The organism is Planktothrix sp. PCC 11201 (assembly GCF_900009135.1).
GTDB lineage: Bacteria > Cyanobacteriota > Cyanobacteriia > Cyanobacteriales > Microcoleaceae > Planktothrix.
On record NZ_LT797688.1, the window covers coordinates 153,428 to 384,113 of the forward strand.

181 protein-coding genes, 2 tRNA genes, 2 rRNA genes and 3 pseudogenes (1 of these 188 only partly in view) are annotated in these 230,686 nt (G+C 39.5%); 91 read left to right on the forward strand and 97 right to left on the reverse strand.

What is annotated here, in order from left to right:
- Together PL11201_RS01630 and PL11201_RS01635 are read left to right on the forward strand one after the other, a co-directional pair.
- Positions 1-2,505 (forward strand): tetratricopeptide repeat protein (locus tag PL11201_RS01630; protein ID WP_159451495.1); only part of this gene is annotated, 2,505 nt, incomplete at its 5' end.
- Positions 2,506-2,535: 30 nt separating this feature from the next.
- A complete protein-coding gene (locus PL11201_RS01635) occupies positions 2,536-5,388 on the forward strand; it encodes a tetratricopeptide repeat protein (protein ID WP_079676913.1) in 2,853 nt (950 codons plus the stop codon).
- Here PL11201_RS01635 and PL11201_RS01640 read toward each other — a convergent pair.
- Complete coding sequence (locus PL11201_RS01640) at positions 5,375-6,409, reverse strand: glycosyltransferase family 2 protein (protein ID WP_079676914.1); 1,035 nt, start codon at positions 6,407-6,409, stop codon at positions 5,375-5,377. The two genes, PL11201_RS01635 and PL11201_RS01640, sit on opposite strands and share 14 nt — an antisense overlap.
- A 136-nt stretch (positions 6,410-6,545) precedes the next feature.
- Between PL11201_RS01640 and PL11201_RS01645 the strand changes: the two genes are divergently transcribed.
- The 5 genes from PL11201_RS01645 to infB all read left to right on the forward strand — a co-directional run bounded on the left by PL11201_RS01645 (position 6,546) and on the right by infB (position 13,867).
- Entirely contained in the window at positions 6,546-7,979 is a 1,434-nt protein-coding gene (locus PL11201_RS01645; RefSeq protein ID WP_339394337.1) for a hypothetical protein, read from the forward strand.
- 213 nt (positions 7,980-8,192) lie between these two features.
- Positions 8,193-8,660 carry a ribosome maturation factor RimP gene (gene rimP / locus PL11201_RS01650; protein ID WP_079676915.1) on the forward strand — a complete coding sequence of 156 codons (468 nt, stop codon included), beginning with the start codon at positions 8,193-8,195 and terminating at the stop codon, positions 8,658-8,660.
- Positions 8,661-8,751: 91 nt separating this feature from the next.
- Positions 8,752-9,975: a transcription termination factor NusA gene (gene nusA, locus PL11201_RS01655; protein ID WP_079676916.1), complete on the forward strand. Its 1,224-nt coding sequence runs from the start codon at positions 8,752-8,754 to the stop codon at positions 9,973-9,975.
- 118 nt (positions 9,976-10,093) lie between these two features.
- Entirely contained in the window at positions 10,094-10,336 is a 243-nt protein-coding gene (locus PL11201_RS01660; RefSeq protein ID WP_079676917.1) for a YlxR family protein, read from the forward strand.
- A gap of 429 nt (positions 10,337-10,765) precedes the next feature.
- Positions 10,766-13,867, forward strand: a complete 3,102-nt coding sequence (gene infB / locus PL11201_RS01665; protein WP_079676918.1) for a translation initiation factor IF-2 — start codon at positions 10,766-10,768, stop codon at positions 13,865-13,867.
- A gap of 72 nt (positions 13,868-13,939) precedes the next feature.
- Here the strand turns inward: infB and PL11201_RS01670 are convergent, their stop codons facing one another.
- The 4 genes from PL11201_RS01670 to PL11201_RS01685 all read right to left on the reverse strand — a co-directional run bounded on the left by PL11201_RS01670 (position 13,940) and on the right by PL11201_RS01685 (position 19,155).
- Entirely contained in the window at positions 13,940-14,416 is a 477-nt protein-coding gene (locus PL11201_RS01670) for a TspO/MBR family protein (RefSeq protein ID WP_079676919.1), read from the reverse strand.
- An 86-nt stretch (positions 14,417-14,502) separates the two neighbouring features.
- The gene (locus PL11201_RS01675) at positions 14,503-16,434 is read right to left on the reverse strand and encodes a tetratricopeptide repeat protein (protein ID WP_079676920.1); all 1,932 of its coding nucleotides are present in this window, start codon (positions 16,432-16,434) and stop codon (positions 14,503-14,505) included.
- A 5-nt stretch (positions 16,435-16,439) separates the two neighbouring features.
- Entirely contained in the window at positions 16,440-18,956 is a 2,517-nt protein-coding gene (locus PL11201_RS01680) for a tetratricopeptide repeat protein (RefSeq protein ID WP_079676921.1), read from the reverse strand.
- On the reverse strand, positions 18,925-19,155 hold the full coding sequence (locus PL11201_RS01685; protein WP_079676922.1) for a hypothetical protein: 231 nt from the start codon (positions 19,153-19,155) through the stop codon (positions 18,925-18,927). Before PL11201_RS01685 ends, PL11201_RS01680 begins: the two co-directional genes overlap by 32 nt.
- Positions 19,156-19,243: 88 nt before the next feature.
- Here PL11201_RS01685 and PL11201_RS01690 point away from each other — a divergent pair, with 88 nt between their 5' ends.
- The 3 genes from PL11201_RS01690 to PL11201_RS01700 all read left to right on the forward strand — a co-directional run bounded on the left by PL11201_RS01690 (position 19,244) and on the right by PL11201_RS01700 (position 25,712).
- Positions 19,244-22,756, forward strand: coding sequence for a glycosyltransferase (locus tag PL11201_RS01690; RefSeq protein ID WP_234996591.1), 3,513 nt, complete (start codon positions 19,244-19,246; stop codon positions 22,754-22,756).
- A 40-nt stretch (positions 22,757-22,796) separates the two neighbouring features.
- Positions 22,797-23,750, forward strand: a complete 954-nt coding sequence (locus PL11201_RS01695) for a GDP-mannose 4,6-dehydratase (protein ID WP_079676923.1) — start codon at positions 22,797-22,799, stop codon at positions 23,748-23,750.
- Between the two features lie 450 nt (positions 23,751-24,200).
- Complete coding sequence (locus PL11201_RS01700) at positions 24,201-25,712, forward strand: tetratricopeptide repeat protein (RefSeq protein ID WP_079676924.1); 1,512 nt, start codon at positions 24,201-24,203, stop codon at positions 25,710-25,712.
- Positions 25,713-25,871: 159 nt separating this feature from the next.
- On the opposite strand, the gene PL11201_RS01705 is transcribed toward PL11201_RS01700, so the two are convergent.
- On the reverse strand, positions 25,872-27,992 hold the full coding sequence (locus tag PL11201_RS01705; RefSeq protein ID WP_079676925.1) for a tetratricopeptide repeat protein: 2,121 nt from the start codon (positions 27,990-27,992) through the stop codon (positions 25,872-25,874).
- Between the two features lie 41 nt (positions 27,993-28,033).
- The gene (locus PL11201_RS01710) at positions 28,034-30,274 is read right to left on the reverse strand and encodes a glycosyltransferase (protein ID WP_079676926.1); all 2,241 of its coding nucleotides are present in this window, start codon (positions 30,272-30,274) and stop codon (positions 28,034-28,036) included.
- A gap of 198 nt (positions 30,275-30,472) precedes the next feature.
- Between PL11201_RS01710 and PL11201_RS01715 the strand changes: the two genes are divergently transcribed.
- From PL11201_RS01715 to PL11201_RS01725, 3 genes are all read left to right on the forward strand, one after another.
- Positions 30,473-30,778: a hypothetical protein gene (locus PL11201_RS01715; protein ID WP_079676927.1), complete on the forward strand. Its 306-nt coding sequence runs from the start codon at positions 30,473-30,475 to the stop codon at positions 30,776-30,778.
- 143 nt (positions 30,779-30,921) lie between these two features.
- Positions 30,922-31,581 carry a tetratricopeptide repeat protein gene (locus PL11201_RS01720; protein WP_144017643.1) on the forward strand — a complete coding sequence of 220 codons (660 nt, stop codon included), beginning with the start codon at positions 30,922-30,924 and terminating at the stop codon, positions 31,579-31,581.
- A 10-nt stretch (positions 31,582-31,591) separates the two neighbouring features.
- Positions 31,592-34,654, forward strand: a complete 3,063-nt coding sequence (locus tag PL11201_RS01725; RefSeq protein WP_079676929.1) for a glycosyltransferase family protein — start codon at positions 31,592-31,594, stop codon at positions 34,652-34,654.
- A gap of 144 nt (positions 34,655-34,798) precedes the next feature.
- Here PL11201_RS01725 and PL11201_RS01730 read toward each other — a convergent pair whose 3' ends face one another.
- The 3 genes from PL11201_RS01730 to PL11201_RS01740 all read right to left on the reverse strand — a co-directional run bounded on the left by PL11201_RS01730 (position 34,799) and on the right by PL11201_RS01740 (position 39,616).
- A complete protein-coding gene (locus tag PL11201_RS01730) occupies positions 34,799-35,518 on the reverse strand; it encodes an FkbM family methyltransferase (protein WP_079676930.1) in 720 nt (239 codons plus the stop codon).
- A 249-nt stretch (positions 35,519-35,767) separates the two neighbouring features.
- The gene (locus tag PL11201_RS01735; RefSeq protein WP_079676739.1) at positions 35,768-37,102 is read right to left on the reverse strand and encodes an IS701 family transposase; all 1,335 of its coding nucleotides are present in this window, start codon (positions 37,100-37,102) and stop codon (positions 35,768-35,770) included.
- Between the two features lie 96 nt (positions 37,103-37,198).
- A complete protein-coding gene (locus tag PL11201_RS01740) occupies positions 37,199-39,616 on the reverse strand; it encodes a tetratricopeptide repeat protein (RefSeq protein ID WP_079676931.1) in 2,418 nt (805 codons plus the stop codon).
- Positions 39,617-39,750: 134 nt separating this feature from the next.
- Here PL11201_RS01740 and PL11201_RS01745 point away from each other — a divergent pair, with 134 nt between their 5' ends.
- A complete protein-coding gene (locus PL11201_RS01745) occupies positions 39,751-40,875 on the forward strand; it encodes an FkbM family methyltransferase (RefSeq protein ID WP_079676932.1) in 1,125 nt (374 codons plus the stop codon).
- Positions 40,876-40,947: 72 nt separating this feature from the next.
- On the opposite strand, the gene PL11201_RS26370 is transcribed toward PL11201_RS01745, so the two are convergent.
- Complete coding sequence (locus PL11201_RS26370; protein ID WP_159451496.1) at positions 40,948-41,094, reverse strand: hypothetical protein; 147 nt, start codon at positions 41,092-41,094, stop codon at positions 40,948-40,950.
- 207 nt (positions 41,095-41,301) lie between these two features.
- Here PL11201_RS26370 and PL11201_RS01750 point away from each other — a divergent pair, with 207 nt between their 5' ends.
- The gene (locus PL11201_RS01750; protein WP_159451497.1) at positions 41,302-42,831 is read left to right on the forward strand and encodes an FkbM family methyltransferase; all 1,530 of its coding nucleotides are present in this window, start codon (positions 41,302-41,304) and stop codon (positions 42,829-42,831) included.
- A gap of 89 nt (positions 42,832-42,920) precedes the next feature.
- Here PL11201_RS01750 and PL11201_RS01755 read toward each other — a convergent pair whose 3' ends face one another.
- From PL11201_RS01755 to PL11201_RS01765, 3 genes are all read right to left on the reverse strand, one after another.
- Positions 42,921-43,385, reverse strand: coding sequence for a DUF29 domain-containing protein (locus PL11201_RS01755; protein WP_079676934.1), 465 nt, complete (start codon positions 43,383-43,385; stop codon positions 42,921-42,923).
- A 199-nt stretch (positions 43,386-43,584) separates the two neighbouring features.
- Positions 43,585-48,690 (reverse strand): nSTAND1 domain-containing NTPase, encoded by a 5,106-nt coding sequence (locus PL11201_RS01760; protein WP_159451498.1) that lies wholly within the window; start codon positions 48,688-48,690, stop codon positions 43,585-43,587.
- A gap of 93 nt (positions 48,691-48,783) precedes the next feature.
- Complete coding sequence (locus PL11201_RS01765) at positions 48,784-49,038, reverse strand: hypothetical protein (protein WP_079676936.1); 255 nt, start codon at positions 49,036-49,038, stop codon at positions 48,784-48,786.
- A 486-nt stretch (positions 49,039-49,524) separates the two neighbouring features.
- Between PL11201_RS01765 and PL11201_RS01770 the strand changes: the two genes are divergently transcribed.
- On the forward strand, positions 49,525-51,411 hold the full coding sequence (locus PL11201_RS01770) for an ArsA family ATPase (RefSeq protein ID WP_200816677.1): 1,887 nt from the start codon (positions 49,525-49,527) through the stop codon (positions 51,409-51,411).
- Positions 51,412-51,435: 24 nt separating this feature from the next.
- Complete coding sequence (locus PL11201_RS01775) at positions 51,436-51,948, forward strand: hypothetical protein (protein WP_079676938.1); 513 nt, start codon at positions 51,436-51,438, stop codon at positions 51,946-51,948.
- A 13-nt stretch (positions 51,949-51,961) separates the two neighbouring features.
- Here the strand turns inward: PL11201_RS01775 and PL11201_RS01780 are convergent, their stop codons facing one another.
- The 3 genes from PL11201_RS01780 to PL11201_RS01790 form a co-directional block, all read right to left on the reverse strand.
- Positions 51,962-52,996 (reverse strand): phosphotransferase, encoded by a 1,035-nt coding sequence (locus PL11201_RS01780; protein WP_079676939.1) that lies wholly within the window; start codon positions 52,994-52,996, stop codon positions 51,962-51,964.
- Positions 52,997-53,413: 417 nt separating this feature from the next.
- Complete coding sequence (locus PL11201_RS01785; protein WP_079676940.1) at positions 53,414-54,562, reverse strand: ABC transporter ATP-binding protein; 1,149 nt, start codon at positions 54,560-54,562, stop codon at positions 53,414-53,416.
- A 34-nt stretch (positions 54,563-54,596) separates the two neighbouring features.
- Positions 54,597-55,169: an HD domain-containing protein gene (locus tag PL11201_RS01790; RefSeq protein ID WP_079676941.1), complete on the reverse strand. Its 573-nt coding sequence runs from the start codon at positions 55,167-55,169 to the stop codon at positions 54,597-54,599.
- Positions 55,170-55,280: 111 nt separating this feature from the next.
- Here PL11201_RS01790 and thyX point away from each other — a divergent pair, with 111 nt between their 5' ends.
- From thyX to rph, 5 genes are all read left to right on the forward strand, one after another.
- Complete coding sequence (gene thyX, locus PL11201_RS01795; protein ID WP_079676942.1) at positions 55,281-56,003, forward strand: FAD-dependent thymidylate synthase; 723 nt, start codon at positions 55,281-55,283, stop codon at positions 56,001-56,003.
- 141 nt (positions 56,004-56,144) lie between these two features.
- Positions 56,145-56,591 (forward strand): dUTP diphosphatase, encoded by a 447-nt coding sequence (gene dut / locus PL11201_RS01800; protein WP_079676943.1) that lies wholly within the window; start codon positions 56,145-56,147, stop codon positions 56,589-56,591.
- 19 nt (positions 56,592-56,610) lie between these two features.
- Positions 56,611-57,177, forward strand: coding sequence for a deoxycytidylate deaminase (locus PL11201_RS01805; protein ID WP_079676944.1), 567 nt, complete (start codon positions 56,611-56,613; stop codon positions 57,175-57,177).
- A gap of 51 nt (positions 57,178-57,228) precedes the next feature.
- The gene (locus PL11201_RS01810) at positions 57,229-57,777 is read left to right on the forward strand and encodes an adenylate kinase family protein (RefSeq protein ID WP_079676945.1); all 549 of its coding nucleotides are present in this window, start codon (positions 57,229-57,231) and stop codon (positions 57,775-57,777) included.
- 49 nt (positions 57,778-57,826) lie between these two features.
- Positions 57,827-58,573, forward strand: coding sequence for a ribonuclease PH (gene rph / locus PL11201_RS01815; RefSeq protein ID WP_079676946.1), 747 nt, complete (start codon positions 57,827-57,829; stop codon positions 58,571-58,573).
- Between the two features lie 83 nt (positions 58,574-58,656).
- Here rph and PL11201_RS01820 read toward each other — a convergent pair whose 3' ends face one another.
- Together PL11201_RS01820 and PL11201_RS01825 are read right to left on the reverse strand one after the other, a co-directional pair.
- Positions 58,657-59,235 (reverse strand): filament morphology membrane protein FcmC, encoded by a 579-nt coding sequence (locus tag PL11201_RS01820; RefSeq protein ID WP_144017644.1) that lies wholly within the window; start codon positions 59,233-59,235, stop codon positions 58,657-58,659.
- A 181-nt stretch (positions 59,236-59,416) separates the two neighbouring features.
- Positions 59,417-60,526 carry a filament morphology actin-like protein FcmB gene (locus PL11201_RS01825; RefSeq protein WP_079676948.1) on the reverse strand — a complete coding sequence of 370 codons (1,110 nt, stop codon included), beginning with the start codon at positions 60,524-60,526 and terminating at the stop codon, positions 59,417-59,419.
- 435 nt (positions 60,527-60,961) lie between these two features.
- Here PL11201_RS01825 and ftsH2 point away from each other — a divergent pair, with 435 nt between their 5' ends.
- From ftsH2 to PL11201_RS27450, 5 genes and pseudogenes are all read left to right on the forward strand, one after another.
- Positions 60,962-62,845: an ATP-dependent zinc metalloprotease FtsH2 gene (gene ftsH2 / locus PL11201_RS01830; RefSeq protein WP_079676949.1), complete on the forward strand. Its 1,884-nt coding sequence runs from the start codon at positions 60,962-60,964 to the stop codon at positions 62,843-62,845.
- 189 nt (positions 62,846-63,034) lie between these two features.
- Positions 63,035-64,345, forward strand: a complete 1,311-nt coding sequence (locus PL11201_RS01835) for an aminopeptidase P N-terminal domain-containing protein (protein ID WP_079676950.1) — start codon at positions 63,035-63,037, stop codon at positions 64,343-64,345.
- 225 nt (positions 64,346-64,570) lie between these two features.
- Positions 64,571-65,713 (forward strand): MGDG synthase family glycosyltransferase, encoded by a 1,143-nt coding sequence (locus PL11201_RS01840; protein ID WP_079676951.1) that lies wholly within the window; start codon positions 64,571-64,573, stop codon positions 65,711-65,713.
- Between the two features lie 127 nt (positions 65,714-65,840).
- Positions 65,841-66,491: pseudogene (locus PL11201_RS27445) on the forward strand (family 1 glycosylhydrolase); the annotation flags it as partial.
- Positions 66,492-66,521: 30 nt separating this feature from the next.
- On the forward strand, positions 66,522-67,346 hold the full coding sequence (locus tag PL11201_RS27450; RefSeq protein WP_369821827.1) for a family 1 glycosylhydrolase: 825 nt from the start codon (positions 66,522-66,524) through the stop codon (positions 67,344-67,346).
- A gap of 170 nt (positions 67,347-67,516) precedes the next feature.
- On the opposite strand, the gene PL11201_RS01850 is transcribed toward PL11201_RS27450, so the two are convergent.
- Both PL11201_RS01850 and PL11201_RS01855 read right to left on the reverse strand, forming a co-directional pair.
- Positions 67,517-67,903 carry a type II toxin-antitoxin system death-on-curing family toxin gene (locus PL11201_RS01850; protein ID WP_079676953.1) on the reverse strand — a complete coding sequence of 129 codons (387 nt, stop codon included), beginning with the start codon at positions 67,901-67,903 and terminating at the stop codon, positions 67,517-67,519.
- Entirely contained in the window at positions 67,900-68,181 is a 282-nt protein-coding gene (locus PL11201_RS01855; protein ID WP_079676954.1) for a hypothetical protein, read from the reverse strand. The genes PL11201_RS01850 and PL11201_RS01855 overlap by 4 nt, the downstream gene beginning before the upstream one ends.
- 117 nt (positions 68,182-68,298) lie before the next feature.
- On the opposite strand from PL11201_RS01855, the gene PL11201_RS01860 reads away from it, so the two are divergent.
- Positions 68,299-69,078, forward strand: a complete 780-nt coding sequence (locus tag PL11201_RS01860; protein WP_200816679.1) for a tetratricopeptide repeat protein — start codon at positions 68,299-68,301, stop codon at positions 69,076-69,078.
- 53 nt (positions 69,079-69,131) lie between these two features.
- A complete protein-coding gene (locus PL11201_RS01865) occupies positions 69,132-69,458 on the forward strand; it encodes a hypothetical protein (protein ID WP_079676955.1) in 327 nt (108 codons plus the stop codon).
- 75 nt (positions 69,459-69,533) lie between these two features.
- On the opposite strand, the gene PL11201_RS01870 is transcribed toward PL11201_RS01865, so the two are convergent.
- The 4 genes from PL11201_RS01870 to PL11201_RS01885 form a co-directional block, all read right to left on the reverse strand.
- Positions 69,534-69,791 carry a gas vesicle protein GvpG gene (locus PL11201_RS01870; protein WP_079676956.1) on the reverse strand — a complete coding sequence of 86 codons (258 nt, stop codon included), beginning with the start codon at positions 69,789-69,791 and terminating at the stop codon, positions 69,534-69,536.
- Positions 69,792-69,802: 11 nt separating this feature from the next.
- The gene (locus PL11201_RS01875) at positions 69,803-70,540 is read right to left on the reverse strand and encodes a gas vesicle protein GvpF (protein WP_079676957.1); all 738 of its coding nucleotides are present in this window, start codon (positions 70,538-70,540) and stop codon (positions 69,803-69,805) included.
- A 126-nt stretch (positions 70,541-70,666) separates the two neighbouring features.
- Positions 70,667-71,128, reverse strand: coding sequence for a gas vesicle protein K (locus PL11201_RS01880; RefSeq protein WP_079676958.1), 462 nt, complete (start codon positions 71,126-71,128; stop codon positions 70,667-70,669).
- A 67-nt stretch (positions 71,129-71,195) separates the two neighbouring features.
- Entirely contained in the window at positions 71,196-72,728 is a 1,533-nt protein-coding gene (locus PL11201_RS01885) for a SagB/ThcOx family dehydrogenase (RefSeq protein WP_079676959.1), read from the reverse strand.
- 280 nt (positions 72,729-73,008) lie between these two features.
- Between PL11201_RS01885 and PL11201_RS01890 the strand changes: the two genes are divergently transcribed.
- From PL11201_RS01890 to PL11201_RS01900, 3 genes are all read left to right on the forward strand, one after another.
- Positions 73,009-73,272 carry a type II toxin-antitoxin system Phd/YefM family antitoxin gene (locus PL11201_RS01890; protein ID WP_079676960.1) on the forward strand — a complete coding sequence of 88 codons (264 nt, stop codon included), beginning with the start codon at positions 73,009-73,011 and terminating at the stop codon, positions 73,270-73,272.
- Positions 73,256-73,513: a Txe/YoeB family addiction module toxin gene (locus tag PL11201_RS01895; protein ID WP_079676961.1), complete on the forward strand. Its 258-nt coding sequence runs from the start codon at positions 73,256-73,258 to the stop codon at positions 73,511-73,513. Before PL11201_RS01890 ends, PL11201_RS01895 begins: the two co-directional genes overlap by 17 nt.
- 186 nt (positions 73,514-73,699) lie before the next feature.
- The gene (locus PL11201_RS01900; protein WP_079676962.1) at positions 73,700-74,173 is read left to right on the forward strand and encodes a hypothetical protein; all 474 of its coding nucleotides are present in this window, start codon (positions 73,700-73,702) and stop codon (positions 74,171-74,173) included.
- A gap of 87 nt (positions 74,174-74,260) precedes the next feature.
- Here the strand turns inward: PL11201_RS01900 and PL11201_RS01905 are convergent, their stop codons facing one another.
- From PL11201_RS01905 to PL11201_RS01915, 3 genes are all read right to left on the reverse strand, one after another.
- Complete coding sequence (locus PL11201_RS01905; protein WP_079676963.1) at positions 74,261-74,980, reverse strand: aspartyl/asparaginyl beta-hydroxylase domain-containing protein; 720 nt, start codon at positions 74,978-74,980, stop codon at positions 74,261-74,263.
- Positions 74,981-75,298: 318 nt separating this feature from the next.
- Positions 75,299-76,204 carry an ROK family protein gene (locus PL11201_RS01910; protein WP_079676964.1) on the reverse strand — a complete coding sequence of 302 codons (906 nt, stop codon included), beginning with the start codon at positions 76,202-76,204 and terminating at the stop codon, positions 75,299-75,301.
- Between the two features lie 71 nt (positions 76,205-76,275).
- Positions 76,276-76,563: a hypothetical protein gene (locus PL11201_RS01915; RefSeq protein ID WP_026797985.1), complete on the reverse strand. Its 288-nt coding sequence runs from the start codon at positions 76,561-76,563 to the stop codon at positions 76,276-76,278.
- 451 nt (positions 76,564-77,014) lie between these two features.
- On the opposite strand from PL11201_RS01915, the gene carB reads away from it, so the two are divergent.
- The 5 genes from carB to urtD all read left to right on the forward strand — a co-directional run bounded on the left by carB (position 77,015) and on the right by urtD (position 85,429).
- Complete coding sequence (gene carB, locus PL11201_RS01920; RefSeq protein ID WP_079676965.1) at positions 77,015-80,248, forward strand: carbamoyl-phosphate synthase large subunit; 3,234 nt, start codon at positions 77,015-77,017, stop codon at positions 80,246-80,248.
- Positions 80,249-80,862: 614 nt separating this feature from the next.
- Positions 80,863-82,197, forward strand: a complete 1,335-nt coding sequence (gene urtA, locus PL11201_RS01925; protein WP_200816696.1) for an urea ABC transporter substrate-binding protein — start codon at positions 80,863-80,865, stop codon at positions 82,195-82,197.
- Positions 82,198-82,336: 139 nt separating this feature from the next.
- Positions 82,337-83,500 carry an ABC transporter permease subunit gene (locus PL11201_RS01930; RefSeq protein ID WP_079676967.1) on the forward strand — a complete coding sequence of 388 codons (1,164 nt, stop codon included), beginning with the start codon at positions 82,337-82,339 and terminating at the stop codon, positions 83,498-83,500.
- Positions 83,497-84,675, forward strand: a complete 1,179-nt coding sequence (urtC, locus tag PL11201_RS01935) for an urea ABC transporter permease subunit UrtC (RefSeq protein WP_079676968.1) — start codon at positions 83,497-83,499, stop codon at positions 84,673-84,675. The genes PL11201_RS01930 and urtC overlap by 4 nt, the downstream gene beginning before the upstream one ends.
- Before the next feature lie 4 nt (positions 84,676-84,679).
- On the forward strand, positions 84,680-85,429 hold the full coding sequence (gene urtD, locus PL11201_RS01940) for an urea ABC transporter ATP-binding protein UrtD (protein ID WP_079676969.1): 750 nt from the start codon (positions 84,680-84,682) through the stop codon (positions 85,427-85,429).
- Between the two features lie 110 nt (positions 85,430-85,539).
- Here urtD and PL11201_RS01945 read toward each other — a convergent pair whose 3' ends face one another.
- Positions 85,540-86,919: an ArnT family glycosyltransferase gene (locus PL11201_RS01945; RefSeq protein ID WP_079676970.1), complete on the reverse strand. Its 1,380-nt coding sequence runs from the start codon at positions 86,917-86,919 to the stop codon at positions 85,540-85,542.
- A gap of 205 nt (positions 86,920-87,124) precedes the next feature.
- Between PL11201_RS01945 and PL11201_RS01950 the strand changes: the two genes are divergently transcribed.
- The 4 genes from PL11201_RS01950 to fetB all read left to right on the forward strand — a co-directional run bounded on the left by PL11201_RS01950 (position 87,125) and on the right by fetB (position 91,056).
- Positions 87,125-88,546 (forward strand): NB-ARC domain-containing protein, encoded by a 1,422-nt coding sequence (locus PL11201_RS01950; RefSeq protein ID WP_079676971.1) that lies wholly within the window; start codon positions 87,125-87,127, stop codon positions 88,544-88,546.
- 213 nt (positions 88,547-88,759) lie between these two features.
- The gene (gene urtE / locus PL11201_RS01955) at positions 88,760-89,461 is read left to right on the forward strand and encodes an urea ABC transporter ATP-binding subunit UrtE (protein ID WP_079677380.1); all 702 of its coding nucleotides are present in this window, start codon (positions 88,760-88,762) and stop codon (positions 89,459-89,461) included.
- 131 nt (positions 89,462-89,592) lie between these two features.
- Positions 89,593-90,240, forward strand: coding sequence for an ABC transporter ATP-binding protein (locus PL11201_RS26990; RefSeq protein ID WP_079676972.1), 648 nt, complete (start codon positions 89,593-89,595; stop codon positions 90,238-90,240).
- 21 nt (positions 90,241-90,261) lie between these two features.
- Entirely contained in the window at positions 90,262-91,056 is a 795-nt protein-coding gene (gene fetB, locus PL11201_RS01965; RefSeq protein WP_079676973.1) for an ABC transporter permease, read from the forward strand.
- A gap of 74 nt (positions 91,057-91,130) precedes the next feature.
- Here fetB and ureC read toward each other — a convergent pair whose 3' ends face one another.
- Positions 91,131-92,849, reverse strand: coding sequence for an urease subunit alpha (gene ureC, locus PL11201_RS01970; RefSeq protein WP_200816680.1), 1,719 nt, complete (start codon positions 92,847-92,849; stop codon positions 91,131-91,133).
- A gap of 160 nt (positions 92,850-93,009) precedes the next feature.
- A pseudogene (locus tag PL11201_RS01975) lies at positions 93,010-93,315 on the reverse strand (urease subunit beta); the annotation flags it as partial.
- Positions 93,316-93,525: 210 nt separating this feature from the next.
- On the opposite strand from PL11201_RS01975, the gene PL11201_RS01980 reads away from it, so the two are divergent.
- On the forward strand, positions 93,526-93,978 hold the full coding sequence (locus PL11201_RS01980) for a DUF433 domain-containing protein (protein WP_159451499.1): 453 nt from the start codon (positions 93,526-93,528) through the stop codon (positions 93,976-93,978).
- The gene (locus PL11201_RS01985) at positions 93,978-94,304 is read left to right on the forward strand and encodes a type II toxin-antitoxin system VapC family toxin (RefSeq protein WP_079676976.1); all 327 of its coding nucleotides are present in this window, start codon (positions 93,978-93,980) and stop codon (positions 94,302-94,304) included. The genes PL11201_RS01980 and PL11201_RS01985 overlap by 1 nt, the downstream gene beginning before the upstream one ends.
- Here PL11201_RS01985 and PL11201_RS01990 read toward each other — a convergent pair.
- Both PL11201_RS01990 and PL11201_RS01995 read right to left on the reverse strand, forming a co-directional pair.
- Complete coding sequence (locus PL11201_RS01990; protein WP_079676977.1) at positions 94,253-94,510, reverse strand: hypothetical protein; 258 nt, start codon at positions 94,508-94,510, stop codon at positions 94,253-94,255. The genes PL11201_RS01985 and PL11201_RS01990 overlap by 52 nt on opposite strands.
- A 118-nt stretch (positions 94,511-94,628) precedes the next feature.
- Complete coding sequence (locus PL11201_RS01995; protein WP_079676978.1) at positions 94,629-95,717, reverse strand: ABC transporter ATP-binding protein; 1,089 nt, start codon at positions 95,715-95,717, stop codon at positions 94,629-94,631.
- 137 nt (positions 95,718-95,854) lie between these two features.
- Here PL11201_RS01995 and PL11201_RS02000 point away from each other — a divergent pair, with 137 nt between their 5' ends.
- Positions 95,855-97,528, forward strand: a complete 1,674-nt coding sequence (locus tag PL11201_RS02000; protein WP_234996593.1) for an ABC transporter permease — start codon at positions 95,855-95,857, stop codon at positions 97,526-97,528.
- A gap of 122 nt (positions 97,529-97,650) precedes the next feature.
- On the opposite strand, the gene PL11201_RS02005 is transcribed toward PL11201_RS02000, so the two are convergent.
- Positions 97,651-98,586 carry an alpha/beta fold hydrolase gene (locus tag PL11201_RS02005; protein ID WP_144017645.1) on the reverse strand — a complete coding sequence of 312 codons (936 nt, stop codon included), beginning with the start codon at positions 98,584-98,586 and terminating at the stop codon, positions 97,651-97,653.
- Between the two features lie 92 nt (positions 98,587-98,678).
- Positions 98,679-100,346 carry a hypothetical protein gene (locus tag PL11201_RS02010; RefSeq protein WP_144017646.1) on the reverse strand — a complete coding sequence of 556 codons (1,668 nt, stop codon included), beginning with the start codon at positions 100,344-100,346 and terminating at the stop codon, positions 98,679-98,681.
- A gap of 662 nt (positions 100,347-101,008) precedes the next feature.
- Between PL11201_RS02010 and psaA the strand changes: the two genes are divergently transcribed.
- Entirely contained in the window at positions 101,009-103,264 is a 2,256-nt protein-coding gene (gene psaA / locus PL11201_RS02015; protein ID WP_079676982.1) for a photosystem I core protein PsaA, read from the forward strand.
- Positions 103,265-103,355: 91 nt separating this feature from the next.
- Positions 103,356-105,584 carry a photosystem I core protein PsaB gene (psaB, locus tag PL11201_RS02020; protein WP_079676983.1) on the forward strand — a complete coding sequence of 743 codons (2,229 nt, stop codon included), beginning with the start codon at positions 103,356-103,358 and terminating at the stop codon, positions 105,582-105,584.
- Positions 105,585-105,758: 174 nt separating this feature from the next.
- Here psaB and PL11201_RS02025 read toward each other — a convergent pair whose 3' ends face one another.
- Complete coding sequence (locus PL11201_RS02025) at positions 105,759-106,508, reverse strand: DNA-methyltransferase (protein ID WP_079676984.1); 750 nt, start codon at positions 106,506-106,508, stop codon at positions 105,759-105,761.
- 374 nt (positions 106,509-106,882) lie between these two features.
- On the opposite strand from PL11201_RS02025, the gene PL11201_RS02030 reads away from it, so the two are divergent.
- The 3 genes from PL11201_RS02030 to PL11201_RS02040 all read left to right on the forward strand — a co-directional run bounded on the left by PL11201_RS02030 (position 106,883) and on the right by PL11201_RS02040 (position 110,667).
- Positions 106,883-108,895: a DICT sensory domain-containing protein gene (locus tag PL11201_RS02030; RefSeq protein WP_079676985.1), complete on the forward strand. Its 2,013-nt coding sequence runs from the start codon at positions 106,883-106,885 to the stop codon at positions 108,893-108,895.
- A 124-nt stretch (positions 108,896-109,019) separates the two neighbouring features.
- The gene (locus PL11201_RS02035) at positions 109,020-109,979 is read left to right on the forward strand and encodes a protochlorophyllide reductase (RefSeq protein ID WP_079676986.1); all 960 of its coding nucleotides are present in this window, start codon (positions 109,020-109,022) and stop codon (positions 109,977-109,979) included.
- Between the two features lie 130 nt (positions 109,980-110,109).
- Positions 110,110-110,667: a Uma2 family endonuclease gene (locus tag PL11201_RS02040; protein ID WP_079676987.1), complete on the forward strand. Its 558-nt coding sequence runs from the start codon at positions 110,110-110,112 to the stop codon at positions 110,665-110,667.
- A 2-nt stretch (positions 110,668-110,669) separates the two neighbouring features.
- On the opposite strand, the gene PL11201_RS02045 is transcribed toward PL11201_RS02040, so the two are convergent.
- Positions 110,670-112,094, reverse strand: a complete 1,425-nt coding sequence (locus PL11201_RS02045) for an ABC transporter substrate-binding protein (protein ID WP_079676988.1) — start codon at positions 112,092-112,094, stop codon at positions 110,670-110,672.
- 94 nt (positions 112,095-112,188) lie between these two features.
- The gene (locus PL11201_RS02050) at positions 112,189-113,250 is read right to left on the reverse strand and encodes a PstS family phosphate ABC transporter substrate-binding protein (RefSeq protein WP_079676989.1); all 1,062 of its coding nucleotides are present in this window, start codon (positions 113,248-113,250) and stop codon (positions 112,189-112,191) included.
- Positions 113,251-113,389: 139 nt separating this feature from the next.
- On the opposite strand from PL11201_RS02050, the gene PL11201_RS02055 reads away from it, so the two are divergent.
- Positions 113,390-113,959 (forward strand): Uma2 family endonuclease, encoded by a 570-nt coding sequence (locus PL11201_RS02055; RefSeq protein WP_079676990.1) that lies wholly within the window; start codon positions 113,390-113,392, stop codon positions 113,957-113,959.
- Positions 113,960-113,976: 17 nt separating this feature from the next.
- Here the strand turns inward: PL11201_RS02055 and PL11201_RS02060 are convergent, their stop codons facing one another.
- From PL11201_RS02060 to PL11201_RS02070, 3 genes are all read right to left on the reverse strand, one after another.
- Entirely contained in the window at positions 113,977-115,368 is a 1,392-nt protein-coding gene (locus tag PL11201_RS02060) for a serine/threonine-protein kinase (protein ID WP_079676991.1), read from the reverse strand.
- Between the two features lie 108 nt (positions 115,369-115,476).
- A complete protein-coding gene (locus PL11201_RS02065; RefSeq protein WP_079676992.1) occupies positions 115,477-116,511 on the reverse strand; it encodes a LysR family transcriptional regulator in 1,035 nt (344 codons plus the stop codon).
- 95 nt (positions 116,512-116,606) lie between these two features.
- Positions 116,607-117,596, reverse strand: a complete 990-nt coding sequence (locus PL11201_RS02070; RefSeq protein WP_079676993.1) for a LysR family transcriptional regulator — start codon at positions 117,594-117,596, stop codon at positions 116,607-116,609.
- 127 nt (positions 117,597-117,723) lie between these two features.
- On the opposite strand from PL11201_RS02070, the gene PL11201_RS02075 reads away from it, so the two are divergent.
- Positions 117,724-118,437, forward strand: coding sequence for an NnrU family protein (locus tag PL11201_RS02075; RefSeq protein ID WP_079676994.1), 714 nt, complete (start codon positions 117,724-117,726; stop codon positions 118,435-118,437).
- A 48-nt stretch (positions 118,438-118,485) separates the two neighbouring features.
- The gene (locus PL11201_RS02080; RefSeq protein ID WP_079676995.1) at positions 118,486-118,863 is read left to right on the forward strand and encodes a thioredoxin family protein; all 378 of its coding nucleotides are present in this window, start codon (positions 118,486-118,488) and stop codon (positions 118,861-118,863) included.
- A gap of 172 nt (positions 118,864-119,035) precedes the next feature.
- Here PL11201_RS02080 and PL11201_RS02085 read toward each other — a convergent pair whose 3' ends face one another.
- The 4 genes from PL11201_RS02085 to PL11201_RS02100 all read right to left on the reverse strand — a co-directional run bounded on the left by PL11201_RS02085 (position 119,036) and on the right by PL11201_RS02100 (position 122,384).
- Positions 119,036-119,791, reverse strand: a complete 756-nt coding sequence (locus PL11201_RS02085) for a metallophosphoesterase family protein (protein ID WP_079676996.1) — start codon at positions 119,789-119,791, stop codon at positions 119,036-119,038.
- Between the two features lie 46 nt (positions 119,792-119,837).
- Positions 119,838-120,581 carry a DUF1995 family protein gene (locus PL11201_RS02090; RefSeq protein ID WP_079676997.1) on the reverse strand — a complete coding sequence of 248 codons (744 nt, stop codon included), beginning with the start codon at positions 120,579-120,581 and terminating at the stop codon, positions 119,838-119,840.
- Positions 120,582-120,728: 147 nt separating this feature from the next.
- The gene (locus tag PL11201_RS02095) at positions 120,729-121,901 is read right to left on the reverse strand and encodes a cysteine desulfurase family protein (protein ID WP_079676998.1); all 1,173 of its coding nucleotides are present in this window, start codon (positions 121,899-121,901) and stop codon (positions 120,729-120,731) included.
- Positions 121,902-121,982: 81 nt separating this feature from the next.
- The gene (locus PL11201_RS02100; RefSeq protein ID WP_079676999.1) at positions 121,983-122,384 is read right to left on the reverse strand and encodes a DUF7682 family zinc-binding protein; all 402 of its coding nucleotides are present in this window, start codon (positions 122,382-122,384) and stop codon (positions 121,983-121,985) included.
- A gap of 270 nt (positions 122,385-122,654) precedes the next feature.
- On the opposite strand from PL11201_RS02100, the gene PL11201_RS02105 reads away from it, so the two are divergent.
- The 8 genes from PL11201_RS02105 to PL11201_RS02140 all read left to right on the forward strand — a co-directional run bounded on the left by PL11201_RS02105 (position 122,655) and on the right by PL11201_RS02140 (position 143,010).
- Complete coding sequence (locus PL11201_RS02105) at positions 122,655-123,431, forward strand: RNA-guided endonuclease InsQ/TnpB family protein (RefSeq protein ID WP_200816681.1); 777 nt, start codon at positions 122,655-122,657, stop codon at positions 123,429-123,431.
- A 374-nt stretch (positions 123,432-123,805) separates the two neighbouring features.
- Positions 123,806-129,094 (forward strand): AAA family ATPase, encoded by a 5,289-nt coding sequence (locus PL11201_RS02110; protein ID WP_079677001.1) that lies wholly within the window; start codon positions 123,806-123,808, stop codon positions 129,092-129,094.
- Positions 129,095-129,115: 21 nt separating this feature from the next.
- The gene (locus PL11201_RS02115; RefSeq protein ID WP_144017647.1) at positions 129,116-130,771 is read left to right on the forward strand and encodes a DUF655 domain-containing protein; all 1,656 of its coding nucleotides are present in this window, start codon (positions 129,116-129,118) and stop codon (positions 130,769-130,771) included.
- 96 nt (positions 130,772-130,867) lie between these two features.
- Positions 130,868-131,962 carry a sensor histidine kinase gene (locus PL11201_RS02120; RefSeq protein WP_079677002.1) on the forward strand — a complete coding sequence of 365 codons (1,095 nt, stop codon included), beginning with the start codon at positions 130,868-130,870 and terminating at the stop codon, positions 131,960-131,962.
- Positions 131,963-132,279: 317 nt separating this feature from the next.
- A complete protein-coding gene (locus tag PL11201_RS02125; RefSeq protein WP_079677003.1) occupies positions 132,280-135,300 on the forward strand; it encodes a hypothetical protein in 3,021 nt (1,006 codons plus the stop codon).
- A 40-nt stretch (positions 135,301-135,340) separates the two neighbouring features.
- Positions 135,341-141,088 (forward strand): DEAD/DEAH box helicase, encoded by a 5,748-nt coding sequence (locus tag PL11201_RS02130; RefSeq protein ID WP_079677004.1) that lies wholly within the window; start codon positions 135,341-135,343, stop codon positions 141,086-141,088.
- 91 nt (positions 141,089-141,179) lie between these two features.
- Positions 141,180-142,613, forward strand: coding sequence for a cation:proton antiporter (locus PL11201_RS02135; protein WP_079677005.1), 1,434 nt, complete (start codon positions 141,180-141,182; stop codon positions 142,611-142,613).
- A gap of 127 nt (positions 142,614-142,740) precedes the next feature.
- On the forward strand, positions 142,741-143,010 hold the full coding sequence (locus tag PL11201_RS02140; RefSeq protein ID WP_079677006.1) for a type II toxin-antitoxin system Phd/YefM family antitoxin: 270 nt from the start codon (positions 142,741-142,743) through the stop codon (positions 143,008-143,010).
- A gap of 18 nt (positions 143,011-143,028) precedes the next feature.
- Here the strand turns inward: PL11201_RS02140 and recF are convergent, their stop codons facing one another.
- Positions 143,029-144,186 carry a DNA replication/repair protein RecF gene (recF, locus tag PL11201_RS02145; RefSeq protein ID WP_079677007.1) on the reverse strand — a complete coding sequence of 386 codons (1,158 nt, stop codon included), beginning with the start codon at positions 144,184-144,186 and terminating at the stop codon, positions 143,029-143,031.
- A gap of 435 nt (positions 144,187-144,621) precedes the next feature.
- Between recF and PL11201_RS02150 the strand changes: the two genes are divergently transcribed.
- Entirely contained in the window at positions 144,622-146,247 is a 1,626-nt protein-coding gene (locus tag PL11201_RS02150; protein ID WP_339394338.1) for an adenylate/guanylate cyclase domain-containing protein, read from the forward strand.
- A 41-nt stretch (positions 146,248-146,288) separates the two neighbouring features.
- Here the strand turns inward: PL11201_RS02150 and PL11201_RS02155 are convergent, their stop codons facing one another.
- Positions 146,289-147,347 (reverse strand): glycosyltransferase family 4 protein, encoded by a 1,059-nt coding sequence (locus PL11201_RS02155; protein WP_079677008.1) that lies wholly within the window; start codon positions 147,345-147,347, stop codon positions 146,289-146,291.
- 127 nt (positions 147,348-147,474) lie between these two features.
- Positions 147,475-149,562 (reverse strand): sulfotransferase, encoded by a 2,088-nt coding sequence (locus tag PL11201_RS02160; protein WP_079677009.1) that lies wholly within the window; start codon positions 149,560-149,562, stop codon positions 147,475-147,477.
- A 915-nt stretch (positions 149,563-150,477) separates the two neighbouring features.
- Between PL11201_RS02160 and PL11201_RS02165 the strand changes: the two genes are divergently transcribed.
- A complete protein-coding gene (locus PL11201_RS02165; RefSeq protein WP_079677010.1) occupies positions 150,478-152,082 on the forward strand; it encodes a tetratricopeptide repeat protein in 1,605 nt (534 codons plus the stop codon).
- 51 nt (positions 152,083-152,133) lie between these two features.
- On the opposite strand, the gene modB is transcribed toward PL11201_RS02165, so the two are convergent.
- From modB to acsF, 11 genes are all read right to left on the reverse strand, one after another.
- Positions 152,134-153,957 (reverse strand): molybdate ABC transporter permease subunit, encoded by a 1,824-nt coding sequence (modB, locus tag PL11201_RS02170; RefSeq protein ID WP_079677011.1) that lies wholly within the window; start codon positions 153,955-153,957, stop codon positions 152,134-152,136.
- A 24-nt stretch (positions 153,958-153,981) separates the two neighbouring features.
- Positions 153,982-154,806, reverse strand: coding sequence for a molybdate ABC transporter substrate-binding protein (modA, locus tag PL11201_RS02175; protein ID WP_079677012.1), 825 nt, complete (start codon positions 154,804-154,806; stop codon positions 153,982-153,984).
- Positions 154,807-155,083: 277 nt separating this feature from the next.
- Positions 155,084-157,087: a ribonuclease catalytic domain-containing protein gene (locus PL11201_RS02180; protein ID WP_079677013.1), complete on the reverse strand. Its 2,004-nt coding sequence runs from the start codon at positions 157,085-157,087 to the stop codon at positions 155,084-155,086.
- 8 nt (positions 157,088-157,095) lie between these two features.
- Positions 157,096-157,311 (reverse strand): 30S ribosomal protein S18, encoded by a 216-nt coding sequence (rpsR, locus tag PL11201_RS02185; protein WP_026788747.1) that lies wholly within the window; start codon positions 157,309-157,311, stop codon positions 157,096-157,098.
- Between the two features lie 83 nt (positions 157,312-157,394).
- Positions 157,395-157,583: a 50S ribosomal protein L33 gene (gene rpmG / locus PL11201_RS02190; RefSeq protein ID WP_071782501.1), complete on the reverse strand. Its 189-nt coding sequence runs from the start codon at positions 157,581-157,583 to the stop codon at positions 157,395-157,397.
- 48 nt (positions 157,584-157,631) lie between these two features.
- Positions 157,632-158,156 (reverse strand): RDD family protein, encoded by a 525-nt coding sequence (locus PL11201_RS02195; RefSeq protein WP_079677014.1) that lies wholly within the window; start codon positions 158,154-158,156, stop codon positions 157,632-157,634.
- Positions 158,157-158,301: 145 nt separating this feature from the next.
- Positions 158,302-161,188 (reverse strand): 23S ribosomal RNA (locus PL11201_RS02200).
- 210 nt (positions 161,189-161,398) lie between these two features.
- Positions 161,399-161,471: transfer RNA gene (locus PL11201_RS02205), tRNA-Ala, on the reverse strand.
- A 13-nt stretch (positions 161,472-161,484) separates the two neighbouring features.
- Positions 161,485-161,558 (reverse strand) — tRNA-Ile (locus tag PL11201_RS02210).
- Positions 161,559-161,676: 118 nt separating this feature from the next.
- A 16S ribosomal RNA gene (locus PL11201_RS02215) occupies positions 161,677-163,167 on the reverse strand.
- The 16S and 23S rRNA genes sit together here with 2 tRNA genes alongside, the layout of an rRNA operon.
- A 518-nt stretch (positions 163,168-163,685) precedes the next feature.
- Entirely contained in the window at positions 163,686-164,762 is a 1,077-nt protein-coding gene (gene acsF, locus PL11201_RS02220; RefSeq protein ID WP_079677015.1) for a magnesium-protoporphyrin IX monomethyl ester (oxidative) cyclase, read from the reverse strand.
- A 694-nt stretch (positions 164,763-165,456) separates the two neighbouring features.
- Between acsF and PL11201_RS02230 the strand changes: the two genes are divergently transcribed.
- From PL11201_RS02230 to PL11201_RS02250, 5 genes are all read left to right on the forward strand, one after another.
- Positions 165,457-166,551, forward strand: a complete 1,095-nt coding sequence (locus PL11201_RS02230) for a permease (RefSeq protein WP_079677017.1) — start codon at positions 165,457-165,459, stop codon at positions 166,549-166,551.
- 24 nt (positions 166,552-166,575) lie between these two features.
- On the forward strand, positions 166,576-167,370 hold the full coding sequence (locus PL11201_RS02235; protein WP_079677018.1) for a TIGR03943 family putative permease subunit: 795 nt from the start codon (positions 166,576-166,578) through the stop codon (positions 167,368-167,370).
- 120 nt (positions 167,371-167,490) lie between these two features.
- The gene (locus tag PL11201_RS02240) at positions 167,491-169,014 is read left to right on the forward strand and encodes a hypothetical protein (RefSeq protein WP_079677019.1); all 1,524 of its coding nucleotides are present in this window, start codon (positions 167,491-167,493) and stop codon (positions 169,012-169,014) included.
- 74 nt (positions 169,015-169,088) lie between these two features.
- On the forward strand, positions 169,089-170,102 hold the full coding sequence (locus tag PL11201_RS02245) for a succinate dehydrogenase/fumarate reductase iron-sulfur subunit (protein WP_079677020.1): 1,014 nt from the start codon (positions 169,089-169,091) through the stop codon (positions 170,100-170,102).
- Positions 170,099-170,278: a chlorophyll a/b-binding protein gene (locus tag PL11201_RS02250; protein ID WP_079677021.1), complete on the forward strand. Its 180-nt coding sequence runs from the start codon at positions 170,099-170,101 to the stop codon at positions 170,276-170,278. Before PL11201_RS02245 ends, PL11201_RS02250 begins: the two co-directional genes overlap by 4 nt.
- Positions 170,279-170,369: 91 nt before the next feature.
- Here the strand turns inward: PL11201_RS02250 and glp are convergent, their stop codons facing one another.
- The gene (gene glp / locus PL11201_RS02255) at positions 170,370-171,599 is read right to left on the reverse strand and encodes a molybdopterin molybdotransferase MoeA (protein ID WP_079677022.1); all 1,230 of its coding nucleotides are present in this window, start codon (positions 171,597-171,599) and stop codon (positions 170,370-170,372) included.
- 232 nt (positions 171,600-171,831) lie between these two features.
- Between glp and PL11201_RS02260 the strand changes: the two genes are divergently transcribed.
- Positions 171,832-172,098, forward strand: a complete 267-nt coding sequence (locus tag PL11201_RS02260) for a hypothetical protein (RefSeq protein WP_144017648.1) — start codon at positions 171,832-171,834, stop codon at positions 172,096-172,098.
- 211 nt (positions 172,099-172,309) lie between these two features.
- On the opposite strand, the gene PL11201_RS02265 is transcribed toward PL11201_RS02260, so the two are convergent.
- A complete protein-coding gene (locus tag PL11201_RS02265; RefSeq protein WP_079677024.1) occupies positions 172,310-172,678 on the reverse strand; it encodes a phage holin family protein in 369 nt (122 codons plus the stop codon).
- A gap of 150 nt (positions 172,679-172,828) precedes the next feature.
- Entirely contained in the window at positions 172,829-173,920 is a 1,092-nt protein-coding gene (gene ychF / locus PL11201_RS02270; protein WP_079677025.1) for a redox-regulated ATPase YchF, read from the reverse strand.
- A 179-nt stretch (positions 173,921-174,099) separates the two neighbouring features.
- On the opposite strand from ychF, the gene PL11201_RS26720 reads away from it, so the two are divergent.
- Positions 174,100-175,173 carry a DNA cytosine methyltransferase gene (locus PL11201_RS26720; RefSeq protein WP_200816682.1) on the forward strand — a complete coding sequence of 358 codons (1,074 nt, stop codon included), beginning with the start codon at positions 174,100-174,102 and terminating at the stop codon, positions 175,171-175,173.
- 2 nt (positions 175,174-175,175) lie between these two features.
- Complete coding sequence (locus tag PL11201_RS26725; RefSeq protein ID WP_200816683.1) at positions 175,176-176,279, forward strand: hypothetical protein; 1,104 nt, start codon at positions 175,176-175,178, stop codon at positions 176,277-176,279.
- Positions 176,280-176,409: 130 nt separating this feature from the next.
- Here the strand turns inward: PL11201_RS26725 and PL11201_RS02280 are convergent, their stop codons facing one another.
- Genes PL11201_RS02280 through PL11201_RS02290 form a run of 3 tightly spaced genes read right to left on the reverse strand, consistent with a single transcriptional unit; the run spans position 176,410 to position 178,721 of the window.
- Positions 176,410-177,147 carry an energy-coupling factor ABC transporter ATP-binding protein gene (locus tag PL11201_RS02280; RefSeq protein WP_079677026.1) on the reverse strand — a complete coding sequence of 246 codons (738 nt, stop codon included), beginning with the start codon at positions 177,145-177,147 and terminating at the stop codon, positions 176,410-176,412.
- A complete protein-coding gene (locus PL11201_RS02285) occupies positions 177,134-177,790 on the reverse strand; it encodes an energy-coupling factor transporter transmembrane component T family protein (RefSeq protein WP_079677027.1) in 657 nt (218 codons plus the stop codon). The genes PL11201_RS02280 and PL11201_RS02285 overlap by 14 nt, the downstream gene beginning before the upstream one ends.
- Positions 177,791-177,797: 7 nt before the next feature.
- Entirely contained in the window at positions 177,798-178,721 is a 924-nt protein-coding gene (locus tag PL11201_RS02290; RefSeq protein WP_079677028.1) for an energy-coupling factor ABC transporter permease, read from the reverse strand.
- 285 nt (positions 178,722-179,006) lie between these two features.
- Here PL11201_RS02290 and PL11201_RS02295 point away from each other — a divergent pair, with 285 nt between their 5' ends.
- The 3 genes from PL11201_RS02295 to PL11201_RS02305 all read left to right on the forward strand — a co-directional run bounded on the left by PL11201_RS02295 (position 179,007) and on the right by PL11201_RS02305 (position 182,107).
- Entirely contained in the window at positions 179,007-180,479 is a 1,473-nt protein-coding gene (locus PL11201_RS02295; RefSeq protein WP_079677029.1) for an aminotransferase class I/II-fold pyridoxal phosphate-dependent enzyme, read from the forward strand.
- Between the two features lie 78 nt (positions 180,480-180,557).
- Complete coding sequence (cbiT, locus tag PL11201_RS02300) at positions 180,558-181,157, forward strand: precorrin-6Y C5,15-methyltransferase subunit CbiT (protein ID WP_079677030.1); 600 nt, start codon at positions 180,558-180,560, stop codon at positions 181,155-181,157.
- A gap of 59 nt (positions 181,158-181,216) precedes the next feature.
- Positions 181,217-182,107: a phosphatidate cytidylyltransferase gene (locus tag PL11201_RS02305; RefSeq protein ID WP_079677031.1), complete on the forward strand. Its 891-nt coding sequence runs from the start codon at positions 181,217-181,219 to the stop codon at positions 182,105-182,107.
- Positions 182,108-182,238: 131 nt separating this feature from the next.
- Here the strand turns inward: PL11201_RS02305 and PL11201_RS02310 are convergent, their stop codons facing one another.
- From PL11201_RS02310 to PL11201_RS02330, 5 genes are all read right to left on the reverse strand, one after another.
- Complete coding sequence (locus tag PL11201_RS02310) at positions 182,239-183,540, reverse strand: DNA-processing protein DprA (protein WP_079677032.1); 1,302 nt, start codon at positions 183,538-183,540, stop codon at positions 182,239-182,241.
- 11 nt (positions 183,541-183,551) lie between these two features.
- Positions 183,552-185,648: a RecQ family ATP-dependent DNA helicase gene (locus PL11201_RS02315; RefSeq protein ID WP_079677033.1), complete on the reverse strand. Its 2,097-nt coding sequence runs from the start codon at positions 185,646-185,648 to the stop codon at positions 183,552-183,554.
- A 30-nt stretch (positions 185,649-185,678) separates the two neighbouring features.
- Positions 185,679-187,028 (reverse strand): cytochrome c biogenesis protein, encoded by a 1,350-nt coding sequence (locus tag PL11201_RS02320; protein ID WP_234996605.1) that lies wholly within the window; start codon positions 187,026-187,028, stop codon positions 185,679-185,681.
- Positions 187,029-187,109: 81 nt separating this feature from the next.
- Positions 187,110-187,847: a cytochrome c biogenesis protein CcdA gene (locus PL11201_RS02325; RefSeq protein WP_079677035.1), complete on the reverse strand. Its 738-nt coding sequence runs from the start codon at positions 187,845-187,847 to the stop codon at positions 187,110-187,112.
- A 58-nt stretch (positions 187,848-187,905) separates the two neighbouring features.
- A complete protein-coding gene (locus PL11201_RS02330; RefSeq protein WP_144017649.1) occupies positions 187,906-188,589 on the reverse strand; it encodes a pentapeptide repeat-containing protein in 684 nt (227 codons plus the stop codon).
- Between the two features lie 246 nt (positions 188,590-188,835).
- Here PL11201_RS02330 and PL11201_RS02335 point away from each other — a divergent pair, with 246 nt between their 5' ends.
- The 5 genes from PL11201_RS02335 (at position 188,836) to PL11201_RS02360 (ending at position 192,540) form a co-directional block, all read left to right on the forward strand.
- A complete protein-coding gene (locus PL11201_RS02335; protein WP_079677036.1) occupies positions 188,836-189,342 on the forward strand; it encodes a globin family protein in 507 nt (168 codons plus the stop codon).
- A gap of 122 nt (positions 189,343-189,464) precedes the next feature.
- Entirely contained in the window at positions 189,465-190,262 is a 798-nt protein-coding gene (locus PL11201_RS02340; RefSeq protein WP_079677037.1) for a phycobilisome rod-core linker polypeptide, read from the forward strand.
- A gap of 132 nt (positions 190,263-190,394) precedes the next feature.
- Complete coding sequence (locus PL11201_RS02345; protein ID WP_079677038.1) at positions 190,395-190,697, forward strand: type II toxin-antitoxin system TacA family antitoxin; 303 nt, start codon at positions 190,395-190,397, stop codon at positions 190,695-190,697.
- Positions 190,698-190,885: 188 nt separating this feature from the next.
- Complete coding sequence (locus PL11201_RS02355) at positions 190,886-191,248, forward strand: VOC family protein (RefSeq protein ID WP_079677039.1); 363 nt, start codon at positions 190,886-190,888, stop codon at positions 191,246-191,248.
- Positions 191,245-192,540, forward strand: a complete 1,296-nt coding sequence (locus PL11201_RS02360; protein WP_079677040.1) for a recombinase family protein — start codon at positions 191,245-191,247, stop codon at positions 192,538-192,540. Before PL11201_RS02355 ends, PL11201_RS02360 begins: the two co-directional genes overlap by 4 nt.
- Here the strand turns inward: PL11201_RS02360 and PL11201_RS02365 are convergent, their stop codons facing one another.
- The 5 genes from PL11201_RS02365 to PL11201_RS02385 all read right to left on the reverse strand — a co-directional run bounded on the left by PL11201_RS02365 (position 192,541) and on the right by PL11201_RS02385 (position 197,913).
- The gene (locus PL11201_RS02365; RefSeq protein ID WP_079677041.1) at positions 192,541-193,566 is read right to left on the reverse strand and encodes a diguanylate cyclase domain-containing protein; all 1,026 of its coding nucleotides are present in this window, start codon (positions 193,564-193,566) and stop codon (positions 192,541-192,543) included.
- 3 nt (positions 193,567-193,569) lie between these two features.
- Positions 193,570-195,366: an EAL domain-containing response regulator gene (locus PL11201_RS02370; protein WP_079677042.1), complete on the reverse strand. Its 1,797-nt coding sequence runs from the start codon at positions 195,364-195,366 to the stop codon at positions 193,570-193,572.
- Between the two features lie 254 nt (positions 195,367-195,620).
- Positions 195,621-197,231, reverse strand: coding sequence for a hormogonium polysaccharide biosynthesis protein HpsL (gene hpsL, locus PL11201_RS02375; RefSeq protein ID WP_079677043.1), 1,611 nt, complete (start codon positions 197,229-197,231; stop codon positions 195,621-195,623).
- A 14-nt stretch (positions 197,232-197,245) separates the two neighbouring features.
- A complete protein-coding gene (locus tag PL11201_RS02380; RefSeq protein ID WP_079677044.1) occupies positions 197,246-197,473 on the reverse strand; it encodes a hypothetical protein in 228 nt (75 codons plus the stop codon).
- A 5-nt stretch (positions 197,474-197,478) separates the two neighbouring features.
- Positions 197,479-197,913, reverse strand: a complete 435-nt coding sequence (locus PL11201_RS02385; protein WP_079677045.1) for an MAPEG family protein — start codon at positions 197,911-197,913, stop codon at positions 197,479-197,481.
- 345 nt (positions 197,914-198,258) lie between these two features.
- On the opposite strand from PL11201_RS02385, the gene PL11201_RS02390 reads away from it, so the two are divergent.
- Together PL11201_RS02390 and PL11201_RS02395 are read left to right on the forward strand one after the other, a co-directional pair.
- Complete coding sequence (locus PL11201_RS02390) at positions 198,259-199,284, forward strand: GGDEF domain-containing protein (protein WP_079677046.1); 1,026 nt, start codon at positions 198,259-198,261, stop codon at positions 199,282-199,284.
- Positions 199,285-199,460: 176 nt separating this feature from the next.
- Positions 199,461-199,823, forward strand: a complete 363-nt coding sequence (locus PL11201_RS02395) for a four helix bundle protein (protein ID WP_079677047.1) — start codon at positions 199,461-199,463, stop codon at positions 199,821-199,823.
- Between the two features lie 131 nt (positions 199,824-199,954).
- On the opposite strand, the gene PL11201_RS02400 is transcribed toward PL11201_RS02395, so the two are convergent.
- Complete coding sequence (locus tag PL11201_RS02400; RefSeq protein ID WP_234996594.1) at positions 199,955-201,442, reverse strand: aminotransferase-like domain-containing protein; 1,488 nt, start codon at positions 201,440-201,442, stop codon at positions 199,955-199,957.
- A 249-nt stretch (positions 201,443-201,691) separates the two neighbouring features.
- Between PL11201_RS02400 and PL11201_RS02405 the strand changes: the two genes are divergently transcribed.
- Positions 201,692-201,985, forward strand: coding sequence for a hypothetical protein (locus PL11201_RS02405; RefSeq protein ID WP_144017650.1), 294 nt, complete (start codon positions 201,692-201,694; stop codon positions 201,983-201,985).
- Between the two features lie 158 nt (positions 201,986-202,143).
- On the opposite strand, the gene PL11201_RS02410 is transcribed toward PL11201_RS02405, so the two are convergent.
- Positions 202,144-202,809 carry an L-threonylcarbamoyladenylate synthase gene (locus PL11201_RS02410; RefSeq protein WP_079677049.1) on the reverse strand — a complete coding sequence of 222 codons (666 nt, stop codon included), beginning with the start codon at positions 202,807-202,809 and terminating at the stop codon, positions 202,144-202,146.
- A gap of 68 nt (positions 202,810-202,877) precedes the next feature.
- On the opposite strand from PL11201_RS02410, the gene larC reads away from it, so the two are divergent.
- The 3 genes from larC to PL11201_RS02425 all read left to right on the forward strand — a co-directional run bounded on the left by larC (position 202,878) and on the right by PL11201_RS02425 (position 205,913).
- Entirely contained in the window at positions 202,878-204,149 is a 1,272-nt protein-coding gene (larC, locus tag PL11201_RS02415) for a nickel pincer cofactor biosynthesis protein LarC (RefSeq protein WP_079677050.1), read from the forward strand.
- 293 nt (positions 204,150-204,442) lie between these two features.
- Positions 204,443-205,225, forward strand: a complete 783-nt coding sequence (locus PL11201_RS02420; protein ID WP_079677386.1) for a slipin family protein — start codon at positions 204,443-204,445, stop codon at positions 205,223-205,225.
- Between the two features lie 160 nt (positions 205,226-205,385).
- Positions 205,386-205,913 (forward strand): Ycf51 family protein, encoded by a 528-nt coding sequence (locus tag PL11201_RS02425; protein WP_079677051.1) that lies wholly within the window; start codon positions 205,386-205,388, stop codon positions 205,911-205,913.
- On the opposite strand, the gene PL11201_RS02430 is transcribed toward PL11201_RS02425, so the two are convergent.
- From PL11201_RS02430 to amt, 9 genes are all read right to left on the reverse strand, one after another.
- Positions 205,910-206,569 (reverse strand): SH3 domain-containing protein, encoded by a 660-nt coding sequence (locus PL11201_RS02430; RefSeq protein WP_079677052.1) that lies wholly within the window; start codon positions 206,567-206,569, stop codon positions 205,910-205,912. The two genes, PL11201_RS02425 and PL11201_RS02430, sit on opposite strands and share 4 nt — an antisense overlap.
- 34 nt (positions 206,570-206,603) lie before the next feature.
- A complete protein-coding gene (gene guaD / locus PL11201_RS02435) occupies positions 206,604-207,929 on the reverse strand; it encodes a guanine deaminase (RefSeq protein WP_079677053.1) in 1,326 nt (441 codons plus the stop codon).
- A gap of 103 nt (positions 207,930-208,032) precedes the next feature.
- Positions 208,033-208,185, reverse strand: a complete 153-nt coding sequence (locus tag PL11201_RS26375; RefSeq protein ID WP_159451501.1) for a hypothetical protein — start codon at positions 208,183-208,185, stop codon at positions 208,033-208,035.
- Positions 208,178-208,429: a hypothetical protein gene (locus PL11201_RS02440; RefSeq protein WP_079677054.1), complete on the reverse strand. Its 252-nt coding sequence runs from the start codon at positions 208,427-208,429 to the stop codon at positions 208,178-208,180. The genes PL11201_RS26375 and PL11201_RS02440 overlap by 8 nt, the downstream gene beginning before the upstream one ends.
- Before the next feature lie 263 nt (positions 208,430-208,692).
- A complete protein-coding gene (gene uraD, locus PL11201_RS02445) occupies positions 208,693-209,193 on the reverse strand; it encodes a 2-oxo-4-hydroxy-4-carboxy-5-ureidoimidazoline decarboxylase (RefSeq protein WP_200816684.1) in 501 nt (166 codons plus the stop codon).
- A gap of 5 nt (positions 209,194-209,198) precedes the next feature.
- Positions 209,199-209,561, reverse strand: coding sequence for a hydroxyisourate hydrolase (gene uraH / locus PL11201_RS02450; protein ID WP_079677055.1), 363 nt, complete (start codon positions 209,559-209,561; stop codon positions 209,199-209,201).
- A gap of 33 nt (positions 209,562-209,594) precedes the next feature.
- A complete protein-coding gene (hpxO, locus tag PL11201_RS02455; RefSeq protein WP_079677056.1) occupies positions 209,595-210,764 on the reverse strand; it encodes an FAD-dependent urate hydroxylase HpxO in 1,170 nt (389 codons plus the stop codon).
- Between the two features lie 4 nt (positions 210,765-210,768).
- Complete coding sequence (locus PL11201_RS02460; RefSeq protein ID WP_339394339.1) at positions 210,769-211,524, reverse strand: GDSL-type esterase/lipase family protein; 756 nt, start codon at positions 211,522-211,524, stop codon at positions 210,769-210,771.
- A gap of 285 nt (positions 211,525-211,809) precedes the next feature.
- Positions 211,810-214,494, reverse strand: a complete 2,685-nt coding sequence (gene amt, locus PL11201_RS02465; RefSeq protein ID WP_079677058.1) for an ammonium transporter — start codon at positions 214,492-214,494, stop codon at positions 211,810-211,812.
- A 468-nt stretch (positions 214,495-214,962) separates the two neighbouring features.
- Here amt and PL11201_RS02470 point away from each other — a divergent pair, with 468 nt between their 5' ends.
- The 3 genes from PL11201_RS02470 to PL11201_RS02480 all read left to right on the forward strand — a co-directional run bounded on the left by PL11201_RS02470 (position 214,963) and on the right by PL11201_RS02480 (position 217,787).
- Positions 214,963-216,087, forward strand: coding sequence for a THUMP domain-containing class I SAM-dependent RNA methyltransferase (locus PL11201_RS02470; protein ID WP_079677059.1), 1,125 nt, complete (start codon positions 214,963-214,965; stop codon positions 216,085-216,087).
- Between the two features lie 173 nt (positions 216,088-216,260).
- Entirely contained in the window at positions 216,261-216,467 is a 207-nt protein-coding gene (locus PL11201_RS02475) for an RNA-binding S4 domain-containing protein (protein WP_079677060.1), read from the forward strand.
- A 105-nt stretch (positions 216,468-216,572) separates the two neighbouring features.
- Positions 216,573-217,787: an RNA-guided endonuclease InsQ/TnpB family protein gene (locus PL11201_RS02480; protein ID WP_079677061.1), complete on the forward strand. Its 1,215-nt coding sequence runs from the start codon at positions 216,573-216,575 to the stop codon at positions 217,785-217,787.
- Positions 217,788-217,799: 12 nt separating this feature from the next.
- On the opposite strand, the gene PL11201_RS02485 is transcribed toward PL11201_RS02480, so the two are convergent.
- A complete protein-coding gene (locus PL11201_RS02485) occupies positions 217,800-218,342 on the reverse strand; it encodes a pentapeptide repeat-containing protein (RefSeq protein WP_079677062.1) in 543 nt (180 codons plus the stop codon).
- Positions 218,343-218,691: 349 nt separating this feature from the next.
- Between PL11201_RS02485 and PL11201_RS02490 the strand changes: the two genes are divergently transcribed.
- Both PL11201_RS02490 and PL11201_RS02495 read left to right on the forward strand, forming a co-directional pair.
- The gene (locus PL11201_RS02490) at positions 218,692-218,982 is read left to right on the forward strand and encodes a hypothetical protein (protein WP_079677063.1); all 291 of its coding nucleotides are present in this window, start codon (positions 218,692-218,694) and stop codon (positions 218,980-218,982) included.
- Positions 218,983-219,195: 213 nt separating this feature from the next.
- Positions 219,196-219,774: pseudogene (locus PL11201_RS02495) on the forward strand (FAD-binding protein); the annotation flags it as partial.
- A 197-nt stretch (positions 219,775-219,971) separates the two neighbouring features.
- Here the strand turns inward: PL11201_RS02495 and ssuE are convergent.
- The 5 genes from ssuE to PL11201_RS02520 form a co-directional block, all read right to left on the reverse strand.
- A complete protein-coding gene (gene ssuE / locus PL11201_RS02500) occupies positions 219,972-220,505 on the reverse strand; it encodes an NADPH-dependent FMN reductase (protein WP_079677064.1) in 534 nt (177 codons plus the stop codon).
- Between the two features lie 45 nt (positions 220,506-220,550).
- A complete protein-coding gene (locus PL11201_RS02505) occupies positions 220,551-221,336 on the reverse strand; it encodes an ATP-binding cassette domain-containing protein (RefSeq protein WP_079677065.1) in 786 nt (261 codons plus the stop codon).
- Between the two features lie 22 nt (positions 221,337-221,358).
- On the reverse strand, positions 221,359-222,138 hold the full coding sequence (gene ssuC / locus PL11201_RS02510) for an aliphatic sulfonate ABC transporter permease SsuC (protein WP_079677066.1): 780 nt from the start codon (positions 222,136-222,138) through the stop codon (positions 221,359-221,361).
- 3 nt (positions 222,139-222,141) lie between these two features.
- On the reverse strand, positions 222,142-223,299 hold the full coding sequence (gene ssuD / locus PL11201_RS02515; protein ID WP_079677067.1) for an FMNH2-dependent alkanesulfonate monooxygenase: 1,158 nt from the start codon (positions 223,297-223,299) through the stop codon (positions 222,142-222,144).
- 85 nt (positions 223,300-223,384) lie between these two features.
- Positions 223,385-224,458 (reverse strand): sulfonate ABC transporter substrate-binding protein, encoded by a 1,074-nt coding sequence (locus PL11201_RS02520; RefSeq protein WP_200816685.1) that lies wholly within the window; start codon positions 224,456-224,458, stop codon positions 223,385-223,387.
- Between the two features lie 254 nt (positions 224,459-224,712).
- Between PL11201_RS02520 and argS the strand changes: the two genes are divergently transcribed.
- The gene (gene argS, locus PL11201_RS02525; protein WP_079677069.1) at positions 224,713-226,470 is read left to right on the forward strand and encodes an arginine--tRNA ligase; all 1,758 of its coding nucleotides are present in this window, start codon (positions 224,713-224,715) and stop codon (positions 226,468-226,470) included.
- A 181-nt stretch (positions 226,471-226,651) separates the two neighbouring features.
- On the opposite strand, the gene PL11201_RS02530 is transcribed toward argS, so the two are convergent.
- From PL11201_RS02530 to PL11201_RS02545, 4 genes are all read right to left on the reverse strand, one after another.
- Positions 226,652-227,695, reverse strand: coding sequence for a DMT family transporter (locus PL11201_RS02530; protein ID WP_079677070.1), 1,044 nt, complete (start codon positions 227,693-227,695; stop codon positions 226,652-226,654).
- Between the two features lie 129 nt (positions 227,696-227,824).
- Complete coding sequence (locus PL11201_RS02535) at positions 227,825-228,502, reverse strand: MarC family protein (RefSeq protein WP_079677071.1); 678 nt, start codon at positions 228,500-228,502, stop codon at positions 227,825-227,827.
- A 35-nt stretch (positions 228,503-228,537) separates the two neighbouring features.
- The gene (locus tag PL11201_RS02540; RefSeq protein ID WP_079677072.1) at positions 228,538-229,044 is read right to left on the reverse strand and encodes a cupin domain-containing protein; all 507 of its coding nucleotides are present in this window, start codon (positions 229,042-229,044) and stop codon (positions 228,538-228,540) included.
- 99 nt (positions 229,045-229,143) lie between these two features.
- The gene (locus PL11201_RS02545) at positions 229,144-229,731 is read right to left on the reverse strand and encodes a phycobiliprotein lyase (protein ID WP_079677073.1); all 588 of its coding nucleotides are present in this window, start codon (positions 229,729-229,731) and stop codon (positions 229,144-229,146) included.
- A 223-nt stretch (positions 229,732-229,954) separates the two neighbouring features.
- Here PL11201_RS02545 and PL11201_RS02550 point away from each other — a divergent pair, with 223 nt between their 5' ends.
- Entirely contained in the window at positions 229,955-230,122 is a 168-nt protein-coding gene (locus tag PL11201_RS02550) for an NblA/ycf18 family protein (protein ID WP_079677074.1), read from the forward strand.
- Positions 230,123-230,377: 255 nt separating this feature from the next.
- Here the strand turns inward: PL11201_RS02550 and pstB are convergent, their stop codons facing one another.
- Positions 230,378-230,686, reverse strand: partial view of a phosphate ABC transporter ATP-binding protein PstB gene (gene pstB, locus PL11201_RS02555; protein WP_079677075.1) — the end only. The gene runs 510 nt beyond the window's last position; the window shows 309 of its 819 coding nt (coding positions 511-819); the start codon falls outside the window, past its right edge; it ends in the stop codon at positions 230,378-230,380.

Sequence of the window (230,686 nt, forward strand, 5' to 3'; positions counted from 1 at the left end):
TTAGCGAAACAATTGCAGGGGAAACTCGATGAAGCCAAATTTTGGTATACAAAAGCCCTAGATCTGAAACCCGATTGGGCGGAAGTTCATGCTAATTTAGGAACAGTTTATGTTCAACAACAACAATGGCGGGAGGCCCTACAATCCTATGAAACCGCCCTACATTTTAAACCGAATCAAGCTAGAATTTATCAGAGTTTATACACAGTTTTAATTAATCTGAATCAACCGGAAGAAGCCACAAATGCCCGGTATCAAGCCTTAATTTTAGAACCCCAGTCTGTTGTCCCTCAAGAGTATATGGACTTTGGGAAAACCTTAATTGAAAAAGGCAAATTAGAGTCAGCAATTGAATTGTATAGAAAGGGGGTAGAAGTTTACCCGAGTTTGCCCCAATCTTATTATTGGTTAGGGGAAGCATTAAGTCGGAAACAACATTGGGAAGAAGCGATCGCAGCCTATAATCAAGCGATTATTCTGAATCCCCAAAGCCATCTATCTTATCAAAGTTTAGCCGATGCTTTAGTGCAACAAAAAAATTACGAACAAGCGATCGCCAATTATCAAAAAGCTATTGAACTGTGCCCAGATTTTTCTTGGACATATCATCAACTGGGAAATGCTTTATCTGAACAGGAAAAATGGCCAGAAGCCACCGTTGCTTATTATCAAGGAATCGCTCTAAATCCCAAGTTTTTTGGTTCCTATTATAAGTTAGGAGAAATTTGTTCTAAGACCGGAAAACCCGCAGAAGCGATTAATTGGTATCGTCAAGCCCTGGAGATTAATCCCGATAGTTTTTGGTTACATTTTACCTTGGGAAATGCTCTCTGTGAAACCCAGGAATTTGACCAGGCTTTAATAGAATATTATCAAGCAATTGAATTTGAACCGAATACGGATTGGTTATATCCCCCCCTGGGAAAAGTATTGATTGCTCAACAACAGTGGGCTCAAGCTATTAAAGTTTATTTTAAAGCGGTTGAACTGAATTCTAATAATCTTTGGCTCTTAGATCAATTAGCAGAAACCTTAATTGAACAGCAGGAAGTTGAGACCGCAATTGCTGTTTATCAGGAACGTCTTAAAAGTGACCCTAAAGCTGATTTTTTACATTATAAGTTAGGCAATTTATATAAATCTCAAGGTCAATGGGAATCAGCGATCGCATCCTATCAAACTGCTATTAATGTCAATCCTAAAATTGCTGAATATTATGCTGGATTAGGAGAAATTTGGTTAAAAAAACAAGAACTAGATCTGGCAATGTCCTACTTAATAGACGCTTTAAAAATCAAGCCAGATTTATGTTCTGCTTATGAAAATATTGCTGAAATTCTACAACAGCAAGGAAAAACAGAAGAAGCATTAAAATGTTATAACTATAAATTATTACCCTCAGAAATTTTAGATCAATATTGTTTTGTTAATCCTGAACAATTGATCACATCAGACTTTAGTTCTAATGTCACCTATATTCCTGTTTATCCGGGGAGTCAAATTTCTCTGAACCCTTCCCTAACCATTTCTCAATTTCATCCTGGGTTTATCTTTGGTCAAGCAGAAACTAGAAATGCGTTTGTAGTGACATTGGACAATGGCAAAGTTTGGGGAGATTCAGCCACCAGTGCAATTATGACAGCACAAAATGAATTACTAACTGATATTTCTACAGGATGTGCTGAATTAGTTTTATCCTCGAATAAATTACCCCCGATTTATAAAATTGATGGAACTGTTGCCTTTTTATCAGTTCAATGGGGAGAAGCATTTTACCATTGGATGTATGATGTTTTACCGGGGATTCATTTAATTCAAGAAAGCGGTATTTCCTTAGAAAGTATTGATTATTTTGTTTTCAACAGTTATCATTTTTCTTATCAAAAGCAAACCTTAAAAATTTTAGGTATCCCCGAATCCAAAATTATCGAGAGTCGTTATCAACATTACATTCAAGCTAAAAAGGTTATTGTTCCTGCGCCTAATTTTTTCCATAATTTGACAACAACTTCTCCTTGGATTTGCCAATTCTTAAAACAACAGTTTGTTCCCCAATATTTTCTGAAAAGTCCAGGAAATCGTCGCATTTATATCAGTCGAGAACAAGCAAATTATCGCCATCTTGTGAATCAAGATGAGTTATTACAACGTTTAGAAGCATTCAACTTTGAGAGTGTTGTACTAGAATCCTTAACTATTTCTGAACAGGCTGAATTAATGGCGAGTGCATCAGTGGTTTTAGCTCCTCATGGTGCAGGATTATCCAATATTGTTTTCTGTCAACCTGGAACCAAAGTAATTGAATTATTTGCTCCCACCCATGTCCCACCTTGCTATCGAATTATTAGTAATATTTGTGGGCTGGAACATTACTATTTAATTGGGGAACTGGTGGAAAATGAAACATTAGATAGTATTAAGTTTTTGGGATTGTTGAATATGCGAATTAATATTGATAACTTAATGAGTTTACTGGAATTAGCAGAAATTACAAAACCTGCTTAATATTTTGGGCATTCTATCGGAACAAAAATCATGCCACAATCTGAAACGCCAGAAAATTCTGTGATTTTTTTATATCAACAGGCATCTCGCTATATTTCTCAACAGCAGTTTGATGAAGCAGTTGCTGTGTGTCAACAGGCGTTAAAATTGCAACCGCGCTTTCTCCCTGCCTACAGTACCCTGGGGTTAGCGAAACAATTGCAGGGGAAACTCGATGAAGCCAAATTTTGGTATACAAAAGCCCTAGATCTGAAACCCGATTGGGCGGAAGTTCATGCTAATTTAGGAACGGTTTATGTTCAACAACAACAATGGCGGGAGGCCCTACAATCCTATGAAACCGCCCTACATTTTAAACCGAATCAAGCCAGAATTTATCAGAGTTTATACACAGTTTTCACTAATCTGAATCAACCGGAAGAAGCCACAAATGCCTGGTATCAAGCCTTAATTTTAGAACCCCAGTCTGTTGTCCCTCAAGAGTATATGGACTTTGGGAAAACCTTAATTGAAAAAGGCAAATTAGAGTCAGCAATTGAATTGTATAGAAAGGGGGTAGAAGTTTACCCGAGTTTGCCCCAATCTTATTATTGGTTAGGGGAAGCATTAAGTCGGAAACAACATTGGGAAGAAGCGATCGCAGCCTATAATCAAGCGATTATTCTGAATCCCCAAAGCCATCTATCTTATCAAAGTTTAGCCGATGCTTTAGTGCAACAAAAAAATTACGAACAAGCGATCGCCAATTATCAAAAAGCTATTGAACTGTGCCCAGATTTTTCTTGGACATATCATCAACTGGGAAATGCTTTATCTGAACAGGAAAAATGGCCAGAAGCCACCGTTGCTTATTATCAAGGAATCGCTCTAAATCCCAAGTTTTTTGGTTCCTATTATAAGTTAGGAGAAATTTGTTCTAAGACCGGAAAACCCGCAGAAGCGATTAATTGGTATCGTCAAGCCCTGGAGATTAATCCCGATAGTTTTTGGTTACATTTTACCTTGGGAAATGCTTTATGTGAAACCCTGGAGTTTGATGAAGCTTTAGTTGCCTATTATCAAGCCATTAAACTTGAACCGAATACGGATTGGTTATATCCTCCATTGGGAAAAGTTTTAACCGATCAAAAACAATGGAATCAAGCAATTAAAGTTTATTGTAAAGCAGTTGAACTGAATTCTAACCATCTTTGGTTATTAGGGAAATTAGCAGAAACCTTAATTGAACAGCAAGAAATTGAAACTGCTATTTCTGTTTATCAGGAATATCTAAAAGTTGATCCCAAAGCGGATATTATACATTATAATCTAGGCAATTTATATAAATCTCAAGGTCAATGGGAATCAGCGATCACATCCTATCAAACTGCAATTAATATTAATCCTAATCATCTTTGGTTACTAGAGGAATTAATCAAAACCTTACTGGAACAGCAGCAAACTGAAATTGCAATTTTAGTTTGCCATAAATTCCTAGAAATCGCACCCAAAGCCGATATTTTGCATTATAATTTAGCTCATATTTATCACAATTTAGATCAATTAGATAATGCTTTATTATTCTATCAAAATGCTATCAATCTAAATTCCAAGGAAGCTAAATATTATGCTGAATTAGGAGAGGTTTTCTTAAAAAAACAAGACTTAGAGCAAGCAATGTTTAACCTGATGGAATCTTTGAAAATCAAGTCGGATTTATTTCAATCCTATGACAACATTGCTAAAATTTTACAACAACAAGGAAAAACTGAAGAAGCATTATCTTGTTATAATTATCGAGTTTTGCCCCGGTCAATTGTAGAACAATATTGTTTTGTTAATGCTGATCAATTAATCACATCAGATTCAAGTCATAATGTTACTTATATTCCGGTTTATCCAGGTAGCCAAATTTCTTTAAAACATTCCCAAACCCTTGCTGAAGATCATTTATCGATGAGCTTTAATCAAATAGAGAATCGAAATGCGTTTGTAGTTACCTTAGACAATGGCAGGGTTTGGGGAAGTGCAGTTGTAACTGCAATTATGACGGCACAAAACGAGCTATTAACTGATATTTCTACAGGATGTGCTGAATTAGTTTTATCCTCCAATAAATTACCCCCTGTTCATAAAATTGACGGAACAGTTGCCTTTTTATCAACTCAATGTGCAGAGGGTTTTTACCATTGGATGTATGAGCTATTACCCGGGATTCATTTAATTCAAAAAAGTGGTATTTCTTTAGATAGTATTGATTATTTTGTTGTCAATAGTTGTAATTTGTCTTTCCAAAAGCAAACCCTAAAAATACTGGGGATTCCTGAATTAAAAATTATTGAGAGTCGTTTTCACCCTCATATTCAAGCTAAAAAAATTATTGTTCCTGCACCTAATATTGATCATGTAGCATCTCCTTGGATTTGCCAATTTTTAAAGCAACAGTTAGTTGCTCAAGAGGTTTATAAAATTCCAGCCAATCGTCGGCTTTATATCAGTCGGGGACAAGCAACCCATCGCCATATTCTGAATGAAGATCAGTTATTGCAAAGTTTAGAACCCTTGAACTTTGAGAAGGTTGTACTAGAAACTTTAACAATTGCTGAACAAGCTGAATTAATGGCGAGTGCATCGGTGGTTTTAGCACCCCATGGTGCAGGATTATCCCATCTAGTTTTCTGTCAACCTGGAACTAAGGTTATTGAGTTATTTACACCAAATTATATTATTCCTTGTTATCGAATTATTAGCGATATTTGTGATTTAGACTATTACTATTTAGTTGGGGAGATCATTGAGGATGAAATAGAAAATCAGGCTATGGATTTAATCAAGTTGAATATGCGAATTAATATCAATAATTTACTGAGTTTACTGGAATTGGCAGAAATTACAGCAAATTAATTCCCGCTTCTAAAGGTTGAGAACGTTTTTCTATAGTTTGTTCTAAAACCCAAGCGGTTAAATTTTGCCATTCGGGTAAATTACAAAGTTGATTCACCTCTAAAGACTGTCCTAAACTATTAGAATAATGCACAAAACTTTCTGTCCAATTTATTAGGGTTTCTACCAACAAAAATGGCGTATATTGCCAGGATTTTTGCAAATATTCTGCCATTTCAACGGGAAAACCTGTATAATATAAATACCAGGAACTCCAGACCAAGGTACTGTAACGTACCCAATTTTCGATTAACCGAATTTCTAAGGGAATATTGGGAAAATTAAAGAATTTATCCAAAACATAATTAATTGATTTAGCTTGGGAAATTCCATCCCGCATGGTATTTCGGTCATGTTGACGATAACAAACTGTTGATTGACGTAACCAAGCGGATTCACACCCGAATAATGCCATTCTTAAGATTAAATCGACATCTTCCGCGTGGGCTAACCCGGGTTCAAACCCATTTATTTTTAATAACCATTCTCGACGAAACATTAAGGTTCCCATGGTTCCCAAGGGTTTCCAACGTAACCAATTTTCTAAGTTTAATTCGGGAACATAGTCCCAGGGTGTCGCATCCATGAGAAGTTCTCCGGTATCGGTGACGCGACGCCATCCACTTTGAACCAGTCCTAGGTGGGGTTGGGCTTGAAAAACCGCAAGTTGGGCTGCTAATTTATCGGGAAGAAAGATATCATCCGCATCCAGAAACACAATGAACTCTCCCCGCGCCAAATTTAACCCATGATTTCGGGCGACAGAAACCCCTTGATTTTCTTGATAAACATAGCGAATATAGTCAGAATATGGTTGTAAGACTTGACGGGTATTGTCTTGGGAACCATCATCAATAATAATAATTTCGTCAGCATCATAGGTTTGATTAAGAATACTTTCGACGGCTTGCCCAACATAGCGATCGCAGTTGTATGCTGGAATGATTACACTAATTTGGGGAGTTGCTAAAGTATGGGACATAGATGGAATCGGTAAACTTTATTGAATGTTAAACGAATTACGAATTACGAATTATGAATTATGAATTAATAACTGGTAATTCTTAATTATCAACTACTATAATACCTAAAAACGTTATTAATCATCGGTGCTAATTGTGAAAAATACTGTTTCTGTCAAGAAAAGTCAAAATATTCCCTGGTTTGAACAATTGATGGCTATGGTCGCGACGCTGAACTATGGGTTGGTTTTATTCGACCTGAGTTATACGGATCTGCGAGATTACTATTTTAACTATATTCCAGTTTTGACTCAGGTTTATGATCCGATCAAAGGAATTGAACCCCATCAAACCACAGAAAAATATTTAGGTACTATTGAACAATTAAAATCAACCGTAGTTGAAACCAGTTTAAATTCTGATCAAGCTGATAAAATTTTAGCGAACTTACGAAATCAAAGTGAGGAAATTATTAATGAAAATCCCTTTGCCATTTCCGAGAAAAGTGGGACTTTAGAACGGATAAAAAATCGGATGCGAGAGCATATCAAAAATCCCAATAATTCCGCAAAAGAAGCCTTTAATATATTTTGGTCTCAATCTTATCTTAGACAACAAGGATATGATCGAGAAATTCAATGGTTTGAAAAGAATATTAAACCTTTAATTGGCAGCAATTATTATCGGAGTATTAGTGAAAATGGGAAATTTACTCGCACGTTTTGGAAAGTAGATTTACCCTTTACAATTATTTTCATTTTAGAATTTTTGGCCCGAACTTATTTGATTAGTCGTCGTTATCCTAAAGTAACTTGGTTTGATGCGATGTTATGGCGGTGGTATGATGTGTTTTTGTTTTTACCAATTTGGCGATTATTACGAATTATTCCAGTAACGATTCGTTTAAATCAGGTGCATTTTATTAGTTTAGAACCAATTAGAATCCAAATGACTCGGGGATTTGTCGCTGCAATTGCTCGGGAATTAACCGAGTTTGTAGTGATTGAAGTGATTCAACAAATTCAAGGAGAAATTAGGAGAGGAGATATTTTTAAACAACTGTTTTTCAATCAAAATAAACCCTATTTAGATATTAATAATGTGAATGAAATAGAAGCGATCGCCAATCATTTAATTCAGGTTATTATTTATAAAGTTATTCCTAAATTAGAATTAGATATTGAAGCATTATTACGCTATAATATAGAACAGGTTATCGAACAATCTCCTGTGATTCAACAGTTTAAAACCATTCCAGGGTTACAACAAATTCCCCAACAGATTCAAGAAATAATTATTGCCGAACTTTCTAAATTAGCTACAGAGGGGCCCCAAGAAGCCTATCAAACCGTGACCAAAGCCATGAATGATCCCGTGGGGACAAAATTATCAAATCAATTGGTTAAAAACTTTAATAAACTTTTAGGAGAAGAATTACAAAAAGAACAGGGCTTAGAAGAAATTAAAACCCTATTAGTTGACTTTTTAGAAGAATTCAAAATCAACTATATTCAACAAGTGGATGAATCTAACTTTGAACAAGTTCTTGCCCAGTTACAGGAACAAAGACAACTCAAAGAAACCCAATAAACATAAATGATCCTAGACCCGGGATCAAAACTCGAAACCCGATATCTGGCAATTGCTTTCCCTGTAAGCTAAACTAGAGAAATAGGCGAACCCACAGGGTTCGTCTTTGGCTTGGTGAGAAGACACTGTTTCACGATCTGGAGTGGGATTGACCCACTTTTTTAATGGCAGTTAAGCTCTTGACCCCTGTAGACTCTAGCATTCACGTCAACTATGGCTCATCCTCTAATCCCCCAAATTCTCGACATCGCCACCCCCATCGCCCAAACATTGGGACTCGAAGTGGTCGGGGCAACCTTTTACACCAATCAGAAACCTCCTGTGCTGCGTGTAGATATCCGTAACGCCAGTCAGGATACCGGATTGGAAGATTGTGAACGGATGAGTCGAGCCTTGGATGAGGAATTAGAGACCAGCAATATTATTCCTGATGCCTATGTGTTAGAGATTTCCAGCCCCGGAATTTCAGAATCTTTAACCAGCGATCGCGAATTCGTTTCATTCAAAGGATTTTCCATTATTGTTAAAACATCAGAACCCTACAAAGGTCATTCTCAACAACGGGGAAAACTGGTGAGTCGGGATGAGACTGCGGTTCATTTAAGCCAAAAAGGACGACAACTGGCTATTCCCCGGGAATTAATTACGGAAGTGTTATTTGATGAAAGTGGGGAGGAGTGAAGGTTTTACCCCCGGCGGTGTGCTTCCCCAATTTTCCCTAAAAAATTCATCTGTGTGATCAACAAAAATTAAAGTTTAGAGGATAAAAACCATGTCAATGGTGAGTTTGCCCGGTTTACAAGATATGATTAATGGTATTTCTCAAGAGCGGAATTTACCTAAACAGGCGGTAGAAGAAGCCCTACGAGAAGCCCTATTAAAAGGGTATGAACGGTATCGTCGTACCATCGAAATTCAGACCCAATTTAGTGAAGATTATTTTGATAATTTTGACGTCGAACTCGATGTCGATGAAGAAGGATTTCGAGTCCTAGCCAAAAACCTTACCATTGTTGAACAAGTTAGTAATCAAGATCATCAAATTGCCTTAAAAGACGTACGCGAAGTCGCTCCCGAAGCCCAATTAGGGGATACCGTCACCCTAGATGTTACCCCCGATCAAGGAGAATTTGGTCGGATGGCGGCGATCCAAACTAAACAGGTTTTAGCCCAAAAACTGCGGGATAAGCAGCGCAAAATGATTCAAGAGGAGTTCAAAGAACTTGAAGGCACGGTATTGCAAGCCAAAGTCCTGCGATTTGAACGCCAGTCAGTGATTATGGAAGTGGCTAGTGGTTTTGGTCGCACCAGTGTGGAAGCGGAACTTTCTAAACGGGAACAACTACCCAATGATAACTACCGCGCCAATGCCACCTTCCGGGTATATTTGAAAAAAGTCTCCCAAGGTTCCCAACGGGGGCCACAGTTATTAGTATCAAGGGCTGATGCCGGGTTAGTGGTGTATCTCTTTGCCAATGAAGTCCCCGAAATTGAGGATGAAGTGGTGCGAATTGTGGCTGTGGCCCGGGAGGCCAACCCCCCGTCCCGTCATGTAGGCCCCCGGACTAAAATTGCCGTCGATACCTTGGATCGGGATGTTGATCCCGTAGGAGCTTGCATTGGGGCTAGGGGGTCACGGATTCAAGTGGTGGTGAATGAACTGCGGGGCGAGAAAATTGACGTGATTCGTTGGTCTCCTGACCCGGCCACCTATATTGCCAATGCCCTGAGTCCGGCGAGGGTTGATGAGGTGCGTTTAGTCAATCCCGAAGAACGTCGCGCCCATATTCTGGTTCCCGAAGATCAGTTAAGTTTGGCCATTGGTAAGGAGGGGCAAAATGTTCGTCTCGCTGCCCGGTTGACGGGATGGAAAATCGATATCAAGGATACGGCTAAATATGATGCCGCAGCCGAAGACCAAAAAATCGCCGAAGAACTCGAACGTCAGGAGGCGATCAACAATCGCAACTATGATGAATTTGGGGAGGAGGAGTAGGAGGGGAGTAGGGGAGTAGGGGAGTAGGGGAGCAGGGGGAGTAGGGGGAGCAGGGGGAGTAGTAAAATGCTGACCACGGACTGCTAACCACTAACCACTAACTGCTAACTGTCAACCCATGAAAAATCAACGTCGTTGTGTGGCCTGTCGCCAATTGGGAGCAAAAGAAAGCTTCTGGCGATTTGTCAGGCTCTATCCATCACATCAGGTACAATTGGATCATGGCATGGGTCGTTCGGCCTATCTTTGCCCTAACCCAGATTGTTTGAAGGCGGCTCAGAAAAAAAATCGACTGGGACACGCACTCCGAATATCGGTGTCAGAGGAAGTTTATCAAAGCCTATGGCAACGTTTGGACTAACCTGGAATTGCTCCCCCCATGTCCTAGGAACTAGGGAAGGGTGGGAACAATTGCCAGGTAGCCGAAGGTTTCGAGTTTCTCAATCATGTACTTTAATTCGGTTAGCAACCCTACTCCCCAGATAGAGGACTAGAAGGTCTAAGTTGAATCAAAATGAAGTAAACTGAGTAACTTAATTGATAATTCTTCACCATCCGGTTAATATCTGCTAACTTGATAAAGACAAGACTGAAGATTTGAGGGATTTAATTTCACCAAAAATTAAAATAAAATTAAGAACTGTCAAAGCAGACCTTACATCTGCATCCTTGACACTTAAATAACCAGGGCAGATGATATCGTTATTTAAAACGTGCGGGTTACTGTTGTAAGAGTAAATCGAACTATGTAAACATCAAACCATGGGTAGGTAAGAAGAGGGGTCAGTGGATGAACAACGCCAAAGTCAGAATTTACGAACTATCACGGGAACTTAATTTGGATAACAAGGACATCTTAGCGGTGTGCGAACGGCTCAATATTTCGGTTAAAAGCCACAGTAGCACGATTTCAGAATCAGATAAAGAACGCATTGAAAAATACGTCGCAACTCATCCGAACCTGGGTCAGCTTGAAGTAAAAGCACCCGGATCGCAACCTAACGGGAAATTATCGGCGACGGCACCTAGCGACAAAAAAAGGCAAGAAATTTTAGATATCCAGAAGCCCAAAATTCGGTCGAGCTCCGAGTCCTCCCCCCCCTACGATGAGGCGAGTTCCTCCGGATCAGCTTCCGTTGCTACCCCACCTAAATCACTTGTTTCTTCAAAAGCGCCTGTGAAACCCACGTTAAATCGACCTGTATTATCAAAACCCACTGCTCCGGCTGCATCGGAAACGGAATCTTCCCCGATAACGGCCGAGAAGGTTACTTCAGAAACCGAGGAGATGACCATGGGGTCTTCTGTTGGGGAAATGGAAATATCTGAACAGATTGATTCATCCCTATCGGAACCCGCACCTCTGTCTCCTCCGCCCATTAGACCAGCAGAGCCAGTTCCCGTGAGTGTCAATGTGATCACGGCGGAGCCAGCAGCCATTTCCAAAAATAAGCCCGTTTTAAAGACAAGTAAACCAACGCCTAAACCCGTTGAGTCAAAGTCTAAAGCGGACTCTCCCGAAAAACCAACTCCCAAATCTCAACAAACCACCCCAGAAGGGAAAGAAAAAGATTCAGAGGGCCGAAGACCGCCTCGTAAAGAAATTGGCAGTCCCAGACCCCGCTCAATTTCTGATTTGCAGCCCCCTCCATCGCGTAAGCCAGCGGCTCAGGTGATTGATGAGGATGGAGAATCGACCGAGGGCGCGGAGGAGGAACCCTTAGCCACCACCGACGATTTAGTCAAACGGCCAAAACGGGCTGTAACCCTGACCCGGCCGAACCCCCCCCGCACTGGAAAACGAGGGCCAGCATGGGAGGAGGAAGAAGAAGAAGTTGTAGATACCGCTAAAACCAAGGCGGCTAAACTTAAAGCCAAGCGACGGGCTAAACCTTCCTTAGATGAGGACGACGACGATGAACTGAATGCGTTGTCTCTGCTGAATGCCAACAACGCCATGATCACCGTCTCCCTAGCCCGTCCCCCCAAACCCAAAGCCAGCCCGGGACAAAATGTGGCGACGACAACGGCTAGACCGAAGAAACCAGCCCCCAGTCGGGGTTCCGGTTCTTCCGGCGGAAGTTCGCGCCGGACAGAGGCTAAACCCAAGGCAGAACGCCCGGAGAAAGTAATCGTACCTGGGCCAATGACCGTTCAGGAACTCGCCTCTGCCTTAATCTTGCCGGAAACGGAAATTATCAAACGCCTGTTTTCCCAAGGGATTGCAGTTAATATTACCGAAACCCTCGACTACAACACAATTCTGTTGATTTGTCAAGACCTCGGTGTTGAAGTTGAAAACGAAAAACTCAAATCCGGTGCTATCAAGCCCGACAATATGCTCAACGCAGAGGATCTGGAGCATCTGCAACGGCGTCCTCCGGTGGTCACCATCATGGGTCACGTCGATCACGGGAAAACAACCCTCCTGGATGCAATCCGCGAAACCAAAGTGGCTCAAGGAGAGGCTGGGGGCATCACCCAACACATCGGAGCCTATCATGTCGATATGGAACATGAGGGTAAAACCCAGCAAGTGGTCTTCCTGGATACTCCGGGTCACGAAGCCTTTACCGCCATGCGCGCCCGGGGCGCGCGAGTTACGGACGTGGCAATTCTGGTGGTGGCCGCCGATGATGGTGTCCAACCCCAAACCATTGAAGCCATTAGTCACGCTAAGGCTGCCGGAGTCCCGATGATCATTGCTATCAACAAAATTGATAAGGAAGGTGCCCAGCCCGATCGGGTGAAACAGGAGCTAACGGAATTTGCCCTGGTTCCCGAAGAATGGGGCGGTGACACGATTATGGTTCCGGTCAGTGCCATCAGGGGAGAAAACCTTGATACCCTCTTAGAAATGATTCTGTTAGTGGCGGAGGTGGAAGATCTCTATGCCAACCCCGACAGGGCCGCGAAGGGAACAATTATTGAAGCTCACCTCGACAAGTCCCGGGGCCCGGTGGCGACGCTGTTGGTACAAAATGGCACCCTGCGGGTGGGAGATATTGTGGTAGCCGGTTCTGTCCTGGGTAAAGTCCGGGCGATGGTGGATGACCGAGGCGATCGGGTTGATAATGCCAGTCCTTCCTTTGCCGTTGAGGTCTTAGGTCTGCGGGATGTCCCGGCGGCTGGAGATGAATTCGAGGTCTTTGAAAGTGAAAAAGAAGCCTCGGCTTTGGCGACCCAACGGGCAGAAACGAAACGGGAAACCCGTTTAATCAAGGGTCGGATCAGTCTAAGTGAATTCTCCGCCCGTGCTCAACAGGGTGAGTTGAAAGAACTGAACTTGATCCTGAAGGGGGATGTTCAAGGGTCTGTAGAAGCGATCGTTGGCGCCCTGAAGAAACTTCCTCAAAAAGAAGTCGAACTGCAACTGCTGTTAGCCGCCCCGGGTGAAATTACGGAAACGGATATTGACTTAGCCGCGGCCAGTAATGCGGTCTTACTTGGATTCAACACCACCCTAGCCCATGGCGCTCGCCAAGCTGCCGATCGTGCCGGAGTTGATATCCGAGACTACAACATCATTTACAACCTCTTAGATGATGTCCAGGCTGCCATGGAAGGGCTATTAGAACCGGAACTGGTGGAAGAACATCTAGGTCAAGTGGAAGTCCGGGCCATCTTCCCCGTGGGACGCAATACCATCGCTGGTTGTTATGTGCTATCAGGTAAAGTGATTCGGAACTGTAAAGTCCGAGTCCGCCGGAAAAATGAAGTGATTCACGAAGGTGTCCTTGACTCCCTGAAACGGATGAAAGAAGATGCCAAGGAAGTCAATGCTGGCTATGAGTGCGGTGTTGCCTTGGATAACTTCAACGACTGGGCGATGGGCGATATTATCGAAGCCTATCGGATGACCACCAAACGTCGTACTTTGTCTCTGTCTTAAGTGCAGGCTTCAACCTCTATTGCTATATATCAGCCACCTATTTTTAACCCATAGTAGGTGGCTGGTCTGTTTTTAAGCCTCTGCGGGGTTGAGTGGGATCATTGCCCAGGTAGTATAGGTTCCAATTGGACTCCACAGGACAAAGGGGAGGAGTAAATAGGCTGCGGTTTGAGATACTGGCCAAACGCTTACCATTAACATCAAGCCTAAAATAAAGCCTGTCCCTCCTAATATTGTTCCGACCCGTAAACTTTTGGCTTTACACATTACCGGGGTATAGGACAAAATCACTAATTCTAATAATAGGTAAAATCCCATTAATACCCAGGTTTGGGATATTCCGGGTTCAGCTTCCCAGACTAAAATTGCTGACCAAGCCCCGGCAATAAAAACGATTATCCAAATTAAAGGAATTGCTTTTTCAAAGGTTAACCAACTGGGACGGGTTAAACGATTAAACCATCGGATATCATCAGGGGTTAATAGAATATTATTGGCTAAGGCGACTAAAAATACCACTCCTCCAATTATCATCCAAGATTTAATCATAATTTTTTACTCTTTTAACCCTATTCAGGTTATTTTAGTGGGTTATTAGTCAAATCTCCCAAAAGCAGGAAAATTGAATCCTATCCCTAAACAACTCCAGCCCATTGCATTAATTTTAAAAGGGAATTCAAATTGACCTTAATATTTTGAGATCCATCCGTAGGAGAACGACCAAAATCGGCAGGTTCACAAAATAAACAGTAATAATCGCAACCCACAATATTACTTAATTCCCAATAACAAGATAGCGTCCAATTCGACATTAAAAACTCAATCACCTGAGTTCCTGGGGAACAAAAAACTAAATTGGTTAAAGCGGCTCCATGGGGAGAAATAATGACTTTAGTATTAGCTAGATAATAGGCTTGTTGTCTGACTGATAAAGTTTCTAAACTCAAGGCTGTAAATCCAAATTGCTGTAAAAATAAGACTACTTCTGCTTCATTAGATACCTGACGATAGGATGCGTTACTGCGACTTAAATAAACTCTTTCTAAAGGAAATAATCCTGGTTTATCTTGAGAATTCAGACATAAACTTTTTAAGAAATCACAAGCCCATTTAGGTGTTCTGGAAGTTTTATGAGAATAGGAAGGAATTAAAATTTTATCTGCTTTTAAAGCTGGATTTTTGCAACTTTCAATAACTTTTTCTGAAGGAATATTTAATAGTTGTAACGTCTCATTTTCATGGTTCAATTGGCATCGATTCACAACAAAATAATCGATTTCTTCAATTAAAAAATGCTGTAATAATAAATCAAATCTAGCAATAATATCAAACATCCAGTGATAATAGTTCTCACCCCATTTTACCGATAAAAATGCCACTGTTCCACTAATATTTTGTGACGCAATAAGATGAGGAGAGTTAACCAATAAAGCTGCGCTTCCGGTGGATAAATCTGTGATTAATTGATTCTCTGAATTGAGAACAGCACTGGTCAATGTATCCGCCCAAACTTTACCTTTAGGAATACTAGAAACAAAGGTTTCTGGGAAATTAATTGAGGTTAATTGAAAATGAGGGTTGAGACTTCCTTCGATAAATTTAGGGGGAGTAAGTTCGATATTGCTAGGCGGATAAACCAGAATTTTGGTTAGATTTTTTTCTGTATGAGTGGTAATAAAATGATCATCTGATAAATTAAATATTTTTTGAATTAAAGGGATTGGTAATTGATGATGAACCTCACAAAGAATAGCATCTAATAGTTGATTTTTTTGTTTAAAAATGGTAGAAATATAATCATAGGCTTCATGGTAATCCGGCTGTATTTGTAATCCTTTAATTAAATAATCTAAAGCAATATCCCATAGTTTTTGTTGAATTAAAATTTTTCCAATCTCTATATAATGCCAGGTTTGTGGATTGATTATTATTGCATTTTGGTAAGTTTTAATGGCATTTTCTAACTGATTTTGAGATAAAAAAACTTCTGCCAACTTCCCATAAAACCAATCTATATTTGGATTAAGCTGGATTGCTTGAGAATAAGATTTAATCGCATTTTCTTGTTGCTGTAATTTCAAAAAAGCATCTCCTAATTTAATATGAATCCAGCAATTTGTAGGTTCAAGCTCAACTGCTTTTTTATAATAATTAAGAGATTTTTCTATCTGGTTTAAGTTAAAAAAAGATTCCCCTATACCAAAATAAGCCCAACAAAAATTATTATTAAATTCAATAAATTGAGTATAGGCTGTGATCGCTTCTTCCCAGCGTTCTAATTTAATTAATACTTCTCCTAAACTATTGTAAAACCAAGGAAAATCAGGATTAATTTGAATAGATATAGAGTAGGCTGTGATCGCATCTTCATAACGTTCTAACTGCATTAAAGTTTGACCTAATTTGTAATAAATCTGGTCATTATCAGGATTTAATTCAATTGCTTGATTATAAAAAGATAAAGCTAGTTCCGTGTTCCCCTGTTCCAAACATTGATTCGCAGAAGTTAAATAAGATTCTGTTGTTTGTAAATTATTTTTGGTGTTATTATCGTTAAAATCACTCATGACTACTAAATAACCTTTGCCATTTTCAAAAGTTCAATAATAGTATAAGACTTAATTTTTATATTGTCAAAAATGGGAATAGAATTTAATTCGACCTCATCCAAAGGTTCACCGACACAACAGTAATATTCACAGCTAACCATATTGCAAAGTTGCCAATAATAAGAAGTCTCCCATTCAGGAAATAAAAATTCAATTACCTTTGTATTAGGACGACAAAAGATTAGATTAGTTAATCCTGACCCATGGGGTGCAATAATAATTTCTGCATTAGCAAAATAACCAACTTGTTCTTGAAAAGATAAATGTTCTAAACAAAGTGTTTGAAAACCTAATGTTTCTAAAAAGGGTAAAAATTCCGACTCATTGATGACTTTTCGGCAGTTAGCATTTTGGCGACTTATATAAATTCGCTGAGGATAAATACTTGAGTTAATACTAGCGGAAAGAAACTTATTTCTAATGAAATTTACTCCCCATTTTGCAGACTTTAAATGACTCCAATGAACGCAAGATGGCACTAATAATACTGACCCTTTGACATGGGGATAATTACAGTTATCAATTACTTTATGTTCGGGAATATTCAACAGCTTTAGCGTCTCTTTTTCATAAGGATATTGGTGGCGGTTAACGACAAACCAATCAATTTTATTGAAATCAAAATCAGCTTTCTCTAATAAATGCAAACGGGCTATAATATCAAACATCCAATGGTAATAAATTAATCCGAATTGCGCTGATAAAAAAGCTACATTTCCTGATAATTCTAAAGGATCTTGTAATTGCTCACGACTAATCACTAACTCACCACAACCCGTTGATAAATCCTTAATTAACTGGTTTTCTGAAGTCATGACAGCAGATGTTAAAGCATCTCCCCATACTCGTCCATTAGGAATCACTGCAACAAACGCTTCTGAGGATAGCATAGAGTTAGGAAACAACCTAAAATTAGCTTCTCCTAATATTCCGTTTGGAGGATTAAAAACTACCAAACTTTGAGGATAAATTGATATTTTTTGAGCCCGGGGATAATCTTGAATATTTATTAGTAAATCAGGTGATAAATTTAAGTGTTTTTCAAGTAGATCAAGAGGGATAACTTGCAAATATTTACATCCATCTCCATCTAACTTTCGTCCCATTTTTTCTAAAATTAAACCCAATTTAACATAACTATCAAAATCGTCCGAGTGTCGTTTTAACCATTGCAATAAATAAGAAATTGCTTCTTCCCATTGTTGTTGATCAATTAAAATATCTGTAATCAATAGATAGAAATTACAATCATGATTGATCTTAATATAATTTTGATAACAAGCGATTGCTTGCTCGATATTTCCTTGTTGTTGTAAATAATTTCCTAATTTTTGATAGACTATTTCTAAGTTTAAATTTTCTTCTAAGCAATCGTGATAAATTTTGATAGCTTCTTCCCAATTTCCCAAATTACAATGCACTTCTACTAAGTTAAAATTTAAGTCGGGATAATTAGGCTCAATGTTCAGACAATTACTAAAGGTAATGTAAGCTTCTTCCCATTGTTTCAATTCTTTTAAAACTATGCCTAAATTAAAATAAGCTGCTGCAATATTAGGATTAATAGCGATAAAATTACGATAAGTAGAAGCTGCTTTTTTTTCCTGTTTAACGGATTGGTAAGCCTCCCCTAAACCATAATACGACCAGCTAAAATCAGGATTTAATTCTATGGCTTTTTGATAGGCTAAAATAGCTTCTTCCCAGCGTTGTAGCTTACTGAAATTTTCTCCTAAACCTTGATACGACCAGCTAAAATCAGGATTTAATTCTATAGCTTTTTGATAGGCTAAAATAGCTTCTTCCCAGCGTTGTAGCTTATTAAAATTTTCTCCTAAACCTTGATACGACCAGCTAAAATCAGGATTTAATTCTATAGCTTTTTGATAGGCTAAAATTGCTTCTGTAAAATGTTTTTTTTGACTTAAAGCCAATCCCAATTGACAATAAAGATGATAAAAGGTAGGATTAAATTCAATAGCGTAACGATAACAAACAATTGCTTGATCAATTTTGCCATTATCTAAAAATTCATTTCCTAAATTAAACTGATCTTCCGGTTTGATTTTATCAGGTTCTCTAATTAGAATTTGATATTGACATTCGTTAGCGAGTTCCGTTTGATTGGTTGTATTAAAAACATTGGCTAAATCCCTATAAAATCTTGTATTATTAGGATTAATTTTTATTGCCATTTGATAATAATCTGTAGCGGATTTCCATTGTTGATTCTGAGCATAAATTATACCTAGATTAGCATATATTTCTGCTTGATTAGGTTGTAATACTAAAACTTGTTTATAATAATTTTTAGCTTGCTGGTAGTTGCCTTTTAACTGCATTACAATTCCCATTAATCGATAAGCATCGCCCAAATCAGAATTGTTTTTTAAAGCAATTTCACAAATATTAATTGCTTCATCTAATTGACCTTGTTTAATATAAATTTCAGCTTTTTTGATTATCTCTGATTGGGTCATAATTATAAAATAAAAAATATAAATTTAAGTTAAAATAGGTTTTTGTTAGAATCAATTTCGATAATAAAATCAGTTTAATGGGAGTCCATTTAACGGGTTTTAGTGTCTGCATATTTTTGCCATCTAAATTGGGTAACATTACAGATTTAGGTGGTTTTCCAAAATTATTATATTCTCCCGATGGATTCTGTTTTTTCATTGCTCCTCAATTTGCTTTCCTCAAACTACTGATCATGTAAGCCAATAAGACTTATAATAACAGATTGATTAGCTAAAACTGTAATTTTATGTTGAGTTCATCTCCCCTGGTTAGTGTTATTATTCCGGTTTATAATGGCGATCGCTACCTTAGCCAAGCCATCGATAGTGTTTTGATTCAAACCTACTCAAACTACGAAATTGTTATAGTTGATGATGGCTCAACGGACAATACACCTAAGATCATACAACACTACATAGATACACACCGGAACCCCTCTATAATTCGTTATATTGTGCAATCTAATCAAGGAGTTGCAGCTGCTAGAAATCGTGGAATTCAGGAAGCTAGGGGAAAATTTATTGCTTTACTAGATCAAGATGATGTGTTTTTACCTGAAAAATTAGCCCATCAAGTCGCCTGTTTTGATTCTAACCAAAATGTAGCAATTGTCAATAGTGGCTGGCGTTTAATTGATCAAAATAATAACGGAATTTCCGATATTGAACCTTGGCATGAGTTACCCGATTTAACCCTAGAAACTTGGATAAAAAGAACTCCAATTTTACCTAGCTCTTTAATGTTCAGGCAAGAATCTTGGCAGCAAGTTGGAGGATTTGATTCTCGCTTTAATGGAGTCGATGATGTTGATTTTATTTGGCGTTTAGCATTACGAGGATATGCAGCCATTTGGCTCCCTGAAATTACCGTTAATTATCGGCAACATCAGCAAACTGTTTCTCATCAAAAAGCTAGAGAAAGAGCCAATTTAATAGTAGCACTGCACGATTATTTTTTCAGTCAGCCCAATTTATCCGATGAAATTCTTCAACTCGAAAAACCCGCTCGATATGAAACTTTAACTTGGATGGCATGGCATTTATATCATACCCATCATCCTCAAGCAATGGCTGAATTTCTCCAGAAATCTTTACTTTATACTCCTTATACCGTAGCGATTACTATTTCTGATTGGGTACATCGATTCATGGGTTATTGTCAGGGTTATGGTTATGAACTTGATTTAGAAAGTTTCTATAATTTACCCGAATGGAAACAACTAATTACGAAAAATATTCCCCAAAACAAACCTAGAGTGAGTGTGATTATTCCTGCTTATAATTGTGATCAATATATTGAACAATGTGTAAAAAGTGTTCTCGAACAAACCTATACTAATTATGAAGTTATTGTCATTGATGATGGTTCTCAAGATCGAACTCAACAAATTCTAAAACCTTTTTTTCCCGTAATTAAATATATTTATCAAGACAATCAAGGAGCAGCAAAAGCCAGAAATCATGGCTGTGAAATAGCGCAAGGAGAATTTTTAGCTTTTTTAGATGGAGATGACTTTTTCTTACCTCAAAAATTAGCCGAACAGGTTGCTGCTTTTGATGCTGATCCTAGTATTGATTTTATCCAAAGTGGGTGGTGTATTGTTAATCAAAAAGGAATTGTAATGAGTGTCATTAAGCCTTGGGAAAACGCACCGGAATTGAATTTAGAAACGTGGGTTTTACATAAATGTGTACGTCCGAGTGCCATGATTTTGCGCCGAGAATGGTGGGAAAAAGTGGGAGGATTTGATCATCTTTATCCCCCTACTGAAGACTTAGATTTTGTCTTACGTTTATCCTTAATGGGATGTAAAACTATTTGGTTAAAAGAAATTCATGCTTGTTACCGTCAACATGACAATAACTTAATGTCGGGAGGATTAAAAGTTATCAAAAATACGGGAATTATTATGGATAATTTCTTTAACCATCCCGATCTTCCCGATAAAATTCGTCAGTTACGTCGAAAGGAAAGTTATGATCGCTGGGTGTGGTTAGCTTGGCGAATGTATCGAGACCATTATCCTCAATTAATGATATATTGTTTAGAGAAATCCCTAGAATATAGTTTTTTCCCTCTGACAGAAACTATTTCACAATGGCTTGATGCCTTTCAAAATATAGCATCAGACTATGGGGAAAAAATAGATACTTATGATTTAATTCAATCTCAGGAATGGCAATCTATTATCCATAAAATCATGAACCCAAAACTTACCCCCCAACCTAAACCAACCTTAACTCCTCCCTTGAATAAACCCCATATTCTGTTAATCAATACTGACGACCCAGGTATTGGGGGGTTAGCACAATATGATCATTTAATTCTTTGTGAATTAGCAAAATTAGGCTATCGAGTAACGGCCGTTAGACCCAAACACGATAACCCCTTAGTTGAGGAGGAAAAAGAGTTAGGAATTCAGCAATATTGGTTAGACTATAGCACTAGCCAAGATTTACCTAGAATTCTCAGAAATACCCAAGATGCGGAAGCTCTTTATGATGAAATTAAACCCGATTTTATTATTTTTAGTGATGGTTGGCCTTACTCCCATTTTGCCGCTAAACAAGTAGCAATTCAGCGCCATATTCCCTATATGATTGCCTTGGGATTAGCCATGCCCGAACATATTAATTTTACCATGGGAGATGGTATTCCCTACGCCAAAGGGGTATTATATCAATATGGATTAGCCCGGACTTTCAATACCGCAGCTTACGAACATCTCCAGATTTTACAAGACCAATTTGGCTTACCCAAAGATAAAGGAAATGTAGTCTATTATGGACGATCAGAAAAATATTTTTCTTCGCCTAATTTAGCCACTCGTCAACGGTTACGGCAAGAAATAGGGATTCCTGAAGATGGGATTATGTGCTTAACTACTGCCAGGTTAGCCCCCATTAAAGGACATCGGTTTCAGTTAGAAGCGATCGCTCAATTAAAACACACTTCTATCTGGGAAAAATTATACTTTGTTTGGGCGGGAACAGGAGAGGGAAGTGATCATGATTTAGAATCCGAATTAAAACAAAAAGTGCAGGAATTAGGAGTTAGCGATCGCGTCATATTCTTAGGACAACGGTGGGATATTCCTGACTGGTTAGATGCCTGTGATATCTTTATTTTAACCTCCCTAGCAGAAGCCGCTCCCTCCTTTGCAATTATGGAAGCCATGGCAAAAGGATTACCCATTATTGCCTCGGCTGCGGGGGGCATTCCCGAAGGTTTAGGAGATACGGGAAAACTCTTAACTGATCCTAATATTGATCCCGAAAAAACGGTTACTGATCTCGTTGAAACTTTACAAGAATTAGCGATTAATCCTCCGTTACTCTCTAAAATGGGTGTAGCATCTAAACAACGAGCAGAAGAACTATTTAAAGAAGACCGGATGTTAAAACAAACCCTAGAAATTATAGAAATTGCTTTAACTTCCCCCGAAGAAAATAGCTTGAGTCATTTACCTTTAACTAAAACTGAAGTAAAATATCTCAATCATCGTCTCAAATACTCATCACTCCTTTGGAATGCTTGGTATCATTATACCCAAGGAAATCCCTCTCAAATGGTTACCTTTCTCGAACAATCCTTAAAATACTCCCCCTTTGAATTTGTCACTGAAGCCGTGTTAGAATGGGTAAATGATTTTGTGCGCTTATCCAATTACAGAAACTATCCTTTGGATGCTTCCACCTTAAGTCAATCCCCTGAATGGAAATATGCAATGGAACGAATTTTAGGGATTGTTAGTCGTTAATTTTATTGTTAAAAATTGAAATTGGGATTGTCAATTAAAGATGAAAACCGCATTAATTTCCGGCATATCAGGACAGGATGGAGCTTATTTAGCTGACCTATTGTTAAAACAAGGTTATTCCGTTTATGGCACATCACGGGACGCTCAAATGTCTTCTTTTAGCAATTTATCTCGTCTAGGAATTCGAGATAAAATTAAATTAGAATCCATGATTTTGACGGACTTTAGAAGTGTATTGCAAACTCTAACTAAAATTCAACCCGATGAAGTCTATAATTTAGCAGGTCAAAGTTCAGTAGGATTATCCTTTGAACAGCCAGTAGAAACCTTAGAAAGTATGGCAATTGGTACATTAAATTTATTAGAAGCGATTCGATTTACAGGAGCAAAAATTAAACTTTATAATGCTAGTTCCAGTGAATGTTTTGGCGATACTAAAGGACTGCCTGCCGATGAAAATACTCCATTTCGCCCCCGTAGTCCCTACGCTGTGGCTAAAGCAACGGCTTTTTGGGAAGTAGCTAACTATCGAGAAGCATACGGTTTATTTGCCTGTTCTGGGATTCTATTTAACCATGAATCTCCCCTGCGTCCTGAACGATTTGTTACCCAAAAAATTGTTAAAGCAGCCATTGATATTGCAGCCGGAAAACAAGATAAACTCTATTTAGGGGATATTTCAATTCAACGAGATTGGGGTTGGGCACTGGAGTATGTAGAAGCCATGTATTTAATGTTGCAGCAGCAAGAACCCGATGATTATGTAATTGCCACAGGGGAAACCTACGCCTTAGAATCGTTTATAGAAATAGCTTTTTCTTGTGTGGGATTAGATTGGAAAACCTGTGTTAAATCTGACAGTAATTTATTAAGACCTACGGATATTGCTGTAGGTCGAGGAAATCCCAGTAAAGCGGAAGAAAAGTTGGGATGGAAAGCTCAATATAAAATGCCAGATGTTGTTAGAATGATGATTGAAGCAAGACACTCGTAGTAAGCCCTTCAGGGCTTCAATAAGCTTTTGCTGCATACAATCTAGCGAGCGAGGAAGCTCGGACTACAAGAATTTAACGATTTCTGAATAGCTATTTTAGATGCGCGCGCAGCTTATTAAGCCAAAACAATTACATTCAGGAGATTAAAATATCGTAATCAAGTTGAGTTTCCAACTAAGGAATGAAAAACCAATAAGGTGACTAATTGAGCAATAGTTTACAGTAGATCAAGGTTTCCAGGTTGTAATTGTGCAAGTTATTTATTTTTCATTCCTAAGGGATAAAAACAGTAATTATTTTGGATTGAGCTTTCATTATTGATTGGAATGCTGTATAATCAAAAGGCCATTTAATGGGATGGGATATGCGATTTTACGGAATCGGAGTCTTGTTGAGATGGCAGAATTCATGGTTAAATCAGGAATTGATTCTTATTCTTAATATATTTTATGACAGTTTCGTATTTTCATCTAGCTAATCAATTTGTCCAAGAAGGAAATTTAGGAGAGGCGATCGCAATTTATCGTAAAGCAATTGAAGATCACCCCAATGTTCATCTGTACCAACACAATCTGGGTAAACTTTTAGTACAAACTGGAGCCTCGGAAGAAGCGATAGTTAATTACGATCAATCCTGTAAAATGAATCCTAAATCAGCTTGGTATCATTATGATTACGGAATAGCTTTAGTTGAAGTTAAACAATATGCAAAATCAATTTTGGTTTTACAGGAAGCGATCGCGCTCGAGCCTAATATACCTGAGTTTTATAAAAGTTTAGGTGAGGCATTTTGGCAAGCAGGTCAAACGAATGAGGCTATCGACTATTTAAAAAAAGCTATTGATCAAGGGTTCTCAAATTCATCTCAGTTATATCAACAAATTGGCAATATTTTATTAGAACAGGGACAAGTTGAGGAAGGATTTTATTATTGGCGTAAGGCATTAGAGCTAAATTCTAATTCCTCGGAAATTTATGTTCAGTTTGGGGAATTACTACAGACTAGGAATGAAATTGCAGAAGCAATTGATGTTTATCACAAAGCTATTAAGTTGAATCCTTATGCCTACTGGTCGCAGTATAAGTTAGGGACGGCTTTAGCTGCTTGTGGTCAATTGCAAGAGGCGGTTATAGCTTATCAAAAAGCAATAGAATTAGAATCTGGATCGGCGATTGTTCATCATTATTTAGGGCATACCTTATCGTTATTACAGAGATGGGAAGAAGCGATCATTTGTTATCAGAAAGCTGCGGAACTTGCTCCCAACTCAGCCGTGGTTTACCAACATTGGGGAGATGCGTTAATGAGTTTGGGAAGATGGAATGAAGCAGTAGGAATATACCGGAAATCGGTTGAATTAGAACCTCATTCTTTAGAAGTCCAGGATCATTTAGGGTTTGTTTTAGCTCAACTAGGACAATCGGAAGAAGCGATCGCAGCTTATGTTAAAGCCTTAGCCATTGATCCCAATTCCGAGGTTGTCAATTTTCATTTGCTGGAAGTTTTGCAGAGTTCTAACTTATCCGTTTCATCTAATAAAAATTTACCGGAAATAGAACAGTGTTATCGTCGGATTATTGCTTGTAATCCCAATCATTTAGAAGTTTATCGAAAACTACTAGAACTTCAACCGAATGATCTTGATGTTTACTTGCAATATGGGCAAGCCTTGATTAATCAACATCAATGGCAAGATGCAATCTCAACTTATCAAATCGTAATTCAACGTCAACCGAGTGCACAAGCTTACCAAGGTTTGGGAGATGCGTGGCAAGGTAAAGCAATATTTGATCAAGCTATTCAAGCCTATCAAAAAGCTCTGGAGTTTAACTCAGAATGTTCCCTAATTTACAATAATTTAGGTGATGCTTTGGCAAAATTTGGCCAGATAAAAGAAGCGAGTGTTTGCTATCGTCGCGCCTTGGAGTTAGCAGCCAAACAGCACACTCTCGTTGTCTAGTTTTGCAATAGATATTCTGGGCTAAACAGCAGTCGGCTTAAGCTGTTAGGCATCTGAATAGGGTATGGGATTGTCAATGTGGCAACCTTTTTGTTGTACCATTGGTTAACAGATTTTAACCGTCTGCCATCAATAATAAAACTTGTTCCGAATTGCAGTCTATCTTGGCGAAAGTTCTCTAACAATCTTGACTATTTCCTTATAAATAACCGACCAATCACAATCATAATCACTGCTGGAATTATCCTGTTGTTTGCTAATAATATAATCCCTAGGTATCCATCGGGCGGGTATTAAGTTTTCACGAACTGATGGTTTTGTGCATTCTATAGCCCATACTTGATCATAAAAGAAAGTGTTTCCATGTAAAACACCGGGTTTATTGCCAATCCATTGTACAGTTGTCAGCCCAGATCCACAAGGTGCCAAGTATAGATCTATGGAATTAAGAAAAATTACTTTTTCATACATTAATTTGCCGATTGTATAATATGTCATAATATTGGGCTGAGTCTGTGCGATAATTTTTTCCATAACCGCTTTTTCCTGTGCAATCATAGACTCAGATAAAGCATCTTCGACTTCTCGACGCCCCCAACCATCAAAAACTACTCCCAAATTGGGAAACTCCGCCGCTAATTTTTTGATAAGATTAGCATTTCCCTCCACCTGAGATACCCAAGTTCTACTACTTCTAATTTGGATACATAAAAGAGGGAAATGTTTTTTAGCCCTTTCCACTTCTGCTAAAAAATCTGGATTTTCAGAACACTTTTTCAGGGAATATTGAATAACACGATCAGCTAACTCTTGGCGAAGAAATAAGTCATTTACCTGAACAGCAAAATAGTTATTATCTAAAATCGTTTGAAACACCTCGTCAGTATTAGCTAATTTAGTGATTTTATCACTAGGTATTTCAGGAAAAACACCCTCGACATTAAAGAAATCTTTAGGGCCAACTAAAAATTTTTGTATTTTCTCTAAAATATCGTTGGATTGAAGATAAAGAATACCTGATAATTCATTCCAGTAGTAGTGACCAAAATTCTTATTAAATCCTATATCACATACAAGTTTTTTAGGAAGTTGGTTTTCTATATAAAATTTTACTTTTTCATAACTGCTGACTAGAGAAAATTTTAACCCATTGATAAATTTATCAATTTCATTAGATACTAACCAGTTAGGCGAAAATTTTATAATTATTTCTTTTTCTGGGAAATAAATACAGATTTTGCCACGACAAGTATTTCCAATTACTAGGTAAAATATTTCCTTTCCTATAAAGCGGTAAACGTGCATTAATAGCCAATTTTCATAATTAACATAAAATGATTGATTAGACTTGACAGTTTTACCACTAAAAGGGCATACTGAGTAAATACAACCTGTTTCTACCATGGCTTTACAACAAGCATTGTTTTTATAAATTGACCATAATTCAGAGACCGTTTCAATATATTTTCTCGAAAGTTTTACTTTGGGTGTAGGATTAAAACTATTAATATAAATTTCTTCTAAGTTAAGATCGTCTTTTTTTATTAGTTGTAAATTAGCTAATGATATGCCATACTCATTGAGCAAATTTTGATGGGATTCCGTTAAATTATTTATATCAATAATTGTATAGTTGCTGTTTTTCTCAAAATAGGCTTCAGCTTCAGCTTTTGTAGGAATTGACTCAGAGATATCATCAATTTTTCCTAATTGATTTAAGTTTTTCCACAAAATTTCATAAATTGATACTGTGCCAGGGAATTTCTCTCGATCGCGCTTATTATTAAGTTCCTGGTTATAACTAAATTGCGGGGCTTTCTGGAAAAGCGCGATCGCGTCATCCATTAAATCCTTTTCTGCCAAATACCGACTAAAATCATAATAAACCATCGCCTGATCAGGCTCGCGTTGCAACACAGAATCAAAACAAGCAATAACTCGATCAAGTCCCCCTTGCTTAACTAAAACTACACCCCAATTAGGATTTAACTCAATGGCTCGATAATAGGCTAAATTTGCCCTATCAATATTGCCCAATTGGGTGTAGGATTGGGCCATACCATAGTAACTAGAGCCATTCGGACTAATGCCTATAGCTTTTTGGAAAGACGCGATCGCCTCCTCAAAGCGCCCTAATTTGGCCAAAGTTTCCCCTAAACTATGGTGATACAAATGAAACTTAGGGTTTTGTTCTATTGCCTGATAGTAATAAGCCAGAGCTTCAGAGAATTGGCCTTTTTGTTTGAGTTCGTTAGCCGTTTGAAAATAGCTAGTAGTCATGGTTTTTGGTTATTAGCCACTGGCGAAATGGTCTTAATTTATCAGGAATTCATCAGATTTAGTGTCGATTGCTCTAATTGTGATTGGGCTTGTTTCAGTTTTAAGCGCGATCGATCCAATTCTAACTGCATTTCTTCTGCTGTTTGTTTCCAACTATTCAACTGAGATTTTACCCACTCCTTTTCCGATTGAGTCGCCTCTAATTTAGCTTGTACCTCCTGAGTTGTGCGTTGCCAAGTTTCCACTTGCACTGATAACCCAGACTTTTCTGCTTGAGTTTGCTGTAATTGTGACTCTTTTTGTACTACTTGAGATTGTAGATTCTGTACTTGCTGGGCTAACTCTTTTGCTTCTGCGATAAAAGCCTCTTTTTGCGCCTCTAAAATAGTGGGGTTAGCCTCTGCATACGGTTGATATCTGTTAAAAATAATCTCCCTCGTGCGAGTAAAATCTGCTCGGTTATGGCTACTGGTGTTAGTGCCATCATTTCTTTGGGTAAATTCGCAGGTAGTTTCTTTGATATGGGCGATGTCAAATTTGCGAGATAGCCGAATTATCAAATCCCAATCTTCATGGGTTGATAGGGTTTCATCAAATAAACCCACTTCATCTAAGCAGGATTTTTCGTGCATTAGACATAAGTTAGGAGTGCAGTTGCTCACTAAGATTTTGTCCTTGTCAAAGTCTAGGGAGTAGGGCACGCTACGGTTAATTGTCACATATTCACCATTTTGTTTTTCCTGTTGCGCCATGACAGCATCGGTGTAGGCGATTTTATATTCGCTATTTTCTAGGAATTTTACTAGGGTTTCGATGTGGTTGGGGTAGTAGTTATCATCGTCATCTAAGTAGGCGATGTATTTACCACGGGCGGCGCGGATGCCAGTGTTACGGGCGGCGGAGCGATCGAGAGCGCGATCGTGTTTTTTATAGACAATATTACCCTTAGTATTGAGACGCGATATGACTGATTGTACATCAACACCACCATCATTAACTACGATGATTTCTAATTCCGTGAATGTTTGATTAAGAACACTTTGGATAGCTTGGGCAAGCATTTCGGGGCGGTCTTTTGTGGGTATGATGACGCTAACAAGCGGGCGACCTCTGTTAACAGTTGATTGCCCTATTTTGCGATAGGGTAGTGCGTTTAGTTCTGATGGAGAAATAGGCACAGGGATGGAAGTTTTTGGGATGACACCCCGTTGGGTAATACCATATTCTTCTAGTATCTTTTGTGTTTCCTGTTGTCCGACACTTGAAGAATGTTCTAATCCTTGTGGATTTTCGTAGTACAATCCCAGGGTTTCTGGAATGCGAGCCAATTTTTCTGTTTTGCCAATTCTTAGCCAAAATTCGTAGTCACCAGCCGATGTAAATTCTGGTTGGAAGTAACCATATTTTTCATGCAGAGATTTTCTCCACATTGGTTGAGAGCCGATAATACAGCGATTCTCTAATTCGCTGTAGTTAAATGATGGCCAATTCCACTGCCGATCCGCCTTAGTTTTTTCCCAAGTATCATTAACAGTATTCGTGATTAATTGATCTGGATATACTAGACTAACTTCTGGTTGAGTATCTAGGTAATTTGCCATGATTTCTAAAGCATCAGGGCGCAGGCGATCGTCCGTATTAGCATTCGTGATGTAATCTCCTCTGGCAATCTTAATAGCTCGGTTCCAACTAGCATAAAGCGTCTCCCGCTCCAGTGTGCGTTCGTAAATAATATTTGGATATTTGGATTGAAAGTCTCCGATAATTAATTGTTCATTTTGTTCAGAAGCACTGTCAATAACGATAATTTCAAGCTCACCTTTTTTGTACAATTCTTGCCCAACTAAATCCTGTAAACAACCACGAATAAATTCTTCAGAGTTGTATGTAGAAACAATAGCTGAAACTTTGAAGTTAGTTTTAGTTTTAGCCAGTGATGTCTGAGATGAACTGTTGAAGACTCTTTTAGGAGCAGGTAGTTGAGCAGTAGCCCACAGCCATGAATCTGATGAATTAAGAGAAACAACATTAAAACTATGTAGTGATCGCATTCTCACCGGATAAAACTTAGCGGGTTCAATAAATTCACTTTCATATATCCGCTCAATCGTATAACTCAATTTAGGAGTATCTGGAGGAATCCCATCTTTCATTTTTCGATAATCGCGATCGTGACTAATTACCCCTTTATTAGTATAAGCGATCCATTGGCCCCGATATATTTTTAATTGGGGACGATTGGCTTGGTACCAATCATTAGTTGTGGCATATTCTGGTTCCATTATTAATTCTCTCCTTTTGAGAAATATCCACCAAGACTACTTTGAGATTCTAAGGTAAGATTAGCACATCATCAGGTTGAGTTTCCAACTAAGGGATAAAAACGGTAATTCTTTTTGATTAGGCTTTGATTATTAACTGTAATGCTGTAGAATCAAAAGACAAGTTTTGACAGACAACTCAGGATTTAGCTGCCAGAAATGAAAAAAGTGATTGACATTCAAGAAGTAATTAATGTTCCTGTTATGGAATCTCAAGGGTTACTGGCGTTTAATCTGGATGCACCGGAAACCGGAACCCAAATTATTGATCAGCAAGAGCAGTTAACAATATATGGGATTTTACGGGATCAGAGTCTGGTTAAGATGGCAGAAGTTATGGTTAAATTGGGATCGGACACCTCTATGGCGGAGGTTCCCTTGCCTCAACAGGATGCTGAATCAGGGGTAGAGGGCATAAAGTTGAAGTTACATACAACGGATTCAAGCGGATTTGGAGCGTTCTAAGGTGTTTGTGCAGGCTGTAAAAACAGATTTGCAGAACCGTGAACAACGGAAATCTTAGAACCAGGGAACTCTTGCACAGGTTAATCGTCCTTCTGCCAATCGTACCTATCGATTTCTAGGTTGAAACTGTGATAGGATTCCTTTTGTTGAGACAAATCCCAGAGCAGCAACCCCTATTTTTTGAGAGTGTGGAATTTATGACCGTGACAGCCTTTCAACAAGCGAATCAACTGTTAAGAGAAGGAAAGTTAGAGGCGGCAGTGGTCGTTTATCGGCAGGCGATTGATCAGAATCCACAGTTTTATGGGGCTTATCAGAATTTAGGAGAAACCTTGGGGAAGTTGGGGCGGTTAGATCAGGCGGTTGAGATGTATCAAAAAGCAATTGAGTTGAAACCGTCGGCGGGTTGGTTGCAGAAGGAATTGGGGTTGTTGTTGGAGAGCTTGAAGCAAAATCATATAAATGATATAGATGATTTTTTCAATCTTGTGAATGTCTCCCTCCCTACTGATCCAGATTGGTTGGTTAACTTGCTTAGTTATTACGAAAAGTTTTATCGAAACTACGCTATAAGCAATCAAGTAGAACATCAAGATCAGTTATCAAGTTTTAATCTAACTAAATTTCTTGAAGCCGAGTTTAAAAAAGATCCATCCCGCTTTGATATAACTTTAGCATTAGCATTAAATAATCTAAATCGAGGCAACCGAAACCGGGGGATACAACTCTTAAAGAGAGTGGCGGCTTCTGGATATCGGGAGCGCTTGCCGGCTAAAAAGTGTCTTGATTTAATTATCCAATAGAGCAAATATTATGAAAACATCTTTGATTGTAATTACTACCCTTGGCGCAAAAACTGCATCCATACCTCAGCCGATTCTTTCAGCGTTTAAAAAGCATGCTCAAAATTCACATATAGCAGAAGTTCACGTTATCTCAGAAGATAACTTAACCGTGCTAGAAAATTTGTGCAAAGATATCAGTTATGAATTTAAAAAATTTAAGTACATTAATGTAGAACATCGCCCAACATTCTCAATGCTCATTAGTTACGCAAATCAGCTAATTGTTAGTGAGAACTGTATATGCGCTCTTATGAATGCAGATATAAGTTTTGGTGGTGATGATGATGTTGCACTATGTATATCGAGTCTTAATAGTATTAGCCAGGAAGATGGTAAGGTAGTTTATGCCTTGACTCGTCGAGATTATATAAAATCTGCTTGGCAACTCACTTATGAACCTACAGGATTACCTAATAATATTTCTGCAGATTGTTGGATATTTTCAGATCTAATTAATTTACCTCAAGCTAATTTCTATTCAATGGGAGAAGTGCATTGTGATTTGATGCTGGCTTACGATTTGGTGACATCAGGTTTTCAGGTATATAATCCATGTCTTGATATAAAAATACATCACAACGAATCAGATGTGAAAACACATGAGTTTTACAAAGAGCAAAATCAAAAGGTATCAAATCAAGATCGGTTAGGTCTACATTGCGTACGGCATAGAAATCAGCCCTTTCAATGTTTTGGAATACCCTGGGTTTCTTCTCAATGGCTAAAAACAGGGTATCATCCTCCTGCCTACGAAATGTATTCTAGGAGACGAAAAAAACTTTATATAACCCTCTTAGAGCCATTGAATGAACTATTGATTTACTCGTTGTTTTCTATAGAATTGTTTGCCAAAGAACATGATTTTGACTTGTTTTTTGTCACAGATTTCGACCTTGAAAATTTATTTTCAAAGTTGAGACCTATAATATTAGTTAACCGAAATGTTTATTTCGCAAAACTCAATAACACAGTAGATGAATTCATTTTCCAACTGGTTAAAGGAAATCAGTGGAGTTTTAATAGATTAGCTATTGTTTCCGACCCATCGCGACTTACCAGTTCAATAGCAGATTACACGGAATTCATACTCTTGGATGTGCGTAGCTATGTAATACAGAATCCAAGTGACAGTGAAATTCTTTGCCCTGAAATTACTGGAGATTACAAGTCGTTACTGGTTCAAAGATATGAAAATTTTGTAGATCAATCATTTGTTAATCGAAGTAAAAATCGAGAAAACAAATGCTTGTGTACATTAATTACCTCCGTTTATCAATCAGACAATTTTATAAAAAGTTTTTTTGCTAATTGTGAACAACTAATCGGCTACTCAGACACAATTGATCATTTCGCATTTATTTCTACCCTTTCAGATTATGAAGCTGATTGTATTAACGATTGGCTTTACAGAAATAGAAATGCAATCCTGTTCTGGAACAAGGAAGATCCTGGTCTTTACGAGTGTTGGAATATTGGCGTTCGTTTGGCACAAACTGAATTTGTATCAAATGCTAACGTAGATGATCTTAGGCATCAAAAGCACGTCGTGGAGCTTGTCGCAGATTTACGCAATAATCCTCATCTATGCGTGGCATCATCGGCACTTGTTCCCTTTGAAACCTATGTAACTAATATCGAAAAAATCGATTCTTCTCAACCATGGTACGCAGACGAATCTGGTGAATTTGGTTTCACCAGTTTGGCTCACCTAGAAATAATGGAAAACGGGATATATAAACTTAAACCCCATAACCTACCTCATTGTATGCCGATCTGGAGGAGACAACTCCATGACATTTATGGATTTTTTGATGAGAAACGTTACGGAACCTATGCTGACTGGGCTTTTTGGCTTAAGGTCACTAAAGCTGGAGAGCGTGGATATTTAAACGCTGCACCCTTGTCTTATTATCACATCAATTTGACTTCCCATAATAGACGAGCTAATAATTTAGAGCAACTCCATCGTGAAATAGAAATTGAGTATGTCGAAAGTTTTTATTTTAGGTTAAAGATAAATAACATTGAGGAGTCAAGCTATTCAATTTTTAGAGTTAATCATGGGAACCAAACGCCATTCAAACCAAAACTGAATTTATGGGGCTTGACGCACAATTTTGGGAAGCATCGTCACTCATTCAATAAATTAATTGATTCGTTACTCCCCCTTGATGTTAGGGAAGATGGAATCAAATTTATTCCATTTATCGAGCGGTATTTTGTATGGGGAGATCACGAAGGAGAAGCGGCATCAACTAATCCCCAACCGTTAGACAAAGAATGGATAGGGGTAATCCACGTTCCCTTTGATTCGCCCGTCTGGTTCGAGCCATATAATTCTCCAGAGTATATATTTCAAACTCAACTATGGATTGACTCTTTACCATTTTGTAAAGGACTTATTTGTCTTACTCAAGACTTGCAAAAAGACCTGCAAGAATGGTATCCTGACCTACCCACTTTGGCAGTAAATTTTCCGACTGAACTAAATCATGTAAAGTTTTTTGATTTCACGGCATATCAGAAATACCCGCGTGTTGTTCAAGTAGGAGACTGGTTACGAAAACTTCAGTCTATTTACCAGTTACATACTGAAAGCCATCAGAAGTTAATTTTAATTAAGCCTTGTACTAGAGAATATATGAGAAGAGAAATTGAAGTTTTCGGTGACTATCGAAATGATAGTGTAACTGAGCTTGAATTTGTGAGTAATCAGGAGTATGATTCGCTACTATCAAGCTCAGTAGTACTTTGTTTGTTGTATGCAACAGCAGCTAACAACGTAGTGATTGAATGTATTGCACGGGGTACACCAATTTTAATTAATCCTTTACCAAGTGTTGTCGAATATCTAGGTGAAAACTATCCTTTATATGTTAAAGATGTTCACGAGGCAGAAATAGTCTTGAACAAAGAAAACCAAATCAAAGCAGCTTCGGATTATCTTTTAAAACGTCGAAATGATATTGATTTGTCTTTTGAAGGTTGGCTTAAAAAAATAGCAGAATCTAATTTTTATAAGGGTTTATAGATACATCTGAAAGATTAATAATTGGTTTAAGAAAGCGAGATGCTGTAAGATAACTTCATATTTTAGCAGAGAAAACCAAGTAAAAAAAAGGTGAAGTTAGAGTAGACGATCATAGCTTATTAACGGGCTATTGAGTCAAATCCTCTAACTTTGAAGAAATGTAACCCACTCGGTAGCTTGAAAGTTGCCATCTGACCAGGGAGAAAAATCTAATTTTCTTTTGAAAGATTGGCTTAAGAAAACCAAATCTACTTGAGTTAGGTTGTCTTTGTAATAACAAAAGTCAACTATATCCCAGAGAACAAATCCATTATTATGTAAGAAAAAAAACCTTTCTGAAAATATGTTTAAATGAGAAACTTCTACATTTAAAGGAGTTTCTACTATTACACAGAATGTTTTCGCTAGAGTCTCAGTAGAACCTTCTAAAATTTGTAGTTCAACTCCATCAACATCTATTTTAAGAATAAAAGGTTCAATAAGGGTAGTTTCTCTTTGTATTTCAGGAATAATACTATCTAGCTTTCTAACTGTAATTGGTCGGGTATTTAATGATTCTTCATCGGAAATATTACTGTGTGATACTTGGCCACTTCCAAATAATGAGCGGGTTGACAAAAAGGAATCTTGATTGCAATTTGAAAGTGCAATTTCAAAAATTTGATGATCAATATTTACATAGTTAGACCTTATAGATGGGTAGTATTCAGAAACAGGTTCAAACAATAGGTGCTTGGATTCACAGAACACTGTTTTTAGTTCTTTTGTTTCATACTGAACACCAATATCAATTATTGTTGGATTAAAGTCAATATGATCTTTGATATATTGCAAGGTTGACAATTTGGTTGGCAGTCTAGTCATAATGGCAGTCTCCTATTAGGATTCGATCAGGATTATAACATGATTTGTGCAAAATAGCGAGGAAACCAGGTTTCAATCACCTAGTATGCTAAAAATATAGTTAAAGACTCAATTAAGTAGGTGGGCGAGAATATCCCACCATCCCAGTATGGATGAAAGCTATTTACAGCAAGGGTTTGCCCTATCTACATAGTTAGGTTTAACCCTCTTCTGTCAGTCTCCGAAACCAACAAGTAATAAAAAGTAGAGTTATCCATTGGGAAAATAAGATTGAAATTGATTAATATTCTGAATTAATTTATGAAACCCAAGCAATAAATAACGATCAGGAAAAACATCTAACCACGGGGCAATCAACCACAATATAATAGTAGGCTGAATTATTAAACGCAAATTATTTAAAACATTTTTCCATCCCTCTTTATGATTCCATTGTTGGTGATTCGAGCAATCTGTGGTGTTTTTTTTGCTCTCCGATTCTCTGGGACTTCCTTGACTTAAAGACCGGAAAACTTCGGAGTTGAAACTAATCATTAAATACACACAGAAAATGATTTCCCACCATTTTTCTATATCTTGAAAATCCGTCAACCGATAGTCAGTCCAACCCAGTTCTTGTTTACATTGTCGAAATCCATATTCCACCCATGTTCTTAACCCGTATAAATTACCTAATGTCTTTTTTATCTGGTTCCTATTTTCTGTTAAATTTGTCATGACAAATGAAGTTGAGGCTTCTGGCATTGTTTCTGGATCTGTGGTGATTTCCCAATAGGTTCTCGGACTTCTTTTTCCAAATATAATTTCTCTAATATATCGGGTTTCTGATTCTCCATTGCTAAAAACTCTCTCAAATTTACACCATTTGTTTGCTCTAACTTTCTCCTCGCTTGACATCCAGACTCCATGATTACTTCTTATTGCCAGCACCCAAGGTAATCCAAATTTATCTAATGTACTGATAAACGAACTACTTTCACCATAAAGGCTATCTGCTAATACCAATTCAATTTGAAATCCCAGTTCAACCAACTCTGTTAGGATTTCTGATGCGATTTCAATCTTAGTTTTGTAGACATCTCCTTCTTTTAATGTTCCTTTGGGTTTAAATACTCTAAACACTAAAGGAAAAGTTATATTTTTATAAACACCGTAAGCATTAACTGATACTATTCCCCGATCTATTTTGCCCACACTTCCCAAGTATTGTCGGGCTACATAGTCGGTTTTTTTACCCTTTCTCCTATCTCCTGTTTCATCAATTATTACTATAATCTTCTCTTCTTTCAATGCTTTTAGAGTTCGAGCTAATCTTCTTTCCTTTAATTCCCTTGCTGACCAAGGCGAATTGGCTAAAAAATGATGGAGTGATTGCGGCGACCTAATTCCTACTATTTTAGCAATTTCCGGTAAAGATTTTCTCGGAATTGGTGAGATGATTCCTAGATGTAAGTATTTAAAACATTCGTAACTTCTAACTTCAGGGAATAGGTCTTTATAACCTTGACAATATTCATCAATCACTGAAACTGTTGGTTGTGCATCTCTGGCTAAATGTTTGATAATCTGTAATTCTACATCCATTACCCTATCCCCCTTCTAGCTACCCATGTGGTTTATTTTCTAATTTTACTTCTAGGAGACTGACAGAAGAGGGTTAATTACGCCTACCTACTTAAACTAACTGAATAATCTATTTTTATCTTTAGCATCAGCTAACGATTGCACAAGTTTCAGGGCTATATCATAAATCACGCGCCAATCATAATCAAAATCGCTATCCCAACTTCCAGGACTCGTTTCATTAAAAATATTTTCAATTGGAACCAGAGTAGGCATGATAAAATTCTCTCTGTCTTCGAACTGCTTGATTACACCTGTTTCATGAAAAGCTGTATTCATAAACTGCACTCCTGGCTTATTGGCAATCAGTGGAAAAAGTATCCCTGAAGCAGTCGGAGCGATATAAAAATCTATAGCAGTAGCAAAAAGAATAGTTTCATACACTGAACTACCAACAGTGCTGTATATCGGAATTTCTGATGGGAGTAGAGAACAAATATTCTTGACAACTTCTTGATCTTTCTCAATTTGCCTTTGTTCATTGGGATCTTCTACGCCTTCCACAGTAGACCATCCATCAAACAAAACTGCTAAATCAGGATAATCCAAATAAAATTGTTTAATTAAATTTGCTGTTCCCTGGATTTGAGATAACCATGATCTTTGATTAGTGCGAACTTGGAACAAGATAAGCGGAAAATGACTTTTAGCTTTTTCTAACTGTTGCAAAAAATCTTGAGAGCATTTTTTCCGACCCGCTGGATAAATTCTGTTTTGCACAAAATCTTCAGTCAGTATGAAATCAGAGGGAGTGAAGCAAAAATAATTACCTTTTAAAAGAAATTTAAAAAGATCATAATTATCAGAATCTTTTGCTGAAGAAAAATTCACTATTTTATCTGAAGAAATTTCTGGAAAAAGTAATTCTATCTTAAAATAATCCCAAGTTCCCGCCAAAAAAGTATCTATTTTATGTAGTCTTTTTGTTTGTTGTATGTAGTTTAATCCACCGAAATCAATCCACAAATTATGAGATATATTACTAAAAACACCCAAGATAACTGCTGTTTTTCTCGCCGATTCGGATAAAAGGTAAGATTCAAAATCTTTCCAAAAACTGACTGCGTATGCTTTAAATGTATTAAAGATCAGGTAATCAAAAGTATTCATAATTGCAGAATGCCTCAGAATAATTATAGCTTCTAATTTGGGAAAGTAAAGGAAATTTTTTTGCCAGAAGAAAGGAGAACACATAATATAAAATACCTGTTCTCCAACAAAGCGATATATATTTCTTTGCTCACGCCTATTTTGCGGGCAAGAACCAGAACGTCGGCATTGTAAAGAAAAAGATTGATTTGAACGAAGAACTCTACCACTAGTAGGACAAATTACATAAAGATAACCAGTTTCTGCTATAGTTTGCTGAAAATATCGATCAATATGTTCACGATTAGTAGCGATAGATGGTTCTTCTTCGGAAAAGTTGATGGGTTGTTCACAATTAAAACTATTAATATAAATTTGCTCTAAAGCTGCACTACTTTGTCCCATTAACTGTAAATATTCTATTGATAATCCTGAAGATAACAAAAAGTTGTTATCTTCTTGAGTTAACTCCCATATCTTGATCACTCTATATTGGCTAGTTTGACTAAAGTAAGCTTCTGCTACTTCTGGCTGAATTTCAATTTGATAGAGTGGATCATTTTCATCAAAGGAACTTAAGGCATTTAAAGATTTCCAGATAGTCTCATAAATTTCTGGTTCTGTTTTTTGTTTCCCAGCAGCAGAGAAGCAAGCAACAGCTTGATCTATCAAGCCTTGTTGAGATATAGCTATTGCTAAATCATGATATAGTTGATTTCGGTAAGATTCAGTTTCAATCACTTCTTGATAAGATGAAATAAGCTTATTTATCATTCCATTGCGAGCTAAAGCAATCCCTAAAGTCAAATAAGTATTAGTTAAAATATCCGGCTCTTTTAAGAGTTTTTCATAAAAATTAATTGCGATTTCATTAGATATCAAGTTATTGGTATCTAATGCTTGACAATAAGTGGCAATAGCTTCTTGCAAATTTTCCGACTCAGCTAATGTTTCAGCACGTTCTAACAAAGCATCTAACTCAGTTCCGTGGACTTCCCGTAAGCTTCTGTATACTTGTAAACAATTGGGATTTACTTTCAATAGATGCTCATAGGTGGCGATCGCTTTTTGACTCCTAACTTGGCTTTTTAGCTGATTAATGAAATCGATAAATTCTGGTGATTCTTCAATTAATGAGGGGTCTAGACCAAAAGCTTTGTACCAAGCCTCAGCAGCTTTATCAAATCTATTTAACTTATACCACAGGTCTGCTAACTTTTTATAAGCAATGGCCAAGTTGGGATTGATTCTAAGAGCTAGTCGATAATGAGCAATTGCTGATGGCCACTGTTTTTTTTGTTCATATAATGAGCCTAAGTTGATATAAAAATCAATTAACTCAGCATTTGTGCTGATAGCGTTATCATTGGATTTCTCTAACTTCATCTTTGTCTGTTTTCCAGCTTTGAGGTTAGTTTACCATAATTTGGAGACACAGTGGAGCAGTTTTTGTTCCTTGGGGGATGGGTGGATGTTGAAAAGCTGATATACTACCAATAAGCACAACTCCAATAGGAATCATGATTTTTCACAGGGCGAGAAAGCTGCAACGAGAGGGGAAGTTAGAGGAGGCGATTTCAGCTTACCAAAGCGTAATTGCACATAACCCTGCTTTTTATCTAGCCTACCAAAATTTGGGAGAATCTCTTGAAGGGTTGGGGCGCTGGGAAGAGGCAATCATTCATTATCGTCAGGCAATAAAACTAAACTCCAATTCTGCTTTGTCTCACTATCAATTAGGAAGGGCATTAGTTAAAAGTGGCTGTTTAAACCAAGGCATAGAAGTATTGAATGCTGGTTTAAAATTAAAACCAGGTTATCATAAGTATTATGAACAGTTAAGAAATGCTTGGGTTCAGAAAGGAGAGTGGGAAAAAGCGATCGCAAATCATAAAAAAGCCATTGAAATCAACCATTCAGAATCCTTGCAAATTTTTGATTTCATTGATTACAAAAGTCAATTAAATCAAGATAAATGGGTTGTTATGATGACCCAAGGCAAACAACTAGGGGTTTTTCTGGAAATTGGTTCTACAGATGGAGTAGATCTAAATAATACTTTTTGCTTGGAAAAAGTCTTTTCTTGGTCTGGTATATGTGTAGAGCCTAATCCAGATTTTTTTAAAAAACTTTGTGCAAACCGCACAGCTACAACTTTTCCATATTGCTTTTATAAGGAATCAGGGCAAATAGTTGAATTCATACCTGATAGTGTTTATGGAACAATCTCCGAGTTCTCATCAACTGATTTTCACGCTTCAAGGAGAGAAAAATTTGTTTCTGAAAGTGGTACTATTAAGGTTATAACAGCACGTCCAGAAGATATTTTAAATCTTTACGATTTTCCCGAAATTTTTGATTTTTTAAGCTTAGATGTAGAAGGTGCAGAGCTTGATGTTTTGGAATGTTTCAATTTATCTAAATGGCGTCCTGCTTTAGCTTGTATTGAACATAACTATGTAGCTGATAAGCGATTAGCTATTTTTGAACTTCTTTCTAGTTATGGCTACCAACGTATAGAGTGCCAGTGGGATGATTGGTACTACAATTTGGATATCCTCAAAGTTCTGAATCCCGAAATTCCTATCAGTCATTATCAGCGAGTATTAGAGTATTTTTGTAACTACCATGACTGCAAATTATAATAAAAAATACGGCTACTAATTTCTCTACTTATCAACTTCTTCACGACAAGCAACTAACAGTTATTCAGGAAATTAAACTGTGATGCTCATGCTTTCAATCCGAGCAAAAATTATAACAGGATTTTTGAGGAGTTTTTCTTGAATTTTTGGTGTGATCGCGATCGCATCTCCACTATATAATTGTACTTTAATTATTCCCAAAAGAGCTTGTATAATCAATAAATTGATACTCCTAGCAGTGAGCTTGATAAGTAGATGGTCATAAATAAAGTAACAATAAAAACACGTTTTGCTGTTTCGCTTAAGCGCAATAATAGAGGGCTAAAGCCCAACAACAAATTTCTTTGTGTGCGCGAGGTAATATAAACACCTGCTTAAATTCAGTTATTAATGGTTTCCTTTAATTCAATTCTACTACCTGATACAATGGAAACTCAGATCATTAGACCTCAAGCGACCCTCTCCATGAAACTCAACTTTCCCGACCTCTGCCAACACCACAACATCACCCCACGCGGCATTATCTTGGTTGGTGCTTACGATGGCAAAACCCTCAAACGCCTCAACCTCCCCAATACGGTTAAAACCCTACTTATTGACGCTAACCCCAGCGCCGTCGGACGACTACAAGCTAATTTTGCCGATAGTCCCAATATTCAAGTGGTTCAGGCTGCTATTGCCAACCATAATGACACCGTTACCCTGCACCTAACCTCCCTGGAGTCTAGCAGTTCTATCTTGCCCTGGAAACAGTACAGCGAAATTTACCCCAATATTAAAGAAATTCAACAACTCACCCTTTCCTCGCGAACTCTGGATACTCTGCTTGAAGAATTGAACCTCTCTCCCAGTGACTTTAATATTCTAATTCTCGATATCCAAGGTGCTGAACTTTTAGCCTTGGAAGGTGCTACCCAACTCCTGAATAACCTAGATGCTATTTACACCAATATTCACTATCAAGAACTATTTGAAGGAGGCGCATTAGCAGGAGAAGTTAATCAGTTTCTCACCGACTATCAATTTGACTGTGTGGCAGAGGAGACTCCTTACCATCCCGCTTGGGGAGAAGCATTTTATGTGCGTCAAACAGTGAGTCCAGAGGATGGAGTTCAACCCATTAAACCTCTATCCCCAATATCCCAACAACTTCAAGAAACCCAACAGGAGTTGGAAACTTTACAATTAGAGTACCAAGACATTTTGATAACATTAGAACAAACCCAAGTTCAACTGCATAAGAGTACAGAGGATTTAGCTGAGTTAGAATCTCAACGGGATCAAATATTGGAGGAATTAGAACAATCTCAAACTAATCTTAAACAAACCCAAACGGAATTAGAACAATCTCAAACTAATCTTAAACAAACCCAAACGGAATTAGAACAATCTCAAACTAATCTTAAACAAACCCAAACGGAATTAGAACAATTTCAAACTAATCTTAAACAAACGCAGAAAGAATTTGACCAGTCTCAAACTAATCTTAAACAAACCCAAACGGAATTAGAACAATCTCAAACTAATCTTAAACAAACGCAGAAAGAATTTGACCAGTCTCAAACTAATCTTAAACAAACCCAAACGGAATTAGAACAATCTCAAACTAATCTTAAACAAACGCAGAAAGAATTTGACCAGTCTCAAACTAATCTTAAACAAACGCAGAAAGAATTTGACCAGTCTCGTTCCGAACTGCATGAAGTTCGAGAAGAATTAGAATTAACTCAATTTCAACTAGATGAAGTGCAGGTCGAGTTAGAACAATATGTTTCCCAGTTTCATCAACAGAAAGAAGAAATCACCAAACTGCAAACCGAACTACAACAAGCTAAAACTCAATTAACTCAAGTTCAATACCAACCGGAAATCACCGTGAGTAAAAAATCCAAATCCGATAATGCAGCAATAGTTAAATTATTAGCAAAAGTTCTGGCAGAAACCATTGAAGATTAGGGAGGATATATTGTAACGGCAACCGCCAAATAGTTTGATTTATGCCATTTTCCTGATGTGAAACTTAATTTTCAAGGCACTTCCGGTGTTCAATATTCCCAATCTTGGCTAGTATCGCAGATAGTTTTATCTGCGATAACTTCCTCAAAATTGTATGGACATTGTTCTGGAAAAGTTCTCAATGGCAAGTTTGTTTCTCGTAGTGCCAAATCAACTCCTGCTTCAAAGCCATCTTCTAAAGCGTCAATTATGCGAGACTTTAAGCTAGGATTACGATAAAAATGGCGACTAATGGCACGGCGTTGTTCTCTGATGGTCAGAAACCAACTGCGAGAACGGTTTTCTGGTTGATATTGCCAATTGAGGAGATGCCCTAACAAGACAGTAAGACGACTGACTAATTCTCGGTATTCCTGTCTCCCCAAAGATTCCAACTCCTCCTGTAAGTTTTGCCAATCTAATTCTGATACTTGTCTGTTGGCTAGTACCTGTACTTGCCACTGTGTCCAGCCATAAAAATCTTGTTCGTATTGTGGAACTGTTTTAGAATTCATGGTAATAACTATAAATTATTTAGGTAATAACTATTAAATCAATCGTTAATTGTAGAGGAGTCGATAAATTAATTGTGGCAAATTCCATAGCCTTTCCCCCATCTAATTTTTGATATTTAAAACCCACTGCTGTAGGGCTTGGCAATCACTTTTTAATTAACCCGTTGATCTTTATCTGATCTTTGGTTGGTCTGACGGTCTATGGGGCAGGTTTTTTGGCTGATCTGTGAATTGGATCAAATCTTGAAGAACCTGCTTCTACGGGATAATCACATAACTTCCGGTCGTGTCCCTGTAATTCGGTTGGGTTGGTGGTGAGATAGTCTCGAAGCCATTTACAACTTTGTCCCATCTGAGTTTCTAACTTTAAATTCCCTAAACTCCAGAGAATCGTGGTGCCATTATCCTTGCCAATGGCGAGAATTCCGGTATTTCCCGGACTAAAACTAATACTATTCACAAAATCATTCTGTTGTAAAACAATTAAAGGTTGAATCTGATCACAAGCCGATGTGTCCCAAAGACCGTCATTGATTTCCCATAGTCTGACTTTTTTATCATCACTAGCTGTTGCTAAAATTGCTCGGTGGGAATCATAACTTAAACTTTGTACCTGAGCATTATGTCCCAGAGGACAAGAGGCGAGGGGTTTTTTCCCTTGAAGATTCCAAAGCCTGACCACATCATCTTCAGCCACGGCGATTTGTTCAGAATTGCCCAAAAAAGCTAAAGTTGCCACGGGATTTTTCGCAGGTAATTCTAAGGTCGGCTGCCATTTTTTACCTTTTTTTGTCCAGAGGGTAATACCGTTACTGGGAAGTTTGATAGGACTTTCAAAAAAACTTGCAGATGTGGCTAAGGTATTACCATCGGGACTAAAACGGACATCCCAAACAGCATCTTGATGAAGCAAAGTGGCCATCAATTTTCCTTGTTTGTCCCAAAGTTTAACGGTTTTGTCTTTACTGGCACTGGCTAAAGTCTGACCGTCAGGGCTAAATGTCACGGCCTTAATTGCTTGAGTATGACCGGAAAGTGCTTGCAACAACTGACCTTTTTTTGTCCAGAGTCGCACTATTTTATCCTCACTGGCGGTGGCAACTTCTTGACCATTCGGACTGAAACTCACCCAGTTAACTTTACTGGGATGGGGCAAAATCGAAAAAGGCTGTGAAGTATATTTCAGAGGCTCGGTGGCGACCCATAATTTCACGGTTTTATCTTCACTCGCACTGGCTAAACTTTGACCATCGGGGCTAAAACTCACACTCAACACCCCTTCTGTATGACCCTGTAAGGTCGTATTTAAGGGATCTCGACTCCGATCCCAGATGCGGGCGGTCGTGTCAGCACTGACGGATACTAGGGTTTGACCATCGGGACTAAATTCCACACCCCAAATACTATCTCGATGTCCAATAAAGGTTTTGAGTAATACCCCGTTTAAATTCCAGAGTTTTACCGTGCGATCGCGACTACCACTGAGCAAAAATTGACCATCGGGACTAAAATTGACCGTTAAAATATCATCGTTATGACCCTTGATCGGGGTGTTAATTTCCTGACCTGTTTCCGCATCCCAAAGCTTGAGGGTGCGATCGCCACTGGCGGAAACAATTTGTTTACCATCGGGACTAAAATCGAGATCATAAATGGGTTGATTATGGGCTTTAATTGTGCGAATTAGTTGACCATCAAGCGACCAAATTTTAATTTCTCCATCTTTACTACAACTGGCAATTGTTTTACCATTGGGACTAAATTCTGCATCAAAAATCCGATCCGTATGACCTTTGAATTCACGAATTAATGTTCCGTCTAAACCCCATAATTTAATTGTTTTATCATTACTAGAAGTGACTATTTTCTTGCCATCGGGGCTAAAACTAATACTATTAATCACGGCTAGATGTCTCATGGGACGCTGCTGCAAGGGAGTTCCCATTACTGTCCATAATAAAACTTGATTTTGCTCCGGGTTATTGACACTGGCTGTAGCGGTGGCAATAATTTTTCCATCGGGACTATAACGAACCCTGTTAATCGGACTTTTATGGGGAAATTGGGAAGATTCAGTTAATAACTTGCCCTGAATGCTCCAAATTTTGAGCGTCCGATCAATACTAGCCGTGGCAATCTGCTGACCATCGGGACTAAAACTAACTCCTAAAATGCTTCCCGTATGCCCTTCTAATCGATTTTTTTCTTGAATCCCAGAAATCATCTGCATTAATCCCTGGGAAATTTCTGTTTTTGTTTCCTCTGGAGCTTTGGTTTTTAAGGTATTTTTACCAATCTGCACGGTGGTTTTTAATACCCCTAATTGATCTTGTTGATCCGCTAATAACAGGGCATTTTTAGCATAGGTTAAGGCTTGAACTCTAGCTTTAACTTCATTCTGCCCGTTGATATAAAGGGTAGCAGCAAAACCAATTACAACCGCCCCTACAATCAATCCCATTAATCGTTCTAAACGACGATTTTTTGCTTCGGCTTGGTGGCGTTTTTCCTGTTCCTCTGAAAGTTTTTTGCCTATTTCTTTTTCTTGAATCAGTTGGGCTTTTTCCTGTTGCAGTTTTGTGATGACTTCTTCTTGTTCGTTTCTATTTTGTCGGCGGATAAATCCTGCCAAATAATCATGTACTAATTGATAAAATTCTCCAGTAGTTCCAATATCTCGATAGACTAATCCAGACTTTTCTAAAATATAAAGGATAATATCTAACGGGCCTAGAACCTGCTCTCGATGTAGTTTTTGTTTTAACTCCTCGGCTAATTCCAGGCGTGTTTTTAAAGGGCGGGTATCATTTTCATCGGTTAACGCATATAAAACCACCCGCGCCGTGGCGTCGTTTTCTGGGCCACAATCCCCTATAACTTCTTCTAAAAACCGTTCGACTAACTTTTGTTTCGGGCCTTGTTTTTGATAGCTTTCTAACGTGGCAATATTTTCTGCTTGTAATTGAGTCCCGACCACTTGTAATTCAATAGGACGAACTTCTCCCGCTTCTCCTGCCAAATCTTTAACCAAGGCTTGAATTAAGGCATCTTCTAAATAAAAATGGGCGCGATCAGTTAAACTCTTGATGACGTTATGGGCTTCTTTTTTGCTAAAATTTCCTAAATAAAATATAATATCTTTACTTAAAATATCATTATTAATGGCTTCTAAATCAACCTGGCGGGTTCCTTCTAGTAAATAGTGTAAGTAATCTTCTCGCAAGGAAATAATTATTTTCACAAATGGTAAATTTAAGGCATCTTGTAAAAACTCAAAAAATAGCCTTTGTAATCTTAGAGACTGAACAAAAAATAATTCTTCAAATTGATCAAAAATTAAAACCGTCAATAAATTTTGTCTGGCATTTTCCTTGAGTTGTGCAATCACCCTTACTAAAATCTCTGCATAATCTTGATTTTCCGGTTCTTCGGTGTGTTTCAAATACAAGTCACTCTCTAACACCAAGGGTACGGGAACAGCCGAATTTTCTAACCCTCTGTTCAGCAGTTTTTGTTCTAACTCAATGATAAAACAATTATAGGTTTTAATCACAATGGGAAAGCTAATCCGCGCATCAATAATTTTTTGCTGCAAGGCGGGAACTAATCCGGCTCCTAAAATCGAGCTTTTTCCTACCCCAGATTGACCATAAATCACCGTTAATTTATGATGACTACTCGCCATCCTTTGTAACAGATGTTTAATGGCTTCTTCCCGTCCTGAAGCGGTAATTTCATCGGTAAAATTGGCGGTGATTTCACTCGGATCTAAAGTAGAAGTCAGAGCTTGTTTCCGAGGTTGTAATCGTCCGGCTCCCACAAAGGCATTATACCCATAGGCACTTGATTGATTGCGATATTCTTCCTTGATTTTAAAGGCTTCTTGATAATCTTTCAATTCAAAATAAAGGCGGTTTAACATCTGCAAAATTTGCAGATACAACCAAATTAAATTAACGGTTAAAAGGGTCTTCTTAATCGTCTCTGCCGCCTGTTCTAATTTTTGAATTGCTTCCTTTTTTAACCCCTGCTTTTCTAACGCCTGGGCTAACACATAGAGGAAAAAACTTTCTAATTGATCAATCCAGGGATTATCGGGATTTTCCTTTGCTACTAAAATCAGAGTTTCTAAGGCTACATTAGCTAATTCTTTAGCATTTTGCCAGTCGTGATCCTGTAGAGCTACATTCGCCAAAAATCCATAATCCTGGGCTAGTGGAATCAAAAAATTATTCCCGAGTTCCTGATGTAATTTGCGACCTTTTAAAGCTAATTCTTGCAGACTTTTCCAATCTTTTAAATGGATAAAAACTTCTCCAATTTTATTGAGAAACTTAGCAACTAAATCCTGACGTTGGGCGACTTCAAACCTTTCTATGGCTTGTCCAAAGGCAACACCCGCTTGTCTCCATTCCCGTTCACCATTCGAGCCACGGTGTTGTTCGGCTAAATAACACCAACATAAACCAATATGAAATAATATTAATCCTTCCCATAATAGAGGATTAGAACAATCTTTAAAACCCGTTGAAATTCCATTGACACCGACGATTTCTGGGTCTGGTGGTGATTGTTGTTGCCAAAATCTTAAAGCTTGTTGATATTGTTGTAACGCCAGAGTAACCTGTTGATTTACATAAAAATAGCGACCATAAACCCATTTTAACTTAGCTTCCAAAACGGGATCGATGGGAATTTCTCGACTTTTTAAATCTTGATAAGCCGCTTGCAGTTCGGTTCCTGATTCCGAGCCTAAAATATTAGTTGTGGGTAAAAATCGTTCTGAACCTGCTTCTAAAACCGTTGTAAAAACCGATGAAACTTTTTCCTCTAAAAATTCAATTAATTCATCAGAACTGAGTAAAAACTCATAGGTTGTTGCCCAACTGGTAAAATCGGGAGCATTACGATTGAGTTTTTTCCATAATTTATCATTAATCCATAGGACTAAAGGAAAGGGAAAATTACGAAAGGCTTCCCTAACTAAATTAGCCGAATGCAAGAGTTCATCGATCGCAACAACAGATTCTAAACCATAAACTATTAAAACTGAGGGATAATTGGGCTCTAGTTCGGCCTTAATTGAACCATATAGGGTTTGACTCCCAGGAGCTAACTTAAGTTCTGTGAAGGTCAGGGAACATTCCTGTTTGAGTTCGGCGACCATTTTTTCCCGCAAACTTTCATAATTGCATCGCAACAGCAAGAGCGAAAAACTGCCCTGCATTTTCGTTATTGCTCTGACTAAGGTATGAATCTGCTGATGATTATGGCTGATTGTATTGTTTACGGGGTAAAGTGCCATTTTTATGAATCTCCTTGACGGGGTGATCATCCGACGGTTGATCTTGAAATCGGCTGTTTAACCTTAACTCCCCATCATAACTCAAAGCCATACCTATTCCGGTGTGACTTGTTCGGTTCTATAGCATAAACCATTGTCGATACATTCAGAAGTGCGTCTTTGTTCTGGGTGAGTCAATATGGATTTATGATTGGGGGTATACTTTATTGACCCAGGACTCAAGGGTTCAACTCTCAAATGACTAGAACTTACCCCTTGTGGGTTGGCAAAACCGGGGGTAGCATTGAGTACGCCCGCTAAGGATAATGCCAGGATCAAAGTATATTTTTTTCTCGGGTTGGTCAACATAGTATTTAGCTCCTAATTGATTTCTAAGTTAGTGATTGATGGCTTGATCTAGGGAAAGGCGGGGTACTGAGTTCTGACTTCATATTTAGACTCATCCATTGATTTAGTCTGTTCCCTGGGGTTGAAACTTGCTGGTGACTCTTTAATTATCTAAAATCTACGACGACTTCATGCTTGATTGGTGTGACAGTTTAATTCTCAGTTGATTTCAAAGGGTTTGAGATTAAGATGGTTGGGGGAGTCTCAAGTGTCTAGTCTGTTTGATCAACGGTTCAACCTGTTGTTATGGGAGATCGGGGGCTGGACTTTCTGCAAAGGCTATAACACTTTGGCAACTGACACAAGGGCTGAAGATTTCAAATCAACTGATCTATTCTATTCCAAGGGTTTCCAGGCTTAAATCTGTTTAGGTCGATGGGTTTGGGGCTTTAGGTGGAGGGCTACAATATAAATATAGCAAACTCCGGTTAATTTATCACAAATTTGATGTTTAATTCTAATACTCTTAGTCTAGCTTTATTGAGTGGAAAAGGGGGTGTGGGAAAGACCACCCTTTCCTGTGGGTTTGCCCTCAATTGGGCGAAAAAATTTCCGAAGGAACAAATTTTACTGATTTCCACTGATCCCGCCCATTCCTTGGGGGATGTCTTACAAATTCCCGTGACTGATCAAGCTGAAGTTATTAAAAATTTCCCTAATTTAAAAGTTAGAGCTATAGAATCAGAAACCTTATTAACAAAGTTTAAAACTCGTTATGGTGCGGTTTTAGAATTGTTAGTAGAACGGGGCAGTTTTGTCGAAGGGGAAGACTTAACTCCGGTTTGGGATTTAGACTGGCCGGGAATCGATGAATTGATGGGATTATTAGAAATTCAACGGTTATTTCATGACCAAGTTGTGGATCGAGTTGTGGTGGATATGGCTCCCAGTGGTCATGCGTTAAACCTTTTAGAATTAATGGATTTTTTAGATAATTTATTGGCTTCTTTAACCTTATTTCAAGAAAAACACCGCACCATTAGTCAATCTTTTACTGGCCGTTATCAATCGGATCAAGCGGATGTTTTTTTAGAAGAAATGCAGGAAGAACTGGCTTCTGGAAGATCTCGACTTCAAAATCAAGAAAAAACCGCTTGTTTTGTGGTAGCTATTCCTGAACCCATGAGTTGGTTAGAAACCCAACGTTTTTTAGAGGCTCTCCAAGGTTTAAAGATTCCGGTTGGGGGGTTATTCATTAATCATCTTGTTTCTCAAAGTCAAAATTTAGATCGGTATCAGGAACAGCAGAAACTTCTCAAACAATTTCAGGATATTTCAGACCATCATCCTATTTTTACTATTCCTGAACTTTCGACAGAACCCTTGGGAACCATAGCCTTAGAAACCCTATTTTCCCAACTCCAACCTTTAATAATATCAGAAGATTTAGAGGAGCAAATTTTTATTCCTTCTCAACCCTTAGAATTTTCTACCCCCCTAGCCAAATTGAGTGATTTTATCGAGGAAAATAGACGGTTAATTATTGTTGGTGGGAAAGGAGGTGTGGGTAAAACAACTGTTGCCGCTGCTATAGGTTGGGAAATGGCTGAACGATATTCTGATAAAAAAATTCAGATGGTTTCTATTGACCCAGCCCATTCTTTAGGAGATGCTTTTGGGTTAAAATTAAGCCATGAACCCATGGCAATTACGCCCAATTTATTCGGTCAAGAAATAGATGCTGATCAGGTTTTAAATCAGTTCCGGGAAGACTATCTTTGGGAACTCGCAGAAATGATGAGTGGGGAGAAAGATGATCCCAATGCTATGTTAAAACTAGCTTATGGCCCGGAGGCGTGGCGACGAATTGTGTCTCAATCTTTACCTGGAATTGATGAAATGTTATCTTTAGTAGAAGTGATGGATTTATTGGAAAGTCATGAACTGGATTTAATAATTTTAGATACGGCTCCTACGGGTCATTTATTACGGTTTTTAGAAATGCCAACGGCGATGAGTGAATGGTTAGCGTGGATTTTTAAACTGTGGATTAAATATCAGAATGTGTTAGGAAGAACTGAATTTATGGGACGTTTAAGAAATTTACGTCAACGGGTTGTTAAAGCTCAGAAAAAATTGCAAGATCCTAATTATACTGAATTTATTGGCGTGATTCAAGGACAAATTGCGATTGTAGCAGAAGCAAAAAGGTTAACGGAATCTTTAATAGAAAAGGGCATTAGTCAACGCTTTATTATTCAGAATCGCTGGGAACTAGGACAGGAATTAGTAACGGATCAATTTCCCGATCAAACCTTAATTATTTTGCCTAATCTTTCCCGTTCCGTTGAACCGATTGTTAGAATTAAAGACGCAGCTAAAATTATATTTTAAGCACAATTTATGGGATTTAGTTTTATGCAAAACCATCTCAAATTCATGCTAAGTATTCTGATTCTTATAAATGGAATCATAGGTTTAGTTTTTAGTTCTAATGATCTCCCTATTCCTTTTATTCTTGCTGCGAGTCGGGCTGATTCCTTGCCTGAAAAAGAACTGGGTTTAGGACAATTTCGTGTAGGAGATTCAGCGTCAAGATTAGATATTTTAGGAACACCGCTTCAAATTCGCAAATATCCTCCGGGTAACTATAAAACCTATCGCCAACTGGTTTATCCTAATTTAATTGTGGGAGTGGGAGACGAAACAATTGCGGTTTTAACCACGACCGATCCCAGTTTAGCAACCCCTGATCAGGTTCGTGTCGGAGATTCTCTCAAGCGAATATTAGAGGTTTATGGAGAAAAAGAACCTTATATTGATGGAGAAAACCAATTTCTAGGATATTCATTTTCTGGAGGAAGATATCTCACCTTTAAATTAAACAGCGATCGCATTGTTGAAATAAGTTGTGGATTTCTCCCCGACTAATGGTAAACTAATTTTATTGCCAATCGGGAGAATGTAAGCGTTTCAACTGTTCTAAATGTCGAGTAAAATAGCAGGAATCTAAACGGCTATAATTAAACTGCTCCGCGTTAATAATACTAATCGCCCAAGCCCAAATATGAGCCGTTTCAGTTAACCCTTGAAGCAGACTTTTTTCTAGTTCTATTAGGGGGTTAATTTCTTCATAACCGAGTACAAAAGCCTCACGAACTTTTTTACTGAGTCCCGACTGTAATGAGACTTGTAAAAACTTAGCAATATCAAAAGATCGCCACCCATATCCACATTGATCAAAGTCAAATAGGGTAATTTGATTATCGGCGGTGAAATGAGCATTCCCACTATGGGGATCACCCCAACAAATCCCCCATAATGGAGGAATTTTAGGTAAATTTTCCAGTTGAGCTTCGAGTTGAAAGACAACTTCTACTAAATAGTTTAAATCCTTGGATCTGTTTTTTAAATAGGGTGCGATCACCACTAAGGAACTCTCTAATAAATAATCTAAGGTTAAAGGTTGACGTTGAACAGGGGGTTTGAAATTCAAAGAAACTTGATGAATTTTAGCAACGGTTTCACCTAACTTTAAACTTTGGCTAACATTCAAATCTCCGATCGCAATTTGACCGGGAGCATTGACAAATAACACCGCATATCGTTTTCCTTCAGGAGCATTAATTTCCAGAAATAATTGTCCGTCTTTTGTTCTAATGGGATAAGCAACGGGGAGTTGATGTTGATGCAAAAAATCCAGCAATTCCACCTCAAAATTAATTTCATCCTGACAGCGCCAATGTTGATGGGAAATTCTCAAAAAATAGCGGGTTGTTTGAGTTTTTACCGAATAAACATCACTTAATCCTCGATGCCAAAATTTGCATTTTTCAATCGGATCAATGGGATAGTGATTTAAAATTTGAGTGATTAATGCTCTGATGTCTAAGGTCGAGTAACTAATCGGAAAAATATCGGATTGACTTCTAACTCCAGACTCATTCTGCTGAAGATTAGGTTGGTTTAAAAGCATCATATTGGTTTTAGGGTGATGGGGAATTTTCCTGATTTGTAGGATAGAGGATGAGGATGAGGATTAAACAACCCAATGGTTAACGATTCCGCTTTCCCCACCAGACAACCTACGGATTGGATAGATTTAGAGATTTGTTATTCAGTATGATTCAAAATCAGGAAAATAAAATATTTTTTATTCAGAGTTTAAAAACTTTCACTAATTTAATAAAAGTCAATATTTGTTAATCTTTCTTTACTGATTTCTGGTTTTAAATTGCCAGAATTGTGCATCACGTTCCAGTATTTTTTTAATGTAAAGATCTATATTTATAAGGTAATCAAAAAAACATAATTTGTCAAGAATTTCAGTTCATTAGGATACAAAATCAAAGGTTTTGTGGCGCGTGCAGTTTCCCTGACGCACTCCACAAATAGTTTAGGGGTAGAGAGTCTGACCTGTGGTGGAATCAAAAATTAAGATCTGGTTAAAATCCAGTTTGACCGTGAGGTGATCGCCCGGACGAATTCGATGGTGAATGGGGACTTGAAATTGAATAGAATATTGATCGGTTTGGGGGATATGGGCACGAACTAAGATTTCTCGTCCCAGGGGTTCGATCACACTGATTTCTACCTCCAGGGGTGATTTTTCAAATGCCCAAACATCTTGCTGTAGATCATCAACAAATTGATCGGATTTGGAAAGAAGTCCTGAAGGACTTACGAATTGAATGTGTTCAGGACGAATTCCTAAATCGAATTGCTGACCGTCTTGGGGTTGTAATTTTTCTCGAATTGCAGGAGGACAAGTTAAGGATTGATTCCCTACCCAAAATAAACTATTTCCATAGGTAATGGGTAAAATATTCATTGGTGGATTGCCTAAAAAGGTGGCGACCATGCGATTTTTGGGGCGAGAATAAACCGTTTGTGGATCACCAATTTGTTGAATTTTTCCTTGATGGAGAATGACTATTTTATCGGCTAAAGTCATCGCCTCGACTTGATCATGGGTAACATAAATTGTGGTAATTTTTAAGCGCTGATGCAGTTGTTTGAGTTCTGCTCGGGTGTCATCTCGCAGTTGAGCATCTAAATTAGAGAGAGGTTCATCTAATAGAAATACTTTCGGTTCCCGGGCGATCGCCCGTCCTAATGCCACCCGTTGTTGTTGTCCTCCAGAAAGTTGTTTGGGTTTGCGATTTAATAAATGTTCAATGGATAAAGATCGGGCGACCTGTAAAATTATTTCTTGGGTTTTGACCGGATCAACTCCCCGCATTTTTAAACCAAAGGCTAAATTTTCAGCCACGCTAAGATGGGGATACAGGGCATAATTTTGAAAGACCATTGCCACATCCCGTTTACGGGCTGGAATTTCATTAACTAACAAATTATCAATATAAACATTGCCACTGGTTACGGTTTCTAACCCGGCAATGGTTCTTAAAACTGTTGATTTTCCACAACCGGACGGCCCGACCAATACCCAGAATTCCCCGTCGGGAATTTCTAAATTAATATTTTCAATTGCGATCGCGGTCTGATAGCGTCGGGTGATATTTTCTAAACGAACGGTTGCCATTAGTAATCCATTAAAATAGAATAATTTTTTAGGGTTAATGATTCTGTTCAACTAACTGTTCTAGTTCAGAAACAACCCGATCTAATTCTTCAACTAAAGGAGTTGAATCGACTTTACGAAAGGCATGGACTAAAGATCGATAGTACCATAGAGTTCCTGCTTTTTTGCCCGTAAATCTTTCCCATAAATCCTCCCCAATTTGACGATAATCTTTGACAATTGATTGAGCATTATAGAGTTTATCCGCCGCCGAAACTAAGCGCACCGATGGCGAAGCGTGAATAATATGGTCAATATAGGCTTGTTTTCGTTCTCTCCAAGGAGGTTTGGGAGTAATATCGGTATCGGTACAACCTTGAACAATTGTGGCGACGGTTTCCCCAAATCGGTGTTGAATTTCGGCTCGAATGGTAGCACCGCCCTGATCTTCTATGGCATCATGTAAAAGGGCTGCGATCGCTTCTTCCTCATTAGCCCCGTATTCTAAGGCAATACTGGCTACTCCCAACAGATGGGCAATATAGGGAACCTCCGAACCCTTACGAATTTGGTTGGCGTGGAGTTCGGTGGCGTAAACTAAGGCGGCGGTAAATTTGTCGGAAAGCATAATTGCGAATTCTGTTGTTCATCCTAAAATATATCAAATTGATCCATTTAATGCTTTAATGTTAAAGGCTTAAAATATTAAAACTTTTAATTGAGTTGGTTGTAGTCAAAAATGGATCGATTTCGTGTAGAAGTTATTGCTAAAACTCCTTGCCCTCAGCAAGTTATTTATGCGGCAATGCACCAAGATTATACGGATATTTTTGTGGCAGAGGAAAAAGATGCTTGGCCGTCGGAGGAAAAATGTGGGGAAGTGATTGTTAAGCGTTTATTAGCAGGAGAAAGGGGACATTATGGGCCGTTAGAACACTGTCAAATTGTCTTGGGTTGTGGTTATTTTCCCCATAGTGTTATGCAGCAAGCTAGAACTCACAGAATAGGAATTAGTTTTGATTGTCAATCGTACCGCTATACTTCAGGAAAAGTATTAGCAGTAGCCGAAGGAAAAAGGGATATTGAGGATGCGTTTTATTTAAGACCCGTAGGAAATTATAGCGATCGCCAAGGCAAAAAATATTACTATTCTCCTGAACAACGTCAACAGGATTTAAACTGGTGTTTAGAAGCCGCAAAACGCTATAAAATTGATATTGATAATGGAATGTCTGAAGAACACGCCCGGGGAAAAGTTCCCTTTGATTATCGTCAACATTTTGTAGTCAGTTTTACTTTAAGAGCCCTATTACATTTTCTGGATTTACGCTTTAAAAAAGATGCCCAGTTAGAAATTCAAAAACTCTGCGATTTAATTTGGCCCCATACTCAAGAATGGGTTCCAGAAATTGCTAAATGGTATGAACAAACTCGACTCGGAAAAGCTCGACTTGCACCGTAAATCAGTTATCAGTTATCAGTTGTAGGGGCGGGTTCATCAAGATTTAAGTGATTAACAAAGATCTAAAAAAACCCGCCCGTACCAGTTTATTACCCATTACCTGTTCCCTGTTCCCTGTTCCCTGTTCCCTGTTCCCTCTTTATGAAATTAAACATTTTAAAACTGAATGAAGCCGCAATTTTACCTCAATATGCCCATATTGGAGATGCGGGATTGGATTTATTTGCGATCGCTAATACCACTATTGATCCGGGAGCAAGTCAACTAATTTCCACCGGAATTGCCATTGAATTACCCCTAGGAACAGAAGCCCAAATTCGACCCAGAAGTGGTTTAGCCTTAAAACATCAAATCACCGTTTTAAATAGCCCCGGAACCATTGATGCCGGATATCGGGGAGAAATCGGCGTGATTTTGATTAATCATGGCAAGACATCCTTTAATATTACAAAAGGTATGAAAATTGCTCAAATGGTGATCGCCCCCGTTTTGCGGGTTGAAATTGAAGAAGTTCAACAGTTAAGTGATACAAAAAGAAGCGATAATGGATTTGGGTCTACGGGATTAATCTCCAACAAACCTTACTAATTCTTACGGTTTTATTAGCATGGCAGACTTACCAGAAAACTATCAACCCCCCCTGCGACCAACCTGGGATGAGTATTTTATGATGATGGCTAAACTGGTAGCAACGCGCTCCACCTGTTTAGTGTTTCCCGTGGGTGCAGTGATTGTTAAAGACCGACAAATGCTGGCTACGGGTTATAATGGTTCCCCTTCCGGTTCCATTCACTGTACTACCCAGGGCTATTGTTATCCAGGGTTAAGCACCTGTGATGCGAGTTCGGTGTTACCGTCCCGCGCGGTTCACGCAGAAGCCAATGCGATCGCCCAAGCGGCAAAACACGGAATTTGTTGTAACGGGGGAAGTATTTATGTTACCTTGGAACCTTGTATTTCCTGTTTAAAATTAATTATTTCTACAGGAATTAAGGAAGTCTTTTATGAGACGGTTTTTAATTCTGGAGACAAGGCGATGGTACGAGATTTATATATTAATGATGGCTTAGTTACCTTAAAACAAATCCATCTTTGTGAAGCAATTACTCAAAAAGGGGCTTCATTTTTATTAAATCCAACATCGGTTTTTGGAATGGTTAAGGGGGGAAACTAAATCAAGAATTTAAACAATGGTCAAACTTGAACATCGGAGGAGCTAAATATTGTGAGACTGGTGATTCTAGGTGGCCCAGGAGCGGGAAAGGGAACTCAAGCCAAATTGTTGTGTAGTGATTTGGGTATTCCTTGCTTAGATATGGGTCAGATTCTCAGACAAAGGATCATTTCTGATACAGAGTTGGGCCAACAAGCTAAACCCTATGTGGAAAAAGGCGAGTTAGTCCCAGATGAAATAATGATTCAATTTGTCCGTCAACAATTGCTTGATCCAAATGTGGGGCAAGGTTGGCTTTTAGACGGTTATCCCCGTACCGCATTTCAGGCGGAAGAATTGGATTTTTTATTAGAAGATTTAGAACAAAAGTTAAATTGGGCGATTTATTTTAATGTTCCAGAAATGGTGTTAAAAAGGCGTTCTTTAGCGCGATCGCGAGCCGATGACCAACTGGGAATTATTGAACGTCGCATTGAACTATTTTATCAACGCACTGTGCCAATTTTAGAATATTATGAACTCACCAATCGTCTTTTAGATATTAATGGGGAGCAATCTCCAGAACAAATTTATCAAGAGATTTGTCAACGTCTCAAGTAAGAATAGATAGATAAAGCCCTGAAGGGCTTACTACAATTACCTTTAATTAATTATGTGGAAACGTCCTGACAATAGACAACCTAATCAACTTCGTCCTGTAAGTTTTGAGCGAAATTTTACTCGCTTTTCCCCTGGTTCTGTGTTAGCAAAAAGTGGAGATACAAAAGTCTTATGTACCGTTAGTATTGAGCCAGGAGTGCCTAAATTTTTACAGAATACAGGACAGGGATGGCTAACCGCAGAATATCGAATGTTACCTGGGGCTACACCCCAACGTCAACCCAGAGAATCTTTCAAATTATCAGGAAGAACCCAAGAAATTCAACGGTTAATTGGACGAAGTTTAAGGGCCGCATTAGATTTAAAAGCATTAGGAGAATTTACAATTACCGTTGATGCCGATGTGATTCAAGCGGATGCTGGAACCCGAACCACGGCGATTACCGGGGGGTTTGTGGCGCTAGTTGATGCCTTAAATTCCTTAGTGGAAAAAGAGCAACTGCAACAATTACCCATCTGTCATCAAATTGCAGCCATTTCTGTAGGATTATTAGCAGGAGAACCCTATTTAGATTTGAATTATCCCGAAGATGTAGCCGCCGATATTGATTTTAATTTAGTGATGACGGAAGAATTAGAAATTATTGAAATCCAAGGAACCGCAGAATCCGGTAGTTTTAGCCGGGAAAAACTCAATAAAATTTTAGATTTTGCCGAACTAGGAATTAAAGAGTTATTAGAGGCTCAACGTCAAATATTAGGAGAGTTTATCCTCCTAAAAAGTGAGGAATCATAAATAACAAACGGTGCATTCCCTATTCCCTATTCCCTATTCCCTATTCCCTATTCCCTATTCCCTGTTCCCTGTTCCCTGTTCTCCTAAAAATCATCCAATAAAGAACCTAAACGTTTAAGTAAAGGATCAGCTTCTGCCATCGCTTCTGGAGAGGGAGAGACGGTTTCTGGTTCCGGTTCGGGTTGGGGAGGTTTTGACTCCATGATGATTACAGGTTGAGATTTAACTGTTTCTAAACCCGTAGCAAGTTGAGCTAATTTTTGGTTAATTGATGTTTGTAATTGACTCACTTGTTCGGTTAACTGATGGAATTGAGTCTCTAATTTTTCTGTCTTAGTTCCATCGTCAACTATGACTTTTTTTTCTAAATCTGTTAGTTTATTGTGAATTTCAGATAACCGTTCTTCAAGGGGCTGTAAATTCGGTAAAACAGGTAAAACTTGAGGAGGATTCAGGTTAGGAATCTCAGGCGGTGGGGGTGGGGGCGTAGGTTCAGATTTAGATAATAATAGAAATTGCCACAGAGCTTGTTTACAAAGATTGCTAAAGGTTTGATACTTTGCCTGGGATAATTCCTTTTCAATAGCATCTAATAATGTCTGATCTGCGGCATCTTCCGTGAATGTTACCGACTGAGTTTGTTTGCGATTTGCCCACAGCATAATATAAGTCCAGACCTACTGTTATCCCATTATTGAGTTTGGAGCCTGGAAAATTTTGATCCAAACAATATTAACCAGATTCACCCTTTGTTAGTGTATCAGAATCGGGATACCCCAGAGCCAAAATTAAACCCGCCCTTGCCCAGTGGAACTGAGTTCAGGACGGGTTTAATTCACAAAATTAACGTCGGGTTAACTGAGCTTCACCATAGACATACTGTCCTAAAGCATTAGCTTTACGCGAAGGTTGCACTAAATGGGCTCTTAGACCTGCGTTTTTGAGCAGAGGTTGTAGATCTTCCCAGAAAAATTCGCCACCGCCCCCGGTCACGACCACATCCGTTACCCGTTCAGGTAACCATTTAACAACGCGATCGGATAAATCCCGGGCAAAATTTTTCCGTAATTCCGGCACAATATCATCTAAGTTAAAAGGTTTAACGGCTCCCCGAGGACGATATAACCGTTCTCCGGCGGGTTTATGAACCGCTTCAAGTAAGTACAGAGACTGACTATCGGCGCCTTCAATTTTACTCGCCACTTCTTCATAGAATTTACCCATAGCAAAGTTATCACTTTGGGAAACCCCTCTGGCAAAACGGAAGCGATCAACCGTTAAGAAATCGGTGGTTTGATGACCAACATCCACAATCGCCACAGAGAGATCAGCAAAATTGGGAACTTCTTTGCCGCCCTGAGCTTCCAGCCAAATCAAACTACCATAGCCCTCGGGCATGATCCGAACCGTAGTCACATTGACGGCGATCTTTTCGCCCCGATAGAGCATCTCGTGGCCACCACTGAGTAAACGGGTGATGTGTTCCTTCTCTTGCTCAAATTGTGATTGAGAATAGAAAGGCAGTCCTAGAACCACATCAATTTCGCCTTGTAGTTTGAAGTAGCCGATACAAGCAAAAAGTTTAATTAAAGCATCATCAACCTTGGAAGGAGAATCGGAACCATCTTTAAACAAACTGGCTCCAAAGTCAGCCGCCAGTTGACCCACGGCATAACCTGTTCCTTGATATTCCACCCAAATATCCAGAAGGGGATCGGTATTTTTCGACTCAAAGCCACCGCCTCTAGCGGTATCAACTGTCAGTGCTTTGATATTGGAGGGAATGAAAACGACTTCATTTGGGTTCCGACTGGTGGAAGCCTTTGTCGATGTCCGTCCTAAATCAATACTTAAAATCGTTTTTTTGCCTGCTGTCGGCGTTTGCCGACTCAGCATGGAAGCCGCTGCGGCTGCTGCGGCTGGTTGTCCGGGCTGTTTGTTACCACCTTGCATCGGAATATGTTACCTCACGGAGATTCAAAATATATAATGCCTTATCTGTTGCCCATTTTATCTACTTTCAAGAAACCGACAACAATCAGTCAAATCTAGGATTTTGAGTTCTTTCTGGAGAGAACCACAGAAGCAACCGAGTCTAGTAAACCCCGTAATTACTATAGTTACTGGGTTGTGCTCAATTGAAAACCACATTAATGACCAAAAATAACAACTTTTGAGTCTTCTGCCCACATTCAGGTCTTACCGGAAATCTTGTTGAAGGCCCTATGGATGCACCCATGATTTTATTCTATGGTTTCCCTAGCTATTACCACAATTTTAAGGAGGTCAGTTGCCTGATACCGAAATATTACGTTAAATTTAGTTAAGATTATGAATAACAAAGAGCGATCACAGATTCTATATTCCACACCATAGGCAACGCAATTTATGAAAACATCCTGGAAAACCATAATTCTTTGGACTTTACCCGCCTTAGTCATCGGGTTTTTTGTCTGGCAAGGGGCTTTTGCCACAGCCCCCGCAGAATTGGGCAAAAACACCGCCAGCACCCGTATGAGCTATGGTCGTTTCTTAGACTATTTGAATGCGGGTCGTGTGACCAGTGTAGAACTGTATGATGGCGGACGCACCGCTATTGTGGATGCGATCGATCCCCAACTGGATAACCGAGTGCAAAAACTGCGGGTGGACTTACCGAATAACGCCCCGGAATTGATCGCCCGGTTAAGAGAGTCCCAAATTAGTTTTGATACCCACCCTCCTCGGAATGATGGAGCGCTGTGGGGACTGTTGGGAAATCTGATCTTCCCGATTTTATTAATTGCTGGTCTATTTTTTCTGTTCCGTCGGTCGAATAATGTTCCAGGTGGCCCGGGTCAAGCCATGAACTTTGGCAAGTCCAAAGCTAAATTTCAAATGGAAGCCAAAACCGGAGTTTTATTTGATGATGTGGCTGGGGTAGAAGAAGCCAAAGAAGAATTGCAAGAAGTCGTTACTTTCCTGAAAAAACCGGAAAAGTTTACCGCCGTCGGCGCGAGAATTCCTAAAGGGGTGTTATTAGTCGGCCCTCCAGGGACGGGTAAAACTTTATTAGCTAAAGCGATCGCAGGGGAAGCCGGAGTTCCCTTTTTCAGTATCTCCGGTTCGGAATTTGTGGAAATGTTTGTGGGTGTAGGCGCGTCCCGGGTGCGTGACCTGTTCAAAAAAGCCAAGGAAACCGCTCCTTGTATCGTTTTTATCGATGAAATTGATGCCGTCGGTCGTCAACGGGGGGCCGGAATTGGCGGGGGAAATGATGAACGGGAACAAACCCTAAACCAATTATTAACGGAAATGGATGGGTTTGAGGGCAATACCGGAATTATTATTATTGCGGCGACCAACCGCCCGGATGTTCTCGACTCTGCCCTCCTACGTCCGGGTCGGTTTGACCGTCAAATTACCGTGGACGCGCCGGATATTAAGGGCCGTTTAGCGGTCTTGGAAGTGCACGCCCGCAATAAGAAAATTTCCGAGGAAGTGTCCTTAGAAGCGATCGCCCGTCGGACTCCGGGGTTCACCGGGGCTGACCTAGCCAACTTGCTGAACGAAGCGGCAATTTTAACCGCCCGCCGTCGCAAAGAAGGCATGACCATGATCGAAATTGATGATGCGGTGGATCGGGTGATTGCCGGGATGGAAGGAACGCCCTTAATTGATGGCAAGAGCAAACGATTAATTGCTTACCACGAAGTCGGTCATGCGATCGTCGGAACCCTGCTTAAAGAGCATGATCCGGTGCAGAAAGTTACCTTAATTCCCCGGGGTCAAGCCCAGGGTTTAACCTGGTTTATGCCCGATGAAGATCAAGGGTTGATTTCCCGTTCCCAAATCCTAGCCCGGATTACCGGAGCCTTGGGCGGTCGGGCGGCTGAAGATATCATTTTTGGCGATTCGGAAGTTACAACGGGCGCTGGGGGCGATTTACAACAGGTAGCGGGCATGGCACGGCAGATGGTCACCCGTTACGGAATGTCGGATTTAGGGCCATTGTCCTTAGAATCTCAACAGGAAGTGTTCCTCGGTCGGGACTTTGCGACTCGCACGGAATATTCTAATGAAATTGCCTCTCGCATTGATGGTCAAATTCGCAGCATTGCCGAACATTGCTATCAGCAAGCCTGCCAAATTATTCGGGAAAACCGGGCCGTGATTGATCGCTTAGTCGATCTTTTAATTGAAAAAGAAAGTATCGACGGCGATGAATTTCGGCAAATTGTCGCCGAGTACACAGAAGTTCCTGAAAAAGAACGGTTTGCTGCGGTAATTTAATCTGAATTTCAGTCACAATTCACTTAAAATTAACAAGGGTAAAGCAATTGCTTACCCTTGTTTTTTATCACCCGTAGTAAGCCCTTTAGGGCTGTCTTTCACAAGGTCTAAAAATCTTGTAGTAAGCCCTTCAGAGCTTTCTGCTTCTGAGGCGTGAACGCCTCACTACAATTTTAGGAGATATAAAAGATGATTACTCAAACAGAATATCGGCAACGACGGGAACAATTAATGGCAAATATTAGGCAGGGAACTGCCATTTTTAGAAGTGCGCCCATGGCAGTTATGCACAATGATGTGGAATATAATTTTCGCCAAGATAGTGATTTTTTCTATTTAACGGGGTTTAATGAAGCGAATGCGGTTGCTGTTTTTGCCCCTCACCATGAAGAACATAAATTTGTTTTATTTGTCCAACCGCAAGACCCAGAAAAAGAAACTTGGTCAGGTTATATTACGGGAGTAGAAAAAGCTAAAGAACTTTATGGAGCGGATGAAGTTTATCCGATTCATGAATTAGATGAAAAATTGCCCCAATATTTAAAAAAAGCTGACCGGATTTATTATCGTTTAGGACGGGATGAAAAATTTAATGAAAAGATTTTAAAACATTGGCAAAAACTATTAAGAGTTTATCCTAAACATGGCACGGGGCCGATTGCGATTGAGGATGTTTGTAATATATTACATCCTATCCGTTTAATTAAAAGCGAAACGGAATTAGAGTTAATGCGCAAAGCGATAGAAATATCAGTAAAAGCCCATAACCATTCCCGGGAATTTGCCCAACCCGGACGTTATGAGTATGAAATTCAAGCGGAAATTGAACATATTTTTGGTTTAAATGGGGGAACTATTGCCTATCCTTCGATTGTGGCATCGGGAAAAAATGCTTGTATTTTGCATTATGTAGAAAATAATTGTCAAATACAAAATAATGATTTATTGTTAATTGATGCGGGATGTTGTTATCAATATTATAATGGAGATATTACCCGAACTTTTCCCGTTGGTGGTAAGTTTACACCGGAACAAAAAATTATTTATGAATTAGTTCTGAAAGCCCAATTAGCCGCCATTGAACAAGTTAAACCCGGAAATCCTTATAAAAATATTCATGATGTGGCGGTGCGGGTGTTGGTGGAAGGGTTAATGGATTTAGGGTTATTAGTTGGGGATATTGAGGAAATTATTAAGGAAGAAAAATATAAGCCTTTTTATATGCACAGAACTGGACATTGGTTAGGGTTAGATGTCCATGATGTGGGGGTCTATCAATGGGGTGAAAATCCTCAACCCTTGCAACCTGGAAATATATTAACAGTTGAACCGGGTATCTATATTTCTCCTAATATCAAACCCGTTGAAGGACAACCGGAAGTTCCCGAATGTTGGCGGGGAATTGGGGTAAGAATTGAGGATGATGTCTTAGTAACTTCCGGCGGGTATGAAGTTTTAAGTGCCGGAGTTCCTAAGTCTGTGGAAGCGATGGAAACATAATTTAACCCTAGGTGTAGGGGCAATTGATGAATTTCCCCTACTGTAGTTTTTCGGTGCTGATCATGCTAAATTATTCGATATTACTCTAAGCACCCAAACATAATTATTTACATATTTCTAATTTCCTGTTCCCTGTTCCCTGTTCCCTGTTCCCTGTTCACTTTTTTAACTCGGTAATTTATTGTGCACAAGCACTTACTAAAAAACGACAAATTTTAATTAATTATGACCCATATTTTGATCTTATCTTCTTCTTTGGGGGCTGGACATAATAGTGCCGCCCAAGCCTTAAATCAGGCTTTTTCCCAGTTTCCAGATGTTACCGTTACGGTAGAAGATGCTTTAGAGTATGCTAGTTCTATTTATCGGAATGCCGTTACCAGTATTTATAAACAATTGAGCGAAAAAGCTCCTCAAATTTATCGGGCTTATTATGAAGGGACGGATTTAGGAGATTTAGAACGGTCTTTAGAATTAAATATTGTAACGGCAAAAATAGAACGGGTTTTTTTTAGAAAACTACGACATTTGATTGAAGAAGTTAATCCCGATGCTATTGTTTGTGTTCAGCAAATTCCTAGTCGTTTATTACAATTATTAGAAGAAGAAGAACGTATTTCCAAACCCCATTATGTTGTGATTACAGATGTTATTGCTCATAGTAGTTGGATTAATAAAGAAGTGGATGGTTATTATTTACCCAATGATTTAACAACGGATTTTCTGATTAAACGAGGAGTTGACCCGGCAATTCTTCATGTTACTGGAATCCCGATTAAACTTGAAGTATTAGAATCTAAATCGCAAGTTGAAATGCGAGAACGTTATCAACTCAAAACAGATAAACCTGTAGTTACAATATTTGGCGGGGGATTACATTATAAACGAGTGCGTTTAATGGTTTCTCAATTGATGGACACCTTAGAACTAGGAACATTAATTGTAGCCGCAGGACGGAATGAACAATTGTTAGACTCGTTAACAGAATTAAACTCTACCCCAGAAACGGAACTCCGAAAATTAGGATTAGTTGATTATGTTGATGATTTAGTTGTTGCAAGTGATTTAGTGATTACGAAAGCGGGGGGATTAATTATGAGTGAAGTTTTAGCCCGAGGAAAACCCATGATTATTGTAGACCCATTTCCAGGTCAAGAAGAATGGAATGCCGATTTAATCGTGGCTGCGGGGGCGGGAGTGCAGTTAAGATTACCGGAAATGGTCGCCCATTGTGTAAAGTTTTTGTTAAATCACTCAGAAAGACTATCCCAAATGCAGGCATCCGCTTTAGAATTAGGAGAACCTCGGGCGGCTCTGAATATTGCTGAAAATATTTTATCACAAATCACAATAGGTAATGGGGAATAGACAATGGTTTTTAGGAATAGATAGAATGGTGGTTATTGAATAATCATTACTCCTATTGGAACAATCTAAAAATAAATTTACACCGCCTGTTTCTGGCTATAAATCAACAAAAGGAGATTAAATTTTGATGATTAAAAATAACTTTTTATGGGGCGTTGCTACGTCTGGATATCAAAGTGAAGGAGGTTATAATGGTGTGGGACAACCTCAAAATAACTGGTCAGAAAGTGAACAAAAAGGCAAGGTAATGAGAACTGGAAACGCTTCTGAATTTTGGACGCGCTACCAGGAAGATTTTTCTAATTGTCAAGAATTAGGATTAAATTCTTTCCGCTTAAGTTTAGAATGGAGTCGAATTCAACCTACAATAACCCCCGAAATTTCTCCTGCCCCAAATTATAATTTTAAGGTCTTAGATGACTATGCAAAACGCATTGCTACCTGTCGTCAATATGGCTTAGAACCCATTGTTACTTTACATCATTTTACCCATCCCGCCTGGTTAGGAATAGATGCTTGGTTATCCTCAGAAACCATAGATGGTTTTATTGATTATGTGACGGTAAGTGTTACCCATATTAATCAACGTTTAACTGACTATCACCAACAGCCACCGATTCATTGGTATATTACCATTAATGAACCTAATATTTTAGTCCTGAATACCTATTTAAGTCGTCAATTTCCCTCTGGAACTTTTACCGGAATTAAAGCAGTTTGGCGAGCTTATAATCATTTATTAGCGGCTCATATTCGGGCTTATAATTCTATCCATGATATTTATGAAAAATATGGCTGGAACCAACCTATGGTGACTTTAAATACCTATTGCAGTGATTTATATTGGTCAGAAAAAGTAATTTGGGATTTGTTAGGCGCCCAGGAAAAAGAAATAAAACCCAAGGAAATCAGAGATTATGTTTATGCCCAAGCCAAACATTTAGAAACATCTTTGCGTCGAGCTTCTTTACCCTTTCAAAAAGATATTCCCTATCAACTGGGACGGTTAGCTCGTTGGACGGGGAATAGGGTTGGTCATCGGACTTTTGACCTTAAACATTTAGACTATTATTGGCAAGAATTAATCCTATCTCCTCGGCCAAAAGTCTATGATTATCTAGCAATTGATTATTATGATCCTTTTATTGCCCATACCTTCCGTTTACCGTCTTTTTCTGATTTTGAATTTAAAACTAAAGGGTTGAGAAATTGGTTAATGACGGGAATTATGAGTAAATGGTGGGACTGGCGAGCGCTCCCGGAAGGATTATCTTTTTTCTGTAAATATTATGCTCAGGAATATAATCTTCCGATTTTAATTGCGGAAAATGGCATGGCGTTACGTCGAAAACCCGATAATAGTATCGCCACTCGGCGCTCTGACCAACTGCATCGCAGCCAATTTTTAGAAGCCCATGTTCGTCAAATTCAACAGTTATTACGCGAAAATATTCCGATTTTGGGTTATATGCACTGGTCATTAACGGATAATTATGAATGGGGGTCTTATACCCCTAGGTTTGGGTTATTTAGTATTAATTTTCATCGTGGAACCGAACGGGAAATTGAGGATCATTTAGGCGATCGTCCTTCGGAAACCTATGCTAAACTGATTAGAGAGATGCAATCCTAAAATTAAGGGTGACTAATATTTAATCTTCAGGTTTAAATATTAGTCACCCTCAAGATATTATCGCAATAGACATGGCTATACAGATAACGGATGGAATAGGTTATGATTGATTGACGTACACCTTGCAAAAATAGACTTTAATAGTGATCGCTATTTTTTCCAGTTTATTATCATATAGTCATAGAATTTTTTCTTAACCATTGGGCTAAAGATTCCTGAGTTTGTTGGTCAGTTGCTAACTGTTCCATCATTTGCACAACCTCGATTTCGGGAACTTCCAGCAAATAGTCATTGACTAACAAAAAAGTTGCCATAACTACAAAAGCAGTGCGTTTATTACCATCAATAAATGGATGGTTTTTAGCCAAACCATAACCATAAGCCGCAGCTAGGTCAAATAAATCAGGTTGACCGTAAGCAAATAAATGTCTGGGTCTGGCTAAACTTGCAGAAAGGAGATTTTCATCCCTTATTCCTAAACTACCCCCATGCTGCTGAATTTGATACTGATGGATAACTTGAACAATTTCTTCAAAAATCCATAACGGTTCATTCACTTCGCTAATTCCCGTAACGCATTTTTATACTTCTCGCTAATAACTTGATAAGCTACTATTACCTTGTCAAATTCAGGCTGATCACAAGTTGAGGAATTATCCGAACCCGTCTTCTGTAATTGTTCAGGTAGTTTCCGGTGTAGTAAATCTATATACTTGCTATCTAAATCTCTAGCTTTTTGGGCAATAGAATTCAAAGAAGCTAGGGCTTCTGGTAACAATTCATCCGGTAACTCTTGGGCTAAGGTAACGATTTTTTGACGTATTTCTTGAGTCATGGTTATTGCCTATAATATTTTAAATTATTAGTCAAATTTTGGGATTATTGACCCGTCACCCCCTCAATTTAACACCTGGAAACCAAAACCACCAAAAACAGATGGGATAGGTTACAGTTGATTGACGCCCACCTTGCAAAAATAGACTTTTTAGTCAATATTGAAGATATTACCTTTGCTCAGATTCTATCCATGTCAGACTCAAACCCAAAGATTAATCCTCCTGAACGGGGATATCTGACGTTTCTAGTCCCCCTGGCGGTGGTTTTGTTTATCCTCCAGAAAGCATTCCCCTTAGCAATTTTAACCGTTGGGGGATGGGGGTCTTGGCGGGTGTGGAAATATTATCAACAGCGTCAACAGGAGCAGTTAGCGACCTTGGATGAGGTGTTTTATCGGTTAATTCGGGAAAACCAAGGACGAATTACGGCCTTAGATTTGGCCATGCACACCCAACAGTCGGGGACAAAAGTCCAGGAATATCTTGACCAACGGGCCACCGAATTCGCCGCCCAATATGAAATTACCGATGTGGGCGGGATGATTTACTATTTTCCCACCGCCCAACCTTCTCAGACCGTTGAAGACCCTCTGCTGGTTGTTTCTAAATCGGAAAAAGAAAACCCTAATTCCCTGGTCTTATTTCCCGTCAACCCGGCGTCTGGTTCTATTTTACCCGAAACCTTAAATCAGTCGGAACTTGCCCAACGGTTGGGGGTGCATCCGACTACCCTCAGCAAGTGGAAAACCAAACCGGAATTTTCTGACTGGAGTTATCAACGTGACCCCGATGCTATCTGTTGGAGTTATTCGGCGGAAACGAAACGGTTTTCTTCCCAAAAGTCTAACAAAAAAATTAGCAAAATTAGTGAGTTAATGAAGAAAAATAAAGTTTAGGACTTATACAAATTCAATTGTTACAATGAGTTCGTAGTTATACCAAAATTATTATGCGTCCTTTTCGTTCTCAACGTCCTATTTTACCAAAAATTAGCACTATGCCTCGCCAAAAAACCGAAGCAACGCTCTACCGCAGTTTATATCAATTAGCGGTAGAGAAAAAACGGTTACAAGAGGAGTTAGAAAGTTTAGGACAACGCTTTGAAACCGTTACTCAACGTTTAGAACAAATTGAAACTCAAATCCAAGGGCTAGAAACCGACGTTAAACAAATTGCTCAACCGAAACCCCCAGAAACCAAAACGACCCAACCTCCGACTTCCACTCCTCCTAAATCTAAACCCGGTTCTGTTTCAACTTTCACTTTAGACTATTAATTGGACGGGAGAATAGAAAAAAAATTGATAATTGAGGGAAACACAAAGACACGAAGGATGGGAAAGGATCATAATTTAGTCTATTTCATCTTCTTCTTGGTTTGCTTCATCTTCTAAGGCTTGAATTTGTAGTAATAATTCTTCTTCTTGAACTTCAAAATCTTCCTCTGGAATATCCCCCATATCAAAGGCTAACTGGAGCGCCAATAACCGCTTACCTAAATTTTCTTTGTCATCAAGTTCCGCTTCCGCCCTTTCTAGGAGTTGTTCCCCAATCCAGATTACACCTTCAAAGGGTGCTGTGATCGGAGAAAGTAATAATCGTAATACCATAACACCTCGGATTAAGGGTTGAGTTGGGCAAAATTAAACGCGGCTGTAAAGTTATTATAGCGAATTCGCAGGCGGTTATTAAAATAGTGATCTAGTTCTTCTATTTTATCTCCAAATTGGGGTTCCATATCCCAAGGAATTAAATAGGCTGCGTTATAAATCATGGCACTGGTTAAATTATCATTTTCGACAATTTCTTGTGCTAGGGGGTTTAATATCTGCTGAAATTTGCTGATAATTTCCTGTTGACGATCTTGCATCGCCCGTTCAATTTCTTGACCGATACCGATAATTTCATCCATACTCAGACGTTTACCTTCTAAGCTATCGCGTTTTTCCCTTAACCCTTGATTTTCTGTCATTAAAAGGTTTAATTCTTCGGTTTCTTCCCAAAATATTTTCACCCCAACTTCCCGTTTACCTTCTAATTTATCGAACAATTCTTTTAACCGATCTTGATAGGGAACAATTAACTGCTCTTTCACATTCTCCCAATCTTTTACAATTAATCCAAATTGCAGGGGTAAAACCGTTCGATATCCATGTTGCATTACCTTTTCTAATACATCTTCATGGCCTAATAGGTTGCGCCGACTGGCTAAATAACGTTCTTGTTGAGTCTCGGAATATAAAAAGCTAAACTCATCAACGGGATGGGTTTGTATCGGTTGTTTATCTAACCCATGCAAGGCTAAAGGTCGGACTCGGTTAGTCGGTAAAATCCCATATAAATATAAACCATTTCCCATAATTAAACCCTATTAATTAAACCCGTCGGCTGTGTAAGCGATCGCACCAACACCTATTATAAACCTTAACGTCAACTCTCCAATATAGAAGGGAACACCGCAACACAGAAGGAAATGATACAAGAGTTAGAGAGGTTTGGAGGTTAGGACTAATCTTAGTTTTGCATGAATTAAGTTCAGTTGTGCTAACCCTAAATCTACACTTCCCTCGACCACAATTCCCGTATTCATTAACCGATCTAATAATTCCAAAATCGAAGGATTTTGTGTGGTTTCCCCTGGATAATAGCTTCCTGATTTGGGTAATAATGTTCCAAATTCCGATAACTCAATATTCAAGTCTGTCGGGTCTATTTCAAAGATTTCACATAGTTTTAACACCTGAATTTCTAATTGTTGTAAACTCTGTGCTGCCCGATCTAATTCTTCTTCAGTAAGGGTATTTCCTTCCATCCGTCGGATGACTTGGGCTTCCATTAACTGTCGAATTAGTTCCACCAAGGTCAACACCAATGGCGCTAAACCCGCATCTTTTCCAGAAGATTTCGGCGTAATAATGGTTTCTATCGAAGGTTCAGAAGATGACATTTGTTTAAAATGCTATGGTTGTAATATTTTATCGTAGGGGTTTGGTCTCCAAACCCTCTTTGCTTCTCTACCTGGGTCTACCTAATGTTGTAATATAAAGCACGGCTTCATCCGTAGGAATACCCAAAACTTCATTTACCTGATCATCAAAAAATCCCCCAATTCCACTCACGCCTAAACGCAAATAAAAAGCCCCTAAATTTAAGCGTTGTCCGAGATGACCGGCATCTAAGTGTAAATAGCGGTAAACCCGATCCCCATAATTGGCGATCGCTTTTTTCAAATCCGCCGTATGAAATAATACCGCCGCCGCATCCCGTCCTAAATCCTGTTGTAAACACAAATAGTACAACTCCTTGCGAAAATTCTTAAAGCGAATTTGCCTTAATTCTTGGGCTTTGGGAGCATAATAATAACATCCATCCTCTAAACCCGAGACTCCAGAAACTGCAACAAAAGTTTCAATTAAACTCAAATCAAAATAATCTGGAGAACCATCTAACCCTTGATGAATATAATGGTAAGGTTGATAGGTAAAATCTAAAAGGGCTAAAAGTTCATTTAACATGAGTTCAGCCCCATTATAATTGCGGGTAGATCGTCTTTTTAAAATGGTTTTTTCTAAACCTGATAGATTTTTACCCCAATCAATGGAACTCGTCACCGTTGAAATTTTTGTGCAAAATGGGAAATTATATTTATCTTCTAATATTTCGTCGGTTTCTAAAAGTTTCCAACCTTGAGTTCCAGAGGAATCTGTTTCTATTTTTGTCGATTCATGCAAATAATCCAACAGTTTTCCATCGGGAATATTTGGGTAATCGATATTAGTTGCAGAAGGTAAAGCCGTTCTTAAAAGCGGTAAGTTTTCTTCAATTTGCAGTAAATCAGCTAGGGCTAAAACCGCGATCGCTCCTTCAGCATCCGTATCCAAATATAACAATTGATTCAGAATATCATCGGCAAATCCTCCGATTAAATGGGGTCGATAATCATTCATCGCCGCCATTAATTCAATATTACCTAATAAATGACCCGTATCTAAACAAATGCGCCGATAAGCCCGATCTTGATAGCGCCAAGCAGAACGGAAAAAAACCGCCGATGTGACTAATGCTAAATGGGTATTTTCTAATGCTGGATGCCAAAAACAAGCATCTCGTAAATCCGGCCAAACTTGATTTTCCCAAAATTGAACTAAACCATGGGTTTGGGCTTGATAATGATATAAACCCGCAGGTAAAATCGCCGTCCCCCTGGAAATTAAATAAATTTCCGCCGGATACAAACCCCCCGCCGAAGGTGCCGCCCTCAGATAATGGACTCCCGCCATGGTGGGGAGTTTGGCGGTCAAACCATAACTATGCAGCAAAAAATGGGATAAACGCTGCCAAAGTCGGATTTTAGGATCACTAGACGGGGTTTCGTCCGTGTCCCGCAGGTAGGGTTTAAGGTCAAAGACTGTGCCGATTTTATACTCTTTAAAGGGAATGGGCTGTTTTTCCCAGTCCAAGGTCTGACCTTTCAACCCTAGGGTTTCGGGGTCATATTTCGTGCGTTCATGGTAGTGTTGGGCAATGGATTTTGGAGACTCTGACATAAGATTAACCCGATGCAGAAGAATAACGCTTTTCTTTAGTGTAGACTTTTATTTTCAGTTTCTTCCTATTTTCTGAAATTGATTTCTACTTTTGGGAATATTTGGGTGTCTGATACCCAAAATCTAACAGACAATATCAATCTTGATTATAGCGCTTAAATTTGTAACTCCTTGATCACATTTGCGATCGGTGTTAATATGTTATTTAACAGTAATAATTATACTCTAGTCAAAAATATAAGATTTGGTAGAATTAATTTTATAGATTCAGAGAGGTTGAATGGAAATTTTAAGTGCAACTGAGGCTAAAGCTAATTTATTAAATTTGCTTGAACAGGTCAATCAAGATCATTTACCTAGAATGATTACCAGTCAAAATGGGGATGCTATTTTAGTTTCAAAAGAAGACTGGGAAAGTTTGCAAGAAACACTTTATTTACAATCTATTCCGGGTTTTGTGTCCGAAATCAAAAAAGCTGCACAGTCAAATGATTGGGTATCGGAAGAAGAGTTTATGAGGGCGTTAGATGCTGTGGAAGATTGAATTTAGCCGTGATGCTCTTAAAGATGTCAAAAAGTTGAAGTCTGCTAATTTGGAAAACAATGTGAAAAAATTGGTCGAGATATTAAAACAAAACCCCTATACTCCTCCTTATGAAAAGTTATCAGGAGATCTTCAAGGATACTATTCAAGGCGAATTAATATTAAACATCGTCTTGTCTATTCAATTGATGATATAACTAAAACGATTAGAGTTATTTCAGTTTGGTCACATTATGAATGAGATGAATTTCATGGATAAGGGTTTCAAGCTGAGTTCTATAATCGATTATCAATCTTGATTATAGCGTTTAAATCTGTAACTCCTTGATCACATTTGCGATCGGTGTTAGTATTTTATTTAACAGTAATAATTATACTCTAGTCAAAAATAAAGTGATCGTAATTCAAGGGGAGTAAAAAATTTAGAATGTTAAATCCTATTAATTTAATTCCAACCGCAATTCAAGGTTATAACTGGATTCAGATGTGGCATGAAAAACAAGCTAATCCGCCCTATCTTCCTGATAATTCTCTCTTGCTGTTTAAACGATTTAAAGATGCTTATGATACAAAAAATATTATTAAACTTGGTTTTACTATCTCAGATCATTACAAAGGAGATTTATATGGAGTTTCTACAAAACAGGAGTTTATCAGTAGCCAAAAACGAGTCTTTGATAATTTATCTTTAGTATATCCCTGTTTATCGATTAATGTTTATAGTATTATCGAAAATAGTAATGACGTATTTTCTGCAATTATTGATACTCAATCAAAGGCATCGGTTTTAGGCATTCCCCTGACAAATTATGATGCTGCACCTATTCGTTGTGAAATTCGTCCTGAACAGGGGTTATGGGTGATTACTAAGATGTTTATTGAATGGCGATTAATTTCATAATGTAATTTTGTAAGGGTGAGGCGCGCCTCGCCCCTAAAGTTTTTGTCCTCTAATAACAGTCTCCTCAATGTTATGAATCACAGTGCTCTAACGATTAAAATAATTTGATAATTTAGCTTGGAGTTTCTGTCTTTTCAGGTATACAGAGCAAGCTTTTTGACAAAACATACGGAAACGATGACGTTTTTGTTCCGCTTGTAGAAAAGATTCAGGAAATAGAGATCTGATCTCATCATTTGGCATCAGATCCATCACTAAATGTATTCTGGACTCATTGGAATTATTTTTGACTGCATGGGGAAAAGAAAAATCAGCGTAGTAGAAATTACCCGCTTCCCACTTACAGATATCATGGCACATTTTAAAGCTGATCTTGGGGTTAGTAATTATAGGAATATGAAAACGTGCCTCTGTTGCACCCGTCATCTTATCCACAGTTAGCATATTATCATGATGCCAATCAATTATAGCACCAGGTGCTAACGACATGAATCTAATTCTTGTCTTTTGAGTTGGTAAATCATCTAAAAATTTTTTAATATAAGGGCAAAATTCTAAAGCAGGAGTTGGAGCATAGGGTTTATTGGTCATGGATTCATTTCTGGTTTCACCAACTTCACCACCACTGGTAATCAACCCAATAGATTTCCATCCCCCATAAATATTATCGAAATGACCAGTTTCTACAAAGTTTGAATATACATTATGAAAATCAGCCAATAATCTCTTTTGATCTATCTTAATCGGGAGACTAATGTTCAATTCAAGAGAACCTAACTTAGTCGCAATTTCAAAAATTTCAGTCATTTACTATCTCACTTTCTATTAATTAATTACAAATCACACTCAAAAAAATCAGCAATTTTGCAATAAAAAAGGGAATACAAGTCATAGCAAAACCACTAAGACTTTTATTTGATTACCTTCTTTTTAAGGGTAAAATTACCCTGTATCAGCCCTTTCCTGACAGCAAAGTTAAATTCATAGCATTTAATTCGCTTCAAGGTGGTTTTTTGCACCCATAGTTATATCTATTTTATTCTCTGTTTTTGCTCCTGTCAATATTTTAAATTTTGCAATTAATTTTTAAACTTTTCTTAATTTTTTAGAGGTTACTCTCTAATCCTAACCCTCAATCTTAACAAACTTCTGAAACGCTAATTTTGCCGCCCCAATCATTCCCGCTTGATTTCCTAATTCCGCAATTAATATTTCTAACCCCTCCCTGGAACTGAATAATACTCTTTGTTCTAATTCTGCTTTCATCGCAGGCAAAAATAAATCAGCCCCCGCACTAATTCCCCCACCTAAAATTATCGCTTCTGGAGTTAATACATAAATTAAATTCGCTAATCCTATCCCTAATAACTTGCCATATTCTTGCCAATATTCTAGGGCTTTTTCATCCCCTGCTAAGGCTTTTTCCGCTAATTCTGCGGGTTCTAATCCCGTATCCCGGCGAATAGCTTGTACTGAAGTATATTGTTCTAAAGAACCCCGATTTCCACTATTACAAACAGGGCCATCAAAATTAAGACTAATTAATCCTAATTCCGCCGCCGCCCCTTGATGTCCGACAAATAATTCCCCATTTAAAATAATCGCCCCACCTACCCCCGTTCCTAATGTTAATAAAATTAAATTTTGAAACCGTCGCCCCGCCCCTAACCACGCCTCCCCTAACCCCGCACAATTAGCATCATTCGCTAAAATCACAGGTAAACCCGTTTTTTCCTCTAACCAATTAGCTAAGGGAACATCCCGCCATCCGGCCAAATTAATCGCCACTTTGGCAATTTTTCCCGTCCCATCCACCGGCCCAGGAGTTCCCAATCCGATCGCTTGAATACTATTGACATTTTGCCTAATTTGTGCTATAGCCTCAACTATTGCTATTAACACCGCTTCCGGTGTCGCCGGTTGAGGTGTGGGAACCGTTAAGGATTGATAACAAGTTCCATCCGGTGCAAAACAGCCCAATTTTATCGCCGTCCCACCCAAATCGATCCCAATAACTTGCACTGTGTTCACTTCTCGTAGTAAGCCCTTTAGGGCTTTCTCATTAACATTAATAATTGAATAAGCCCTAAAGGGCTTACTACTTAAATATCGGGTTCATCAACCATGCGACGGTCAATACTGGAGTTGAAAACCGGTTCCACCCGAATCGCTTTAATCGCACTCGGACGAACAACCATATATTCTTTAGCATTATTATCTTCTGCCCGTTGTTTGATGGGAACATTGACAAATTCGGTACTATCAAATTTGGGCAGTAAAACTTTGTTGTACCACACCTGAAAGTCTTGCATCGTGGGAAACTTAATTTCTTCTCGATGACCCCCCTCAATCATGATGTGAACCACATATTCATCGGGCGTTCTGGGCATAATGACTCGCAGCTAAAAACAGATTGGCTAAACTGACAGGATGTTAACCATTTGCTCTTAGTCTCTCATCAATTGTCGATAAAGTCTACTGACCCAATCATTACAAAAATTTACCAAAAATCGAAAAAAAAACCGGATTCCCCCTTGACAGGGCCGCGGATTCGCGAGAAGATACTTATAACATAATGGGGTGGTTGCAATTTTAAAATTTTTACAACCACCCCATTATATTTAATTACCAATTAGCATACCACAGCGGCGCATCCGGTGGCAACCCCGAAAATTTAAAATTTTTGTAAAAAAAACAAAACTGGGATTTGTCAAGGTTTAATCAAACAGTTCACAAGAATATAAAGCGATATCCTTAAAATGTTTAGAGACTTAGGAGTAAGTTGTATACTCAATCCCGTTTAATGAAGCTAAACGTCAACTGATATACACAGAATTCATAATGCCGAAACGTACAGACATAAAGAAAATTTTGCTCCTGGGTTCTGGGCCGATTGTGATTGGACAAGCCTGTGAGTTCGACTATTCAGGAACTCAAGCCTGTAAAGCTCTGCGGGAAGAAGGCTATGAAGTGGTGCTAGTCAACTCCAACCCGGCAACAATTATGACTGACCCAGAAACGGCCGAACGCACCTATATTGAGCCTCTAGTTCCCGAAATCGTAGCCAAGGTAATCGAAAAAGAACGTCCCGATGCCCTATTACCGACCATGGGAGGTCAAACCGCCCTCAACTTAGCCGTGGCCTTAGCCCGAAATGGTACCCTAGAGAAATATGGAGTCGAACTAATTGGAGCTAAATTAGAAGCCATTGAAAAAGCCGAAGATCGGCAACTGTTCAAAGAGGCCATGGAAAAAATCGGAGTGGCCTGTTGCCCTTCGGGAATTGCCAATACCATGGGTGAAGCCCTCCAGGTGGGGCATCAAATTGGGAGCTACCCCTTAATTATTCGTCCAGCCTTTACCATGGGGGGAACCGGGGGTGGTATTGCCTATAACCAAGAAGAATTTGAAGAAATTGCTCAATCCGGTTTAGATGCGTCTCCCAATTCTCAAATTTTAATCGAACAATCCTTAATTGGTTGGAAAGAATATGAATTAGAGGTCATGCGGGATCTGGCTGATAACGTGGTGATTATTTGTTCGATTGAAAATATCGATCCCATGGGGGTACATACGGGGGATTCAATTACCGTAGCTCCCGCCCAAACCTTAACCGATAAAGAATATCAAAGATTGCGGGATGCTTCGATTAAAATTATCCGAGAAATTGGGGTAGAAACCGGGGGATCTAATATTCAATTTGCCGTTAATCCGGTGACCGGAGATTTTATCGTGATTGAGATGAATCCTCGGGTGAGTCGGTCTTCGGCCCTAGCTTCCAAAGCCACGGGATTCCCGATCGCTAAATTTGCGGCGAAATTATCCGTGGGATATACCTTAGATGAAATTAAGAACGATATTACTAAGAAAACCCCCGCTTCCTTTGAACCCACAATTGATTATGTGGTAACCAAAATTCCCCGGTTTGCCTTTGAGAAATTCCCCGGTTCAGAACCAGTTTTAACCACCCAAATGAAGTCCGTCGGGGAAGCGATGGCGATCGGTGGCACCTTCTGTGAATCCTTCCAAAAAGCCTTACGATCCTTGGAAACCGGGTTAGCAGGTTGGGGATGCGATCGCTCGGAAAAACTCGACCGTTTAGATCATATTCGCTCCGGTTTGCGCACACCGAATCCAGAACGAATTTTAACCGTTCGGAATGCGATGGTGTTAGGAATGACGGTGGAAGAAATCTATGAATTGACCGGAATTGATCCGTGGTTTTTAGATAAAATGCAGGAAATCTTAGAAACGGAAAAGTTCCTGAAACGCACTTCTTTACCTGAGCTAAAAGCCGATAAACTGTTAGCGGTAAAACGGCAAGGATTTAGCGATCGCCAAATTGCCTTTGCCACCAAAACCACGGAAGATGAAGTCCGAACCTATCGCAAAGGATTAGGGGTAAAACCCGTTTATAAAATGGTGGATACCTGTGCGGCGGAATTTGAATCAACCACACCCTATTATTATTCCACCTATTGGGAAGAAGACGAAATTTTACCCTCAACTAAACCCAAAGTCATGATTTTAGGCGGTGGCCCAAACCGCATTGGACAGGGGATTGAGTTTGATTATTGTTGTTGTCATGCCTCCTATTCTTTACGGGCGGATGGCTATGAAACGATTATGGTTAACTCGAACCCAGAAACCGTTTCCACCGACTATGATACGAGCGATCGCTTATATTTTGAACCGCTCACGAAAGAAGATGTTCTGAATATTATTGAAGCGGAAGAACCCGAAGGAATTATTATTCAATTCGGCGGTCAAACGCCGCTAAAATTAGCATTACCTCTGCAACGAGCTTTAGAAAAACTGCCCCTAAAAACCAAGATTTGGGGCACATCTCCCGACTCGATTGATATTGCCGAAGACCGAGAACGGTTTGAAAAGATTCTGCGGGAATTGAATATTTTGCAGGCTGAAAACGGCATGGCTCGCAGTTTCAAAGAAGCCTTAAAAGTGGCGCGCCGGATTGGATATCCGGTAGTTGTGCGTCCTTCCTATGTGTTAGGGGGACGGGCCATGGAAATCGTCTATTCCGATGAAGAATTGGAACGCTATATGCTGTTTGCGGTTCATGTCGAACCCGATCACCCCATTTTAGTCGATCAGTTCCTACAAAATGCCATAGAAGTTGATGTGGATGCGATCGCCGACCAACAGGGAAACGTGGTGATTGGAGGAATTATGGAACATATCGAACAGGCTGGAATTCACTCGGGAGATTCCGCTTGTTCGATTCCCTACCAAACCCTCTCGGAAGCCGCCATTACCACCATTCGCCGTCAAACCATTGAACTGGCTAAGGCGTTAAATGTGGTGGGGTTAATGAATATTCAGTTTGCGGTGCAGGGGGAAAATGTCTTTATTTTAGAAGCTAATCCCCGGGCGTCTCGAACCGTTCCCTTTGTCTCTAAGGCGATTGGGGTTCCCTTAGCCAAAATTGCTTCCCGGGTAATGTCGGGTAAAAGTTTAATTGAATTAGACTTTACCGAGGAAATCATTCCCACCTACGTTTCGGTCAAAGAAGCCGTCTTACCCTTTGCCAAATTCCCCGGTACGGATGTGCTCTTAGGGCCGGAAATGCGCTCTACGGGGGAAGTGATGGGCATTGATACCGAATTTGGCAAGGCCTTTGCCAAGGCAGAACTGGCCGCCGGACAGGTGTTACCCCTATCGGGGACGGTGTTTATTTCGGTGAATGAACGGGATAAACAGGCCATTGTCCCCGTGGTTCGGGATTTCTTGGCTTTAGGGTTTAAAGTTACCGCGACGATTGGGACTCGCAAAGTGCTTTGGGAAAATGACGTGAAAGTGGAGATGGAGTTGAAACTGCACGAAGGACGGCCGAATATTTTGGATGCTATCAAAAACCAGGCGGTGCAGTTGGCCATTATTACTCCTTCTGGGGAGGAGTCCCGCAGCGATGGGATTCTGATCCGTCGTTCGGCTTTGGCCTACAAAATCCCGATTATTACAACGATTGCGGGGGCTAAGGCAACGGTGGCGGCGATTCGTTCCTTAAAGTCTACTCCCCTGGAAGTGAAAGCGATTCAGGATTATTACGTCTAACCCCAATTAGTCCCCCCTCTCCTCACAGTCGAGGGGTTGGGGGAGAGGTCACACAGTTTTTCCTAGAGAATGAAACAGAGTCCTGCTGGTTAGGGGAGAACTGGGTTTAAATCCCCTTTGGTAAGGCTAGGGCTGTTTCATTCTGTTTAAAAATTGATTCTTTTTGATAACAATATAAAATCCTATGCAACAGCAACAAAATATTTAAGATGACGTAATTCCATGAACACAAAAAAATTCGTATATTTTATAATTATACCTCTATACTTTTTAAGCATATATATCTCAAAAAAAATCGATACAAGCATGATATATTACCTAAATTACCAATCACATCAGGAGATGCTGGTCGGTAACCATTGTAAGTCCTGTTAATTCTGGATATTTTGTATTTTAGGTTACAATTTACCATGCCAAATTCCTCTAATATCCAAATCTTGAATAGGAAATTGCCCATCCCCATATATTCATCGAAGCGCAGTCAATTGTTGTTGATTTTTCAGCAATTTGACCTACTGCTCAATGTTTAAATTTAACCAATTTATGGTTATAGATAGGGTCAAGAAAACAGCCTATTATTTGGGCAAATTTTTAAGTAAAATTACTAAATACTCATAGTGAAAAAAAATTTCGGTAGACGCAAATTCTTAGTTTATGGTTCGGCAGCCTTTGGCAGTACCCTGTTCCTGAAAGGGTGTGCCAACTCTGCTAACAATAATACCACGAGTTCAACCCCAACCTCAACCGCAACCCCAACCTCAACCCCCAGCGGTGGTGGCGATACAATTAAGGTGGGAATTCTTCACTCCTTAAGTGGAACGATGGCAATTAGTGAAACTACCGTTGTGGAAGCCGAAAAGTTGGCAATTAAAGAAATTAACGCCAATGGTGGGGTGCTTGGTAAACAAATTGAAGCCGTAGTTGAAGATGGTGCTTCTGACTGGCCGACTTTTGCCGAAAAAGCTCAAAAATTAATCGACCAAGATAAAGTTGTTACTGTTTTTGGTTGCTGGACATCTGCCAGTCGGAAGGCGGTAAAAGATGTATTTGAATCCAGAAATCATATGTTATGGTATCCGGTTCAATACGAAGGTCAAGAATGTTCTAAAAACATTTTTTATACCGGAGCCGCCCCGAATCAACAAATTGAACCCGCCGTACAATGGTTATTTGATAATAAAGGTAAGGAATTTTTCTTAGTAGGCTCGGACTATGTTTTTCCCCGCACAGCTAACAATATTATTAAGGAACAATTAAAAGCTATTGGTGGCACAACCGTAGGGGAAGATTATTTACCTCTAGGGAATACGGAAGTTACCCCAATTATTACTAAAATTAAACAGGCATTACCCAATGGCGGTGTGATTTTTAATAGTTTGAATGGAGATAGTAATGTAGCCTTCTTCAAACAGTTACAGGGGGCGGGAATGACCCCGGAAAAATATCCGGTGATGTCGGTCAGTATTGGGGAAGAAGAAGTCCGACAAATTGGGAAGGACTTCCTTTTGGGTCACTATGCCGCTTGGAACTATTTCCAAACCGTTGACACTCCCACTAATAAGAAATGGGTCGAAGCGTTTAAAGCTGAATATGGGCCAGACCGGGTAACAAATGACCCGATGGAAGCCGCTTATTTGATGGTCTATTTGTGGAAACAGGCCGTAGAAAAAGCCGGAACTGCTGATGATTTAGAGAAGGTTAGATTGGCAGCTATCGGTCAAAGTTTCGATGCTCCTGAGGGCAAAGTGACGATGTTCCCCAACCATCATATTTCTAAAACCGTGCGGATGGGACAGGTACGGGATGATGGATTATTTAATATTGTTTGGGCAACGGAAGGCCCAGTTGATCCGATTCCCTGGAACCAATTTGTTCCGGCGACCAAGGGCTTTGGTTGTGACTGGACTGATCCCAAGAAAGGGGAAAAATACAAAATGGGAACGACATAATTAATCAATTTTAATCCCCAAATTATATCCCCCTAGCTCCCAGTTTTAAGGGGGATTAGAGTTAAAGAGACAGTGAATTCTTTTCCTCCGGTTTTCCCTATTCCCTGTTCCCTGCTACAATTTGGAGTTTTTCCTAAAAATGCAAGATTTATTAACTGCCATCTTTAATGGAATTAGCATTGGTTCGGTGCTGTTAATGGCAGCATTAGGACTAGCAATTGTCTTTGGACTTATGGGTGTGATTAACCTCGCCCATGGGGAACTAATTATGTTAGGAGCCTATACAACCTTTGTGGTTCAAAATATCTTCAGACCCCTAGGAGAACCGCTGTTTAGCACCTACATTATTTTTGCCATTCCCATTGCTTTTATCGTCACAGCCCTGGCGGGATTAGCCTTAGAAAGAGGGGTGATTAGATTTCTGTATGGAAGACCCTTAGAAACCTTATTAGCAACTTGGGGTGTGAGTTTGATTTTGCAACAACTGGTTCGCAGTGTGAGTACCACCTTTGTGATCGGAATTGTTATATTTTGCCTGCTATTTTTTGGCGGATTATGGGTACTACGTCGTCGTCCCAATTGGGATAACATTCAACGGTGGGCAGTTTCGGTTTTGTTCCTATTATCATCAGGAATAGGTCTGACCATCGGATTAATAATTGGGCAGAGTCAAAAAGCCCTATCAAAACCTTGGTTTAGTGCCAGAAATGTCGATGTTAGCACCCCACCTTGGTTGCGAGGGGGATTAGAATTAGGCTCTGTTCAGATTCCTTATGCCCGGGTTTTTATTATTGTTCTAACCATACTTTGCTTAATCGGAATTTATTGGTTTTTCAATAAGTCTAATTGGGGATTAAGGATTCGTTCAGTTACCCAAAATCGCACCATGAGTGCCTGTTTAGGGATTCCGACTGATACCGTTGATGCCCTAACCTTTGCCATCGGTTCAGGACTTGCCGGAATTGCCGGATGTGCGATTACATTATTAGGTTCGGTCGGCCCCAATACTGGACAAAATTATATCGTGGATACCTTTATGGTGGTGGTGGTGGGAGGGGTAGGAAATCTCCTCGGGACTGTGATTGCTTCCTTTGCCATTGGTGTTACCAGTTATTTAATCGGTTCAGGAACTCTGGCTCTATTATTAACCAACATGAACGCCGCGCCTTTCTTTGTTAACTTTTTCAACTTTTTTGCCACAACCAGTATGGCAAAAGTATTAGTTTTCGTATTAATTATTGCCTTTTTACAAGTTAAACCATCAGGAATCTTTCCACAGAAAGGGAGAACAGCCGAACTATGAACAATGATATTATTCTACCTCAAACCAAGAAGCAGAAACATCAAAAGAAGCTGATTGAAGGGGCAATAATTATGGGACTTGGCTTGTTTTTTGCCATAATTATGCCCTTAATCTTACCCACCTTTCGGTTACAATTATTGGGTCGATTTCTCGCCTTAGCGATCGCAGCATTAGGAATTGATTTAATCTGGGGATATACAGGATTATTGAGTTTAGGACATGGGATCTTTTTTGCATTAGGGGGTTATGCCCTAGCCATGTACCTAAAATTGCAACTTCCCTCGGGAGAAATCCCCGATTTTTTTACTCTCTACGGAGTCAATGATTTACCCTGGTTATGGAAACCCTTTTATTCCTTCCCTTTCACTCTATTTGCAGTAATTATTATTCCGGGGATTGTTGCCGGATTATTAGGCTATTTAGTCTTTAGAAATCGAATTAAAGGGGTTTATTTTTCAATTATTACCCAAGCCGCGTTAATCGTTTTCTTTAACTTCTTTAATGGGCAGCAACAACTAATTAATGGAACCAACGGGTTAAAAACAGAAACCGATAAAATCTTTGGATTTGTTGTCGGTTCTGCCCCGGTTCAGTTGGCGTTTTATGAGATCACAATTCTGTTTTTAATTGCTACCTATTTACTCTGTCGTTGGTTAACCAGTGGAAGGTTTGGTAATTTATTAATTGCGATTCGAGATGATGAATTTCGGTTGAGATTCTCCGGTTATAATCCCACTTGGTTTAAGGTTTTAGTCTTTTCAATTTCGGGAGCATTTGCCGGAATTGCAGGGGCTTTGTACACTGTCCAAACTGGAATTATTACGCCTAATGCCATGGATGTTGCCTTTTCCATTGAAATGGTGATTTGGGTAGCCGTGGGAGGGCGAGGAAGTCTAATTGGGGCAATTTTAGGAACCATATTAGTGCGGTTAGGAAAAACCGTATTAAGTGAACAATTCCCCGAAGTTTGGCTATTTTTTCAAGGGGCATTATTCTTAATTGTTGTTACCATATTACCCGATGGCATTGTGGGATGGGTCAGAAACTTTAGTTTTGATCAAGTTCGTGCCTTATTCGGATTTCCTAAACCCGTGGAGACCTATCCCCGTTTAGAAGAAGACCCAGAAATTAAGTTAGAAAGAGAAGAACTTGAACGGAAAATAACCAAAGATTAAAACCATGAGTGCTAAAATTTTAGAAATTAATGATGTTACCGTCAGTTTTGATGGATTTAAAGCCCTCAATCACTTAACATTTAGTATGGATGTGGGGGAATTGCGAGTCATTATTGGCCCAAATGGAGCGGGCAAAACCACGTTTTTAGATGTAATTACGGGCAAAGTTCAACCCACGAGCGGACAGGTATTTTTTAAAGGGCGTAATTTAACCAAAATGCCCGAATATCAAATTGCTTGTTTTGGAGTTGGGCGAAAATTTCAAACCCCGAGAATTTATCTGAATTTAACCGTTAGAGATAATTTAGATTTGGCTTGTAACCGCAATAAAAATGTTTTTCCGACCTTATTTCAACGGACTACAGGGGCAGAAATTAGAAACGTTGCGGGACTTTTAGATACCATTGGGTTAATTGCTAAAGCAGATTTTCCGGCGGCGTTACTCTCCCACGGGGAAAAACAACGGTTAGAAATTGGGATGTTAGTCGCCCAATCTCCCGATTTATTATTAGTAGATGAACCGGTTGCCGGACTCACGGATGAAGAAACAGAAAATGTGGGAAATTTGCTGTTAGCATTAGCAGAAAGTCACTCGATTATTGTGATTGAACATGATATGGAATTTGTCCGACAAATTGCCAGAACAGTAACGGTTTTACATCAAGGTTCGGTATTGTGTCAAGGGGATATGGATGAAGTGCAAAATGATCCTCGGGTGATTGAGGTTTATTTGGGAAAACAAGAGGAGGAGTAATCAACTGCACTGCATTGAAACGCTATATTTTAGGGAGCCCGGATGTTCCCACTACTGGGAATTGGCAATTTTCTGATCACAAAAAGTTAAGTGACTATATAGAATGCCGCTTAGAGAGTTTCAACTTTAAATTTTTTAATCACCCAATTTAAGCCATAGCCTGCGAACAAGCATATAATTGGCATGATTGGGTGTCGATATCGACTGCTTACTCCTTCTGGGCCTCCAGTAATAGCAATTAAATAAGCTCCTAAACTTAAAATTATTATTATGGGGATTTTATTTAGGAGTTGATTTGAAAATATTCCGATGAGTGCCAAAATTAAATAAGGAATCATAATCAATTCTAAGATTATCCAAATTAAGGTAATAGAGAAAGGCATTTTGTTAATATAAGCGTTAACTAATCCTAACCATCCCCCTTGATAAAATTCGGTAATGCTCATCGGAAACAATGAGAGATCATATTTAATCTTAAATAGTTTTAACCAGGGCCAAGGAGCTAAGTCTACTAAAAGGTTAACCGTGCCATTCAACCTAAGATTGAGGTACATTAAAGGATTATCTTTAATAACTTTGACCCCTTTTTCTCGCATATATTGATATAATTTTGCTTTATTTTTAGTTTCTTCTACTGTTAATTCATTATCTAAATTATTGCGAAGTTGCTCCACAACTTGATTAAAAGATAATTGTTTTTTTGCTGTTAATATAGCTCCAGCGTGCCAGTAATATAAGTTCACTTCAGTGACAGCCGATATTCCAGAATATCCTGTTTGGGTTTTATTTCTGACTTGCCAAAGATAAACAGGGGTAAGGGAGAAAATCAAAAATAAGATGATATAGACTAAAATAACTTTTTTCTTAATTTGAGTTGGTTTTAATTGCAAAAAAACAAGTAAAATTGGAACAAGAATGACTAAATAATAAGCTATTGGTCTAACATAAATTGCTGCTGATAAACATAATCCAGCAATCGGCAAAAGTTTGATTAACTTGTAGTCATTATCAATAGATTTAATTAATAAATATATAAATAAAGTATACAAAGCTGTGAATAAAGTTTCACTTAAAAGCAGAGAAGTATATAAAATTGATAATGGTTCTAAGGCATATAACAAAGCGCATAATTTAGCGATTTTTTGATTGAAACAAATGACTCCTATTTGAAATACTAAATATACAGTAAATGTGCTCAGAACGGTTTGTAGAAAAATAGTAATGATTTCAACCTGATTCAAAATCAACCCTGGAATTAAGAAAATAGGATAACCTGGAGTTCTGAAAATATTGGGGGTTCCATCAGCATCTAAAAATCTTCCAGTTTGAATCAGCGATGTAGCTGGTTGAAGAAAAGAAGGTGTATCTCCTACATGAAAAATTTGATAAGTTTGTGTGAATTGTAACGCTAATAAAGGTAACGCTAGTCTAAGTAACACAGAAAAAATCAGAATATTGATTAGATTAAAATTAATATTTTTTTTGAACATTGTTAAATCAATAAATTTTCAAAAAATGCAAATCTATTATCCCTGTTTTATTATTTTAAAACGCATAAAAAAAGTAGTATTTAGTATTAACTTTAAAAATAATTATTAAGCGGAAAGTATTAACAAAAGTAATTTGGAGTTATAAAAAGTTGCCAAAAGTAGTAATAAGTAGGATAATAGAAACGAAAATACATATTTGTTTCCTATGGAAATTCAGAATGTTTTGACATGGGCTAACCAGATCGTTTTCGAGAAGACGGGGAAGCATTTAAGTAGTTTGCAGCGTGGGATATTAACGGGGGTTTGGAATTATCAAAAATATGGAGATATCGCTAAAAACTATAACTGTAGTGAACCTTACACCAAAGCAAATGCTGCTCAGTTATGGAAAATCCTTTCAGAAAGTTTAGGAGAAAATCTTAAAAAATCAAATTTTCGTTCTACAATGGAAAGATATAATAACTCCAAGGTTTTAAAATTTGGTGATATTATCCATATTGGAGACAGGGATATTAATAATTTTTGTATTTCTGATCAAATCTCTTTTTTGTCAAACCAACAATACTCAGATCCAATTTCAACATTAAAACCTAAAAATACTAAATTAAAACAACAAATAGATTTAAGGGATGCACCCAGCTTAACAACATTTTTTGATCGCACTGAAGAATTAGTTAACCTGAAACAGTGGATTTTACAAGAAGGGTGTCGAGTTGTTACTATTTTGGGTATAACTGGAATAGGTAAAACTGCGATTACCCGTCAACTTATTCCGATAATTCAAACAGAATTTGACTGTATTGTTTGGCGAAGTCTGCGAACTGTTCCACCCTTAGAAGTGCTGTTAAAGGATTTAATTAAATCCATAAATCATACAGAAATTGAAGGTTATATAACTTGTGATACTCAATTAGGAATGTTAATTGAAGGGTTACGAGATCGCCATTGTTTAATCATTTTAGATGATGTTCAGTATTTATTTAAAAGTGGACAACTAGCGGGTAATTATCAAACAAGTTATCAGGATTATAGAACCCTATTTAAACTGATTGCGGAATTTACCCATAATAGTTGTTTTATCTTAAATAGTTGGGAACCTCCGTTAGAAATTCTGACCGCTAATTCTGACAATGACAATTTTGCTGTCCGGTTATTCCAATTACAGGGATTGGAAAAAGGAGCCGTAGAACTTCTAAAAAATCAGGGATTGGAGGATGAGAAACAATGGTCTGATTTGATTCGTTTATATCAAGGAAATCCTTTATGGCTCAGATTAGTTTCTCGGACAATTAAGCAATTATTCTCTGGAAAAGTTTCTGAATATCTGCAATATCAGCCTGTATTTTTAGGAGATGAATTAATTAATATTATCCAGCAACAATTTAACCGATTATCAGATTTAGAGAAACAAGTGATCACGATTTTTTGTTCTGAACCTTCACCGATGCCAATTTCTGTGTTATTATCTAAAATACCTGTCCTACCCAGAGAAATATTTCAAGTCATTTTATCTTTGGAAAGACGGGGATGGATTGAAAAAAAGGTTAATCTTGATCAATCAAGTTTTACCGTTCAACTGGTGTTAAAACAGTATGTAACTGACTCATTATCTCAAATATCGGGCTGAAAAATATTGCTACAACCGATTTACGGTTAGTGGTGAGATTTAAGATTGACCAAGCATTTTGTTGAAATTGATCTAGGGTTAAAGTATTTTTATTAGGAATGTAAAACCATCCAAAGTGTTGGTATAATTCCTAACAACATTAAAGCGAGGATTGGCAAAATGATCGGAATTACAGAAGGAGCGGTTATGGAATCTGTAGCACCGCCGGATATTATGTTAAAAGTATCTGGATTGAATGTTTATTATGGGGAAAGTCATATTTTACGCGATGTAGATTTAAGCGTTACCCCTGGACAAATGGTCTGTTTAATTGGGCGGAATGGGGTGGGAAAAACCACTTTATTAAAAAGTATTATGGGATTACTCAAACCCAAAACCGGGGAGATTTATTTTCAAGGTCAACCGATTACTAAAGTTGCCACGGATAAACGGGCTAGATTAGGAATTGGTTATGTTCCCCAAGGACGGGAAGTTATTCCCCGGGTGACGGTGAAGGAAAATCTATTATTAGGGTTAGAAGCATTACCCAAAAGACCGAAAGGAAAACCAGAAATTCCTGATGAAATTTTTGAATTATTCCCCGTTTTAAAAACTATGTTATCTCGGATGGGAGGGGATTTAAGTGGCGGACAACAACAACAATTAGCTATTGCTAGGGCGTTGATGGGAAAACCACAATTATTAGTTTTAGATGAACCCACAGAAGGGATTCAACCTTCAATTATTTTAGAAATTGAAGCGGCAGTACGGGGAATTATTCAAACAACAGGAATTTCGGTTTTATTAGTCGAACAACACTTACATTTTGTTCGTCAAGCTGACCGTTATTATGCGATGCAAAAAGGTGGAATTGTGGCTTCCGGTGCAACAAAAGATTTAAGTCAAGAAGTCATCCAACGATTTTTGGCGGTGTGACTTGTTTCCTGAGCTTTATTTCCTAGAAGTTGTTCCGCTTCTTGCTGCGAATAAAAATAAGGAATTACTTATAATTGTATCAATCACTTTAAGTTTTTGATAGAATAGAAAAGTATAATTCCTAATATCCAATGAGCCAATTATCAGCGATTAATCTTGGTCGTAAAATTCAATCTCGATGGGTTTGGCGAGGGGTTGATTTGGTGTTATCCCCTGGGATGTGTTTGGGTTTAGTCGGGGCGACAGGAACCGGAAAAACCCTGTTAATGCGAGCATTGGCGGGGTTAGATCCCTTTGATGAGGGGGAAATTCAACTGGGAAGTCGCCCTTTAACCCAATGTTATATCCCTCAATATCGTTCTTTAGTTATTTACTTACATCAACGTCCAGTATTATTAGAAGGAACTGTAGAAACAAATTTAAAAAGGGTTTATGATCTATTAGTTCATCGTCAAAAATATTACAATCCGCAACGGGTAGAAAACTGGTTTTTAGATGTGGGGCGATCGCCTGATTTTCTCCAACAATCTACTCAAAATCTATCAGGAGGAGAAACACAATTAGTGGCATTAATTAGAGGATTACAATTAGATCCATTAGTGTTATTATTAGATGAACCCACCGCCTCTTTAGATCCTAGAACCACGCAACAAGTTGAGTCTTTAATTCAACGTTGGTTAACTGAAAACCCAGAACGAGCTTGCATTTGGACAAGTCATGATCCTAAACAATTGCGTCGGGTAACTCAAGTTCAACAAGAATTACTTTCTGATCAATAATTATATCTCCCTTCTCCTAAAATGTCTAGTAGTTATATTCCGATTAGTGTAGAACAATTAGCCCTATCTGTCTTATTCATTGTGATTAATATTGTCCTATCTTTAGGATTAAAATTAGGTCTAGCTCAATCCTTAATCATTGCCAGTGTACGAATGGTTGTGCAGTTATTATTAATTGGATATGTCTTAAATTGGCTGTTTACCTTATCCCATCCCTTTCCTGTTATTGCCTTAGCAATAATTATGGCAACTATCGCTGGAATTTCTAGTGTTAATCGAACCTCTCGGAGATTTGTAGGAATTTATTGGAGAAGTTTATTATCGGTTTTTATATCATCATTTTTGATTACCAATTTAACCACCTTGGGAATTATTCAAGTGCAACCTTGGTATGATCCGCAATACTTTATTCCTTTATTGGGAATGGTATTAGGAAATACCCTGACTGGGATTTCTTTAGGATTAGATCGATTCATGGAATCCTTAGTTAATCAACGTCAAAAAATAGAAACCTTATTAGCATTAGGAGCGACCCGTTGGGAAGCAACCCATGAAGAAGTTAAAGCCGCTATTAGAACAGGAATGATCCCCATGATTAACTCAATGATGGTGATGGGAATTGTCAGTTTACCTGGGATGATGACGGGTCAAATTTTAGCGGGGGCAAATCCTTTAGATGCGGTGCGTTATCAGATTATTATAATTTTTGCGATCGCCTCAGCCACAGCTTTAGGCACATTAGGAGTGGTATTATTAGCCTGGCAAGCTCTCCTCAATTCTTCCCATCAACTGTGTTTAGATCGGTTAACGAAATAAGAAATTCCTCAATTTAATTATTCCCTACTAGAATAACCCCAAAAAAGAGTTTTTGGGGTATTATTCAACAACAACTAAAACAAGAAATAACGCTGCGCCATGGGTAAAACCTCCGCAGGTTCACAGGTTAATAATTGCCCGTCTGCTTTAACTTGATAGGTTTCAGGATCAACCTCAATTTTGGGTAAAGCATCATTTAATTTCATGTCAGCTTTACTCAAATTTCGAGTTCCTGAAACCGCGACACATTGTTTTTTTAACCCTAATTGTTCGGGAATTTTTGCCTCTAAAGCCGCTTGAGACATAAACGTTAAAGAAGTAGATGAAATTGCTTTTCCAAAACTCCCAAACATCGGGCGACCATAGACAGGTTGAGGAGTAGGAATACTGGCATTGGCATCCCCCATTTGTGCCCAAGCAATTAAGCCGCCTTTAATTACCAATTCCGGTTTTACCCCAAAAAAAGCAGGTTTCCATAAACACAAATCCGCTAATTTTCCTTCAGCAATTGACCCCACATAATCAGAAATTCCATGGGTAATAGCCGGATTAATTGTATACTTAGCAATATAGCGTTTTACCCGAAAATTATCATGGGATGCGGTCGAATTTTCTGGGTCAGTTAATACCCCCCGTTGCACTTTCATTTTATGGGCCGTTTGCCAAGTTCTAATAATAGTTTCTCCCACCCTTCCCATCGCTTGAGAATCAGAAGAAATCATACTAAATGCCCCTAAATCGTGCAAAATATCTTCAGCGGCAATAGTTTCTCGGCGAATTCGGGACTCAGCAAAAGCCACATCCTCTGGAATATTTCGATCTAAATGATGACAAACCATCAACATATCTAAATGTTCTTCTAAGGTATTCATCGTATAGGGACGGGTGGGATTTGTAGAAGATGGTAAGACATTTTTCTGACCACAAACCTTAATAATATCTGGTGCATGACCCCCTCCCGCCCCTTCGGTATGGTAAGTATGAATCACCCGATTTTTAAATGCTGCAATGGTCGTTTCTACGAACCCTGATTCGTTTAAAGTATCCGTATGAATGGCAACTTGAACATCATATTCATCCGCAATTGTTAAACAAGTATCAATTGTTGCTGGGGTAGTTCCCCAATCTTCATGTAGTTTTAAACCCATGACCCCCGCTACAATTTGTTCAACTAAACCTTGGGGTTGACTACTATTTCCTTTGCCTAAAAATCCCAAATTCATCGGAAAGGCTTCCGCCGCTTCTAACATCCGATAAATATTCCATGCACCTGGGGTACAAGTAGTAGCATTAGTTCCCGTTGCCGGGCCAGTTCCACCCCCGATCATCGTGGTAATTCCTGATGCAATGGCGGTCTCGATTTGTTGAGGACAAATAAAGTGAATATGGCTATCAATTCCCCCTGCGGTGAGGATCATTCCTTCCCCTGCGATCACTTCCGTAGAAGGGCCGATAATAATATCAATATGATCTTGAATATAGGGATTTCCTGCCTTCCCAATCTTATAAATTTTCCCATCTTTTATCCCCACATCTGCTTTAACAATCCCCCACCAATCTACAATTAAAGCATTAGTAATCACTAAATCTACGGCTCCATCCGCACGGGAAATTGGAGACTGTCCCATGCCATCCCGAATTACTTTTCCGCCTCCAAATTTTACCTCATCCCCATAATTTATATAGTCCATTTCCACTTCAATAATTAATTCGGTATCTGCTAACCGAATGCGATCGCCCACCGTCGGCCCAAAGGTTTCTGCATAAGCCCGCCGATCCATTTTATAACCCATTTTCCACTCCTTCAGTAGTAAGCCCTTCAGGGCTTTCTTTAATCATTTAATTCTACAAGCCTAAGTCAAACTAAAATTATTTTTTCTTCTTCCCCTTGTCTTTTTTATCTTTCTTAACCTTCTCTTTTGTATCCTTTTTATTTTCTTCGGGTAAATTCAAATTTAACTGACCTTCCACTAAGCCATTAAACCCATATATTTCTCGACTTCCAGCCATTGTCACCAACTCAACTTCCTGTTCATCTCCGGGTTCAAATCTAACCGCAGTTCCCGCCGGAATATTTAACCGCATTCCTTTAGTTTTTTCGCGTTTAAATTTCAGGGCTTCATTAACTTCATAAAAATGATAATGTGAGCCAATTTGAATTGGGCGATCGCCTGTATTCGCAACTTTAATCTTTAAAGTCGGACGACCAACATTAAGTTCAATTTCACCTGCTTTAACAATCAGTTCACCTGGAATCATTGGTTGTTTCCTCTTATAATATTAATATTGCAAATCGGATCTCTTTATTATACAATAATTATATCCCATTGAAAATATTTCTTGATGTAATTATCTAGGATTATTCCTAAATTGGCAAGAATTTAGGGATAAAACACATTGACATCGAGATTTTATTGATTTAAAATGAGAATAAGCTATAATATTAGTGATAACAACTATATAATCAAGATGAATGCTCAACAGTTAGAAAAACAACTCAATAATTTAAAGCCTGCTGAAAAATTGCAATTGATTCAAACCCTGGCTCAAAATTTAAGTGCTGATTTTTTACCCAAAGAAACCTCTCAACCTGACTCAATTGCTAATGTGGGGCGTGTTCCTATTCCGGTTTGGAAATTAGTCGGTTATCGCCGTTTGGGTTGGAGTGATTTACAAATCTTAGAAAACTTTCCGCATTTACAATCTGAAGATTTACAAACCGCTTGGAACTACGCAGAAACTTATCCAGATCAGATCAATCAATACCTAGAAATCTATCAACAGAATCAACCTTTATCCGTGAATGATTCCCCTTGGGATGAACTTATAAACTTGATTGATCGTTGTACTGTTGATACTGGAATTACAGATTTAGCTGAAAAGCATGATCATTATCTCTATGGTAAACCCAAAATAATCTAATGGCTGATAAAATTTTTATTGATACTGCGGCTTGGATTGCTTTGCTAAATAGTCGTGATGCTCTGCATGATAAAGCACGATTAATTATGGATAATTTAATGAAGCAGAAACATCCTTTAATTACCACAGAGTTTGTTTTAATGGAGGTCGCTGATGCAATTTCCTCCCCTACGGTGCGATCAAAAACTATTGATTTTATTGATAATCTTTTATCTTTACCAATTTTATTAATCATTCCAGCTAGTCAAGATTTATGGAAAGCAGGATGGCAATTTTATAAACAACGTCCTGATAAAGAATGGGGTTTAACTGAATCAGTGCTATAAACCATCCGATAATTGTCCATCCTAAAAAGATATGGATCAGCCAAGTTTAATCGTGCATCAAAAGCATCAGCCCAATTATACAAACGCTGAATAATTTCTTGACTTAAAGGTAAAGTAGCTAGATTAATATTACCAACCCTGTGATCTCCAGCCCACCATAACGGATCACAACCATAATCTGCCATTAGTTTAATTTTTATCGCCATTGTTCATCTCCGTGTTCAAATCCAACCGCAGTTCTGGGGGGAATATTTAACCGCATTCCTAATGTTGAGGGTGCGATCGCTCACTCTACAAACCGCACCATCAAATGTTAACTCGCCCCTAATTTTTCCGACTGGGAAACACCCGCAAAGCATTTTCCAGAACAGAAACATTAACCCGCATTCCCACGGGTAAAGCCGTTGTCGCACTGGTTCGGGCGATGATTTCCCGACCGGATGGAACCTGCAAACTATAGTGGTTTTCCCGTCCGAGAAATTGGCGATCGCGAATCACAACCGCAGCGTTATCATCAGGTTTAAGAATAAAATCCTCCTGTCGTACCATTAATTCTACCCGGTCTAATTTATCCCAATCGGGGGTAACAGCATCGACAAGATATGGATTAATTGCAAAACAACCCACTTCCGTTTCCCAAAAATCTCCCCGACGTTTGGCGGGAATAAAATTAGCTTGGGTGACAAATTCCGCCACAAACCGAGAGGCGGGTTGTCGATAAATTGCTTCCGGTGTGCCAAACTGTTCTAGGCGTCCGTTCTGCATCACAGCCACCCAATCGGAAATTGATAGGGCTTCTTCTTGGTCATGGGTAACAAAAATGGCGGTGGTTCCTGCTACTTTTAAAATATCGCGTAATTCCTGCCGCAATCTTAATCGCACCTGCACATCTAAATTACTTAAAGGTTCATCTAATAATACTAAAGCCGGATGGGGGGCTAGGGCGCGAGCTAGGGCTACCCGTTGTTGTTGTCCTCCCGATATTTCATGGGGATAGCGTTTTTCATAACCCGATAATCCGACTAATTCTAAAACTTCTGCGACCCGTCTGTGAATCCCTAAACTAGATTTTTTCTTAGTATTTTTTAAGCCAAAGGCAATATTTTTGGCAACGGTTAAATGGGGAAATAGGGCATAATCCTGAAACACCATTCCCACATCTCGTTGTTCTGGCGGTATCCAATAGTCTAACCCGGCGACCTCTCGCCCCCCTAGGGTAATCGTTCCAGTGTCCGGTTGTTCAAATCCGGCAATCATTCGCAATAACGTGGTTTTCCCACACCCAGAAGGGCCTAATAGTCCTAAAATATCCCCTTCATGTAAGTCTAGGTCAACGGCTTGAACGGCTGGGGTCTGGTTTTGAGGAAACTGTTTACCGACATCCTCTAAATGCAGAATTACAGATTGAGTCATCTTTACAGGCATTAATTTGATCTTAGGGTTCAACGGTGCTGTTGAAACTAATATTGCTGAAACTCCATTCCAATTGTACCCCCTTTTTAGGATATATTCTCACTAAGACTTAATTAAATTTTGGGGAGTGTTTGGCTGTGTCATTATCGTCCTTGGAGTCCTTGATCAAAGCCTGGCGTAGTTTAAAGCTGGATGTTTGGACTGTTTTCGTGGTGGCGATCGCCGTTTTGATTGCGACTCCGGTATTATTTGTATTAAGCAGTGTTTTCACCAATTCAGCCGAGGTCTGGAACCATTTAGGCTCAACGGTTCTCCCAGGTTATATTCTTAATTCCTTATTGCTAATCTTTGGCGTTGGTATAACTGTATTGCTGCTCGGGGTGAGTAGTGCTTGGTTAGTAACCATGTGTCGGTTTCCGGGTAGCCGTCTGTTTGAATGGGGGTTGTTAATTCCCCTAGCTGCCCCTAGTTATATTCTCGCCTATGTCTATACCGAATGGTTAGAATTTTATGGCCCAGTACAAACCCTCCTGAGAAATACTTTTGGTATCAGTGGAATTGATGACTATTGGTTTCCTGATATTCGTTCTATTTGGGGGGCAATCTTTTTATTATCTTTAACCTTATATCCCTACGTTTATCTATTAACCAGAGTTGCTTTTTTAGAACAATCAACCTGTACCTTAGAAGCAAGTCGTTCCTTGGGTTGTAACCCTTGGCAAAGTTTTTTTACCGTAGCTTTACCTCTGGCTCGTCCGTCTATTATTGCCGGATTAGCCTTAGCATTAATGGAAACCCTGAATGATTTTGGAACGGTGCAATATTTCGGAGTTGATACTTTTACAACCGGAATCTATCGCACTTGGTTCGGAATGGGAGAACGGGTGGCAGCTTCCCAACTAGCGGCGGTTTTAATGTTATTTATATTGGGATTAATTCTAATCGAACTTTGGTCACGTCGTCAAGCCCAATATTACCAAACGGGCAATCGCTTTCAATCGTTAAACCAGTTTAAACTTACGGGATTTAGAGCCGGATTAGCCTGTTTTATCTGTTTATTCCCCATTATTTTTGGGTTTTTGATTCCTAGTGTAATTTTATTCAAAATGACCTTAGAAAATTTGGGAACCTTTTTAAATTCCGAGTTTTGGAATTATGCCTTACACAGTTTAACTTTAGCGACTATTAGCGGAATTTTAGCGGTTCTCATCGCCCTAATTATGGCCTATGGTGTCCGGTTAAATGCTAATTCTTTGATGCGATTATCCACCCGCATTGCCGCCATGGGATATGCGATTCCGGGTTCGGTAATTGCGGTGGGTATTTTAATTCCGATTGGTCAATTAGATAATGCAATTGATGGGGTAATGCGGTCTACCTTTGGTATTTCCACAGGATTGTTATTGAGTGGCACAATTATCGCTTTAATTTATGCCTATTTAGTCCGATTTTTAGCGGTTTCTTTCGGGACAGTAGAATCGAGTTTAAGTAAAATAAAACCCAATTTAGATGAAGCTGCGCGTAGCTTAGGATACGGGGCGACTGGAACTTTAATTAAGGTGCATACTCCGATTATGTGGAGTGGATTATTAACAGCCGGAATGTTAACTTTTGTCGATGTGATGAAGGAGTTATCTGCTACCTTAGTGATTCGTCCGTTTAATTTTGATACCTTGGCAGTTCGGGTATATAATTTAGCCTCAGATGAAAGATTAGCTGAAGCTGCTGCCCCCGCATTAGCGATTGTTTTAGTAGGGATTATTCCGGTTATTTTCTTGAGTTTAAGAATTAGTCAATCCCATCACCAATAAAAGGAACCACAAAGGCACTGAGACACTAAGGAAGGAAGAAAGATTATATAGCAATCCGCAACGCGCGAGACGGAGGTTGTAACATTTTATCGTAGGGGTTGGGTCTCCCAACCCTCTTTGCTTTAGGCAATTTGGTTAATAAACTTGGCGACAATTTTAACAAATTCTGCGGTTGATTCGTAGGGTAAAACGTTACGTCCTGGAATTATAGCAGATTGGCAATTTTTCCAGCCTTTTTCATAAAGTTGACAACGTTGTTCTGGGGTTTCTGAAAATCCACTGCGGCTAATGCTGGATGCGGTTGTGCCAAAAACTGCTAAGGTGGGAATCGAAATTCCCGCCATAATATCCGTATAGTTTTGTCGCCAGAATCCAGCTAAAAAGGAATAAACGGCATAACGACTTTGATCATTTTTGGCTCCTGTTTCTAATAAGTCTAACCAATTTTGATCGACATCTTCAGCCTTGGCAAAAAGTTGCCGAATGGAGAAGGATTCGATAAACTGACGACGACGGGCATAGAGCCAGAATAAATTGCCAATGGGAGAATCAAAGAATAGATTCCAAGCGAGTTTTTGCTGTTTTTCTGAACTGGGTTCACTCATGACTCGCCAAGCTGGGGGGCCAGATAATATTAATCCTTTAATTAAGTTAGAATTAGATTGGTTTTGGAGTTGGGTTAGGGCGATCGCAACGGGTAATAACGCTCCTTGTACTACTATAATAACAGGTTTTTGAATAATATTGTGTAAAAAATAATTCAATTGTTCTGCCCAATCTTGGGGATAATAGGCAACTTTCGGAATTTCAGACTTTCCACAACCGATTAAATCGGGATTATAAATGGCATGATTTAACCCTTGTTTCCGTGATTCTTGACAAAATCGATACCAAAAATTTCCCGATAATCCCACTCCAATCGGATGAATTAATAGTAATGAAATCTCCTGATTATTGGGATTAAGGGTCGAATAATCTTCATAAGAACATTGATATCCCTGCCAATTATAGGATTTTGATTCAGGAGTAAATAGGGAAGATTCGGGATGGGATTTCATAATATTGGTAAATAATTAATTGAATAGATTTTACAGATTACATTAATATTGAAACAAACTATTAAGGTAATCTGCACAATCAGAGTAATCTTTCAATCAGCGTTAACGGTTTGGGTTTCTTCTGTGATGATTTTGGGTTCAATTGTTAATTCTGGCGTGGGAATTTCTATTTCAGAAATGGGATTTTGTTCCTCTGAGGTAATTTCTGGAACTGGGTTAGGGGTTTCTTCAGGTTGGGGTTCGGTGACAGGTTTGGGAATTGGAACTTGATCAACAATTTCAGGTAGGGGTGTCGGAGAATTAGATGTTACCTGAACTGGATTCAAAAAGGGAAGACGGAAACGAGTCAAAAATCCACCCAATTGTTTAATTAGGGATTCAGAAGGGACATCCGGTGTTGTTTCTTCGGGTTGAATTTCAGATGCTACAGGTTCAATCGCAGGTTCTTCCGCTTCTACCACGTCCGATGGAGGAGTTTCGGGTTCTAGGGTTGTTTCTACAGGTTCCGATGGGTTGGGTTCAGATTCTAGGATTGTTTCTACCACATCCGATGGAGTAGTTTCGGGTTCTAGGGTTGTTTCTACAGGTTCCGATGGAGTATCTAGGGTTGTTTCTACAGGTTCCGATGGGGTAGATTCGGGTTCTACCGTTGTTTCCACTTCTGGCGTAGTTTCCTCAACGGGTTCGGCGGTGGATTCGTCTACGGGAGGCGAAATAACTTCGGGTTCGGTGGTAGGAAGTTCTTCCGGTTCAGGGGTTTTAATCAGGTCTTGAGTGGCAAAATTAGGATTCAGGATTCCTTTAAGTTCTGCAAAGGATAATTTTTCTTGAGTCAGTTGAGACAGGGTATTTTTGAGATTGGGATTATAGGTAATCACCCGGGCGGTTTTATTAAAAACGTTATCAACGGGATTTCCCTGTTCATTCAGATATTCAATTTGTACCCAATTTTTACCCGGTTTTAACCCTTTTATATATAAAGGTTGCCATTTATCGGTGGTGAAGCTTTCGCCGTTAAGGGTAATCCGAATTTGCCAATCTACTATTTCATCTGTTGGATCTTCTTGAGCCACAATATGTAGAGGGGCGTTATTGAGGTAGAAGTCTAGTAAAATTGGTTCCGCACCGTATGCTCCTTGGGGACGGTTATAAGTAAGTAGGGGCAGATTTTGGTCGGGGTGATGATCGGGGGTTTTTGTGAAAACATGAAAGGTGGTTTGGGCAAAAGACCCTTCGTTTTTATAGCTTTCATCCCAGGGATAGGCAGCAAATACTCGGAGAGTATGGGTTCCGGGGTCTAGGTTGGGGAAGGTGATGGGAGTGGTGATATCGTAAACATCAATATTAGGTTGGTTATCCAGGATTACTTGTAAATGTGGCCCTAAACCGAATTTAGGATCTTGGAATAGGGGTAAACCCTGAACCTGAAGTTGCAGATTAATTGTATCGTCTTCAAGCAGTTGATCGGGTTGAGGATTGAGGATGGTAACTTGAGGCTGGTAAGCATCGAGGGATTGATGTAGTTTCTGGATCAGCTTTGGGGGAGAAACTTGGGAAATTGGTAACGCGGATTTGGATATCGTCAGGGTTGGAGGCGTTTGGGGCGGAACTTCTGAGGAGGAATTTCCACATCCAGCCAGACCAAAGATGATTAAGAGTGCTAACAGGGTTTTGAGTTGGGTTTTTACTCTTGTCCATACCTGAAGTATGGGATTTAGCACCCGATTTTTCTGAAGGAAGCCCAATCTAGTTTTATCCATAGGTTTTTTATTGAAAATCATAAGCCCAACCTTAATCTATCGGTTTTGGGGGGGTATTTAACTTCCCTGGGTTCGGTAGGGTGTCACTTGAGGAGTTCAGACTAATCCTAGCGCGGAATTGGGACACCAAGAACCTAGAGATTAAAGTCCGGTGGAATTGATTTTGATTCCAGCTGGAAATGGACAAGGTTTTCAACCTTCTAAGTTATTCTGATAAATTTTAAGTTTTGTAACATTTGTTGAGAAATATTTGACTTTTTGAAACCCTTATGAAAACTAAAATGATGATTCTGTAGGGAATCAGAGGGAATTTTAATTATTGTTACCAAGTCATTCCCCCCAGATTCAAAAAGATGATATATCATTTAAAGACAACAGCTACCCCAAACGGAAAGCCATTGCTATGCAAGGGTTTAGGTGTGGGTTAGTTGTCGAAATAAAATTTTAAAAGCCTTAAGGCAAATGGAAGGGTGTCCTGTTGCCCCCGAACAAAGGTTAGTTTTAGTGCAGGTATAAACCTGAATAATTAGTCTCATAGAAATTCATCTATGAAACGATTTAACGAAACACTAACTTTTGTTAAGGATTTTGAAAAAGGGGTATAACTTCTGTCAGAATCTGCAACGTTACTTATTTTTTGTCACAGGTCGAGGAGAGTCTAAATGACAATCAGTCCTCCAGAGCGTGAGGCAAAAGTAAAGGTTGCGGTTGATAAAGATCCGGTTCCTACATCTTTTGAAAGATGGTCTAAACCAGGACACTTTCGCCGTGACCTCGCCAAAGGGCCAAATACAACCACTTGGATTTGGAACCTACACGCTGACGCTCACGACTTCGATAGTCATACCAGCGATTTAGAAGATATTTCGCGTAAAATTTTTAGCGCCCATTTTGGTCATTTAGCCGTGATTTTTATCTGGTTAAGTGGTGCCTACTTCCACGGCGCTAAATTTTCGAACTACGAAGCTTGGTTGGCTAACCCTACGGGGATTAAGCCTAGCGCGCAAGTTGTATGGCCAATTTTCGGCCAAGAAATTTTAAACGGTGATGTTGGTGGTGGCTTCCACGGGATTCAGATTACCTCTGGATTATTCCAACTGTGGCGAGCTTCCGGTTTTACCAACACATACCAGCTTTATTGCACCGCCATTGGTGCGCTGGTCATGGCAGGTTTGATGCTGTTTGCTGGTTGGTTCCACTATCACAAACGGGCTCCCAAACTGGAATGGTTCCAGAATGTAGAGTCGATGATGAACCACCACTTAGCTGGACTGTTGGGTCTAGGCAGTTTGGGATGGGCAGGTCACCAAATTCATGTGTCCTTACCCGTGAACAAACTACTGGATGCGGGAGTGGCGGCGAAGGATATTCCTTTACCCCATGAATTCATCCTCAACCCCAACCTGATGGCAGAACTGTATCCCAGTTTTAAAGAAGGTTTAACACCATTCTTTACCTTGAATTGGGGAGTCTATTCTGACTTCTTAACCTTCAAAGGTGGATTAAACCCCCAAACAGGCGGTCTGTGGTTATCCGATACTGCACACCATCACCTGGCACTGGCAGTCCTGTTCATCATTGCTGGCCATATGTACCGGACAAACTGGGGCATTGGTCACAGCATGAAGGAAATTTTAGAAGCCCATAAAGGCCCCTTCACTGGAGAAGGCCATAAAGGACTCTACGAAATCCTGACCACCTCTTGGCACGCTCAGTTGGCGATTAACCTCGCATTGATGGGTTCTTTGAGCATCATTGTGGCTCACCACATGTACTCAATGCCTCCCTATCCTTACATTGCGACGGATTATCCCACGCAGTTGTCTCTGTTCACACACCATGTGTGGATTGGTGGCTTCCTGATTGTGGGTGCAGGAGCTCACGCTTCCATTTTCATGGTGCGTGATTACGTTCCGGCCAACAATGTCAACAACTTGCTCGATCGGGTGCTTCGTCACCGCGACGCAATTATCTCCCACCTGAACTGGGTCTGTATCTTCTTGGGATTCCATAGCTTTGGGTTATATGTCCATAACGACACCATGCGTGCGTTTGGTCGTCCCCAAGATATGTTCTCTGATACAGGGATTCAACTCCAACCCGTGTTTGCCCAATGGGTGCAAAACATTCACGCTCTGGCCCCGGGTAGCACTGCTCCCCATGCCTTAGCCAGTGTTAGCCCTGTGTTTGGCGGCGGTGTCGTAGCCGTCGGTGGCAAAGTAGCAATGATGCCGATTGTGTTAGGTACGGCGGACTTCATGGTTCACCATATCCATGCCTTCACAATTCACGTCACAGTCTTAATTCTGCTAAAAGGCGTTTTATACGCCCGTAGCTCTCGCTTGGTTCCCGACAAGAGTGAATTGGGTTTCCGATTCCCTTGCGATGGGCCAGGTCGGGGTGGTACTTGCCAAGTCTCTGGCTGGGATCACGTTTTCCTGGGTCTGTTCTGGATGTACAACTCCCTCTCCATCGTGATTTTCCACTTTAGCTGGAAGATGCAATCCGATGTTTGGGGAACCGTTGGTTCAGACGGCACCGTTTCTCACATCACCAGTGGCAACTTTGCCCAGAGTGCCATTACCATCAACGGATGGCTGCGTGATTTCCTGTGGGCGCAAGCTGCTCAGGTAATCAGTTCCTACGGGTCAGCCCTTTCCGCCTACGGTCTGTTGTTCTTGGGTGCCCACTTCGTTTGGGCGTTCAGCTTAATGTTCCTGTTCAGTGGCCGCGGTTACTGGCAAGAATTAATTGAGTCCATTGTCTGGGCCCATAACAAGCTGAAATTAGCCCCAGCAATTCAACCTCGCGCTCTGAGTATTACTCAAGGTCGTGCGGTTGGTGTAGCTCACTACCTCTTAGGGGGCATTGCTACAACTTGGGCATTCTTCCTAGCCCGAATTATTTCAGTAGGATGAAAACTCTCTGCTCAGGGGCAGGGAAAGGCTGAATCAGCTTTCTCCTTCCCCCTGAAGCGGAATAACAAAGAACACGATTTAGTTAGGACTTATGGCAACTAAATTCCCAAAATTTAGCCAGGACTTGGCCCAAGACCCGACAACACGTCGGATTTGGTACGGGATTGCCACAGCCCATGATTTCGAGACCCATGATGGCATAACAGAGGAAAATCTTTACCAAAAGATCTTTGCTTCCCACTTCGGTCACCTCGCTATCATTTTCCTCTGGACTTCAGGCAACCTGTTCCACGTCGCTTGGCAAGGTAATTTTGAACAATGGGTTAAAGATCCTTTAAATATTCGCCCCATTGCTCACGCCATTTGGGATCCCCAATTTGGCCAACCTGCGGTAGAAGCTTTCACCCAAGCGGGTGCTTCTAACCCAGTTAACATCGCTTATTCTGGGGTGTACCACTGGTGGTATACCATCGGAATGCGCTCAAATGCTGACCTGTATCAAGGGTCGATCTTCCTGTTGCTTTTGGCTGCTACCTTCCTGTTCGCAGGTTGGTTACACCTGCAACCCAAGTATCGTCCCAGTCTGTCTTGGTTCAAGAATGCTGAATCTCGTTTGAACCACCACTTGGCAGGTCTGTTCGGGGTTAGTTCCCTGGCTTGGACTGGTCACTTGGTTCACGTTGCCATTCCTGAATCTCGCGGACAACACGTTGGTTGGGATAATTTCCTCAGCACTCTGCCCCACCCGGCAGGTCTGGCTCCCTTCTTCACGGGTAACTGGGGTGTGTACGCACAAAGCCCAGATACCGCCGGTCACATTTTTGGAACCTCTACGGGTTCTGGAACCGCTATTCTGACCTTCTTAGGTGGTTTCCATCCTCAAACCGAGTCTCTCTGGTTGACGGATATGGCTCACCACCATTTGGCGATCGCAGTGTTATTCATCATTGCGGGCCATATGTACCGGACAAACTTTGGAATTGGTCATAGCATCAAAGAAATGATGAATTCCAAAGATCCTCTGTTCGGGATCAAAAATGAAGGGCCGTTCAACCTACCTCATCAAGGGTTGTACGACACCATGAATAACTCCCTGCACTTCCAGTTAGCATTTGCTCTGGCTGCGCTGGGTGTGATCACCTCCCTGGTGGCGCAACATATGTACGCGCTTCCTCCCTACGCCTTCATCGCTAAGGATTACACCACGATGGCGGCGCTGTATACCCACCACCAATATATTGCTGGGTTCCTAATGGTCGGGGCTTTCGCTCACGGGGCAATCTTCCTGGTGCGCGACTATGATGCCGAACAGAACAAAGGCAACGTCTTGGATCGGATGTTACAGCACAAAGAGGCCCTCATCTCTCACTTAAGCTGGGTGTCTCTGTTCCTCGGTTTCCACACTCTGGGCTTATATGTCCATAACGATGTTGTGGTTGCCTTTGGAACTCCTGAAAAGCAAATTCTGATTGAACCGGTTTTTGCTCAATTCGTTCAAGCTGCTTCGGGTAAAGTGCTGTACGGTATGGATGTTTTATTGTCCAATGCTGACAGCATCGCCAGCACCGCTTGGCCGAACTACGGCAACGTTTGGTTGCCCGGTTGGTTAGATGCTATCAACTCTGGTAGCAACTCCCTATTCCTGAGCATTGGCCCTGGAGACTTCTTAGTTCACCATGCCATCGCTCTAGGTCTGCACACCACCACCCTGATTTTGGTCAAAGGTGCGTTGGATGCCCGTGGCTCGAAGCTGATGCCCGACAAGAAAGACTTCGGTTATGCCTTCCCTTGCGATGGCCCTGGCCGTGGTGGTACTTGCGACATCTCCGCTTGGGACTCTTTCTACCTGTCGATGTTCTGGATGCTGAATACCATTGGTTGGACTACCTTCTACTGGCACTGGAAGCACCTGGGCGTCTGGCAAGGAAACGTTGCTCAGTTCAACGAATCCTCTACCTACCTGATGGGCTGGTTCCGTGACTATCTGTGGCTGAATTCGGCTCAGTTAATTAACGGCTACAACCCTTATGGAACCAATAACCTGTCGGTTTGGGCTTGGATGTTCCTATTCGGACACCTAGTTTGGGCGACTGGATTTATGTTCCTGATCTCTTGGCGGGGTTACTGGCAAGAGTTAATCGAAACGATTGTCTGGGCTCATGAACGGACTCCTCTGGCGAACCTAGTTCGTTGGAAAGACAAACCCGTGGCTCTTTCTATCGTTCAAGCTCGTGTGGTTGGTTTAGCTCACTTCACCGTTGGCTATATCCTCACCTACGCAGCCTTCCTAATTGCCTCGACTGCGAGTAAGTTTGGTTGATGTAACTATTAACTGCATCCTCGTTTGATTGGTAATTAAAAATATCCCCTGCCTGCGGGTAGGGGATTTCTATTTATTCTATTTGTTGTTGCGCTTTAGCGCAATATAGGGGTATCTGTTGTATCTGTAAATGCAAGTGACCAACGCACTACAAAGAATCAATAATCTCAATAATCATATCAGTGATAATTCTAATTGAGGTGTATCAGTTCTTAGTCTGTGTTCCGCTTGTTGACAGTATTCTGCCGATAGATCGATCCCAATAAAACTTCTTCCTAGCCTTTTTGCTGCTACTGCTGTAGTGCCACTCCCCATAAAAGGATCAAGAATTATTTCGGCATTTGTTGACTCAATACATCGTCTGGCTAATGCTATCGGAAAAGGTGCGGGATGGGAGTTATTCATTTCTTGCATGAACTCCCAAACATCACCATGAGCATTAGCTTTAGGTGTCAACTTAAATTTTGGCTTCGTTATTAAATAAATGACTTCGTAGGTGGGTAAAAAGTAACCCTGGTTGAAGTTAATTCCTCCTTTTCGTCGCCAGATGATAATTTGTCGGACTGGGAAACCCGAAACTATATCTTGTCTGTCTTGAAGTAAACCGTCTTGAACCCGCCATTTATGATTATAAAATATTGCCCCATCATCTTTTAATAAACGCATCATTTGGGATAGACATTCTCTTTGCCATTCCACATATTTTTCATGGGGCATATTGTCATCATAGTCTGAATAACCATGCACAAGTTGAGCATTTTTCCACTTGCCACCTCTGCCATCCTTCATCCCATTTCCGGTAGAATTTTTCAGGTTGTAGGGTGGGGAAGTTACAACTAAACCCAGACAATTATCTGGCATTTGACTCATTATGGATATACAATCTCCACAAATAAACTTATCTAATAACTGATCCAGAGTCATTATTTATCCTTGATAATAACTTAATGGTTTGATTTGAGTGAAAATTACTAGACTTTGACCTACATTCGCTTTAAAAACACCGATTTTGCCTAAGCTAACGCAGATTTTGTCTCCGGTCAAGAGCTACTCAAAAAAATTGATTATTTTCCAGTGTCCATGATTTGCGGTAAAATACTTATAAACCCAAAGGGGAATAGAAAATGAGTTAAGCTAATGATCAACTTCCCCTTAACTTTGAGCTAGTTTTAGCCTTGGTCAAACAACTGCAACACTATCATAACCCATAGTGAAGATCACCTCCATTTTCTCGGCTAACACTAACATAAATACGCCTTTAGTTAAAAATCTAGTTAAAGCTATTGATTTAATATAAAATGAGTGTCTCCACCTCGATACTAACAGAATTGCTGAAGTTTTTGCCCAATTTAAAGCCCCAAATTTATTTTAAATCCTCTTTAACTGCGTTATCTCATGCGATGGAGGATCAGATTTTAGCTGGAACTGAACAACCTCTGGTTATTGCTACCTTCCAACAGGAAAGATTTTATCGTAAAGAAGCTCACCGTTACCGAAAAATTGCTGAACTCACACCACAGGTTTATGTGATGGCGGCGTTAGAAACGGAGTTTCAAAACTCCTCTGATAATCATGAAACCGTGGCTTTTTACCCGCAAGATCAACTAAGTCAAGAATGGAATTTATTAGTTTTAGGACAATATTATTCAACCTGTTTAGTTTGTGTTGAACGAGAAGATTTAGTCCAGAATTCTGATATATCTGAACAGTTATTGATGGATCAAGCTCGTCCCTTTGAAGGAATTTGGACATCAGATCGGCAAGTTTCTATTAAGGTTGCAGAATTGCTTTTAGAACGGACTTTATATTACCGTCCTGAATTGACTGAAAAGGTAGAACAAGCCTATAGTATTTATGGTATTCGTTCAGTAGCTAAAAAAACCAAAAAATCTTCAAATCCCACTAAATCAAATACTATCTCTACAGATTATTCTTCTCTCAATGATCCCTTTGCTTATCGTTTAGTTACTTATCTACAAGCAGGACAACATGAACTTTTACGAGTCTATCGTTCCTTAGCAGCAAAAGAACGGAAGGAACGTTTAGTTAACTCTATTACAGCAACAATTCGCCAATCTCTAAACCCTCAAGAAGTGATCAAGGTAGCAACCCAGGAATTAGGGGAAGCAATGGGAGCTTGTCGTTGTTTAATTTATCGCTGCAAGGCAACGGATAATTCTGTTAAAATTTCTAATGAATATTTATGTAATGATGTCGTTTCTATCATCGGAAAAACTTGGATATTGCGAGAAAATCCGCTATTTCAAGAAGTTGTTAAACGTCAAGAACCTATTTATATTAATCGAACTGATAAAATTCATCCAGACTGGATTAAAAATACTAATAATAACTCAGTAAAGCCAAAAGAATCATTAAAAAAAATTACCCAAAGATGGGAAATTAAAGGTTGGTTAATGATTCCTATTTTATACCAAGGTCAACTTTTGGGAATGGTAGAATTACACCAATGTAATTGTAATCTTTCCCTGTGGCAAGAAGATGATTTGTTAATGGTAGATGCGATCGCGACTCAACTAGGTGCTGCCATTATTCAAGCAGAAACCTATGCCAATTTAGAAGATCTTAACCAACAATTAGAAGCATTAGAACGCACCCGCAGTAATTTAATTGCCATTACCGGACATGAACTAAGAACTCCCTTATCCACAATTTTAATTTGTTTAGAAAGTTTAAATCAAGAGCCGAATATGCCCGTAGAAATGCGAAAAATCATGTTAGATACAGCCTTAACAGATGCAGAACGGTTAAGAAAATTAGTCCAAGATTTTTTGAAATTATCCCATTTAGAAAGTGGCCGTGTAGACTGGAACCCCGAATCTTTAAGATTAAAAGAATGTATTGATTTAGCCATTAGTGGAATTCGTACCCATCATAATCAAAATCAAGTTCCAGGTATTGAAATAGAAGTTTCACCGAATTTACCTTTAGTTCAAGCCGATGGAGAATGGTTAGTAGAACTACTATCTAAACTTTTAGATAATGCCTGTAAATTTACTGATTCTGATGGCAAAGTTACCATTAACGCCAAATGTAATCAAGAACAAATGGTAGAAGTGACAATCTCTGATACTGGACGGGGAATTGAACCTAATCGTTTAGACGCAGTATTTGAGCGTTTTTACCAGGAAGAAGGATCACTACGTCGGAGTGTGGGTGGAACAGGCTTAGGATTAGCGATCAGTAAACAAATTGTAAATGGTTGGGGCGGGATAATTTGGGCAGATTCCCTGGGTAAAAATCAAGGGAGTCAGTTCCACTTCACGATCCCTTATGTTGAAGGTGATTCCTGATTTGTAGTAAGCCCTTTAGGGCTATCTAACTCTGAGTCCTGAAGGACTCACTACAATAGTGACCAGGGTGTTAAAACATGAGATCCTAGAAAAAGTCAACAATAGTAAATTGAGTTAGAATTTCATGGCAAATCAAGCAACAGTTGTGATTACGGGAGCGTCTTCGGGCGTTGGTTTGCAAGCCGCTAGAGCCTTAGCCCAAAAGGGTTGGTATGTGGTGATGGCCTGTCGGGATTTAGTCAAAGCGGAACAGGCGGCTCAATCCGTGGGAATGTCCAAGGACAGCTATACCATTCTCCCCATAGATTTAGGATCTTTGGCCAGTGTAAAACAGTTTGTCGCTAATTTCCGGTCTCTGGGTCGCTCGTTAGATGCCTTGGTCTGCAATGCGGCGATTTATATGCCTTTAATTAAGGAGCCTTTATGGAGTCCAGAGGGTTATGAATTAACGGTGGCGACCAACCATTTAAGCCATTTCTACCTCTGCAATGTCATGCTGGAGGATATGAAACGTTCCTCCTACCCCGATCGCAGAATGGTGATTTTAGGGACTGTGACCCACAACCCCGATGAGTTAGGGGGTAAAATTCCTCCCCGTCCCGACTTAGGCAATCTCGAAGGGTTTGAACAAGGTTTCAAAGATCCGATTACCATGATTAATGGAAAACAATTTGAACCTGTTAAAGCCTATAAAGATAGCAAAGTTTGTAATGTTTTAACGATGCGAGAATTACATCGCCGTTACCATGATTCAACGGGGATTACTTTTACTTCTCTCTATCCTGGTTGTGTGGCAACAACAGCTTTATTCCGCAATCATTATCCCCTATTCCAAAAGATTTTTCCCCTATTTCAAAAATACATTACCGGGGGATTTGTCACGGAGGAATTATCGGGCGATCGCGTCGCCATGGTGGTGGCTGATCCTGAATATAAACAGTCGGGAATGTATTGGAGTTGGGGAAATCGCCAGAAGAAGGATCGCCAGTCTTTTGTGCAAAAGGTTTCTCCCCAAGCCAGCGATGATGAAAAAGGGAAAAAAATGTGGGATTTAAGTGCTAGGTTGGTGGGATTAGCTTACTAATAAAATCAGGGAGTAGGGACAATACTTTTGGCTGTTTCAATGAATTCTTGTACAAATCCCCTACTTTTAAGTGTGGGGATTTCCCTGTTCCCTGTTCCCTATAATTATATCAATAAACGAGGAGGTTAAAATGTCAATTCAAGTTTTAAAACGACGTTTTACCGTTGAAGACTATCAGAAAATGGGGGAAGTTGGGGTTTTTAAAGTAGATGAGAATAATGAATTAGTGGCGGGAGAAATTATTAAAATGTCACCGATTGGAAAACGTCACGCGGCTTGTGTACGACGGTTGGATTATTTATTGAATCGTCAGTTAGGCGATCGCGTTATTATTGATACTCAAAACCCAATTCAATTAAATAATTTATCACAACCTCAACCCGACTTAGTTCTCCTGCAACCTCGTCCCGATTTTTATGAAGAAAGACATCCCCAACCCTCGGATATTCTGTTATTAATAGAAGTCTCGGATACAACAATTGATTTTGACCAACAGGTAAAAATTCCCCTCTATTGTCAGAGTGAAATTCAGGAAGTTTGGTTAATTGACCTGAATCAAAATATTGTGCGGGTGTATCGAACTCCCACTACTAATGGTTATCAATCTATTCAGTTTTTTACAGTAGAACAAACCTTAACGATCAGTGTTTTTCCTGAATTTAATTTTAACGTTAATCAGATTTTTTGATCTTAAGGAACAGGAACAAAATCATAACCGAGTCCTGAACGATTTCCCGGTTCAATAGTAACTAATTGTAAGGGTTGATTGCGATCGCCCGAGGGTAAAAACCGAATCACCCCCGTTGCTCCCTGGGGCGTAAAATCCGGGGCGGAAAGCGCTTGTTGCACCCCGGTTCGGGTAGGATTTTTAGCAATAGCAGCAACCAAGGCTTTTGTAGCATCATAGGAGGTGGCGGTGCGCCAGTTAACACTCGCTCCCCAGAGTTGATTTGCTGTTTGAGCAAAAGCCGAATTAGGATTAGCTAAAATATGCCAAGGAATTGCTATGACCATCCCCACCGCATCGCCTCCCACCTTCAAAGTTTCCGGTCGATATAGACTATCTCCGCCCAATAACGGTAACTGTTTGCGATTAATTCTCACCACTTGTAACGCCTGTTCAATAGTAGAAGAATCGGGCGTTAAAACAATCACTTCGGCTCCCTGTTGGCGAGCTTGTTCTAGGGCTTGAATCGGATTAAAATTAGGTTTAGCAATATCAAAAACGCTGACTACTTCGCCCCCATCTCCACTTAAAGCCGTGGTAAATTCTGTTTGTAGGGATGTACTATATTGATTAGCACTATTAAAAAATAGTACCGCTTTTTTCAAGTTTAACTTATTGAGTAAATATCGAGATAAGCTACTTCCAGCAAAGCGATCGCTCGGAACAGTTCTAAAAATATAGTCTCCCGCATTAGAAATAGAAGTTGATGTACTGGTTGGAGAAATTAAAACTAATTTTCCGGCTTCATAAATCGGTGCTGCTGCTTGGGTAGTATCACTGCCAAAATGACCAACTACCCCCAAAACTTCTGAATTATCTACTAATTTTTGAGCAACTTCTTTAGCAACTTCAGGACTATTATCATCATTGACAATCATCACATTTAATGATTTTCCGCCAATTCCTCCCCCTTGATTAACTTCCATTTGAGCCTGAGCCACTCCTCTTAAAATCTCCTGGGCGGTATTCACAGAAGTTCCAATTGGAATAGATACTGCTATAGTATAAAAGGGTTGATTATTTTGCAGAATTTGAGCATTATTTCGATAAACTAAGGCTTCAGGATCGTTTTTATTTTGTTGTAATGCCGCATTAAATTGTTGAACCGCATTCTGATATTGACGAGACGCTAAAGCCGCAACTCCTGACTGTTTGAGAGCTAAATTTCCCGAAGCAATTAAAACTTTTTCTCCTTGACTCATGCGAGTTTCTATCGACCCCACCGCAATATTAGATGAGGACGTTGGGGGCAAAGTTCCAGAGGGGTTATTCGTATTCAATAGGGGTTTAGGAGAAAATCCGAAAAATAAAAAATAACCCGCCCCTAATAAGCCCCCGGTGATCAGGAGTGCTAACAATAAGATTAGAGATTCATTTTTTTGAGACATCGGATTATCAATTGATGCTTAACTTATATTCTAACATTTTTTTCTGGGATCAACCTCCAAGTTAACAGACAGAAACATATCCAGCCCAGAAAACTTAACGGATTCTAATAAATCCTAATTTTTCCATAAAATCTTGACCTTGAGAAGTTAATAAAAGTTGAGTGTAGGCTTCTCCAGCCTGTTGTTCAGATTGATTATTTTGTTTAACTATAATAAATAAACGTCGGGTGAGAGGATAAGCTCCATTTTTAAACACAACTGGATCAATTTGATTCCGTTGTTGAGGGCAATTTTCAGGGGAAATTAAAGGATTTTTATAAGGTTGAATTAAAGCTCCAGAGGTTAGACCTATAGCGATGGGTTTAATCGTACATTGGGCGACCACTTCTGGAGCAGAAGCATAATAGATTCCCCCAGGATTATTAGCGATCGCTCTTAGGGCTTCTGTGGTGGTCGGAATAAATTTTATCGTCTCGGCAAAACTCTCTCCTCCTAATACATTTGTAATAAAAAATTCTGTTGTTCCTCCGGCTTCTTTCGTCCGAGAATAGGCAACAATGGGAATATTTTCCCCGCCGAGTTGACTCCAATTTGTGATTTTACCCGTATAAATTTGTTTTAATTGATTGATAGTTAACCCTGGAATATTCAAGTTGGGATTAACCGCCACTACAATTCCATCAAGAGCAATAGGAACTTCGATTAAATTTAAGCCCTTTTGTCTGGCTTGTTGATATTCTGATTCTTGTAAAGGTCGAGATGATTCAGCAAAGGTAATTTGATTATCAATTAACATTTTAATCCCACTTCCTGAACCTGGGGATTGACTAGGATTTTGAAAATATCGTAATTGAAATTGAGGAAAAACAGTTTGAACTTCTGGATTAATTCCTTGACGAATAGGTGCAAAGGTGGTACTTCCGCCATAGGTAAAGACTCCATTCGGAACATTAGGAACTTCAGCAAAGGTTTTAAAATTTGTTGTGGAGGTTTGAGGCACAGAAGTGGGTGAAATTGAATTAGAGGGAGAGGGATTAGAATTTAAGACTGTTGGCAAATTCATATTGCGAGTAAACCACCAAACTCCGCCACTAATTAATCCTCCGGTAATGAACAAGGCTAGAATTAAAGTTGTAGTATCATTTTTTTGAGCCATAAATCTAAAAGGTTTTGGATGTTAGGCAAAATCTTAGCACTTTTGTAGGATTCTTGGGGCAGATATTGATATAATATTACTGAAGGTATGGAATAAAAGCAAAAAAACCATCTCAAAATCATTCAAGGAATAATTGCTTATGGTTTCCTCAATAGAGCCTCAATCTAAACTCTCTTTACAAGAGTTTTTGCAATTACCAGAAACGAAGCCGGCGAGTGAATATATTAATACCCATATCTACCAAAAACCTATGCCACAAGGAGAACATAGTATTTTGCAAACTCGCTTAGTAACGGAAATTAATCGAGTGGGTGAATCGCAAAAATTAGCCTATGGACTGACCGAGTTACGTTGTACTTTTGGAGGAGTTTCTATTGTTCCAGATATCGCTATTTTTGAATGGAATAATATTCCTTTACGCCCCAATAAAAGAATTAAAAATCGGTTTGAAATTCCTCCAGATTGGATCATTGAAATTCTCTCTCCAGATCAATCCCCTAATCGAGTGATTCAAAAAATTGCTTTTTGTCTGAATCATGGAACAAAGTTAGGTTGGTTTATCGATCCCGAAGATGAATCCGTGAGTATTTTTCAACCGAATTGTATTCCCGAAGTTAAATCAGATAGGGATAGTTTACCTGTGCTGAAGATGTTAAATGATTGGCAATTTTCAGTAACAGATTTATTCAGTTTACTCTATTTAGTCTAATCTTTTCTTGTCCTGGTTTATAAAAATCGTTTAAGTAGAAGATAAATTAACCGGAATAAAGTAGTTACAGCCACGCTAAATACAGCCATAATTAAAGGAACTGTAGTTAACATGATAGAAGGGCCTAATTTTAATAAAATAAAGTATAAAACTCCTATGGAAATTAAGGGGATAATGATAAAATCTAACCCGACTTCGATCCAACGGTGATACAGGGCAAATATTAATCCCGTGACCCCAACTAAACCAATGATTAATAAAAAAATAGGCGGGAAACTAAATACCTTAAATACAGCAAATCCTAAGCTGGCGAAAACTCCCATTTCAAACCCAATAAAGGCGGCATTCGATAACAATTCTAAGGTAGAAAAAGAGCGAGTTGTTACTAAAGGTTGAACGGGAGTTACAGAAGGAGAAATAGCAGGAGAAGGGATTGGAGGAGGTTGGGGAATGGGTGGAATTTGGGGAGGGTTTAAGGCGGTTAAAACTTGAGTAGCGGAACCAAAGCGATCGCTAGGTGTAGGTAATAACATTTTATCTAAAATATTCGCTAATTCATCGGAAACCCTAACAAATTGTTTCCAGTTCCATTGATTACTATAACTATCAAATAAATCTTGAGGATCTTTTGCGGTTAATAAGACAATACAAGTCACTGCCAAGGCATATAAATCCGTGGAAGGAAACACCGTATAACCTCGCATTTGTTCAGGGGGTGCAAATCCTAAAGAATAAATTCCGGTCGATGTACCCCCTGGACTTTGGGTGACTTGTTTAACCGCACCAAAATCTAATAAATGTAAAAGACCTTGGCGATCGCGCATAATATTAGAGGGTTTAATATCGCGGTGAATCACATCATGATCATGAACAAATTCTAAAATTTTTAGCACTTCTTGGAGAACTTCCCTAACTTCTGCTTCTGAAAATTGTCCTTTTGAATGAATTTCGGTTTCTAAATTTTCTCCATTAATATACTCTTGAACAATATAAAAAAAACATTCTGGTTTTGAGGTATGCCATCCAGGGGCTTCTAAGGGAAAATAGGCAAATAAATCAGGAATTTGGGGATGTTTATTGCCCAATTGTTCCAGAACATGAGCTTCTCTTTCAAATAAAACCTGAGCCGTTGCTAATTGTTGAGCGTTTAAATCCGATGAGGGTTTAAATTGTTTAACCACACAATATTTCAGAGTAGGAGAGCGACGATCTTTAGCTAAATAAGCTGTCCCAAACCCACCTTGTCCTAATAATCTTTCGGGGAGATAACGACCATCTAAAATTAAAGGCATTCCGCAGGTGGTACAGAATTTTTGCTGTACGGTTTTGAGGATCATTTGATCCTCTAAATCGGTAAAATTATTGCGATCAGCCCCTAAACATCCCGGACGAGTACAGTAAATTTTCATAGTGTTGCTGCTGATAAAACATTAAAATTTTAGTTTCATAGTTTTGAAGTTTTAAGATTAAGAAAATTAACAGAATATCAAGTTATCACCTACTTTATTTTTATGGGTTCAAGGTTCTAAGTCTTGAGTATCTTGAAAATCCGTAGGAGAAATAAATGTCTCAATATTAATCGGTTTTTTAGAAGAATTTGAGGAAAAATTATGGGTGTTTAATATCCAACTTTGGGCTGTAAATAAGGGTAAGATATCTCGACTAAAAGCCTCAGATGCCTTGGATTGATAGCGATGATGGTTAACAATGACTGAAAGCATTCGTTTAACAACAACATCTTCAATCACCATGCGATGTAAAACTTTCATTTCTAATTCTTTTTCAATGGCTGAAGTCGAAACAAAAGCAGCCCCTAATCCGGCTTGTACCGTATTTTTAATCGCTTCAATGGAATTTAACTCCATTTCTACTTTCAGACAGCGAGGATCGATCTCTGCTCGGATTAAAACTTGATCAATAACTTTGCGAATTGTAGACTGATAATCCAAAGAAATAAAGTCAAGTTGATACAAGTCTTCTTTTTGAATTTTGTCTAATTTAGCAAAGGGATGGGAAGGGGAAATGATTAAGGCTAATTCATCTTCAATATAGGGTTGAATCGTCAAAGCATCTTGCAATTCCGGTGGTACTTCCCCCCCCACAATAGCTAGATCAATTTGTCCATTTGCCACACTCCAAGCGGTGCGTCGAGTCGAATGAACGTGCAGTTGCACCGCCACATCGGGATATTTTTCTCGAAATAAACCAATCATCCGAGGGAGTAAATAGGTTCCGGTGGTTTGGGAAGCACCGACAATTAAGGTTCCCCCTTGGAGATTTTGTAAATCCTCAATGGCGCGGCAGGTTTCCTGACATAAACTCAAGATTTTTTCGCCATAATTTAATAAAAGATGTCCGGCTTCTGTTAATTTAGCTCTGCGTCCTCCACGATCAAATAACGGAACACTTAACTGTCGTTCTAAATTTTGGACTTGTAAACTAATAGCGGGCTGGGAAACATATAAACTATCCGCCGCCCGCTTAAAACTTCCCTCAGTTGCGATCGCTTTGAGAATGCGTAATTGATCTAAGGTAAAAGGAACATCTGTCATTGTGAGAGTGGGTAAAGAATTGAGCAAAAATAGAATCAAAAATCAGATTATTTTAGATAATTTTAACCTCAAGGGTGAAAAACAACTCGGTTAAATCAATCTGATAAAGGTAAAGCCGTGTATTCAGTTGGGTATTGAACATCAATACTATGTTTGTTAAAATCGGGGCTGGCAAACTTGGGTAAAATTTCATTTGTAAATGCCTCGGCTGCCTTGGATCGATAGCGATTCGGATTATAAATCACCGATAACGTCCGTTTGACAATCACCTGATCAATTTTAACCCTTTGCAGCACCCCCATTTGCAACTCTTTTTCAATGGCAGACGTGGAAACAAAGGCAACTCCCAACCCCGATTGAACTGCATTTTTAATCGCTTCAATCGAACTGAGTTCCATTTCTAATTGCAGATGGGTGGTATCAATTCCACAACGGGTTAAAACTTGATCAATGACTTTCCGAATGGTTGATTGAGCATCCAAACTAATAAATTTTAACGAGTATAAATCCTCTTTAAGAATAGTTTCTCGCTGGGCAAATTCATGGGATGTGGGCACAATTAATGCCAGTTCATCCTCCGCATAGGGAACAATTTCCAAGGCGGACATCAATTCCGGCGCAATTTCCCCCCCGACAATGGCTAAGTCAATTTGTCCATTCACCACACTCCAGGCGGTGCGCCGGGTGGAATGAACGTGCAATTGCACCGAAACATCGGGGTATTTTTCTCGAAATAACCCAATCATCCGGGGTAACATATACGTCCCGGTGGTTTGAGATGCCCCGATAATTAAAGTTCCCCCCCGCAAATTTTGTAAATCTTCAATGGCCCGACAGGTTTCTTGACATAGGGAGAGAATTTTTTCACCATAACTCAGGAGCAGATGACCCGCTTCTGTGAGTTGGGCGCGACGTCCCCCTCGGTCAAACAGTGGCACATCCAACTGTCTTTCTAGGTTTTGCACCTGAAGACTAACAGCAGGTTGGGAGACATAAAGACTATCGGCAGCGCGTTTAAAGCTACCCTCAGCCGCGATCGCTTTCAGGATGCGTAACTGATCTAAAGTGAATGGAAGGTCAGACATATTCCTCAACCTCGGTAAAATAAGGAAGCGTGATGACTTTTAGGATGGGGGATCAAGTTCTTTCAGCATACTGCAACGATGAAGGGTAATTGAAATTAACTTTATTATTAATGGAGAAAAGGTCAAAATGTCTGAGCATTGGCTAACATCTAGCCATTTTGTGATGTTGGGGTTACTTTTGGGGTTTGCGATCGCCCATAGTGGTTTAGCAGCCTTGCGACCTTGGGGAGAATCGAAAATTGGGGCTAGGGTCTATAGAGTTTTATTTGCTTTGGTGAGCATCCCGTTAGCCACGGTTCTAATTATCTATTTTTTTAATCATCGTTACGATGGATTACAACTTTGGATGGTGCAGGATGTGGTTGTTGTTAAACCCATCGTTTGGATCTTATCCGCAATTTCATTTATTTTTCTCTATCCAGCCACTTTTAATTTGTTAGAAATTGCGGCCATTCAGAAACCGGAAGTCCATCTGTATGAAACCGGAATTATCCGCATTACCCGACATCCGCAAATGGTGGGTCAAGTGATTTGGTGTGTGGGTCATACCTTATGGTTGGGGACGAGTTTCACCCTGTTAACTTCCCTGGGGTTGATCTTGCATCACCTATTTGCTGTGTGGCATGGTGATCGCCGTTTGTTAGCCCGTTATGGCAAATCCTTTGAAACCGTGAGATCTCGTACCTCTGTGATTCCCTTTTTAGCGATCGCCCAAGGTCGCCAAACCCTTGAATTCAAAGAGTTTTTCCGATGGGCTTATTTAGGAGTCGGTATTTTTATCCTGTTACTCTGGCAAATTCATCCCCTATTAATGCGTGCAACAGGTAACATAGACTGGTAGCATGATCCCAGGGATATAAAAACACTGATTAATAAAATTTGAGGAATGATGCTATTGTCGGTCAATGAGCAGATGTTTACTCAAGAAGTTCTGGAATCTTCTTCTCCTGTTTTAGTACATTTTTGGGCACCTTGGTGTGGACTGTGTAAGCTAATTATGCCTCAACTGCGTCAATTCCAGGAGGACTGGCGAGGCACAATCAAGCTAGTAGGTGTGAATGCGGATCAAAGTTTAAAGTTAGCGAGTACCTATCGCCTCCAAACTTTACCAACATTAATTATTTTTGATCGAGGTCAGGTTTTATATCGGCTCGAACATTTTCAAGGTCGAGAAGATTTACGACGTCGCCTTGATAGTTTTATGGTCAATTATCCGAGTTCACAACCCACCCGTCAAACCCAGGAAGTTTTGCCTTTAGAAGTTTGACGGGCTTTTTGCAGTGATTAATTAATTAACACTGTCCCGTTTTTTGATTCCCAGGCTAAGGCTTGGGAATGCTTTTAAGGGTTTAAATTCATTCATTATACCAATAAAACTAGCTAGTGGTTGCAGCTTTTTAACACACGGATTCTTTTTTTGAAAACTTTTTGCCCCATCTTCAGGGTCTAACATAACTCAATCTAGCTAAGAAAGAAGGCGGTTTTAAATGGGTAACTACCCGATTTAACGGTAAAATCCGCATTTGATTATGGTGCATAACATTCACTTGATACACTTTTTTATTTGTAATATCTAGTCCCGTTAACCAACCACTTTTTGCGTGATAAACCCCCGTATCAATTCCTAACCATCCCTGACCTTGAACTAACTGTCCCGGTTCAATACCATCAAAAGTAAAGGTAATGGTATGACCAATAATAATTAACTTGTCCGCAAAATAGGGTTTAGGGATATTATGAAATTCTCGCCGTATCCAACAAAATTCTTCCTCATTTTGTTCTTTAATTGACATTTTGGGATGCACCCCCGCATGAACCAGCCAAACATCCCCTAAATCTAAATATAGGGGTAAAGAAGCCATCCAATGCACATGATCCCGAGGAATAATTCCTAAATCTTGATAACTGGTAATCGTAGTCAGACCGCCACTATATAACCAAGCTTGCCACGCTTGGGGATTTTTCCCTTCATCGGGCAACGCATTTAACATCAGTTGTTCATGGTTGCCCCGTAAACATTGATAGGGACTATTTTTGACAAAATTAACCACTTGGGCGCTTTTCGGCCCACGATCAATTAAATCCCCCAAAAAATAAACCTGATCATTTGTACCCGGAGCAATTCGATCTAATAAAGTCATTAGCCCGTCATAATGCCCGTGTACATCACCAATAACAATGCGTCGAGTCAGCATTTTTTATTTAATTGCACACACTATAAGGTGTTCTTCAAAATAGAAATTATCGACTTAAGGCGCGAATAAAACTCTGAAGTCCAGATAAAACACCTTTTCTCGGCCGTTGGACAGTTGGCTCCACTGACGAGTCACCCCCCTGAGTCGCCTGTGCCAGAATCAGATCCAATTCATCGCCGACGGGTTTTGTCGGTTGTTCAGTGATTAACTGGTACTGTCCATCAACTTCTAACCAAACTTCCCACATTGAAGGATAACAACGTCTGAGTGCTGCACCTTCTAGGGATTTGAGGTAATAGCAAGATTCAATGGTCTTGATAAACCTTTCTCGCAACTGACGAGCAGCATATCCTATTCCTATAATAGCAATATCTTCTAGTTTTGGATTAAGTAAAATTACTGGACGATCTCCGGCTAATTGAGATAATTTTTCCATCTGAGCCACTTCCACCGCAGAAGGGGATACCACTAAAAATTGCTGATCTTCTGCTTCTAATCGAGTTTCAACCGGAGAACGAGAAGTACCTAAATCAGTGACCCGAAAAGATGTTTTTCCCCAGTCCCGACGGGCTAAAGCAGCGGCTCCGGTATCGGGAAATAAGACGACTAATTGACTATCAGGTTTCTGAATAACGGGAATAAATTCTAGGGCAATAGATTGAGCTTCTAGTTCAATTTCAGGAAAGACTAATTCGATTTGAATTAACTTATAACCATCATCTAATGCGGCTTTAGTGGCTTGTTTTGCCTGTTCAATTGCCTCGGCTAAACTATTAGGTAATTCGGGCATAATTTTAAATTTATTAATGATTAACTGTTGTTAAAAAAATGAGTGGATATCCCCCTAGATCCCCATTAAAAAGGGGGACTTTTAAGTCTATTTCCCCCCTTCTCAAGCCAGGGTTAGGGGGGATCTCAAGGTCTGTGTATAATTCCCCTAACATCGTGCTAATTCGATACGGGGAACTAAACGCTTGAGGACTTGTTTCACCACCATGGCTGTCCAATCAATATCGGCTTTGGTGGTATCCCGTCCCAGGGTAAAACGAATCCCACCTAAAGCGGTGATTTCGTCATATCCCATTGCCAATAAAATCGGACTGGGACTGAGTTTACCACTACTACAGGCCGAACCTGCACTAATACCAATTCCGGCTAAATTCAGTTGACGGACTAGGGTTTTTCCCGTTAAGGTGGCAGGGTTGATGTGTTTTGGGGCAACACAGAAACTAACATGATGGGGTAAACGATTTAAACGATCGCCTGTGGGTAATAAATACGGCACATCGGCTAATAAGTCAAATAGGCGATCGCGTAACTCCATTAACCGAGACGTTTCTGTCACCATATCCCGGGCCGCTAATTGGCAAGCTAACCCAAATCCGGCCAGGGTGGGGACGGCCTGTGTCCCAGAACGCAGTTGAAATTCCTGTCCACCTCCAGCTAATAACGGAGTTAACTGTACCCCTTCCCGCACATATAACGCCCCTGCTCCCTGGGGGCCATACAATTTATGACTGGATAGGGATAATAAATCAACGGGTAACTGCTGCATATCCAGGGGCAAACGTCCCGCTACCTGTACCGCATCGGTATGAAATAAAGCCCCATGAGCATGGGCAATTTTGCCCAGGGTTTGAATCGGTTGCAGGGTTCCCACTTCGCTCTGGCCATAAATAATCGACACTAGCACCGTATTTGGTTGAATGGCTGCCTGTAAGTCCAGGGGGTGAACACGTCCGCGACTATCTACAGGTAAGCGGGTAATTTGCCATCCCCATTGTTCCAGAAGTTTTGCGGGTTCGGCAATAGCCGAATGTTCCACCGCAGAAATAATTAAATGTTGCGGCTGGGAATATTGACGGGCGACCCCCATAATCGCTAGATTATCGGCTTCTGTTCCCCCGCAGGTAAAAATAATTGATTCCGGTGGGGCGTTAATCAGGTGGGCCACCTGTATTCTGGAGCGTTCTAAAATCATAGCGGCTCTGTTACCCCACTCATGAATACTAGAAGGATTTCCCCAATTTTCAGTCATCACCGTTTGCATTAGGGTGATCACTTCTGCACGGGGGGGAGTGGTTGCGCTATGATCGAGGTAAATTTGCATAGATTTTTATCAATCAAAAGTTGAGTTTTGTTTTCCGCAAGCACAATTAAAAATCGTTAGAATTGAGAGGATTTGAGTTAATTAATCTCCTGGTTTACAAACGTTGTAATCTTCATGAGAAAGAACTTTTTGAGGAACTAATAAATTACCGCTATCTTGACAAAGCATTCGATAATTTCGCGTTACGGGAATACTGACAATAAAACGATTATGGCGTAGTCGCTTACCTCCAAAGTCTCGATAATTTTTTTGGTCACTTAAGCCCGCTAAAATAGTCCTGGCCTTAATCACAACATAATCGGGTAAGCCTCTGAGATCAATGATATCCTGAGTAAAGGAGGCTTCCCATTCTAGTTTTTTGGTTCGTTTGTCCTCCATAGCCTGACTGTGGGAATCCTGTGTCACCTCTTGTTGATTACAACGATGACAAATTTTCCCATATCCTTTATGGCCACAGGGAAATGTCCTCTTTCGTTTTGGCATAGCACAGCAGTGAGGGTGATTCGCGCCTACAAGCTCTGAGCAAGTGCTTACGGCGCTGACAGACTGTTATATCTTTTTCCGTCGGTGACTTGGCAGAAATTAAGTTAATCTCGTCCTATTAATAGATTACCGAAAATTTGGGGTTTAAAGTCCTGTCCCATTCGACAAGCTCAGGGCAAGCCTTCTAGGACGGCTTTTTTTGTCTAGGTGTTGTCAACCTAATTTTAGTCTGCTAAGATAGTTTGCGTAGTAGGTTGCTCACGCAAATGTTTGTTCTGGAGTACAAGCTTAGAGGGAAAGAATATCAGTATCGCTCAATTGATGAGGCTTGTACAGTTATTATTAAAGCTTGATATTAGAGATATTACTCCTCAGTTAGAACCTACCCAACAATGTGTAGGTCTGGATATGGGACTAAAATATCTTTATGCTGACACCAACCAAAATGTTGTTGAATGTCCTAAATATTATCGACGAGCAGAAAAACGTTTAAATAAATTAAATAGGAGGAAATCCAAAAAATTTATCCAAGGTAAAAAACCATCTAATAACTACATTAAGGCTAGAAGAAAGTACGCTAAGGGACATTTAAAAGTAAGTAGGCAGCGAGAAGAGTTTGCTAAGAGACTAGCACTCCGTTTAATTCAGTCAAACGACTTGATAGCCTATGAAGATTTAAAAGTCAAGAACCTTGTGCGTCACCCAAAACTAGCTAAGAGTATTAATGATGCTGGTTGGTCACAATTAAGAAAATGGATTGAGTATTTTGGAGTTAAGTATGGTAGATTAACAATTGCTGTTAATCCGGCTTATACATCTCAAGAATGCTTTAACTGTGGTCAATTAATCAAAAAGTCTTTATCGGTTAGAACTCACATTTGTTCTTGTGGATATTGTGAGGATAGAGATAAAATAGCTGCATTAAATATACTCAAAAAAGCTACGATAGGGCATATCGGAAGTTGGTCGGAAGACCTAAACGCTTGGGGAGATACAACCTCTATCTGGGCTGGTAGTAATACCTGTCAAGACAAGTTGAGTCAGTGAACCAAGAATCCCCGCTCTTTTAGGGCGAGGGAGTGTCAACTGAATCATGAAGCTAGGCAATGGGCAATAGACAATAGTTATTGATTTTTTGATTGTTATCTAAAATCTCGGTTAAAAATTCATGCCCCCGAATTAAGTTTAAGGTTCATTGAAAGATAATTCATAGTGATTAGATATTATATATTAATTTCGATACACTCAAATCCGGGCTAATAAATGATCTAAAATTACGGTTGAGTTTAGGCTAAACTATTTATATCCTGATATCTATAATTTTTAAAGACTCTGTAAAATTGGTCATACGCTAGTTAAAGTTTCTGTAAATTTCCTCAACTTATTGCAGTATAAATACTTATCTAAGCAACACTATAGATATGCTCAATCTTCCTGATGTGACGATTATTTCCCAAATCTATGAAAGTGCAAACTCTCTAGTCTATAAAGCGATTCGAGAGGAAGATAATCAACCAATAATTTTAAAAGTTCTCAAAGAAAATTATCCCACTCCCACGGAACTCGCTCGTTATCGCACGGAATATGAAATTACCCAATCCTTGAATTTACCCGGAGTGATTAAAGCCTATAATTTGCAAAAATATCAAAATACTCTGGTTATGTTCCTAGAGGATTTTGGGGGAAAATCTTTGAAACTTTGGACAGAAAAACACCCGTTGACCCTCAAGGAATTTTTACAGATTTCCCTTTCTATTGCGGAAACCCTAGGACATATTCACGCAAAAAATATTATTCATAAAGACATTAATCCCTCTAATATTATTTTCAACCCCACGACCGGACAAGTAAAAATTATTGATTTTGGGATTTCTACCAAATTAACTCAAGAAAATACAACCCTTAAAAATCCTAATGTTCTCGAAGGAACTCTCTCCTATCTGTCCCCGGAACAAACTGGACGAATGAACTGTAGTTTAGATTATCGCACGGACTTTTATTCTCTTGGGGTTACTTTTTATGAATTGCTAACCCATCAACTTCCTTTTGAAACAACGGATGTCCTAGAATTAGTTCATTGTCATATTGCTAAACAACCTTTAAACCCATCAAAGATTAATTCAGACATTCCCCAAGTTGTTGCGGATATGGTCATGAAACTGATGGCAAAAACGGCTGAAGAACGATATCAAAGTGCGTTTGGAATTAAATCAGATTTAGAACAATGTCTGAATCAACTTCAGGATTCTGGAACTATATCAAATTTTGTTCTAGCCGATCAAGATATTTCCGATAAATTCCAACTTCCTCAAAAACTCTATGGGAGAGACAGAGAAATTGAGCAGTTACTCAGTGCTTTTGAGCGGGTTATATCTCACAGTGAAATGATTTTAATTGCGGGATATTCCGGTGTTGGTAAAACGGCTTTAGTGCAGGAAATATATAAACCAATTACCAAAAAACAGGGGTATTTTATTTCAGGTAAATTTGATCAATATCAGCGTAATATTCCCTATAGTGCTGTGGTTAGTGCATTTCAATTTTTGGTTAAACAACTATTAACAGAAAGTGAAGCAGAGTTAACACAATGGCGAGAAAAACTTTTAATAGCATTAGGTGTGAATGGTCAGGTAATTATTGAGGTGATTCCAGAGATTGAATTAATCATAGGAAAACAACCGCCTGTAGCTAGACTGGATGCTAATCAGTCTCAAAATCGATTTAACTTAGTTTTCCAAAATTTTATTCAAGTTTTTACACAACCCGAACATCCTTTAGTTTTATTTATCGATGATTTACAGTGGGCAGACGGTGCATCATTAAAGCTAATACAAGTGCTGATGAGAGTTAATTCATCGGGGCTATTTTTCATTGGTGCTTATCGAGATCAGGAAGTCACGTCTATTGATCCATTAATGCTAACCCTAGATAAAATAACCCAACAAGGAATTGTTATTAATCACATTTATTTATCTGCTTTAGATGAATCAAATACCGTTAAATTTATTACTGATTTAATTAATTTTGATCAAGAATCAGTAAGAGAGTTGGCTAATTTAGTGCATTTAAAAACCGGGGGAAATCCTTTTTTTATGAATGAATTTTTGAAATCACTTTATATGGAAGGGTTATTAAGTTTCGATTATCAACATTTAAAATGGAAATGGGATTTAGAGCGAATTAAAAGTCGAGATTTTACTGATAATGTGGTAGAATTTATGATGGAAAAAATCAAAAGTTTACCTGAGAGTACACAGGATCTATTGACCCTATCTGCTTGTATCGGAAATCAATTTGATTTGGAAATTTTGGCTTTGATTACCCAAAAAGAAATCGAGACAATAATCGTTGATTTATATATAGCTGTTGCAGAAAATTTAGTAACTCCCGTGGGAAACATGATCGATATAGAATTGGTTTTGGCTAAAAAACAATTTTCGCTAAAATCCCGGGAAATTCAAGAGATTAAATCCCCCGCATATCAATTTAATCACGATAGAATTCAGCAAGCTGCTTATGGGCTAATTGAAGATAGTCAAAAATATTATTTTCATCAAAAAATTGGTCAATTAATCCTGAAAAATACGACTTTAGATAGGCAATATGAGAAAATATTTGATATTGTGAATCAACTCAATTTTAGTATTCCCTTAATTTCTGACCTGTTAGAAAAACAAGAATTAGCAGAATTAAACTTGATAGCAGCGAAGAAAGCCAAGTTGTCTGCTGCCTATCAACCCGCTTTAAATTATTTACAAACGGGAATAAAACTATTAACAACTGATAGCTGGGAAACCCAATATAACTTGACACTTTCTTTATATGAAGAAGCGGCGGAGATTGCCTACTTAAATACGGATTTTACTTTGATGGAAACCTGGATTGAAATGGTAATTTCTCACGCCAAAACAGTTTTAGATAAAGTCAAAGTTTATGAAATAAAAATTATGGGTTATAACGCCCAAGGAAAATTCAAGGAAGCGATTACAATTGGATTAGAAGTCTTGAATTTACTGGGGATTCGGTTACCCAAAAATCCTGGTAACTTTGATATTTTATGGGGACTATTACGAACAAAACTAAGCCTAGGATTTCGACCGATTAATAGTTTGATTGACTTGCCAGTCATGACCAATTCTTCTGCTCAGGCAGCCATGAGAATTTTAAGCAAAATTAGCAGCACAACCTATATGTTTGCCCCTTTAATGTTACCTTTAGTTGTGTTTGAACAAGTTAATTTATCCATCAAGTGGGGGAATACTTCGGAATCCCCTTTTTCAGCCTATAGTGGCTATGGAACAATTCTTTGTGGTATTTTTGGTGATATTAATGCTGGCTATCAATTTGGTCAACTGGCTATAGCATTGGTCTCAAAACTGAATGCTAAAGATGTAAAATGTAGAACAGAATTTACAGTAAATAACTTTATAATACATTGGAAAGAACCTGTAAAAAATATATTAACTTCCCTTCAGAATGCTTATTTAATTGGACTGGAAACCGGTGATTTAGAATTTGCTTCTTATGCAACTTATGCTTACATCTGTTGTGCTTTTCTGAGTGGTTTTGCATTACCACAACTGGAGTTAGAAGTAGCAACTTATACCCAAGCTGTTCGTCAATTAAGACAAGATAGAAGTGCTGATTTAAACTGTATTTTGCATCAAGCTATTCTCAATCTAATGGAATTATCAGAAACACCGCATAATTTAATTGGACAATCTTTTGATGAACAAATAGCCATCCCCATATTTCATGATAGAAATGATCGGAATGCGATTTTTTTTCTATATTTTTTTAAATTTGTGCTTTGCTTTTTATTTGGGGAAATAGACCAGGCTATTATTAATAGTAAAATTATCCAGAATTATAATGATGGAGCGATCGCCCTGTTAAAAATAGCCCAATTCCATTTTTATGATTCCTTGGTTTGTTTGGGTTGTCATCAAAGTAAATCTGCCTTTAAACAGAATTATTTAAGAATAAAAAACAATCAAAAAAAACTGAAAAAATGGGCAGATTATGCTCCTCAAAATAACCTGCATAAATATCTGCTAGTGGAAGCCGAATTGTGTCGAGTTTTAGGTAAAGATTATTTAGCCATGGGTTATTATGATCAAGCGATTAGTTTAGCAAAAGAAAATGAATATATTCACGAAGTTGCGATCGCTCATGAACTAGCAGCTAAATTCTATCTATCCCGGGGTAAAGAAATTATCGCTAAAGCCTATATGCAAGAAGCTCGTTATTATTATCAAATCTGGGGTGCAACAGCTAAAGTCAAACAATTACAAACCAAATATCCAGATTTATTAACAGTAACTCAACGAGATATTCCTTCTAGTCAAATCACCACCACTGGCTCGAGTTCAAATCTGGATATTGCCACAGTATTAAAAGCATCACAGGCTATTTCTAGTGAAATTGAATTAGAGCAATTACTCTCCCGCTTAATGAAAATTTTAATTGAAAATGCGGGGGCGCAGCGAGGGTATCTGATTTTATCAAACCAGGGAAAACTATTCATTGAAGCGACAGGAACAATTGACAGTAAACAGGTAACGGTATTACAATCGATTCCGGTTGAAAATTTTTTAGAAATCTCCCAGGCGGTTGTCAATTATGTGGCTCGGACTCAAGAGAGTGTTGTGCTGAATCATGCCACCCAAAACAGTCAATTCAAAAATGATTCTTATATCGAAAATTATCAACCTAAATCTATTTTGTGTGTTCCCTTAATTAATCAAGGTCAATTAATTAGTATTGTTTATTTAGAAAATAATTTAACCACAGGAGCTTTTACCACCGAAAGACAAGAACTGTTAAATTTGCTCTCGGCTCAAGTTGCCATTTCCGTTGAAAATGCCCAACTCTATAAGAATATGGCACAATTGAATCGAGCCTATGAAAAATTTGTTCCCAGTCAATTTCTTCAGTTTTTAGAAAAATCTAGTATTGTTGATGTGAAATTAGGTGATAACGTCCAGTTAGAAATGTCGGTGCTATTTTCCGATATTCGGGACTTTACAACTTTAAGTGAAAGCATGACACCGGAAGAAAATTTTAAGTTTATTAATTCCTATCTGAGTCAGATGGAACCCGCTATTGTTGAAAACCATGGCTTTATTGATAAATATATTGGCGATGCTATTATGGCTTTATTTAGCGGGGATGCGGATCATGCTTTAAAAGCGGGAATTTCTATGTTAAAGCGACTGGATAAATATAATATTGGGAGACTCCAAAATAATGATCCACAATTAAAAATTGGCATTGGTATTAATACCGGATCTTTAATGTTAGGAACCGTTGGGGGACAGAATCGGATGGATGGAACTGTGATTTCTGATGCGGTTAATTTAGCCTCCCGGGTGGAAGGTTTAACGAAAAATTATCAGGTGTCTTTACTAATTACTCAACAAACCTATTCTCGGCTCAAAAATCCTTTAGACTATTGCATCCGTACCATTGATGTTGTTAAGGTTAAGGGAAAATCGGAGGCGGTGACGGTTTATGAGGTATTTGATGGGGACTCCCCCGATGTTAAGGATGGAAAGTTAGTAACCCTGCCTTTATTTACGGAAGCATTGGATCTTTATTCTCAAGGAAAATTAGCTGAAGCGGGGCAACTTTTTGCTGAATGTTGGCATCAAAATCAAGGCGATCTCGTGGCAAAAATTTATGAGAAATGCTGTCAACAGTTAATATAATAAAAAAGCCCCGATTTTTTTATGGTCGTGCATCAAGTAATGAGGATATCGTTACGGTTGGGTTTAACCCTATTGTTAGCTTTGGGTCTGGATGGTTGTGTTCAAACCCCATCCCAATCCGTCTTAAAACCCCGTTTAGAACCCCTGGTTCAAGATCCTTTAATCCAGGTTTATTTTAACCATTCGGAAGCCTCGGTTTATACTGAACCTTATCGGAATATATCTCGTTTTGGAGATAATTTAGAACAAATTATTATTGATACTATTACTCAATCTACATCAACAATTGATCTGGCGGTTCAAGAATTTCGTTTACCGAATATTGCTCAAGCATTAGTGGAACGTCATCAAGCTGGGGTACAGGTACGAGTAATTTTAGAAAATAATTATCGCCGTCCTTGGAGTCAATTTACCCCAGCAGAAATTCAGCAGTTACCTGAACAAGAAAAGGATCGATATCAAGAATTTATCTTACTATCTGATTTGAACCAAGATGGAAAAGTTAGTCCAGAGGAAAGTCCGCAACGGGATGCTTTAATCATATTAGAAAAGGCTGGAATTCCGATTATTGATGATACCGAAGATGGCTCAAAAGGTACGGCGTTAATGCACCATAAATTTGTTGTAGCAGACGAAAAAACCGTAATTGTTACGTCTGCTAACTTCACAACCAGCGATGTTCACGGAGATTTTAAAACCATAGAAAGTCTAGGAAATGCCAATAATTTATTAAAAATTGAAAGTCCAAAATTAGCAAAATTATTTTCTAAAGAATTTAACTTAATGTGGGGGGATGGAGTGGGCAAAAAAAAGGATAGTCTATTTGGGATTAAAAAAACCTTTCGTGGTGTGCAGCCTATTTTAGTTGGGAATAATCCGGTAAAAGTTCAATTTTCTCCTACTTCTCAAAAACAACCTTGGGAAAATAGCACTAATGGTTTAATCAATCAAAAGTTACAAAAAATTAATCAATCCTTTGATTTTGCTTTGTTTGTATTTTCCTCCCAAGATATTGTTAATACTTTAGAAATAAAACATCAAAATAATGTCTCAATTCGGGGATTAATTGATCCGAGTTTTGCCTATCGTTCCTATAGTGAGGGTTTGGATATGATGGGAATTGCTTTAGTTAATAAGTGTCGGTATGAAGTAGGAAATAATCCTTGGAAACAGCCGATTTCAACGGTAGGAGTTCCTAATTTATCACCAGGCGATCGCTTACATCATAAATTTGGAATTATTGATGGTAAAATTGTTATTACAGGTTCCCATAATTGGACGGAAGGCGCAAATACCCAAAATGATGAAACTCTAATTGTCATTGAAAATCCCACGGTGGGAGTTCATTTTCAGCGAGAATTTGAGCGTTTGTATCAAAATTCAGCCCAAGGGATTCCTAATTGGCTATTAACAAAAGCTGAAAAAGATCTAAAAGCCTGTGGTAATACGGTTATCTCTCAAACTGCTCCTACAAAAACAAGTTCCTCTGGTAAAATCAATCTTAATACCGCTAGTCAACAGGAGTTAGAAACCTTACCCGGCGTCGGGGCAAAATTAGCTCAAAATATTATAGTAGCTCGACAGAAAAAACCCTTTACTTCCCTAGAAGATTTAGATCAGGTGTCCGGTTTTGGGCCAAAATTGTTAGAGAAAATTAGCGATCGCGTGACTTGGTAAACTAGAATAGGCAATAGTTATTACTAGGGGCGAGTTTATCTGTGATTGGGGTGATTAACCAAGATTTAATAAAGCCCTTCAGGGCTTACTACTAATATGAATAAAATCGGTTTGCGAGGGCGTTTATTTTTATCCCATTTATTAGTAATGTTAATTGGGGTAACCTCCTTAGTGATTATTGGAAAAATATATTCTCCTCGATTTTTTGTCAGTAATTTAGAACAACTCGAAGGCCCAGGATTTCGGTTACAATATATTAGAACTCGCCTGGTCAAAGGCTTTGAAATTGCCTGGAACCGCAGCACCTTTTGGTCAGTTTTAGCTGGAACAACCGCCGCCGTCGGACTCAGTTATTGGTTAACTAAACGCATTACTAAACCCTTAACCGAAATGGAAGAAATCACCCAGAAATTTGCTTCCGGGGAATGGTCAGAACGAATGTCTCCTAATGATATTCCTGAATTAAATCAATTAGCCATGAGTTTCAATCAAATGGCGGCTAGTTTACAAAATGTAGAAAAAGGTAGACGGGAATTGATTGGTGATTTAACCCATGAATTAAGAACTCCTTTAACAATTGTTAGAGGTTATTTAGAAGAAATAGCCGATGGAAATATTGACCCCTCCCCAGAAATTTATCAACAATTAGCCAAGGAAACCAAACGTTTAGAAAGGTTAGTAAATAACTTACAGGAACTCTCAAAAGTTGAATCTGGTTATTTACCCATTCATCAAAAACCCGTTAATTTATATCCGTTATTAGTATCCTTAGTTCAAAAATTTTCTGACCAACTCTTAGAAGATGGGCCGATTATTCAGTTAGAATCCTCGCCGGATTTACCTTTGGTTTTAGCGGATTTAGATCGAACCGAACAAATTTTAGTCAACCTATTAGGAAATGCTATTCGTTATACAGAAACCGGAACTATTACTGTGAAAATAGGTTATGACTTAAATTTTTTGTGGATTGGGGTAATTGATACTGGAATTGGCATTTCTCAAGAAGATTTACCCCATGTTTTTGAACGATTCTGGCGGGCTGACCGTTCCCGTTCTCGACATTCGGGGGGAACCGGAATTGGATTAGCCATTACCCGTCGGTTAGTTGAATTACAGGGCGGAAAAATTACGGTTTCTAGTCATTTAGGAAAAGGGAGTATGTTTAAATTTTCACTTCCCCTAGCCAAATAAACCATAGGTTATGACAATTCTCGATTTTTATTTATCATTCCGTCATTTTTGTCAAGAGTATAATTTACATATTTATGTATCAATATAAGTTTTAACATCCGTATTTTTACTGAGGAAAAGTTTCCGAAATTGAATTAATAAAAACTGAAGCTAATCAATAGGAAATCTATCTTGCTAACTGAGAACAATAAGGTTAAGTTAAAGTAAAGATGGAGATCAGCCATTTTGGGAGATTCAAAGTTGACAAATCCTCTTCAATGAGAATTGTTAATCCTATTTCCTAAAAACTTCCTATCAAAACTCAAAAAAAGTTGATCATGGATTACTTAAAGTGGAATAATCTGATTGGGGCTCATTTCTTCAACGAAGAACGGACAGGGTACAACGTCTATCTCTACGTTACAGAAGAACTGATTAATAATTTAGGATCTAATTATCAAGTTGATTGTCAAGACTTTATTAGAGCTATTAAAAGAGGGTCATCTTGTTTTTCTGAAAGTTATCCCAATATTTTTCGGACTGCTTTAGCATTAAAAGATTTAGGCAGATATAAGTCTAAAAGATTAGATTATCCAGGTTATATTGGATATTTAGCATTTTTTGTTTTAGCAGCAACCCATGATGCAGATGATGATTTTGCCTCTCATAATTATTATGGAAGACTGCGAAATTTATTAAGAGATTCTGCGGATAGACAATATCCAGACTTTCGTGAAATGTTTAAATTGTGGGATGATTTAGAAACCTGGGCAAATCATGAAAAACTAGGCGAATGGGGAACTTTCAAGAAAATTACTGTTGGAGATAATCGTCATATAGCTTTCCCTCTGGGACAAACTCTATTAACTGAGGAAGAAATAAAAAACTTACCGAAAATTTTTGATGCTGCTGATTTATTGCCTAATTCTTCAATCTCTGATCAAAATTTAGCTAACTTACTGATTGAGAAAGGTAAAACAATTCTCAACAGAAGAACAATCCGATTATTAGAGTCAGGAATCAATAATGAATTTTGTCAAGCACTCCTGAATATTGTTTTAGAGGAGTTAGCAAAATGGGATGGAACAGGAGAATTTTTATCGGAAAATGGAACGTTAATTTATCTTTGTTTATTGGGATTTTACGCAAAATGGGATCGAACAGCACAATGTTTAAAGCTAAAAGTAAGATGTAAAATAGGAAAAAATTTCCCCGAAAATGGGTTATCATTTGACGACAAATATTTCTGCGAACCAGAAACCAAAAATTGGTCTACTCCTATTTCTATTGATTTATCTCAATATTGGCAAACAGGTTTTGAATTAAAATCTTCTGATCAAAAATGTAAATTTAAACTTTACCCATCTAAAGTTCGCCTCTTAATTTCAGGGAATGGCGAAGGTTTATCAGGGTTGATAGAAGATTCAAAACTTCTCCCTAATATGCCCTTTTATTTAATTGTACATCAAAGTTGTTCTCACCATATAGAACAATGGGGTAAATCTGATTGTAAAGGGTTTGAAAAGGTCACAATTAATCAAGGTTTACCTCCTGGTTGGAACTTTTATAAAGCGGATGCTGCTTTGAGAGATACGTTAAAAGAGCAATATCCTATATTGGCATTTCCAACAACAACTAAACTGAATATGATTGGGGGTATTCGTTTAGAAAAAGATAATGATTTTTTTGCTTTTGCACCTCCTAAGTTTATCCTAGAAAGCGGCAATGAATCAACTAAAATTCATGGTTATTGTAATGAAACCCTATTAAACCTAGAGTATCAAAATGGAATTTATACCTTACCATTAAATGCTCCAACAAATCAAAAAATCGAGATTAAAGTTTATGAAGGAGATAAAACGATTGCTTCACGTTCTTGGCAATTAATTGATCATTTTGAACATCAGGAACTTGCAAAAATCCAGTATTTTGATGCTGTTGGAAATTTAACTCAGGAGTCAATGGGAGTTGCTGGAGGATATTTTCAGGACTACAAACCCCCTGCTTTTCAATACAATTCTGTTGTTGCTACCAATACCGATCACAATATTATCTTAATAGGTAGAAAACCTGGGCAAATTGCTAACCCTTCAGAACAATTTAATTGGCAACCAATTTGGCAAATTAGTCACGGTTCGCGGTCTGTTAAATTTTGTGGAAATAGTGAAGCTAATTCTCAACCTCAAAATTACATTTGTACAGATTTAGAAAAATTACGAGATTGGAAAAAAGTCTTATGGAAAGAAAAAAATAAAGTTATTTCAGTTGAACGAGGGAAACGCGAACTTTGGGAAAAGTATACAAAATTTGCCCAGAAAATTAAAGCTAAAAAACCTAAATTATCTGGAAAATTGAATCGACAAAGTAAAACAATAGATTCTCCAGAAAATTGTATTCAACCTGGATACCCTGATCAATTACTTTATGTGATCTCAGTTAAACAAACAATATTGTGGCAAAAATTTAAACAGATTGTTAATTGTTTATATTTTCAAGATGATGAACAAAAGGGACAGCAACATTTAATCATCCGTTCTTTCTTAGATTCACTAGGTCATTGTGATTTTGACTTTACTGACAATAATAAAGTCTATGCTTGTCCTCCTGTTTTAGTCAGATTGCCTGATATAACTGTACCACAAGCAATTTTATCAGGGTTAAGATTTCCTGATACTTTGCAACAGTTATCACAAGTTTGTTGCTTAATGAATCCCCATATTTACTTAGAAGTAACACCACAACCAGGAAAATACAAACTCTTGCCTCAGCGAGTGTTCATTCAAACAGAAACAGAAAATGAATTAGAGGAAATTGCTACTCATTTTAACTTCGATTATAGCGCAATTCCTACTGCTTGGTCACTTGTTAATTTTTCTGGCTCCTTAGAGGATTATTTACAAACCTTGGAGTGGTCAAAAGAAGGGGAAATTAATTGGAAACGAAAAACCTTTGATCCTGAAAACTTTAAATTTACAACCGATATTTCAGTAGATTTTAATATTCGTCTAAGGGAATATATTCATCCGAAAACTCAAGTTCGCTCTTACTACTTCTGGCGAGATCAACAGTCTGCAAAAGTTGATAAAACCTGGGGAATTTATGCAGTTTTACAAGAATTACAGCAAAATGTTTTACGCTATGATCCAGATAAAGCTGTCATAGCTATTCCTGCGGGTGCTTTTTTACCCAAACTGTTAGAAAGAGCGTTAACTCTGTGTTCAGGATATATCCCCGAATATCGCAAGTTATCAGGATCACAGATCGGATTGAAAGTGTTTCGAGATATTCCCGATTTAATTGCAAATAAGTTAGCCGAGAAACTTTGTCAAACTTTACAAATACAATCCTTGGATTTGTGATAAACTCATCTTTATAAGCCAAAGGGAGAGGCGATCGCGTATGTATGACCCAGTAGGAGCCTTTGAAAAAATTCGAGAAAATTTCCTGCTTTATATCAAGACTGCTTTTGCAACTCGATTTCCAGAAATTGAACAAGAGCGGGAAGAAATATTACGTCAATATGGGGTATTTTGTCAGGAACCCTGGATAGAACCTCTCCCTCGATATAAACGTTCTGGTAAAACGATTCATCAATTAGAATTAACCGATGTTCCTGGGTTAGATGAAACGACGCTGAAAGAGTTTCAAGAACTTGCTGCTTGTGGTTTAGTAGGGGATTATCAACTCTACAGCCATCAATTAGAAATGCTAAAAAAAGCATTGTCGGGTCAAAATGCCGTTGTCACCGCAGGTACAGGTTCCGGTAAAACCGAGTCCTTTCTTTTGCCTTTATTTGCTTATTTAATTCAAGAATCAAAACAACAAAATTGGCAACCTCCTAACCCAGCAGATCCCCACTTAAATGATTGGTGGTCAAATCAAGAATGGCAAGATAAATGTCGCCCCGTTGTCAATAAAAACCGCCGTTGGGATGATTCTTATCGCGTCCCCCAAAGAAAACATGAAAAGCGAGAAGCAGCCGTTAGAGCGTTAATTTTATATCCGATGAATGCGCTAGTCGAAGATCAATTAACACGACTACGACGAGCATTAGATTCTGAAGAAGCTCGCAACTGGTTTCAACAGAATAGAAATGACAATCGTATTTATTTTGGTCGATACAATGGAGTTACACCCGTACCTGGACATGAACTAAAGAAAACGGGTAAACCTAATGGGGATAAAATCGAAGAATTAGTTAAACAAATACAGCAAATGGCTGATTCTGCGGAAGCAGCTAAACGCCATATTGAAGAAACAGGAAATGATGAAGTTAAGTTCTTTTTTCCACAATTAGATGGGTCAGAAATGCGCTGTCGCTGGGATATGCAGGATCATCCTCCTGATATTCTGATTACGAACTACTCCATGCTGGGTATTATGTTAATGCGGGATGTAGATAAAAATATTTTTGAAAAAACAAAGAAATGGTTAGAAAATAAAGATAGTGTTTTTCATTTAATATTAGATGAACTGCATTTATATCGAGGAACATCTGGAACTGAAGTTGCTTATTTATTACGACTATTATTACAACGCTTAGGTTTATATCCAGGTCATCCGCAATTAAGAATTTTAGCTTCTAGTGCATCTCTCGAACCCAATAATCCAGATAGCTTAGAGTTTTTAAGGGATTTTTTTGGGACAGAATGGCATTCTGATCAGATTATTCCTGGTGATCCTGAACCCATTCCAGATATTTTAATTCCCGAAATCTTACCCAATGAACCGTTTATTGCTTTAGCTAATTTAGCTAATTTAGCTAATAATAACCTTGCAGAAGAAATTATCAAAGAAACACCTGAATATAAACTCTGTAAACATATTTTAGAATCTGAATCTGAGGCAATTTCAGCTAAAATGATTCTAGCTTGTCAAGAAGATGAGAATGAAAAAACTCGTGCTGTTTCCCTAACTAATTTTGGCGAAAAACTATTCTGTGAAACCTTGGAAAACCAACAATTATGGAAAGCAATTCAAGGGTTATTAATTACTAGAGGATTATCAGATAAAGCAGACCTAATTTCGTTTAGATTTCATTGGTTTTTCCGTAATATTGAGGGACTTTGGGCTTGTACTCAACCCAACTATGGGTGTAAACAAAATGACACAAGTGAAAATCGATCCATTGGGAAGCTATTTGCTGAATCTCCCCCTATCCTTTTTGGTCAATATCGAGTCTTAGAACTACTCTATTGTGAACAGTGTGGAACGGTATTTTATGGGGGAAATCGCCTAACTTTACCTGATAATGAAGGTTGGGAATTGTTACCCACTGACCCTGATATTGAAGGCATTCCCGACCGGAAAACCGCAGTTTTTTTAGATCGGAGAAATTATTCTGAATATGCGATATTTTGGCCGTTTAAAGATGAACTAGATGAGGAAGTTAAAAAAGGTTGGAATCAACCATTAATCTCATCAAAAAATACGGAAAAAGCGTTCTGGGATAAAGCGTATTTGGACACCCGTAGTGGTCGCGTTAGTTTGGGAAAATCTAATAGTGACTTAGAAAATCAACAGGCGGTTAAGAGGGGCTATGTCTTTAATTTTCGATCACCATCTTCAGAAAAACAACAATCTATTCGAGCATTACCTTCCGTATGTCCTTGTTGCAGTGCCAATTATAGCTGGAAAAAAAATAAAAAATCTCCCATTCGCGGGTTTCGGACAGGTTTTTCTAAAGTCAGTCAGTTGTTGTCAAAAGAACTTTTTTATCAACTCCCAGATAACGCAGAATCACGGAAATTAGTGGTTTTTTCCGATAGTCGTGAAGATGCGGCTTCGATTGCTAATGGAATTGAGCGATCACACTATGATGATTTAGTTAGAGAAACCATCTTTGATGAATTAAGGCTATTAGCTCTAGGTCAATTTCATCTACTAGAAGATTTAGAACAATATAATCAACCGACTCATCCTGATTCGATATTATTTGCTCAACGAAACTCAGAATCGATTTCAGAATTGCTAGAAGCGATTGAAACTGCTATAACACCATTACCAGAAAGTATTGTTCCAAAACAATTAAAAGTGCTAAAAGAATTGCAAGAGCAAGCTCAGGAAAAACTCTATGAAATTCGCCAACGGGGTCAAACTCGGATCATTCCTTTGCGGGTACTGTTTGAGGATCAAAATAACTCTAAATACCCAGGACTCTTAATTCAAAAATTAGCACTATTGGGTGTTAACCCAGCCGGAAATGATGTAGATTATCAAGATTTTTCTTATGTGTATGGGGAGAAATGTAATTATTGGACAGAATTATTTGATTTTAAGACAGGAGGATGGAAACGTGACTTGATACCTTCAGCAAGAAATAAAAAAGATAAAACTCTTCGGGAAAAGGTTGAATCAAAAATCTGTGATACTTTATTTCGTCGTTTGTATTTTGGCGTTGAAGCATCAGGTTTAGGCTACATTTGTTTAGATGTAAAACCTGCTCAACTAGAACAACTGGCGATAGAATCTGGTACTTCAACAGAAGTTTTTGAAAGTATTTGTAATGGTTGTTTAAGGATATTAGGAGACTTATATCGCTATAAGAAAGTTGATCAAGATTATCCGATTATTGATTGGGAAGATTGGAAGGGTGCTAGACCTAAATTGCGCGATTATGTGGATAAATGTGCTAGTCAAAATAATATCTTAAAACCAGAATTATATCAGGCTTTAAAAAAAGCGATCTGTCAACAAAGTCAGCACCATCATTTTATTCTCAATCCTCGACATTTAAGTGTACGAGTTTCCCTTCCCGATGATCCGGTTTGGCAATGCGAATCTTGCCAACGTCCCAATTTACATCGGGCTGGGGGGATTTGTACACAATTAAATTGTTTAGCAGAATTACCCATTAACCCTAACAAAACTTGTAAAGATTTACACGCTCGTAATTATTATGCAACAGAAGCCATTGATCAACGTCAACCCCTGCGATTTCACTGCGAAGAATTAACCGGACAAACGGATAATCAGGGAGAAAGACAGCGACATTTTCGCAATATTATTATCAATGTTGGAGAGCAGGAAAGAGAGTTAATTCCAGTTGTTGATACGATTGATCTTCTCAGTGTTACAACCACAATGGAAGTCGGAATTGATATTGGCAGTTTAACGGCTGTTGTCATGGCAAATATGCCACCGATGCGGTTTAATTATCAACAACGGGCTGGACGTGCAGGGCGGCGAGGTCAAGCTTTTGCCATTGTTTTAACCCTTTGTCGAGGTCGTTCCCATGATGAATTTTATTATCGGCATCCTAGCCGAATTACGGGCGATCCGGCTCCGGTTCCCTTCCTCTCAATGGCACAGGTTGAGATTACCAAACGTTTACTGGCTAAAGAATGTTTAAGACAGGCTTTTATTCAGGCAGGAATTAAATGGTGGGAAAGTCCCATGCCTCCCGATAGTCATGGGGAATTTGGAAAGACTCAAGATTGGTTAGAAAATATAGGCGATCGCACAAATAAAATTTGTCAATGGTTAAAAACTTCACTTGATGTTACCAATGTTGTTGATATTTTATTAACAGGAGTAACCGGAATTAATTCTCAAGAATTAGAAGAATTTGCCCGTGAACAATTATGGGATCAAGTTGATCAATGTGCTAAAAATTCAGAATTAGGAGCGGCGGGTTTAGCAGAACGTTTAGCAGAAGGAGGTATTTTACCGATGTATGGAATGCCGTCACGAGTTCGGGAATTGTATCATGGTGGTATTAATAAGTCTCAAATTTATAGTATTGACCGAGATTTAGACTTAGCAATTACAGAATTTGCTCCAGGTTCTGAGAAAACAAAAGATAAACGAATTCATACTGCCATTGGGTTCACATTTCCCTTTCCGACCGATCAAAAAAATGATTTAGTTCTGGCAAGTAATGATCCTTTGTCTCAAAGAAAATGGATGTTAAGATGTCAGCGATGTCAATATACAGATATCTCTGATCAACTCATTGAAAAGACAGAATGTCCTCAATGTCAAGCTACAACAGAAGATGGGTTTCGAGTGTTTAAATGGGCGGTTCCTTTAGCCTTCCGAACTAGCTTGAATCAGGGTGAGGATGCCAAAACCGAATATGATATCCTGATCACGGGTGCAGCGAGTATTGCTGAGTCACAACCCCTAGATTTTGACTTAGTTGAAAATACAAATACTCAGATCGCTTTTTCTAATTCTGGGCGAGTTTTTCGGGTCAATGATAACCGAGGACAATTATTCACAGGCGCAGTAGGACAGGCAACATTTGGGTCAGGAGACGAACTCTTAAATCATCAATGGATTGAAAAGCGATTTCAAAAGCAGCAAAAAGGAGTAAAATTTAAACAGACTGGAGATATAGAAAATTTAGCTATTATTTCCCCAAAAACTACAGGAGTTTTAAGGGTTAAACCCGCAATTTTACCTCCTGGTTTATGTCTCGATCCTTTATCATTTGGGTCTGGAGTTAAAGCAGCCTTTTATTCCGCCGCTTTCATTATTCGTGCTGTTGTCGCTGAAAGATTAGATATCGATCCTGAAGAATTAGATATTAGTGGTTTGCGACAAGTTACCCTAGAAGAAACGGAAGAAAAAGTTGCAGAACTGGTAATTAATGATAAACTCCCCAACGGTTCGGGTTTTACCCAATGGTTAGCGGAACATTGGCAAGAAATTCTGCAAGAAATTGTTAATCCCCATGCTAATTTTGATACTTTTGCAGGGTCTATTATTTCCCCCCAACACCGTCAAAAATGCGATTCTTCCTGCTATGATTGTTTACAACAATATCGGAATATGAATTATCATGGGTTGTTAGATTGGCGTTTGGGATTATCGTTGATTAGAGTTTTAGAAAATAGTAATTTTCAATGCGGTTTAGATAGTGATTTTTCCACCCCTGATTTAGAAAAATGGATGGAAAAAGCAACAACTCTGCGAAATAATTTTTGTCAATCTTTTTCCTGTATCCCTGAACATTTTGGCAGTTTACCTGGTTTCAAAGTAGGTAATAAAACCGTGATTATTGTTCATCCGTTGTGGAACTTAGAAAATCCAATAGGAGTGTTAGCGGATGCGATCGCTACTTTAGAACCTGATAACATCAAATATGTTGATACATTCAATTTATTAAGACGTTCAAGTTGGTGTTATCAAAATCTGGAATGAGCTATTGAGCATTTAAACCGGACTACCCTAAACCTACTTATTTTTCTCATCCCCCTTTCTTAATATCCCTGTTTTCGCTAAAGTGATTGGGATGATTTATCTGGAGCTAACTGTGGATCTAGTTACAGGATTTTTCTCACTGGACTCGATATTCTCAAGTCTGGGATTAAATTTCTTGCCGATTTTGGGGACAGCAACGGAAGCCTTTCCTCCCGTTGAAGCTGAATCAAGCATGGTACTCCTGGGAGTTATGCTGAGTTTAGTCGCTATTTTTGTAGCTAGTAAAGCGGGTGGAGAATTTGCCAATTGGTTAGGATTTCCGCCAGTTCTGGGAGAACTCCTCGGAGGCGTGATTATTGGAGTTTCCGCCCTGAATTTAGTGGTTTTTCCAGAAGGGGGTATCGATAGCACTCAATCTGTAATTATCAGTATCCTAGAAAAAACCGCCGGGTTAAGTCCAGATGCCGCAGAAGCGACGTTTAAAAGTCAAAGTGAAGTTTTAGAGATTTTATCGGAACTGGGTGTGATTGTTCTGTTGTTTGAAATTGGTCTGGAATCCAATGTTGAACAACTTCTTGCTGTCGGAATTCAAGCCTTTGTTGTTGCTTCTTTAGGGGTTGTGGTTCCCTTTGTAGTAGGGACAGCCGGATTAATCATTATTTTCCATGTTCCTGTAATTCCGGCGGTTTTTGCCGGGGCAGCACTGACCGCTACCAGTATCGGAATTACCTCTAGGGTGCTATCAGAAATTGGTTGTTTGTCTACCCAAGAAGGTCAAATTATTTTGGGTGCGGCGGTAATTGATGATGTCTTGGGAATTTTGATTTTAGCAGTGGTTGCCAGTTTAGCTAAAACCGGTGAAATTGATGTAACTAATATCATCTATCTAATTATTAGTGCCACTGTTTTTATTGTGGGTGCAATTGTTTTAGGGAAGTTTTTTAACGGGACTTTTGTGGCCCTGGCTTCCCAATTTAAAACCCGAGGTCGGGTTGTGATTCCTGCCCTAACTTTAGCTTTGCTTTTAGCCTATATTGGCGGCGCGATTCACTTAGAAGCAATTTTAGGGGCATTTGCAGCCGGATTAGTGTTAGATGAAACCGAACCGGGTAAAGAGTTAGAAGAATTAATTAAACCCATTGCCGATGTCATTGTCCCGGTATTTTTCGTAGCGGTCGGGGCAAAAACCAATTTAGGGGTTTTAAACCCGGCAGTCCCAGAAAATCGAGAAGGGTTAATTATTGCGACCTTTTTGATTGTGGTGGCAATTGTGGGCAAAATTGCCGCGGGTTGGGGGGTATTTGGTTTAGATAATCCCAACCGTCTTGGCATTGGCGTCGGGATGATTCCCCGAGGAGAAGTGGGATTAGTATTCGCCGCCGTGGGTTCGGCTAGTGGTGCATTATCTCCAGCGTTAGATGTGGCAATTATTCTAATGGTAATTATCACGACATTCTTAGCGCCTCCTTTACTGCGAATTGTGTTTAAAACCGACACTCCGCCGCCATTATCCGAAACAACTTAACGGAATGGCTGTAAGAGTTAAGGTATGGTGAGAAAACGAGGAAGCAGTGCGAGCGTCCTCGCTCGCTAGATATCAATATCTCAATATATGTTATCTTTAAGGAGAATAGCAGTCTAACGGCTAAAAAATGAAAGCAATTACAAGTAACCAAGCCAAACAAAAATTAGATGAAATCATTGATAGAGTAATCCTTGATGCGGAGCCGACTATCTTATGTAATGATCAAGGTAAACAAGCTGTTTTAATGTCTTTAGATGAATTTAACTCTTGGCAAGAAACACTATATTTATTATCAAATCCAGCCAATGCAGAACACCTATTAGAATCAATTAAACAAGCCGAATCAGGTAAAAAATCAGTTAGACAATATTCCCGATTCGTAATTCGTAATTCGTAATTCCCAATTCGTAATTCCCTAATATATAAACTGACTAATCTCTCCCGCTTCAACATTTAAAATTTGAGTATGTTTTAACCATTGAGCATCAAAAGCCCCTAAATGAGTCGTTGTAATTAAAGTTTGAAATCGGTCTTGAATCGCATCTAAAAGTTGATTTTGTCGGTTTAGATCTAATTCTGCTAAAACATCATCTAAAAGCAGTAAAGGTGGCTCCCTCACGACTTCTTCAATGAGTTGTAATTCCGCTAATTTTAAGGCTAAAACTAATGTTCGTTGTTGACCCGATGAGCCATAACTCCGGGCTGGAGTTTGATTAATGGCAAAGATAACATCATCTCGATGGGGCCCCACTAAGGAAATTCCTTGTTGTTTTTCCGCGATCGCTCTGGTTCTAATTTTATCATAAAAAGCCTGTTGAATTTTTTCCGGTGGCGCCGTTGATAAACTGTGATTGAGTAAATCTAAATTAACATTAGGTTGATAACTAATATCCAATAATTCCGTACTTCCACTAATAGATTCATGCCAAACTTTAGCCAAAGGGAGTAAACGTTCTAAAACGCGATCGCGACGGCGGATAACCCGAGTTCCAGCCACGGCTAATTGAACATCCCAGAGTTCTAATTCCCCTTGTTTATGGTGAATTTCTGATGTTTCTGGATTTTGTTTAATTTGTTTTAATAAAGCATTTCTTTGGCGTAAAACTTGATTATATTGTTGTAAAATATAAGCATAAATCGGTTCTAACTGTACCAATAAACGGTCTAACCAATGGCGTCGATATTCAGGACTTCCCCGGACTAATTCTAAATCCAAACTAGAAAACTGCACTACATTTAATACACTCAAAAAATCCAAATGTCGGCGCAGGGATTCCCCATTTAAAGAAACAGTTCTTCCCCCTTGGGAACGCAGAGTAATCCCTAAATCTAATGTCCCTAAATCCCGTTCTAAAGTTGCTGTAACCTGTGCAGTCGGTTGGGGATTGAAAATCAAATCCCGATCTCGACTCACCCGATGACTTTTGAGGGTAGACAGTAACTCGACCGCTTCTAGTAAATTAGATTTTCCTTGGGCATTATTTCCTAATAAAATTGTTTTGGGAGCTTCAAATATAACTTTTTGATCGGCATAATTGCGAAACTGTCGAAGATGTAATAATTTTAAATACATGGCTAGGCAATGAGAATAGGTAATGAGTAATAGGTAATAGGTAATAGGTAATGGGTAAAAATTAGATGTATCTCATGTCCTAAATTAATGATTTTAAAGACTAAAGAATGGGGCAATAAGCTATAGATATAGCTAAAACCTGATTACTTTTATCATATATAAAAATTAAAAAATAAATTACTCATTACCCATTACTCATTACTCATTACCTATTCCTCACTCCCTTGAACCCGTATTACTTTACCATACTATCTAATGGAGTTTTGGGTTGTTACCCCAGCCCAATTCGGTGCTAAGATGCCCTAAACTAGATCAATCAGTGAATTGGGGTTACATTGGAAGGGGGCAGGGATGGAAACCGTAGAAATCACTGATCCGGAGACGCCATCGCACGTCTCTACTGATAACTTATAACTAATTACTGATAAGAGGACAGTGCCATATTTAATTTGTAATCCCGACACAACCGGTGCCATGACCTTTAACCTACAGTTCGGTGTAAATACCATCGGACGGGGACGGGATAGCACAATTTGTTTAGCGGATGTGAGTCTTTCTCGTCATCACGCTCGCATTGATGTCAGCGAAGGAAAAAACACAATTACCGATATGCAGAGTAGTAATCATACCTTTGTGAATGAGGTAATGATTGAACACGCGAATCTTAAATCTGGGGATTTAATTCGTTGTGGTCGTGTGGTGTTTAAATTTATGAATGTTTCCCTCACACCCTCTTTAAAATCGGAGGCTGAAAATTCTCAAACCTCGGTTATTCAGGAATTTGCTACCGATAACAGTTATACCATTATTCAAGATTTATTAGGAACTTCTCAAGCCAGAAATTCAGTTTTAAATATTCGACAACAGGATGCTAATTTAAGAATTGTTGATAAGTTAAAAATTTTATTAGAAGTTAGTAAAGAATTATCTTCTCCCAATGAATTGAATAAACTTCTGGATAAAATTTTAGATTTATTATTTCAAATAATGAATCTGGATCGGGCGGCTATTTTGTTAGTTAATCCGAAAACCAATAATTTAGAAAATAAGGCGGTTAAATTTCGAGAAGAACCCCTGGCGGATGAACATTTTTATAGTAAAAAAATTACCAATATCGTCAGAGAAACGGGAAATGCCGTATTAATAGATAATGCTCAAGCCGATGAGCGATTTGAGGGGTCTGAGTCTATTCTCTGTCAAGCTATTCATGCCTCGATGTGTGCGCCCTTAAAGTTGCGGGATAGTGTGATTGGGGTTTTGTATGTCGATAATTTATCTTTATCTAATCTTTATTCTCCCGAAGATGTAGAATTTTTAGCCGCCTTAGCCAATCAAGCGGCGATCGCAATTGACAATGCCGAACTCTATAAAAAAATGCAGGAAGAAGCCGTAATTAGAAATAAATTAGAACGGTTTTTTCCGCCAGCCGTAAGTCGAAAACTGCGGGAAGAAGGAAAGTTTGATGCGATCGTGGAAAGTGAAGTAACGGCTTTATTTTCTGATATTACTCGATTTACAGAAATGTCTTCTCGGATGCAGCCCCGTCAAGTGATTTCCATGTTAAATGAATATTTTAAACTGATGGTGGAGGAGATTGTTTTTCCCTTTGAGGGAACTTTAGAAAAGTATATTGGGGATGCGTTAGTGGCGGTTTGGGGCGCGCCCTATTCTCGCCATGATGATGTGGATCGAGCGGTGCGAGCCGCGATTGAAATGCAGTGGACGGTAGATAGAATGAATCAGCAATGGAAACAGCGTTATGGAGAACCAATTTATATTCATATTGGACTGAATACTGGACAGGTAGCGGCGGGAAATATTGGGTCAGAAAAACTGATTCAATATACCCATATTGGAGATACCATGAATGTCGCCAGTCGCATTTGTTCAGCAGCTAATAGAAACGAAATTTTAATTTCTCAATCAACTTTGGATCAGTTAAAAGATCGGAGTTTACCTTTAGAAACAATACCTCCTGTTATTGTTAAAGGGAAAACCGAACCCCTACAACTTTATCGTTTACATTGGCAAGAAGTTCAATCAACAGCCCTGTCTTTTTAAATTCAATCATTAAGAAACCCCTGAAGGGGTTACTACGGTTGTTATAATCTGGCTCGTTTTAAGGCTTGCCAACTGGTGTATCCTAATAATCCAGTTGCACCCATGGCATAGGCTAAACCACTCGGTATTCCCGAAAAAGCTAGGGCTAAACTTCCCACCCAAAGGGTGAGAGAATAGATAAATAATACCGTTCGGCGTTGGGATAAACCCGCGTCTAAGAGTCGATGATGCAGGTGGCGTTTATCCGCAGTGAAAGGGGATTTACCATGACGAATTCGATCCAAAATCACCGCCGACATATCTAAAATCGGAACCGCTAGAATGACATAGGGGAGAATAACCGAGGTCACGGCCGTTACTTTGACTAAACCAATCACCCCAACCCCAGCTAGGGTAAATCCCATGAAATAGGCTCCTCCATCCCCCATAAAAATCTGGGCGGGATTGAAGTTATACCTGAGAAATCCTAGGGCACTTCCTGCTAAAGCTGCTGCAATTAAAGCTGCGGCGGGTTGATTCATAAATAAACTGACAATCAACATGACAACGGCGGCAATACCACAAACCCCCGCCGCCAGTCCGTCTAAACCATCAATCCAGTTAATGGCATTGGTCATCCCCACTAACCAAATAACCGTAATGGGTAAACTCAACCATCCAATGTGAACTAGACCCCAATTCGGAATCGTTAAAAAGTCAATGCGGACACCCACCCACCAAGCCAGACTCGCTACCCCAGTTTGCAGGACTAGGCGAGTCACAGGGGATAGGCTAAACAGGTCGTCCGCCAGGCCAATCATAAAAAAGGCAATACCCCCAAGGGTTACGCCCCAAATTTCATATTCATCCCGTGGGCTCAGGGGTTTTCCCGCAGCATCAATAAAGCCACCTGACCCCCAAACCAATAACAGAGCAATTAAGGCACCAGCAAAGATGGAAACGCCACCTAAGCGCACCATCGGTTGTTGATGAACTTTACGATCATTGGGCAAATCAACCCGTCCTGAACGGATGGCGATTTTCTTAACAATCGGGGTACTCCAGATCACAACTAGAGCGGAAATGATAAAAGCGAGTAGGTGGTACAGATGGTGGGGCATCTGAGGTTACAGGTGCAAGAGGTTCTTTAGGTGTCAGCCAGAGTTTACTACATTTGGGAGCCTTTCTCGCAAAAAGTTTTGGCCTAGGGTTTGAGATTTATGGCTTGGGGAGTCTGAATCCAAATCTTCAACCCGCATCGGCGGGTTTTGTTTGTGTAGCTGCGGTTTCAACCGCCTTCAACTTCTCTTCAACTCTTAAGTCATGAGATTTTTCGGTCAGGGTAACACCTTTTTTAGCGGTCATTTGTCTGACTAACTGTTTCCACTCCTCAGAATTCGTTAAACTTTCTGAATCTAGTTCCATGCCCTGGGCTAAGGACAATTTCGAGAAACTTTCTAACCAGGTTAAAATGATTTCACTGGGGGAAACTGTGGTTAACTTTAAGGCTTTTTGCAGGTGGGCTTTCATTTGAGGGAGTTTACCATTTCGATAGGCATTCCAGGCATCCCAAATTAAGAGGTTATAGTCCATCTCAGTATGTTTTTTAGGATCATTGCTTAGGGTTTGTTCCAGTTGTTGCCGCTCTTGGATTTGTTGGATTTGCAATTGAGATTGGGCTAATTCAATCTGAAGTTGATACATTTGAGATTGCGATCGCTTTAATTCGGTTTGCAGTTGATTAACTTGGGCTTGTTTTTGTTTTAATTCTCGCTTGGTTTCCTGGAATTGGGATTGAATTTCGGTTAACTCAGTTTGGGCTTGTTCGAGTTGAGATTCGGACTGTTGTAATTGAGAATGGGATAAATCAAACTCGCTTTCTACTTGATACAGTTGGGAAGTAGACCGTTTTAAATCTCGCTTTAACTGTTTAACTTGATTACTTGTTTCTTGTAAGTTCTCTTGATCCTGTTGTAGTTGAGTTTTAGTTTGCTCTAATTCTTCTAAAGTTTGATGCAGTTGAATTTGAAAACGTTCTTCCCGTTTTTGGGTTTGCTGTAACTGAGTTGTTAATTGACTTAAACTTGCTTCGACTTTAGCCAGTTGAGATTGAGCATCTTCCCACTCCTGACGATGAAGTTCATAATATTCTAATTCCTCTTGAGTTTGATGTAACTGTGATTGATACCGCATCACATCAAATTGAGATTGACTTAATTGGGTTTTAGCTGTTTCTAATTCAGTACAGGTTTGATTGAGTTGATAATGAGATTGTTGTAAAACAGACTCGGTTTTACTTAACTGATTTTGAGATTTTTCTAAAACAGATTCGGTTTCTCGTAATTGAGATTGATATTGCTCTAATAGAGATTCTGCTGTTTTGAGTTGGGTTTTCGTTTGTTCTGCTTCAGCTTGAATAACTTTTACTTCTTCTAACTCATCACATTGCTCCTGCAATTGAGCTTTCAGGGATTTATTTTCTATTTCTAATTGACGTAAATTAACCCATTCTTGAAAAGCCCAAGTTTTGTATAGAGAAGGTTTTAATAATTCTTGCCAAGAAAAATCCGGTGTTTGTTCAGGATGCCATCCTCTCCCTTCTAGTTCTTGATAGAGTTCAATGGCTTCGGGAAAGTAACTGTCAATTAAAGTGGGTCGCTGACTATTCGATGAAATTTCTGTTTTCAACAAAGTAGGATCGTAAGCCGTGGGAGCAGGATGACTTAAATTAACGTTAAACTTATGATTAATAGTGTCAATATAGGCGGCTTGATATTGAACAATTGTTTTTAGGTTAGTCAACAAGCAACGATGTTGTTCTTGATTATAAAAATCGAGGATTTTTTGATTATAATGTTGCCAATATTTGATTGCTAATTCGGGTTGAGATTGAAACATTTCATCTCCCCTTCTATATAAGGAGTCAGCCACTTCCCAAGGCGATCGATAAATTAATAAAAATTTGGCTTCGGGTAACAGTTTTGCCCAAAATTCTAAAAATAGGGTGGTTCGAGGTTCTTTCCATCCCCAAATTGAACTTAAGGCATTTTGTTCTATGAGTTGTTTTGCTCGGTCAACAAATTCTCCTTTGATTTCCAGATTATCCTGTAATGTCCAACCCGCACCACTAACTCCTTGTGAGTCCAAAATGTTGATATGAAACTGAGAAAAGTCAATATTTTCAAAATGGCTTTTAATATTAACATGATCTGCACCTAATAAATTTCGGCCAATATGAACCCCCGCACTTTGCAAAATTGATGCGGCTAAGGAGGTTCCTGAACGGTGCATTCCGGTGATAATGAAAATGGTTTGTTCTGTGTTAGACTTTTGCATGATCTGTGAATAATATCTCAAGAAAATAATTTTAGATGAAATTGGTAATCTATCTCACCAAATTTCATGAATATGATCGAGAATTTCTACAAAATTGGCAGTAAGAATTGCGTCTTATAGCAACTCATACTGCCAATTTTTTGGCCTTAATTTTGCCTCTAATACTAGCATGATTACAACCTTCAAGTTGATAATTGTGATCTGATCATATTTTATCAGATTTTAGAAAACGCAGTTCTAAAAAATATGATATTGTGGCTAAAGTCGCATCCACCCATCCCGACACCTGAAGGAGTGGGCTTTCGTGGCGAAAAAAGCTGTAAACAATTATACCCCGGAAGACAAAAGGAACGATTGCCAATAAAACCTGGACAAATTACCACTGTTCATACTGCCATCCCTTCTAAAGCGGGAAGATAAAAACCCTCTCCCTCTTTTTGGTTAGGAAGAAATACGGTTATTCTAGCGCGATTTAGCTGTTCTAAATAGTCTTCCCTGGAAAGTTGAGTGGTTAATAGTTCTGCGTGACATGATTAAAATAATCCCAAACTTTTAAATGTCCCCCGGCAAAACCTCCATAATCTCGGTAAAATAAAATTGACGATTGAGGGGGTTGAGTCGGTTCCGTCGGCGCAGGGGGCAGAGTTGATCAAGATTGGAAAGATTCTATCTCAAATTGAATGTTTTCTAACCAGGACTGTGATCGCTCTAGTTGATCTCGAATTTTTTTTAATTGGGAAGCAGAAAATGACATGAATTAGGTGTAAAATTCAAAATGGGTATAGTGGGGTGAAGACTCAATGGGAACAATTAGGGGGGGATTAGCTTCTGAACCTCTAATAGTTTTTCTTGTATTTTTAGGCAAAATATCCCTAAACTTTCAGTAAAATCATAGAAAATATTGAGAATTTTAGTATGAGTATTAGCTATTTTGAAACCGCCAATCAACTGTTAAGAAAAAGCCAGTTTGAGAATGCCATTGAAAGTTACCAGAAAGCGATTGAGGAAAACCCAAAATCGCCTTGGTATTACTATAACTTAGGGGAAGCCCTCGTCAACAGTGGAAATCCAGAAGCTGCGATCGCAGCTTATCAAAAAGCTGTGGATCTCAACCCTAATTCTCCCTGGTTTAATGACCGCTTAGGCAGTTTAGAAATGCAAGTCGGAGATGTGAGTAAGGCCATAAGCTGTTTTCAAAAAGCGATTAATCTCGATGGCAGCTATTATCAATTTTACACGAATTTGGGCATTGCTCTAACTCAACAAGGTAAGATTCCAGAGGCTATTTCTTCCTTTCACAAGGCGTTAGCACTAAAATCTAATGATGGGGAAACCTATTACCACCTCGGACGGGCTTTTATACAACAAAACCAACAGCCAGAAGCGATCACTGCTTACCATCAAGCCTTGGAGATTAACCCCTATGGGTCGGAATGTTATTTAGAATTGGCTAAACTTCAAGAGCAGTTAGGTCAAACCGATGAAGCTGTCAAAAATTATCGTCGGGCTTATCAACTCAATCCTAGTTTGATAGAGGCTTATCAGAATTTGCGATCTATTTTAGAACAACAGGAAAAATGGGAAGAAATTGTTAAACTCTCCCGTCGTTGCTGTCAGGTAAATTCCCATTCTGCGGTGGCTTATTATGATTTAGGAACGGTATTAATTCACCAACAAGAGTGGGAAGAAGCGGTTATTGCTTTGCATAGAGCTTGTGAACTTAATCCTGATTTTGTAGAGGCTTATCAAAAGTTAGCAAAGGCTTTGGTGACACAAGACCAATGGGAAGAAGTTGTGACTGCTTATCGCCGCTGTGTTGAACTTGACCCTAATTCCGTCGAATCTCAAGGAGGTTTAGCTCAAGCATTGGTTCAAGTTTATCAATTGGAAGAAGCGATCGCCGTTTATCGTCAAGTTTGTCATTTACAACCTTCCTCGGCGGAATTATATGATCAATTGGCACAGAGTTTAGCCCGATTTTATCAATTTGAAGAAGCGATCAGTGCCTACCGCCAAGCCTTAGAATTGAATCCCGAAAATCAGAGTGAAATTCAAGCTCGCCTACAACATATTTTAGACAAACAACGTCAATTTGAAGAAGCGATCGCCATCTATTCTCGTACCCAAGAATTTAACCCCAATTCCTTTGAATCCTATCAAAATTTAGGACAAACTCTGCGACAACAAGGTAACATTGAAAATGCCATTGTCGCCCTCCGGCGCGCCTGTGTTCTCAACCCCGGATCTCCAGTGGCTTATCACCTTTTAGGTCATACCTTTGCTATGTTCCAAAAGTGGGATGAAGCCATTAGTTGTTATCGTCGCGCTTGTGAAATTTATCCCCATTCTCCCGATATTAATTTACATTGGGGTGAGGCCTTGGAACAGAAGAAAAATTATCAAGATGCTTTAGTTTATTTGCAAAAAGCAATTAACCTAAAGCCGGATTTTGATTTAGCTTATGAAGCCATGGGTCGTGTGATTTCAAAAAAAAAGGACGAAAAAGCGAATAAAGGGTAACGCCTTAATTGCCCATTGCCTATTCCCTATTGCCTCTTGCTATAACAACCATCAACTATCAACCATCAACATTAGGCGATTAGCATCAAGGCACACATACCAAGGAAAGGGCTGATCTTTAATAGCGTCCCACTTTTCTTTGAAAACTTCTGCCTGTACATGGTAGTCCTGAGAGTTAGTCGGTGTGGAATTGAATTTGAGAAACAAGGTCATACGGTGGGGAGTTTGGCTGGTGGAGGCTAACCAACAGGGATAAATATTATCGCCCACCGTACCAGAAAAATTAGAATTTGTGGTGATCTTGATTTGGTGCGCGTGGATGCCAATATTAGTTAGAGAATGAGGAATTGCTTCGAGGACTTGTAAGGTCACGCCCCAATCCGTAGCAGTCACGGAATTAGCCCCCTGTATTACCGCCCGTGAGAAGTTTTTGCAACCTGTAAGTTGTGCCACCCGCATGGTGTGGGGATGTTCAAAGATTTGATGCTTAGTCCCGGAAGCGATCGCTCGACCCTCAGACATGACCAGCAGGTTCCCACACAGACGGTAAGCCTCCTCTAGGTTGTGGGTGACAAACAGGGTAATGCCCCCATAGGAGGTAAGAGTGGCCAGGAGTTGTTGCTCCATTTGGCTACGGAGATGGGTATCGAGGGCGGAAAACGGCTCATCGAGCAGAAGTAATTCCGGCTCCGTTGCCAAAGCCCTAGCTAGAGCTACCCGTTGTTGTTGTCCCCCCGAAAGTTGGTGAGGGAAGCGATCGCCCAGTCCCTGTAGTTCCATCAGGGCAAGCTGTTGAGTCACTTGTTGTTGGCGGAGGAATTTAGGCAGGTGCTGTAGGCCAAAGGCAATATTTTGGGCTACTGTCAGGTGGGGAAACAGGGCATAGTTTTGAAATACCAAGCTAACCCGGCGTTGATGGCAAGGCAGGTTAATCTGCTGATCAGCATCAAACAGCGTCCGTCCATTCAGGACAATCCGCCCCCTAGTTGGCGTTTCCACTCCCGCCAGACAGCGTAGGGTCATACTTTTTCCCGAACCCGAACCCCCAAGAATCCCCAAAGTTTCCTGCTGGGCAGAGAACGCCAGATTCAGTTTGAAGTTGGCTAATTGTTTTTCAATATCAACGACGAGCAAACAGTTATTATCAGTGATCAGTGAACAGTTATCAGTTATCAGTTGTTGAGTATTTCCAGACTTACAGTTAACTGTTAATTGTTTTCCTCCCTTTGCTGCGGTGAAATTGACTGCCATGAGGCCGGAGAGGGAGATGGACATGATGGCGATCGTCCACAGCCAGGCTTCACGGAAATCCCCAGCTTCCACAGCAAAGTAGATGGCCATGGGCATAGTTTGAGTTTGACCGGGAATATTGCCAGCCAGCATCAGGGTCGCTCCAAATTCCCCCAAAGCCCTAGCGAAAGACAGGGTTATCCCCGCTACCAGTCCTGGAGCCGCTAAGGGTAAGAGAATTTGCAGCAAAACCTGGACTTCATGAGCCCCCAAGGTGCGGGCAACTTGCAGCAAACTACTATCGATTTGCTCAAAAGCTCCCAAGGCGGTTTTGTACATCAGGGGAAATGAAACTACGGTGGCGGTGATGACGGCGGCATACCAAGTGAAGACAATCGAGAAGTTTCCCCAAGATAGGAATTGACCGAGAAAGCCGTTTTTCCCAAAGAGTAGTAATAGCAGAAATCCCACCACGGTAGGCGGCAAAATCAAGGGGGCAATCAGCAGCCCCTCCATCAGAGATTTCCAACGTCCTCGATAGCCCAACATCCCATAGGCTGTGGCTGTTCCCAGAAAGAAAGTCGCGATCGTCGCTAGTCCCGCCGTTTTCAGGGAAATCCACAGGGGCGATAAATCGGTAGTCATAGCCTTTAGATCTGCGGTCACGCCTTAGTTGGCAATGCCAAAACCGTATTTTTTGAACACATCTTGGGCGGAGTTACTGCTCAAAAACTGTATGTAAGTCTTGGCAGATTCCTGATTCCGGCTGGCTTTAATTACAGCGATCGGATAGACGATCGGGGAATGTAAATCCTTTGCGGCAGTGGCGACTTGTTTCACCTGCTTAGAGATTTTGGCATCGGTGAGGTAGACAATTCCCGCATCGGCATTGCCACTCTCTACGGCGCTTAAAACATTACGAACTGAGTTGCCATAGACAAATTTGGGGCGCAATTCTGCCAAAATTCCTAACTTAGTAAAAACTTCTTCGGCATATTTCCCAGCCGGCACACTTCGGGGTTCTCCTATGGCAATTTTTCCTACATTATAGTCGGTTAACTGTTCAAAACTGGTGATACTTAAGGTAGAATTATTTGGCACAATTAAAACTAAACTGTTAGTTAAAAGTTGCCGCCGAGTATCGGTGAGAATCAAATCTTTTTTCTGGAGATTATCCATCTGTTGAGCAGCGGCGGCAATGAAAACATCCACTGGCGCGCCCTGCTCAATTTGTTGTTGTAAAAGCCCAGAGGCGGCGAAATTATATTTTAATTCCACCCCAGAATTAGCAGACTTAAATAGGGGATTAATTTCTTCTATGGCATTTTGTAAACTGGCGGCAGCAGCAGTTAATAAGGTAGTAGCTTGGGAGGTTACGGCTGGGGTGATAGTTCTTGTCACTTGGGGAGGAGTGGCAGAAGGGGAAAAGGCTCCTACAGCCAATAAGACGACAACAACTAGGCCAATTAAAAAATATAAAATACGTTTAGGCATGGCTATTAATTTTAGTGGTTTGTGAACAATACTTAAACAGAAATGGCTTTTATAGCAGTCGCCACATCTATTAGGACATTCTTGAAAGCTAAAAGCTTTTCACAGTAAGTATTTACCTATAGCGAGATTGCCTATTCCCTATTGCCTCTTGCTATAATTTTGTTTAATTTGAATCATTTAATAGTTTAATCTGTTTAATTATTAATCAAAAAAAATAGGTGCAGGTTGACTCTTAACTGACACCCCACACCTATCTTTTACCCTTAAAATTCGTGCATCAAGCAGTAGAACCAATAATCTCCTGAAATTGAATCATATCCATACGGGGATCAACATGACTCACCTTCACCTCAAACTGTTCTCCAACTTCTACGGAACGACTAAATCGCATCGGTAACTCTAAGGCTAACTCCTCTAAAAAGACTAACCCTAAATTGGTATCTTCCCGCAGCCATCGCAACATTGTGGCTTGCCAAATTTCATCGCTATTCCGGCGCAAAAACTCCAAACTCCAATAACGATTGGTTTCCCGTTCCACTTTGGACGCTTCCTTCACCGCCGGCCCTAAACTCATCACAATCGCCTGCATATCTTCTAGGGAAAAAGGAGAGGTTTCACCTCGCAGATGGGCTTTAATTTGAAAATGAGCCAATAAATCACTATAACGACGAATCGGCGATGTCACCTGGGTATAAGTTTCTAAAGCCAAACTCGCATGGCGCGAAGGAGTCAAACCCACCTCACTACGGGGCATATAACGTCGCATAGTACAAGCTCTCACCGCCCCTGGTGGCAGTTGCATCAACTCCTCCTCCGGCGGTAATTCTGGTTGGGGTTGACTGCGATAAGGTAACGGTAAATTATGGGTTTGACCATAACGAGCCGCTACTTCCCCCGTTAAAATCATCATTTCCGCCACCATTTGGCGGGAAGGAGAATCCTCTAAAACCGTAATACTGATTTCTTCCCCGTTCACCTTAATCACCGACTCGGGCATATAAATACTAATTGCCCCGTTCGCATTTCGCCATTCCTTACGGCGTTTAGCCCACATTGACAAAGCATCAATTTCCGGTTCCCCCTGGATGCCAATTTGCAACATCTCATCTACATCATCGTAAGTGAGGCGATAGGTCGGTTTAATATTACTGACATGAATACTATAATCCCTTACCCCACCCGTTTCATCCAAAATCACACCAAAACTCAAAGCACAACAGACCTGGCCTTGAATTAGGCTCATTGGGCCAGTTGCCAATTCCGAGGGGAACATCGGAATCATTCCGGTAGGGAGATAAACCGTTGTTGTCCGGCGACGGGCTTCTAAGTCTAGTTCATCTCCGGGAGAAATCAAACGAGTTGGATCAGCAATATGAATCCAAATTCGTCGTTGTCCATCCTCCAAAATCTCTAAACTCAAACCATCATCAATCTCACGGGTACTCTCATCATCAATCGTATAGACCTTAAGATGAGTCAGATCTAAGCGATCAGAATCCGGATCAGGCGGGGGAGAATCCAAGCAACATCGAGCCACTTCAAGCACTTGAGTTGAAAATTGGGTGGGAATTTGACTCCGACGTAGGGATAGGTTTTCATGCAGACCCCAGATCCCTAAGTCTACTAACAATTGCAACGCAGCTTGGGGCGTTTGAGAACGTTCCAAGGTTGCCAAAGTTTCTAAAGCCGGTGCGACATGGGAGGCATCTTCTCCATACAGCGCCAAACGCTCTAACGCATCCAAACGGGTGCGATCACTATTTTGCCATTCTACCACGACCCCCGCTAGTCTCTTTTCTACCCTCCGCCAATATTCTTGGACATCCCGTTGCTTGGCGCTGTTAACTTCCTGTTGATGTTTTATTTCTGCTACTTGTCCAGGAGAGCGGGGTTCGTAGCGTTCACCCTTCTGTTTGAAGTAGAGTTTATCATTCGACAACAGCACATAACTGGCATAACACTGAGGCGGACTCTGCTCAGAAAATAAAAGCAGAGCCATTTCTTTCGGGTCTACGGTTTCTCCTTGCTCTACTAAAATCTCCCAGGCTACCTCCAAACTTGACGGATCAAGATAAGGCTGCAATTGTTTAGTAAAAGCCAGGATATCCGCAGGTTTGTATGTAGCCCCCGTTACCTCATAAGCAATTTGCCGCGGGTGAATCGTATGAGCCAGGAGGTTTTCATCAATAACGACCCAATGTTTTTTCCCTTCAGGTCGATCAGCAACGGCGAGACGACGATCTCCGTTTAATCTAAGCTCAATCAGAGTACCCTTTTCCACAGATAAAATTAGCCTTCCTTGTTCACAAAAGGCAACATCGCTAGGATTCTAGCCCGTTTGATAGCTTGTGTTAGATCTCGCTGCTGTTTGCAGGTGAGTCCAGTAATCCGACGAGGCAGGATTTTACCCCGTTCTGTAACAAATTTCCGTAACAATTCGATATCTTTATAATCGATAGGAGTTCCGGGTTTGATCGGAGAAACTTGGCGACGGAAGTAGGTCATGCTGAAATTGATCCTCTATGAATTGTTAAAGTTGATTTAAGGTTTAGGGTAAGTGTTTAAGTTATGGATACTTTATACAGCCATTACTTAATTTCTTTGTGAACCGTGTGTTTGTTACAGTGGCGACAAAACTTTTTCAGTTCTAAACGTCCTGTTGTATTCCGGCGGTTTTTGGTTGTGGTATACCTAGAAACCCCTTGAGAGCGCTTATCAGTATTTGTACGGCACTCCGTACATTCGACAGTAATAACAAGGCGAACACCTTTAGCCATAATCGTAGATAGTTGTGATTATTTAAGCACAAATGTTTATTGTCTCATCTATCGTTTCACTTTGTCAATCAAATGCCGAATTTTAACATCCAAAGAATAACCCCGTCTGCTCCCAATCACAATAGTTTGTCCAATTCGGTCATGAACAGTTTGGGGATGACGACTGGTATCAAATAGCACGGCTCCACAGTCCAATACAATTGGAAGCATTAATAATAAAATCCCGGCATTTCCTGCGGTTAAACTTCCCAAACTCAAGAGCAACAGAAAAGCACCTATACCCATAAACCCCTCTCGTTTTAGCAGTTCTAAAAGCCGAGGAGTTCGGTTCCGTTGGGAATCAACCACTCGAATATCAAAGGCCCATCGTCCGAAACTCTGTCCTTGGTTCTTAGATACCACCACAACACGGCAGGTCAACCAACCGATCATAAATAAGAAAAATAGAGTCACCCCCTTAGCCCCTATGGATGAACAAAGTAATCCAATTAGACAGAAATCTACCCCCAATGCGGCACAACGCCGCCAGGTTGGAACTTTATGATCAGGTAAAGGGACTAAATCAGAACTCATAGGCAGTTGAATTTTTGAACATACTATAACTTAAAAATACCAAAACCTCTCTCTGATATACCAGAAAGAGGCCTGATTTAGTTGATTTAGTTAATAAATAAATCAAAAAGAAAACTGAAGACTGCATAGAGAATTAAAAGGGGATGAGGTCAAGCCCTCGGTCTGTTAGTGTGTCTTGGCTACATCCATCACTGGACTTCGACCTAACACCTATCAACGGGTGTTCTGCCCGTGACCTTACCCACAAAAAGTGGTGAGAGCAATCATCTTGAGGTGGGCTTCCCACTTAGATGCTTTCAGCGGTTATCCACTCCGCACATAGCTACCCTGCGTTTACCGTTGGCACGATAACAGGTACACCAGCGGTGCGTCCTTCCCGGTCCTCTCGTACTAGGGAAGGCTCCTCTCAATGCTCTTGCGCCTGCACCGGATATGGACCGAACTGTCTCACGACGTTCTGAACCCAGCTCACGTACCGCTTTAATGGGCGAACAGCCCAACCCTTGGGACGTACTTCCGCCCCAGGTTGCGATGAGCCGACATCGAGGTGCCAAACCTCCCCGTCGATGTGAACTCTTGGGGGAGATCAGCCTGTTATCCCTAGAGTAACTTTTATCCGTTGAGCGACGGCCTTTCCACACAGTACCGTCGGATCACTAAGGCCGTGTTTCCACCCTGTTCGACTTGTAGGTCTCACAGTCAAGCTCCCTTCTGCCTTTACACTCTGCGAATGATTTCCAACCATTCTGAGGGAACCTTTGCGCGCCTCCGTTACCTTTTAGGAGGCGACCGCCCCAGTCAAACTGCCCCCCTGAAACTGTCTTCGACCCGGATTCACGGGTCAGAGTTAGAATTCTAGCTCTACTAGAGTGGTATCTCACCGATGGCTCCATCATCCCCACAAGGATGACTTCAAAGCCTCCCACCTATTCTGCGCAAGCAAAGCCCGAACCCAATTCCAGGATACAGTAAAGCTTCATAGGGTCTTTCTGTCCAGGTGCAGGTAGTCCGTATCTTCACAGACAATTCTATTTCGCCGAGTCTCTCTCCGAGACAGTGCCCAGATCGTTACGCCTTTCGTGCGGGTCGGAACTTACCCGACAAGGAATTTCGCTACCTTAGGACCGTTATAGTTACGGCCGCCGTTCACCGGGGCTTCAGTCATCAGCTTTAGCTTGCGCCTGACCGACTTCCTTAACCTTCCGGCACTGGGCAGGCGTCAGCCCCCATACTTCCTCTTACGAGTTGGCGGAGACCTGTGTTTTTGGTAAACAGTCGCCTGGGCCTCTTCACTGCGGCTTACTTGCGTAAGCACTCCTTCTCCCGAAGTTACGGAGCCATTTTGCCGAGTTCCTTAGAGAGAGTTATCTCGCGCCCCTGAGTTTTCTCAACCTCCCTACCTGTGTCGGTTTCGGGTACAGGCGTTGGTAAATTAACGGTTTTAGGGCTTTTCTTGGAAGCTTGATGCTCTCTACTTCCCCTTCGTAAAGGGTCGGACTCCCGCCTTAGCTCAGTCTGTTTTCTCCAGACCTCAACACCTCGTACGGTTGCACCGGTAACCATCTTCCGGCTAGCACACACCTTCTCCGTTCCCCTGACCAATTTACCACCGGTACGGGATTCTTCGCCCGTTGTCCATCGACTACGCTCTTCAGCCTCGCCTTAGGCCCTGACTCACCCTCCGCGGACGAGCCGTGCGGAGGAACCCTTAGGGTTTCGGGGTGTAGGATTCTCACCTACATTTTCGCTACTCAAGCCGACATTCTCACTTCTGGTTCGTCCACACCTGCTTCCGCTAGTGCTTCTCCCTACGCCAGAACGCTCCCCTACCAATACAATAAATCATATTCCACAGCTTCGGTACACCACTTAGCCCCGTTCATTTTCGGCGCGGCAACGCTTGACCAGTGAGCTATTACGCACTCTTTTAAGGTTGGCTGCTTCTAGGCAAACCTCCTGGTTGTCTAAGCATTCCCACCTCCTTTCTCACTTAGTGGTGATTTGGGGACCTTAGCTGGTGGTCTGGGCTGTTTCCCTCTTGACGATGGAGCTTATCCCCCACCGTCTGACTGGTTGTTCTTCCTCTGGGTATTCAGAGTTTGTCTCGATTTGGTACCGCTCTCGCAGCCCGCACCGAAACAGTGCTTTACCCCCCAGATTTTTCCACAACCGCTGTGCCTCAACACATTTCGGGGAGAACCAGCTAGCTCCGGGTTCGATTGGCATTTCACCCCTAACCACACCTCATCCGCCGATTTTTCAACATCGGTCGGTTCGGACCTTCAATTGGTTTTACCCAAGCTTCATCCTGGACATGGTTAGATCACCCGGGTTCGGGTCTAAAAACAATGACTTCTTCGCCCTCTTCAGACTCGCTTTCGCTTGGGCTGCGACATTTTCTGTCTTAACCTGCCATTGCCTTTAACTCGCCGGCTCATGCTTCAACAGGCACGCGGTCATCCGTTAAATCGGACTCCCACTGCTTGTAAGCTGACGGTTTCAGGTTCTATTTCACTCCCCTTCCGGGGTTCTTTTCACCTTTCCCTCACGGTACTGTTTCTCTATCGGTCACACAGGAGTATTTAGCCTTACCTCGTGGTCGAGGCGGATTCACACGGACTTTCACGGGCTCCGTGCTACTCGGGATTCAGCTAGGCTCTTTGAGTTTTCGACTACGGGACTTTCACCCTCTCTGGTGCAGGTTTCATCTGCTTTGTCTAACTCTCTAAGTCCAGTGTCGCTGTCCCACTACCCCAACAGGTAAACCTGTTGGTTTAGGCTGTTTCCCTTTCGCTCACCACTACTCGGGAAATCGCTTTTGCTTTCTTTTCCTCGGGCTACTAAGATGTTTCAGTTCGCCCGGTTCGCTCATGCCCACTTATTTGATTCGGTGGGCTGTTTTTGGGTTGCCCCATTCGGACACCTCCGGCTCATTGCTCGCTTCCAGCTCCCCGGAGTTTATCGTCGGTCGCCACGTCCTTCTTCGCCTCTGTGTGCCAAGGTTTCCACCGTCAGCCCTTTCTATCTTGACCACTTTCTCTTTTTCAGAGATTTTCTGTTCGTTTCCGAACTCCTGAACACCAGAACTTTTCCGGGTTTCTTATTCCCGGTTCTGGTTTCATTAATTTGATCCCTTTTGATTCTTCTATGCAGTTTTCAAGGTTCTGGCTGGAACTTTTCCCAGCATTTACTCTTTCTTGTCGGAAAGCTGTAGTGCTGATTTGTTCTAGGAATATTTTCAGTGGAGGTAAGCGGACTCGAACCGCTGACATCTGCCTTGCAAAGGCAGCGCTCTACCAACTGAGCTATACCCCCACATTGGTTTAGGTGGGCCATCCTGGACTTGAACCAGGGACCTCACCCTTATCAGGGGTGCGCTCTAACCACCTGAGCTAATAGCCCTTTTTCCGAACTTTAAAATACGTTTGAAAGTCTCTTTTTTCCTAGTACGACCTGGGATGACTTTTGAGGGTGCTATATTTGTTGGATTCAACACTCAACTCAAAAGTAGGTCTCCCTAAAAGGAGGTGATCCAGCCACACCTTCCGGTACGGCTACCTTGTTACGACTTCACCCCAGTCATCAACCCCGCCTTCGGCACCCTCCCCCCTTACGGGTTAGAGTAATGACTTCGGGCGTGGCTCACTTCCATGGTGTGACGGGCGGTGTGTACAAGGCCCGGGAACGGATTCACCGCAGTATGCTGACCTGCGATTACTAGCGATTCCTCCTTCATGCAGGCGAGTTGCAGCCTGCAATCTGAACTGTGCCAGGGTTTAAGAGGTTCGCTCTCCCTCGCGGGTTGGCTGCTCTCTGTCCCTCGCATTGTAGTACGTGTGTCGCCCAGGACGTAAGGGCCATGCTGACTTGACGTCATCCTCACCTTCCTCCGGTTTGTCACCGGCAGTCTCGCTAGAGTTCCCAACTTAATGATGGCAACTAACGACGAGGGTTGCGCTCGTTGCGGGACTTAACCCAACATCTCACGACACGAGCTGACGACAGCCATGCAGCACCTGTCTTCTGGTTCCTTTCGGCACTCCCACCTTTCAGCAGGATTCCAGAGATGTCAAGTCCTGGTAAGGTTCTTCGCGTTGCATCGAATTAAACCACATACTCCACCGCTTGTGCGGGCCCCCGTCAATTCCTTTGAGTTTCACACTTGCGTGCGTACTCCCCAGGCGGGAAACTTAACGCGTTAGCTTCGGCACGGCCCGGGTCGATACAGGCCACACCTAGTTTCCATCGTTTACCGCTAGGACTACTGGGGTATCTAATCCCATTCGCTCCCCTAGCTTTCGTCCCTCAGTGTCAGTTATAGCCCAGCAGAGCGCCTTCGCCACCGGTGTTCTTCCTGATCTCTACGCATTTCACCGCTACACCAGGAATTCCCTCTGCCCCTACTACACTCTAGTCTTACAGTTTCCACTGCCTTTACGAAGTTAAGCCTCGCTCTTTAACAGCAGACTTGATTGACTACCTACGGACTCTTTACGCCCAATCATTCCGGATAACGCTTGCATCCCCCGTATTACCGCGGCTGCTGGCACGGAGTTAGCCGATGCTTTTTCCTCAGGTACCGTCATTGAGTTCTTCCCTGAGAAAAGGGGTTGACAATCCAAGAACCTTCCTCCCCCACGCGGTCTTGCTCCGTCAGGCTTTCGCCCATTGCGGAAAATTCCCCACTGCTGCCTCCCGTAGGAGTCTGGGCCGTGTCTCAGTCCCAGTGTGGCTGATCATCCTCTCAGACCAGCTACTGATCGTCGCCTTGGTAAGCCTTTACCTTACCAACTAGCTAATCAGACGCAAGCCCCTCTCTAGGCGATAAATCTTTTACCTTTCGGCTCATCCGGGTTTAGCAGTCGTTTCCAACTGTTGTCCCCGTCCTAGAGGCAGGTTCTTACGTGTTACTCACCCGTCCGCCACTAAATCCCGAGGGATTCCGTTCGACTTGCATGTGTTAAGCAGACCGCCAGCGTTCATCCTGAGCCAGGATCAAACTCTCCATTTTGAAGAATCTGTTAGCTCTTATCTTGACTAATTTAATTAGTCATGTTATTTTTGATTCACCAACTTTACAGTTGACTCCTCTGTTAGTTTTTTGACTAGGAGTTTGTAAATTCGACTTTCAAACGTATTCTTTTTTCTAGGTTCGGTGCGCCCTCGTCGCTTTCGTTTCTCGAGCGCATTTACCAATATATCTAACCTCCTAGGGTTTGTCAACCCTTTTTCCCATCTTTTTTTGTTTTTTTTTCTAAACCCTTCTGCTGTAAGGGTTAGGGCTGGGTCGGGTTGAGCAAGCTCAACAGAACAACTGGGATCTCAACAAAGTTCCGCAAAAAGTTGTCAGACATGGGGGTGATAGCAGTTTTGAACAAAGTTACGACTTTTTAGCCTACGGAAAATCAGGGTTTTCCTTTAGAGGGACAAAAGAGGTGTCTAGTTAAGTTCGGTCGAAATTAGATTAGAAAAAGGGGTTCTGTGTTTACAGAACCCCCCAAGGCTTAATTGAGATCGTGAAATTACTTATTAATAAACAGCACCTTGAGATCCGGTAAGATCAATCGGTTTCATGAAGTACAGTTTACCTAACTGCCATCCATTAGACAGATAATAGGGCAGTTTTTGGAAGAACTGAACCAATTTAGGACTGCCAGAATTAGTAATAGCACTCAACTGTTGGTTATTCTGGACACAAACATCTAACCGGTTATAGAACTCAGGATTACTCACATCCAGCATCACAGGGAAAACACGACCTGCGGTTTGATTGGTTTTTTCAATGACGTGAATATCATAATCCCGGGCATTTAAACCTAGACAAGCGTAGAAGTCCGCCCGTTGTAAATCGTTTAAATACATGGTCGCAAACACAGATAATAGGAAGAAACGACACCAGAGTTTCGCCTTCCAATCATTCAGCATTTGAGGTTGAGATTGCATGATGGCATCAAAGAAATCGCCATGACGGTTCTCATCCTGACACCAATTTTCAAAGAAACGGAAAATCGGGTAAATTCGGCTTTCAGGATGGGCTTCCAAATGCCGATAAATAGTGATATAGCGCCAATATCCGATTTTTTCGGACAAATAGGTGGCGTAAAAAATAAATTTCGGTTTAAAAAACGTGTATTGATGGTTTTTGGTCAAAAATCCTAAGTCTAAGGAGAGGTTAAAATCGGACATCGCTTTATTCAGAAAACCCGCATGACGAGCTTCATCGCGAGACATCAATTCAAAACACTCTGCTAAAACCGGGCTTTTTCCCTTGAGACGACGGCTGAGTTCTTTATAGAGCAGGAAACCTGAAAATTCGGCAGTGCAGGAACGCTCCAAAAATTCGATGAACAAACCCCGGGTATCTCCATCAATATGATCCCAGGATTGGTCAAATTGTGCATCTCGGACAAAGTGATGGCGGTTGTAGTCTACGCGAAACTCCTCCAAAATGGCTAAGAGTTCTTCCTCGTTGACGGAGATGTCCATTTTCTCCATTTCCTCAAAATCCGTCGTATAGAAACGAGGGGTGAGGATAGTTTCCTTAGCTGGGCTTTTTACCCCAGGTCGGATTTCATCAAAAGCGGGTTTCTTCAGGGAATCTACCATGTCTGTTGGATCTCTTTCTTATCGCGGTGTGTCTTAAAGTTAGGAGTTCACGGGACATTCCGCCCGTCACCCCGCTTGAGGTTAGGCTGAATTTTTGACATCCTCACCGCCGTAAAACGGACGATGATTCCTAAACTTCACAATTCAGGTTTCTGCTTCTTAGCAACTGCCTCTACCCACAAGGAGTTTTCTGGTCTTATGTTCGCTCCACAGACTATCCCCGCAAGCCCTGCGGTTCTTATATGTCGAAGTCTCAAAAAGAGAATTCTGAAGTTTGTGTTGATTCTAGGGGTGGACTGCCCATTGCCCTATCCTCATTTTCCCGGTCTACCGATTTTTCTGCGCCGCCAGTACAACTGGGCTTCGCTCGTTAGGCTGTCTGAATCCATCGTCACGGGTGGGCCAGTGACCATCTACAATTCTAACACAAAGCCGTCGTAGAACGACGGGGTTTCTACCCATTTTTTCGATGATTAATATTAAGAATTGCAACAAAGTCAGGGATTGATTGACAATTGACCGTGAGCGGTTGATTCAATTTCTATCCGATAGCCGTACTTTTAATCCCTTCTGGCAATCGAGGCCCAACATCTGCTAAGTTGGATAGGGAATCTAGTCACTAAATCGCTCAACTCCCATGGTCTCAATGATCCCCTGGATCGCAGAATTATTTTGTCCTTCCCATAGGTAACGGATGCCAGCAACATTCATCCATCAATTTAGTAGCGGTTTTACCCTATTTCTCAGCTTACTGGTAGAAGCGATCCCCTTTCTGATGTTAGGGGTTTTGTTTTCCAGTGTGCTGTTGTGGTTTGTCGATGAACAGAAACTTTTGTCTTATATTCCCCCCCATCCCCTGTTAGGGGCATTTGCGGGGAGTTTAGTCGGGTTTCTATTTCCCGTGTGTGAATGTGGGAACGTTCCAGTGGCCCGGCGCTTAATTTTACAGGGAGTTCCCTCCTCGGTAGCCATTGGGTTTTTATTTGCGGCTCCCACTATTAACCCCATCGTGATCTGGTCAACCTGGGTTGCCTTCCGAGATCAGCCGGAAATCGTGGTTTTACGGGTTTTATTCTCTTTAACCATTGCTACGACTTTAGGCTGGTTATTTGGTGTCCAGAAGGATTTAAGACCCCTGGTGCAACCCATGATCGCCCGGGCTTTACCTATTGCTGACCTGGCTGTCCCTCCCCCCTCGGATATATTGGTTTCTCCCTTACTCCAGTCGGGAACCTATTTTTTAGGGGAGTCGGCGCAACCTACTCGCCTAGAGTCCCTTCCCGCCTGGAAAACTCAAAACCTGCTGAAAACCAAAAAAAAAGCATCTGTTAGTGTTAAACCTTCCCGTCCTCATTGGAAAACAATATTTTTGACCCCGACAAAAGAGCGTTGGGGTTCGATGTTGGAAAATATGGTGCAGGAATTTCGAGAATTAGGGGGAGTATTAGTCTTAGGAAGTTTTATCGCTGCTGTGATCCAAGTTGCAGTTCCCCGGGAATTTATTCTAAATTTAGGTCAAAGTCCCGTCACATCGATTCTGGCAATGTTATTGTTAGCGGGAGTTGTTTCTATTTGTTCAACGGTTGATTCCTTTTTTGCTCTATCTTTTTCCTCTGCGTTTACGAGTGGATCGTTATTAGCATTTTTGGTATTTGGGCCGATGATTGATATTAAAACCGTGGGATTAATGTTATCGGTTTTCAAGGCTAGGGCGGTTTTTTATCTGGTGATTCTTGCCTTTCAGTTAACCTTCTTATTCACCCTGATTGTTAACTTAAATTTCAGTTAATTTGGCTTTGGAGTTCCACCCAATATGACGCACCTGACTCAACGACTGACCCGCTTCTACAATAGATTTTCACTCTTGTTAGAAAACCCTTGGTTAGATGTAGTTGCCCTGTTCGTTTGGGGAATTTTATTATTAAAATATTGGATTAGTGGAAAACTCTATATTCTTATCCATCCCAACTATTTTGGGTTGTCGATTGCTACCGGTATTATACTATTTATTTTAGGAGGATTAAAAGCCAAACAAATTATTCAACAAAGCTCCGTAAGTTCCTCTGCTGCGGTACAACATATCAGCTTATTTCCTAAGGGCTGGGGTAGTTTATTATTAATCATAACTGCCTGTTTGGGATTATTTATTACTCCCCAAACCTTCGGGGCACAAACCGCATTAAAACGAGGCTTAACTGAATCTTTACCCGTAACTCGCGCTCAACCCCAGAAGTTTAGAACCGCAATTCAACCGGAAAATCGCTCTTTAATTGAATGGATGCGATTACTCAATGTTAATCCTGAACCCGATGCTTATACAGATCAAAAAGCGAAAATTACCGGGTTTGTTATCTATCCTCCTGAACTACCTAAAAATTATATTTGGTTAGGGCGATTTATTCTCACCTGTTGTGCGGCAGACGCCTATCCCGTAGGACTTCCGGTTTTACTTCCCGAAGGCAAATCTCGGGAATTATATCCCCAAGATACTTGGTTAGAAATTGAAGGCAAAATGTTTACAGAAACTTTTAATAACCAAAGGAAATTAACTTTAAAAGCTGAAACAGTTAAAGCCATTCTCCCACCCAAAAATCCCTACGATTATTAAATCAGTTATCAGTAAACAGTCATCAGTTATCAGTGTAAGAGTTAATAAACTATCCACGGATGTACTGATAGATGATAGCTGATAACGGGTAACTGATCACTGGTAACTGATAAATAATTTATGAACAATATAATCTCAAAGTTTAAACAATTAAAATGGGTTCAACCCCTAGATCAAGCTGCCTGGATTTTAATAACAATTTTAACCGTATTGATCGGAATTGTTTTATTAACAGGCGATCACACCACTCCCCAAGTCAAAGAATTTAGTTGGCAAAACAAACAAATTGGGGCAGAAGACATGGGATTATTGATTACCTTCAATCGTCCGATGAATCGAGAAAGTGTAGAAAAAAACTTGCAAATTGATCCACCTTTACCTGGTAAAATCAGTTGGGCAGGACGACGCATGGCCTATACTTTATCAGAACCTGTACCCTATGGAACCCCATTTAGTGTGCAGTTAAAAGGTGCTAGAGATCATTTATATGGCGATAAACAAGGAACATTAATTCAACCCTTTACTGGCTTTTTTAGAAGTCGCGATCGCGCCTTTGCTTATATTGGAGTTCAGGGAAATCAAGAAGGAAAATTGGTTTTAGTAAATCTCAGTGAAAAAGAACCTAAACCCATTATTTTAACGCCTGAAGATTTAGTTGTTTTAGATTTTAAACTCTATCCTAAAGGCGATAAAATTCTCTTTTCTGCTATTAATAAATCTGAACAAAAAAAAGGATCAATTTCACCTGAATTATATACTGTCATCACAGGAATTAATCCTCAATCCCCAGGAGAAAACCCTCAACCAGCCCAACCAGTCGGAAAAATTGAAAAGATTTTAGATGCTAAATATTATCGAAATTTAAAATTTGATTTATCCCCAGATGGTAAAATTATTGTGGTTCAAAGGGTCAGTCAAACCAATCCTAATGATGCGAGTCCTTGGTTTATTGAAAGCGGAAAATCTCCTAAACCTTTAAATATACAGGGTGGAGACTTTTTAATTGCCCCGGATAGTCAATCTTTGGTTATTGCTCAAGGGCCTGATTTAACAACCATTTTACCTCTAAAACCTGATGCAAAACCCCTAGAATTTTTACCAAAATTTGGTCGAGTTTTAGGATTTGCCAAGGATGGTAGTGCTGCGGCGATGTTAAAATTTAATCCCGATGGGACGCGATCGCTATTTATAGTTAATAACCAAGGACAAGAACTTGAACTTTATCGCACCCCTCCTTTTGGGAATATCATTAGTGCCGAATTTGACCCCAGTAATAGCCTGTTATATTGTTTAATTACCGAAGTTTTGGATAATCCCCAAGTCTATAAAGAACAGCCTTATATTGTAGCAATTGATATCAAAACTAAACAAGTTGTTCCCTTTGTGATTTTACCTAACCAACAAGAAATTAATATCAGTTTATCACCCGATGGATTAGCCTTACTTTTTGATCAAACCGTTATTGAAATGGGGGGATCAGATAATCTAAATCAATCCACAAAAACCCAAGCAGGAGATACAATTAAAACCAGTCGCATCTGGATTTTACCCTTAATGATAGATACGCCTACCGACGGTTCCAAACCCCAAGTTAAACCAGAAGAATTGCCCTTTTTTGGTTTCCATCCCCAATGGCTACCCTAAAATAGTAGTAAGCCCTTTAGGGCTAAGAGAGTCCTAAAGGACTCACTACGAAATTAACTAATTAGTGCAAAAATATGAGAGTTAAGTTTAATATTGTCCGCCAAAGTCCTAATACCTCAAGGCAGGTGCAAAGTTATCTCCTCGATGTTGAACCAGGAAATACTATTTTAGATTGTCTTAACCGAATTAAATGGGAACAAGACGGGACTTTAGCGTTTAGAAAAAACTGTCGCAATACCATTTGTGGCAGTTGTTCCATGGGAATTAATGGCCGTTCTGCGTTAGCTTGTAAAGAAAATATTGGCAGTGAAGTCGCCCGTTTACAAAAAATTGCCGAGGCGAATTCCGGTCAAACCCCCTCAAACGATATCCCAGAAATGACCATTGCCCCCATGGGAAATTTACCCGTGATCAAAGATTTAGTGGTGGATATGGGTCGTTTTTGGGATAACTTACAAACCGTTGAACCCTATATTAGTACCGCCGGACGGGCTATTCCTGAACGGGAATTTCTGCAAACCCCAGAAGAACGAGCCCAACTTGACCAAATGGGCAACTGTATCCTCTGTGGAGCTTGTTACTCCGAGTGCAACGCCGTCGAAGTTAACCCCGATTTTGTGGGGCCCCACGCCCTTGCTAAAGCGCAACGGATGGTAGCGGACTCCCGGGATGCCAAAACCGAACAACGTCTGGAACAGTATAGCGAAGGAACTAACGGGGTTTGGGGTTGTACCCGTTGCTTTAACTGTAACTCCGTGTGTCCGATGGAGGTCGCCCCCCTGGATCAGATTACTAAAATTAAACATGAAATCCTAGAACGCAAAGATGCCAGCGCCAGTCGTCCCATTCGCCACCGCAAGGTTTTAGTGGAATTGGTAAAACAGGGGGGTTGGGTAGATGAACGCAAATTTGCTGTAATGGTAGTTGGGAATTATTTCCGCGATCTCAAGGGGTTACTCAGCTTAGGGCCCGTGGGAATGCGGGTGATCATGCGGGGTAAATTTCCCTTGACCTTTGAACCCTCTGAAGGCACAGAAACGGTGCGATCGCTCATTCAATCTATTCAAGACCTAGAAAAACAACCATGACTTCTTCAACACCTTCTACTCCAGTCCAACCCAACCCCCAACCCGAACCCGCCATGGGTTGGACTCGTTACGCCGAACAAATTAACGGCCGTTTTGCCATGTTGGGATTTGTTCTATTAATTGTATTAGAATTTTTCACTCATCAAGATTTATTCACTTGGTTGGGTTTACGTTAGATTTTGTAGAGGCGTTTTATATAACGTCTCTACATATATTTATGACCGCATATTCCAAACAATTCTTTTTGTTGTAAACATAGAAATCCAATCAACGAACTTTCAAGACCTTAACAATATCACCCGGATTAATTTGAGATTGACCGATCGGTAAAACCGCTAACCCGGTTGTTTGTGCCAAATTAATTAAATTGCCAGAAATTTGACTTCCGGGGGCTAATTGAAACTCATATTCCCCATCTACTAAACATAATTGACCCCATACATAAATTTCTCGTTTTCCTCCTCCTTTTAACTCTTGACGCGATCGCGCCTTCACAAATTCCGGCCCCCAAAACTGAGACAATAACCCCGATTGTTTTTTAATTGCAGGTTGAACAAACCGCCAGAAAGTTACTAAAGCAGAAACCGGATTTCCGGGTAAACCAAAATATAAACAATTCGGGAATTTGGCTACCGTTAAAGGTTTTCCGGGTTTAATTGCCACCGATTGGATATGAATAGTTCCTCCTAATTCGGTTAAAATCTCCTCAACATAATCATAATCCCCAACAGAAACCCCCCCGGTTGAGATCACCATATCGGCTGTTTCTATCGCTTGAGAAATGGCTTTTTTTAACACCTCTGGTCGATCAGGAATTATCCCTAATTCGATCACTTCCGCCCCTAAATTCCTGACCACCGCTGCCAAGGCATACTGATTAGAGTCTACTAATTGTCCCCGTTTTAAAGGGGTATCGGGCGTAACTAATTCATCCCCCGTTGATAATAACGCCACTCGCAAGCGTCGATAAACCGGAACCTGGGTACATTGTGCCGCCGCTAACACCGCAATCTCCACAGCATCCAAAGGAATGCCAGGAGTAAGCAGGGGTTCTCCAGCTTTGTAATACGATCCTTGATGTCGAACAAAAGCCTGGGGTTTGGGAGCCGATAAAATTTTAACCTGATTTCCGTCCCGTTTTGTTTCCTCCTGTATCACAATGGTATCCGCACCATTTGGAATACAAGATCCCGTAAAAATTCGGGCAGCTTGTCCCATTTGAATCGTAGATTTGGGAGCAGATCCAGCCGGGATTTCTTCAATAATTTCTAATAATTTGGGATGGTCTATGGAAGCATCCGCAACATCTTCATATCGGATTGCATATCCATCCATTGCTGAATTATCCCAATGGGGAAAATCCAATGAACTTACGACCGATTTAGCCAAAACTCGACCAGCAACTTGAGTCATTGCCACCCCTTCTTGATCGATTTCAGTATTCAGAGGTTGGACTAAATTTAATATTATTGATTCTGCTTGCTCTACAGGTAACATTATTTTTTATAGGATTAACTAAGGTTCACTATCTCCTCCGCCCAGCCCTTGGTGATACAGATCACAAAAAAATAGGGAATTGATCATCATCCTTCCCAGATGAGCGTCACTGAAATTTATCATAACTTTGGCCATAATTAGAGGAGAATCAAATAAACTAAACACTAATCACAGCAATCTCTGAGTTTTAGGATTAGAATTTATCAACCTCTCGCCTTACTGTGATATGACCATGATAAAACCAAACCGGACTAAAAGTATCATCCCCGATCCCGAGGATTGGATCACAGAGCATTATGTACTAGCGAGTTTTGCTAACACCCTGAGTACCCTAAAACAACTTTTAGGGGATGAAGACACCCAAATCGATCACAAAATTTCCTACAACCACGAAGGCGAATTAGTAATTGGAACTGCAACCCGAAATCTGTTAAAAGAAAGCTACGGCGATGACCATTGGCAGTATGTCGAAAATTACCTGTCGGTGTATGAATATTAGAGATTAGGTGATCAAATTCAACTCTTTATCCTTGTCTATATAAAAGGATAAATTATTTGGCATGATTATGATTAAAAATACAGGAATTACGCAGCTAGGCTATATTTAGATTAGCAGGGGCTACGAATGTTGGGTTGTTGATGTAAAGAAAACTGATAAAGGTGCATCCCTGGGGTTAAATTCGTTATTCTCTGGTTAGCTTAAATTAGAACTATCTGATACCGACTTGTGCTAATACCTGAAACAGAACTGAATTAATAAAACTCAGGGCTAAAGCTCCAATTACAGCACTCCAAATTCCCCAACGCAAGCGAAATCCTTCCACAAGTTTAGCTGCTAAGGCAAACATGGCAACGTTGAGAAGAAATGAAACAAAAGATCCGGCAAAAATCAAAGTTGCTGGAAGCAAAATTAATCCTAAAATCGGACGGACTAAAGCATTAACAATTCCAAAAACCGCCGCCGAAATTAAGGCTTTTTTAAAATCCTCAATTTCAACCCCAGTAAATTGACTCAGTAAAGCAATCAAATATAAGCTAACGGCTGTTACTAACCAAGCAATTAACAAACTAACTAACATTTTGAGAACTCCAGTATTCTTATAACGCCTGATTCTACTCCTAATTCATCACAGTCTGAAGATAAAATTATAAAATCTTTATTTTTCCTTAATAAAATTTAAAAAAACTCGCCCCGCACCATTCATTAGTACGGGGTTAACCTTCAGAAATTAAACATTAAATCGGAATAACAGCACATCTCCCTCTTGGACAATGTATTCTTTTCCTTCACTGCGAACTAATCCTTTTTCCTTTGCAGCATTCATAGAGCCCGTCGCCACTAAATCCTGATAAGCTACGGTTTCCGCCCGAATAAATCCCCGTTCAAAATCAGAGTGAATCACTCCGGCGGCTTGGGGTGCAGACATTCCGGCTTTAATTGTCCAGGCGCGAGTTTCTTTCGGGCCCGTGGTTAAATAAGTGCGTAATCCTAATAATTCATAAGTCGCTCTAATTAGGGATTTTAAACCTCCTTCTTCTACTCCTAAAGAGGCTAAAAAGTCCGTTCTTTCTGCTTCGGATAAATCCACTAATTCCGCTTCTACCTGTGCCGAAATAACGACTACTTGAGCATTGTCTAATTTAGCAACTTCTCGAACTTTTTCAACTTGGGCATTTCCCTTTGCCAAATCATCTTCTGAGACATTAGTTGCATAAATAACGGGTTTTTGAGTGACTAAACCTAAGCCTTTCACCGCTTCTATTTCTTCTTCAGTTAATACAGCTTGACGGGCGGGTTTTCCTTCATTTAATAAAACCGCAATTTTTTCTAACCCTGTCACTTCGAGTTGTGCTTCTTTACTGGTTCTCGCCTGTTTACGGGCGCGGTCAATCCGTCGTTCAACTTGAGATAAATCTGACAAGGCTAATTCTAAATTAATAATATCAATATCTCGCAAGGGATCAACTGAACCCGCAACGTGAATAATATCATCATTTTCAAAGCAGCGAACCACATGAACAATGGCATCCACTTCTCGAATATGGGATAAAAATTGATTTCCTAACCCTTCTCCTTGACTCGCTCCTTTGACTAACCCAGCAATGTCTACAAATTCAATTCGAGTGGGGATAATTTGTTCCGACTTGGAGATTTTTGCTAATACATTTAACCGTTCATCGGGAACTGCGACAACGCCGACATTCGGTTCAATAGTACAAAAAGGAAAGTTCGCCGCCGTTGCCTTAGCATTGGCAACTAAAGCGTTAAATAATGTCGATTTACCAACGTTGGGGAGTCCAACAATTCCGGCTCTTAGCATGGGTTCGATGTTTAAGTTAAACGTTCAATAGAATACTTGATTTATTATTATAAACCTTTTAGGGACAAATTTAACAAATTTATACTTGAGCCGAATTGAAACCATATTAGGATACAATCAATGTGGTGTGAGCCTCCTCGCTTGGTAGTTATAAATCAACAAGCATATTGTGGTTAAATATGGATAATTCTCTTAAAATTGCAGATTTATTTTCTGGAATCGGTGGGTTAAGATTGGCTTTTGAAAGTGCTGATTATCAATGTGTTTATTCTTGTGAAAAAGATCCCGCTTGTCAATCAGTCTATTTTAATAATTTTGGAGAACAGCCGGAGGACGACATTACTAAAATTGATTATAATAATCTTCCTAAATTTGATGTTTTAACGGCTGGGTTTCCTTGTCAACCCTTTAGCATTTGTGGAAAACGCCAAGGGTTTGAGGATACTAGAGGAACCCTATTTTTTCATATTTGTGAAATTATAGCAATCCATCATCCCAGGGTTGTTGTCTTGGAAAATGTTAAACATTTGCTACATCATGATCAGGGAAAAACTCTCCAGACTATTTTATATTCTTTAGAAGATTTAGGCTATGCTGTTGATTATAAATTATTGAATGCTAAAGACTTTGGACTTCCGCAAAATCGAGAGCGAGTAATTATTGTAGCTTGCAAAGATAAAAAATTTTATTTCTCAAAATTGCAGAGGGTTTATCCTATTCCTAAATTAAGAGATTTTTTAGATCACAAGGGAAAATTTGAATACTTAAACCCGGAAGAATATACACTTATCGAGGGTTACAAACAGCAGTTATCGGGTCTGATTTTTGTGGGATATCGTAATAAGAATATCTGGAAAAAAGGGATTAGACCCAACACAGAACATTTATCTAGGGTACATCACCAACCAAATCGAATTTACTCCATTGATGGAGTCCATCCCACCATTCCATCCCAGGAAACATCGGGACGTTTCTTTATTTATATTCCCGAAGAAAATCGAGTTCGTAAGTTAACTATCCAAGAATGTTATAGAATTATGGGGTTTCCCGATACGTTTAAACTGCATCCCAATTTGGGAGAATGTTATAAACAAATTGGAAATTCTGTTTGTATTCCTCTATTTCAAGAACTTGCCCTACAGATTAGAGAACAAATTTTTGGTTATTCTGATCATCAGCATTTATCAGGATGGACAGTCAAACAATCGATTAAAGAACCTATTCAACTTAAAATACCGGGACTTTTTGAATGAATATGAATTGCAAAGAAAAACTGTTGGAAATCTACAATAACGCTATTTCAATTATTGATATTGAAAATACAATTCCTGAACAGGATAAAAACTATATTTTAGAAATAGGCTCTAAGTGTAAGAGTCAGAAAGGAGTTTATACAGTTCTTGTTACATTACTGATCTATAAGATTTTGAACCCTCAACAAGATATTAGATATCATCAATCTAATATGCCTAGTGGTTTTTCTGGTCGAGGTATAGATACACAATATATTACACCAACCCTAAAACAATTAGGTCTTCCTGCAATGGCTGAAAGTGGTTGGTTAACCCGTTCTCTTGAACAGCCTTATCCTTATACCTTAAACTATGAGGGGAAAATCAATGATAAGAATGTTAAAAAAGCGTTTTTATCTATTATTGATTATGTTCAAAACAACCCCGAAAAAGCAGAAATTTGTTTACGGTTATTGATGAATAAGGTTATAGAAGTTGCCAAAGCAAATCAAATTAACATTGTTAAATTATCTAATCCTGATAAGATTGATATTAAGACTCTGATCAATTGTCTGGATCAACATTTTAACTTTGACTATGAAACTCGTGGAGGTTCTAAACTTCCTGTCATTGCTTTCTATGCAATTTACAGTTGTTTAGTTACTGAAATTGAGAGATATAAATCCTGTACTCTCAAAATTTTGGCAAGCCATACGGCATCTGATCGAACATCTCAAAGTGCCGGAGATATTGAACTATTTGATGAGGCAGGTAATTTGTTTGAAGCAATAGAAATCAAACATGGGAAAGAAATTGATCTTCAAATAATTCATATAGCTAAAGAAAAGATTATTAAATATAATCCTCAAAGATATTTTATATTTGCATCCAAAGATATTAAAGAATCAGAATCTAATCTGATTGAGATGGAAATTAAAAAAATAGCAGAAACTCATGGTTGTCAGATTATTTTAAATGGGATTATTCCTACTCTCAAATATTATTTGAGACTAATTATGTCGTTAGAAAAATTTATTGATGAGTATTCAAAGATTATTGAGTTAGATCAGGAAATTCAGACAATTCATAAAACCAAATGGAATCAAATTTTATCCAAATTTAATTAAAAATACTCAATTTGAGAATCTAAAAATGATATTAGATAAATTACAAGCACCTCTATGAATATCCCATATTTGTGCCAAAAATAATTATTTTATAGATGGTATTAAAGAAATCAGATTCCAGATGTATCTCTTACCAATTAGGAGGTAAACCGTGTAATTCCAACATTTCTTCATCTTGTAATAATTCCTGGGTCGGACGCTCTACGACAATTTTTCCCTGGGCTAAAATTAAGCATCTATCGGTAGTTTTTTTAATCCAATTCAGATCATGGGAAGCAATTAATATCACTTCTAAGGGTAACTCAGATAATATGTGAGCTAATTTTTTGCGCCAAGCGGGATCTAAACCGTTTGTGGGTTCATCTAATATTAAAATACTGGGTTCTAATACTAAAATTGATGCTAATGCAGCTAGACGTTTTTGTCCTCCTGATAATTCATGGGAGGAGCGATTTTCATAATAGATTAACCCGAATTGCGATAAAACCAATCGTGCTTTTTCTTTAGCTTCGATCAGAGACATTCCATAGTTACGCAAACCAAACATCACATCTTCTAAAATAGTGGGCATAAATAATTGATCATCAGGATTTTGAAAAGCAAATCCTACCTGAAGACGAATATCAGAAAGATTTTTAGATTCTAAACTAATACCATTAATGAAAATCTGACCTGATTTGGGTAATTTTAACCCGATTAAATTTTCTAATAAAGTGCTTTTACCCGCACCTGTAGCCCCCATTAAAGCCACCCTTTCACCGGAATTTATGGTAAAAGAAATATTTTGTAAGATCGGCTCTTGTCGCGCGTATCCAAACATTAAATCTTGGACAATTAGGGTTTTTTCAGAACTATTAATTTTTGACATAGGAAAAAAATGTTAATAAACTAGCGATAGTGATCACAATAATTATGGTAAAATTATCTCTAGGTGTTGATTGAGATTCTACGGGTAATTTACCTTGATAACCCCGCAGAATCATAGCATTATAAACTCTTTCAGCCCGATCTAAACTTCGTAAATAAAGAGAACCAATCATAGCGGCACTGGTATAACGTAACCAACCGGAATAACCGGATAAACCTCGCAATTTTGCAGCTTCTTGCATTTGACGAACTTCTGAGATTAATATTTCTAAATATTGCCCAGTTAATAATATAATTTCTTGAAAGGTTGCGGGAATGGGTAAACCTTTTAAGGCAATTCCTAAACTATGGGGTGGTAATGTAATGAGAAAACTATTCATTATTAGTAAACATAGCAGGGAACGACTTACCATAAAACTGGCTTTTTCATATCCCATGGGTAAGGCTAATAATGAAAGTAGGATTAATTCTGCCCCTAATAGTTTTGAGATAATTTTTAGGTGCGGTTTTAAAAGAATTACCCAAAAAAATGCGATCGCGCTATAGCAGCTTAATGCCCACCATACAGATGTTTTGAGTAAGGCAATTCCGATCACAAGCACAAGAGAAATCCGTAATTTAAACGGGATAGAAAATTGAATCATTGTTGAATTATAACTGATTGGGCTTACCAATTTGGAGAATCCCAAAAGCAATACCAAAACAAATTACACTTCCGATAATTCCAGAAATGCTAGTGCCAATTTCTCCTAATCCTTTGATAGTATAATCAGCGAAAGGTGTGGGAATACTAAACCGCACATTTTCGGCTAATTCACCAAAACCGTGAATTTCTGCAACCTTTTCTAAACCATCGGGCCAAGCTGATGCAAACAAGGATAATACTCCGGCAATTAATAATGTACCAATTACAGGAATTAACCATTTATTTAATTGGGGTTGATCTCCAGGTAATAAATCTGGTCTGACCGTAATTAAATAAGTTAAAATTCCGGCGGTAATTAATCCTTCGCCAATTCCAATTAAACTATGAACTCCGATCATTGCAGGTAAAATTATGGCTGCCGTAGCTGTGCCTGATAAAATCAAATTTATGGAACAAGCGATCGCAGCGGCAATAACACTAATTCCCCCGGCAATACCCGCAGCTAAAGGTAAACGAAAACGGGAACCTCCTAATAATTGTTGGAGAATTTGTGTTAGGATCCAACCTATCCAAACTCCCACAATTGCCATGTTAAAAATATTAGCTCCCAGGGCGGTAATTCCGCCATCAGCAAATAAAAAAGCTTGAATCAATAAAACTGTCGCAATGGATACAGAAGCTGCCCAAGGATTCCCTAAAATTACCGCAGCTAAAGTTCCTCCTAAAAGATGTCCACTGGTGCCTCCAGCTACCGGAAAATTAATCATTTGAGCGGCAAAAATAAACGCGGTTGTTAATCCCATAACTGGCGCATATCGTAATCCTACATTCTCGCGGGTACGCCCCAAACAAACTGCTAAAAATCCGGTGCTGGTAAGACTGGTAACAGTTGCTACTGCGGGAGAAATAAATCCATCGGGAATGTGCATAAACTAAGCCCTGATCCTTGAATTGCTGTATTAATGAATTTATCAACATTAATAGTAAATACCTTTTTTTGATAATTTGCAATCCCCTCTAGGGGTATTGTCAGTAAAAAATAGCAACAAATATCATCTAACTCTTGTATTTACTGACTTTTCCATGAGTAAAAATAAAATTCATGTTAGATGAGCGTATTTAGTAGATATATTGTAATATAGTAATATTTGGAGTTAAATTTTAGATTGTTAATATTTGCGCTTAAGCGCAACAACAACGGAGTTTTTTATTCAATGTTAGACCAATTTCAAACACCATTATTGACGGCTTTAAAAAATTGTGCCAATCAACCTGATACACCCTTTTATGCCCCCGGACATAAACGGGGACAAGGGATTTCACCTTTGTTGATAGAACTATTGGGAACTCAACTTTTTAAAGCTGATTTACCTGAATTACCTGAATTGGATAATTTATTTAATCCAGAAGGTGTAATTGCAGAAGCTCAAGATTTAGCTGCTGATGCTTTTGGGGCCGAAAAAACGTGGTTTTTAGTTAATGGATCAACCTCTGGAATTATTGCTGCTATTTTAGCTATTTGCAGAACTGGAGATAAAATTTTAGTCCCTAGAAATGCTCATCAATCTGTAATTTCAGGCTTGATTTTATCAGGTGCGATCGCAATTTTTATCCAACCCGAATATAATCCGACTTGGGATTTAGCCTATAGTATTACTCCAGAAACCGTTGCTCAAACCTTAGAACAACATCCCGATACCAAAGCTGTATTAATAGTATATCCTACTTATCAAGGAATTTGTGGAAATATTACCGAAATTTCTAAAATTACCCATCAATATAATATCCCTTTAATTGTCGATGAAGCTCACGGAGCGCATTTTAATTTTCATCCTGATTTACCAACCCCAGCCCTAAAAGCAGGAGCAGATTTAACAGTACAATCTACCCATAAAATATTGGGTTCAATGACACAATCTTCCATGCTTCATGTTCAAGGAAATTATATTGACAGAAAGCGTCTATCTCAAACCTTACAATTCCTTCAATCTACCAGTCCCAATTATATATTATTAGCCTCATTAGATGCTGCCCGTCAACAGATGGTAACCCAAGGCTATAATTTAATGAATCGAACAATATCCTTAGCACAAATAGCCAGAACGGAAATTAGCAAAATCAAAGGGTTATCTATTTTTGGAAATCCCGAATTAAAACCGACATCAGGATGTGTTAACCTAGATATTACCCGTTTAACTATTAAAGTATCAAACTTAGGAATAAGCGGGTATGAAGCCGATGAAATTCTCCGTCAACAATTCCATGTCACCGCAGAACTTCCTAGTCTTCATCACCTAACTTTTATGATTAGTTTGGGTAATACTGAAACCGATATTAACCAACTGATTAACGGATTAAAAACCCTCTCCGTTGAACACCAACTTTCTGCGACCCCCCATTCTCCCCTTAATTTCTCCCCTACACCCCACTCCGCGCCTTCTAAACCCCCTTTTTCCTGTCGGGATGCTTTTTTTGCCCAAACAGAAAAACGCCCCCTTAAAGACTGTGCAGGGTCTGTAAGTGCGGAAATTATTTGTCCCTACCCGCCTGGTATCCCCGTATTAATGCCTGGTGAAATTATCACCTCTGATGCTCTAAAATTTTTGCAACAAGTTATAGCGTTGGGTGGGAAAATAACAGGATGTAGTGATCCGAACCTGCAACAGCTTAAAATTGTTAAAGGTTAAATTAAAAATAGACAACTATTTATTTATCTCCAACCTAATCATTAAAAGTTGAAATCTCACCCCCAATTAATTCCCAAAATGTCCAAACTTTGGCCTTATGTTACCCCTGGTATTCCCGATGATTTATTTGAACAGTTGCCCGGTATTCCTTTGAGTAAGCGGGAAGTCCGTTTATTATTAGTATCCTTGATGCGATTGCAACCTGACTCAATTGTATGGGATATTGGGGCTGGAACTGGAACAATTGCGGTGGAAACGGGGCTATTATGTCCCCAAGGTCGAATTATTGCCATTGAAAGGGATGAAGATGTGGTGAATTTAATTCGAGTCAATTGTGAACGATTTGAAGTACAGAATATTGATGTAGTTGAAGGGAGTGCCCCCGAATGTTTACAAAGTATTTCCTATCTACCTCATCGGGTTTGTTTGGAAGGAGGAAAACCAATTAAAGCCATTCTGCATGAAGTTTGGAAATACTTACAACCTCAAGGAAGAATTGTAGCCACGGCATCTAACTTAGAAAGTCTTTATGCTATTTCTGAAGGGTTTGCTGAGTTACAAATCCGCAACGTTGAGGTGGTTCAATCTGCCATTAACCGATTAGAAAAACGAGGTAATCATCAAACTTTTGAATCCGTTAATCCTATGTTTATTTTAAGTGGTGAAAAAATAGATTAAATTTAAAATACGCTATAGATAACTGCCCCAGCCCGTCTTAACTTCTGACTCCTAACACTATGCCTTCTTTGTCTCGCATTATCAGTGGAATTATTGGAATTATTTTAGCCTTGGGAATGCTCATTTTTGGAGGATGGTATTTTACCCTGGGATTAAGTGTAATTATTTATTTAGGTCAATTAGAATATTTTCAATTAGTTCGAGCTAAAGGTATTGAACCCGCGGTTAAAACAACTTTATTTGTTAGTCAAGCCTTACTTTTGACCGCCGCATTTTCTCCTAGTTTAGTCGATGCAATGTTTGCCTTAGCCGGAACATTAGTCTGTTTTTATCTATTATTTAGACCTAAATTATCAACCATTGCTGATATTAGTTCTTCAATTTTAGGCCTATTTTATGGGGGATATTTACCCAGTTATTGGGTACGGTTACGAGTTGGACTTGAACCCAATACTTTACTAGAAAAAGCCTTCGCCAGTCCCATTCCTTTTAATGAAAATTGGTTAGAAAATTGGTCAATTTCTAATTTATCCCCAGGATTAACTGCTACCTTATTAGCTTTTAGTTGTATTTGGGCGGCGGATATTGGGGCTTATATTTTTGGCAAAACCTTTGGTCGGACTCGCCTCTCAGATATCAGTCCGAAAAAAACCGTTGAAGGGGCAATATTTGGGTTTTTAGGCAGTATTATAGTCGCCATATTGGGGTCTTGGTATTTAAAATGGCCGGGGTTTCCTTGGGCGGGTTTAATCCTAGGATTATTAATTGGAATTTCCAGTTTATTAGGCGATTTAACCGAATCTTTAATGAAACGAGACGCCGGAGTCAAAGATTCCGGTCAACTAATTCCCGGTCACGGCGGAATTTTAGACCGCGCCGATAGTTATGTTTTTACCGCTCCTTTGGTCTATTATTTTATCACCTTATTTTTACCTTTATTGTCAATCTAAAAAATCATTATCCCAGCTACCCGATTATATTATATTATCTCCTATTATGTAGGGGCGGGTTAGAGACAAACTTTATCACTTATTATTGGATAAGTTTTTCAACTCTATATTATCAGAGGGGAATATGTTAGTCAATGTTTATTAGAAATAAATGATAATAGAGAAATATCCCGATTAACTTCATAAGTCACGGGTTTTTTATTCTTTTTAACCTTTCCTTGACTAACAGCAATATTTAACCAATCTTGCATTTGAGAGAGTCTAACTTGTAATAACTCAGCTAAAAATTTGGCATCTTTTGGTTGTTCAAGTTGACCGAGAATTAGGGGTAATACTGCTTCATAAATAGTTTGAGAAACAGGATAAACGGGTGTATCTTTCTGAATTTCGCTATTTTCAGAAGCGGGTTTAAGTTCATTTTCAGTTTGGGGAGATAACGTTAAATCTATTTCTGAATGAGGAATAGAAATTAAAGCATCTTGATCCATTGCAATAACATCAGTTATAAGTTCTTGAAGTGGACGATTAAAAGGCATTTCAGGAAAAGGTTTAGCTCCCCGATTTATTAACTGTTGATTTCCGTCTGGTATTGTTCCTTGCATTCGCACAAATACTGGAACAGTTTTGATTTTTTCTAACGCTTCAACTGCACCCGCCCAGGTTCCTCCTTGGTCTACTGAAGAACTAATAATTAACCCATAATCTGATAATCCATAAATATATTTATTCCGTCCCATAGCATTACCCACATTAAATCCAGCATCAGGATCATAGGAAGAAATTAAGGTTAAATTTCCGCTTTTAATAAAGTGGCGATACTTGCTAGAAACCGCCGATTTTGCTAAACTATCTCCCAGGACTCCCACAACATTTCCTCCTGCATTTAAAGCCACTAACATCGCTGTTTGATCAACTCCTCTCGCCCCACCTGAAATAATTGGTATTCCCTGTTCTGCACAAGTTTGAACAATATAATCAGTATAATTGAGTCCTTCTTCATCAACATCACGGGAACCCACCACCGCTAAACCACCTTGAGAAAGTAGTTCAAAATTCCCCACACCATATAAAATTGCTGGAGCTAAATGTTGAAGTTTTTGTTTAAGACAGCGAGGATATTCAGGATCACTTCTCCCCAATATCCATAACCCTTGACTTGTCCATTTTTCCACCGCTAAACTTAACATCATTCCCCGTTCTAATAAGGAAATAATTCGGTTAGGATCAAGAGGAATGATCATTTCTAATAGTTGTTTTTTAGCCGTTTCTTCTAATAAATTTTTTGGTGTTAATTGCTGTAGTCGCAGACAATTAGCTAACGTATTATATTCACTTAAAGTTAACGGTTGGGGTTCGGTTTTGCGATTTTGACTAAAACTGGCACATAATAATAAAATTGCTTGGGTATCGGGGGGTAATTGATGGTTCAGCATGGGGCTTAAATTTAACTAGATTGAGATAAGGAATTTAGAGCTAAAGCGAGGGGAAAAACTTGACCACTTCCTCCTTGACGTAATAGGGCGGTAATGATAGTTAATGTCCATCGAGAATCTACAAAATCATCGATTAAAAAAACAGCACCTTTTTGAATATTTTCCAGATCAATTTGAAATGCACCATCTAAATTATGAGCTTGTTGATAGCTATTACTCATCGTTTTTTGAGGTTGAGTTGGGCGAATTTTTTGTACCACTGGAAGAAACGGTATACCCAATTTTTCTGCTAATCTTTGAGCAAAATTCGGTACTAATTCAGAACGATTTAAGGAAGGAACACAAGTTACCCAAGTTGGCATCGGTTGAGGTTGCCATCGCTGAATCATTTCAATTACACCCAAAACTAAAGCATCATCAAAATAACCCTTTTGATATTTTCCCATTTTGACCAATTCTCCCCAACCTGCATCCCCCCAAAGAGATAATGCTCGTCCAATTTCTGCCTTGAACCCTGGTTTAATGTTACCTGAAAAGTTGTAAATTTGTAAGGCTCCTTTTGACGGCCATTGTTTGCGAGGTTCAATAATTAAATCACACCGTTTTAAGTATTTAATGGCTTGATTAACTCTTTCTAAAGCAGCAGTTTCAGGGAATAATTGTTGACCCAAACAAACGGCACATTTTCCACAGGGTTGAGCATAGGGATCATCTAAGGCTGTTGATAAAAATTCCATTAAGCAAGATTTACTGTTCATATAATCTTGCATTTGAGCTTGTTCTTGTCTGCGAATTTGAGTTAATAGTTCTATTTTTTGGCGGTTAGATTGATAATCAATTGCTGTCGCATACCATTTCGTTTTTTGCTTAACAACTGGACTGGGAAATTCTAAAGAAAGTAACTTTAAAACCTTGTCAATTTGTCCTCTGGATAAATTACAATATTGTTCAAGTTCAGGAGTTGAAAAACCATTTTGAGATTGATTTAAAGCATTTAAAATCGATTGAGTATGGGCTTCTGGTGGAAAGGCTGTTTGAATAAAATAATTAATAATATCATCATCTTCATCGCCACACAAAAGAATCCCATAAGCTTGTTCAACGGCCCTTCCTGCCCGTCCTACTTGTTGATAATAATGGACAACGGAACCGGGTCTTTGATAATGAATTACAAACCCTAAATCGGGTTTATCAAAACCCATTCCTAAAGCAGTTGTTGCTACTAACGCTTTGATTTCATTATTCAAAAGTTGATTTTCTAAAGGTTCCCGTGATTCTGATTTTCCATGATAGGCTTTAGCATCAATTTCCTGCGTTTGTAACCATTCTGCCACTTGTTCTGCATCTCTAACCGTGAGGGTATAAATAATTCCACTTCCGGGTAAATGGGGTAAGGTTTCTGCTAACCAAGCCAGACGACTAGCGGGGTTAGGAAGGTGAATATTTTGGAGTTTTAAACTATTCCGAGTTAAAGCTCCTCGGAAGATATGTAAATTGTCTCCCAGTTGGGTTTTAATATCCTCAACAACTCGATTATTTGCAGTAGCGGTTGTAGCTAAAACGGGAATAGTTTTTGGGAGAGCTTGTAAAATTCTAACAATGCGACGATAATCGGGTCTAAAGTCATGTCCCCAGTCGGAAATACAATGGGCTTCATCGACAACAAATAAACCGATTTTTTGAGAAATTGGAATTAAAATATTGTTTCTAAAGTCTTCATTTCCAAGACGTTCTGGAGAAATCAATAAAAGATCAATCTGTCCTGCTAATAGTTGCGTTTGAATGGTATCCCATTGCTCTTGATTATCTGAATTAATGGTAGCAGCTTTCACCCCAATTCGTTCAGCCGCTACCATTTGATTTCGCATTAATGCTAATAGGGGAGAAATCAATAAAGTCGGGCCTGAACCTTGATCTCTTAGCAGCCGAGTTGCGAGAAAATAGACTAAACTTTTACCCCATCCTGTGCGTTGAACAACGAGAAGTTGAGAACGATTTTGGATTAAATCGGCGATCGCTTCCCATTGTCCATCTCTAAAATTAGCCGTAGGATTATTGAGGGCTTGTCTAAGAAATAATAAGGCTTGATTTTGAAGAATTTCCGTCATATTTTTGACCAGAAACAGGGTTTATATCTGTTAACTTTGAGGATTTTCCGACAAATTTCCTAACGAAAGGGAATGATTTTGATCCAGATTATCTAAATCATCTAAGATGGCGACAATTTCCCGTTCAAAAGTAACTTTTGCCCGATTAGTTTTCCCCCCAATATAAAGGCGATCGCCTTCTTTTAAAGCCCAAATTTGAGAATGGGAAACATAACTCATCATCACACTAATCATTAATAACCCAAACCCTAAATAAACAATCGGAATCCCCGGATCAGCTTTGATTTGTAATCCCGTACTCCCGATAATTTCATCAATAAATACCGTCACCCCATCTACTTCCGTAGACATTCCCTCGCGAACCGTTGAAACTAATTCACCCTTGCCATTATAAACTAATACATTTCCTTTTAAGTCCCTAGCTAAAACAGAAACCCCCGCGCTAAAATCCGGTTTAATTGGAATCCAAGTTCCCCAAATTCTGCCCTTTCCTTGGGTGTCTAGTTGTGCCATTGGTAAGCGAAATACAGGACTTTTATTCACTCGCACCCGCAGGGCAGCAATACCCCAATCTGCTTGATAAAAAGTCACACCTTGATGGTGCAAAGGTTCGTTAACGTGAATAGTTTTGCGATCCACTTCTTCCCCCTGTTGATTTAATACCGATAAATCAGAATAAAATTGATCAATTCTGCCTTCAGGATCATAATCAATCCAAAACCGATTCACTTTAACTGACCAATCTTTAGGAATTTGAGATTGAGAAAATTGTCCCGCATCTAGGATATTTTTAACTTGAAAAATATCCCCCCCTGGAACCATTTCTTGAGCCATAAATCCAGTAATAGAACCAATAATAGAACCCGCTAAAATTATTAACATACTAGCATGAACAATAATCGGCCCAATTCTACCAATCAGTCCCCGTCTCGCATAAAGTTTATTACCTTCTTGAAAGACTAAATAATTACGTTTTTTTAATAAAGGTTCTAAAGCTGTTAATGAACCTGTGGTTAATTCAGCACTTAAAGCGATGTTTTGAAATTGTTTAGGTTTATCGTAATATGTCCAGCGACGGGCTGATTTTAAAGTAGGTAATTGTCTGGTAAAGGTGCAAGCTGTTAAGCTACTACCAAATAATACTAAAAGTGATAAAAACCACCAAGTTCTATAAACATGATCAAGTCCAATAAATACAAGAACTTTCCAGGTTAAAAAGCCAAACAAAGCCGGATGTTCAGGGTAATTAGATTGATAATACTCAAGGGATTGTCCCTGTTCTAGCAGTGTCCCTGAAATACTGAAAATCGCAATAATTAATAACAATAAAATTGCTAGTCGTAAATCTGACAAAAGGGGTAAAATCTCTTTCTTAATCATTTTTTGAATGGCTGTTTCTCCATTGATTATTTTTTGTAATAGTGAAAGTTCTGTATCCATTTTTATTCCCCTTTAATTAAATTAAGTAACAGGTAAAAATCTAAACAATAGCGAAAATACACCAAATCCAACTAATAAAACTCCACTGGTGGGTGTAATCCAACTTGACCATTTTCGCAGTTCTAGTAACTTTTTAATTGTGGCGGTAAAGGTTCCTGCTAATACCAGTGGCGCGACATAACCCACCGCATAGGCTAACAATAAAACCCCTCCTAAAATGATATCTCCTGTGGTTGAAACCCAGGCTAATAAGGTAGCTAAAACGGGGGTACTACAGGGAGAAGCCACTAACCCAAAGGTTAACCCTAATAAATAGGATTTTAAGTGATGGGGAACGGCTTTAGGTATCCAGCCTATGGTATCAAAAGCGGGTAATTGTAGCGGTAGAGCTTCTAATAAATTTAACCCCATTAAAATTGCAATTAAACTTACAATAATGGGCAAACCCAAACCAATTTGACCATACACTTGTCCGACAAAAGATGCTAAAATTCCCAACCCAGCTAAGGTCGTAGCTAGTCCCAATGCAAACCAGAGAGATTGAATTGCTGCTTGGAGTCGATTTTCGGTTTCATAACCCCCAATATAACCAATGGTAATCGGTAACATTGACAGCATACAAGGAGTTAAACTGGTTAATAAACCCGCAAAAAAAATAACGCCAATACTGACAAAACTTAGGTGATTCAGTTGAGTTTGAACCAGATTATTTGCCAGTTGTGCCAGTTCATACAATTTAATTTGTAGAGTTTCCAGCATGAAATTAAATCAACAGTTTGTTTCCTTTAATATTATAACCTATTTTGACCTTTGATGATTATTCATGAATTGAACCATCTGGCATAACTGCACCTTGTAATATCACAGTTTCTAAGTTAACTCCTTCCAGATTTGCGCCTTGTAAATTGGCATTACTAAAATTAGTAAATTGAGTAGCATCTCGAAACAATAAACTATTGACATCGGCAAAACTCAAGTTACTGTTTTCTAAATTAGCATATTGTAAATTTGTTCCCCGTAAACTGGCATGGGTCAAGTTTGCTTGACTTAGATTTGTCCCCCATAATCTCGCGCCTAATAATTTAGCTTTTTCCAAATTAGCATAGCTGAGATTAGCTAGGGTTAAATTCACTTCTAATAGGCTCGACTGGGTTAAATTAGCTTCAGATAATTTAGCCTTGTTCAGATTTGCTCTTAATAAATTAGTATGTGCTAAGTTGGCTTGTCTTAAATCGGCTCCTGATAAGTTGGCATATTTTAAGTTGGCTTCTCTCAAATTAGCTTGTTTTAAATTAGCTCCTGATAGGTTGGTATTTGACAAATCTAATCCTTGTAAATTTGCCCCTGATAAGTTACAATATTTCCAAATAAATGAATGACAATCTTTGGTTTCCATTAATTGTTTAATTGTTTTTAAATTGGTCGCATTAGCGGGCAATATCCAGCCCACTATTAAACTTAGAATCAACCCAATTTTAATCACGAAAGCAATTCCTTTCATGGCATAACTCAGATATTGATGGCACCTCAACAAATTATAGTTTATCTCAAAATTGCCTCCTAGATGGTTAAACAGGTTTAGGGACACTGCCAATTGCGGGATAAGTCAGTCGTCTGGCAAAAAATGTCGGGTACTGGGTCAGATGATATCTATAGTTTATATTAAAAATCACATCATTTTCTTGACTTATATTGAATTTTGTATCAAATTAGAAGGTAGGATTCTGGCTATACAGAGGACAGTAAAATGCCGACGATTAATTCGACCTGGGATGACTTAATTCTCCAATGTGACGGACGATATTTGACCAATGCAGAACTTAAGCCTCTGCATCAGTACGTTCAGACTTTAAATGCTCGCACCAAAACCTATGAAGTTCTACGGGTGAAATCGGCAGGTTTAATCAAACAAGCCCTGAAGAAATTCATGTTTTCCCATCCAGAAATCATGGAAAAGCATTCAAAACGCTGTGTGTATGATATGTCAATGACGATGTGTCTGATGTCCGTGGCTTTATTACGCGATGACCCGCACTTTTTTAAGGAATCTTTAATGTTATGGTTAGCCAATATTTTGGCAGCCCACGAAAAAAATACCCAATGTCTACAAGCCTATACCTATCTTCAAGAAACCTTACAAGAACAATTGCCTAGTGTGTGTAATCAACTATTAAAGCCCTATATGGACATTATTTTAGAAGTTTTAGATACTCCCCCTAAACTCCTCGCTAATGTTCAAAGAAGTGGGGTTTAATCCAGATTTTTTCATAGAAAAAAATATCAGGGTGTTATTTATTTAATTTCAAGCTACTGATCATTTCATCGCCAATCACTTCAACTTAACTTTGAGTATTGATGCACACAGGAGTTTAATTTATGTCCCTAACTCAACCGGTTACAACTCGTCATGACGCTTCCCCAGAAGAAAGAGAGTTTGTTTTAAAACAAATTTATCAGCAAGTAATAGAACGTCAACTTTATGAGTTTGAACACAAGCAACTTGCGGATTTAGAGAAGGATTTTATCAAGGGAAAAATCGGGATTAGACATTTTTTAAAAAGTCTAGCAGTTCGTTCTGTTTATTTAGAGCATTTTTACGAGAATAGCTCTAATATGAAATTCATTGAAAATGCTTGTAAACATTTTTTGGGACGAGCACCGAGAAATAATGAAGAAATTCAGAAATGGGATGATATTTTAGTTCGCCGTGGTGTTGGTGCACTGGTTTCAGAGATGGTAGACTCTGAGGAATATCGCAAATCCTTTGGTTATTTTACCGTTCCCTATTGGCATGAACACCGTTATGAATCCGCGAGTGAATATATTGAAAATGAACGTTTAGGTCATGAACACGCAGGGCAAAGAGGCTGGGCAATTCCTAACCATTATCAACATGAATTACACATTGATTGTGATGGGGGAACCTGTGTAAGAGAGGAGGATAAATTAGCCATTGAACCTGCACAAACTACCCCAGAATTATTTGAATTAAGTACGGAGACAAAGATTACACCCAAACATATTCAACGCCTATCAGCCTGTGTTAAAGAAATTACAGATATTCTCTCCCTGTATCCTCAACCTGTGAGTCAAAAAGAGATCGAAACTGACCTTCAGCAAAAAGTATTAGAGTATGTCAGTGCCAGTAACGCCAGTTTACTGTTTAAAAATTAAAACCCGGGTGGGTAGCCCCCACCTTGGATTATAATTAAAACGATTGAAACGACTCTTAAAACTTTGCAACCAGTGATCGTATCCATTATTATGAGAATAAATCATACCTAGGAAATGGGGGTTTAATTAGTTATGGCGACTAACACTGATCAAAAATCAATGGCGAGGTTAGAAGCTCGTCTGAGTCCAGAAATTAAAGCTCTGTTGCAGAAAGCCGCCGATTTAGAGGGACGCACTCTGACTGATTTTGTTGTCGCAAGTCTTCAAGCGGAAGCTTACCGAGTCATAGAGAAACACCAAACCCTGAAATTGAGTATTGAGGATAGTGAAGCGTTTGTCGATGCAGTTCTCCATTCTCCTCAACCTAATCATGCACTTCAAGCCGCAGCGCTACGATATAAACAGGAAATTATATCTAATGGTTCTCAAAATTGAACCCCTCAACACTCGTCAGCATATTCGCTCCGGTTTCTGTTGTGGGAAGGATAGTTTAGATAACTATATTCGTAAACAAGCATCTCAGGATCTCAAAAGGCGAGTCTCAACTGTATTTGTTTTAATTGACAATCACTCTATTTACCCATGAAATCTATTGAAGAACTTTGTCAAAATTTTGGGATATAATGCAAATCAATCAATATCTCCATACTGCTATTTTAGTGTCTAATTTAGAACAGTCAGAACATTTTTATAGTCAAGTTTTGGGCTTAAAAAAGGTTGAACGTCCGTTAAATTTTCCGGGAATTTGGTATCAAATTGGTGAGTTTCAAATTCATTTAATTCAAGCTGAAACTGTTATTAACGATCAAGTTAATAATCAGAAATGGGGACGAAATCGACATTTAGCTTTTTCTGTTGATAATTTAGAGGAAGCCAAACAACAGTTAATCACTCATAATTGTTTGATTCAAATGAGTGCTTCCGGTCGCACTGCATTGTTTACAAAAGACCCCGACGGCAATATTATTGAATTAAATGAAGTATGAAAATTATTGCTTATTGTTATACTGATCCTCTGTTTGAACAGCCTCCTGATCGAATGATTTGGGGATGGGAAGTGGATCGGGTTTATCAGGATTTGGGGGGAAGACAGGAACTCGCAGACCTGTTAAAAGATTGTGATTTAGAACCACCGGATTATTTATTAATTAGACGGTTAGAGGAGTTAGGAAACTCGGTTTTAGAAGTGGGCGATCGCTTACAACAATTAGAATCTTTTCAGATTAATATTATTGCCATTGAGTCCGATTTTAATACCACCGTGGGCAAAATTAATCGCTCTGATTTAATCCAATTATTTCTGGAAATTCAAACCCGCCAACGCAGTCGTCGCATTTGTCACGGACACGCTAAAAATAGAATTAAAGCCTTGCCTCCCCCGGGAAAAGCTCCCTATGGATATCGACGGGGAAAAGAACGTTATATCTTAGATCGGAGTGTTTCACCGATTGTTAAAGAGTTTTTTGATCGGTTTTTAATTTATGGATCTTTGCGGGGTGCGGTGCGGTATTTAGAAAAACGTTATGGGAAAAAAATATCTGTAACAACGGGAAGAAGATGGTTAACAAATCCCGTTTATCGAGGAGATTTAGAATATAAAAATGGGGAAATTATTTCTAATACCCATATTTCAATTATTTCCCGGGATGAAGCCGCCCAGGTGGATCGATTATTACGGAGAAATCAACAATTGCCTCCTCGGACAGCCAGTGCGCCACGTTCTTTGGCGGGGTTGGTAATGTGTGGAGAATGTCAATCTTTAATGACCGTTGCCCGAGTCACCACCTATCGCCAAGAAAGGGAATATTTATATTTACGTCCGATAAATTGTCCGAGAAATTTTAAGTGTAAAGCGTTATCTTATGAAAGGGGATTAGAGTTGACAATTGAACGTATTTGTCAAGATTTACCACAGGCGGTTTCTGGTTTAAATTTACCGGATTTAGAGAGTATTAAACGGGTTATTATGGAGGAGATTCATCAAAAACAAGAGATTTTATTACAAATTCCAGATTTATTAACTTCTGGAATATTAGATTTAGAAACAGCAGATTTAAGAAGTTATAAACTGCGGATAGAAATTTCTCGGTTACAAGGAAAGTTAGCCGAACTTCCCCCTGTTAATTTAAAAGAAACGGCGCAGGCAGTTTGTATTCCGCAGTTTTGGTTAGATTTATCTGAAACTGAACGAAGGTTTTATTTTCGAGAATTTATTAAAACAATTGAGATTATCAGAGACGGGGATAATTGGGAGTTAAAAGTAATCTTTATTTTTTAATTAGACTTTAACACAATATTGATTTCGTCCTTTTTCTTTGGCTTCATAAAGTGCCTGATCGGTAATTTCTAATAAATGTTCAGCCGATGTATCCGGTTGGGGAATTTGACAGGAAATACCAATACTGAGGGTAACAATAGAATTAACCATTGAATAGTTATGATCAATTTTTAATTTTTGAACTTCCTCCTGGATGGTTTGAGCTACTTTCAGCGCTCCTTGTAAATCTGTATTCGGTAGAATAATTGCAAATTCTTCTCCACCATAACGGGCAACTAAATCCCGAGTATTAATCACTGATCGATCAAGGGCTTGGGCAACCAATTTTAGACAAATATCTCCGGCAGGATGTCCGTAATTATCATTATAATTTTTAAAACAATCTAAATCACATAACAGTAGAGAAAGAGGTTGTTGTTCCTCCAGCATTTGTTTCCAAGTGTCAGCAAAATATTCATCAAAATGACGACGGTTAGCAAGGGTTGTTAAACTATCATAGGACGCTAAATTTTGTAATTGACGATTAACTGTTTGTAAGTTTTCTTCCGCTTTTTGACGAATTCGGACTTCTTGTTCTAATTGGCTATTTTGTTGTAACAGTTTTTGATTTTGTTCTATAAGTTTCTTTTTTAAGTCACAAATGGTCAACTGATTTTTGACCCGAGCCAAGACCTCATCCACTTTAAAAGGTTTGGTAATATAATCTACCCCTCCAGCAGAAAACGCTTGCATAATATCCTCAATTTGATTCAGCGCACTAATAAAAATGATCGGGATATCATAGGTTTCTAAATTTGATTTTAGCTGACGACATAACTCGTACCCATTAACACCCGGCATCCGAATATCTAATAAAATTAAATCCGGTTTCAGACTCTCAATCGCTATCAGTGCCATGGGCGCGTTTAGGGCTTTACGAACATAATAGCCATGTTGATTTAACAAGGCAGATAAAACTCGAATATTATCAGGTTCATCATCCACAATCAGCAAATTGCTATGAGAACCAATATTATCTTGATTCATGGTTTACCACTGGGGAGTTGAGGATAAAAACTTGATCAATTGTTCTCCAGGTAGAGGTTTGGCAAAGAAATATCCCTGACCAAATCCACAGTCTAATTCCCTGAGTATTTCCAATTGATCAACTAATTCAATACCTTCAGCAACGACATTCATATTCATGGTTTTAGCCAAACTAATAATCACAGGAATTAAGCCGATATTTTCCGATTCTAGGTTCAGTCTTTGGACGAAGGATTTATCAATTTTCAGGGTATCAACGGGAAAAGAATGCAGATAACTCAGAGATGAATAACCTGTACCAAAATCATCAATACTAATTAAAATATGACGTTTTCTGAGTTCTTTGAGAATAGTAGCAACGTGCTTATGATTGTCCATAATTGCACTTTCAGTAATTTCTAGTTTTAAACAGTCGGGGGAAAGTTGACTATCCTCTAAAACTTGATCAATTTGTTCTAATAAATTGGGTTGAGCAAACTGTTTCACGGATAAATTAACACTCACAAATAAATTCGGATCTATTAAATATTGTTCTTGCCAAGTCCGCAGTTGGTGACAAGATTCTGATAAAACCCAATAGCCAATAGCCGTAATTAAACCTGTTTCTTCAGCAATGGGAATAAATAGATTCGGCGCCACTAACCCCTGTTTGGGATGGAGCCATCTAACTAATGCTTCAAACCCGGCAATTTTGCCTGTATTTAAAGAGATAATTGGTTGATAATGAACAACTAATTCCTCTTGTTCAATACCTCGACGTAAATCAGTTTCTAACTGTAATCTTTGTAAAGCTGCGGTGTGCATTGCCGGATCAAACAGATGATATTGTCCTTTGCCCAGGGCTTTGGCTCGGTACATCGCTGTATCTGCGTCTCGAAGTAAATGTTCCGGTTCGTTATAGTCACAATTCCCGATGACAATACCAATACTCGCATTAATAAAAATCTCGTGTCGTTCTAAGTTAAAGGGTTGAGAAAAACACTGTAAAATCTGATCTGCTAGTGTGGTTACATCATGAAAGTTGGGAATTTCTGTTAATAAAATCGCGAATTCATCGCCCCCCAAACGAGCTAATGTATTTTGGGGTTTAACATAACAGCTAAGACGATGAGCAATTAAAATTAGGAGTTCATCCCCGACTAAATGACCCAAGGAATCATTCACTACTTTAAAGCGATCACAATCTAAAAATAACACCGCAAACTGATAGTTCGGATCGGCTTTAGCCAGATGAATGGATCGGCGTAAATCCGTCATCAGTAAAGCTCGATTGGGTAAACCCGTCAAGGAATCATGAAGTGCCATTTCTAATAGTTGAGTGTTGGCTGCTTCTAGTTCCTGAGTCCGTTCTTTAACCCGGGCTTCTAATTCCGCATTCAAGACCCGAATCTCTAATTCTGCGGCTCGTAAAGCCAATTGATTTTGAACTCGGATTAAGACTTCTTCAAACTGAAATGGTTTAGTAATATAGTCCACCCCCCCAACTTGAAAACCTTTAACTTTATCGAGAACATCATCTAAAGCACTCAAAAAAATAATCGGAATGGTGGCGGTGTTCGCATCCGCTTTTAAGTGTTGGCAAACCTCATAACCATCCATCTCCGGCATCATAATATCTAGGAGAATTAAGTCGGGAGCAACGGTTTTAGCCGCCGTTAACGCCATTGGCCCACTCAAGGCTTTACGCACATTGTATCCCTGACGGGTCAACATTCGGGACAACAAATGGAGGTTATCAGGGGTATCATCAACGATGAGAATATCTTCCGTTTTTGTGGGATTAAGGTTGTAATGATTCATTATGGCAATCAGATAAAATAGGGGATGGATTTAGGGCATAGCTAAATCACTACAGGCAGCGAATGAAGACCCATGTTGATTTTTCTGGCTAGTATGGGGTGGAGTTTCTCTGGCAGCGATAGTATCGGGTATCGTTTTTAATAATCCTTCATATCAAAACATAATCTGTGATCATAACATTTTTTTGCTATTTGACTCAAGCCCGTTGAGTTGTGATCTGATTAACATTTGTCTAAGGGTTTATCAAAACAATATTAATCAGGAATATACACCTCTGGCTGATCTTTTTTCTGCTCTTGCTGTTGAATTTTAGGTAACTTGAAAAGTACACCGACTAAAAACCAATAATAAACCGCCACCGGATCGGTATCCAGAGGATACCAGTAGGGATTATAGCTAATTAAAACAATAAAAATCCAGAAAGTAATTCCATAGCCCCACAGACTATGATCCTGTAGTTGATGATAAGATTTAAACCCTAAAACCGTAATATTAGTCACTAAGAACAAAAAAGCAGTCACTCCAAATGGCCCAATTTCATAGAACAATTTAGGATAGTAGGCTTCAATCAATCGGGTTTTTCCTAACCCGCGGGCGGAAGTTGTGGCTTCCCCTAAACCATTACCTAAAAAGCCTCGATGGGCTTTCAAACTAAAGTTAGTTTGCTTGGTTAAAAATACCGCCGGAGGATCGGCATTCCAACGTCCAATAAAGTTATCAACTCTTTCGGTCATGACTTCGGGTACGATAATCCAGGTTCCTATCACAAAAACAACCATCCCCAAAACAATCACTAAAAGCCGCTTAATTCTGGAAATGTGACTGGTGGCAACCAGCAGTAAAATCACAATCGATGGAGAGGCTAAAAGGGCTGTTCTTTGACCAGAAACAATGGCATTCAGTATCACTAAAGCCAAGGTGAATAAACCCATTAAACGCCAGCGTAATTTGGGATCACTAAAGGATGTAGCAAAACAGAAAAACGTACCCGAAACTAAAAACCAAGCCCAATGCCAGGGGGCAACAAAGGTTCCGGGTAAACGAATAAAATTTTCTGCGGGTAAATATCCTAAAGCACCTCCCACCAAACATTTTCGCTGCACATTTGCCCTTAATAATAAATGTTCGGGTAAACCCGTATTATCAGGACAGTATCCAGTAATAATTAATCCAAATTGAATTAATCCTAAGATGCAGCAAATTAAGATTAAAATTACTTGTAAGCGAGTAAAAAATTCCAGATCTTGACGATGGCGAATTAGATAATAACCACAGGTGATCAGGGGAATATATCCCATTAAAACTTTTAAGCCAAATAGTCCTACGGCAAAGGGTTGATTATCAGGGGTGGCGTGTTTTTGTAGGACACCATTAACCGCAATCAAGGTGACAATCGCAATGACAAATAAAATTAACAGAGGAATTTTAAGTTGCGGGGGATTAATCAGGGGTAACTTTTTTTTCCTTAATTCCACAACCAAACCAATTAAGGCGGGAATATACAGTCCATCCTTGGCTAAATGAAATAGAAAATGATCGTTACCCACCCAATAGGAAATCGTCCCGGCAAAGGGTAAATAAATTAAAAATGCCCATAATCCTTGGCGGGGATAGCGCCAACAAAGCACCATGATGATCACCATCAAAGTGATCAGAATGATGGTAATTACACTCAACCCATTGGCAAATAACAACAGTCCGACTAACAGTCCTAGGGCGCTGACGATTCCCAAAAACCGCAGAAAATCCGATCTCGTAGGGGAGATATGTTCACTCTCAATCACGGAATAGGGGGTATCCTGAACTTCCGGGTCATTCTGACCCGGAAGTGATGATTTTTGGGGAGGGCTGTGGAAGTTGGACATCAGAATTTAATTAATTATTTCCAGCCTTCAGAAATTTTGACTTCCCAAAGCTCCTGTACTCGCTGTTGCTGAACAGAGGAAAGTTGTTCAAAGGCTTGCATAATCTCTAAATGGGTATGATTAATAATCAAAGCTGTCAGTTCACCCACGGTTTCAGCTTGTGATAAAGCTAATTGCAACATTTGAGTTTCCAGAGTCGTTAGGTTCAGGTTGTTTTCTGAAGGTAAAAGTGTTGCTGCCATCGGATTTAAAACCAAGGATTACAGAATATTGAAACCAGGGGTGATTTTACTGCTGAAATTAGCGAGAGAATCACTCCAACTATAGCACCACCCAAAAGGGTAAAGGTGATGAGGGAACTAATTCCAAACCCCAATCTCCGCTTTTCTGCGGCTTGGTAATATCCCCAAGCAAATAAAATCCGTCCAATTACCCAAACTCCGCCCAAAGCACCAGCCCAAATCGGACTAATCCATTCAGAGAATAACCATAAAGTTGGAAGAAATAAAACTAATTGTTCTAGGGTATTTTGTTGGACTCGTACCACGCGCTCAAAATTTTCGTCTCCGGTCATTTGAGGGGGCATAATTTTGTATTTGATTCGCGCACGTCCGACATTAATCGTCACGACCAAATACAGCACTAAGGCACAAATTGTAACTAAACTGGGCCAAATTGACATAGACACCTATTTTCTTTGATTCAGTACATTAACCTTTCCTATCCTACACCCGACTCTCAACCTCGGGGGTGAGAGAGAGGTCACACAGGTTTGTGATCAAAAATTTAGCCTCCACCCCTCAATTCCCCTAAAGATGGAGACTTCAATACTGCGGTCTTTGCCACCAGTCCATTGCCCATTTGTGATCCCAATCACTTATACACTGTGCTATCAGTCACATTTGATCTGACCTGTTCGTCACGTCGAGGGTTTCAAACTATCACAGGTTTATCCAAGCTCTATCACTGCTAGTCAAAACCAAACATTAGATACTTGGGTCAGTCCGAAGTAACAGATTAGGTCAAAATGCTGAACTTAAATATCCCAGGTTGCATACCCGCCATGAATCAAAGTCAATTAAAACCCTATATCATTGTTGTCATTGAGGAAACCAACTTATTCAATTTTAGATCATTTGTTAACTTATTGAACCAACTTAACTTAAATTTTGTGATTTCTCCCGATCCAGAAAGTGCTATTTTTCATGCTGAATATAGTAATCCTGATATTATTATCATTCCTTTTGACCCTGATCAAGCTAATGCCCAAGAAACGCATCGACAATTAAAACAGGCAAAAATCACTCAAAATGTCCCTTTACTGTGGATGAATAGTTATTCAGAAATGAACAACCAAAATCCAAGCTCTTTAGCCACAGCTTTTAATGCTTTAAATCCATTTGTAAATTTCAATAATTCCCAGGATAATTTATTGCCTGATATCACCATTAAAACCCTAAAAAACCAAGTTAAACTTCAGCAAGAATTACTGATCAAGTTACAGGCTGAAAACCAACAACTTAAGCGTTTAGCTACCTTGGATGATTTGACTCAAGTGGCGAACCGCCGTCAGTTTTATACCTATTTACAAGAACAATGGCAATCCTATGAACGGGGTTATCTTTCAATGATTTTATGTGATGTGGATTTTTTTAAGTTTTATAATGATACCTACGGTCATTTAGCCGGGGATTATTGCTTACAACGAATTGCTAATGCCATTGAAACTGCGGTAAAAAAAGTTAGGGAATCCAAACCATATTTAGTAGCTCGTTATGGTGGGGAGGAGTTTGCGGTGATTTTACCCCAAGTCGATGTCGAAAATGCTCGAAAAATTGCAGAGGCAATTCAATTTCAAATCCGTTCTCTACGGATTCCCCATCTTTCATCCCCGATTAGTTCTTTGGTTACCAATAGTTCTGGTGTTGCTTGTGCTATTCCTGGAGATCAATCCCATATCCAAGAGTTGATTAGTGCCGCAGATAAAGCCATGTACCAGGCAAAATTTCAAGGGCGTGACCAAGTTCGGGTAGCTCCTAAAATTATTGAATAAATGGGGAATGGGGAATGGGGAATGGGGAATAGCAGGAAAAAAATATAACAATCCTAAATAAGTTTTAATAATTTAAAGTGTCTATAAACAGGCTAAAAATATTTATCCTATTGCTCATTCCCTATTGATCATAAATTTTTAACCCTAATCAAATAGAACTACTATAGGTGTATTTTATGTCTGAAGTAAATGATTTTAAAGACTTAAGAATTTGGCAAAAAGGTATGGATATAGCTAAACAATGTTATTTTCTAACTAAGCAATTTCCCAAAGATGAGTTATATGGAATGGTTCAACAAATCAGAAGATCAGCTTCATCAATTCCGGCAAATATTTCGGAAGGATACGGTAGAAGATCATCGGTCGAATATAAACGTTTTCTCAATATTGCACAAGGCTCTATTAACGAATTACAAACCCATCTTTTTCTGGCTGAATCTGTAGGATTATGTGATAAAAAAGATATAGAATCTTTAATAAATGATCTACAATCTGAAACTAGAATGATTATTTCTCTTATTAGAACACTTGAAAAATAAATCCCTATTCCCCACTCCTTTTTTTCCATTGCCCATTGCCCATTCCCTATTCCCCACACCTTTTTTTTCCATTGCCCATTCCCTATTCCCCACTCCTTTTTTTCCATTGCCCATTGCCCATTCCCTATTCCCTAATTATTTATATTTTTAATTAAATTCCCCAAAATTTTCATCGCTTGCTCCAGTTGATCTGACCAGGGCAAACCACAGTTTAATCGAAAACAATTTTTATAGGCTCCCGATGCCGAAAACATTGAACCCGGAGCAATACTAATTTGATGTTGACAGGCTTGTTCATGTAATTCTAAAGCGTCAAAATGAGCGGGCAATTCTACCCAGAGGACATGACCCCCAGAAGGACGAGAAACTTTGGTTTCTGGGGGAAAATAATCACAAATTGCCTGGGTCATGCGCATCACCTGTTCATAATAAGCTCGTCTTAATTGGCGCAAATGTCGTTCATAGCCACCATTGGATAAAAAAGCGGCGATCGCTAACTGATTGACAGTAGCCGTAGCCATATTAGTAAATAGTTTTAATTGTTCGACCTGAGTTTGATATTGTCCTGCTACCAACCAACCCACCCGTAATCCTGGGGATAGGGTTTTACTACAGGAAGCACAATATAAAACTAATCCTTTTTGATCAAAGGCTTTAATCGCTTTCGGGCGGTTTCCTTGAAAACATAAATCCCCATAAACATCATCTTCTACTAAGGGAATATTATATGTTTCTAAAAGTGTAACTAATTGTTTTTTATGTAAATCACTCATACAAGTGCCTAAAGGATTACTAAAATTAGACACTAAGGCACAAGCGGCAATTGAACATTTTTTTAATGCCGTTTCTAAGGTGTCTAAACAGAGCCCCTCCCGGGGATGGGTAGGTAATTCCAAGGCGCGTAAATTCAGTGAGGCGATGACTTCTAATAATCCATAATAGGAGGGGGATTCAATGGCAATGGTATCCCCGGGTTGGGTGATCGCTCTCAAGGATAAATACAGGGCTTCGGTGGTGCCATTGGTAATCAAAATCTGATCTGGTGTGATCGAACATCCGGCTTCCATTAACCGACGGGCAACTTCATGCCGCAGGGGTTCACAACCGGGTAGGACATCATAGGAATGGCAGCGCTGCGGATCATTTCTCAAGGCTTGTCCGATCAAACGGTTTAGGGTAGCCAGGGGAAGTAGGGACGGATCGGCCACCGCCGCCCCGAGTTTAATGATATTTGGTTCCCGCAGGGTGCGATTAATCCGCACAGCGAGGGAGGTATCCACCTTTAAGGCTTGGTGGGGCGGGGCTGAGGGGTTGGGTTCCTCTCGATGGGATAGCACACCTGGACGGACAAAATAACCGGACTGGGGACGCACGGCAATTAATCCCCGGTCTTCTAATAAACGATAGGCTTCTAAGACCGTAGAAATACTCACGTTCATCTGTTGGTGCATTTTTCGCACGGAGGGAATGCGATCGCCCGTTTGTAAAGTGCCTTCAATAATTAAGCCTTCTATTCTATGGGCTACCTGCTCATAGAGGTTTGTACCATTTTCCGTTTCCAGGGGTCTAACTTTCATGGGGTGGGTCGGGGGGTAACAGTTGAGGGTGAGAACTAGCATAACAGTTCAGATCAATAAAACTGTTATGGTTACAATTTAGTATAACTGCATCTGTACGGGTGAGATGGAAAATATAACAATAGGAATAGAACAAGATTAGTTTTCCCTAGTGGGAATTAAGCAAGGATTAAACGGGACAGAATCAGGTTTTTTCGGGTGAAGTGTACTGAAACCAAACACCCCGGTTTGTCATCGGTGTTTGTTTAATTTTGGGATAACTCACCATCCATTTTTAGTGAGGTGAATCGGATGAAAATGAGCAAAAGTTCATCATTAGCAACGCTGCACACATCGTTGACCCTATTGCCCAGTTATCAGGATAAAGGGTTGAGTCTGGGGCAAAATATTCTTCATCGTCTCCAAAGTATTACAGCAATATTTGTGAACGCCTTAGCTTCACCAACTGAACCTAAAATCTGGCAAAAAAAAGACGCTAAAGGCAATAGGATTTGGCAGATTTATGATCCGGTTACGGGTCATAAAGCCCGATTTGATACGGAGCAGGAAGTTAGAATTTGGTTAGAAAAACGTTATAATTCATAAGAAAATAAAACTACCTAAATCCTCCTTAAAAGGGGGATTTTTGGTGTGATCATTTTAATTAAACCACGAAAACAAAAAGAAGTAAGTAAGGGCGGGTTCTGTTAGATATTTGTTAATCACCGCGCATCTCGATTAACCCGCCCCTACAACTGCTATAATTATTCTTGAAACCATTCTTCTACTTCTTCCCAACCTTGACCTTTTCTAATAATAATAGGTTGATCAGTGGTTAAATCAATAATGGTTGAAACATGATATCCTGGGTCTGAGGTATCATCCACAATAATATCGACTAACTTGCCTAAACTATCATATAATCTGGCTTTATCAACTTCATGTTCTATGGGTAAAGCAATCGGAGCTTGACCTTCTTCTTCTGTGGTAATATGGGCAGAAGTTGAAATAATGGGATTGCCTAAAGTTTTAAGAATGGACAAACAACCTTGATGATTAGGAACCCGAATACCCGTGGTTTTTCGTTTAGGAGACATGACTAATTTAGGAACTAATTTAGTCGTGGGTAATAAGAAAGTGTATGTCCCGGGGACTAATCGCTTAATTAAACGATAAGCGGAGTCACTCACAATGGCATAATCTGTAATATTAGATAGGGAAGAACACAGGAAAGTTAGGGGTTTATCATTGGAGAGTTGTTTGATGCGTCGGACTCGTTCAATGGCTGACTTCACCGTCAAATCACAACCAATAGCATAGACTGTATCCGTCGGATATAGCATCACCGCCCCATCCTTGAGGTCGTCTTTGATTTTTTCCAGGATGCGTTCTTGGGGGTTTTGGGGATGAATTTCGTATAGAATTGCCATAGTAATATGTTGTATTTTAGAAAACAAATTTTATATCGATTTCAAGACTAGCAGACTAACGACAAATTATGGCTAAGATTGGTTATTTCCAATGTCCGACAGGAATTTCTGGCGATATGTGTCTAGGAGCATTAGTCCACGCGGGTGTTCCCCTGGACTATTTAAAAGAAAAGTTAGAGTTACTGGGAATTGGGGCAGAATATGAGTTAAAAGCCGAACCTGTGCGTCGCCAAGGGCAGTTAGCCACAAAAGTTTCTGTTAATTTAACTCAACAAAACTCCGATGATCATGATGATGATCATGATCATGAACATCATCATCATTCTAGTGCCACCCGGCATTTATCACAAATTGAAGCAATCATTATACAAGCTAAATTGCCTCAACAGGTGGAAATTTGGAGTTTAGCTATTTTTCGCAAGTTAGCCCAAGCAGAAGCCGCAGTCCATGGTATGAACGTTGAAGAAGTGCATTTTCATGAAGTCGGAGCGACGGATGCAATTGTGGATATTGTCGGGACTTGTTTGGGTTTAGATTGGTTAAATATTGAACAATTTTATTGTTCAACATTACCGACTGGAGGAGGAACAGTTTGGGCGGCTCATGGTCAATTACCTGTTCCGGCTCCGGCGGTTTTAAAGTTATTTGAAATGGGGAAAGTTCCAGTTTATAGTAATGGAATTGAACGGGAATTGGTGACACCAACGGGGGCGGCAATTGCAGTTACTTTAGCTCAAGGTTTTGGAGAACCTCCGGCTTTATCGATTCAAACTATTGGATTAGGTGCAGGGTCTAGGGATTTACCGATTCCTAATATTTTAAGACTATGGGTGGGCGAACAACATCAATCTCTGGATTCCGATATTTTTTCAACGGTTAATACAGAAATTCAAACGATTGCAGAAACTATTTCTGTACTACAAACTCAAATTGATGATTTAAGTCCTCAAGTGATTGCTTATACTTTTGAATTGTTATTTCAAGCGGGAGCTATTGATGTTTTTAGTCAACCAATTACCATGAAAAAATCCCGTTTAGGCGTATTATTGACGGTAATTTGTCATCCCGAACACCGTCAAGTTTGTGAAGCTATATTATTTCGAGAAACTACAACATTAGGCATTCGTCATACGCTACAAAATCGGAGTATTTTGAAACGGGATATTCAAACAGTTGAAACTCAATATGGTGCAGTTAGAGTTAAAGTGGGTTTTTCAGGTAAAAAGATCACGAATGTTCAACCGGAATATGAAGACTGTGCAAAACTAGCTAAACAGCATAAAGTTAGTTGGTTAGAAGTTCATAGATTAGCATTACAAAGTTGGTATGGTTTACCTTAAAGATAGGGAATGGGCTTTTTCAGTTACCAGTTATCAGTTGTAGGGGCGGGTTCTTTTAGATCTTTGTTAATCACCTAAATCTCGATAAACCCGCCCGTACCAGAAATTAGTCATTAGTTATTAGTTATTAGTTCTGAGATTCAGCAAAAAAAATTACCAAACTGAAGTATGATTATATCATATAAATCAGATCGCTTAATTATCTAGCTGGGAATCTATAAAAGAATATTAAGAAATTGGGCTTAACTTCTGGCACTATTTATAATGGAGTTAAGATTGGAGATCAAAAAACCATGAATTATGTCTTTGGCTCTTTCTTTATTCTATTAGCTTATTTAACAATTTCAGGGTTTAAATTAGATCGAGAATATCAACGGGGAGTGATTTTCAGATTAGGACGAATTCAAGCAATTAAAGGGCCGGGTTTATATTGGATTATTCCGGCAATTGATCAAAAAGTTCAAGTGGATATTAGAACCAAAACCGTTGATATTGAACCGCAAGAAACGATTACATCTGATAGTGTAACTATTCGAGTGAATGCAGTTCTTTATTACCGTTTAATTGATCCTTCCAAGGCAATTGTTAAGGTAGAAAGTTATGAAAAAGCAGTTTATCAAGCTGCCTTAACGACCCTACGAAATGTCATAGGTCAAAGTAGTCTTGATGATGTTTTACAAAATCGAGATAAAATTAATCAGAAAATTCAAGAACTCGTGGATGAAATGACTGAATCCTGGGGAGTTGTGATTGAAAGAGTGGAAATGAAAGATGTTGAAATTCCTACTTCTATGCAACGAGCTATGGCAAAAGTAGCAGAAGCACTTCGAGAAAAACGTTCCCGTTTAATTAAAGCGGAAGCGGAACAAGAAGCCTCAATTAAATTAGCAGAAGCCTCTCAATTAATTATGGCAAATCCTGCTGCATTGGAGTTAAGACGGTTACAAATGCTCTCGGAAATTGGGATAGAAAATAACACCACAACTATTGTGGTGCTTCCCTCTGATATACTACCATTTGTTCAAAATTTGAGTGTTCCACACCAACAAAAACCTCCTCTACCCCCGAAAGTATAATCGCAAGTATGGGGTCTAGTCTTCAACTTTAACCCTCTTAAGGGTTTGGAGACCAAACCCTTAAAGTGATTTTAGGATTAATTATAGACAATATTAATATGCAAAGTAACCCTTTTAATATTAAGCTATAAGTTTAGATGTTGTTTATTTAACCACCGTCATGGACTTCTCATTATCAACAGCAGAATTGCTCAACTTTTCTAAATGGATAGGAATTTCCACTTTAGTTCTGGCTGTAATTACCGTATTCTCATTTATTTTTAAATGGGGAATTAGGTTTAGGTTAGTAGGAATTACCGCCTTTACAGGGGTTCTAACGGGTGGAGTTTTTGGTCTAGGTTTGGGTTTATTTCATCATGTTCAAATTCCTGGGGCAGCACGTTATACTCGGGTCTTTGATGATGGGAGTAGACAGATTGTGATTGCTGTTGCACCTAATATTACCAAAACCGAATTAGATGCCACCTTGCGTCAAGCGGCGTCGGATTTATATTCTTCTGGACGGGGGGGACAATTTCAAGCCCCGCTATTAGTTCGTGCCAGAACCCTTGTTCACCCCGATGCCAACCTTTCTCAACCTCTCTATTTAGGTCAAGTTAAACGTTCTGTGACTGAACAAGAAAATGAAAACTTAGATATTCAGATTTTCCAGAAAAATCTGGCTCGTTTAAAACAATTTCAGTCTTAGTTTTTTGGTTTTTGAACAATTAAATGGGTGGGTTGATATTCGAGAATAAAGGTTGTCATTATCTCTCGTTCTTCTATGGTTGGTGTAGCTAAACATCCTGATGTTCCGGTTTCTGAAACAGATAAAAAAGCCGAGGGGTCATAATGAACACCTAACCCCACTCTTTGTGTGGGAAAAGTTGGTGTAATTGCTGACCAAACCCCGCCAAATTCTCCGGGTGCATCTTCAACGATACCCGGAGCATCAAAGGTATAAATCCCAAAGGGTAATGGTGTTTGAGTTCCCGATATATCGCAGGGAATTTGATGACCAATACGACCGGAAACACAGCGCACGGTATTAATAATTTTACCCGTATTATCTACTAATTGGGTTTGATAAACTTGTAAACCTCCTCCGATTTGTTCTTCGGTTTGTGTGGATATAATTTTAGCACCTGGAATGGCTAAAATTTCGGCATCAATAAGTGTTAAGTATTTCGCAGCCACCCAACGATTTGTACCAATAGGTGTCCAGATTTCACCCTCAATATTAACAGAATCCCCACTAATTTCAACCTGGGTTCCATCGTTCAAAATATCAACAATTTCACCGTTGGGAGTAGAACGGATATTCAGGGTATCATTGGGAGTTGTAACAATAGCTGTAGGAATCATATTATCAATTGCAAGTGTATTATTTTATTGTATCCTATGGGTTTGGATATGCTCTCTTTCCCATAATATAAGTGGCTCGAATGGCTCGGTCATCCCCTAATATAATTAAACTAAAGATGGTTTCGGCAATTTTTAATCGGGTTTGAGGTTCGGAAATTTGTTGATTTCTTAAAGTCATTAAAGGAGTTGAATTATAGTCTAAAACAATAAAATCCGCTTCTTTTCCCAAATTAAAGTTACCAATTTTATCCTCTAATTTTAGGGCTTTTGCTCCGCCTAATGTGGCTAAAAATAAGGCTTGAAAGGGTGAGAGATTTTGATTTTGTAGTTGAGCAACTTTGTATGCCTCATTAGCAGTTTGGAGGAGGGAAAAACTGGTTCCGGCTCCAATATCACTACCCAAACCAATGTTAATGGGATGGGTTTTAGATTTGGCTTCATGGAGTTTAAACAGTCCACTTCCGAGGAATAAATTAGAAGTAGGGCAAAATGCGATCGCTGATTTAGCTTCAGATAACCGTTGAAATTCATCTGGAGTTAAATGAATACTATGGGCAAAAATTGAACGTTCTCCAACTAAACCCGCCTGGTCATAAACCCCTAAATAGTGAGGAGCCTCGGGGAAAAGTTCGGCGACTAATTCAACTTCTTGGAGATTTTCTGAAAGATGGGTTTGTAAATAAACATCGGGAAATTCTGTTAATAATTTTCCAGCTATTTTTAACTGCTCAGGACTAGAAGTTATGGCAAAACGAGGGGTGATAGCATAGAGTAAACGTCCTTTTTTATGCCAAGTTTGGATTAGTATTTTGCTCTCTTGATAGGAGGTTTCGGGAGTATCTTTTAAATAATTGGGGGCATGACTATCCATCATCACCTTACCAGAAATCATGCGTAAATTCCGGTGATAGGCTTCTTCAAAGAAAGCATCAACGGACTGGGGGAAAACCGTGGCAAAAACTAGGGCGGTTGTGGTTCCATTTTTGAGTAATTCATCTAGGAAAAATGCCGCGATTTGTTGAGCATATTCTTTACTACTAAATTTACGTTCTGTGGGGAAGGTATATTGATTTAACCATTCTAAGAGTTGTTTTCCATAGGAGGCAATCATTTCAGTTTGGGGAAAATGAATATGGGTATCAATCAATCCTGGTAATATTAATAAATTAGGATAATGGGTAATAGTAAACCCTTGATATTTGTCTTTTAAAATGTTATAATCATCGAAGTCTATAATAATTCCATATTCTATAACTAATAATCCATCGGCAAGATAACGAACACTGGTTTCTTCAGATTCATAAAAAGGGTCATCAATAAAGTCTAAAAATGATGAGCGAAATAGTTTTAAGTAGGTCATCAGTGATGGGATTTTAGGTTGGTAAGCTGTTGTGTATTTAAATCGATCAAAGGTATTGGAGGTTCAAAATTGTATATAGGTTTATTAAAAGAAAAAACCCATCTCATTTTAATCCCTGATCTTCATACAATTGTTGCCAAGTTAATTGAGAAATCTTTTTTAAGGTTTTTAAGACAGCCAGGGATTCTGGTTTTGGTAAAGCGAATAAATCTTGTTGAAAAACAGGATTATTTAAGTCTAGTAACACTTTATTCATAATCATTTAATTGTGTTTCTAAATCTTCTAAATCCGAAATTTGAGGTTGATGATTACAATTCCATTCTAAGGCTTGATCTAGTTTTTCTTCCATCTGGGGTTGATGTAACCAATCTTCTTTACTGGAAAAATTTTTCAAAAGAATTTGGGAGAATTGTTGCCATAAATTTCCCCATTCTTTTAAATCAATCACAACGGCGGTTTTTTCTCCGTTTTCATCGACAATAAATTGGATTCCTTTCATACTTTAGGTAAGATTTTAATTGTTTATTGTGGGAAGTCAAAAGTAATCAGAATAACTACAAAAAAAAGTATTAGCAATCATAATGATACTTTTTAACTAAAATTGTGTCCGATTAAGCGATTATAGCGTATCTTTAAATATTGAAGTGTCCAGTGAATAGTGACACTCACCAGCACGTCTGTTTTTCTGGAATGGCGATGACCTAACTCTTTGAGCAGCAAAGCGGGTTGCTCTGCAAACTCATAGACTAAGCTGTTGCGTATTTAAACTGTTTTTTCATAAAGACGAAATTGGGCGATTTTATAAATTTCTTCTAGGGCGGTTATTTGTTCTTGCTCTATCGAATGATTTAACCTTTGTTCAAACGCAGCTAAAATACTGGTTTTGGTCTGATTTTTAACAGCAATAATAAAAGGAAACCCAAATTTATTTTTATACGTTTGGTTGAGTTGATGAAAGTGTTGATATTCAGCCGATGTTAGACGGTCTAACCCGACTCCGGCTTGTTCTTTTACCGAAGATTCTGCCATTTTTGTTTTACTTCCTAAGTCGGGATGGGCACGAATTAAAGCTAATTGTTGTTGTGAATTACTATTTTTAACGATGGCAACCATTGTTTGATATAATATTTCTATAGTCTCAAATGGTCGTTTTAATTCTGCTTGTTTTGCTATCCAAGGAGATGCTTCAAAAATAGACCCTAATGCTGCGATAAATTCCGCTTGAGTCATTTGATTAACTTGGGATAAGGAATAGGTTTGCATGGGGTTTAACTGCCTCGATAGGTACTATAAGACCAGGGAGAAACTAGTAGGGGAACGTGATAGGCAACGGTGGGGTTGGCAATGCCAAATTGAATCGGAATATAATCTAAAAATAAGGGATAATCTAGGGATTTATATTGGGTTTTAAAATAGTCTCCAACGGCAAAAACTAATTCATAAATTCCCTGGTTTAATTCGGTTTCTGTTAATAGGGGGATATCGGTTCTACCGTCTTGATTTGTAATAGCAGTTTTGAGTAAAATTCTTTCCCCTATATCTGTATGAATTTGCCATAATTCAATTTTTAAATTTGCGACCGGATGACCTTGGGCTGTATCTAAAACATGGGTTGTGAGTTTACCAACCATAGGTAATGGGTAATGGGTAATGGGATATTTGTTTTAGTGAAAGGGGCCGCCTAGGATGGTTTTAGATAGAGCCTGGGTAACATCCTGTTCGGTTTCTTGTTGGAGTTGTTGATACCATTGTTGGGTTAAATAGGGATCTTTTCCATAAATTATATCGGCTCTTTTTCGGGCTTTGATAACTAGGGTTGAAGTCCGTTCTTTCCGTTCAGTTTCATATCGTTTTAAAGCATATTCTACTCCTAAATTAGTGGTTAATAGAAATCGAGATAAGATTTCTGCATCTTCCATAGCTTGACAGCCTCCTTGTCCGAGGGTTGGGGTGGAAGCATGGGCGGCATCTCCTAACAGTACAACTCGACCTTTAACGATGGTTTCTAAGGGGTCTAAATCATGAATCTCTAAACGGTTTAATTCCTGGGGATTGAGAGTTTCTATTAAACATTGAACGGGAGACGGCCATTGGGCAAATATTTGTTTTAACTCCCGTTGACGATGATCTGGTTCAACGATTATTCCCCTAGCCATTGGACAACCAAAGAAATAATAAAACCGATTATTTCCAATGGGCATCATCGAGGCTCGTTTACTTTCTCCGACATAAATCACCCAAGTATTTTTATCTCCTAAATTGGGATTTATTTCAATTAAACCATTCCAATTCACATAACCCGCATAACGCAATTCTACCGGATGACCGACCACATAATCTCGCAATTGAGAATGAATGCCATCGGCGGCAATTAAGAGGTCACCTCGGGTTTGATCTCCATTGGCAAAATAGGCGGTGATACCCTGGGCATCCTGTTCAACGCCGATAAATTGAGTATTCAGTTTAACGGTTTCAATATTATTATTAAAGGCATTTAAAAGCAAGGATTGTAATTCTGTTCGAGACACGGGATAGGGTCGCTGTCCTACGGTTTCGGTTACGGGATGGAGATTAATTTGATTGTATAATTCATCGGTATGACTGCGATATTCCATCCTATCCATCTGTCCACCGATTTTGGCAATTTCATCCCCTAAACCTAAACTATTGAGAACTTTAACCCCATTTGACCAAATAGAAATTCCGGCTCCGGCGGGACGAATTTCCCTAGTTTTTTCATAAATTTCTACGGTATATCCTGCCCGTTTTAGAGCTAAACCAGCCGTTAAACCGCCAATTCCGGCACCGATAATAATAATTTTGAGATGATTCATAATTTTAAGGGTTAGAAGATGGTTCTAGGGCAATTTGACTATAGATTTTTAGGGCGGAACTCCAAACCAAATAACCTTGTTGATTCAGATGTAAACCATCGGTACTTAATTCCGGTCTTAAATTGCCTTCTGCATCAATAAAGAGGGAATGTAAATTTAAAAAATAAGCTCCTTCTTCCTGGGCAATGAATTTCAACTCTTGATTTAAGTGACGGATTCGTTGATTAGAAATTTTTAATAAGCGATCGCGTCCTTCCCAGTTAGACTGTTTGTCGCTATGGGGAAGAATAGATTGCACCACGATTTGAGCATCGGGATGTACCCAACGTAAATCCCGAATAATATCTCGATAATTATTTAATAATGTACTATCATCTATTCCCCGAATTAAATCATTAATGCCAATCATGACAAAAATAGTTTCCGGTTGAGTAATATCAAATAATTTAACCCGCTTTAATAATCCTGTCGAAGTTTCCCCAGAAATGCCTTGATTTAACCAAGTTCTTTCTGAGGGCAGAAGTTCCGTTGGAAACCACAAACTTAAGGAATCTCCCGCTAAAATACTTAAACGTTCCGGGGGGTTGCTGGCAACGGCATTAGCCTCGCGCCCCAACTGTTCCACCCATTGTTCATAAGTCCAACGATGACGGGGAATACCCATTAACGCGGATTCTGATGCCGAGGGTAATTGATGGGTTTGAACCCCATCCGTCAGGGCCGATACAGAGGTGGCATCAGAAATAGATTGTCTGTGCATCATCAATCCCAAGATGATAAACAAGAGTAGTCCATTGCCGATTAAGGATATCCAAGCCCAATACGGAATTGTTTTCGAGCGAATAAATACTGGATTCCAATGCTGCTTAAACAAAACTAACTCAGCCTAACCTGTTCATTTAACATTTAACCTTGTTTCTCCCAATCTACAAAGAATCCCCATCAAGCTACGCTGTGACGGGGGAGTGTCAATAATCTAATTTCTGTATTCAGCAATACAGTTTTTTGAGTGATTTTCGATTGCCGGGCAGGGTTCGGTTGTGGGTCAACCGTCAATGGTCAACAGCCTTTCACCGGTTTTATGAACCTTAGACTCCAGGATTTGTTTGACCGGAATTTCGATCAAAAATTTAGTGTATTCCCCCACTTCTGACTCGCACCAGATTCGACCTTTATGGTGTTCGACAATAATTTGATAGCTAATTGATAATCCTAAACCTGTGCCTTTTCCTACGGGTTTAGTGGTAAAAAATGGGTCAAATAGCTTACAGCGAATCTCTTTAGGAATCCCCAAACCATTATCGGCAATTTCGACAATAATTCGTTGGTGATTCACCAATAGAGTTCTAATCGAAATTTGAGGTTGAATCTTAGATTTATCACAGGATATCAGAGAAAACTTATCCTGCATCATTGAATCATGTAGAGCATCAATGGCATTACTAATCAGATTCATAAATACCTGATTCAGTGGCCCTGGATAGCATTCAATTAAGGGAATATTCCCATATTCCTTAATCACTTCAATTCCGGTTAATTTCCCCTGGGGTTTCAGTTTATTTTTCAGAATCATCAAGGTACTTTCTATTCCATCATGAAGACTCACCTGTTTTAATTCGGCTTCATCATGGCGAGAAAAGGTTCTCAAAGACCGCACAATATCTCGAATCCGGTCAGCCCCGACTTGCATGGATTCGACAATTTTAGGAAAATCCTCCTTGAGAAAATCCAAATCAACCGATTCAATCTCTTGCTGAATTTTAACACTAGGATTAGTATATTCTTTTTGATAAATATCTAATAAATTCAGCACATCCCGGGTATAATTGGTGGCGTGAATCAAATTACCATAAACAAAATTAACCGGATTATTAATTTCATGGGCAATCCCCGCGACCAACTGACCCAAACTCGACATTTTTTCACTTTGAATCAGTTTAATTTGAGTTTTTTTAAGTTCTTTCAGGGTGTTTTTAAGTTCATCATTTTTTCGCTTTAATTCCAGAGAAGTTTTTAACCGTTCTTCGGCTTGTTGCAGGGCTTCTTCGGCTCGTTTATGGGCCGATAAATCCCGAAAGGTTCCCAGATAAAACGATTGATAGCCGAGTTTAGCTTGATTAATCGTGGCTTCCAGGGGGAAACAAGAGCCATTCGCCCGACGACCCACAATCTCTTGACGTCCTTGTAATAGGCATTTTTCCAATAGGGTTTTCTGCTCTTGAATCTGGGAAGTTGGCCAGTCAAATAAATGTAATATCGAGGTTCCCACTAATTCCGCAGCCGAATATCCAAATATGGTTTCCGCACTGGGATTAGTCCTTAAAATTTCTCCCGATGGATTAGCAAAGGTAATCATGGCATCCGTGGCATTTTCAATAATTGCCTCGGTTTGGTTTAAGGAATCTTCTAAAGCCTGCATCACTTGGTTATAGCGACAGCCAATTTGACCCACTTCGGTAAATTGATTTTGAGGAACCCGTTGTTTAAAGTCTTGGGTACGGGCTTGATATTCCATGACTTCAAACAAATCATAAATTTCGGTTTTGGCTCCATGTTCAGAAATATTTAACCCCGTTGTTTCTGCCTCAAGGGAAACTCGTAATGGGAAGTAATGATTGATAATCGATAGAATCAACCAAGTTAAGCCAAATCCCCAAATAAAAGAAACTCCAATCCCCAAAACTTGAACCAGCAATTGTTCCGTGCGGGATAACCCGGTATTCAGGAGATGGAGATTGCCAAACAGACCCACGGCGAGGGTTCCCCAAACTCCACCCCCCGCATGAACCGCAATCGCATCAACGGCATCATCAATCTGACATCGTTGCAAGGTGACAGACACTAACACCATGACGGCTGCACCCACCCCACCAATTAAGGAAGCCATGGGAGTCGAAATCACATGGGAAGATGCGGTAATGGCAACTAAACCCGCCAAGGAACCATTAATAATCAGTTCAACTTCCGGGCGGCGATGCAATACCCACCCTAAGACCGCTCCGACCAACATTCCCGATGTCCCGGCTAAGATGGTATTCACAATCACCGTGGCGACTCGAATGTCTAAATGTAAATAACTGCCCCCGTTAAACCCTAACCACCCTAACCACAACAACATCGCCCCCAATACGGATAACTGAAGGTTAGAGCCACGCATTTGTTGAGGAGGTTTATCGGAGGTAAAGCGTCCCAACCTAGGCCCAATCACCAACAGAACCGCCAGGGAAACCCATCCGCCCATGCTATGAACGATGGTAGACCCGGCAAAATCCACAAATCCAATTTTTCCTAACCACCCGATTAAATGGTTGGTTTCAATCCCATTCCAGGCCCAATGACCAAAGATGGGGTAAATAATCCCGGAGGTTAAAGCCGCGACTAATAAATAAGCTCCAAACTTCATCCGTTCCGCCGATGCCCCTGAAACGATTGTTGTGGCGGTACTGCAAAACATAGCTTCAAACAGAAAAAATGCGGCTTGCCCCGGATTCGAGGTGGTATCAAAAAAGAAAGCCTGGGGGTCAATACCGCCCATGGCCGCTCTGCTGAACATAATGGCATAGCCAAAGGCCCAAAACAAAGCCACCGAAATGCCAAAGTCGGCAAAATTTTTGACGGCAACATTAATACTATTCTTGGAGCGGGTCAAACCCGACTCTAAACACATAAATCCGGGCTGCATCAGAAAGACTAAGCCCGAACAGACCAGCAGCCAGAGAATATCAATCACTGAATTATTGGTTACTCAATCAACCCGATATTGTCTCAATTTCTCTTAAAAGTTTTTGTGGACTTTTATACCGTTACGCAATCCGTATGGATTTTACAAGGCCCAAACTAGAATCCTTCAGCCCGAAAGCCTTATTTTAGGGGCTAAAACCCTGAAATAAGAAAAAAAAATATTTTAGGTGTTGACAAATGTAACGGGGTTTGGATAGAGTAACAAGCGTGTGAGGAGCGAACCAGTTAAGGACACCGAGACGAAACACGGCCAGTCGCCGGTGTCCTTTCTGACAAAAAGGAAACATACGTTTTTTGTGAAAACTCTGATTTTGAAGAGTCTATCGAGATTAGATTAATATTGCTGGGCTCAAGACGGTAATTAATCCAGTTTTTAGCTGTTTTGTGTGGTTAGCTATTTTGAACCCTGTCTTTGTTATGGGATTATAGAATAGTAATATTCAAAATTTTTTCCCGAATGACCCAGTATTTTGCCACGGTTGCCAAGGGTTTAGAATTTGTTGCCGCTCAAGAATTAGAACGTTTAGGCGCCCATGATGTTCGTCCCGATTTTGCAGGGGTTCATTTCACCGGTTCCCGCCAACTGCTTTATCGAGTTAATCTTTGGGGAAGAACCCTATTTCGGGTTTTAGTTCCTATTGCTGAGTTTCCCTGTGCCAATGGGGAGCAGTTGTATCAGGAAATTCAAAATATTAATTGGAATGACTATTTATCGCCCCTAAATACTTTTGCGGTGAACTGCACAGGCAAAAATGAAATTTTAAACCATACCCATTTTACCGCCTTACAAGTCAAGAATGCAATTATTGATCAACAGCGTTTGGAATTTGGAGAACGTTCCGATATTGATATTAATAATCCCGATTTATGGATTAATCTTCATATCCACGAAAACCAAGGGATTCTCAGTTTAGATAGTTCTGGAACCAGTTTACATCGCCGGGGATATCGTCCGGCTGTTGGGATTGCACCTTTGAAAGAAACTCTGGCCGCAGCTTTATTGGATATGGCAGAATGGCATCCTGATGTACCTTTTTTAGATCCTTTATGTGGGTCGGGAACCCTACCAATAGAAGCAAGTTTAAAAGCCTTAAATATTGCCCCCGGACTATTCCGAGAAACCTTTGGATTTATGAAGTGGAAAGATTTTGATCCTAAATTGTGGGAAAGTCTAAAACAGGATGCTTTAGATGCAAAATTAACTACCTTAACCGTCCCAATTGTGGGTTCAGATGAAGATGAGGATGTTATTTATCAAGCCTCAGAAAATGCTCAACGCTGTGGCGTTGCTGAACAAATTCGGTTACAACAAATGGAGTTATCTGAGGTGGAAGCTCCGGCGAATCATGGGGTAATTATTTGTAATCCTCCCTATGGTGAACGTCTGGGAAATGCTGAAGAATTGGGTGCTTTATATAAACAGTTGGGAGATACTTTTAAACAACGATTTAAAGGCTGGACGGCTTATATTCTGACGGGAAATAAAGCCTTGGGAAAACAAGTGGGTTTGAGAACGTCTCGAAGAATTGCGGTGTATAATGGGGCTTTGCCTTGTACTTTGTTAAAGTATGATCTTTATTAATAGATAAAAAGATGCGAATAAGGATTATTGCAAAGGTGTTATAGCAGTCGCCACATCTATTAGGACATTCTTGAAAGCTAAAAGCTGCTCACAGTAAGTATTTACCTATAGCGAGATTGCCTATTCCCTATTGCCTCTTGCTATAACTGTTTACTGTTTACCGATTTTGATTTATGTCTGAAACCATTAAACTCGATCAATTTCTAAAATTTATGGGTGAAGTCTCCACCGGGGGACAAGCCAAAATCCTAATTAAATTTGGTGATGTTGAAGTCAATGGTGAGGTTGAAACTCGCAGGGGACGAAAGTTAGTCACAGGGGATAAAGTGTTGGTTAATGGAAAAACCTTAACGGTTAATTTATCGGAAAAATGGGTTTAAAACCCCTAAGTTCTACTTAGGCTTTTTATTGTAAACCTTTGTTGCAATATCAACCAATCTTGTACCCAAAAATATAGGATAAGAAATCAGGCTAGAGGTAAGGCAATGTTAGTGTTTGAGTTCAAAACTTACGGAAAAGCCAGTCAGATTGAAGCAGTAAAGGAAGCAATTCGTACAGCACAATTTGTCCGCAATAGCTGTTTACGCTATTGGATGGATAATCAAAAAATAGATAAGTATGATTTAAATAAATATTGCGCCGTGCTTGCGAAGAATTTTCCGTTTGCTAATGAACTCAATTCTCAAGCCAGACAATCTTGTGCTGAACGAGCCTGGTCTGCTATTTCCCGTTTTTACGAGAACTGCAAAAAGTCAATTCCGGGTAAAAAAGGATATCCCCAATTCCAGAAAAACTGCCGTTCTGTTGAGTATAAATCAACGGGTTGGAAACTTGCAGATGATAGAAAATCCATAAAGTTTACCGATAAAAAAAATATTGGTAAACTCAAGTTAAAAGGCACACGCGACTTACACTTTTACCAAATTAGCCAAATAAAACGGGTGAGATTAGTAAAACGTGCAGACGGCGTGTATGTTCAATTCTGTGTCGATGTTGACCGGAAAGAAAATACAAAACCTTCTGGAAATACTATTGGACTAGATGTGGGCTTGAAGGAATACTACACCGATTCAAATGGAGTCACGGTTGAGAATCCTAAATTTCTCCGTCAAGGTCAAAAGGTTCTTAAACGTTCACAACGTCGGATTTCCCGAAAAGTCAAAGGTTCAAAAAATCGAGGCAAAGCTAGACAGATTTTAGGGAAACGCCACCTCAAAATAAGTAGGCAACGTAAAGACCATGCTGTGAAATTAGCACGGTGCGTAGTTCAGTCTAACGACTTGATAGCCTACGAAGATTTGAGAATTAAAAATCTGGTAAAAAATCATTGTTTAGCTAAGTCTATTAATGACGCATCTTGGTATCAGTTTCGGGTCTGGATTGAATATTTTGGGAAAGTATTTGAAAGAGTCACGGTAGCGGTAAATCCGCAATATACCAGCTCATATTGCTCTAGTTGCGGTGAAATTGTTAAGAAAACGCTATCCACTAGAACCCATGTTTGTAGGTGCGGTTGTGTCATGGATAGAGATGAAAATGCAGCTAGAAATATCCTTAGTCGAGGATTGAGTACCGTAGGGCATACGGGAACTTTCATGCTAGACATGAGCAACGCTTTGGGAGAATCGACCTCTACTCGGGCTGGAGAAATCCTGTTCGAGCAAGTTGGCTCTATGAACAAAGAATCCCCACGCCTTTAGGCACAGGGAGTGTCAAAACATTGATAATAGGACTTGACCATTGGGCATAATCGTATTGTAAATCATGGCATCTTCATGATTAAACCCGATGGCATCGGTTAGGTTAGCATCGGTTAAATTAGCGGCTTTAAAATTGGCTTTGTGTAAATCGGTATCGCGTAAATCTGCCCCCACTAACCAGGCATTTTCTAAATTACATTCATATAAAGTTGCATCGCTTAAATCTGCTTGATAAAGATTAGTATAACTTAAATTAGCTTGAGTTAAATTCGCTCCATTGAGATTAATATGGGAAAGATTTGCCCCCATCATTTGGGTGCTATATAAACTGGTTTGTTTCAAAATGGCATAACTCAAATTCGCCCCCATTAAGTTGGCCCCGCGCAACGAAGCTCGACTTAAATTTGCGTAACTGAGATTTGACCCACTCAAGTCCGCCCCGATAAAGACTAACTTACTTAGATCACAAGTTTGCAAATCTGCCCCTCTTAAATCCACCCCTTTAAAACTCCATTCTCCTTTTGCCTTTCGCTGCAATAATTCCAACCCATCCATAATATTCAGCCTAAATCCCATTCATTTCATTTTGTCTGATGAATTGCCAATCTAGGCTCTCTAAATCTTGTGATTTATACTTCATCGAGTTTACCATAACAAATTTTAATTTGCTCTGCTAAGTCAAAAAGCAAAGAAAGTAGAGTGATTTCATATCTCTTAAGCAATAAGAATTAAAGTTAGATGTTAAGAATCCCTGAAAGAATAAAGAATTGAGTATTTTCGATGCCGAATGTTTGACAGAATGTAAAGTTAAATTACAACTGTGATTAAAATGTTGAGAAATTTTCCAAAATTGAATCAATCCTTTAACCTGGAAGTTTAAAGTAATATTATCGAGAGAGAACCAATGCAAGATCTGAAAAAGTATCGTATTCGATGCACACTAACCTATGGCGATATCTATAGCCAAATCATCGTTTGGTTAATTGTCATCTTTATCGCCTTAGCAACTTCCCTAGCCCTGTGGAGTACAACCCGTCAAATTTATGCTTTAGCGACGGTTGGCCTAATTGTTGTGCTGTCTTTACCTTTCCTGCTCTTTGCATTCGTCACCACTTTATTTAACCATATTGAAATTTTATCCGTAGATCCCTTGATTGAAGACGAACCCAGTCGTGCTGAATTTCCGGCTTCCTAAACAAATCAGTTATCAGTGTAGGGGCGGGTTCATCAAAATTTAGGTGATTAACAAAAATCTAAAAGAACCCGCCCGTACCAGTTATCAGTTAATAGTTAAGAAGTTTACAGTTAATTGATTAACTCTTATGCTGATAACTCTTATGCTGATAACTCCTTAACTGATAACTCCTTAACTGATAACTCCTTAACTGATGACTGATAACTGATTAAGATGCTAGAACATGATGTGATTATTGTTGGGGGCGGGTTGGCAGGATGTCGGGCGGCGGTAGAAATTGCCCGGACTAACCCCAGCTTAAATATAGCCATTGTTGCCAAAACTCACCCCATCCGCTCCCATTCCGTGGCCGCCCAAGGGGGTATTGCGGCTACTTTAAAAAATATTGATGAAAGTGATAGTTGGGAAGCCCACGCCTTTGATACGGTCAAGGGTTCAGACTATTTAGCTGACCAAGATGCCGTCGAAATTTTAGCCAAAGAAGCCCCGGATGTCATTATTGATTTAGAACATTTAGGCGTCTTATTTTCCCGTCTTCCCGATGGTCGCATCGCTCAACGCGCCTTCGGCGGCCATTCCCATAATCGCACCTGTTACGCCGCCGATAAAACTGGTCATGCGATTTTACACGAACTGGTGAACAACCTGCGACGCTATGGTGTGCAGATTTATGATGAATGGTACGTCCTGCGTCTGATCTTAGAAGATGGACAGGCGAAGGGTGTGGTCATGTTCCGCATTAATGACGGACAGTTAACCGTTGTGCGNCAACCGCGTCTGGTGGTTGGGACAAGATTTATAGGTGTCATTCGGTACCCCACCCCCGCTTTCGCGAGGTCATACTTTCGTGAGGGCAAATTGGCAGGGGATCGGGTACCAAATCCATGTCAATTTGCCCTAAAGCTTATGGCTACTGCCATAAAATAAATTGTAGTTCCCATGTTGCGACACATCAACAGTGGAATTATCAAAAGAAATAGAAAAATGTGTTAAATAATCTTTATGGCTTGTTCTAAATCTTGAATTGATTTTTGTAAACGTTGTTGAATTTCTTCATCGAATAAAAAGCTGTTATCCTCTTGACGTTGAATTTGTTTATCAACTACATAAACCCCATTTAATAAATATTCCGCGCCTAATTCTGATAAAACCGGTTTTAGGGTATAATCAATACTTAATAAATGGGCAATTGTTCCCCCAGTTGCGATCGGTAAAATCACTTTACCCGATAGAAACTTAGGCGGTAATAAATCTAAAAAAGATTTTAATACCCCAGTATAGGCTGCTTTATAAACTGGTGTAGCAATAATTAACCCCGATGCGGCTTGAATTAATGCTTTTGCAGGTTCTAAAGCGGGACTATTATAGCGTCCAAAGATTAAATCTTCCGAAGGCAGATCCCGAACCGAAATTATATCGATTTCAAATCCATTTTCAGCCAATAAATTCAAGGCATATTCGACAATTCCATAAGTCCGAGAGGGATGGGAAGGACTACCTACAATCGCCACAATTTTTGTCATTTGAAAAACTCCTATTTGTGAATTAAAAAAGTAAATTAATTCAGTTTAGCGATATCTTTGTGAACCTGACTCTGCCAATTGGAATTGATTTTTAACAGAAGAATGACTCTTTAAAACCTGTGCTAAAATTTGTTCAACTAATCTTCCAAAAGTAGGATCACCGCGATGGCGAGGACGAGAAAGGGGAATATCTACATCCATCGTGACTTGTCCTGCTTCTAATAACAAAACTCGATCCGCTAAAACCACAGATTCTTCCACATCATGGGTAATTAATAAAGTCGTAAACTGCTTTTCTAACCACAATTGTTCAATCAAAGATTGCATTTCAATTCGAGTTAAAGCATCTAACGCCCCCAAAGGTTCATCGAGAAGCAGTAAACGGGGCTGACTGACCAACGCCCTGGCTAACGCCACCCGTTGCCGTTGTCCCCCCGATAACACCGCGATCCAGTCCTGGGATCGATCCCCTAACCCCACCTGTGCCAGCATCTCTAAGGCTTTAGGCTTCCAGTCCCCCCGCAGTCCTAAACCGACATTTTCCAATACCCGCCGCCACAGTAATAGACGGGAATCTTGGAACATGACTCTGGCGGAGGGATTTAGTTGATGTAGGGGTTCTCCATCGACCAATACCCCCCCAGAAGTGGGACGATCTAACCCCGAAATTAATCGTAATAAGGTACTTTTTCCGCAGCCACTACGCCCGACAATGGCAACAAATTCTCCGGGTTTAATATCTAAGTCTAAATGGGATAAAACAGAGGTTTGACCAAAGGATTTACTTAATCCTAAAAGTTTCAGATCTGCCCCTCTAATTTCTGTGTTCATAATGTATATTCTCCTCGTATTTCTATTGATAACTCGGATGCCATTGCAATAATTTGGCTTCTAATCCACAGGCGATCGCATCGGCTAATTTTCCGAGTAAGGCGTACATTAAAATACTTAAAACCACAACATCGGTACGCATAAATTCCCGGGCATTCATCGCCATATAACCAATGCCAGAATTAGCGGCAATGGTTTCAGCCACAATTAAGGTTAACCACATAATTCCTAATCCATAGCGCACCCCAACTAAAATTGAAGGTAAAGCCCCGGGTAGAATTACTTGCCAAAATAAACCCCAAGAGCTTAATCCATAGACTTTTCCCATTTCAATTAATCCCGCATCTACGGTTTTAATCCCGTAAAAAGTATTAATATAAAGGGGAAAAAACACCCCAAAAGAAACCAAAAAAAGTTTAGCTTCTTCCCCAATACCAAACCAAAGAATCACTAAAGGAATTAAGGCTAGGTGGGGAATATTCCTGATCATTTGTAAAGAAGTATCGAGAACTTTTTCAGCCCGGAGGGAAATACCATTCAGCAGGCCCAAACCGACCCCAATAATCCCACCAACAATAAAGCCAGCGATCGCCCGTTGGGTACTAATCAAAATATGTTTGAATAGTTCACCACTTAAGGTTAATTTAATCGCGGCTTGTAGCACATCTGTCGGGGCAGGTAAAACCCGATTTGATAACCAACCTATTTGAGATAAAAATTGCCAAATCAACAAGAATCCCACGGGTACAAGCCAAGGAATAATCGGATGATTCAAAGATTTTTTTAACCCTTTTGTAGCCATAATTTAGGAAGCCGTAGGAGTGGGAATTTTTTGTGAACTAGGATGACGATCATTAGCAATAATTTCCCCAAAAGGACTCATCATATTAGTCTCTAAAGAAGGCGCTTGATAATCCAAAGGCAGATGGGGAAATAACAATTCTGCAACCCGATAGGCTTCTTCTAGATGGGGATAACCGGAGCAAATAAAGGTTTCAATTCCCAATGCTTGATATTCCAACATCCGTTTAACCACGGTATCGGCATCCCCGACTAAAGCCGTACCCGCTCCGCCCCGGACTAACCCCACACCCGCCCACAAATTCGGGCTAATTTCCAGGGCGGTTTTTGAGCCCCCATGGAGTTCGCTCATCCGTCGTTGTCCCTCGGAGTCGGTGCGAGATAGGGCTTTTTGGGCATCTGCGATCGCCTGATCATCGACATATTCAATTAATTCATTCGCCGCATCCCAGGCTTGATTTAAGGTACGGCGGACAATGACGTGGAGACGAATACCAAACTTGAGGGTACGACCTTGGGCTTCTGCTAATTGACGCATCTGGGCAATTTTTGCCGCTACCTGGGCCGGGGGTTCTCCCCAGGTCAAATACACATCAATTTGTTTGGCCGCGACCTGCATGGCTGCCGGGGATGAACCCCCAAACCACAAAGGCGGATGGGGGTTTTGCACGGGCGGAAATAGCAATTTTGCCCCCTGAATATCCAGATATTTCCCCTTAAAATCAACGGTTTTCCCCGCCATTACCCCGCGCCAAACCTGAAGAAATTCATCGGTTAACTCATAACGATCATCATGGGACAAATACAGGCCTTCCCCCGCCATTTCCACGGGATCGCCTCCGGTGACGACATTCACCAGTAACCGCCCTCCCGATAGGCGATCAAAAGTAGCGGCCATTCTCGCTACGGTGCTAGGGGTGGTCATCCCGGGACGCAGGGCGACTAAGAATTTCATCCGTTGGGTGACGGAAATTAGGGACGACGCCGCAATCCAAGCATCTTCACAGGAGCGTCCCGTGGGTATCAGCGCCCCGGTGTAGCCCAGGTGATCAACGGCTTGGGCAATTTGTTGTAAATAGTCCAGATTAACGGCCCGTCCGCCATAGCTGGTTCCTAAATAACGTCCGTCTCCATGGGTGGGAAAAAACCAAAGAATTTGCATTTTTTTATTCCTAAAATTGTCGATTTCGAGAAACAGTAATTAAGAATTAAGACCTGTTAACTGATAAGTGATAACTGTTAACTGATTAGGACAGATTTTTAACCACCGATTGAATACTGATTTCTTTAGGAATGAGTTTTAATCGGTAAAAGGTATCGGCAATTTTTTGTTGACCAGAAATTGTTTCTGGAGTTAAGGGATCAACACCATAATTGCGTCTTTTTTCGGCTAATAACAGGGAATCAATATCAATTCCGGTTTCTTTAGATAGAAACTCTGCTACTTTTTGGGGGTTAGTTTGTGCCCATTGGCTGGTGGTTTTCAGTTCTTCTAATATGGCGGTAACAACCTGGGGATTTTGATCAACAAACTGTTGAGATGCCAAGAAAAAGCCTCGGTTTTCCACTAATCCTGTACCATCGGTTAAAATTCTTGCCCCAATAGCAGTTTCAGCAACGGCTGCATAAGGATCCCAAATCACCCAAGCATCAACGCTTCCTTGTTCAAAGGCTGCCCGAGCATCGGCTGGAGGTAGAAAAACCGGAGTAATATCGGTATATTGCAACCCGGCATTTTCTAAGGCTGCTACCAGTAAATAATGCACATTTGAACCTTTATTTAAGGCAACTTTTTTCCCTTTTAAATCCACCACACTTTGAATAGGTGAATCCTTGGGAATTAAAATGGCTTCGGCTTTAGGCCCTAATGGTTCATAGCCAACATAAACTAAGGGAGCATTCGCTGCTTGAGCAAAAATTGGCGGGGTTTCTCCGGTATAACCAAAGTCAATTTGTCCGACATTTAAGCCTTCTAAAATTGCTGGGCCAGCCGAAAATTCCGACCATTGAACTGTTATCCCTTGGGGTTGTAAACGCTTTTCTAAAGCTCCTTGGGATTTTAAGGTGTTGAGGAGGGTGGCGGATTTTTGATAGCCAATTCTAACTACTGCACTGGAGGGTGTGGCCGTGTTAGCTGCTACAGGGGTTGGAGTTGAGGTACTGGCAGAATTTCCGCTACTGCAAGCAGCTAAAGCCAAACTTAAGCACAAACTCCCAGCGAATAAACCCATAAAACGTAGAATAGAACGGCGTTTCACGGCTTTTGAGAGAAGTTGCAGCCAAGAAGGGATGTTTAACCGTGCAGACCATTTAGTGATCAAGATTCTTACCTCTGTACAGAATTTATCATAAATTGATAGGGAAAGTGTATTATACTTTCAATTGAATTTCAATACATTTGTAAATTAATTTATTTTCAGATTGATTTAGCCACCACTGCCCGACCCCAGATGGCCACTGGAATCGGTTTAGAATCAGGCCCAACGCTGGCATATTCCCTGAATGAACTTAATTCAAGGTACAATCAAATCAAAAGCACATCTTTAAATAAAGCCTAAAACCGAAAGCGTTAATCATGACATCTACAGTAGAACTTCTCAAGATTAAATTTAATCAAGCATTAGTAGCGGCATTTGGTGAAGATTTTGCCACAATTGATCCGATGGTGGTGGCGTCAACTAATCCCAAATTTGGTGATTATCAATGTAATTTGGCAATGTCTTTAACTAAATCCTTAAAAAGTAATCCCAGAGCGATCGCCACTCAAATTATAGACAATTTAATTATTGATGAAATTTGTGAAACTCCTGAAATTGCTGGCCCTGGTTTTATTAATTTACGCTTAAAAACCGACTATTTACAAATACAGTTACAAAAAATGTTAGGGAATGAACGGTTAAACATTCCTAAAGTTAACCCTAACCAAAAAATGATTGTAGATTTTTCTAGTCCGAATATTGCCAAAGAAATGCACGTCGGACATCTGCGGTCTACCATTATTGGAGATAGTATTGCTAGGGTTTTAGAATTTCAAGGACATGAGGTTTTACGTCTCAACCACGTTGGGGACTGGGGAACTCAATTTGGAATGTTAATTACCTATTTAAGAGAAGTTTCTCCCGATGCGTTAACTACAGCAGATGCCTTAGATTTAGGGGATTTAGTAGAGTTTTATCGTCAAGCTAAAGTTAGATTTGATCAGGATGAAACCTTCAAAGAAACCTCGCGCCAAGAAGTTGTACGGCTACAAGCCGGGGCAGAAGATAGCCGTCGGGCGTGGCAATTATTATGTGAACAATCTCGGCGGGAATTTCAGTTAATTTATGATGATTTAGGAATTAAATTAACTGAAAGAGGAGAATCTTTTTATAATCAATTTTTACCCCAAATTCTTGAAGAATTAGACAAAATTGGATTATTAGTTGAAAATCAAGGAGCAAAATGTGTCTTTTTAGAAGGGTTTACTAACAAAGAAGGAGAACCCTTACCCTTAATTGTACAGAAATCCGATGGTGGTTATAATTATGCTACAACGGATTTAGCGGCGTTAAGACATCGGATTGAAACTGAGACAGCGACTCGAATTATTTACGTTACCGACGCTGGACAAACCAATCATTTTATGCAGGTTTGGCAAGTTGCAAAACGGGCAGGTTGGATACCAGAAAATGTCGAATTAGTTCATGTTGCTTTTGGAATTGTTAAAGGAGAAGATGGCAAAAAATTAAAAACTCGTTCTGGGGAAACCGTGCGTTTAAGGGAGTTATTAGATGAAGCGGTCAGTCATGCTAAAAAGGATTTAGAAACCCGCATCAAAGCAGAAGGACGCACGGAAAACCAAGAGTTTATTGATCATGTGGCGGAAGTCGTGGGTTTGAGTGCGGTTAAATACGCAGATTTAAGCCAAAATCGCACCAGTGATTATATTTTTAGTTTTGATAAAATGTTATCATTACAAGGAAATACGGCTCCCTATATGCTTTATGCCTATGTCAGAATTCAAGGTATTAGTCGTAAGGGCAATATTGATTGGCAAAAGTTAGAAACGGATATTCAAGTGGTTTTAGAAGCAGAGGAAGAAATAGTTTTAGCGAAACATTTGTTGCAATTGCCGGGAATTTTAGAGGAAGTTGCTCAAGATTTACTCCCTAACCGTTTATGTCAATATTTATTTGAATTAAGCCAAAAATTCAATCAATTTTACGAACAGTGTGCCGTGGTCAAAGCCGAAGAACCTCAACGAACTTCCCGTTTAGCATTATGTGATTTAACCGCAAAAACCTTAAAATTAGGGTTATCTCTATTAGGAATTTCTGTCTTAGAACGAATGTAATCTGAAATGCTTAAATGTTTGCTACATCCCCCTGTAGAGACGTTGCATGCAACGTCTCTACAGGGGGGGTTAGAGGGATAATCTGTAGCATCCATCTATAATTGGATTTCATATAACCTGAATACACCGAAAACACCGAAACCCAAAATCATTTGAAACTTTCGGTGTTTTTCTAGGATTTTCAGTAATTTTTGTCAGACTCTGGATAGGAAATTGAATTCACCAATACAGGTATTGTTTCTAAACTATTTTTCTCGATATTGACTTCATGGTTATGCAGAGAAAAATCTAAATAGATTTCATCACTCAAAATCAAGGGTTCAATAGCAGTAATTAGGATGTTTTCTTGAGTGCTAATTTCACCATTGAGTCCCGTAGAATTGGTTTGTTGTTGACTAATGAACATGGCTCCTAAAATCAGCGCACCCCCAACCCAACCCCGTATTCCTAAAGTTTCACCCAGTAACCAAAAGGAAAATAGGGAGGCAAATACAGGTTCAAAGGTATAGATAACGGCGGTTTCAGAGGCGGAAACCCAATGTTGAGCGATCGCCGGGAGCCAAGTGGTTACGGCCGTTACCAAAGCCAGGTACAATAGGGGTAAATAATTGCTGCAAATGCCCTCCCACTGTCCCATCAGGTCGGGTATGGCCCATAAAGTCCCCAACACCGTCATCACTACAAGCTGAATGGCGGTTAGGGGTAGGGGCGCGTGGTTGCAGGTAACAGCCTCCAACAGCAGAATATAACTGGTATAGAGTAGAACATCTAACAACATCCAGAAGTCCCCAGCAGTTAGCATTCCGCCTTCCCAGGACATCACCCCCACCCCAACCAAGGCGAGTCCGGCGGCTAAAAACATTCCTCGTCGCACTCGTTGACCGAATAATTGGCCTAATAATGGGACTAAAATTACATTTAAACTGGCAATAAAAGCGGCCCGGTTTGCTGAGAGAGTTTCTAAAGCGATCGCTTGAATTGCTAAAGAGGCAAATAATATAATTCCTAATAGAAAGCCATCTCGAACTAACTTAAAATTTAAAGTCCGTAAATGCAGGGAAAAAGCGATCGCTGCTAAAGCAGATCGAATGGCAATTAATACACCAGGGGATAAATTATCAATCGTTTCTTTAACTAAGGGAAATGTTGTTCCCCAAAGCAGGGTAACAGCTACCAGTAAAATAATACCCTGGATATGTTGTACTTTTGGTTGTGAAAGAGTCATTATAGATATTTAGATTCTAAAACTATTTTAGAACAAATAGACTATTTTTGAGTAAGATTTTTGCTCTCCTACATAAATTATTACATAATTCCCTGGACGGGTTAGCTTCATCCTATAAACCAAATCGGATCAATGGGTAATAAATAAAGTTTTTACCCAGTTTTCTAATCCACTTAATATTAATTGTACTCCCAAAGCTAAAATAAATAAACCCAAAAGACGAGTAAAGGCAATAATGCCATTTTCTCCCAAAAGATTGAGTAAATGATTGGATAGGATTAAACAGCCATAAACTGTAATTCCAATTATAATAATAGCAACAATAATAGCGCCTAAATGTAATAAAGTTTCTGTCGAAAATGCTTCTCTAGCTTGGGCTGCTAATCCTAATGTGACTGTGATCGCCCCTGGCCCTGCTAATAAAGGAACAGTTAAGGGAATAAAGGAAATATCCTTATGTTCTTCTAGTTGAGTAGTTAAGGCTTCTTCTTCGGTAGCAGTTAATTTTGGTTCAGCCTTTAACGCTTCCCATCCAGCCTCAAAAATTATAATTCCGCCTGCAACTTTTACCCCGGACATCCCTAACCCAAAAAATCCCATAATACTTTCCCCAATTAATAGAAAAAATACTAAAACCGCCACAAAACTAAGAGTAGTTTTAAGCGCACATTTTTGTTTTAATTCTATAGAATAGCCCGATGCTAATATTAAAAATATTGGCACAGCCCCCAAGGGATCAACAATGGGAAACAAGGAGGCAAAACTGGCTAAAACAAAAGTCAAGAAATCTGCTATCATATTTGTCATTTATTCGGCTGGAATCCGGCATTTTTTCTGGGATATTAAAGCTCAGAAGTTAGTTTTAAAATTAGATCTTCTGACTCTGGAAATCTCGACAGTAGGTGAGTCCGATTTGCTAATTCAAAGTCGGCAAAGTCAAACCCGGGTGCAACAGTACAACCGACAAAACTATAGGGACTTTCCGTATTAGGATAACCCCCAAACCACCATCCCGCCGGAACCACAAACTGTACTTGTTCTCCCGCTAAAATATTAGACCCCAGAATAATATTTTGTACTCCATAGTCTTCGTGGATTAAGATCAGAGTCATGGAACCCCCTAAATAAAAATGCCACATTTCATCGGATTGAATTCGATGTAAACAGGATTTTGTTCCCTGGGGTAATAAAAAATAAATTCCTGTACAATAGTTGCGATCGCCCTTAAATTTTTCGGATAAAACCTGCTGGGAAATTACACCCTGAGAACGATAGGTTTCTCGAAAATATCCTCCTTCTGGGTGAGGAATAAGCTGATATTTTTCAATTAATTCTTCTACACTAATCATAAATTTAATTAAATTTTAGGGTGCGTAAGTCCCAACCCACGCACCAAGGATAAATAACGATTAGGTGAGTTAGCAGTTTGCACCCACCCAACACAGAAATTACCAACCGAAAGCTGAATAGAATTGACTTTCCTCCGAGGGAGATTCCAATACGGTTTCCGCATCGGGATTAACCCGAATTTCCGTACAAAAGGTGGAGGTATTGAACCCACCAAACCGCTTAACTGCACTAGTTCGCATCCGAACATCCGAACCCATAAACCAGAAACGCTCAATCGCACTCATGGTTTCATATTCAGTAATTAAAATTAAAGCATCGTCCTCATCCATCTCAAATTGACCCGCCACGGGCATAATTTCTGCATAACCCCGTTCTCGCAACATTTGACCTTTACGGGGATTTTCCGGGTCAGGAACAATGGCAAATACCGTTTCTCCCTTATGGTTTTCATCGTCCTTATCCCAGGCCATTTCCCCCGCCCAGGTGACATAGGCTCCCCCGGCGGATAAACTGGGGTCAACATTGTGCATCTGACAAATTTCGATCACTCTGGGATCATCCGCATCTAAGCTGGTGACTTGAATATCTGAAAATCCTTTCTCAGCTTGTCTAAAGGCTAAATGGTGGGTTGTTCGTTGCGATCGCCATGTTCCAGCACTTTTCCGAAAAAATTCTATTGCATCCATCACGCTTAAAATTCCTTGACTGACTATGATTTATGGGTTTGACCTCTATCATAAGTCGATTCTGAGTCCATTTTGAATTTCTGTAACAGAGATTAGTTTCAAAATGTGCATTATGGACAGATTGTCAAGGACTTGTTACGATAATTTACATTCAGTGTGATATAGATAAACTTAGTCAGTCCGAATCCATCGTGATTTGTACAACTCAGTAGGAGGAGTGAACATGGAAACGTCTGCAAACCTCAGTCTTGAACAACAATTCAAATTACAAATTCTACGCGAACAAGTCAAAAACTTAAATTTAGAAGAAGCCCAAGACTACCTACTCGAACTATTACGCCAAAGTATGGTTAAAGATAATCTCCTGCGTCAATGGATTAAAAACCCATAAATCAGTCATCAGTTATCAATTATCAGTTAACAGTTGAGAGTTGAGAATTAATAGTTAACAGTTAATAGTCATTATTTCCCGATGATCTATTTAGATGCGTGAGCAGCTTAGTGATTAGTGGGGAGTTTTGATTTCTTAGCCAACCACTATGAATCAATAGCCATAAACTATAAACTCCCAACTGATGACTCTCAACTGACGACTATAAACTGTTAACTCTCAACTGTTGACTGATGACTGATAACTGATAACTGATTAACCAAATCGACCACTAACATATTGTTGAGTGGATTCTTCTTTAGGGTTTTGAAAAATACTTTGGGTATCATCATACTCCACCAAATAGCCAAAACGTTTACCCCCTTCAATTGCTTTAGCATTAAAAAATGCCGTCATATCTGCAACCCGTGTTGCTTGTTGCATATTGTGGGTGACAATAATAATGGTGTACTTTTGTTTGAGTTCGTGGAGTAATTCTTCGACCGATAAAGTCGAAATCGGGTCAAGGGAAGCACAGGGTTCATCCATTAACACAACATCGGGATTAATTGCGATCGCCCGGGC

Bases quoted from the DNA above. Each gene is read 5' to 3' on its own strand.
- PL11201_RS01635 (WP_079676913.1), top strand. From the start codon at position 2,536: ATGCCACAATCTGAAACGCCAGAAAATTCTGTGATTTTTTTATATCAA.
- PL11201_RS01640 (WP_079676914.1), bottom strand. From the start codon at position 6,409: ATGTCCCATACTTTAGCAACTCCCCAAATTAGTGTAATCATTCCAGCA.
- rimP (WP_079676915.1), top strand. From the start codon at position 8,193: ATGGCTCATCCTCTAATCCCCCAAATTCTCGACATCGCCACCCCCATC.
- nusA (WP_079676916.1), top strand. From the start codon at position 8,752: ATGTCAATGGTGAGTTTGCCCGGTTTACAAGATATGATTAATGGTATT.
- PL11201_RS01660 (WP_079676917.1), top strand. From the start codon at position 10,094: ATGAAAAATCAACGTCGTTGTGTGGCCTGTCGCCAATTGGGAGCAAAA.
- infB (WP_079676918.1), top strand. From the start codon at position 10,766: ATGAACAACGCCAAAGTCAGAATTTACGAACTATCACGGGAACTTAAT.
- PL11201_RS01670 (WP_079676919.1), bottom strand. From the start codon at position 14,416: ATGATTAAATCTTGGATGATAATTGGAGGAGTGGTATTTTTAGTCGCC.
- PL11201_RS01675 (WP_079676920.1), bottom strand. From the start codon at position 16,434: ATGAGTGATTTTAACGATAATAACACCAAAAATAATTTACAAACAACA.
- PL11201_RS01680 (WP_079676921.1), bottom strand. From the start codon at position 18,956: ATGACCCAATCAGAGATAATCAAAAAAGCTGAAATTTATATTAAACAA.
- PL11201_RS01685 (WP_079676922.1), bottom strand. From the start codon at position 19,155: ATGAAAAAACAGAATCCATCGGGAGAATATAATAATTTTGGAAAACCA.
- PL11201_RS01690 (WP_234996591.1), top strand. From the start codon at position 19,244: ATGTTGAGTTCATCTCCCCTGGTTAGTGTTATTATTCCGGTTTATAAT.
- PL11201_RS01695 (WP_079676923.1), top strand. From the start codon at position 22,797: ATGAAAACCGCATTAATTTCCGGCATATCAGGACAGGATGGAGCTTAT.
- PL11201_RS01700 (WP_079676924.1), top strand. From the start codon at position 24,201: ATGACAGTTTCGTATTTTCATCTAGCTAATCAATTTGTCCAAGAAGGA.
- PL11201_RS01705 (WP_079676925.1), bottom strand. From the start codon at position 27,992: ATGACTACTAGCTATTTTCAAACGGCTAACGAACTCAAACAAAAAGGC.
- PL11201_RS01710 (WP_079676926.1), bottom strand. From the start codon at position 30,274: ATGGAACCAGAATATGCCACAACTAATGATTGGTACCAAGCCAATCGT.
- PL11201_RS01715 (WP_079676927.1), top strand. From the start codon at position 30,473: ATGAAAAAAGTGATTGACATTCAAGAAGTAATTAATGTTCCTGTTATG.
- PL11201_RS01725 (WP_079676929.1), top strand. From the start codon at position 31,592: ATGAAAACATCTTTGATTGTAATTACTACCCTTGGCGCAAAAACTGCA.
- PL11201_RS01730 (WP_079676930.1), bottom strand. From the start codon at position 35,518: ATGACTAGACTGCCAACCAAATTGTCAACCTTGCAATATATCAAAGAT.
- PL11201_RS01735 (WP_079676739.1), bottom strand. From the start codon at position 37,102: ATGGATGTAGAATTACAGATTATCAAACATTTAGCCAGAGATGCACAA.
- PL11201_RS01740 (WP_079676931.1), bottom strand. From the start codon at position 39,616: ATGAAGTTAGAGAAATCCAATGATAACGCTATCAGCACAAATGCTGAG.
- PL11201_RS01745 (WP_079676932.1), top strand. From the start codon at position 39,751: ATGATTTTTCACAGGGCGAGAAAGCTGCAACGAGAGGGGAAGTTAGAG.
- PL11201_RS01750 (WP_159451497.1), top strand. From the start codon at position 41,302: ATGGAAACTCAGATCATTAGACCTCAAGCGACCCTCTCCATGAAACTC.
- PL11201_RS01755 (WP_079676934.1), bottom strand. From the start codon at position 43,385: ATGAATTCTAAAACAGTTCCACAATACGAACAAGATTTTTATGGCTGG.
- PL11201_RS01760 (WP_159451498.1), bottom strand. From the start codon at position 48,690: ATGGCACTTTACCCCGTAAACAATACAATCAGCCATAATCATCAGCAG.
- PL11201_RS01765 (WP_079676936.1), bottom strand. From the start codon at position 49,038: ATGTTGACCAACCCGAGAAAAAAATATACTTTGATCCTGGCATTATCC.
- PL11201_RS01770 (WP_200816677.1), top strand. From the start codon at position 49,525: ATGTTTAATTCTAATACTCTTAGTCTAGCTTTATTGAGTGGAAAAGGG.
- PL11201_RS01775 (WP_079676938.1), top strand. From the start codon at position 51,436: ATGCAAAACCATCTCAAATTCATGCTAAGTATTCTGATTCTTATAAAT.
- PL11201_RS01780 (WP_079676939.1), bottom strand. From the start codon at position 52,996: ATGATGCTTTTAAACCAACCTAATCTTCAGCAGAATGAGTCTGGAGTT.
- PL11201_RS01785 (WP_079676940.1), bottom strand. From the start codon at position 54,562: ATGGCAACCGTTCGTTTAGAAAATATCACCCGACGCTATCAGACCGCG.
- PL11201_RS01790 (WP_079676941.1), bottom strand. From the start codon at position 55,169: ATGCTTTCCGACAAATTTACCGCCGCCTTAGTTTACGCCACCGAACTC.
- thyX (WP_079676942.1), top strand. From the start codon at position 55,281: ATGGATCGATTTCGTGTAGAAGTTATTGCTAAAACTCCTTGCCCTCAG.
- dut (WP_079676943.1), top strand. From the start codon at position 56,145: ATGAAATTAAACATTTTAAAACTGAATGAAGCCGCAATTTTACCTCAA.
- PL11201_RS01805 (WP_079676944.1), top strand. From the start codon at position 56,611: ATGGCAGACTTACCAGAAAACTATCAACCCCCCCTGCGACCAACCTGG.
- PL11201_RS01820 (WP_144017644.1), bottom strand. From the start codon at position 59,235: ATGCTGTGGGCAAATCGCAAACAAACTCAGTCGGTAACATTCACGGAA.
- PL11201_RS01825 (WP_079676948.1), bottom strand. From the start codon at position 60,526: ATGCAAGGTGGTAACAAACAGCCCGGACAACCAGCCGCAGCAGCCGCA.
- ftsH2 (WP_079676949.1), top strand. From the start codon at position 60,962: ATGAAAACATCCTGGAAAACCATAATTCTTTGGACTTTACCCGCCTTA.
- PL11201_RS01835 (WP_079676950.1), top strand. From the start codon at position 63,035: ATGATTACTCAAACAGAATATCGGCAACGACGGGAACAATTAATGGCA.
- PL11201_RS01840 (WP_079676951.1), top strand. From the start codon at position 64,571: ATGACCCATATTTTGATCTTATCTTCTTCTTTGGGGGCTGGACATAAT.
- PL11201_RS27450 (WP_369821827.1), top strand. From the start codon at position 66,522: ATGGTGACTTTAAATACCTATTGCAGTGATTTATATTGGTCAGAAAAA.
- PL11201_RS01855 (WP_079676954.1), bottom strand. From the start codon at position 68,181: ATGACTCAAGAAATACGTCAAAAAATCGTTACCTTAGCCCAAGAGTTA.
- PL11201_RS01865 (WP_079676955.1), top strand. From the start codon at position 69,132: ATGCGTCCTTTTCGTTCTCAACGTCCTATTTTACCAAAAATTAGCACT.
- PL11201_RS01870 (WP_079676956.1), bottom strand. From the start codon at position 69,791: ATGGTATTACGATTATTACTTTCTCCGATCACAGCACCCTTTGAAGGT.
- PL11201_RS01875 (WP_079676957.1), bottom strand. From the start codon at position 70,540: ATGGGAAATGGTTTATATTTATATGGGATTTTACCGACTAACCGAGTC.
- PL11201_RS01880 (WP_079676958.1), bottom strand. From the start codon at position 71,128: ATGTCATCTTCTGAACCTTCGATAGAAACCATTATTACGCCGAAATCT.
- PL11201_RS01885 (WP_079676959.1), bottom strand. From the start codon at position 72,728: ATGTCAGAGTCTCCAAAATCCATTGCCCAACACTACCATGAACGCACG.
- PL11201_RS01890 (WP_079676960.1), top strand. From the start codon at position 73,009: ATGGAAATTTTAAGTGCAACTGAGGCTAAAGCTAATTTATTAAATTTG.
- PL11201_RS01895 (WP_079676961.1), top strand. From the start codon at position 73,256: ATGCTGTGGAAGATTGAATTTAGCCGTGATGCTCTTAAAGATGTCAAA.
- PL11201_RS01900 (WP_079676962.1), top strand. From the start codon at position 73,700: ATGTTAAATCCTATTAATTTAATTCCAACCGCAATTCAAGGTTATAAC.
- PL11201_RS01905 (WP_079676963.1), bottom strand. From the start codon at position 74,980: ATGACTGAAATTTTTGAAATTGCGACTAAGTTAGGTTCTCTTGAATTG.
- PL11201_RS01915 (WP_026797985.1), bottom strand. From the start codon at position 76,563: ATGCCCAGAACGCCCGATGAATATGTGGTTCACATCATGATTGAGGGG.
- carB (WP_079676965.1), top strand. From the start codon at position 77,015: ATGCCGAAACGTACAGACATAAAGAAAATTTTGCTCCTGGGTTCTGGG.
- PL11201_RS01930 (WP_079676967.1), top strand. From the start codon at position 82,337: ATGCAAGATTTATTAACTGCCATCTTTAATGGAATTAGCATTGGTTCG.
- urtC (WP_079676968.1), top strand. From the start codon at position 83,497: ATGAACAATGATATTATTCTACCTCAAACCAAGAAGCAGAAACATCAA.
- urtD (WP_079676969.1), top strand. From the start codon at position 84,680: ATGAGTGCTAAAATTTTAGAAATTAATGATGTTACCGTCAGTTTTGAT.
- PL11201_RS01945 (WP_079676970.1), bottom strand. From the start codon at position 86,919: ATGTTCAAAAAAAATATTAATTTTAATCTAATCAATATTCTGATTTTT.
- PL11201_RS01950 (WP_079676971.1), top strand. From the start codon at position 87,125: ATGGAAATTCAGAATGTTTTGACATGGGCTAACCAGATCGTTTTCGAG.
- urtE (WP_079677380.1), top strand. From the start codon at position 88,760: ATGTTAAAAGTATCTGGATTGAATGTTTATTATGGGGAAAGTCATATT.
- PL11201_RS26990 (WP_079676972.1), top strand. From the start codon at position 89,593: ATGAGCCAATTATCAGCGATTAATCTTGGTCGTAAAATTCAATCTCGA.
- fetB (WP_079676973.1), top strand. From the start codon at position 90,262: ATGTCTAGTAGTTATATTCCGATTAGTGTAGAACAATTAGCCCTATCT.
- ureC (WP_200816680.1), bottom strand. From the start codon at position 92,849: ATGGGTTATAAAATGGATCGGCGGGCTTATGCAGAAACCTTTGGGCCG.
- PL11201_RS01980 (WP_159451499.1), top strand. From the start codon at position 93,526: ATGAATGCTCAACAGTTAGAAAAACAACTCAATAATTTAAAGCCTGCT.
- PL11201_RS01985 (WP_079676976.1), top strand. From the start codon at position 93,978: ATGGCTGATAAAATTTTTATTGATACTGCGGCTTGGATTGCTTTGCTA.
- PL11201_RS01990 (WP_079676977.1), bottom strand. From the start codon at position 94,510: ATGGCGATAAAAATTAAACTAATGGCAGATTATGGTTGTGATCCGTTA.
- PL11201_RS01995 (WP_079676978.1), bottom strand. From the start codon at position 95,717: ATGACTCAATCTGTAATTCTGCATTTAGAGGATGTCGGTAAACAGTTT.
- PL11201_RS02005 (WP_144017645.1), bottom strand. From the start codon at position 98,586: ATGAAATCCCATCCCGAATCTTCCCTATTTACTCCTGAATCAAAATCC.
- PL11201_RS02010 (WP_144017646.1), bottom strand. From the start codon at position 100,346: ATGGATAAAACTAGATTGGGCTTCCTTCAGAAAAATCGGGTGCTAAAT.
- psaA (WP_079676982.1), top strand. From the start codon at position 101,009: ATGACAATCAGTCCTCCAGAGCGTGAGGCAAAAGTAAAGGTTGCGGTT.
- psaB (WP_079676983.1), top strand. From the start codon at position 103,356: ATGGCAACTAAATTCCCAAAATTTAGCCAGGACTTGGCCCAAGACCCG.
- PL11201_RS02025 (WP_079676984.1), bottom strand. From the start codon at position 106,508: ATGACTCTGGATCAGTTATTAGATAAGTTTATTTGTGGAGATTGTATA.
- PL11201_RS02030 (WP_079676985.1), top strand. From the start codon at position 106,883: ATGAGTGTCTCCACCTCGATACTAACAGAATTGCTGAAGTTTTTGCCC.
- PL11201_RS02035 (WP_079676986.1), top strand. From the start codon at position 109,020: ATGGCAAATCAAGCAACAGTTGTGATTACGGGAGCGTCTTCGGGCGTT.
- PL11201_RS02040 (WP_079676987.1), top strand. From the start codon at position 110,110: ATGTCAATTCAAGTTTTAAAACGACGTTTTACCGTTGAAGACTATCAG.
- PL11201_RS02045 (WP_079676988.1), bottom strand. From the start codon at position 112,094: ATGTCTCAAAAAAATGAATCTCTAATCTTATTGTTAGCACTCCTGATC.
- PL11201_RS02050 (WP_079676989.1), bottom strand. From the start codon at position 113,250: ATGGCTCAAAAAAATGATACTACAACTTTAATTCTAGCCTTGTTCATT.
- PL11201_RS02055 (WP_079676990.1), top strand. From the start codon at position 113,390: ATGGTTTCCTCAATAGAGCCTCAATCTAAACTCTCTTTACAAGAGTTT.
- PL11201_RS02060 (WP_079676991.1), bottom strand. From the start codon at position 115,368: ATGAAAATTTACTGTACTCGTCCGGGATGTTTAGGGGCTGATCGCAAT.
- PL11201_RS02065 (WP_079676992.1), bottom strand. From the start codon at position 116,511: ATGACAGATGTTCCTTTTACCTTAGATCAATTACGCATTCTCAAAGCG.
- PL11201_RS02070 (WP_079676993.1), bottom strand. From the start codon at position 117,596: ATGTCTGACCTTCCATTCACTTTAGATCAGTTACGCATCCTGAAAGCG.
- PL11201_RS02075 (WP_079676994.1), top strand. From the start codon at position 117,724: ATGTCTGAGCATTGGCTAACATCTAGCCATTTTGTGATGTTGGGGTTA.
- PL11201_RS02080 (WP_079676995.1), top strand. From the start codon at position 118,486: ATGCTATTGTCGGTCAATGAGCAGATGTTTACTCAAGAAGTTCTGGAA.
- PL11201_RS02085 (WP_079676996.1), bottom strand. From the start codon at position 119,791: ATGCTGACTCGACGCATTGTTATTGGTGATGTACACGGGCATTATGAC.
- PL11201_RS02090 (WP_079676997.1), bottom strand. From the start codon at position 120,581: ATGCCCGAATTACCTAATAGTTTAGCCGAGGCAATTGAACAGGCAAAA.
- PL11201_RS02095 (WP_079676998.1), bottom strand. From the start codon at position 121,901: ATGCAAATTTACCTCGATCATAGCGCAACCACTCCCCCCCGTGCAGAA.
- PL11201_RS02100 (WP_079676999.1), bottom strand. From the start codon at position 122,384: ATGCCAAAACGAAAGAGGACATTTCCCTGTGGCCATAAAGGATATGGG.
- PL11201_RS02110 (WP_079677001.1), top strand. From the start codon at position 123,806: ATGCTCAATCTTCCTGATGTGACGATTATTTCCCAAATCTATGAAAGT.
- PL11201_RS02115 (WP_144017647.1), top strand. From the start codon at position 129,116: ATGGTCGTGCATCAAGTAATGAGGATATCGTTACGGTTGGGTTTAACC.
- PL11201_RS02120 (WP_079677002.1), top strand. From the start codon at position 130,868: ATGAATAAAATCGGTTTGCGAGGGCGTTTATTTTTATCCCATTTATTA.
- PL11201_RS02125 (WP_079677003.1), top strand. From the start codon at position 132,280: ATGGATTACTTAAAGTGGAATAATCTGATTGGGGCTCATTTCTTCAAC.
- PL11201_RS02130 (WP_079677004.1), top strand. From the start codon at position 135,341: ATGTATGACCCAGTAGGAGCCTTTGAAAAAATTCGAGAAAATTTCCTG.
- PL11201_RS02135 (WP_079677005.1), top strand. From the start codon at position 141,180: ATGATTTATCTGGAGCTAACTGTGGATCTAGTTACAGGATTTTTCTCA.
- PL11201_RS02140 (WP_079677006.1), top strand. From the start codon at position 142,741: ATGAAAGCAATTACAAGTAACCAAGCCAAACAAAAATTAGATGAAATC.
- recF (WP_079677007.1), bottom strand. From the start codon at position 144,186: ATGTATTTAAAATTATTACATCTTCGACAGTTTCGCAATTATGCCGAT.
- PL11201_RS02155 (WP_079677008.1), bottom strand. From the start codon at position 147,347: ATGCCCCACCATCTGTACCACCTACTCGCTTTTATCATTTCCGCTCTA.
- PL11201_RS02160 (WP_079677009.1), bottom strand. From the start codon at position 149,562: ATGCAAAAGTCTAACACAGAACAAACCATTTTCATTATCACCGGAATG.
- PL11201_RS02165 (WP_079677010.1), top strand. From the start codon at position 150,478: ATGAGTATTAGCTATTTTGAAACCGCCAATCAACTGTTAAGAAAAAGC.
- modB (WP_079677011.1), bottom strand. From the start codon at position 153,957: ATGACTACCGATTTATCGCCCCTGTGGATTTCCCTGAAAACGGCGGGA.
- modA (WP_079677012.1), bottom strand. From the start codon at position 154,806: ATGCCTAAACGTATTTTATATTTTTTAATTGGCCTAGTTGTTGTCGTC.
- rpsR (WP_026788747.1), bottom strand. From the start codon at position 157,311: ATGACCTACTTCCGTCGCCAAGTTTCTCCGATCAAACCCGGAACTCCT.
- rpmG (WP_071782501.1), bottom strand. From the start codon at position 157,583: ATGGCTAAAGGTGTTCGCCTTGTTATTACTGTCGAATGTACGGAGTGC.
- PL11201_RS02195 (WP_079677014.1), bottom strand. From the start codon at position 158,156: ATGAGTTCTGATTTAGTCCCTTTACCTGATCATAAAGTTCCAACCTGG.
- acsF (WP_079677015.1), bottom strand. From the start codon at position 164,762: ATGGTAGATTCCCTGAAGAAACCCGCTTTTGATGAAATCCGACCTGGG.
- PL11201_RS02230 (WP_079677017.1), top strand. From the start codon at position 165,457: ATGCCAGCAACATTCATCCATCAATTTAGTAGCGGTTTTACCCTATTT.
- PL11201_RS02235 (WP_079677018.1), top strand. From the start codon at position 166,576: ATGACGCACCTGACTCAACGACTGACCCGCTTCTACAATAGATTTTCA.
- PL11201_RS02240 (WP_079677019.1), top strand. From the start codon at position 167,491: ATGAACAATATAATCTCAAAGTTTAAACAATTAAAATGGGTTCAACCC.
- PL11201_RS02245 (WP_079677020.1), top strand. From the start codon at position 169,089: ATGAGAGTTAAGTTTAATATTGTCCGCCAAAGTCCTAATACCTCAAGG.
- PL11201_RS02250 (WP_079677021.1), top strand. From the start codon at position 170,099: ATGACTTCTTCAACACCTTCTACTCCAGTCCAACCCAACCCCCAACCC.
- glp (WP_079677022.1), bottom strand. From the start codon at position 171,599: ATGTTACCTGTAGAGCAAGCAGAATCAATAATATTAAATTTAGTCCAA.
- PL11201_RS02260 (WP_144017648.1), top strand. From the start codon at position 171,832: ATGATAAAACCAAACCGGACTAAAAGTATCATCCCCGATCCCGAGGAT.
- PL11201_RS02265 (WP_079677024.1), bottom strand. From the start codon at position 172,678: ATGTTAGTTAGTTTGTTAATTGCTTGGTTAGTAACAGCCGTTAGCTTA.
- ychF (WP_079677025.1), bottom strand. From the start codon at position 173,920: ATGCTAAGAGCCGGAATTGTTGGACTCCCCAACGTTGGTAAATCGACA.
- PL11201_RS26720 (WP_200816682.1), top strand. From the start codon at position 174,100: ATGGATAATTCTCTTAAAATTGCAGATTTATTTTCTGGAATCGGTGGG.
- PL11201_RS26725 (WP_200816683.1), top strand. From the start codon at position 175,176: ATGAATTGCAAAGAAAAACTGTTGGAAATCTACAATAACGCTATTTCA.
- PL11201_RS02280 (WP_079677026.1), bottom strand. From the start codon at position 177,147: ATGTCAAAAATTAATAGTTCTGAAAAAACCCTAATTGTCCAAGATTTA.
- PL11201_RS02285 (WP_079677027.1), bottom strand. From the start codon at position 177,790: ATGATTCAATTTTCTATCCCGTTTAAATTACGGATTTCTCTTGTGCTT.
- PL11201_RS02290 (WP_079677028.1), bottom strand. From the start codon at position 178,721: ATGCACATTCCCGATGGATTTATTTCTCCCGCAGTAGCAACTGTTACC.
- PL11201_RS02295 (WP_079677029.1), top strand. From the start codon at position 179,007: ATGTTAGACCAATTTCAAACACCATTATTGACGGCTTTAAAAAATTGT.
- cbiT (WP_079677030.1), top strand. From the start codon at position 180,558: ATGTCCAAACTTTGGCCTTATGTTACCCCTGGTATTCCCGATGATTTA.
- PL11201_RS02305 (WP_079677031.1), top strand. From the start codon at position 181,217: ATGCCTTCTTTGTCTCGCATTATCAGTGGAATTATTGGAATTATTTTA.
- PL11201_RS02310 (WP_079677032.1), bottom strand. From the start codon at position 183,540: ATGCTGAACCATCAATTACCCCCCGATACCCAAGCAATTTTATTATTA.
- PL11201_RS02315 (WP_079677033.1), bottom strand. From the start codon at position 185,648: ATGACGGAAATTCTTCAAAATCAAGCCTTATTATTTCTTAGACAAGCC.
- PL11201_RS02320 (WP_234996605.1), bottom strand. From the start codon at position 187,028: ATGATTAAGAAAGAGATTTTACCCCTTTTGTCAGATTTACGACTAGCA.
- PL11201_RS02325 (WP_079677035.1), bottom strand. From the start codon at position 187,847: ATGCTGGAAACTCTACAAATTAAATTGTATGAACTGGCACAACTGGCA.
- PL11201_RS02330 (WP_144017649.1), bottom strand. From the start codon at position 188,589: ATGAAAGGAATTGCTTTCGTGATTAAAATTGGGTTGATTCTAAGTTTA.
- PL11201_RS02335 (WP_079677036.1), top strand. From the start codon at position 188,836: ATGCCGACGATTAATTCGACCTGGGATGACTTAATTCTCCAATGTGAC.
- PL11201_RS02340 (WP_079677037.1), top strand. From the start codon at position 189,465: ATGTCCCTAACTCAACCGGTTACAACTCGTCATGACGCTTCCCCAGAA.
- PL11201_RS02345 (WP_079677038.1), top strand. From the start codon at position 190,395: ATGGCGACTAACACTGATCAAAAATCAATGGCGAGGTTAGAAGCTCGT.
- PL11201_RS02355 (WP_079677039.1), top strand. From the start codon at position 190,886: ATGCAAATCAATCAATATCTCCATACTGCTATTTTAGTGTCTAATTTA.
- PL11201_RS02360 (WP_079677040.1), top strand. From the start codon at position 191,245: ATGAAAATTATTGCTTATTGTTATACTGATCCTCTGTTTGAACAGCCT.
- PL11201_RS02365 (WP_079677041.1), bottom strand. From the start codon at position 193,566: ATGAATCAAGATAATATTGGTTCTCATAGCAATTTGCTGATTGTGGAT.
- PL11201_RS02370 (WP_079677042.1), bottom strand. From the start codon at position 195,366: ATGAATCATTACAACCTTAATCCCACAAAAACGGAAGATATTCTCATC.
- hpsL (WP_079677043.1), bottom strand. From the start codon at position 197,231: ATGTCCAACTTCCACAGCCCTCCCCAAAAATCATCACTTCCGGGTCAG.
- PL11201_RS02380 (WP_079677044.1), bottom strand. From the start codon at position 197,473: ATGGCAGCAACACTTTTACCTTCAGAAAACAACCTGAACCTAACGACT.
- PL11201_RS02385 (WP_079677045.1), bottom strand. From the start codon at position 197,913: ATGTCAATTTGGCCCAGTTTAGTTACAATTTGTGCCTTAGTGCTGTAT.
- PL11201_RS02390 (WP_079677046.1), top strand. From the start codon at position 198,259: ATGCTGAACTTAAATATCCCAGGTTGCATACCCGCCATGAATCAAAGT.
- PL11201_RS02395 (WP_079677047.1), top strand. From the start codon at position 199,461: ATGTCTGAAGTAAATGATTTTAAAGACTTAAGAATTTGGCAAAAAGGT.
- PL11201_RS02400 (WP_234996594.1), bottom strand. From the start codon at position 201,442: ATGCTAGTTCTCACCCTCAACTGTTACCCCCCGACCCACCCCATGAAA.
- PL11201_RS02405 (WP_144017650.1), top strand. From the start codon at position 201,692: ATGAAAATGAGCAAAAGTTCATCATTAGCAACGCTGCACACATCGTTG.
- PL11201_RS02410 (WP_079677049.1), bottom strand. From the start codon at position 202,809: ATGGCAATTCTATACGAAATTCATCCCCAAAACCCCCAAGAACGCATC.
- larC (WP_079677050.1), top strand. From the start codon at position 202,878: ATGGCTAAGATTGGTTATTTCCAATGTCCGACAGGAATTTCTGGCGAT.
- PL11201_RS02420 (WP_079677386.1), top strand. From the start codon at position 204,443: ATGAATTATGTCTTTGGCTCTTTCTTTATTCTATTAGCTTATTTAACA.
- PL11201_RS02425 (WP_079677051.1), top strand. From the start codon at position 205,386: ATGGACTTCTCATTATCAACAGCAGAATTGCTCAACTTTTCTAAATGG.
- PL11201_RS02430 (WP_079677052.1), bottom strand. From the start codon at position 206,569: ATGATTCCTACAGCTATTGTTACAACTCCCAATGATACCCTGAATATC.
- guaD (WP_079677053.1), bottom strand. From the start codon at position 207,929: ATGACCTACTTAAAACTATTTCGCTCATCATTTTTAGACTTTATTGAT.
- PL11201_RS26375 (WP_159451501.1), bottom strand. From the start codon at position 208,185: ATGAATAAAGTGTTACTAGACTTAAATAATCCTGTTTTTCAACAAGAT.
- PL11201_RS02440 (WP_079677054.1), bottom strand. From the start codon at position 208,429: ATGAAAGGAATCCAATTTATTGTCGATGAAAACGGAGAAAAAACCGCC.
- uraD (WP_200816684.1), bottom strand. From the start codon at position 209,193: ATGCAAACCTATTCCTTATCCCAAGTTAATCAAATGACTCAAGCGGAA.
- uraH (WP_079677055.1), bottom strand. From the start codon at position 209,561: ATGGTTGGTAAACTCACAACCCATGTTTTAGATACAGCCCAAGGTCAT.
- hpxO (WP_079677056.1), bottom strand. From the start codon at position 210,764: ATGAATCATCTCAAAATTATTATTATCGGTGCCGGAATTGGCGGTTTA.
- PL11201_RS02460 (WP_339394339.1), bottom strand. From the start codon at position 211,524: ATGCACAGACAATCTATTTCTGATGCCACCTCTGTATCGGCCCTGACG.
- PL11201_RS02470 (WP_079677059.1), top strand. From the start codon at position 214,963: ATGACCCAGTATTTTGCCACGGTTGCCAAGGGTTTAGAATTTGTTGCC.
- PL11201_RS02475 (WP_079677060.1), top strand. From the start codon at position 216,261: ATGTCTGAAACCATTAAACTCGATCAATTTCTAAAATTTATGGGTGAA.
- PL11201_RS02480 (WP_079677061.1), top strand. From the start codon at position 216,573: ATGTTAGTGTTTGAGTTCAAAACTTACGGAAAAGCCAGTCAGATTGAA.
- PL11201_RS02485 (WP_079677062.1), bottom strand. From the start codon at position 218,342: ATGGATGGGTTGGAATTATTGCAGCGAAAGGCAAAAGGAGAATGGAGT.
- PL11201_RS02490 (WP_079677063.1), top strand. From the start codon at position 218,692: ATGCAAGATCTGAAAAAGTATCGTATTCGATGCACACTAACCTATGGC.
- ssuE (WP_079677064.1), bottom strand. From the start codon at position 220,505: ATGACAAAAATTGTGGCGATTGTAGGTAGTCCTTCCCATCCCTCTCGG.
- PL11201_RS02505 (WP_079677065.1), bottom strand. From the start codon at position 221,336: ATGAACACAGAAATTAGAGGGGCAGATCTGAAACTTTTAGGATTAAGT.
- ssuC (WP_079677066.1), bottom strand. From the start codon at position 222,138: ATGGCTACAAAAGGGTTAAAAAAATCTTTGAATCATCCGATTATTCCT.
- ssuD (WP_079677067.1), bottom strand. From the start codon at position 223,299: ATGCAAATTCTTTGGTTTTTTCCCACCCATGGAGACGGACGTTATTTA.
- argS (WP_079677069.1), top strand. From the start codon at position 224,713: ATGACATCTACAGTAGAACTTCTCAAGATTAAATTTAATCAAGCATTA.
- PL11201_RS02530 (WP_079677070.1), bottom strand. From the start codon at position 227,695: ATGACTCTTTCACAACCAAAAGTACAACATATCCAGGGTATTATTTTA.
- PL11201_RS02535 (WP_079677071.1), bottom strand. From the start codon at position 228,502: ATGACAAATATGATAGCAGATTTCTTGACTTTTGTTTTAGCCAGTTTT.
- PL11201_RS02540 (WP_079677072.1), bottom strand. From the start codon at position 229,044: ATGATTAGTGTAGAAGAATTAATTGAAAAATATCAGCTTATTCCTCAC.
- PL11201_RS02545 (WP_079677073.1), bottom strand. From the start codon at position 229,731: ATGGATGCAATAGAATTTTTTCGGAAAAGTGCTGGAACATGGCGATCG.
- PL11201_RS02550 (WP_079677074.1), top strand. From the start codon at position 229,955: ATGGAAACGTCTGCAAACCTCAGTCTTGAACAACAATTCAAATTACAA.